General features: G+C 52.3%; 177 protein-coding genes, 1 other RNA gene and 1 pseudogene (2 of these 179 running past the window's edge). 97 read left to right on the top strand and 82 right to left on the bottom strand.

The window, feature by feature from the left end; genetic code table 11:
- Positions 1–359 carry the 3' end of a malate dehydrogenase gene (locus tag H5P27_RS11010; RefSeq protein WP_185660442.1) on the top strand. Its footprint begins 625 nt before the window's first position, so only the last 359 of its 984 coding nucleotides appear in the window; its start codon lies off the left edge, out of view; the stop codon is at positions 357–359.
- Positions 360–509: 150 nt separating this feature from the next.
- Positions 510–2,858, top strand: coding sequence for a glycoside hydrolase family 127 protein (locus tag H5P27_RS11015; protein WP_185660443.1), 2,349 nt, complete (start codon positions 510–512; stop codon positions 2,856–2,858).
- A gap of 6 nt (positions 2,859–2,864) precedes the next feature.
- Here the strand turns inward: H5P27_RS11015 and H5P27_RS11020 are convergent, their stop codons facing one another.
- Positions 2,865–4,307, bottom strand: a complete 1,443-nt coding sequence (locus H5P27_RS11020; protein ID WP_185660444.1) for a mechanosensitive ion channel family protein — start codon at positions 4,305–4,307, stop codon at positions 2,865–2,867.
- A 113-nt stretch (positions 4,308–4,420) separates the two neighbouring features.
- On the opposite strand from H5P27_RS11020, the gene H5P27_RS11025 reads away from it, so the two are divergent.
- Both H5P27_RS11025 and ssrA read left to right on the top strand, forming a co-directional pair.
- Positions 4,421–5,719, top strand: coding sequence for an acetylxylan esterase (locus tag H5P27_RS11025; RefSeq protein WP_185660445.1), 1,299 nt, complete (start codon positions 4,421–4,423; stop codon positions 5,717–5,719).
- 187 nt (positions 5,720–5,906) lie between these two features.
- Positions 5,907–6,266, top strand: a transfer-messenger RNA (tmRNA) gene (ssrA, locus tag H5P27_RS11030).
- Positions 6,267–6,483: 217 nt separating this feature from the next.
- On the opposite strand, the pseudogene H5P27_RS20225 reads toward ssrA, so the two are convergent.
- The 4 genes and pseudogenes from H5P27_RS20225 to H5P27_RS11050 form a co-directional block, all read right to left on the bottom strand.
- A pseudogene (locus H5P27_RS20225) lies at positions 6,484–7,431 on the bottom strand (tyrosine-type recombinase/integrase); the annotation flags it as partial.
- 86 nt (positions 7,432–7,517) lie between these two features.
- Positions 7,518–7,724, bottom strand: coding sequence for a helix-turn-helix domain-containing protein (locus H5P27_RS20230; protein WP_185660446.1), 207 nt, complete (start codon positions 7,722–7,724; stop codon positions 7,518–7,520).
- A 448-nt stretch (positions 7,725–8,172) separates the two neighbouring features.
- Positions 8,173–9,393: a hypothetical protein gene (locus tag H5P27_RS11045; protein WP_185660447.1), complete on the bottom strand. Its 1,221-nt coding sequence runs from the start codon at positions 9,391–9,393 to the stop codon at positions 8,173–8,175.
- 210 nt (positions 9,394–9,603) lie between these two features.
- The gene (locus tag H5P27_RS11050; RefSeq protein ID WP_185660448.1) at positions 9,604–10,515 is read right to left on the bottom strand and encodes a hypothetical protein; all 912 of its coding nucleotides are present in this window, start codon (positions 10,513–10,515) and stop codon (positions 9,604–9,606) included.
- Between the two features lie 556 nt (positions 10,516–11,071).
- Between H5P27_RS11050 and H5P27_RS11055 the strand changes: the two genes are divergently transcribed.
- The 7 genes from H5P27_RS11055 to H5P27_RS11085 all read left to right on the top strand — a co-directional run bounded on the left by H5P27_RS11055 (position 11,072) and on the right by H5P27_RS11085 (position 21,794).
- A complete protein-coding gene (locus H5P27_RS11055) occupies positions 11,072–11,248 on the top strand; it encodes a hypothetical protein (protein ID WP_185660449.1) in 177 nt (58 codons plus the stop codon).
- A gap of 266 nt (positions 11,249–11,514) precedes the next feature.
- Entirely contained in the window at positions 11,515–12,249 is a 735-nt protein-coding gene (locus H5P27_RS11060) for a class I SAM-dependent methyltransferase (RefSeq protein WP_185660450.1), read from the top strand.
- 198 nt (positions 12,250–12,447) lie between these two features.
- Positions 12,448–13,635, top strand: a complete 1,188-nt coding sequence (locus H5P27_RS11065) for an AI-2E family transporter (RefSeq protein WP_185660451.1) — start codon at positions 12,448–12,450, stop codon at positions 13,633–13,635.
- Between the two features lie 192 nt (positions 13,636–13,827).
- Positions 13,828–14,874 carry an adenosine deaminase family protein gene (locus H5P27_RS11070; protein WP_221774682.1) on the top strand — a complete coding sequence of 349 codons (1,047 nt, stop codon included), beginning with the start codon at positions 13,828–13,830 and terminating at the stop codon, positions 14,872–14,874.
- Positions 14,875–15,786: 912 nt separating this feature from the next.
- Positions 15,787–20,841: a fibronectin type III domain-containing protein gene (locus tag H5P27_RS11075; protein WP_185660453.1), complete on the top strand. Its 5,055-nt coding sequence runs from the start codon at positions 15,787–15,789 to the stop codon at positions 20,839–20,841.
- 157 nt (positions 20,842–20,998) lie between these two features.
- The gene (locus H5P27_RS11080) at positions 20,999–21,430 is read left to right on the top strand and encodes an ArsC/Spx/MgsR family protein (RefSeq protein WP_185660454.1); all 432 of its coding nucleotides are present in this window, start codon (positions 20,999–21,001) and stop codon (positions 21,428–21,430) included.
- A gap of 7 nt (positions 21,431–21,437) precedes the next feature.
- Entirely contained in the window at positions 21,438–21,794 is a 357-nt protein-coding gene (locus H5P27_RS11085) for a hypothetical protein (RefSeq protein WP_185660455.1), read from the top strand.
- A gap of 70 nt (positions 21,795–21,864) precedes the next feature.
- Here the strand turns inward: H5P27_RS11085 and H5P27_RS11090 are convergent, their stop codons facing one another.
- Positions 21,865–22,668: a transglutaminase-like domain-containing protein gene (locus tag H5P27_RS11090; protein ID WP_185660456.1), complete on the bottom strand. Its 804-nt coding sequence runs from the start codon at positions 22,666–22,668 to the stop codon at positions 21,865–21,867.
- A 237-nt stretch (positions 22,669–22,905) separates the two neighbouring features.
- On the opposite strand from H5P27_RS11090, the gene H5P27_RS11095 reads away from it, so the two are divergent.
- From H5P27_RS11095 to H5P27_RS11150, 12 genes are all read left to right on the top strand, one after another.
- The gene (locus tag H5P27_RS11095; protein WP_185660457.1) at positions 22,906–23,823 is read left to right on the top strand and encodes a cation diffusion facilitator family transporter; all 918 of its coding nucleotides are present in this window, start codon (positions 22,906–22,908) and stop codon (positions 23,821–23,823) included.
- 130 nt (positions 23,824–23,953) lie between these two features.
- Positions 23,954–24,493 (top strand): lipid-binding SYLF domain-containing protein, encoded by a 540-nt coding sequence (locus H5P27_RS11100; protein ID WP_185660458.1) that lies wholly within the window; start codon positions 23,954–23,956, stop codon positions 24,491–24,493.
- A gap of 168 nt (positions 24,494–24,661) precedes the next feature.
- The gene (locus H5P27_RS11105) at positions 24,662–25,297 is read left to right on the top strand and encodes an RNA polymerase sigma factor (RefSeq protein ID WP_185660459.1); all 636 of its coding nucleotides are present in this window, start codon (positions 24,662–24,664) and stop codon (positions 25,295–25,297) included.
- A 4-nt stretch (positions 25,298–25,301) separates the two neighbouring features.
- On the top strand, positions 25,302–25,550 hold the full coding sequence (locus H5P27_RS11110; protein WP_185660460.1) for a hypothetical protein: 249 nt from the start codon (positions 25,302–25,304) through the stop codon (positions 25,548–25,550).
- Between the two features lie 41 nt (positions 25,551–25,591).
- Positions 25,592–26,449: a mechanosensitive ion channel family protein gene (locus tag H5P27_RS11115; protein WP_185660461.1), complete on the top strand. Its 858-nt coding sequence runs from the start codon at positions 25,592–25,594 to the stop codon at positions 26,447–26,449.
- Between the two features lie 97 nt (positions 26,450–26,546).
- Complete coding sequence (locus H5P27_RS11120; RefSeq protein WP_185660462.1) at positions 26,547–26,780, top strand: hypothetical protein; 234 nt, start codon at positions 26,547–26,549, stop codon at positions 26,778–26,780.
- 308 nt (positions 26,781–27,088) lie between these two features.
- Complete coding sequence (locus tag H5P27_RS11125; protein ID WP_185660463.1) at positions 27,089–27,526, top strand: hypothetical protein; 438 nt, start codon at positions 27,089–27,091, stop codon at positions 27,524–27,526.
- Positions 27,527–27,748: 222 nt separating this feature from the next.
- Positions 27,749–28,963 carry a phosphoribosyltransferase family protein gene (locus H5P27_RS11130; RefSeq protein ID WP_221774683.1) on the top strand — a complete coding sequence of 405 codons (1,215 nt, stop codon included), beginning with the start codon at positions 27,749–27,751 and terminating at the stop codon, positions 28,961–28,963.
- 55 nt (positions 28,964–29,018) lie between these two features.
- Positions 29,019–29,606, top strand: a complete 588-nt coding sequence (locus tag H5P27_RS11135; RefSeq protein WP_185660464.1) for a thymidine kinase — start codon at positions 29,019–29,021, stop codon at positions 29,604–29,606.
- Between the two features lie 278 nt (positions 29,607–29,884).
- Entirely contained in the window at positions 29,885–30,049 is a 165-nt protein-coding gene (locus H5P27_RS11140) for a DUF1328 domain-containing protein (RefSeq protein WP_185660465.1), read from the top strand.
- 99 nt (positions 30,050–30,148) lie between these two features.
- A complete protein-coding gene (locus H5P27_RS20085; protein ID WP_185660466.1) occupies positions 30,149–30,355 on the top strand; it encodes a DUF1289 domain-containing protein in 207 nt (68 codons plus the stop codon).
- Between the two features lie 369 nt (positions 30,356–30,724).
- On the top strand, positions 30,725–31,432 hold the full coding sequence (locus H5P27_RS11150; RefSeq protein ID WP_185660467.1) for a lipoprotein N-acyltransferase Lnb domain-containing protein: 708 nt from the start codon (positions 30,725–30,727) through the stop codon (positions 31,430–31,432).
- Here H5P27_RS11150 and H5P27_RS11155 read toward each other — a convergent pair.
- From H5P27_RS11155 to H5P27_RS11165, 3 genes are all read right to left on the bottom strand, one after another.
- A complete protein-coding gene (locus H5P27_RS11155; RefSeq protein WP_185660468.1) occupies positions 31,429–31,569 on the bottom strand; it encodes a hypothetical protein in 141 nt (46 codons plus the stop codon). The genes H5P27_RS11150 and H5P27_RS11155 overlap by 4 nt on opposite strands.
- Before the next feature lie 156 nt (positions 31,570–31,725).
- Positions 31,726–34,539, bottom strand: a complete 2,814-nt coding sequence (locus H5P27_RS11160; RefSeq protein ID WP_185660469.1) for a glycoside hydrolase family 2 protein — start codon at positions 34,537–34,539, stop codon at positions 31,726–31,728.
- 33 nt (positions 34,540–34,572) lie between these two features.
- Positions 34,573–37,821, bottom strand: a complete 3,249-nt coding sequence (locus H5P27_RS11165) for a DUF5107 domain-containing protein (RefSeq protein WP_185660470.1) — start codon at positions 37,819–37,821, stop codon at positions 34,573–34,575.
- Positions 37,822–37,918: 97 nt separating this feature from the next.
- Here H5P27_RS11165 and H5P27_RS11170 point away from each other — a divergent pair, with 97 nt between their 5' ends.
- Positions 37,919–38,812, top strand: coding sequence for an AraC family transcriptional regulator (locus H5P27_RS11170; protein WP_185660471.1), 894 nt, complete (start codon positions 37,919–37,921; stop codon positions 38,810–38,812).
- A gap of 3 nt (positions 38,813–38,815) precedes the next feature.
- On the opposite strand, the gene H5P27_RS11175 is transcribed toward H5P27_RS11170, so the two are convergent.
- Positions 38,816–41,353: a beta-galactosidase gene (locus tag H5P27_RS11175; protein ID WP_185660472.1), complete on the bottom strand. Its 2,538-nt coding sequence runs from the start codon at positions 41,351–41,353 to the stop codon at positions 38,816–38,818.
- Between the two features lie 109 nt (positions 41,354–41,462).
- On the opposite strand from H5P27_RS11175, the gene H5P27_RS11180 reads away from it, so the two are divergent.
- Both H5P27_RS11180 and H5P27_RS11185 read left to right on the top strand, forming a co-directional pair.
- Positions 41,463–43,616: a sodium:proton antiporter gene (locus H5P27_RS11180; protein WP_185660473.1), complete on the top strand. Its 2,154-nt coding sequence runs from the start codon at positions 41,463–41,465 to the stop codon at positions 43,614–43,616.
- An 8-nt stretch (positions 43,617–43,624) separates the two neighbouring features.
- Positions 43,625–44,107 (top strand): TPR end-of-group domain-containing protein, encoded by a 483-nt coding sequence (locus H5P27_RS11185; RefSeq protein WP_185660474.1) that lies wholly within the window; start codon positions 43,625–43,627, stop codon positions 44,105–44,107.
- Positions 44,108–44,191: 84 nt separating this feature from the next.
- On the opposite strand, the gene H5P27_RS11190 is transcribed toward H5P27_RS11185, so the two are convergent.
- Positions 44,192–45,682 (bottom strand): glutamate synthase subunit beta, encoded by a 1,491-nt coding sequence (locus H5P27_RS11190; protein WP_185660475.1) that lies wholly within the window; start codon positions 45,680–45,682, stop codon positions 44,192–44,194.
- A 37-nt stretch (positions 45,683–45,719) separates the two neighbouring features.
- Complete coding sequence (gene gltB, locus H5P27_RS11195; protein WP_185660476.1) at positions 45,720–50,315, bottom strand: glutamate synthase large subunit; 4,596 nt, start codon at positions 50,313–50,315, stop codon at positions 45,720–45,722.
- 502 nt (positions 50,316–50,817) lie between these two features.
- On the opposite strand from gltB, the gene H5P27_RS11200 reads away from it, so the two are divergent.
- The 4 genes from H5P27_RS11200 (at position 50,818) to H5P27_RS11215 (ending at position 60,271) form a co-directional block, all read left to right on the top strand.
- Entirely contained in the window at positions 50,818–54,195 is a 3,378-nt protein-coding gene (locus H5P27_RS11200; RefSeq protein ID WP_185660477.1) for a transglutaminase family protein, read from the top strand.
- 52 nt (positions 54,196–54,247) lie between these two features.
- Complete coding sequence (locus tag H5P27_RS11205; RefSeq protein ID WP_185660478.1) at positions 54,248–56,953, top strand: MGH1-like glycoside hydrolase domain-containing protein; 2,706 nt, start codon at positions 54,248–54,250, stop codon at positions 56,951–56,953.
- Complete coding sequence (locus H5P27_RS11210) at positions 56,946–58,967, top strand: FAD-dependent oxidoreductase (RefSeq protein WP_185660479.1); 2,022 nt, start codon at positions 56,946–56,948, stop codon at positions 58,965–58,967. The genes H5P27_RS11205 and H5P27_RS11210 overlap by 8 nt, the downstream gene beginning before the upstream one ends.
- A 269-nt stretch (positions 58,968–59,236) precedes the next feature.
- The gene (locus tag H5P27_RS11215) at positions 59,237–60,271 is read left to right on the top strand and encodes an acyltransferase family protein (RefSeq protein WP_185660480.1); all 1,035 of its coding nucleotides are present in this window, start codon (positions 59,237–59,239) and stop codon (positions 60,269–60,271) included.
- A 36-nt stretch (positions 60,272–60,307) separates the two neighbouring features.
- On the opposite strand, the gene arfB is transcribed toward H5P27_RS11215, so the two are convergent.
- Positions 60,308–60,730, bottom strand: a complete 423-nt coding sequence (gene arfB, locus H5P27_RS11220) for an alternative ribosome rescue aminoacyl-tRNA hydrolase ArfB (protein WP_185660481.1) — start codon at positions 60,728–60,730, stop codon at positions 60,308–60,310.
- A gap of 114 nt (positions 60,731–60,844) precedes the next feature.
- Here arfB and H5P27_RS11225 point away from each other — a divergent pair, with 114 nt between their 5' ends.
- The 5 genes from H5P27_RS11225 (at position 60,845) to H5P27_RS11245 (ending at position 65,786) form a co-directional block, all read left to right on the top strand.
- The gene (locus H5P27_RS11225; protein ID WP_185660482.1) at positions 60,845–62,464 is read left to right on the top strand and encodes an ABC-F family ATP-binding cassette domain-containing protein; all 1,620 of its coding nucleotides are present in this window, start codon (positions 60,845–60,847) and stop codon (positions 62,462–62,464) included.
- 95 nt (positions 62,465–62,559) lie between these two features.
- Positions 62,560–63,138 carry a TetR/AcrR family transcriptional regulator gene (locus H5P27_RS11230; RefSeq protein ID WP_185660483.1) on the top strand — a complete coding sequence of 193 codons (579 nt, stop codon included), beginning with the start codon at positions 62,560–62,562 and terminating at the stop codon, positions 63,136–63,138.
- Between the two features lie 75 nt (positions 63,139–63,213).
- The gene (locus tag H5P27_RS11235) at positions 63,214–63,705 is read left to right on the top strand and encodes a TlpA family protein disulfide reductase (protein ID WP_185660484.1); all 492 of its coding nucleotides are present in this window, start codon (positions 63,214–63,216) and stop codon (positions 63,703–63,705) included.
- A 312-nt stretch (positions 63,706–64,017) separates the two neighbouring features.
- A complete protein-coding gene (locus tag H5P27_RS11240; RefSeq protein ID WP_185660485.1) occupies positions 64,018–64,533 on the top strand; it encodes an RNA polymerase sigma factor in 516 nt (171 codons plus the stop codon).
- A 257-nt stretch (positions 64,534–64,790) separates the two neighbouring features.
- Positions 64,791–65,786 (top strand): lipid A deacylase LpxR family protein, encoded by a 996-nt coding sequence (locus tag H5P27_RS11245; protein ID WP_185660486.1) that lies wholly within the window; start codon positions 64,791–64,793, stop codon positions 65,784–65,786.
- Between the two features lie 39 nt (positions 65,787–65,825).
- Here the strand turns inward: H5P27_RS11245 and H5P27_RS11250 are convergent, their stop codons facing one another.
- The 3 genes from H5P27_RS11250 to H5P27_RS11260 form a co-directional block, all read right to left on the bottom strand.
- Positions 65,826–66,260 carry a response regulator gene (locus H5P27_RS11250; RefSeq protein WP_221774684.1) on the bottom strand — a complete coding sequence of 145 codons (435 nt, stop codon included), beginning with the start codon at positions 66,258–66,260 and terminating at the stop codon, positions 65,826–65,828.
- A 127-nt stretch (positions 66,261–66,387) separates the two neighbouring features.
- On the bottom strand, positions 66,388–67,968 hold the full coding sequence (locus H5P27_RS11255) for a sensor histidine kinase (RefSeq protein WP_185660487.1): 1,581 nt from the start codon (positions 67,966–67,968) through the stop codon (positions 66,388–66,390).
- Positions 67,969–68,080: 112 nt separating this feature from the next.
- Positions 68,081–69,688: a hybrid sensor histidine kinase/response regulator gene (locus H5P27_RS11260; protein ID WP_221774685.1), complete on the bottom strand. Its 1,608-nt coding sequence runs from the start codon at positions 69,686–69,688 to the stop codon at positions 68,081–68,083.
- Positions 69,689–70,150: 462 nt separating this feature from the next.
- On the opposite strand from H5P27_RS11260, the gene H5P27_RS11265 reads away from it, so the two are divergent.
- From H5P27_RS11265 to ppk2 (H5P27_RS11285), 5 genes are all read left to right on the top strand, one after another.
- Positions 70,151–73,447 (top strand): chemotaxis protein CheB, encoded by a 3,297-nt coding sequence (locus tag H5P27_RS11265; RefSeq protein ID WP_185660489.1) that lies wholly within the window; start codon positions 70,151–70,153, stop codon positions 73,445–73,447.
- Positions 73,448–73,834: 387 nt separating this feature from the next.
- A complete protein-coding gene (locus tag H5P27_RS11270; protein WP_185660490.1) occupies positions 73,835–77,386 on the top strand; it encodes a CheR family methyltransferase in 3,552 nt (1,183 codons plus the stop codon).
- An 8-nt stretch (positions 77,387–77,394) separates the two neighbouring features.
- Positions 77,395–77,850, top strand: coding sequence for a response regulator (locus H5P27_RS11275; RefSeq protein WP_185660491.1), 456 nt, complete (start codon positions 77,395–77,397; stop codon positions 77,848–77,850).
- A 321-nt stretch (positions 77,851–78,171) separates the two neighbouring features.
- A complete protein-coding gene (locus H5P27_RS11280) occupies positions 78,172–79,335 on the top strand; it encodes a glycoside hydrolase family 5 protein (RefSeq protein WP_185660492.1) in 1,164 nt (387 codons plus the stop codon).
- A gap of 122 nt (positions 79,336–79,457) precedes the next feature.
- Positions 79,458–80,237, top strand: coding sequence for a polyphosphate kinase 2 (gene ppk2, locus H5P27_RS11285; RefSeq protein WP_185660493.1), 780 nt, complete (start codon positions 79,458–79,460; stop codon positions 80,235–80,237).
- 15 nt (positions 80,238–80,252) lie between these two features.
- Here the strand turns inward: ppk2 (H5P27_RS11285) and H5P27_RS11290 are convergent, their stop codons facing one another.
- Together H5P27_RS11290 and H5P27_RS11295 are read right to left on the bottom strand one after the other, a co-directional pair.
- Positions 80,253–81,221 (bottom strand): GAF domain-containing protein, encoded by a 969-nt coding sequence (locus H5P27_RS11290; protein ID WP_185660494.1) that lies wholly within the window; start codon positions 81,219–81,221, stop codon positions 80,253–80,255.
- A 69-nt stretch (positions 81,222–81,290) separates the two neighbouring features.
- Positions 81,291–82,337: a hypothetical protein gene (locus H5P27_RS11295; RefSeq protein WP_185660495.1), complete on the bottom strand. Its 1,047-nt coding sequence runs from the start codon at positions 82,335–82,337 to the stop codon at positions 81,291–81,293.
- Between the two features lie 176 nt (positions 82,338–82,513).
- Between H5P27_RS11295 and H5P27_RS11300 the strand changes: the two genes are divergently transcribed.
- The 3 genes from H5P27_RS11300 to H5P27_RS11310 are packed head-to-tail and all read left to right on the top strand — an operon-like array spanning position 82,514 to position 87,609.
- Complete coding sequence (locus H5P27_RS11300) at positions 82,514–83,458, top strand: AAA family ATPase (RefSeq protein WP_185660496.1); 945 nt, start codon at positions 82,514–82,516, stop codon at positions 83,456–83,458.
- Positions 83,459–83,473: 15 nt separating this feature from the next.
- Positions 83,474–84,544, top strand: a complete 1,071-nt coding sequence (locus tag H5P27_RS20090; protein WP_185660497.1) for a DUF58 domain-containing protein — start codon at positions 83,474–83,476, stop codon at positions 84,542–84,544.
- Complete coding sequence (locus H5P27_RS11310; RefSeq protein WP_185660498.1) at positions 84,541–87,609, top strand: transglutaminase-like domain-containing protein; 3,069 nt, start codon at positions 84,541–84,543, stop codon at positions 87,607–87,609. The genes H5P27_RS20090 and H5P27_RS11310 overlap by 4 nt, the downstream gene beginning before the upstream one ends.
- On the opposite strand, the gene H5P27_RS11315 is transcribed toward H5P27_RS11310, so the two are convergent.
- A complete protein-coding gene (locus H5P27_RS11315; protein ID WP_185660499.1) occupies positions 87,606–88,529 on the bottom strand; it encodes an EamA family transporter in 924 nt (307 codons plus the stop codon). The genes H5P27_RS11310 and H5P27_RS11315 overlap by 4 nt on opposite strands.
- A gap of 271 nt (positions 88,530–88,800) precedes the next feature.
- On the opposite strand from H5P27_RS11315, the gene H5P27_RS11320 reads away from it, so the two are divergent.
- Entirely contained in the window at positions 88,801–90,861 is a 2,061-nt protein-coding gene (locus H5P27_RS11320; protein WP_185660500.1) for a tetratricopeptide repeat protein, read from the top strand.
- 16 nt (positions 90,862–90,877) lie between these two features.
- Here the strand turns inward: H5P27_RS11320 and H5P27_RS11325 are convergent, their stop codons facing one another.
- The 3 genes from H5P27_RS11325 to H5P27_RS11335 all read right to left on the bottom strand — a co-directional run bounded on the left by H5P27_RS11325 (position 90,878) and on the right by H5P27_RS11335 (position 93,237).
- A complete protein-coding gene (locus H5P27_RS11325) occupies positions 90,878–91,948 on the bottom strand; it encodes a mechanosensitive ion channel family protein (RefSeq protein ID WP_185660501.1) in 1,071 nt (356 codons plus the stop codon).
- A 62-nt stretch (positions 91,949–92,010) separates the two neighbouring features.
- Positions 92,011–92,751, bottom strand: a complete 741-nt coding sequence (locus tag H5P27_RS11330) for an SDR family NAD(P)-dependent oxidoreductase (protein WP_185660502.1) — start codon at positions 92,749–92,751, stop codon at positions 92,011–92,013.
- Positions 92,752–92,820: 69 nt separating this feature from the next.
- A complete protein-coding gene (locus tag H5P27_RS11335) occupies positions 92,821–93,237 on the bottom strand; it encodes a DUF4174 domain-containing protein (RefSeq protein ID WP_185660503.1) in 417 nt (138 codons plus the stop codon).
- A gap of 287 nt (positions 93,238–93,524) precedes the next feature.
- Here H5P27_RS11335 and H5P27_RS11340 point away from each other — a divergent pair, with 287 nt between their 5' ends.
- The 3 genes from H5P27_RS11340 to H5P27_RS11350 are packed head-to-tail and all read left to right on the top strand — an operon-like array spanning position 93,525 to position 97,818.
- Positions 93,525–94,097 (top strand): ABC transporter ATP-binding protein, encoded by a 573-nt coding sequence (locus H5P27_RS11340; RefSeq protein ID WP_221774686.1) that lies wholly within the window; start codon positions 93,525–93,527, stop codon positions 94,095–94,097.
- The gene (locus H5P27_RS11345; RefSeq protein ID WP_185660505.1) at positions 94,094–96,724 is read left to right on the top strand and encodes an ABC transporter permease; all 2,631 of its coding nucleotides are present in this window, start codon (positions 94,094–94,096) and stop codon (positions 96,722–96,724) included. The genes H5P27_RS11340 and H5P27_RS11345 overlap by 4 nt, the downstream gene beginning before the upstream one ends.
- On the top strand, positions 96,721–97,818 hold the full coding sequence (locus tag H5P27_RS11350; RefSeq protein WP_185660506.1) for a lipocalin-like domain-containing protein: 1,098 nt from the start codon (positions 96,721–96,723) through the stop codon (positions 97,816–97,818). The genes H5P27_RS11345 and H5P27_RS11350 overlap by 4 nt, the downstream gene beginning before the upstream one ends.
- Before the next feature lie 112 nt (positions 97,819–97,930).
- Here the strand turns inward: H5P27_RS11350 and H5P27_RS11355 are convergent, their stop codons facing one another.
- Positions 97,931–98,284, bottom strand: coding sequence for a hypothetical protein (locus tag H5P27_RS11355; protein WP_185660507.1), 354 nt, complete (start codon positions 98,282–98,284; stop codon positions 97,931–97,933).
- 254 nt (positions 98,285–98,538) lie between these two features.
- Here H5P27_RS11355 and H5P27_RS11360 point away from each other — a divergent pair, with 254 nt between their 5' ends.
- Together H5P27_RS11360 and H5P27_RS11365 are read left to right on the top strand one after the other, a co-directional pair.
- A complete protein-coding gene (locus tag H5P27_RS11360) occupies positions 98,539–99,831 on the top strand; it encodes an FG-GAP repeat domain-containing protein (RefSeq protein WP_185660508.1) in 1,293 nt (430 codons plus the stop codon).
- Between the two features lie 28 nt (positions 99,832–99,859).
- A complete protein-coding gene (locus H5P27_RS11365) occupies positions 99,860–101,293 on the top strand; it encodes a tetratricopeptide repeat protein (RefSeq protein WP_185660509.1) in 1,434 nt (477 codons plus the stop codon).
- On the opposite strand, the gene H5P27_RS11370 is transcribed toward H5P27_RS11365, so the two are convergent.
- The gene (locus tag H5P27_RS11370; RefSeq protein ID WP_185660510.1) at positions 101,294–102,919 is read right to left on the bottom strand and encodes an ATP-binding protein; all 1,626 of its coding nucleotides are present in this window, start codon (positions 102,917–102,919) and stop codon (positions 101,294–101,296) included.
- Between the two features lie 266 nt (positions 102,920–103,185).
- Between H5P27_RS11370 and larE the strand changes: the two genes are divergently transcribed.
- The 5 genes from larE to H5P27_RS11395 all read left to right on the top strand — a co-directional run bounded on the left by larE (position 103,186) and on the right by H5P27_RS11395 (position 106,721).
- Entirely contained in the window at positions 103,186–104,010 is an 825-nt protein-coding gene (larE, locus tag H5P27_RS11375; RefSeq protein ID WP_185660511.1) for an ATP-dependent sacrificial sulfur transferase LarE, read from the top strand.
- The gene (larB, locus tag H5P27_RS11380) at positions 104,007–104,666 is read left to right on the top strand and encodes a nickel pincer cofactor biosynthesis protein LarB (protein ID WP_185660512.1); all 660 of its coding nucleotides are present in this window, start codon (positions 104,007–104,009) and stop codon (positions 104,664–104,666) included. Before larE ends, larB begins: the two co-directional genes overlap by 4 nt.
- A gap of 2 nt (positions 104,667–104,668) precedes the next feature.
- On the top strand, positions 104,669–105,877 hold the full coding sequence (gene larC / locus H5P27_RS11385) for a nickel pincer cofactor biosynthesis protein LarC (protein WP_185660513.1): 1,209 nt from the start codon (positions 104,669–104,671) through the stop codon (positions 105,875–105,877).
- 21 nt (positions 105,878–105,898) lie between these two features.
- Positions 105,899–106,078, top strand: a complete 180-nt coding sequence (locus H5P27_RS11390; protein ID WP_185660514.1) for a hypothetical protein — start codon at positions 105,899–105,901, stop codon at positions 106,076–106,078.
- A 139-nt stretch (positions 106,079–106,217) separates the two neighbouring features.
- Complete coding sequence (locus H5P27_RS11395) at positions 106,218–106,721, top strand: coiled-coil domain-containing protein (RefSeq protein WP_185660515.1); 504 nt, start codon at positions 106,218–106,220, stop codon at positions 106,719–106,721.
- Between the two features lie 24 nt (positions 106,722–106,745).
- Here the strand turns inward: H5P27_RS11395 and H5P27_RS11400 are convergent, their stop codons facing one another.
- From H5P27_RS11400 to H5P27_RS11435, 8 genes are all read right to left on the bottom strand, one after another.
- Positions 106,746–108,236 carry a M56 family metallopeptidase gene (locus tag H5P27_RS11400; protein WP_185660516.1) on the bottom strand — a complete coding sequence of 497 codons (1,491 nt, stop codon included), beginning with the start codon at positions 108,234–108,236 and terminating at the stop codon, positions 106,746–106,748.
- A 1-nt stretch (position 108,237) separates the two neighbouring features.
- Positions 108,238–108,609 carry a BlaI/MecI/CopY family transcriptional regulator gene (locus H5P27_RS11405; RefSeq protein WP_185660517.1) on the bottom strand — a complete coding sequence of 124 codons (372 nt, stop codon included), beginning with the start codon at positions 108,607–108,609 and terminating at the stop codon, positions 108,238–108,240.
- A gap of 152 nt (positions 108,610–108,761) precedes the next feature.
- Positions 108,762–110,180 (bottom strand): NAD(P)(+) transhydrogenase (Re/Si-specific) subunit beta, encoded by a 1,419-nt coding sequence (locus H5P27_RS11410; protein WP_185660518.1) that lies wholly within the window; start codon positions 110,178–110,180, stop codon positions 108,762–108,764.
- A gap of 6 nt (positions 110,181–110,186) precedes the next feature.
- Entirely contained in the window at positions 110,187–110,471 is a 285-nt protein-coding gene (locus H5P27_RS11415; protein WP_185660519.1) for an NAD(P) transhydrogenase subunit alpha part 2, read from the bottom strand.
- 31 nt (positions 110,472–110,502) lie between these two features.
- A complete protein-coding gene (locus tag H5P27_RS11420; RefSeq protein ID WP_185660520.1) occupies positions 110,503–111,630 on the bottom strand; it encodes an NAD(P) transhydrogenase subunit alpha in 1,128 nt (375 codons plus the stop codon).
- 127 nt (positions 111,631–111,757) lie between these two features.
- Positions 111,758–113,590, bottom strand: a complete 1,833-nt coding sequence (locus H5P27_RS11425; protein ID WP_185660521.1) for a sodium:solute symporter family protein — start codon at positions 113,588–113,590, stop codon at positions 111,758–111,760.
- Between the two features lie 155 nt (positions 113,591–113,745).
- Positions 113,746–114,165 (bottom strand): hypothetical protein, encoded by a 420-nt coding sequence (locus tag H5P27_RS11430; protein WP_185660522.1) that lies wholly within the window; start codon positions 114,163–114,165, stop codon positions 113,746–113,748.
- A gap of 22 nt (positions 114,166–114,187) precedes the next feature.
- Positions 114,188–114,709 (bottom strand): glycine cleavage system transcriptional repressor, encoded by a 522-nt coding sequence (locus tag H5P27_RS11435; protein WP_185660523.1) that lies wholly within the window; start codon positions 114,707–114,709, stop codon positions 114,188–114,190.
- Between the two features lie 90 nt (positions 114,710–114,799).
- Here H5P27_RS11435 and H5P27_RS11440 point away from each other — a divergent pair, with 90 nt between their 5' ends.
- From H5P27_RS11440 to H5P27_RS11485, 10 genes are all read left to right on the top strand, one after another.
- Complete coding sequence (locus H5P27_RS11440; protein WP_221774687.1) at positions 114,800–115,909, top strand: ABC transporter ATP-binding protein; 1,110 nt, start codon at positions 114,800–114,802, stop codon at positions 115,907–115,909.
- Between the two features lie 2 nt (positions 115,910–115,911).
- Positions 115,912–116,673: an ABC transporter permease gene (locus H5P27_RS11445; RefSeq protein ID WP_185660524.1), complete on the top strand. Its 762-nt coding sequence runs from the start codon at positions 115,912–115,914 to the stop codon at positions 116,671–116,673.
- Positions 116,674–116,700: 27 nt separating this feature from the next.
- Positions 116,701–118,185, top strand: coding sequence for a GldG family protein (locus tag H5P27_RS11450; protein WP_185660525.1), 1,485 nt, complete (start codon positions 116,701–116,703; stop codon positions 118,183–118,185).
- Between the two features lie 50 nt (positions 118,186–118,235).
- A complete protein-coding gene (locus H5P27_RS11455; RefSeq protein ID WP_185660526.1) occupies positions 118,236–120,203 on the top strand; it encodes a DUF4340 domain-containing protein in 1,968 nt (655 codons plus the stop codon).
- Positions 120,204–120,207: 4 nt separating this feature from the next.
- Positions 120,208–122,985 (top strand): AsmA-like C-terminal region-containing protein, encoded by a 2,778-nt coding sequence (locus H5P27_RS11460; RefSeq protein WP_185660527.1) that lies wholly within the window; start codon positions 120,208–120,210, stop codon positions 122,983–122,985.
- 575 nt (positions 122,986–123,560) lie between these two features.
- Positions 123,561–124,646, top strand: coding sequence for a ribonucleotide-diphosphate reductase subunit beta (locus H5P27_RS11465; RefSeq protein ID WP_185660528.1), 1,086 nt, complete (start codon positions 123,561–123,563; stop codon positions 124,644–124,646).
- A gap of 151 nt (positions 124,647–124,797) precedes the next feature.
- Positions 124,798–127,992, top strand: coding sequence for a ribonucleoside-diphosphate reductase subunit alpha (locus tag H5P27_RS11470; protein ID WP_185660529.1), 3,195 nt, complete (start codon positions 124,798–124,800; stop codon positions 127,990–127,992).
- 133 nt (positions 127,993–128,125) lie between these two features.
- Positions 128,126–129,142, top strand: a complete 1,017-nt coding sequence (gene dcm / locus H5P27_RS11475) for a DNA (cytosine-5-)-methyltransferase (protein ID WP_185660530.1) — start codon at positions 128,126–128,128, stop codon at positions 129,140–129,142.
- Positions 129,143–129,208: 66 nt separating this feature from the next.
- Positions 129,209–129,943 carry a PDDEXK family nuclease gene (locus H5P27_RS11480; protein ID WP_185660531.1) on the top strand — a complete coding sequence of 245 codons (735 nt, stop codon included), beginning with the start codon at positions 129,209–129,211 and terminating at the stop codon, positions 129,941–129,943.
- 396 nt (positions 129,944–130,339) lie between these two features.
- Positions 130,340–131,317: a hypothetical protein gene (locus H5P27_RS11485; protein ID WP_185660532.1), complete on the top strand. Its 978-nt coding sequence runs from the start codon at positions 130,340–130,342 to the stop codon at positions 131,315–131,317.
- Between the two features lie 325 nt (positions 131,318–131,642).
- Here the strand turns inward: H5P27_RS11485 and H5P27_RS11490 are convergent, their stop codons facing one another.
- Entirely contained in the window at positions 131,643–133,163 is a 1,521-nt protein-coding gene (locus H5P27_RS11490; protein WP_185660533.1) for a hypothetical protein, read from the bottom strand.
- A 405-nt stretch (positions 133,164–133,568) separates the two neighbouring features.
- Positions 133,569–134,231: a hypothetical protein gene (locus tag H5P27_RS11495; protein WP_185660534.1), complete on the bottom strand. Its 663-nt coding sequence runs from the start codon at positions 134,229–134,231 to the stop codon at positions 133,569–133,571.
- A 354-nt stretch (positions 134,232–134,585) separates the two neighbouring features.
- Here H5P27_RS11495 and H5P27_RS11500 point away from each other — a divergent pair, with 354 nt between their 5' ends.
- The gene (locus H5P27_RS11500; protein ID WP_185660535.1) at positions 134,586–135,368 is read left to right on the top strand and encodes a hypothetical protein; all 783 of its coding nucleotides are present in this window, start codon (positions 134,586–134,588) and stop codon (positions 135,366–135,368) included.
- 105 nt (positions 135,369–135,473) lie between these two features.
- Here H5P27_RS11500 and H5P27_RS11505 read toward each other — a convergent pair whose 3' ends face one another.
- The 3 genes from H5P27_RS11505 to H5P27_RS11515 form a co-directional block, all read right to left on the bottom strand.
- On the bottom strand, positions 135,474–135,923 hold the full coding sequence (locus tag H5P27_RS11505) for a hypothetical protein (RefSeq protein ID WP_185660536.1): 450 nt from the start codon (positions 135,921–135,923) through the stop codon (positions 135,474–135,476).
- Positions 135,924–136,026: 103 nt separating this feature from the next.
- Positions 136,027–137,241, bottom strand: coding sequence for a DUF3500 domain-containing protein (locus H5P27_RS11510; RefSeq protein ID WP_185660537.1), 1,215 nt, complete (start codon positions 137,239–137,241; stop codon positions 136,027–136,029).
- Between the two features lie 359 nt (positions 137,242–137,600).
- A complete protein-coding gene (locus tag H5P27_RS11515) occupies positions 137,601–139,526 on the bottom strand; it encodes a hypothetical protein (protein WP_185660538.1) in 1,926 nt (641 codons plus the stop codon).
- 313 nt (positions 139,527–139,839) lie between these two features.
- Here H5P27_RS11515 and H5P27_RS11520 point away from each other — a divergent pair, with 313 nt between their 5' ends.
- Together H5P27_RS11520 and H5P27_RS11525 are read left to right on the top strand one after the other, a co-directional pair.
- Positions 139,840–140,262: a hypothetical protein gene (locus H5P27_RS11520; RefSeq protein WP_185660539.1), complete on the top strand. Its 423-nt coding sequence runs from the start codon at positions 139,840–139,842 to the stop codon at positions 140,260–140,262.
- 419 nt (positions 140,263–140,681) lie between these two features.
- Positions 140,682–141,374 carry a hypothetical protein gene (locus H5P27_RS11525; protein WP_185660540.1) on the top strand — a complete coding sequence of 231 codons (693 nt, stop codon included), beginning with the start codon at positions 140,682–140,684 and terminating at the stop codon, positions 141,372–141,374.
- Between the two features lie 36 nt (positions 141,375–141,410).
- On the opposite strand, the gene H5P27_RS11530 is transcribed toward H5P27_RS11525, so the two are convergent.
- Positions 141,411–143,084 carry a GMC oxidoreductase gene (locus H5P27_RS11530; protein WP_185660541.1) on the bottom strand — a complete coding sequence of 558 codons (1,674 nt, stop codon included), beginning with the start codon at positions 143,082–143,084 and terminating at the stop codon, positions 141,411–141,413.
- A gap of 185 nt (positions 143,085–143,269) precedes the next feature.
- Between H5P27_RS11530 and H5P27_RS11535 the strand changes: the two genes are divergently transcribed.
- The 3 genes from H5P27_RS11535 to ppk2 (H5P27_RS11545) all read left to right on the top strand — a co-directional run bounded on the left by H5P27_RS11535 (position 143,270) and on the right by ppk2 (H5P27_RS11545) (position 145,981).
- Positions 143,270–143,770 carry a hypothetical protein gene (locus tag H5P27_RS11535; protein WP_185660542.1) on the top strand — a complete coding sequence of 167 codons (501 nt, stop codon included), beginning with the start codon at positions 143,270–143,272 and terminating at the stop codon, positions 143,768–143,770.
- A 194-nt stretch (positions 143,771–143,964) separates the two neighbouring features.
- Positions 143,965–144,924: a glycoside hydrolase family 43 protein gene (locus tag H5P27_RS11540; RefSeq protein WP_185660543.1), complete on the top strand. Its 960-nt coding sequence runs from the start codon at positions 143,965–143,967 to the stop codon at positions 144,922–144,924.
- Between the two features lie 208 nt (positions 144,925–145,132).
- Entirely contained in the window at positions 145,133–145,981 is an 849-nt protein-coding gene (ppk2, locus tag H5P27_RS11545) for a polyphosphate kinase 2 (RefSeq protein ID WP_425511342.1), read from the top strand.
- Positions 145,982–146,055: 74 nt separating this feature from the next.
- On the opposite strand, the gene H5P27_RS11550 is transcribed toward ppk2 (H5P27_RS11545), so the two are convergent.
- Positions 146,056–146,997, bottom strand: coding sequence for a glycosyltransferase (locus H5P27_RS11550; protein ID WP_185660545.1), 942 nt, complete (start codon positions 146,995–146,997; stop codon positions 146,056–146,058).
- A gap of 299 nt (positions 146,998–147,296) precedes the next feature.
- Here H5P27_RS11550 and H5P27_RS11555 point away from each other — a divergent pair, with 299 nt between their 5' ends.
- Complete coding sequence (locus H5P27_RS11555) at positions 147,297–147,716, top strand: ACT domain-containing protein (protein WP_185660546.1); 420 nt, start codon at positions 147,297–147,299, stop codon at positions 147,714–147,716.
- Positions 147,713–148,864 (top strand): hypothetical protein, encoded by a 1,152-nt coding sequence (locus H5P27_RS11560; RefSeq protein WP_185660547.1) that lies wholly within the window; start codon positions 147,713–147,715, stop codon positions 148,862–148,864. Before H5P27_RS11555 ends, H5P27_RS11560 begins: the two co-directional genes overlap by 4 nt.
- A gap of 6 nt (positions 148,865–148,870) precedes the next feature.
- Here the strand turns inward: H5P27_RS11560 and H5P27_RS11565 are convergent, their stop codons facing one another.
- From H5P27_RS11565 to H5P27_RS11575, 3 genes are all read right to left on the bottom strand, one after another.
- Positions 148,871–150,154 (bottom strand): aminotransferase class V-fold PLP-dependent enzyme, encoded by a 1,284-nt coding sequence (locus H5P27_RS11565; protein WP_185660548.1) that lies wholly within the window; start codon positions 150,152–150,154, stop codon positions 148,871–148,873.
- A 224-nt stretch (positions 150,155–150,378) separates the two neighbouring features.
- Positions 150,379–151,230 (bottom strand): 5'-nucleotidase, lipoprotein e(P4) family, encoded by an 852-nt coding sequence (locus tag H5P27_RS11570; protein WP_185660549.1) that lies wholly within the window; start codon positions 151,228–151,230, stop codon positions 150,379–150,381.
- 150 nt (positions 151,231–151,380) lie between these two features.
- Positions 151,381–152,406 (bottom strand): nitric oxide synthase oxygenase, encoded by a 1,026-nt coding sequence (locus H5P27_RS11575; RefSeq protein ID WP_185660550.1) that lies wholly within the window; start codon positions 152,404–152,406, stop codon positions 151,381–151,383.
- A 226-nt stretch (positions 152,407–152,632) separates the two neighbouring features.
- Between H5P27_RS11575 and H5P27_RS11580 the strand changes: the two genes are divergently transcribed.
- Entirely contained in the window at positions 152,633–153,511 is an 879-nt protein-coding gene (locus tag H5P27_RS11580; RefSeq protein WP_185660551.1) for a mechanosensitive ion channel domain-containing protein, read from the top strand.
- A 36-nt stretch (positions 153,512–153,547) separates the two neighbouring features.
- On the opposite strand, the gene H5P27_RS11585 is transcribed toward H5P27_RS11580, so the two are convergent.
- Together H5P27_RS11585 and H5P27_RS11590 are read right to left on the bottom strand one after the other, a co-directional pair.
- Positions 153,548–154,129, bottom strand: coding sequence for a nucleoside 2-deoxyribosyltransferase (locus H5P27_RS11585; protein WP_185660552.1), 582 nt, complete (start codon positions 154,127–154,129; stop codon positions 153,548–153,550).
- Between the two features lie 151 nt (positions 154,130–154,280).
- Positions 154,281–155,294: a nucleoside hydrolase gene (locus tag H5P27_RS11590; protein ID WP_185660553.1), complete on the bottom strand. Its 1,014-nt coding sequence runs from the start codon at positions 155,292–155,294 to the stop codon at positions 154,281–154,283.
- 54 nt (positions 155,295–155,348) lie between these two features.
- Here H5P27_RS11590 and H5P27_RS11595 point away from each other — a divergent pair, with 54 nt between their 5' ends.
- The 8 genes from H5P27_RS11595 to H5P27_RS11630 all read left to right on the top strand — a co-directional run bounded on the left by H5P27_RS11595 (position 155,349) and on the right by H5P27_RS11630 (position 164,859).
- Positions 155,349–156,815 carry an HTTM domain-containing protein gene (locus H5P27_RS11595; protein WP_185660554.1) on the top strand — a complete coding sequence of 489 codons (1,467 nt, stop codon included), beginning with the start codon at positions 155,349–155,351 and terminating at the stop codon, positions 156,813–156,815.
- A 153-nt stretch (positions 156,816–156,968) separates the two neighbouring features.
- Positions 156,969–158,147, top strand: a complete 1,179-nt coding sequence (locus H5P27_RS11600) for a pyridoxal phosphate-dependent aminotransferase (protein ID WP_185660555.1) — start codon at positions 156,969–156,971, stop codon at positions 158,145–158,147.
- 124 nt (positions 158,148–158,271) lie between these two features.
- Positions 158,272–159,180 (top strand): isopenicillin N synthase family dioxygenase, encoded by a 909-nt coding sequence (locus H5P27_RS11605; RefSeq protein ID WP_185660556.1) that lies wholly within the window; start codon positions 158,272–158,274, stop codon positions 159,178–159,180.
- 169 nt (positions 159,181–159,349) lie between these two features.
- The gene (locus H5P27_RS11610) at positions 159,350–160,207 is read left to right on the top strand and encodes a DUF1206 domain-containing protein (protein ID WP_185660557.1); all 858 of its coding nucleotides are present in this window, start codon (positions 159,350–159,352) and stop codon (positions 160,205–160,207) included.
- 65 nt (positions 160,208–160,272) lie between these two features.
- Positions 160,273–160,827 (top strand): ATP--cob(I)alamin adenosyltransferase, encoded by a 555-nt coding sequence (locus H5P27_RS11615; RefSeq protein WP_185660558.1) that lies wholly within the window; start codon positions 160,273–160,275, stop codon positions 160,825–160,827.
- Between the two features lie 98 nt (positions 160,828–160,925).
- Complete coding sequence (locus H5P27_RS11620; RefSeq protein WP_185660559.1) at positions 160,926–161,966, top strand: lytic transglycosylase domain-containing protein; 1,041 nt, start codon at positions 160,926–160,928, stop codon at positions 161,964–161,966.
- A gap of 113 nt (positions 161,967–162,079) precedes the next feature.
- Positions 162,080–164,215, top strand: coding sequence for a dynamin family protein (locus tag H5P27_RS11625; RefSeq protein WP_185660560.1), 2,136 nt, complete (start codon positions 162,080–162,082; stop codon positions 164,213–164,215).
- Between the two features lie 143 nt (positions 164,216–164,358).
- Entirely contained in the window at positions 164,359–164,859 is a 501-nt protein-coding gene (locus tag H5P27_RS11630) for an FKBP-type peptidyl-prolyl cis-trans isomerase (RefSeq protein WP_185660561.1), read from the top strand.
- Between the two features lie 59 nt (positions 164,860–164,918).
- Here the strand turns inward: H5P27_RS11630 and H5P27_RS11635 are convergent, their stop codons facing one another.
- The gene (locus H5P27_RS11635; protein ID WP_185660562.1) at positions 164,919–165,713 is read right to left on the bottom strand and encodes an SDR family NAD(P)-dependent oxidoreductase; all 795 of its coding nucleotides are present in this window, start codon (positions 165,711–165,713) and stop codon (positions 164,919–164,921) included.
- 285 nt (positions 165,714–165,998) lie between these two features.
- Between H5P27_RS11635 and H5P27_RS11640 the strand changes: the two genes are divergently transcribed.
- Positions 165,999–166,808, top strand: a complete 810-nt coding sequence (locus H5P27_RS11640) for a DUF3667 domain-containing protein (RefSeq protein ID WP_185660563.1) — start codon at positions 165,999–166,001, stop codon at positions 166,806–166,808.
- A gap of 14 nt (positions 166,809–166,822) precedes the next feature.
- Here H5P27_RS11640 and H5P27_RS11645 read toward each other — a convergent pair whose 3' ends face one another.
- The 11 genes from H5P27_RS11645 to H5P27_RS11690 all read right to left on the bottom strand — a co-directional run bounded on the left by H5P27_RS11645 (position 166,823) and on the right by H5P27_RS11690 (position 178,987).
- The gene (locus H5P27_RS11645; RefSeq protein ID WP_185660564.1) at positions 166,823–167,944 is read right to left on the bottom strand and encodes a PQQ-dependent sugar dehydrogenase; all 1,122 of its coding nucleotides are present in this window, start codon (positions 167,942–167,944) and stop codon (positions 166,823–166,825) included.
- A 145-nt stretch (positions 167,945–168,089) separates the two neighbouring features.
- A complete protein-coding gene (locus H5P27_RS11650) occupies positions 168,090–169,355 on the bottom strand; it encodes an ATP-binding protein (protein WP_185660565.1) in 1,266 nt (421 codons plus the stop codon).
- Between the two features lie 132 nt (positions 169,356–169,487).
- A complete protein-coding gene (locus H5P27_RS11655; protein WP_185660566.1) occupies positions 169,488–170,777 on the bottom strand; it encodes an amidohydrolase family protein in 1,290 nt (429 codons plus the stop codon).
- 189 nt (positions 170,778–170,966) lie between these two features.
- Positions 170,967–173,153 (bottom strand): glycoside hydrolase family 65 protein, encoded by a 2,187-nt coding sequence (locus H5P27_RS11660; RefSeq protein WP_185660567.1) that lies wholly within the window; start codon positions 173,151–173,153, stop codon positions 170,967–170,969.
- Positions 173,154–173,313: 160 nt separating this feature from the next.
- A complete protein-coding gene (locus tag H5P27_RS11665; protein WP_185660568.1) occupies positions 173,314–175,071 on the bottom strand; it encodes an ATP-binding protein in 1,758 nt (585 codons plus the stop codon).
- Positions 175,072–175,391: 320 nt separating this feature from the next.
- The gene (locus H5P27_RS19640) at positions 175,392–175,574 is read right to left on the bottom strand and encodes a hypothetical protein (protein WP_221774688.1); all 183 of its coding nucleotides are present in this window, start codon (positions 175,572–175,574) and stop codon (positions 175,392–175,394) included.
- Between the two features lie 24 nt (positions 175,575–175,598).
- A complete protein-coding gene (locus H5P27_RS19645) occupies positions 175,599–175,832 on the bottom strand; it encodes a DUF5069 domain-containing protein (protein ID WP_221774689.1) in 234 nt (77 codons plus the stop codon).
- A gap of 65 nt (positions 175,833–175,897) precedes the next feature.
- Positions 175,898–176,860, bottom strand: a complete 963-nt coding sequence (locus tag H5P27_RS20095; protein WP_339382596.1) for an NAD(P)-dependent oxidoreductase — start codon at positions 176,858–176,860, stop codon at positions 175,898–175,900.
- 18 nt (positions 176,861–176,878) lie between these two features.
- The gene (locus H5P27_RS11680; protein WP_185660569.1) at positions 176,879–177,181 is read right to left on the bottom strand and encodes an ArsR/SmtB family transcription factor; all 303 of its coding nucleotides are present in this window, start codon (positions 177,179–177,181) and stop codon (positions 176,879–176,881) included.
- A 96-nt stretch (positions 177,182–177,277) separates the two neighbouring features.
- Complete coding sequence (locus H5P27_RS11685; RefSeq protein ID WP_185660570.1) at positions 177,278–178,054, bottom strand: hypothetical protein; 777 nt, start codon at positions 178,052–178,054, stop codon at positions 177,278–177,280.
- A 174-nt stretch (positions 178,055–178,228) separates the two neighbouring features.
- A complete protein-coding gene (locus tag H5P27_RS11690; protein WP_185660571.1) occupies positions 178,229–178,987 on the bottom strand; it encodes a hypothetical protein in 759 nt (252 codons plus the stop codon).
- Between the two features lie 271 nt (positions 178,988–179,258).
- Between H5P27_RS11690 and H5P27_RS11695 the strand changes: the two genes are divergently transcribed.
- The 3 genes from H5P27_RS11695 to H5P27_RS19970 all read left to right on the top strand — a co-directional run bounded on the left by H5P27_RS11695 (position 179,259) and on the right by H5P27_RS19970 (position 181,245).
- Positions 179,259–179,753 (top strand): VOC family protein, encoded by a 495-nt coding sequence (locus tag H5P27_RS11695; RefSeq protein WP_185660572.1) that lies wholly within the window; start codon positions 179,259–179,261, stop codon positions 179,751–179,753.
- Positions 179,754–179,815: 62 nt separating this feature from the next.
- Positions 179,816–180,415 (top strand): YhgN family NAAT transporter, encoded by a 600-nt coding sequence (locus H5P27_RS11700; RefSeq protein WP_185660573.1) that lies wholly within the window; start codon positions 179,816–179,818, stop codon positions 180,413–180,415.
- 233 nt (positions 180,416–180,648) lie between these two features.
- Positions 180,649–181,245, top strand: a complete 597-nt coding sequence (locus H5P27_RS19970; protein WP_281384309.1) for a sugar O-acetyltransferase — start codon at positions 180,649–180,651, stop codon at positions 181,243–181,245.
- A 20-nt stretch (positions 181,246–181,265) separates the two neighbouring features.
- Here H5P27_RS19970 and H5P27_RS11710 read toward each other — a convergent pair whose 3' ends face one another.
- Together H5P27_RS11710 and H5P27_RS11715 are read right to left on the bottom strand one after the other, a co-directional pair.
- Positions 181,266–182,168: a glycosyltransferase family 2 protein gene (locus H5P27_RS11710; RefSeq protein ID WP_185660574.1), complete on the bottom strand. Its 903-nt coding sequence runs from the start codon at positions 182,166–182,168 to the stop codon at positions 181,266–181,268.
- A 233-nt stretch (positions 182,169–182,401) separates the two neighbouring features.
- Positions 182,402–182,854, bottom strand: coding sequence for a hypothetical protein (locus H5P27_RS11715; protein WP_185660575.1), 453 nt, complete (start codon positions 182,852–182,854; stop codon positions 182,402–182,404).
- Between the two features lie 163 nt (positions 182,855–183,017).
- On the opposite strand from H5P27_RS11715, the gene H5P27_RS11720 reads away from it, so the two are divergent.
- Positions 183,018–184,070, top strand: coding sequence for a pyridoxal phosphate-dependent aminotransferase family protein (locus H5P27_RS11720; protein WP_185660576.1), 1,053 nt, complete (start codon positions 183,018–183,020; stop codon positions 184,068–184,070).
- Between the two features lie 127 nt (positions 184,071–184,197).
- On the opposite strand, the gene H5P27_RS11725 is transcribed toward H5P27_RS11720, so the two are convergent.
- Positions 184,198–184,569: a septal ring lytic transglycosylase RlpA family protein gene (locus H5P27_RS11725; protein WP_185660577.1), complete on the bottom strand. Its 372-nt coding sequence runs from the start codon at positions 184,567–184,569 to the stop codon at positions 184,198–184,200.
- 79 nt (positions 184,570–184,648) lie between these two features.
- Positions 184,649–186,529 carry a sigma-54-dependent Fis family transcriptional regulator gene (locus tag H5P27_RS11730; protein WP_221774691.1) on the bottom strand — a complete coding sequence of 627 codons (1,881 nt, stop codon included), beginning with the start codon at positions 186,527–186,529 and terminating at the stop codon, positions 184,649–184,651.
- 310 nt (positions 186,530–186,839) lie between these two features.
- Between H5P27_RS11730 and H5P27_RS11735 the strand changes: the two genes are divergently transcribed.
- Complete coding sequence (locus tag H5P27_RS11735) at positions 186,840–188,351, top strand: aldehyde dehydrogenase family protein (protein WP_185660578.1); 1,512 nt, start codon at positions 186,840–186,842, stop codon at positions 188,349–188,351.
- Positions 188,352–188,536: 185 nt separating this feature from the next.
- Here H5P27_RS11735 and H5P27_RS11740 read toward each other — a convergent pair whose 3' ends face one another.
- Positions 188,537–189,583 (bottom strand): EF-hand domain-containing protein, encoded by a 1,047-nt coding sequence (locus tag H5P27_RS11740; protein WP_185660579.1) that lies wholly within the window; start codon positions 189,581–189,583, stop codon positions 188,537–188,539.
- Between the two features lie 322 nt (positions 189,584–189,905).
- Between H5P27_RS11740 and H5P27_RS11745 the strand changes: the two genes are divergently transcribed.
- Complete coding sequence (locus tag H5P27_RS11745) at positions 189,906–191,462, top strand: hypothetical protein (RefSeq protein WP_185660580.1); 1,557 nt, start codon at positions 189,906–189,908, stop codon at positions 191,460–191,462.
- 43 nt (positions 191,463–191,505) lie between these two features.
- Here the strand turns inward: H5P27_RS11745 and H5P27_RS11750 are convergent, their stop codons facing one another.
- The 6 genes from H5P27_RS11750 to H5P27_RS11775 form a co-directional block, all read right to left on the bottom strand.
- The gene (locus H5P27_RS11750) at positions 191,506–192,228 is read right to left on the bottom strand and encodes an ATP-binding cassette domain-containing protein (protein WP_185660581.1); all 723 of its coding nucleotides are present in this window, start codon (positions 192,226–192,228) and stop codon (positions 191,506–191,508) included.
- On the bottom strand, positions 192,221–192,901 hold the full coding sequence (locus H5P27_RS11755) for an amino acid ABC transporter permease (RefSeq protein ID WP_185660582.1): 681 nt from the start codon (positions 192,899–192,901) through the stop codon (positions 192,221–192,223). Before H5P27_RS11755 ends, H5P27_RS11750 begins: the two co-directional genes overlap by 8 nt.
- Complete coding sequence (locus H5P27_RS11760; RefSeq protein WP_185660583.1) at positions 192,901–193,707, bottom strand: basic amino acid ABC transporter substrate-binding protein; 807 nt, start codon at positions 193,705–193,707, stop codon at positions 192,901–192,903. Before H5P27_RS11760 ends, H5P27_RS11755 begins: the two co-directional genes overlap by 1 nt.
- A 42-nt stretch (positions 193,708–193,749) precedes the next feature.
- Positions 193,750–195,450 (bottom strand): glycosyl hydrolase family 28-related protein, encoded by a 1,701-nt coding sequence (locus tag H5P27_RS11765; RefSeq protein WP_185660584.1) that lies wholly within the window; start codon positions 195,448–195,450, stop codon positions 193,750–193,752.
- A gap of 170 nt (positions 195,451–195,620) precedes the next feature.
- Positions 195,621–196,613 (bottom strand): hypothetical protein, encoded by a 993-nt coding sequence (locus H5P27_RS11770; RefSeq protein WP_185660585.1) that lies wholly within the window; start codon positions 196,611–196,613, stop codon positions 195,621–195,623.
- 268 nt (positions 196,614–196,881) lie between these two features.
- The gene (locus H5P27_RS11775; RefSeq protein ID WP_185660586.1) at positions 196,882–198,516 is read right to left on the bottom strand and encodes an AMP-binding protein; all 1,635 of its coding nucleotides are present in this window, start codon (positions 198,514–198,516) and stop codon (positions 196,882–196,884) included.
- A gap of 166 nt (positions 198,517–198,682) precedes the next feature.
- On the opposite strand from H5P27_RS11775, the gene H5P27_RS11780 reads away from it, so the two are divergent.
- Positions 198,683–199,513, top strand: a complete 831-nt coding sequence (locus H5P27_RS11780) for a shikimate 5-dehydrogenase (RefSeq protein ID WP_185660587.1) — start codon at positions 198,683–198,685, stop codon at positions 199,511–199,513.
- 8 nt (positions 199,514–199,521) lie between these two features.
- Here H5P27_RS11780 and acuI read toward each other — a convergent pair whose 3' ends face one another.
- Positions 199,522–200,502: an acrylyl-CoA reductase (NADPH) gene (gene acuI, locus H5P27_RS11785; protein WP_185660588.1), complete on the bottom strand. Its 981-nt coding sequence runs from the start codon at positions 200,500–200,502 to the stop codon at positions 199,522–199,524.
- A 3-nt stretch (positions 200,503–200,505) separates the two neighbouring features.
- On the bottom strand, positions 200,506–201,192 hold the full coding sequence (locus tag H5P27_RS11790) for an oxidoreductase (protein WP_185660589.1): 687 nt from the start codon (positions 201,190–201,192) through the stop codon (positions 200,506–200,508).
- 231 nt (positions 201,193–201,423) lie between these two features.
- On the opposite strand from H5P27_RS11790, the gene H5P27_RS11795 reads away from it, so the two are divergent.
- Entirely contained in the window at positions 201,424–202,647 is a 1,224-nt protein-coding gene (locus tag H5P27_RS11795; RefSeq protein WP_185660590.1) for a glycoside hydrolase family 88/105 protein, read from the top strand.
- Here H5P27_RS11795 and H5P27_RS11800 read toward each other — a convergent pair.
- The 5 genes from H5P27_RS11800 to H5P27_RS11820 all read right to left on the bottom strand — a co-directional run bounded on the left by H5P27_RS11800 (position 202,644) and on the right by H5P27_RS11820 (position 209,882).
- The gene (locus tag H5P27_RS11800) at positions 202,644–205,412 is read right to left on the bottom strand and encodes a glycoside hydrolase family 43 protein (RefSeq protein ID WP_185660591.1); all 2,769 of its coding nucleotides are present in this window, start codon (positions 205,410–205,412) and stop codon (positions 202,644–202,646) included. The two genes, H5P27_RS11795 and H5P27_RS11800, sit on opposite strands and share 4 nt — an antisense overlap.
- A gap of 241 nt (positions 205,413–205,653) precedes the next feature.
- Positions 205,654–206,082 (bottom strand): hypothetical protein, encoded by a 429-nt coding sequence (locus H5P27_RS11805; RefSeq protein WP_185660592.1) that lies wholly within the window; start codon positions 206,080–206,082, stop codon positions 205,654–205,656.
- Between the two features lie 99 nt (positions 206,083–206,181).
- Positions 206,182–207,942, bottom strand: coding sequence for a CocE/NonD family hydrolase (locus tag H5P27_RS11810; RefSeq protein WP_185660593.1), 1,761 nt, complete (start codon positions 207,940–207,942; stop codon positions 206,182–206,184).
- A 103-nt stretch (positions 207,943–208,045) separates the two neighbouring features.
- Entirely contained in the window at positions 208,046–208,549 is a 504-nt protein-coding gene (locus H5P27_RS11815; RefSeq protein ID WP_185660594.1) for an FKBP-type peptidyl-prolyl cis-trans isomerase, read from the bottom strand.
- Between the two features lie 52 nt (positions 208,550–208,601).
- Complete coding sequence (locus H5P27_RS11820) at positions 208,602–209,882, bottom strand: Nramp family divalent metal transporter (RefSeq protein ID WP_185660595.1); 1,281 nt, start codon at positions 209,880–209,882, stop codon at positions 208,602–208,604.
- 152 nt (positions 209,883–210,034) lie between these two features.
- Between H5P27_RS11820 and H5P27_RS11825 the strand changes: the two genes are divergently transcribed.
- Positions 210,035–210,223 carry a DUF4250 domain-containing protein gene (locus H5P27_RS11825; RefSeq protein ID WP_185660596.1) on the top strand — a complete coding sequence of 63 codons (189 nt, stop codon included), beginning with the start codon at positions 210,035–210,037 and terminating at the stop codon, positions 210,221–210,223.
- 52 nt (positions 210,224–210,275) lie between these two features.
- On the opposite strand, the gene H5P27_RS11830 is transcribed toward H5P27_RS11825, so the two are convergent.
- From H5P27_RS11830 to H5P27_RS11860, 7 genes are all read right to left on the bottom strand, one after another.
- Positions 210,276–210,722, bottom strand: coding sequence for a CBS domain-containing protein (locus H5P27_RS11830; protein ID WP_185660597.1), 447 nt, complete (start codon positions 210,720–210,722; stop codon positions 210,276–210,278).
- Between the two features lie 140 nt (positions 210,723–210,862).
- Positions 210,863–214,465 carry an ATP-binding protein gene (locus tag H5P27_RS11835; RefSeq protein ID WP_185660598.1) on the bottom strand — a complete coding sequence of 1,201 codons (3,603 nt, stop codon included), beginning with the start codon at positions 214,463–214,465 and terminating at the stop codon, positions 210,863–210,865.
- Between the two features lie 244 nt (positions 214,466–214,709).
- Entirely contained in the window at positions 214,710–215,540 is an 831-nt protein-coding gene (locus H5P27_RS11840; protein ID WP_185660599.1) for a DUF1853 family protein, read from the bottom strand.
- 74 nt (positions 215,541–215,614) lie between these two features.
- A complete protein-coding gene (locus tag H5P27_RS11845) occupies positions 215,615–217,309 on the bottom strand; it encodes an HDOD domain-containing protein (RefSeq protein ID WP_185660600.1) in 1,695 nt (564 codons plus the stop codon).
- A gap of 107 nt (positions 217,310–217,416) precedes the next feature.
- Positions 217,417–218,448: a tetratricopeptide repeat protein gene (locus H5P27_RS11850; protein ID WP_185660601.1), complete on the bottom strand. Its 1,032-nt coding sequence runs from the start codon at positions 218,446–218,448 to the stop codon at positions 217,417–217,419.
- Between the two features lie 60 nt (positions 218,449–218,508).
- Entirely contained in the window at positions 218,509–221,772 is a 3,264-nt protein-coding gene (locus H5P27_RS11855) for a VCBS repeat-containing protein (RefSeq protein ID WP_185660602.1), read from the bottom strand.
- An 87-nt stretch (positions 221,773–221,859) separates the two neighbouring features.
- Positions 221,860–222,990 (bottom strand): hypothetical protein, encoded by a 1,131-nt coding sequence (locus tag H5P27_RS11860; protein ID WP_185660603.1) that lies wholly within the window; start codon positions 222,988–222,990, stop codon positions 221,860–221,862.
- Between the two features lie 252 nt (positions 222,991–223,242).
- Here H5P27_RS11860 and H5P27_RS11865 point away from each other — a divergent pair, with 252 nt between their 5' ends.
- The 3 genes from H5P27_RS11865 to H5P27_RS11875 all read left to right on the top strand — a co-directional run bounded on the left by H5P27_RS11865 (position 223,243) and on the right by H5P27_RS11875 (position 226,586).
- On the top strand, positions 223,243–224,229 hold the full coding sequence (locus tag H5P27_RS11865) for an acetylxylan esterase (RefSeq protein ID WP_185660604.1): 987 nt from the start codon (positions 223,243–223,245) through the stop codon (positions 224,227–224,229).
- A 23-nt stretch (positions 224,230–224,252) separates the two neighbouring features.
- Positions 224,253–224,999, top strand: a complete 747-nt coding sequence (locus tag H5P27_RS11870) for an alpha/beta hydrolase-fold protein (protein WP_185660605.1) — start codon at positions 224,253–224,255, stop codon at positions 224,997–224,999.
- A 129-nt stretch (positions 225,000–225,128) separates the two neighbouring features.
- Positions 225,129–226,586 carry a nitronate monooxygenase gene (locus H5P27_RS11875; RefSeq protein ID WP_185660606.1) on the top strand — a complete coding sequence of 486 codons (1,458 nt, stop codon included), beginning with the start codon at positions 225,129–225,131 and terminating at the stop codon, positions 226,584–226,586.
- 26 nt (positions 226,587–226,612) lie between these two features.
- Here the strand turns inward: H5P27_RS11875 and H5P27_RS11880 are convergent, their stop codons facing one another.
- Positions 226,613–227,755: an MFS transporter gene (locus H5P27_RS11880; protein ID WP_185660607.1), complete on the bottom strand. Its 1,143-nt coding sequence runs from the start codon at positions 227,753–227,755 to the stop codon at positions 226,613–226,615.
- Between the two features lie 499 nt (positions 227,756–228,254).
- On the opposite strand from H5P27_RS11880, the gene H5P27_RS11885 reads away from it, so the two are divergent.
- From H5P27_RS11885 to H5P27_RS11895, 3 genes are all read left to right on the top strand, one after another.
- On the top strand, positions 228,255–228,623 hold the full coding sequence (locus H5P27_RS11885) for a response regulator (protein WP_185660609.1): 369 nt from the start codon (positions 228,255–228,257) through the stop codon (positions 228,621–228,623).
- A gap of 73 nt (positions 228,624–228,696) precedes the next feature.
- Entirely contained in the window at positions 228,697–229,068 is a 372-nt protein-coding gene (locus H5P27_RS11890) for a response regulator (protein ID WP_185660610.1), read from the top strand.
- A gap of 3 nt (positions 229,069–229,071) precedes the next feature.
- Positions 229,072–230,686, top strand: the 5' portion of a protein-coding gene (locus tag H5P27_RS11895; protein WP_185660611.1) for a hypothetical protein. It continues 323 nt past the right edge of the window; 1,615 of the gene's 1,938 nt are visible here — the first part of the coding sequence; its start codon is at positions 229,072–229,074; the stop codon falls past the right edge of the window.

A 230,686-nucleotide genomic window follows, 5' to 3' on the forward strand; every position in this document is an offset into this window, starting at 1 on the left:
TCACTGACGAAGCCTGGTACAAGGACGACTTCATCCCAACCGTCCAACAGCGCGGGGCGGCCATCATCAAGGCTCGCGGCCTTTCTTCCGCCGCATCGGCAGCGAACGCCGCGATCGATACCGTAGCCAACATCGTCCGCAAGACTCCTTCTGACGACGTGTTCAGCGTAGCGATCTGCTCCCAAGGCGAATACGGCATCGAGCCAGGCCTCATGTATTCCTACCCAATGAAGAGCGACGGCGAAAAGCTCTCCGTGGTAGAAGGCATTGAACTCAACGCGTTCAGTAAGGAGAAGGTCGTCGCAACTGAGAACGAGCTTAAAGAAGAGAAAGCAATGGTCGCCGACCTGCTTCCTTAAGACTCGCCCCAACGAAGTTTTACGAATGCCTGTCGCAGCTGCGGCAGGCATTTTTTTTGTCAAATCCAAGGAACGTACTTAGAAACGGACCATCACATTACGAATCGAGTCCCCCAAAAACACGCCGACAACACCCAGCCCTAAGACAACATGTTACGCACCCTCACAGCACTTTGCCTACTTGCCACCCCCATGATAAAAGCCCAGACAGTGGAACTCTTTCAACCAAAAGACGTGCGGCTTCTCGAAAGCCCATTCCTAGAATCGGTGAAAATCGACGTCGACTACGTTCTGGCTCACGATCCCGATCGCCTGCTCGCACCTTTTCTTATTTCCGCGGGCCTAGAACCCAAAGCGGAGAAATACGGAAACTGGGAAAGCTCAGGCTTAGACGGACATTCCGCAGGACACTTTTTATCTGCCCTCTCCACACTGTCGATTGCCAGCAACAATCCCGAAATCCCCAAGCGATTGGACTACATGCTCGATGAGCTGGCTCGATGCCAGGAAGCCATCGGCACCGGCTACGTAGGAGGAGTCCCGAATTCAAAAGGATTCATCGCCAAGCTTGAGGCTGGAGAAATCGAAGTGGACCGCTTCGCCCTCAACGGAGCTTGGGTACCTTGGTACAATCTCCACAAAACCTACGCCGGTCTCAAAGATGCTTGGCTCGTCGCCGGAAGCGAGAAGGCGAAGGACATTCTCATCTCCCTAGCGGACTGGACCGTCGAGGCCACCTCCAAGCTTACCGATGAGCAGATGCAAAAAATGCTCTACGCGGAGCATGGTGGCATGAACGAGATCTTCGCCGACCTGTATCAGAAGCTTGGCGACGAACGTTACCTAAAGTTGGCCTACCGCTTCAGCGACAAGGAGATCCTAGATCCGCTTCTGGAAGGCGAGGACAAGCTCACCGGTTTTCACGCCAATACCCAAATCCCAAAGGTCATCGGGTTTCAACGCATAGCCCTCGCCGCTCACGACGAAACCATGCACCAAGCCTCCCAGTTCTTTTGGGACACCGTCGTAAACCACCGCTCCGTCAGCATCGGAGGAAACTCTGTGCGAGAGCACTTTCATCCTGCTGACGATTTCACATCCATGATGGAGTCACGCGAAGGGCCGGAAACGTGCAACACGCATAACATGCTACGCCTCACGACCCTTCTCTTCGAAGAGGAACCGTCCTCTACGCTAACCGATTACTACGAGCGCGCCCTCTACAACCACATCCTATCCGCTCAGCATCCAGAAACCGGAGGTCTGGTTTACTTCACACCGATGCGTCCAGATCACTATCGTGTCTACTCTGTACCCGAAAACGCTTTCTGGTGCTGCGTGGGCTCTGGTATCGAAAACCCAGGAAGGTATTCGGAATTCATATACGCTCACGACGATCAGGATCTGTTCGTAAACCTTTTCATCCCGAGTTCACTCACTTGGGAGAAACAGGGCTTGCGGCTGGAACAAACGAATAGCTTCCCCGAAACGCCGTCCACCCAACTAAGCATCAAACAAGCGCCTGCTCAAAAGCTTAGCATCAAGATTCGTCGCCCATCATGGACGACAGAAGAATTCTCCATCAAACTGAACGGAAAACCTACCAAGGTCAAAATCGACAAAGACGGCTACGCCGCCATCACCCGTAAGTGGAAGGCGGGCGACACCCTAAACGTCGAGCTTCCCATGAAACTACAGGCGGAGCAACTCCCCGATGGATCGGAATTCTACTCCTTCCGCTATGGTCCTCTCGTCTTGGCTGCGAACGATGGCAGTGACGATACTCCAGGCCTCTTTGCCGGATCTGGCCGCATGGAACACATCGCTCCAGGCCCCTACCGTCCCCTAGACCGAGAGCCAATGCTGGTCGGCGATTCCATCGATCCGGAAAATCGGCTAAAGCCAGTGGACGGACAACCGCTCCACTTCGAATTGACTGGAAACGTTAAGCCTGCCCCAGAAGAACCGATCATCCTAGAGCCCTTCAACGGCCTACACGAAACGCGCTACACAGCCTACTGGCGCCTGGTGGGGGAAGACGAATACGCTGCCTTGCAAAAAGAAGTCGCAGCCTCGGAGGCGATCCGACTCGCCCTGGCCGAACGTACCATCGACAGCATCGCCCCCGGAGAACAACAATCCGAGGTCGAACACGACTACGTTGGGGAAGAGACCCGCACCGGAGCTCTTTTGGGCAAACGCTACCGCGAAACATCCCAATGGTTTGAATACACGCTCAAAGTCAACAGCGACCAGCCACTCGAATTGGCTGCTACCTTCTTTGGCGGTGAATGGAGTAAAGCTGCGACTTTCCTAATTGACGGCCAGGAAATCGGCCAAGTCGAGATTCGCAACCAAGCCCCCGATACCTTCATCGAGGAAAGCTACGCCATCCCTGCAGAACTAACCGCCGGTAAGGAAACCCTCAAGGTCCGCATCAAAACGAGCGACAATAGAGCAACTCCGATGGTATTCGGAATCTCCCTACGCAAACAATAGCTAAGCTTACTCGCCGCCCTGCTCTACTTGCTGGGTGGCTTGCTGTTTCATAATCACCTCGATAGGTGCTCCACCCCGAAGATTTAGATCTCTTTGCGGGAATGGGATCTCGATCTGATGCTCCTTGAAGGAATCCCAAAGCTTCACGTAGATCGCGCTACGCAGATTATTCAATCCATTGGCGGGATCGCGTATCCAAACTCTTAGCTCAAAATCGACTGAACTGTCGCCAAATCCAAGGAGCCAGCAAACGGGTTCCTTGTCAGGTAAAACGCGATTGGTGGACTTGCCTGCCTCAATCGCGAGTTCCATGACTTTGTGGATATCCGAATGATAAGAAACCCCAAAAGGAACCCTTACCCGCACCATGTCGTCACTGAAGGACCAATTGGTCACCTTCTCCGTGATTAGGGTTTCATTCGGAATCAAGTGCTCCATGCCGTCTCGAGTAATCACCGAAACGTAGCGGGCGCTGAGCTTGTTGATCCAACCGTAAGTGTTGTCGACCTCGATCACATCGCCCGGCTTAATCGAACGATCGCTTAGCAAGATTACTCCGCTGATAAGGTTCGAAACCACCTTCTGAAAACCGAAACCAAGACCGAGACCGACTGCACCACCAAGAAACGCGAGTGCCGAAAGGTCGATGCCCATGGAGCTGATTCCAAACAGGACAGCCCCCACGATCACCAATGCCTTCAAAACTTTAATCACCAGCATCTGAAGGGCCGGCGTCAAAGACGGAGTCTTCTTCACCCTCCCCTCGCCAAAGCGCATAAACCAGCTCGCAAGCGGTATCAGGATAAGCAGTACAAAAATTCCCTTGAGGATGGTGAGGGCAGTGACGCGAGTCGATTCGCTATCTGCGATAGGCAATAGAAGGATTCGGTCCAGGCCTTCGCTGATCCCCTCCCAAATGCCTAGCAAATTCATCACGAGTACTAGCGAAATCGCCCAAATCATTACTCGGAAATACGGACGATCTCTAAACTTCGCCGGCACTGCCCGGTAGAGCAAAAGCAAGGTAGAGATGCTCGCCACGGCACGAATCAGGATGTAATTCTTGGCAACTACAGTAGCCGCCTCCTCAACACTCTGAGTCACCGCCAAAGCCTCATTGCGCGCGTCGAACCACAAGGAAACCGCCCACAAAAGACCGGCAGTTAGGAAGCGTAACAAGTTCGCGCTTACCCACCCAACGGCTCCTTCCACCCAGTCGTCACGCTTAGAGATAGTCGAGGTAAGTCGCTTGAAAAGCGGCCGCATGACAATGAGGAGCAACCATGAGAGAGCCAGCACTCCCACCACCACTCCCGCTTGCAACAACAGGTCTTCTCCGATGAGGGCTTCCCGAGTCGAAACCCAATAAGGCTCTACAAACTCAAATGAACGCTGAAGCCACACAGGCATCCCTTCCGTAGAAGCCAACAGAACAGAAAAAAGACACATGGAGGAAGAAGAAGAGAAAGCGATCATCGAGGCAAACCATATAGATCGGCGAACTTTCCAAAACGGGCGCTACCACCTCTTGCCAAGCGAGGCAGAGCCAATCACCATGCATTATGCTCCGAATTGCCCCCCTCCTGTTTCTGATCCTCACCTCAGCCGCGTTAGCCGGAAACTACCCGCATCGCGACGATTTCCTGTGGGTTACCACTCCCGACAAATCAGACTGGATCTACACTCTCGGTGAAGACGCGACTGTCTCCATTTCACTGTTTCGCTACGGCATCCCCCAAGACGGAGTCGAAATCCGATACGAAATCGGACCTGAGCAATTCCCTGCGGAATTGAACGGGAAACTAAAACTGGACAACGGGCACGCGACCTTACCCGTGGGCACCATGGCAGAACCCGGTTTTCTGGATATCCGGCTGCAAGCCTCCTACCAGAGTCAAACAACCAAACACCACATCAAGCTCGCCTTCGCCCCGGAGCAGCTCAGCACGCGAACTCCGCTACCAGACGACTTCGACAGCTTTTGGACAAAAGCGATAGCCGAAGCCTCGATGTGCCCGATGACAGTCGAACGCCAACATGTACCCGAATTTTCATCGGACCAACTGGATTGCTACCTCGTCAAAATCCAAGCGTATCGAAAGGGCAATTACGTCTACGGTTATCTCACCATCCCCAAGGGGAGCGGCCCCTTCCCTATCGTTTTCTCTCCCCCTGGTGCTGGCATCAAACCGATGACTCCCGAAAAACATTTGTTCTACGCCGAAAGCGGATTCATCCGCTTCGACATGGAAATTCACGGACTTCGTCCCGATCTCGACCATGAAACCTATCGCGATATCAACGCCTCCTTTGGATCTAGAGAAAATGGATACCTCATAAACGGACTCGACGATCGGGACCGCTATTACCTCAAAAAGGTCTACCTCTCCTGCCTGCGTGCCCTAGACTATCTAACCACGCTGCCAGAATGGGACGGTAAAAACCTGATAGCCCAAGGAGGAAGCCAAGGCGGAGCCCTCGCCCTCGTAACCGCAGGATTGGACAAACGTGTAACTGCATGCGCCGCAAATCACCCCGCCCTCGCGGAAATGGCCGGGCACCTGACCGGCCAGGCTGGAGGCTATCCCCACCTCTTCACAAAATTCGAAGGCATGGACACGCCGGATCGCCTCGCCACCATACCCTACTTCGACGTGGTAAACTTCGCCCGCCGCATCGAAGCTCCCACCTTCATGACCTGGGGTTACAACGACGACACTTGCCCGCCCACCACAAGCTACATCGTCTACAACACCCTCCATTGCGAAAAAGAATCGCTCGTCACGCCCCTAAACGAGCATTGGGTTTCCACCGAAACCCGGCACGCTATCCTTCGCTGGATTGGAGAACAGGTGAAATAGTCCCCCACGGAACCGAACGTACGTTCTCCCTGTCTATTCGCTTGATCTGGCGAAAAGTCCTGTCATTTTCCGCCTTCCTGTTCTTTGACTTCAAGTCAACACGCCGCGATAGCGGCACCAGCAGAATAGAATCTGCCAATCAATTTCCTAGCCCGACCTCGTCCGAAATACGAGCGTCAGGCTTAAAGGGGGTGTTCCGGATTCGACCTCAAGTTGGAGCGTCTGGCTGCATGTAGAGGATGATAGTTGGCCTCTTAAATCGTCTATCAAAAACACAAATGGCACACACGAAGAAATGCCTCTAGCTGCTTAAATATAGCGCTACGTTCCCCCACCGATACTCGCTAGGCGGTGTGGAGCGACGACCAGCGAGCATAGCCGAGAACGGGCGCCTCTTGCGCCTCGGCCGTACTTCACCAAGAGGCTGGCCCCGAAAGTAGCGCGGTTTCGTCGCGACTGAGGGGCGAGATTAAAAACGAAAACAAACATGTAGACGCCTTATGTGAAGGCTCGAGGGACGCGGGTTCGACTCCCGCCACCTCCACCATTTGACCATCCGAGACAAGGCTAGACAGAAGTCGTCTAACCCACTCGTAATCAAAGGTTTTAAAATCAGTTTTCGGCCTGTCCGTTGAGACAGGCTGAGACTCAATTTGCCCCCCTGAGACTACTTCGAGTGTACCAATCTGTGTACCTCTAGGCTTTCCCAACGCAGGAAGCGACTCAACCGCCTTGCGAAGTGGCAAGTGCTTTTCATCAGTGTATAGCTTCGTCGTCATGTCGATCGACGAGTGCCGCATCAAACGCATTGCGATTGCTGGAGGAACGTCATGCAAAGCCATGAAAGTTGCCCACGAATACCGCAGAGAGTGAAAATCTGCGTAATAGCCGTCTTCGTCCACATAAGGGAATCCAGCTTTCTCCAAATCCTTCTTCAGTGTTCTAGCTCTGGGCACTCCGTCAAAGAAAACCTTTTCGTCCTTCTTGGCATCCGTTGGCTTGTGCTTCTTCAATGCCTCGAACAACTCAGGAACAAGCGGAAGCGTCTCACGCCTTTTGTTTTTCGAGTTACTTTCGACCACCGTAACGGATCCAGATGATCCCGAAAGATCGACATCTCTCCACAGCAGGTCGTTCAACTCTCCCCACCTCAGCCCAGTTCGAGAGGCCGTGAAGTAAACAATTCGACGATAGTCCGGAACCGAATCGAGAAGGCGAACAAGCTCATCTTCACGCAACGCACGACGCTTCCGCTTCGACTCCGCCCGTACGTCTATTTTGGATACATCCTTTAACGGATTACTCTCAATGCGTCCCAATTTGCGGCACCATTCGAGAAATGTGATCACTTCAGCACGGTAGTGATTGAGCGTTGATGCACTTATGCTGCTTGAATTCCTCCACGAGATAAAGCCATCTGCACTCACGTCCGCAAAACGTTGCCACCCATTTTCAGCAAACAACTGATTCAATCGCTTTTTGACCTGCTTGTTGTCCTTACCGTTTCGCTTAAGCCCCTTGCCCCGTTTTTCACGGTCCAATACGTAATCAGCTACGTGATCCGAAAGGGTCTTCTTGGCAGCGTCCCTCAAACGCTTAGGAGGCAACATTCCAGCGAACTCTCGTTCCTTTTCTTTTCGAAACTCGGAAGCGAGAGCATTCGCAACCTGCTTGTCCGTAACCCCGAGCGAGATCGCCTTGCACGTTGGCATCCCCTCAAACTGATATCGCAGGTACCAGACTCCCGACTTCCTGCTCTTCGTACCAGAACGAGGAGCCCTTTTGAAGAGCGAGAACTTCACGAGACCCCCTCCAAAGCCAACTTCAATACGTCCGAATGACGAAAACGGACCGCCCCCCTGATTTTCACCTTTGCCAGAACCCGAGCACTGACGATTCGATCCAAAGTTCGCGTTGAAATCCCTAGGATTTCAGAAGCCTGCCGCTTATTCAGAAGCTTCGGTTGTGTTCGATTGACTCCAAAGGAGTCGGATTCATTACTCATTTCATAGACCTTTCTAGGTTTGTTGAGAGCCCCCTTGTTAGCCGCCAAGCACCGAGGGGGTTCTTTTATTTTTGTTCACGGTTTACATCTTCAATTTCTGGAATGTTCATCTTCCGGAAAATGTTAAATTGCTTTGGATCGATTTTCGAAGTGGGCACATCGCTGACTATTCTTCGAAAATGATTTCCCAATCGCACGAATGAGGCTGCTGTAAAACCCTCGTCTGCTAGTGGTTCCACAATATACGCAATCAAACCAGATCGTGATCGGAAACCTAAAGCCTTTGCCACTTTATCGACTACTTCAGACTCTTTCCTAGTGAGGCACACCCCCACTACAACGTCTCGAGGTTCTCTATTCTCTGCTTCAGCTGTCTTTGGTCCACGCTTGCCCATAAACGACAGAGAACTCCTTAAGGTATTTTCGTCAAGTAATTCCTTAAGGTATTTTATTCGAATAGAAACCGCTCACCACCCAACAAACCTACAAAATGGCTAAAAGTACCCAATCCATGCCCGGGATCGGCTGGAAGATCATCAACATCCAACTTCATCCCGTTTCTCGATGCTGGTCGGAAATCAATCAAATCGTACATTTGCGGAGAGAAGCAGCTTAGATAGCGTTCTCGGAGCTTCGCACCCTTCTCAGGCTTATCAAACAGCAAAGGATCAAAAACGTAAACTCGATTCAAATCCCGATTCGGACCCAATGCAGCCTTCAAGTAGTATTTCATATATATATCAGTATCAGGCAAACTATAACCTACGATATATATATTTTTCGCTCGCCTTAAAGCTTCCAAAGAACGCCTCCACATTTCCTCCGACTGTTCATTGTGCTGCTTGCTAAAAACCGGAGGCAACAAATAAGGCTCAGCGGAAACTTGTAACATGTCATCTACACCACCACCTTCGGATCTATTAAAGTTCAATGATCCGTGCAACTTATAATACTCAATCTTCAAAAGCTGCTTCTCCCAATCCCCCTGCCCTCCTTTCTCGAGGATAACTCCATCATTTCGATGCCTATTCCTATCGGTCCAATAAGCCTCTACCGTTTTGTAGCGGCATTCAGAATTACTACCGTAAAAATAGTCTACCTCCACTCCAGAGAACTTGTTTTTGCCGAAGAATTCTGCGGCCCGAATTCCTTTATAGGGACCTACTACACTACCGATAAGAGAACGCTCCAAAACCAAATCGTAATTAAAACTAATAATAACCGGAGGCACTCCACCAGTTCGGTTAACCCACCCTATATAATATTTCCAAAAGCTGTCATACATCGTCACAGCACGATCAACCTCTTCGTTTAGAAATCCAGAATGTTCAACCCGACACGACAACTCTATAGTATCACATATTGCTCGTATAAAGATCTCCAACTTATCTGACCCTGCCTTTTCCTCTACTAACATATTGAAGCTGAGTAAAGATAAGATGTGCTCAATATTTCTATCATTGAACGAAACACGACCATGATAACCATCTAGCTCCGAGCGGACATCGATGGCGGCTTTCAAGTTACTCATAATTCCATCTGAGATCTGTCCTTTCTCAGAAACGCCCGTGGCGGCGTAACGCCACATTTTTTCGACAAACCCAGAAAGAAGTGGAATCCCTGCTCCGACAGAAACCCCAGCACCAAATATAAAAACATTATCACTCATCCTAAATCCGTCCAATCAATCACAGTGCCTCCACCCGTCAAATAGTAAGGGCTAACTAATAAATTTGAATCACGTTCCCGCACAACTAAGAATTCTCTGACTCGGAATCTTCTACAAACATGCAAATCGTATTTCTCAGCACTCAAGTCCGGACAACCATCGAAAGGGTACAACTTCCTCAAAACCTCCTCCTTCTTTTCATCCGGAATCTCATACACTTCGATACCAACGGTATTGCTCGCCTTTAAAGGAAAAGGAAGCTTCGCCTCCGACCAATTCATTTTGTTTTTCATAGCTTTTATCTTTTCTGATTCTCATTTCGTGTAACCGAGCAAAGACGAACTTCCTCATCTGCTCTTCAGAAAATTCTGGGATATTCGTCTTGGTTTGCCCCAATTCCTGCCCCAATTCCATCGGGATCCTCATAGTCCTTGCCCCATCGTAATCATCGAATGGAAGGTAACTGATCACGTCCTTAATCCTATAGGCCCAACTAGGTCCCCAGAGTTTCGAAAACTCCGAATAATCCTTTAATCCAAAGTGCGTAGCCACTTCTCCGATACAACCTCTCCAACGTCTGCCGTCTGGTGAAACCCAAGACAGTCTTGAAGACGCTGCACGAATAGCCTTCCCGCCCTTCGCAACAAGCCTTCGACGCTCAACACGTGTCCTCTTCTCCTTCGCATTGATCCGGTTCGTGACGAAACCCTTATCCAGATACTTAGCAAGGTACTTACCGCATCCTTCCGCATTGCTTTTGATTGGCTCCATTTGACACCTACCAATCATTTTTGAACGTTCGGACATCTTTACGATACCCTGCCAATAGACGCGAATCGGATGATCTTTCGCACAACATTTCGCAAGATGAGCGTAAGCCTTACCTCGATTCTTCCCAAACAGCTCTTTAGAGGCTGACCAATGATCCCAATCGAATGCCGCTCGGATATTATCTCTACATTCAACCAGCATATGCAAATGCCATGATCCGTCCTTGTGCTGCTCCGCAACTCGGTACCACTTGCCGAATAGGCGGCAAAAGACATCAGACGAAACGAAGGAATGAAAAAGCTTTGTCGCTTTTTTGTACGCGTACACCTTCTCCTTGAATGTAACCGTCATGAAGCCAATTCGATCCGCACCGCAGTCTTCAATATGAGCTTCAAGATTTAGCCGAAGGGCAAATATCGCCTTCTTGTGGTAAGGGGTAAGTTCTAAGGTATTTCGTCGAACAAATTGGCTTAATCCTGCTTCTGTTCCCAGCCCTTCGTACCACCCGTCTTTTTTGGTTTCACTGCAATTACCACTATTTAGACAAGGAAGGCGGGAGCCACCTTCGCGAGCGGCCTTACGGCCGCTTCGCGAAGCTGCTTCCCGCCGATCGCAGACGCTCACAGGTACACCCCCTGCCCAAACGAAAGATTCTCGAAACAAGTTTCGCCCGCTCCGTGACTCCTCCCTTGTTGGCCGCAAATAGGCCTTTGCTCGAAGAAGCAAATGTGTTTGGAAGCGAGACACCCAGACCGACGCAAAAAGACGCTCAAGCGTCCCTGAGGCTGCCCAGCGGCCCAGTCCTTTCCTTCTTCGACCGGCCAATTATGCTGACGGCCAAAAAGGGAGCTTCCCTCCGCGGACCACAGCAAGCTGCTCGAAACTTCTTCCGAGTATCTTTCCAGCGATGCCCCTACCATCCCGCCTCGCCTCCCTGAGCTTCGACGATGAGGTGTATCGCTACCTTTACGCTGGTTTGCAGCTTCGGCCACAAAAGGACCAAATCGAGGAGCGATTTCTCGTCCGCTGGATTAAGTTGTGCGCCTATCTGTGCGCACCCCCCTTCCGCTACAAACCTAAGTAAATGTCTGTTAAGAACTTCCGCATGAACGGCGTCGGGTTCGACTCCCGCCACCTCCACCAAAAATGGCCCCGTTCAGGGGCCTTTTTTGTATCCGGTTCTAATCGTCGCCCCTTCAGGTCGAGGCTCCAATTTTACAACACAGCCATAACAACTATTTGAGAGCTCGGCTACCGAGGTTCCTCAAGCCTAGAAAACTCTGAGTTTGCCTTTTCGTAACATAAATCCAATTTCAGCTAGGTGGTGCGTCACCTCCCACGGAAGCGTATATGGATATCAACTACTGGAACAAAATTTGCAAAAACTATCAAAGCGAGGTGCTCAGCGTATTCGACAATGACCTACACGGCCTTGTAAAGCAGCGCGTCGGAAAAATCGCCCAAGAAGAAGAAATCGAGCGTGCAGCGGATATCGGGTGCGGTGTTGGGCGTTTTACACCTTTGCTTGCCGAGCAGTTCGAAGAGGTCGAAGCGTGCGATTTGTCTTCCGTTGGCCTGAAGAACGCGAAACGTCGCTGCAGTCAGCAGGACAACATTAATTTCTATCAAGTCGACCTGGTCAGCGAAGCCATCCCATTCGCCCCGGTGGATTTCGCCTTCTGCGTCAACGTGCTTATCATGCCGTCTCTTGACCAACGTCTTAGAGCGTGGCGATCCGTGACGAACCAAGTCAATCGCGGTGGAACGCTTCTTTTGGTCGTACCGTCGCTAGAGTCCGTGCAAATGGAGTTCTACAGCAATGTTGAACGCCGGCTCAGCGATGGGGAAGGCTGCGGCGAAGCGGTTCGCAATAGTATCGATGAAAAAGCGCGAGCTTCCGACTTGAGGCTCGGGGTGCACCAACTCGACGGAGTTCGCACCAAACACTATCTCAAAGACGAAATCGCCCAAATGCTGGAGGAACATGAATTCGAAATTCAGGAAATCTCAAAACTCATGTATTCCGAAGACGAACATACGCATTTCTCACAGTGGGACTGGCTGGCTACCGCCACCAGAAAATAAAGATCGTCTGATTACAGAAGGTCGCGGCCTAAGCCCCTGCACCTCGGATTGCTTGCGCGACGCGCTGACATTAGCTGAAGGAGCGAACAAATTCGCCCAGATCCCGCACAAAGCCTGATCATTGAGTTGCATGGCGAGCCGGAAATGGCGAGACTCGCCTCCTGAGCCTACCTGTTACCTTCGAGCCTGATCCTTACTATGCCTGAAACCAATTCCAGCTCCAACCCGCGCGGAAAGCTTTCTCCCAATCAATGGCGGCTTATCGGCGCCGCCCTGGCAATCCTCAGCGTTACGATCATCGCCTTCTTCATCCTCGGCGTTTTCAACTTGCTGCGGGATTTCATCGCCACCTTTTCAGACGTTCTTTGGCCACTCGCCGCAGCGGGCATTCTCGCTATGATCTTCCGGCCCTTTGTAGTGTTTTTGCAAAGACGGGCAAAGTTTAGCCGCACCTGGGCAATCGTAACCCTCTTCCTCGTGGCCGCCTTGTTCTTGGCCGGCGTCCTCCTTTTGGTTGTTCCCACTGTGGTGGACCAGACCGTACGTTTCATCGAGTACCTTCCAGACCTCTTCCAAAGCCTTCGGACCGCGTTCGCCGAAACCTATCCCAAGGTGGTAGAATTCGCCAACGAGAAGATTGGGCAAGAGAACTTGCAGCGGGTGCAATCCTTCCTCACCGACTCGGCTTCCTCGCTTCTAGGCAAGTCGGAACAAGCGATTGCCAATATCGGCAGTTTCGTTTCCCGGGTCCTAGCGATCGGCACAGGACTGGCAATCATCCCAGTCTATCTCTTCTTCATGCTGGAAAGCCGCCGCAGCCTGATTCGCGACCTGAAAAAGCAACTCTCCTTTATCCGAGACGATTGGCGGGACGATATCCTTTTCCTGACCGAGGAGTTTATTGGGAGCGTCGTATCCTTTTTCCGCGGACAAATCATCATCGCCTTTATCATGGGAGTTTTGCTGGCCTTAGGCTTCATGATCATCGGCCTAAATTTCGCTATAATTCTTGGCCTTGCCATCGGTTTCCTGAACATAATCCCCTACTTGGGCAGTATCATTGGCCTAGGTATCGCTCTCCCTCTGGCCTATTTCCAGAAAGACGGAGGCGGCACGGAGCTACTGCTTTTCGCGATAGGCGTTTTTGTCGCGGTGCAAATGATCGAAGGCTACCTGCTCACGCCGCGTATCATGGGTAAGACAACCGGGCTCCACCCCATGGTTATTATCGTGGCCATTTTCTTCTGGGGCACCGCCCTCAATGGCGTCCTAGGCATGATCCTAGCCATCCCCCTCACCGCCTTTTTCGTGGTCGCCTGGCGCTTGGCAAAACGCAAGTACTTCGACCACCTGAGAGAGGCTCAAAGCTCTACTTCGGAGAGCTAGGACTTCCCCGACTAGATCGTTTGCGTCTGTGTTGTATTCGCACGGCAAGCACGTTTAAACGACTCAAGCTTCCTTCGAGCTTAACATTCTCGAGCTAAGCTGCGTCCACAAAAACGGGAGACTTGGGCAAGCGAGGACTTCGCCTCGGAGCCGAAATTCCACCGACCTTGGGATGGAACTTCTAGCGTCCCCTTGGCATATGTCGTGCTCCCCGCCCGCATGCCTTTCCAAGCCACTCCTGAGTTAGCCGCCTTTGTCCGGGACCTTCCCAAAACAGAAACCCACCTGCATATCGAAGGAGCTTGCCCCTTCCAGCTTCTGAAACAGCTCGACCCCATCAAGCACTCCCAGCCGCCCCCTTTTTGGGCAGATGACTTTCGCTATCGCAGCTTCCAGCAATTCATGGACCTCTACGTCCAGTACTGCTCCGAATTTTACACCGACGCCAAGCGATTCCACGAAGCCGCCAAGATCATCCTTAAAAACTGCGTCGACCAGGGTTGCCGCTACGTCGAAACAAGCTTTCACCTTCCGACCCTACTGTACCTCTCGGACGATGGTCCCACCATCATCGACGCGATCCGATCCGCAGCCCCTGCCGAGCTCGAGCTGCGCATATTCGCCGGCATGTGCCACAATGACTACAAAGACGCCGGCAAAGACCTGATCGATAGTTGCCTGACTTGGGAAGGACTGGATGGCATCGACCTTCACGGTCCGGAAGACCTTCCTCTCGAACCTTGGACCGCTGACATCTGGGAAAAAGCGCGCCTCGCCGGTAAGTTCACCAAAGCGCATGCAGGGGAATTCATGGGCTCGGACTTTGTCGATCGCGTCATAGACGACCTAAAAGTCACCCGGATCGAGCATGGAGTCCGCTCCATCGAAAACCCCGCTACGGTCGAACGACTCGTCCGGGAAAACATAGCTCTCGACGTCTGCCCTATCAGCAATCTCAAACTTGCGGTCGAGGGGATCCCCAGCATGAACCGCCACCCCATTCGCGAACTCTTCGATGCAGGCGTACTTCTCACCGTAAATTCCGACGACCCCTTTTTCTTCGGGAACAGTCTGAGCGAGGATTACTACGCATTGGTTCAGGAGCTCGGCTTTTCACTCCCTGAGCTAGCCAAACTCGCTGCCAACGGATTCCAAGTCGCCCTTCTTAGCGAAGAATCGCGAGCCTCCTACATGAGCGAGCTGCAAGACTACTGTCGACTCCACGGCATAGAGCTGTAAGTCGCGTCCAGAGCGATTTGAATACAAAATCCAACGATGAAGGAGCGAACGTATCGAAACTTTCGCTACTTGTCCCGTGAACATCCTTTTAGAAATGCGGCAGGCTAAAACAAAACGACAAGTGAGCGTGTCCTTTAGTATATACAGAAAACAAATCGCTTATCCTAAGTACTTTCGATTCGAAAAACAATGGCCCAGACGTCATGCAAAAAAGAGCACGGATTTAAATTTCCGTACTCTTTGCGAATCTCAATCGAGATGCGTTGCGTGATTCTCTAGACGTTTTCAACATCTGTTGCGAATTGAGAAATGAGTGCAACAACGATCAATATAGAATAGGCGATAACGAGCGTCATTTTAATGTTCGGTTGGTTGTTAGATTTGGATTAGCGATCTTGTACTAACGAGTACCCAACCGGCCCCAAAAGGTGACAGATTTTTTGTATAATTTTCTCTCGTGCCCTTTTTCAAAAGAAATGACTCCTTGGTGTTTTACGGAGGCGGAGCTCAAATCTATCTCAAATTGTAAAACATAGAGAAGTGGCGAAATGTCCATTGGAACGCCCTAGCCTTCACTTAGCTGAAAAACACCTCACTTTAACCGCAACCAGATAGTGGATACACCCCAACAGCGGCTGAGTGCATTCATCGAAGACTTATAGGCAGTGCGCATCTGCATCGATTGGCGTATGGAAAACTGATTCTTGGGTAATTCCCTTACCTAGGTGGGAGCGAATCAAACAGTAGTCATTAGAAACATTTATATACGTAAAGGGTGAAGATCGATTTACGTAAATGAACTAGACAGAATCGAGGCGATACTGGTAATCACTTAGTCTTCACAAACCTGAAACTCTGCTGCTCTGCCTAACCCCAAGTCAGCAAGCCGCGGACACATCCCCCTCCCCTTCAATGCGTTCTGCTGTATTCGCACTCCTTTCTCTATTTGTTCTCACATTCTGCTCTAAAGAGCTAGCCGCCCAAGATCCCAGTGTGTGGACTGACTTCGATATAAAGGGCGACATCGCTTACCTCCTCAGGAAGTCTCCCTCCCAAGTCATGCGATACGACCTGGCAGAGGAGGAATGGCTCGACCCTATTTCTTTCGAAGACATTCCGATCTCGATCGCTATTGACGACACTCACCTTTTTGTAGCCTACGATCGAAGCGTTAAACGTTACGATCTGGACGGCTCCAACGAGACACATGTCACGAATACGAGCTCTACGATTCTAGACCTGCTCATCGACGGTACGGTGCTTTTCGTTAGCCAAGACAGCTCTCTTTACATCGACTCTGCGAGCTATAACAAATCGACATTCGCCGAAATCGACACGTTCGAAAACTATGTCGCCGGTATCGCGGGCCCCTCACTAGCACCCTCTAAGCGCAAAATCTTCGGCCGCAGCAGAGGCTACAGTCCATCTGACATAAATTACCTCGAGTACGACGCCGACGGAAACTTCATCGGCTCCGGCGAAAGCCCCTACCACGGCGATTACCCTGGAGCGTCACGAACCTGGACCTTCCCCGACGATTCCAAGGTCGCCGATGATAGCGGCACCGTCTACAATACAGCAGACCTAACCTATAATAACTCCTTCGGAGCTCAGCTTACCGCGTTGGCCTTCTATGGGAACGATGTACCAATCGCTCTAATCGAAGATACGCTATATTCGTACTCGAACACACTCCTCGAGACCGGCAGCTACGCTCTCACAGTACCCTCGCCGAAGGACATCGTAGTCGTGGGAGAGAAAGTCATCGTTTTCTATGAAGACAGTACGCTGCCAACCAAAGTGGGCGTCACCTCTGTTTTGCTGACCGATCTCGGAGCAAATGAGCCAGGCGAAGCGATATCACCGATCGACCTTCCCTATGAGATCGATGATACCACCATCGACAGCGACGGTATCCTATACCTTCTAAGCAAGGCGCACAGCAGCCTCTTCCGCTGGGACACTGTTGACCAACAGTATATCGAGACCATCGCACTCCCAGACGCGTGTACCATCATCGAGTACAGCCCCTCTCAAAACCGCCTCTTCCTCTACGCTCCTCCTCGTAAGATCTATTTGATGGATCTAGATGAAGCCAGCCCGACCCCAACACACTTCATCAACGTTCCACTCCAAATCGACACGCTCTTACCCATGGGCTCCGATCTACTGGCACTCGCCAACGGAAGTTGGGATAGCCAATGGCTCTACGACCAAGATGGAACTTTACTCAATTCCTCCATAACCTGCTGCTACCATGACTACCACGCCTACGACGAAAGCTCCAACACGCTCTACTACGATAACTACCAAGTAGATTACCTCGGCAACGGCGAATTCGGCGAACCACAAAGCGCAGGCCAATACGGCTTCAACCCCATTGCCCTTTCCCCGGACGGAAAACTCTTCATAAACGAGAATGGAATTATCTTTGGCGCAAGCAGCCGCGAACAAATCGACGTTCTGTCAAACGACATCCAGGCAGCCCTCTGGAATTCCTCAAAGACACTCTTCACGGTTGAAAAACCTGCTTACGATGATCCACAGCGAGAGAGTCAATCCATCCTACAAAAGTGGAGCGAATACAACGCGATCGATGGGGAGGCTAAACTCGAAGGCCTCTTTGTGGACGCACACATGCATGACGATAAAATCACAATCGTCACTACCTTGAATGGCACGCCACGCTTCAACGTCTTAACGAGCGACCTCGGGATTGCAGCCCCTACAGCTATCGAGCCACCAAACCTCGCTGTTGAAAAATACTCGGCCACCGCGGCAACACTGACATGGAGCGACGTATTCGGCGAACAAAGCTACATTCTTGAGCGAAAGGCTGACAACGGAGCTTGGGCCACGATCGCTACCATCGCCTTTGGAAACACCCGCTATACCGACGTCACTCTAACTACAGGCAAAACATACAGTTTCCGGCTCAAAGCGATTAACGGATCCATCTCGTCCAATTACTCGGCAGCCGTCAGCATCGATCTCACTAGCGTAGTCGATACCCGCATTGATCCTAGAACCATATACTTCATTCCAGACGACGAGCTTCTGGGCGAGAATGACATACTCTACCTACTCTCAAAGGAGAACCAAAGCATCTTCACTTGGGACGCCCGTACTTGTGAGTGGGGTGTCACCATTCCACTGGAAGGTCAGCCAAATAGCTTCACCTATTCCCCCATCAACAACGCTCTTTATACCAGCTACCCGGACGGAAAGATCTACAGCATAAGCCTCGCCGCTGAGAACCCGGTGGAAATACTGTTCGCAGACGACACAAACGAAAACGTTACCACCGTTATCGCAGCTGGTAGATTCTTGGCATCTTACTCGAGCTCCGGAAGCTTCACTATGCACGACGCGACCGGCACCCTCGTAGAATCATCTTACTATCATTATAACATAGCCGGAGGGGTTTGGAATCAGTCCACTCACAAAATCTACCACCTTCGTGATGGCATTTCGCCAAACGATCTCCTCTGGGATCAGATCGAGGAGGACGGCACGATCGGCGAGCAAAAAGACAGCCCTTACCACGATAGTACCGGCATTCAGCATCCGGTTCGAGTCAACCCCCAGGGCAGCGTCGTCATTCTCGGCTCTGGGCGTATTTACCAGGCAAGTACGCTCGAACAAATCGATGTGCTAAGCACTTCCCATATCGATGCAATCTGGATCGATGGCCGCCTCTACACTCTGAAAGAGGGTAAACTCATAGCATGGAACCTCACTGCCTACACCGAATATAAGTCCATCACGCTCGACGATACCGGTTCACGAATATTCTCCACACAAGAGGGTCAGATCGTTCTCGTATCCAAAAACCAGGACCAGATTTTCCTAGACCTTATCGACAGCGAACTCGAAACAATCGAAAAAGCGTCCCCCTCCGCACCTTCAAGCTTACGCACTGAGCCACACTCTGGCGACGGCATACGTATCACTTGGGATGACGTCACTGGTGAGACCGGCTACATGCTGGAGCGGAGTTCGGACGGCAATAATTGGGAACAAGTCACCACCACCGATAAAAACGTTACCGCAGCCGCAGATACAAACGCTCAAGTCGGAAACACTTATCACTATAGAGTCAAAGCGCTCTTCAGTGCGTCTGATGTCGTTTCTCCCGTTCTGCAAATACAACTCACCGCCCCGGACCAAGTAGAAATCCCCTCGCTCACTCCGCTATCCGAATCGGCCATTCGTATCGAATGGTCCGAATCCGCCAATGCGATTGGATACAAGATCGAGCGAAGTACCGATGGCACAAGTTGGTACCTTGTCGACAACCTAGGCTCAAACGCGCGTTCCTACGAAGATACGGACCTTTATCGAGGTACTACCTATCACTACCGAATCACTGCCATCGGCATGGCCGGACTCGCAGATCCAAGCGCAAGCGCAAACGCTTCGACCCTAATCGATCCCCCCTCCAATGCCCCCGATTACCTCGATGTCTTCTCCGTATCCGCTCTCCAAGCGGAAATTCGATGGGGCTGGTCATATGACGCAGCTGGCTATAGACTTGAACGCTCCAAAGAAGGAGGTGACTGGATCGTGATCGGCGAATTTCCATACAACGGAGAAACCTACACAGACAAAGACCTTGAGCCCGAGACCTCCTATCGGTATCGCGTTTTTGGTTACAACAACGGTGGAGATTCCCCCGCTAATGTTTCCCCATCCATCACCACTCTGGCACTAAGCCTTCCTTCTTCGCCCACTCTACTGACCTACCAACTGAGTACTAACGAAGTCGCCATCAAATGGTCTGCCGTATCCGAGGCGACTTCATATACCATTTATCGTCGCAATGAGGGTTCTACAAGTTGGGGCGTACTGACTACCGTCGATAGGTTCACGATTGAGTACATTGACGATACAGTCAGATTAGGAAACGCTTTTGAATACACGGTAACCGCAGGCAACGACGTCGGAGAATCGGCTCGATCAGAGACCTCTGCGACAACGATAAACAACATAGCCACAGTGCTGGCTCTCGATTTCGAGGAAGATTCAGATTTATCCGAAATTACCTTCTCAGGGTACCTCGAAACTAATCCCGACTCACCGAGCGGGCGATACGTCGGTTTCTATTACAGCCCCATATACCTATATATCATGCCGCTTGACCTTGATTTCGGTGGGTCAATTTCATTCGACATTTTCTATGATTCGATACCTCCCAATCGGGTCACGCTGCAGTATTGGGATACGACAACTCAATCTTACAAAACCTTTCATACCCTCGATATCAACAGCGATTGGGTAAACACCTGGCAGAACGTTCAAGTTCAAATCCCTGAAGAGGCCGCATCTGATTACACCATGATCGCCATCGGACAAGAAGATGGCTACTCTTATTCGAATATCAATATAGACAATCTACTAGTCTATACCAATATCCCGGACGCTCCAGAAGCTCCACCCGTCGTTACTACGTCTGCAAATCCAGCCGGAGGCATAGCCCTATTCTGGCTGCCTAGCGAGCGCTCAAGAGGCTTTCGCATTGAGCGTTCCACAGACTCCACAAATTGGGAGACCATAGCCGAGCTCGGCAGGGATGTTTCCCACTACATCGACGAAGAAGCAACTGGTGCCATCGCCTACTACTACCGTGTTTTTTCCCTTAACACAGGAGGCGATTCGACTCCGGTCACGACATCCAGTTTCGAACCCAACGACGAAGTAGCCAACGCTTACCAAGCGGGCATAGAGAGCGTTACAGCAAATCCGAAAGAGTACGGACTCCAAAAATTAAATACAGTTTCAAACGTCTACTTCGAAGTCGCTCAGGATGTATTCTTCATCAACGGTGATCTGCTCACGATACCATGGACTGTCTATCGAAGCGAAGACCTCATCAACTGGACCCGACACAAGGTCGAAACCAGTGTCAGTCCCGGTGAAGAAGATTCCGAGGGCTCCCATTTCTTCCGCTTCCAGCCCGGAGATTAGAGTTCCTCGGAAAGTGCACGTTAAAAATCGACCTTGTTGTATCGTTAATCCTACTACTACCCCAGAAAACTGTTTCTAATTACACCTCTTATCGGCTGCTAAGAAATAAGCATCGGGGCCCGATGGCGCCTGTGTTGCTCGGCTTCGCAGTGGTAAAATGAAACAAGAAGGCAACTACTCAGGAGAGACGAAGGGGATCGTCTCGCTTTACGGAAAAGCGGGCTGCCAAGGGAACGCCCGTCAGGTGAAACAGCTAAAATCGGCGGGGTACGTCGTGCAGTTCATAGATTTGCTCAGCCGCAAACTAGAGGCGAGCGAACTCACCAAGTTCACTTCGGATCGACCACTGCACGATTGCGTAAACCAAAGAGCCCCGCTCATCACCTCCGGCGAATTCGACCCCTCCACACTGGACGAAGACGACTTGCTTCAAGCCATGGTGGAAAATCCGATTTTGATCAAACGCCCGCTCCTCTTTTACCGCGGCCACTTCGCTTGCGGCTTCGATCACCCTCTGGTCGAGCAACTGCTCGGCGAGACTCCTCCCGAGCTGGGTTGTCAGAAACATGACGCCTGCAACCACAACTAGATTAGACATGCCCAAACAAACCGGCCTTCGCCCCCTCTACCTCGTCAACGAACTCGCCAAAGCAGTTGGTGAAGAAGTCACATACGCCTACGACGACCTTGCCTTCATCTCCCATTCCGAGGTGCTGGTGCAATTCGTCGAAAATTCGGAATCCGAGGCGCTCCTGCACTTCTATGTGCACCAAGATTTCGACGAGGAGGTTTTCGCCGCTAAAAAGGCCAAGTACGAAATCGCGGCTAGCAAGCAGGGAACGACCCTTATTTGCCAAGGGCGATTCACGCTCAACGCCAAAGAGGACTCCGACGAAATCGACCTCCAGTTCTTCCCCCTCGCGAGCAGCGAAGCGGCCGCAGCTAACAATTGATACGCTTGGAGCCCTTTAGCGGGTTCTCGGCGCCCAATCGAGGCACCATCGCTGAACCGCATCCACAGCTTCAGGAAGTGGAGGTGTGCCTCCAAATAGTCGCGATCGTCTCATATCTATCCAATGGCGAGCCAGAGTTTGCCACCCTCATGGTACCGTTCGTCGATTCGATCCTCCACAAGCGGCCGCCTATCATAGCTTGCACCCAGGCGTGCCCCGCCTCCCCGGGCTTGTAGTCTGGGCTCACGCCGATGCAAATCGCGACCTCCTCGATTCCAGACGAGATAAGGAGCTCCGCCAATAGCAAAGACTTGTCAGCACAGTCACCCTCGTTGCGACGCAAGGTATCGTCCGGCAAGCCCCATCCGTGCGTTTGCCTAGCATACGGGATTTCGCCGACCTGTTTGGTGAATTCCTTGGCTACCCTGTAAGCATCTCCCAAACCCTGTCGGGAATGGACTTCAACTCCATTCAGATAGTTCTGAAGCCAGCGTATTTCTTCTGGGTAAATACGCCGTGCGTCCCCCGCTTCTTCAGTAGAATCAGGACTCCAGCCACCTTTGGATACTTTCGCAACTGATCTCAATGCGTTCTGCGACTTCGCATGATTAATAGGGCGAGGTCTTCTCGAATCATCGATAGTGAACTCGATTTGGGGATGGGCCTGAAATTCGGAGTCCTCAGCAATCTCAATAACTGGATAGTCCGCCACATAACTATCGCTCCCTTCCACAATGCCTCTGCCCTGTTGGTCCCACGCCAAGAAATTCTTGGCCAAAAATACTAAGCCAAGAGCTAATCCTAACCAAACGATAAACCAAATTAGCTCCCTTCCCGAAGGCACAAGCTCCTTTCTCTGACTCGATTTCGACATAATAAGAAAAAATATAACTAAGTATTTTTCGGCATATACGAATCAGGTTTTACTTAATTCACATCGAACCATCGTTGACATAATCCTCCCTGGAAATCCGCGGCTAACATAGATTCTCACCAGATCTGGCACGCTTCGTGAAATGGTGGCATGCAGGCGGCCCGAGATAGCCTCGAGGGAAAACTCTCGATGCACTTCGCATGATTCGCGGCCGCAAAACCTAAATTTTGCAACACCATGAGTCATTCGCACGATCACTCGCAAAGCAAAGGACTAAAGAAGCGCCCTCTACTCTGGAGCGTTGCGATCAACCTCCTCCTCTCAGTCTTCCAGTTCATCGCCGGTTTCATCTCGAACAGTTCCGCACTACTCGCTGATGCCCTACACAACACAAACGACGCGGCAGCTTTGGTAGTCGCTTTTGGTTCGAGAAAAATATCGGGCAAACAAGCGAACGCACGTTTCACTTTCGGATACCGCCGAGCGGAACTGATCGGGGCAATCATCCAACTCACCGCTTTGATCATCATCGGTTTGTTCCTCGTCTACCACGCCGTTCAACGTTTCAATAGTCCCGCACCGATCGATAGCCACTGGATGATCCTAGGTTCCACCATCGCTATCCTCATCGACCTCACGACCGGGGCTCTTTTGTGGGCAACTTCGAAAGGCAGCCTGAATATGCGTGCTGTCATGCTGCATAATCTCAGCGATGCCGGCTCGTCGATAGCCGTCCTAGCAGGCGGTATAGCCCTTTACTTCTTCGGCTGGAGCTGGATCGACCCTGTCCTGACCTTAATGATCGCAGGAGGAATCATCCTGACCTCCTACAAGCTGCTAATGCAGACAAGTCGGATCCTCATGGAAGCAACTCCCGAGGGAGTTGACCTCTCATCTTTGAAACAAGAGGCGGAAAACCTAACCGGAGTGAAAGATCTTCATCATGTCCATGTGTGGGAGGTAGACGAGGACCATAGAGCTCTAGAAGCCCACGTGGTAATTCATGATGAAATCGCTCATCGACAAAGCGTTATAAAATCTCGCCTGAAGGACCTCTTCGAGAATCGATTCGAAATCTCGCACTCCACTTTGGAATTTGAACGCTCCTCCGAAGCCTGCCGCGGCAAGAGCGCCAAACTGGTAGCTGCTCACTAAAGGCGATGATGCCCTAACCGTTAGTTTCAGGAGAGAAATCAACGCTCTCTTCCTAGGAAGCTGCGTCTGATTCGGAGCAAATCAGCTTAGCTCCTGTCGAAACGAAGAATATAAGCCAACCTCGCATACTATGAGAATACCAACGTTTCTGCTCGCCGCTGCAGCTCTTATTTTCGGGTCCCAAGCCCAAGCAGCCAAAAAACAGGTCCTCGATGCAAAGATCGAGCAGGCCATCGAGGACTTCCAAGAAGTTTCCGGTGCCGGAGCTCGCTTAGCCGAGGATGCAGTGGGCATGCTGGTGTTCCCAAGCGTCGGAAAGGCCGGTCTCGGAGTAGGCGGCGAATACGGAGAAGGCGCTTTGTTCGTAAACGGAGAAAAAGTCAGCTACTACAGTACGGCTAGCGCCTCGATCGGTTTCCAAGCCGGCGTGCAAAAACGAAGCCAAATCATCCTATTCCTGGAAGAATCTGCCCTCGAAAAATTCCGCAACGCGGACGGTTGGGAGATCGGTGTTGATGGAAGCGTCGCCATAGCAAACATCGGCGTGGGAGAGGAATTCGACTCCAAATCAATCAACGAACCGGTGGTCGCTTTCGTGTTTGGAAACAAGGGCTTGATGTACAACCTTTCTCTCGAGGGCTCAAAGCTCACCCCAATCATTAAGCGGTAAGGCAGCGATGCCACGCCAAGAGGAGTGGCTCAGGCTCCCTCCCGCTAGGAGAGCCGCCTTCTAAATTCGTGAAACCTTGCATAGGGACGGCGATGGAATTTTTCCTGTTCCTTTTTGTGAAAGCGCTTATGGGAAAGGACTGTAGCTAGTATAAAGACCCTAAGCGTTTTGCAAAACCAGATAAAATTCATCCCAAACAAGGAGGAGCCAGGGCTAGACAAGTTGTCTGACGCTGACCTTGTTTCCCGATGTCAGCAGGACTTGCCTGACGACATTGAGGCTTATCGCGAGCTTGTGGAGCGCTACGAAGGCCTAGTGTACAACTTTTGCGTCAAAACAATAGGATCCCCGCAAGATGCTGAGGAAGTCGCACAAGACGCATTCATCACCGTCTTCCACAAGCTCAAGCAATTTGAGGGCAAATCAACCTTCAAGACTTGGCTCTACAAGATTGTCCACAATTCCTGCCGAAACCGGATATCTAAGCTCGCTCGAAAACGCCAAACGCAAGAGGCCTACGAGGACCACATGAAGGGCGTGCAAAACAACCAAAGCCTGACAAACCGACAAAAGCTCGATAACCGAGCCCATATCCAAGAGGCCCTCACACTGCTTAAAGAACAGGAAAAAGAGATAATAACCTACAAATTCATTCTCGGTATGACCCTTCAAGAGATCGCGGACACTCTCAATCTAGGGGAATCCGCCACAAAGATGCGATTCTATCGAGCAATGGAATCCTTCAAGGCTGCCTACGAGCGGTCAGGGAAGGAAAAGCCTGCCCCTATCACCCCGAAACCGTAAGAACATGGACAACTTAAATTCCATTTCATTCAACGAAGCCGAACTGCTGATGCTGTTCGAAGAGGCGGGGCTTACCGAGCAAACTGAAAGCGACACGGAACGCATAAAGAAAGTTATCGAACGCAGCCTGCACGAAAAAGCGATCAAAGATACGGCATCCTTCGTATTCCAAGGATTCCCTGCTGCGATCGTGGGCTTCGTAGCCGTGGCAGCCAACGCAGTCGGTGACAAGAAATCAGACTACCGCGCCTAGCGCTTGCCAACTGCCTAAAGATTTTTCAAACCCGCCACCACATGATACCCATCGCCGCCGCCGAATTTTCGTTTTCAGGATTCTACCTCGAGGTCAAAACCGCCCTCACAGAAATGGCGAACGACTTCGCCCAGTTTCTTCCCAAGCTTCTACTAGCCCTCATCCTACTAGTAATTGGATACGCTATAGCGAAAGTCCTTTCCAAACTGGTCCGCATCGTATTCGAAAAACTGGGAGTCAACAGCCTCCTGGAAAAATCCGGATTCACTGGCCAACTGCAACGGGCTGGCATCAAAGCGAGCCCTGGCACCTTCATAGCCTCCCTCGTCTTTTGGGTCACGATGCTATTTGTTATCAAGATAGCTGCCCAATCGGCCTCGATCCAGGATATCTCCGACATTATCATCGCCATCATTTCCTTCATGCCCAACGCCATCACGGCGGGCTTGATCATGCTGTTCGGATTCATCGCGGCAGATATTATTAAAAACGCCGTCTTCAACGCGCTGGACCAAATGGGCCTGGAGTACGCCCGCACTCTCTCCAAGGTCATCTTCGGATTTATCTTCGTCCTAATCCTCACAGTCGCTCTATCGAAAATAAATATCCAGACGGAGCTATTGAACGCCACGGTTCAAATCCTCTTGGGATCCCTCGCCCTAGCGCTTGCTCTCGCTCTGGGCCTCGGGCTAAAAAGACTCGCTGGCAGCATCGTATCGGGCGTGTATTCACGAGACATATACAAGGTTGGAACCGTCGTAGAATTCGAGGGCGAAGACATGACGATTTCAGGCATCGGCCCTGTAACCACCAAGTTGAAAAGAAAAGACGGCGGCTTCGTAATCGTCCCCAACGAACGCCTTATCTCCGAGCCTGTTCGCGGCCGATCGGCCGAATAGCCGGCTTCGCGCATACTTTTATCCATAAAAAAACTACGGTATCAGCCGTAGTTTTTTTGTGACCATTTTTGCGATGAGAGAAACCAAAGGGAGCTTTATGAAACAAGCTTCCTTCCAATCCCTTCGCTCGAACATCACATTGGCCCTTTTCTTGGGCTTAGCTATTCTTTCCGCAAAATTTGCGATCGCCCAAGTCGGGGTAGCTCCGACAGCGGAAAGCTTCTCAACGCAAAACGCATCCCTTTCCGGCCCCCAAGCCGTCGATTCCGATCAGAAGGATATCAACGGGTGCGCCTCTTCCTCTGCCGGACGAGGCTCGACTGACACTTAACTGACTTAAACAGCCCCCCGAAGGGGTGAGCAGTCCAGTATTGGCAGAACCAGATTTCGCGAAAGAAGAAGGCTCCAGGCGTCCAACTCGATCCTATGACGACTTCGCGAAAGCAGCTGGTTTTTGTGACAATCCCGAACGACCTCGCCTCTAAAGGGGGCTGACCAGAATCTCGCCCGCACGAAGGGCAAACTTGTCTCCCATTGAAAAACGCCACGACCAGAACCGAGTGCTCAGAAACAGTCGCAGAATCCCGACCTCGCAGGCCTTCCCTCAAGTCGTCAAACTCAGATTCTGCCCACTCTCGTATGCCATTTGAAATCTCTTGGGAAAAACAGGGATTCCACATCCGTTTCTTCGGCCACATTACCGAAAAAGAGCTACAGGCCAAAAACTGGGGGTTCTCCAACAATCCACGCTGCAACTCCTGCAGCTACCAGATCGTCGACGGTTCGAAAATCGAATCGATCGAACTCTCAGATTTGGAGATAACCTACCTCGCCTCGAACGACGTAGGCATGGATTTCTACTTGAGAAACATCTACGTCGTCCTCGTCGGGTCCCACCCAGAGCTCAAGAGAATCTACCGCCAATACGTCTCCACCTGCCTGAAAACGGATATGAGCTGGAAGTACCATATCTGCGACACCGTCGAACAAGCTCGCTCTTGGCTAACGGAATCCAAGCTCTCAAAATGGCAGGACCAAATGGCGAAGCTCAAGGAGCACCGGAAGGCGAACTCTTAGGTCCGCCCTCCCCCGTTGAGAGAGACGAGAGCGAGTGTAATCCCGACCGCCAACAGCCTTGGACCTTCGAGTTTCTTTATAAGCTAGCCAGCAAGGATAGGGAAGCTCCGCGACTGTAAGCGAAATTGCTGGCCATCTTTTGTTTCGGAGGCTTGATCAATCCCCACTTTTGCGTGATCACCTGATCTGCTCACCACTCTCGCCAAGCAGCCATCGCCAGCCGTGAAAATTTTGGATAGTAAATACATAGTCGTCGGGAACTCCTCGGACGACCCCTTCGCAATCGATGTCGCCTTCGGCATGGGCCAGCTCCAAGACGTCGCTGATCAGATCAGCATGAAGCGGTTTGCGAACACAGAGTTTTGCCCGCGTTTCATTTCCGACGAAACGGATTTTGACCGAATCGGCCACAAAATGGACGGAAAATCGATCGTGATCGTGAGCGCCAGCAGCTTGGGCATGAGCCGCCAGAGTTTGGCCATGCGCACATTCATGATCGCCAGAGCGGCTAAGGAAAACGGAGCGGCGGAGGTCATTTTGGTCGAGCCTGACCTTTTTTACAGTGCTCAAGACCGGGGTCCCAGACCCGAGTTGGGGGATCCCAATAGCGATCGAGACAGGAAGGATCTGAAAAAATTCGACGGCCAGCCTTTCACGGCCAAGCTTTATGCCGAGCTACTGAAGCTTTCCGGAGTGGATGCGGTTCTTACCGTGCACAACCACTCCAAAACGGTACGCAAGATGTTTACCGAGGTCTTCAACGGCCGCTACCACGACCTCATCCCCTATGAGATCTACGTGGACTACTTCCTGAACTCCAACATCGTGAACTACGGGCCCGAAGGCGAAGGACTTGCCCTTTGCGCGCCGGATAAGGGAGCTCGCGAATTCGTTAAGGAAATGTTCGCAAAGCTCGGGCTTCCAAAAGCCAAATTCGTTCTCCTCGACAAAGAGCGTACCGGCGAACGAGAGGTCCAAATCAAGCTCCACGCTGAGTCCGAGACGACCTTCGAAGATATCCACGGCCATGACATAATCCTCTTCGACGATATGGTGCGTACCGGGTCGACCGTCGTGAAATCTTGCCAATTCCTCAAGCAGATCCAACCCGGCAAGACCGTATTCGCAGTGAGCCACTTCTATGCGAGCGAGGAAGGGCGCGTCAAAATGGCCAACACCGCCATCGACGAAATCCTTACCCTAAACACCATTCCGACCATTCTGAATAGAGATGTGCAGGGTCGCCTCCGCAAGAAGCTGGTAGTACTGAAGATCGAAAAGTGGCTCGCTATCAACCTCTGCCGCATCCTCAACCTCGAGGAGCCGGAGGGTGAAGACGACAGCCTATACCAGATCGACATGTCTTCCAAGAACGCCCGCTGGAAGCGCAAGATCTGGCTCAGCGAGCAGCTCCGTACTTTGCACAAGCCCTCTTGAGGCTGCTGATTTCCTAAAACCAGTCCCCTATTCTCGCGTTCGAGTTAGAGAAGCCATGTCCAAACTGTACTTTTACTACTCGTCCATGAACGCGGGCAAATCCACCAACCTGCTTCAGTCCAGCTTCAACTACCGGGAGCGGGGCTTGAATACGATCCTCTACACGCCTGAAGTGGACGACCGGCATGAGCGGGGAAAAATTCGCTCTCGCATCGGACTGGAATCGGACGCCAACCTTTTCAATGAATCCACCAATCTCTTCGAGGAGGTGAAGCTGAGTTTGGAAAAACAAGCCTGTCATTGCGTGATGGTGGACGAGGCTCAATTTCTGACCAAGCAGCACGTTTTCCAATTGGGCGAAGTCGCAGACCGCCTGGACGTGCCAGTGCTCGCTTTCGGGCTACGGACCGACTTCCAAGGCGAACCCTTCGAAGGATCGAAGTACCTTATGGCTTGGGCAGACGATTTCCGCGAAATCAAAGCGATCTGCTATTGTGGCAGAAAGGCCACCATGGTGGTCCGTATGAACGAGGCGGGGCAAGTGGTGACCGAAGGTGCCCAAATCGAAATCGGGGGGAACGATAAGTACGTTTCCTTTTGTCGAAAGCACTTCAAGGAACGCTTCTACGGCGAAAACCGCTAAACACCGCCACCGAGCAAACCAGATCCCTTCCACGAGGACAAGGCCCCCTAAGCCTTGCCTTCGCCTGCATTTTGCAGGAAGCCCAGCCCATCAGCCATGCGAACTGCGGATAACAAATGGGAGCCTCCACTGGAAATTGGCCAGTTTTCCCCTTTATTCAGAGGGAGCGGCCTTCGGTGAACAAATTTCGGGCAAGCTGGCGCAGCGAATGCGAAAGAGAGTTAGAAACTGTAAACAAGGCCTAACACCAGGCTCCTAACCGCAACAACCGTACAACCATGCTAAGTTACTCGATTACATTCTTCATCCTCGCACTCATCGCTGCAGCCCTTGGATTCTCCGGAATCGCAGGTGCGGCTTCTTCCATCGCCCAAATCCTCTTCGTAGTCTTTTTGGTCGTGTGGCTAGTATCCATGATCTTCGGACGCGGACGAGCCCGCTAAACTCGAGGTTGAGAAGACATCTTTAATGCGGGGCGAAGTTATAGAACTTCGTCCCGTTTGCGTTTGGTGGGTTGCAATTAAGACTAGCAGACTAAACGTTTGCCGAAACCACTAGCTACCATTTCAAACCACCCCCAATACGTTCCCTCTCCTTGCATCCGAGTTTGCACGCTTTCTAAAGACGGTCGGCTGTGCTTAGGCTGCGGTCGTACTCGGGAGGAAATAGCGAGCTGGCTGAGTGCTGACCAGTCCACCCGCCTGCAAATAGTTGAGCAGGCCCGCAAACGTCTGAAACGGGACGATTGAACGAACTCTCGCATTGCCCTTTAGTAGTGCGGCAGCGCATAACTATTCGTGTTGCGGATGATTGCGCGAAAAAGATGGATACAAGTTTGCGGTAGAGCTCTCTCGAGAGCTTCAGTTTATACCATTTTTTTCGCGAGCGTCCTTGCGTTGGCGGCAGTATTGGGACTCTCCCTCCAACTTGGGGCTCTGCTGGGAATCGCGCTTGGGATAATCCTCTTCCTTCGTGGGTCGTCACGAATCTCCTTACTCGCGTCTGCGCTCATTTTCCTCAGCGCTACAGTAGTTTACCTTTCTCGCCAACCGAGCAATGAAAGGACCTGGCTCGCCGAATACTCGAAACAGCCGAAGATTCAATTCGTTGAGCGAGATATGAGGATCGAAGATCTCCGCGACTTCCGATGGAAATCGGAGTTCGAGTTCGAACAAAACTGGATCAAATCGACTTACAAACTGAACTACCTTAATGGGCTAGAGGTGATCGTCGTCCCACTCGCCGATTCGGAATTGGCCGCCCACGTTATGCTGTCGTTCACCTTCGAAAATTCGGAGCCATTGTTGGTATCCGTTGAGGCAAGACGAGAAATCGGCGAGCAATATAGTCTGACAGCAGGGGCTACTCGCCAATTTGAGTTGGCATACGTTTTTGGTACCGAAAGCGATCTCTTGGCACTACGTATCCTACACCGGGGCGACATCGTATATAGCTTTCCCATAAAAGCAGACAGGGCCTTTATCGAAGCCCTACTGCGGGAGCTGGCGGATACGGCCAACAGCCTCGTGGACACCCCCAAGTTTTACCAAACCTTGAGGACAAACTGCACCACTACGCTTTTCGAACATACAAACCAGGTGCTGGACGAGACACTGCCATGGGAAAAAGGCATCCTGTTTCCAGCCAAACTGGGAGAGCTCCTCCATCGAAGAAAACTCGTGGATACGGAATTGGGATGGTCAGATGCTAAACAGCTCTTTCGGTTAGACGAAAGAGCCAGAGTTGAGGCCAAACGGAGCGGATTCTCCGAGGCACTTCAAAAAATCAGAACAACAAGGATAATCTCCCCGAGTGCCATCGACTAATCCTCTAGGTCGACCAAGTTGGCGACACTAGCGTCCACCGCATCGGATAGTTCTTCGTTGCCACAAGCGGCAAAAGCTAAAGCAGCTAGAATCAAGGCTAGGATCGAAGTCGTAGTTCTGGAAGCTTTGTATTTCATGCATTCCCCATTTCAGTATCCATGCCAGAATACAAAAAAAGGGAAATATTCCACGATACCAGAGGGGAGAAAAAAATCTTCGCCCTACGCGACTCCCCTCAATTGAGGGGAAAAATCATATTTGCAAGTAGAGCTAGTGCGTAATGCACGACTCCTTCACTCACAAAGCGATTTGATCTGCTCAACACTCAGCTCCAGCAAATCAGATGGCCCCTCACTATTAATGTATTCAACGAGGCATTTGCGAAGGCAGGTAACCACCGGATTGTCTTTGGCCCCTAGATCCACGCTACAGAGGATCAGACGTCCTTTTCCAACCTTGACCTCAAACGCCAAAGCAAGACGCCTGACGTGGAACCAATCATCCACCACCCGTATGATGGGGTTCACCGATTCGGGTAGTAGGTCCAAGTTCATGGCCGCCGCATTTTTGATAACGTACCACCACTGCCAATCGCTATACTTCCCAGTCGGAAATCCGTCCAAGGCTGGATGTTCCGGATCGCAGAGGACGCCCATCGTATGAGGAGCTTGTTCGTTGGTCCAGGATGTGTTCCAAAAAGTCGTCGAGAAGCCGAGTTGAACCGGACCATTCTCGTCTCCCTTAACCCTGTCTGGATCCAACTGAAGCAGAACGGTTTCTCCCGCATTCAATCGAGCCTCTGTTTCCTCATCCAGTTCAGACACCATCGACGGGTCTCCCAATTTGGAAGATTCCTGATCTTTTGAATACAACCAAATCGACCAATCGTTTTCAATCGTCGTCCCTTCGATTCCCAAAACAAAACGGTAGCGGGCCGGAGTCGCCAGTCCCTTGAAATCCAAGGAAACAATACCGAGCGGTAACAAACCATCCGGAGGCAAATCACGGCTGGGTAGCGTTCCCGCTAGTACCACTTCCCCTTCGTCATTAAGCATCTTCCACTCGGGTACAGCCGCTTCGATTGTCTTCTCGCCATAATGAGCCAATTCCAAATCAATGCTCACAGATTCTCCATCTTGGAAAACTCGCTTTGGGAATCGGGCCAGCGGCGTGATAGCTGAAGCGAAACGTCTATATTCTTCGGCAGAGATGTAAGCCTTTGAATCCCAAAAGGGATCGAGGACTCCGACTAGCGCCGTTCCCTGCCCGGGAAAGTCATGTAAGTCGAGTAACTGAAAACCGCCCATCTCAGGCGTCCGGAGGGCCGACTCGATATCCTCCTTGTAGCAGAGTGCCTGCAAAGTACCGGAGGCCATCACAAACTCATCCGCCAGATGCGACATGCCTTTATCGGCAAGCCATTTTTGGAAAATCTCAAAATTCTTCGGCTTCAAGTAGCCGGTATATTTAGACATCTCCTTGAAGTTTGGATACACACACCATTGCCCGATTTCGTGGCTCACGGTGGGGACATTTTGCTCTCGAATGAACACCCGATAGTCTGATACCGTTTCAGGCGGTAACGCGTTGATGCGAGAGCCGAGACCTTCCTCCCAATGTTGAATTCTCGGTTCAGAATGGATGTGGTAATCGTTGCCGGAAATAAGGGGCCAAGCGGACGCTCCCGTGTACAGCCTGCGTCTGTCTTTCTTCTTGCGACGCCTCAACCAGCTTTGCAGCCACTTTTCATGATTATCCCCCTGCGGTTCATTTCCTGAGGCCATCAGAACAAAAGAGGCATGGTTACCATAGCAATCAAGAATGCGGTTCGACTCAGCTTCGATCCATCCATCCACTCCATCACCGTCGCCAAGCGAGACGCTCTGGTTAGGCCAAGAGCCAGCCTCAATCTGAATGTAGACTCCCATCTCATCGGCGAGTCTGATTGCCACTTCCGGTGGACACCAAGAATGGAAACGCACGTGATTGAGGCCATGTGCCTTTACCGTGGAGTAAACCTTTTTCCACTCTTCTTCCTCCGTAGGAGGGTGTCCCGTCTTAGGGAATATACAGCACTCCAAAGTCCCCCTCAGAAAGAGTTTCTTACCATTGATGTACAACTGCCGATCTCTTGCTTCGATCTTTCGGAATCCGAAACGGACTGGGTAATTTTCAACCTCCGATGCGGCGAGCTCTTTGAGCTCGAGCGAGAACTCATATAGAAACGGATTGAACTCATCCCAAAGAGAGGCGTCTCCATCAAACCGATACACAAGCTCGAAGGCGACAGCTTCATCGGAAATGGCAATCTGACACGGTTCGCACTTTCCTTCTAGCGGTTGCGACTTGCCGATCGGCGCAACCGCGGCTGCAAGAGTGATCTCCTGACGCTTCTCAAAAATCGATTTCAAAGTACCACGCACTTTGACGTCTTTTTTCGCTGCGTCAGGATAGAGCTGCAAATCTTCCACCCATATAGGATCCATCGCTTGTAGTTCTAATCTACCGACGATCCCATTCCAGTTCCCTTGGGTGTGATCGGATATGCTATGAGAGTTCTCGCCCAAATCGATAAGTAGCGAGTTGTCGACGCGAATGGTGATCCGGTGCGATTCGCAATTAGTCGCCAAGCCAAGTTCATAGACATGGGGAACGCTCAGACTCATATTCGAACCAATTTCTTTACCATCGAGCCAAACCGTTGTTTTCCAGTGAGTTCTCTCGAGAAATAGAACGATGCGTTTACCGAGCCAAGATTCCGGAACCTCGAAGCTCTTTTCAAACCAGGACGCACCTGAATAATAGAGCTCCGGCTGCAACCAAAACGGAACCTTCACATTCCCATCTTCCCGGTATTCAGCGAAACGATCGGACTCGTAGTATGAAGGATCAAAGACACTACCAATCCAAGGAGTTTTGGCGGTAACTTCGTTTCCGATTCCTTGGGAAGTCAGGTCTCCGGGTAAGCGAGCTTGATCGGGCAGAGTCTTGCCATACCAAGCCTCGTCCAAACCAACCCCATTCGGGTCCAAGGCGAAATTCCATTGTCCAGCGAGGGACAAAACTTTGCTAGTCCGTGATATCACAGCAGGAGTATTCAAACTCATAGTAGACTAATTCAATTCGGGTTTTGGAGTAGCTTACACCTCGGACATCGCGGCGAGCCCTGCTTCCGCCAAGGATTTTAGCTTATCGAGCCGTATGGTCTGGGCCTCTTGTAGCTTATCTTCAAATACAAGGAGATTCGGAAGCGAAGTCGCAAAGTAATCAATCTTCGCCTTCTTTCCCCTAAGCTCTTCCGTGTAAGCGATCATCGATTTGAAAAGTTTGACGGCCTCCGCTTCTTCGCCGAGCTCCCGGAGCGACAACCCCTTGAAATAAGAGAGTTCCGAGAAGGCGACGACTTCCATATTCTGAAAATCATTGTCCTCGCTAGCGCTCTTGTGGAAAGCTTCCCTCGCTTCCGTTTCTCGACCGAGGGCCCGCAGAGCCCGACCGATCCAATAGTTCACGTCAGCCTTGGCTTGCAGCAGGTGATAAGCCTCACCCAAGTTTTCCGGTGTCTGAAGAGCCGACTCAAAGTACCCCAAGGCGGTTTCGTTCTCCCCTCGCTCCAAGCACACCTCACCTAAGAGCAACTTGGCACGTGTGTATTGACGCAACACCTTTCCTTCGCCGCCTTCCCACGGATGAAAGCGACGAGTCTCCAAAAGCTCCAAGGCTTCTTCCGCGCGACCACAAGAGTTCAGCAGTTCGGCATAAGCGACACAGGCGTCGTCTCTCGACAAAACCAAATCAATTCTCGATTCTAGATAGGCCAAGCGCTCATCTTCCGCTTCGCCTAGACGCTCACGCAGCTGATCAAACTCGGAAACCAAACGGGCATCAGCCGGATCCGCCGCGATCGCCTTGACATAGGCCTCTCTCGCTTTCGTCCCGTCACGTTCCAGATTCCAGTAGGCAATCCCCAGATTACGCTCCGTGGTGGAGTAACCGGATCCTAACGCAATCGCCGACTCCCAAGCCGCAACCGCGTCGCTGTGACGGCGTCGATCATAGTATAGGTTTCCAAGACCGTAGGAAGACAGCCACCCCTTCTTCTGAGCTTTCGCCCATTCGAGGACAATCATCTCTTCCAGCCGAAATGGGAAAAAGTAGTCCGCCTTCTGAGCTTCCGCTTCCAGCAAGGTCTCCTTCGCACTTTCGAGATCAACTGACTGAGCTTGAACCCACGCCTTTAAGAACAATATCGACTGAGAGCGCTCTAGTGGATTCGGTACCGATACCGGTTCAACGGGTGAACTCAAGTGCCAATCGATCAGTTTCAAGACGCTTTCGTATTCACCAATGGATACGTAATCAAACGCGATATCCAAAACTGTCTGAGCGTCGTTTCGGAAGGTGCCCAGGAAGCCTTCTCTTCCCTCTTGCGACAATCCCTTACCTTCCCAGCTGCTCCAGGGATCAAGCGGATCTATAGCAGCTATTTCGGCTAGGATCGACTGAGCTCCCTTCAAATCTCCAGACTTACGCAAGCAAATCGCAAGCAAGGTCTTGGCGCTATTGCTTGAAGCATTCGTCTCTAGGCTGCTCTTGGCATGCTCGATCGCTTTTGAAAGATCGCCTTTCTTTAAATCGAGACAGGCAATTGCATAATAGGCAGCGGCTCGCCATTCGTAATTCCAAGTGGACTTGTAGAAATACGCGTAAGCAGCTTCATCCTCTCCCAAATAACGTTTGGCAAGTCCCGCGTAATAGAGCGTTTCGCCATCGGCAGGATTCGGGTGCAACGCGGTCAATCGTTTCAATGCTGTATCCAAATAAGCGCTCGCCTTAGCAAACTCTCCGCGTCGTAAAGCGGCTTTTCCGAGCGCTGCGTTGCTACGTGAATCACAGGCATCCCGCTTCAAGGCCTCGTTCCAGTAAAGCTCTGGGTCACGCGTAGGATGACGATACTGCTCTAAATGTTCTCCGACCAAGAAGAGCTCTTCGTTCGAAACGATGTCCTCAGGCAGAGCGGGCTCTTTCGCCAGCTCGCGACTTGGTGCGGCATCTCTTTTACCTAATGGACGATATTGCCCCAGCAAGGTTCCATCGCTGTCAAAAACCGAGACGAGAAGGCTTTCTTCAGATTCGCCAGCCAGACGTAAATCGACGGCTCTCCATGTTTCGCCGGGTTTCAAATCAAGAGTTTCCTCCAGCAATACGGAGGCAGTCTCCGATACTCGAACCGTCAGCCCTGTCCGGTTTCTGGATACATTTAGCCCGAGCTCGATAGAGCGGTCGTTAGCGACCACGCATCGGATAGCGACCTCTTCGTTCGCCTCTTGCACAGGCCCGAGCTTCTGGATTGGCCACCAAAATTGAGAGAAGGTTTTAGTCTCATACGGCAAGAGGTAGGAGAAGTCTGGCTGGTTATCTGTATAAACTCCGGCCATCAACTCAACGTAAGGCCCTCCTTCATCGGTCAGCTCGCGGTCCCAAGCCCAGCCAAATCCATGATTTCCCCAAGTCCACTGCTTCTTGCCCGGAGACAAATGTTTGTTGGCCACATGAACGAATCCGCCTTCAGCCGCGTAGTCGTAACCACCAAAGAAGCTACCATCTGTTTCACAGACCATATAACTGGTGGGTACTGGAATGTTCTTGTACCAGCTTAGATCATTGGCTCCAGTCCGGTTTTGGTAGTCGACTCCATAATACGGATTATTGGCCTGCGGAAAAGAGCTCATGGCACGCACTGCATGGTCCGCCACGTAGGATACATCCGGCGGGAAGAAGCTCTGGAACTGGTCGTGCACCTTGGCCGCCACGTTTGCCCACCAGAGGAAAGTTTGGGTAACTGGAGTCCGGTTGAAAAGCCGGGCTCGAAGTTCCACCAAGGAGCTTCCGGGACGCAGCCGGATACCATGCATTCCCTTCATCCGTTGCAGGGGATCAAGCTCCGACATCCAAACTGTTCGCGCTCCGTCGGCTTCCTCTTCTATGAAAACATCGGATGGCAAATAAGTGCCCGGACGATGGTGCTGCGGCCAATTAAATTCTACACCACCTGAAAGCCAGGGACCAGCAAGGCCCACCAGAGCTGGCTTGATCACATCTTGGCGATAGAAGAAGTCGTAGTTCGCATTGGTCTTATCTTGCCCTTTGAAAATTCGACCACCGATTTCCGGCATCAACTCGAGGTAGACGTATTCGTTCTCCAACGACGCTATCGTGTAAGCCTGATCGACGGGCTCGTCGTAGACCTTATCCACAAAGGGGACCGGGTATACCTTGCCACTCGATCCTTGATAGATCCGTTTCTCGAAAAAAAGCGGATTCTTCTCTGGTTCTCCCAATGGGTAAGTCGGGATCTGACGTTTGCTAATATGGGCTTCTACACTCATGGAAATCGGGTGATGGGTGATGCTTGAGGCCGGACATTCTAATACGAAGCACTTGGTATTGCAATAGGTCCAATTAACGCCCTTGATGGACAATCCTATGATTTCCAAAACAGAGGGTTTCCCCAGTGAAAAGTTGATTCGCACCCCGCTAGAGTCTCTAAACCGACTCAAACAGCTCCCCTTATGCAAATCCCTCTACGTAACGGATATCGGCTATTTTCCTGAGGCAAGAAACCACTTCGTGCGGCGTGAAGACGGCTGTCCAAACCACATTTTGATTTACTGCATCGGCGGCCGAGGATTTTTGACGATCGAAGGAAAAACGAGTTCGATCGATAGCGAGCAAGCGATTCTCATCCCTGCTGGAATTTCTCACGAATACGGATCCTTGCCGGGAGAGAGTTGGAGAATCTACTGGATCCATTTCAACGGAACGGAAGCAGCGGAGCTGTGCGGACAACTCCGGGAAGAATCGTGTCACACACTTTTTCTACCTCGCCCAGCGCCCATCACCGCCGCCTTCGACGATACCCTTCGCTGGGCCCAACGAAGTCACACTCCCGCTTCCCTCATAGCATTTAGCGGCAGCTGCTCAAACCTGCTTGGACTGGTGGCCGAGGGCCGTCGCCCCAGCGCGAAACGCGCCCGCCTCGTGGAGGACCGCGTTCGCTCAACAATCGGGCGGATGCAAGAAACGCTACGCAATCCGCTGGACCTAGAGGAGCTAGCCTCAGAGGCGGCCCTCTCCGTACCGCATTATTGCACTGTCTTTCGCAAGCAAACCGGCAGCTCCCCCATGCAGGTGTATACGCATTTTCGGATACAGCTAGCCTGCGACCTTTTGCACAAGACGCAACTCACCGTAAGAGAGGTGGCGGAAGAAGCAGGCTATCAAGACGCCTACTACTTTTCGCGCACCTTCAAACGCGTAATGGGAATGGCTCCGAGAGACTACCGTTTGACCTTAGAAAACGCCCAATCACCGGGGTGACGTTTAGCGAAACTCCATTGAAAAATGAGCTTTCCACTCGCACTGGATAGAGAGTTTTCCGATCTCAAGATGCTTGCCTGATTCGTCGAATTCCGGCTTCAGTCCAGAATACTCCAGATCAACCATGTATTCATAATCCTCTAACATGGGATGAAAAACGAGCACCATTTGATCACCCTCCAATTTCTCTTGAAAGCGTTTCAGGCTGATCTCCCATGGCCTTCCAAGATAAAAATGGTCCGCAAGCAGCTCTCCATCAATGAAGGCCAACCCACGATCTCCCACGTAAGGAACCGACAGAATAACATCGTTCACATCGCGAAGATCGCCCTTCAAGGACAAGGCCAACTTCCGCTCCGAGATCGCTTCCACCTGAAGCTCCGGGCTATCACCTGTCAGTTCAAATTCGTAACTCTTGAAGGAGCGGTGGATCGGAGCAATCTCTCGGGCAAGCGCGGTTTCGGAGTTCAGCACAAAACCAGAATCGGCCGATAGGACGTGCACTATCGCCCGCTTTTCGCCTCGCTGCAAAAGCTCCATTTGCCCCTTGGACGGAAGCAAAGTCGCCTCGGAAAAATACAAGACATCCCCTTCTCCCTGCCACGCTTGGCAGGACATGCTCTGCGGAATGATCACAAACCGCACGCTTTCGATCGAGAAGGAGCTGATGGATTCATCAGGCAAAGCGATTTTCGTAACTCCGTCTACAGTATCAACAGCGAGATCGTCGTCAGATTCCACTTTTTGGATACCTTCGAAAACTATCTCAGCCGGTAGAGAATTCCGACTGGAAAAAACAAATAGCGATTTTCCATCTTCAACCGCGAGCTCGCTGAGAGGCTGCACGGTGGCTGACTTGATACGAATATCTCCGCAATCGAAATTCAAAGGCAAGATGGCATAACACTCCGAGGGCACGTCAAAGCTCCCAGCCTCGGGAATCCTTAGATTCGAATCCTCGAAGGCTACAGTAATCGAGACATCCTCGATTGTCTGCGTATCCAGATGATCCTGAAAGTTGTGCAAAAACACAAAACCGGATTCCCCATGCGTGCGAGTAGCGTAGCGTAGCGTATCCGTATTGTCCGGACGAATATCCGCATTCGTCTCCGGTAAGGTGGTTTTCATTGGAGCGAGACGAGATCCAAAGGATTCCAAGAAAAGGTGGATCTCGTTAAGGCTGCGGTGATGCGAACGAATCTGTCCATACTCGCCGATCGGAGCTTGGAAGTCGTAGTTGATTTTTGGAACGCCATTGCTTTCCTCACTCATGAAGAGTCCATCAACCACCGGCGTGGATCCACCGTGATACATGTAGTAGCCAATCCCGTTCGACCCACTGCCAAGGATCCTTACGATCATGGGGGCCACGCTATCGGGATCGACCATTGGCCGACGCTTCCAAGTAGCAACGATACCAGGGCCGAGTTCCGCTGGGATGGACGGATAGCGAGTCGCCTCGAAACTGACGGGTGAATAGTCCGGCTCGGCATGTATATCCTTGTAGAGATAAAATGGTGACGGCTTCGGTTTGGACCAAAACGGATAAGCGTATCCAGCGGTTACCGGCAGACTACCCTTTTGCACGATAGCGGCATTGCCCCAACCGGTCGCCGTATAAAGCGGAACCTCCATGCCGTGCTTTTTAGCGATCAGCTTAAGGGTCGACATGTGGTCCATGCCATATTCCGCATTTTCATTGACCACTCCACTTACACTCACCCCCGCATGGGTCACATCCACATCGCGATCCGCCACCGTGTATTCGCGAGCTGCTCCCGCGTAAGTGATCTCCCAAGGAGCCGCGGAATGCTGAAACTCGTTTTCCAACTGAACTCCTATGATCGGACCGCCATCTTTGAACAAAAGCCCTTCCAGCTGCTGCGCAATTTCACCATAAAGCCGATCAACCAGCTCAAGGTAGCCCTCGTCATTAGAGCGAATTTCGAAGGGTTGCCCGTAAAGCCAATCCGGCAATCCGCCGTTGCGCATCTCTCCATGACAAAAGGGCCCGAGGCGAACCACCACTTTCATGTCGTTGGCCGCACAAGTTTCCACAAAGCGGCGTAGGTCCAGGTTTCCCGACCAGTCGAAAGTCCCTTGCTGGGCTTCATGGAGATTCCAAAACACGTAGCTAGACACCACGGTGATGCCGCCCGCCTTCATCTTGCGAATCGACTCGTCCCATTTCTCTTGCGGATAGCGGGCGAAGTGCAGTTCGCCAAAGACAGGCACGATCGGCTCACTATTCCACTCCAGATAGTAGCTATTCACGTCCAAGCGATCGCCGGACGGGGTTTCGCCGCCTAGATCTAGGTGGCCACGCTCAATCTGCTTTTCGGTCGGATCAATCCGGATTTCATAGTCCATGGCCTGAAGGGAAGTCGATAGGGTTAGAAAAGCCGCGCTTGCGGTCAGGCAAATTACTTTAATCGAGGTCATACGGTCTTTTGGGATGCGAAATAAGCCACCCAAAGTACCAATGGACAGTAAGATAATCCATGCACCTTCCGAGCAAGCTGCATGGATTATCTGATGCATGCGGCCGACTTGCGAAGCCGGCAGTCTGGCACGAGCTTTGCAATTGGGCGAACAGTGTGCCTACAACAGGCGCACTGCCACAGCTTCCCACCTGACTTCCTCTACAACTATGGATTCCGACATTGCATTTCGCACGATAGCTCTTGCTCTTGGCATGGGCTTAATGCTCACCGTCATAGCCCACAAGTTCGACTTTCCCACGATTGTGCTGCTTTTTGGAGGCGGCCTACTGCTAGGCCCCATTGGCCTCGGCTGGATTCAGCCAGACAGTCTTGGCCACATTATGCCGGTCATCGTATCCCTCTCCATCGGCATCATTCTTTTCGAGGGAGGCCTCACACTTAAACCCAAGGACTATCTGGCGTCCCCCACCATCATCAAATTGCTCCTAACGGTGGGAGTAGGCATCACCTGGCTTTGCGCCGCGGCAGCGGTTTATTTTGTCTTCGACGCTTCGTGGCAAATCTCGCTGCTCTCAGGAAGCCTCGTGGTCGTTACTGGCCCAACTGTGATTGTGCCCATGCTACACCGTTTGCGGCTTAAGCCGAAACTCGGCTCCATCCTGCACTGGGAGGGCGTGCTCGTCGATGCCGTGGGGGTTTTTCTCGCCGTTTTCTGTTACGAGCTCGTCGTGCTGGACGGTGGCGGCTCCGCGGTAGGCGGATTGCTTCTTCGTCTTTCCGTGGGCTTAGTACTCGGCGCGGTCGGCGGCTTCGCTATCCAGCAATGTTTGGAGCGAAGCTGGATCCCCGACTCGCTTACGAACCCTTTCGCCCTCGCCGCAGCGGTACTAGTCTTTGGGTGCGCAGAGTTCATTTCCCATGAAGCGGGACTGCTCGCGGTAACTATCGCCGGCGTTGTGGTGGGACGGCGACGCTCTTCCGAAGTTCGACAGATCCAAGCCTTTAAGGCCGAGCTTACCGATATCCTGATCGCCACCCTTTTCCTACTCTTGGTAAGCCGACTCGATCCTACTGCCTTCCTACAGAACCCATGGCTTTTCGCTATCGCAGTTCTTCTCGTAATGCTTTTTGGACGGCCGCTTAACATCCTTGTCTGCTCCATCGGAAGCGGCTTGCAGTTGAAAGATAAGCTCTTTTTGGCCTGGGTCGCGCCAAGAGGAATTGTCGCCGCCTCCATGGCTTCTCTTTTTGCACTTCAACTCGGAAGCTCGCCTGAACACGCAGACGAAGCAAACCTAGTGGAAACCTTTGTCTACACCACCATATGCGGCACCGTAGTTGTCCAAGGCTTAAGCGCTGGTTGGTGGGCCAGAAAACTCGGCGTGTCGCGCGGAAAAGCGGAAGGCTGGCTCATCGTAGGAGCCCATTCTTTTGGGCGAGCCCTCGCTCGAGTGCTGGTCAACAATGGAGGCTCTGCCCTACTCATCGACAGCAACCAGCGAAATATCGACAACGCCAAACGTGACGGACTAGACGCAGTACTCGATGACGCCCGTGATGCGGAAAATCTTCGCGACGAGGAACGCTTCCAAAACGTCGGCCAACTCATCGCCCTAACCGATAACGTGGACCTCAACACTCTGGTAGCTCATCGCTGGCAAAGCTACCTTGGCCGCAACAACATCTATGCCTGGTCGCCTCGTACTGAAACCGACTCCTCAGAGCCTTTGGAAACCGTATTCAACGACCTGCCAGAGCCGAGCATCGTTTCCGCCGAATTGGAAAACGGCAGCTCCCAACTGGAGCTATCAGAATCACCAGTTAAAGAACATGAAGTCGTGCTGATGCGCGTGGACTCAAACGGGTTCAAGCCGCTTTCTCGCAACGAAGTACCAGATTCAGGCAAGCTTCTGCGCTTGGCCCGCCAGCGAAGCAGTTTGGGTCGAGCCGTGGAGCGAGGCGGGATATACCGGATGGGACCTATGCGCAGCTTGGACCATGTGTATCGAAAGCTTTGCGACGAAGCCTTGCTGGTAGAACCCCGACTGGATCGGGAAAAAGTTTTGGAAGAGCTTGCGGAACACGCCCGACGACGCTCACCAATCTTCGGCGAAGATGTATCCGCCCTGCACTTATATAGCCCTGTTCTCGAGCGAACCCTGTGCCTTCTTGCTTGGCTTGAAGAACCTGTTAGCTCGCGCAGCGGTAACTCTGAAGTGGAATTTGTCTTCCTTTTCCTCAGCCCGACCGACGATCCGGAAGAACCATTGCCCTTACTCAGCCAGTTCGTCCACCTCTGCCAAGACCACGACGAACTCCACGCATGGGCCTCTAAACAGGAAACAAGAAAGCCGATCTGAGCCAGCCCATGATCCCGACTTCCACGCGGCTGTCCTATGCTAACGGATACATAGAACTCGGCATGCTAAAAGAAGCAAACGAGGAGCTTGCCGCAATCGTAGGCTCCGACCGTTTGCTCGACGACGTCTTATCTCTACGGACCAAACTTTACCTGGAGATGGAAAACTGGGAGCTACTTGCCGCCACCGCCAAGCAACTTGCCCAGCAAGCCCCGCAACTTGTTCACGCTTGGATCCACTGGGCCTATGCGCTCCGGGAAATGAACCTAAACGCTCAAGCCAAAAGCATAGCGCTTGATGGCCTGAAACAACATCCAAGGAACGCCATCCTCTGGTTTAACCTAGCCTGCTACTGCTCGCTACTCGGCGAGCTACAGGATTCGTCTGACCACTTGGATACGGCCATAAAACTGGACAAAACATTCGAAAAGGAAGCGGTCGACGACCCTGACCTAACCGCCCTGTGGGACTGGCTGAAAAGTGACACCTAATCCAAGAAGACTCCAGTCTTCACAAAAAAACGCCGTACCGAACGAGTCGATACGACGTTGGAAAAACTAGGCTAAAGCTTGCAACTAGAGGGGCAAGTTGGTCGCGCCCATCAAGTACTGATCCACTGCGCGAGCGGCTCCGCGACCTTCATTGATGGCCCAAACGATCAAACTTTGACCACGGCGAGCGTCACCTGCGGCAAAGATACCGTCCACATTAGTAGCGTATTTGCCGTAAGCCGCCTTCGCGTTGCTGCGTTCGTCGGTTTCGACGCCGAGCTGCTCGATTACAGTCTGTTCTGGTCCGAGGAAGCCCATGGCAAGAAGAGCGAGCTGAGCTGGCACTTCCTTTTCACTGCCTTCCACTTCGGCTGGGATGAAGCGTCCTTCTGGATTCTTCTTCCACTCAACCTCGACAGTACGGAGAGCGCGCAAGTTGCCGTCGTCGTCACCGAGGAATTCCTTCGTCATGACGAGATACTGGCGTGGATCTTCACCTTGCTTGGCGATTGCTTCTTCTTGCCCGTAGTCAACTTTCAATACGCGAGCATACTGCGGCCACTCGTTGCCGGGGGCACGTTCTTCGCTCGGACGTGGCATGATTTCCAGCTGGATAACGCTTTCGCAACCGTGGCGAAGCGATGTACCCACACAGTCAGTACCAGTATCGCCACCACCGATGACGACCACATTCTTACCCTTGGCAGAGATGTAGTTTCCGTCTTCGTGCTTGGAATCGAGCAGGCTCTTTGTGTTGGCTCCGAGGAACTCCATAGCGTAGTGCACACCCTTGAGCTCACGGCCAGGAACCGGAAGATCACGCGGCTTAGTCGCGCCTGTACAGATGACTACGGAATCGTAGTCGTCCTTAAGGCGGGAAGCGGCAATGTCCTTGCCGATTTCCACACCGCAGCGGAATTCGACGCCTTCGTCTTCCAGAAGTTTGACCCGGCGAAGGACTACTTCCTTCTCCAGCTTCATGTTCGGAATACCGTACATCAACAATCCGCCTGGACGATCCGCGCGCTCGTAAACGACAACTTCGTGGCCGGCTTGGTTAAGCTGGTCGGCGCAAGCGAGACCCGAGGGGCCAGAGCCAACGACTGCGACCTTCTTGCCGCTACGCTTTTCGGGGATGTTAGCTTCTACCCAACCTTCCGCGAAAGCGCGGTCGATGATGGAAACTTCGTGATGCTTGATGGTGACCGGCTTCTGATTGATGCCCAATACGCACGAGCTTTCGCAAGGCGCTGGACAAACTCTACCGGTGAATTCCGGGAAGTTGTTGGTCTTCATCAAGCGTCCGAAGGCATCCTTCCAACGCCCCTTGTAGACAAGGTGATTCCACTCCGGGATCAAGTTATTGACCGGACAACCGGCGATGCCGGTGAAATGCGCCGAATCGCCGGCATGGCAAAACGGAACGCCACAATCCATACAACGAGAGGCTTGAGCCTTGATCTCGTCTTCTGGCATTTCCTCGTGCACTTCCTTCCAGTCGCTCAAGCGAGCGATTGGGTCGCGGTCGTGCGCGTTCTGGCGTTCTTGTTCTAGAAATCCTGTTGGTTTTCCCATGATTTGAATTCTCTTTCGAGTGTCTCGCTTTCGGGGTTTACGCCAATGAGGCGAGGTGCATATCGAAGGCTTCCACCGCGATATCGTATTCGTTGTCGAACTTCTTGGTGGCGCGAGCCTTATCCATGAGTTCGAGCATCTTCTCGTAGTCGGTTGGCATTACCAAAACGAACTTGCTGAGGGTCGCTTCCCAATCTTCTAGGATTTCAGCTGCCACATCGGAACCGGTCTGCTCCTTGTGCTCTTCAATCAAAGCCTTCAACTCAGCCACGTGCTCGGGCTTGTCGACACCTGCCAAACGAACCATCTCCATGTTGCACTTGGAGGCGAAGGTTCCATCTCGGTCCAGCACGTAAGCGATGCCGCCGGACATACCCGCCGCGAAGTTGCGACCCGTTTCGCCGAGGATTACCGCACGACCACCGGTCATGTATTCGCAACCGTGATCACCCACGCCTTCGACAACAGCGGTAACACCAGAGTTTCTAACACAGAAACGCTCTCCTGCGATTCCTCGGATAAACGCCTTGCCGGCTGTTCCGCCGAAGAATGCGACGTTACCGATGATCACGTTCTCGCGAGCATTGAAAGGAGCAGTCTTGTCTGGGTAAACAACCAAGGTTCCGCCCGAGAGTCCTTTGCCGAAGTAGTCATTGGAATCACCTTCTAGCTCGAAGCGTACGCCCTTAGCGGTGAAGACGCCGAAACTCTGCCCCGCAGAGCCCTTGAACTTTACGTTGATGGTGTCCTCCGGAAGTCCATCCCCCTTATAGATCTTGGAGATCTCGTTGGATAGCATCGCTCCTACCGCACGGTCCGTATTCACGATACCATACTCGAGGCTGACCTTTTCGCAGTCCGCAAGAGCAGCGGCCGCGTCCTTGATGAGCTTGCGGTCGATGATCTTGTGAATGAGGTGCTGTTGCTCCACGGTTTGGTACAAGCTATCGCTCTCGTAAGGCTCTTGCTTGAAGAGGACTGGCGAGAGATCGACGCCCTTGTACTTCCAGTGGTCGATATCGTCACGGAATTCCAAACACTGGCTCTGGCCCACCATCTCGTCGATAGTGCGGAATCCAAGCTCAGCCATGATCTCGCGAAGACCTTCGGCCATGAAAGTGAAGAAATTAACCACGTGCTCCACCTTGCCGCGGTAACGGCTGCGGAGCTCACGGTTTTGAGTAGCGACTCCCACTGGGCAAGTATTCAGGTGACACTTACGCATCATGATACAGCCTTCAACGATGAGGGCCGCGGTGGCGCTTCCCCACTCTTCCGCTCCGAGAAGCGTAGCGATGGCCAAGTCGCGAGGCGTCTTCAACTGGCCATCTGTCTGCACGACGATACGGCTGCGGAGACGGTTGCGAACGAGCGTCTGGTGCGTTTCGGAGAGACCAAGTTCCCAAGGAAGACCGGCGTGCTTGATGGAGCTCAATGGAGATGCTCCGGTACCACCGTCGTATCCAGCGATCAATACCACGTCAGCGTATCCTTTACAAACACCAGCAGCGATGGTGCCAACACCCGCTTCAGAAACGAGCTTTACGTTGATACGCGCATCACGGTTCGCATTCTTCAAGTCGTAGATCAGCTGAGCCAAATCCTCGATCGAGTAGATATCATGGTGAGGTGGTGGAGAGATGAGGCCCACACCTGGAGTTGAGCCACGAGTCTTACCAATCCAAGCGTCCACCTTGTGTCCGGGAAGCTGGCCACCTTCACCTGGCTTCGCGCCCTGAGCCATCTTGATCTGAAGCTCATCGGCGTTCGTCAGGTAGTAAGAGTTAACTCCGAAACGACCGGACGCGACCTGCTTGATTGCGGAACGCATCGAGTCACCATTTTCTTCAGGAGTGAAGCGGATCGGATCCTCTCCCCCTTCTCCAGAGTTCGACTTACCGCCAAGACGGTTCATCGCGATCGCCAAAGTAGTATGAGCTTCCCAAGAGATGGAACCGAATGACATCGCTCCAGTTGCGAAGCGCTTGAAGATCTTTTCCGCTGGTTCGACTTCCTCGAGAGGGATGGCCTTACGGTCGGACTTGAACTTCATCAGGCCGCGCAGCGTGAAGGCTTCGCGAGACTGGTCGTCCACGTTGCGAGCATACTCGCGGAAGACGTCCGCGTTGTTGGTCGCAGTCGCTTGCTGAAGTAGACGGATGGTGGTCGGGTTGAAGAGGTGACGCTCCCCGTCCTTACGCCATGCGTAGGAACCGCCGGACTCGAGTTCGTCTTCTTCGAAAATATCCTCATCGCGAGGGAAACCTGCGCGGTGCTTAGCAAGAGCTTCGCGAGCGATTTCGTCCAACCCGATACCTTCGATACGGCTGACGGTTCCAGTAAAGTACTTGTCGATGACCTTCTTGTTGACACCGAGAGCTTCGAAAATCTGAGCGCCTTGGTAGGACTGCAGAGTCGAAATACCCATCTTGGAGAAGATCTTCAGCAAGCCGCTGTTAACCGCCTTACAGTAGCGGTAGTACAAGGTCTCGTCGTCGAATGTGGAATCGATAACACCTTCGTCGCGCAGCTGGCCGAGCGTTTCGAGCGCTAGGTAAGGATTTACCGCCGCAGCTCCGTAACCAACCAAAGTCGCCACGTGGTGCGTTTCCCAGACGTCTCCAGCTTCCACGACGATTTCCGCATCGGCGCGGAGACCCTTGCGAATCAGGTAGTGGTGAACTGCCGCAGTCGCGAGGAGCGATGGCACGGGAGCGTGGTCGCTATCGATGCTGCGGTGCGAGAGAATGATGATCTGGTAGCCCTCGATAGCAGCATCGCGAGCATCGCGGCAAATGCGATCCAAGGCGAGCTCGAGAGCTCCTGACTTGCCGTTGGCAGGGAAGGTACAATCGATGGAGCGAGCCTGGAAGTGGTCGTGGTCGATGTGCTTGATCTTGAGCAGATCCTCACTGGAAAGCACTGGCTGACGGATTTCGATCTTATGACAGTGACGCGGTGTCTCGGTCAGCAGATTGAGGGAACCACCAATGTAACTCTGCAAGGACATGACCATCTCTTCGCGGATCGGGTCGATCGGAGGATTTGTTACCTGCGCAAAGAGTTGCTTGAAGTAGTTGGACAGATGCTGCGGCTTGTCGGAGAGAACAGCCAGAGGATTGTCCGCGCCCATCGATCCAAGCGGTTCTTTGGCGGTGCCAACCATACCAGCTAGGATTAGATTGAGATCTTCCTCGGTGTAGCCAAAGGCCTTCTGGCGGGCTGCCATGGTGTACTTGCTACGTTGGATAACGCTGCCATCCGCTTCAGGAAGGTCCTCGAGAGTGATCTTGTGCTTGGCTAGCCACTCACCGTAAGGCTGGCGGGATGCGATGTCCTGCTTCACTTCATCATCCGAAATGATTCGGCCCTCAGCGAGGTCAGCGATGAAGATCTTGCCTGGCTGGAGGCGGCCTTTCTTAACCACAGTAGCAGGGTCGACTGTCACAGCTCCCGTTTCCGATCCCATGATGACCATATCGTCGTCTGTAACGAGATAACGAGAGGGACGCAGTCCATTGCGGTCCAGCGTGGCGCCGATGACATTGCCATCTGTGAAAGATACCGAAGCAGGTCCATCCCAAGGCTCCATGATGCAGGAGTGGTACTCGTAGAAAGCGCGCTTAACCGGATCCATGTCGTCCTGCTTTTGCCAGGCTTCCGGAATGGCCATCATCATAACGTGGGCAAGTGGACGTCCGCTGAGAACCAAAAGCTCGATAACCATATCAAGGTTGGAACTGTCGGACATCTTGCGGTCGCAGATAGGATGAAGCATCTTGAGCTCCTCCTTGCTGAAAACGTCAGACTCTAGCAGCTCTTCACGGGCGCGCATCCAGTTGATGTTGCCACGCACCGTGTTGATTTCCCCATTGTGCGATAGGAAACGGAAAGGCTGCGCCAAGCGCCACGCCGGGAAAGTGTTGGTCGAAAAGCGGGAGTGGAACATCGCAAGCGCCGAAACCACCTTGTCCTGCTGGAGATCGAGGTAGTACTTGCGAACCTGATCGGTGGTGAGCTGCCCCTTATAGGTGATGGTGCGAGACGACATCGAGATGATGTAGAAATCGGAACCGACGCCACTGACAGTTTCCAAAGCAAGGTGGATCGTGTAGTTGCGAGCCACATAAAGCTTACGCTCGAACTCGACCGTGGAGAGTTCTTCGGGCTTGGCCACGAAGACTTGCTCGATGTTTGGCTCCGTATCGAGAGCCGCCTGCCCGAGAGAAGAGTTGTCTACAGGAACTTCGCGATAGCAGATAACCGAAAGGCCCAAGGTCTCGAGATTGCGATCCAAGATCTCGCGGCACTCTTCGCGCTGGCTCTTGTCAGCTGGGAAAAAGACCATGCCAACACCGTACTCGCCCGCATGCGGCAGACGGATGTCGCGCTTGGCGCAATCCTCCATGAAAAAGGCATGCGGGATCTGAATGAGCAATCCTGCGCCATCACCACAACAAACATCGTAGCCAGTACCACCACGGTGCTCCATGTTGGTAAGCATGGTGAGGGCATTCTCAATTACTTCATGGCTCTTGCGCCCCTTCAGATTCGCCACAAAACCGATACCACAGCTATCGTGCTCCAGCTCCGGGCAGTGAAGCCCCATCTTCTCTTCTTGGTTATCGATCATATGCGTAAGTCGTTATAGTTTTGTAAAATCGTAAGTCACTGACGATACGGATGTTACACGACAAAAAAACGGCTACTATTAGTAGTCGTCATTCCGAGCATGAGTAATTATTATCGGCAGTTATATAAAGTTGTATGCGCAATCGCACACCTCACAAGACAAAATGTGCCCGCCCTGCGTTTTCGTAGCCGCCTCCTGCAGGACCTACTATCCGGCCATAGAGGGATGACCCCTGACGCTTGGGAAATGCTAATGAGACCAATCGAGAAAAACGGGGATTGACGTTTCGAGAAACGCAGGTCACTCCCGCGCCGAATCCGACAAGAAGCGCTTTTCAGTCGCTTAGAACTTCAAGCTTGGCGACTCTTTAGCATAATCCGCCAGACAGCCAAACTTTCGCTCCGGTCTGCGGAGCTCAAAAATACCAGAATCAAACTTTCCTGACGAAAACTCGCCAAGTGGCACGCTACCCGCACTGCAACTTGGTCACATCCACATACCTATGGCCATCCGCGTCGCCCTCAGCCACAAAACCCACTACAGTTACGATCGACTCGCCACCTTGGGGCCCCAAGTCATCCGGCTCCGCCCCGCCCCGCACTGCCGCACCCCGATCGTGAGCTACTCTCTCAAGATTACTCCTGCTGACCACTTCCTAAATTGGCAGCAAGACCCGCAGAGCAACTATCTCGCTCGACTCGTGCTCAACGAGCCGACGCGCGAATTCGGCTTGGATATCGATCTGGTCGTCGATCTCGCTCCGATCAACCCTTTCGACTTTTTCCTTGAGGACTACGCCGAGGAATTCCCCTTCAAGTATTCAAAAGGAGCCCAAAAGGAGCTGCGTCCCTACTTCGCGAAGATGCCCATGCGCTCTCGCATGAAGGAGCTCGTCGAGTCGATCGAGCAAACGGGCAAGATGCGCACCATCGACTTCCTGGCCCACGTGAACCAGAAGATCAATGGCATGCTAGGCTACACTTTGCGTATGGATCCGGGAATCTTCACGCCTGAGCGCACTCTGAAGGAGGGCAAAGGAAGTTGCCGCGACATGGCCTGGCTCATGGTCAACGTTTTCCGACGCCTTGGGCTGGCCGCGCGTTTCGTGTCCGGCTACTCGATACAGCTGGTTGCCGACGAAAAGCCAGTCGACCCGAACGCGCCAGCAGGGGTGGAGCAAGACATTTGCGACTTGCATGCGTGGTGCGAGGTCTATCTCCCTGGAGCGGGTTGGGTAGGGCTCGACGCCACTAGCGGACTCTTCTGCGGTGAAGGACATATCCCGCTCGCCGCTTCCGCCAACGCGAACGAAGCAGCGCCTATCACCGGCGGTATTTCGAAATGTAAGTCCGAGTTCAACGTGTCCATGTCCGTGACACGTATCCACGAGGACCCACGCGTCACCAAACCCTACACAGAAGGTCAATGGGACGCAATCCTCGCCCTTGGTGACCGCGTGGACAAACGTCTGCAAGACGGAGACGTCCGCCTATCGATGGGGGGAGAACCGACTTTCGTATCGAACTACGACCAAGAGGGCGAAGAATGGAATACAGGTGCAGTTGGTCCTACTAAGAAGCCACTATCCGAAAAGCTGATACGCCGGCTAAGAGCCCGCTTCGGGCCAAAAGGTTTGCTGCACTACGGCCAAGGAAAATGGTACCCAGGGGAGCCGCTTCCTCGCTGGGAGCTCGGTCTCTACTGGCGCAAGGACGGCGTCGGCATGTGGGAAAACGAAAAGTACTTGGCCGATGAGACCAAAGACTACGGCTACACTCACGAAGACGCCAAAGAGCTCGTATCCGAAATCACCAGACAGCTTGGAGTCGAGCACAAGTACATCAACACCGCCTACGAAGACCCGGTTAAATACTCCCTGCGTGAGCGCGAATTGCCGATCAATGTCGACCCGCTCGACTCGCGGCTGGAAGATCCACAAGAGCGCGAGCAGCTGCTCAAGGTGTTCAGCCGAGGCCTGAACACTCCAGTCGGCTACGTCCTTCCTGTCGAAAGAGCCTACCACCACGACGGACCCACTTGGCACAGTGGCATTTGGGCCCTTCGCGGCAAAAGACTTTACCTTTCGCCCGGAGACTCGCCTCTCGGACTACGTCTCCCCTTGGAAAGCCTTCCTTGGGTTAAGGACGACGAGTATCCATACATTCACCCCTCTGATCCTTCCGCGACATGGCACCCAAGATTGCCTGGAAGAAGAGCGATCATCGTTCCCCAACAACGCGAGAAAGACCAATCCCTTCGTGAAGCTGAGAAAGCAGCCGAAGAGGAACGCAAAGCGGCCGACAGCTTTGAGGAGATTTTCGAAGAGGAACGCCAAAACACAGTTCCGCAGCTCGGGGAATCTGCCCCTTGGGTAATCCGCACCGCGCTCTGTGTGGAATGTCGCAAGGGTAAGCTCTACGTCTTCCTTCCACCTGTATCCAAAATCGAAGACTATATCGATTTGATCGAAGCCATCGAGCACGCAGCCACCATCGTGGACAAGCCAGTGCTAATCGAGGGATACACGCCTCCCCACGATCCAAGAGTCGAATACATGAAAATAACGCCTGACCCAGGTGTTATGGAGGTGAATATCCAACCCGCTTACGCTTGGCGGGAAATGGTTAAGAACACGGAAATAATTTACGAGGAAGCCCGAAATCTAAACCTCGGTACCGACAAGTATCAGCTCGACGGCCGCCACACCGGAACAGGCGGAGGCAACCACATCGTAGTTGGCGGATCTACTCCAGCAAACTCCCCCTTCCTGCGCCGCCCAGATTTGCTGAAATCGCTCATCGGTTTCTGGATGAACCATCCGTCTCTAAGCTACCTGTTTAGCGGTTTGTTCATCGGACCTACTTCTCAAGCGCCTCGTGTGGACGAAGGTCGCCCCGACGCTGCCTACGAGATGGACATAGCTTTCCGCCAAGTCCCTCGTCGCGACGAAGGCAGCATTCCGCCATGGCTGGTTGACAGAATCTTCCGCCACTTGCTGACCGACCTTACCGGAAACACGCACCGAGCCGAATTCTGCATCGATAAGATGTTCTCGCCGGATAGCGCTACTGGACGACTAGGATTGGTCGAGTTCCGTGGCTTCGAAATGCCGCCGCACGCTCGCATGAGCCTCACTCAACAATTGTTGCTGCGAGCCCTGATCGTTCACTTCTGGGAAACTCCCTACGAAGCGCCGCTCACTCGCTGGCTGACACAGTTGCACGACCGTTTCCTCTTGCCACATTACGTGCAAGAGAACTTCGAACTGGTGATCAACAAACTGCACGACGCAGGATTCCCCTTCCAGCTGGACTGGTTCACCACCCACTTCGAATTCCGCTTCCCAATCATCGGGACCGTGACCTACGACAATGTCACCATCGAGCTCCGCCAAGCGATCGAACCTTGGCTGGTGCTCGGGGAAGAAGCCGGCGGAGGCGGTACCGCGCGCTACGTCGACTCCTCGATCGAACGTCTACAGGTCAAAGTCACCGGACTAAACGAGCACGCCAACGCCATCGCTGTAAATGGCATCGAGCTACCCTTGTCGCCGACTAACCAGCCTGGCGTATTCGTAGCAGGAGTACGCTACCGTGCTTGGCAACCGCCAAGTTGCCTCCACCCGACCATTCCGGTTCACGCTCCCTTGGTCTTCGATCTCATCGATCGACTCAACTCTAGAGCAATCGGAGGGTGTACCTACTTCGTTAGTCATCCTGGAGGTCGCAGTCATGAAATCTTCCCAGTCAACGCCTTGGAGGCGGAAACTCGACGAGCCGAACGCTTTATCTCATTCGGCCACACGCCGGGAGCATTTCAGATGCGCCGCATCCAGCGAAGCACGGAAATGCCCGTGACACTCGACCTTCGCAGACAGTAACTCGGAGCCTTAGGGCTCTGGGGGACGCTCCTCTTCAAATCCACCAGAGCCTATGTCCGGCCTAAGCAGCCCTCATTCAACAGATCCAGAAACGCAACGCCTCCAGGAGGAATCCTCCCGAGAAAAAAATTGGAAACGCTGGGGAACCTACCTGTCCGAGCGGCAGTGGGGCACCGTGCGAGAAGACTATTCGGCCAATGGGGATGCCTGGAATGCGTTCCCATTCGAACAGGCTTCGCAACGCGCTTTTCGATGGGGAGCCGATGGGCTTCTAGGCTTAACTGATCGCGAGGGCAGACTTTGTTTCTGCCCTGCCCTCTGGAACGAGGCAGACCCGATCATCAAAGAGCGACTCTTTGGTCTTTCGAGTACCGAGGGAAATCATGGGGAAGACTGCAAAGAGCTGTACTACTACTTGGACGCCACGCCAACGCATAGCTACAGCAAGGCACTCTACAAATATCCGCACGATATCTTCCCCTACCACCAGCTAAGGGAAGAAAACGCCAAACGCGACAGGCTCACCCCCGAATATGAAATATTGGATACGGGTGTTTTCGACGAGAATCGTTACACCGATGTTGTAGTCGAATACGCGAAACAGGGCCCTAACGACTTACTCATCAAGATCACGGCGACAAATCGTGGGCCCGAGTCCGCCCCGGTACACCTCTTGCCAAAAATATGGTTTCGCAATACGTGGGCTTGGGGTTGTAAGCACGAAGGATGCACCCTAAAGCCAAAAATAAGCCTTGAGGAGGAGGGTTTACTTAAGCTCGAGCACCAAGATTTGGGTGTATTCTATCTCGCCTACGCTCAAGACGAACAGCAGGTATCGCCGCCACTTGGTTTCACCGAAAACGAGACAGATACCGAAACCCTGTATCAGAAGGAAACCTACACCAAATTCACGCGAGACGCGTTTAACAGCTGGATTGTCGACGAAGATGATCAGGCGGTTAACAAAGAACGAGGCACAATGGCGATGCTTCAATACCGGACCGAACTCGAGCCTGGGGAATCCACAACAGTGCGCCTCAGACTTTACGCGCAAGACGAAGCTCCAGCTAAGCCACCGTTCCAAGAATTCGATCAAATAATCCAAGACCGCATCAGGGAAGCGGATACATTTTGGGCAAATTTGATTCCGAGCAATTCGTCTCCGGAGGAGCAGGCCATCCAAAGACAGGCCTACGCCGGACTGATTTGGTCAAAACAGTTCTATCATTACTCCGTAGCAGACTGGCTCCAAGGAGACTCAGCCATAGCGCCGCCTCCACCAGAGCGGCTCAATGGACGCAACTCCTCTTGGACACATCTCTTTAATCGCGACGTCATCTCCATGCCCGACAAGTGGGAATACCCATGGTATGCATCTTGGGACTTGGCGTTTCACATGATCCCCTACGCTCACTTCGACCAGACTTTTGCGAAGCGGCAGCTTATCCTCTTTTTGCGAGAATGGTACATGCATCCGAACGGCCAGATCCCAGCTTATGAGTGGGCTTTGGAGGACGTGAACCCACCCACTCACGCTTGGGCTTGCTGGCAAGTGTACAAGATCGGCGCAGCTAAGGGCGATGCCGATACCTCTTTTCTGAAACGCGTTTTCTCAAAGCTCCTTCTCAACTTTACCTGGTGGGTTAATCGGAAGGACCTGGACGGGAAAAACATCTTCGGCGGAGGCTTCCTGGGATTGGACAACATCGGACTCTTCGATCGCTCAAAGCCTATTCCTGGCGGAGCTACACTCCACCAAGCCGACGGCACGGCATGGATGGGCTTCTACAGTGCCATCATGCTAGGCATCGCTCTGGAGCTCGCCAAAGACGATCCGACCTACGAGGACATCGCATCGAAATTTTTCGAGCATTTCATGGGTATCGCCGAGGCCATCAACAACCGCGGTGGCGAGGGACTCTGGGATCCGGAGACAGGTTTTTACTACGATGAAATAGCATTCCCTGACGGACACTGCGAGCTAGTGAAAGCCCGCTCGCTCGTTGGACTTCTCCCGCTGATCGGCAACCACATTATCGAAATGGCCCAGCTGGAAAATCTGCCAGACTTCCGGAAGCGCATGAACTGGTACTTGGAACATCGTTCCGACATCACGGCCACGATGGCTTGTCTCCATAAATGCGATACCACGAGCAATCTTCTCTTGGCTATCCCAAGCGAGGATCGGTTACGCTCTCTGCTCTCCTACCTTTTCGACGAAAGCGAATTCCTATCGCCCTATGGGATTCGATCCCTCTCCCGTTACCACGAAGAGAATCCCTTCTCGTTACAGCTGGGAGACGAAAAATATGAAATAGGCTACTGTCCTGGAGATTCAGATACCTATCTCTTTGGAGGCAACTCTAACTGGCGCGGACCTATCTGGTTCCCCTTAAACTATTTGATCATTGAATCGCTCAAGCAATATCACGAGCACTTTGGCGATTCCTTCACCATCGAGTACCCAACAGGTTCGGGAGAACTGAAGACCTTAGATGAGTGTGCGAAAGATATCGAAGGTAGACTCGCTGGGATTTTCAAAGCCGACGAATCCGGCCAGCGTCCCTACGACGCCTCCCATCCCGTGCAAAGCTCCGACCCGCATTTCAAAGAGCACTATCAATTCTTCGAGTTTTTCCACGGCGACAGTGGTCAAGGACAAGGAGCGAGCCACCAGACAGGTTGGACTGCTTTGATCGCGACCATTTTGAAAAATCTCTCTTCGATTCCCCCTGCCCCCGATAACAAACATGACTGATCCACAAGAAACCGTCTACGACATAGCAATTCTAGGTGGAGGCTTCGCTGGAGTCTACGCCGCCCGCGAGCTCGCAAAAAGGATGAAGAAAGCGGGAAAGCCGATCTCCATCGCCTTGATCGCCGAAGAGAATCACATGGTGTTTCAGCCCATGCTTCCAGAAGTGGCGGGAGCCACCCTTTCTCCTAGACATGTCGTCAACCCGATTCGCAACCTTTGCCCGGACTCTCACGTCTACAAGGCCGAAGCCACCAAGCTGAATTTCGAGGAGAAGTCGCTGACACTGTCCGTGGGCGATTTCGTCGGCTCTTCCAAAATCCGTTTCAAGCAGCTTGCCCTCTGCGTGGGGGCGAAGATCGACCTCAGCCGCATTCCCGGCATGCAAGAGCACGCCCTGCTAATGCAAAATGTGGGCGACGCCATGAGACTAAGAGCTCACTTCATCAGCCGCTTCGAGGAAGCCAACATGGCGACCGACCCCGAAATCAAAAAGCGCCTCCTCACCTTCGTGATCGTTGGGGGCGGATATTCCGGTGTCGAAACTGCTGGTCAGCTCATCGACCTAGGGCGCGCTATCAACAAGCACTACAAAAACGTAGCGTGGGAAGATTGCCGACTGGTGCTGATCCATAGCCGTGATCACGTGCTGCCAACCCTTCACCGTAACCTCGGTGAATACACGGCAAAAAAGCTCTCCGAACGCGGCGTCGAAATGATCCTTGAACGGCGAGCAAAAGCAGTCACCGCCAACAAGATCTATCTAGACGACGATACGGTGATCGAGACCAATACCGTGGTCTGCACTGTGGGGAATGCTCCTCACCCGCTCATACAGAGCTTGAACGAAAGAAGCGAAGTCGAGCTCGATCGCGGAAAGCTGAAAGTGGGTATGGATATGGCAGCTCCCGGTTTGGATTGGCTCTGGGCAGCGGGAGACTGCGCCTCCATTCCCCAGGAAGACGGCAGCACCTGCCCTCCCACCGCCCAATTCGCCATGCGAGAGGGAATCATGCTGGGCAAAAACATCGCTGCGCGACTTCAGTCGAAAGACACCAAGCCATTCTCTTTTAAGGCCATTGGCGAACTCGCTTCCATCGGGCACCTCTCTGCAGTGGCGGAGATTAAGGGGATTCGCTTCTCCGGCTTCATCGCCTGGTGGATGTGGCGTACGATCTACCTCATGAAGCTGCCGAGCTTGGAGCGAAAAATCCGAGTCATGGTGGACTGGACGCTCGAGTTGTTTTTCCCCCGAGACATTAACTTGCTCAATCCACGCTATAGCTCCGACGTCTCCGAGACTTACCTCGAAGCAGGCGACAAGCTTTTCCACAAGGGCGATCCAGCGTTCTCTTTCTACATCGTAAAATCAGGCGCTATCGAGCTGCGCGATGAAGGCGAATTGGTAACCACCATGCGGGCTAATCAACACTTTGGAGAGCGAGCCCTATTGAACGGACGCCCATACATATTCGACGCCATCGCCACCGAATCCACCACCCTCGTCTCCATCCGCGAAAGCGTCTTCAAGCAAATCGTACAGGCGGACGCCTCATTCGCCAATGCTCTGGAGCAAAGCGCCAAGACCTTTCTAACCTCAAACGAATTGGACACCCTGTTGCGACGCCTTCCAGACGAGCGACTAAATGCTCCTGTATCCAGCTTGATGACCAAGGATCCTGTATTCGTGCGCAACACAGACTCCATTTCTGATGTGGTCAAATTGCTGAGGGAAAGGCCCAAGAGCTATCTTCCTGTTTTGGACGCAGACGAAAAGCCGATCGGCGTCATTCGCAAGGAAGCCTTTCTGCTCCACTTGCAAACCACCTCTTTAGAACGATCCGACTCCGTTCAGACCTTGGACTTGCTTCACCTCCCTCACGTGACCGAGGACGAAGATATTCGCCATGCCATGACCCTGATGGCCCGCAGCAGCGCGACCAAAGCTCTCGTAACGACTTCCGAGGGCAAGCTCAGCGGCGTGATCGCCTTGGTTGATGTGATCTCCATGGATTAGCGAGAGGGCTGGCTACCAGAATACCCCCCTCACCTCAGTGTAGAGCTGCGAACTCTACACTACCTAATCCGTTTCTTCGCTAGAGGGGTACGGCAAGCTCTTGGCCAAATAATAAGGCCATAGCTGACGATTAGACCATCAGCTACATTAAGTTGGCTCAATCATTCCGTTTCTGTATTCAAATTGGGGGTAATAGTCCTAATATGGCCTAACTAACACCCTAATCCAACCAGTAGACGGCATTCGATGGAGACCGCCGCGCGAAATCTATGAAACCTAACCACGCCAAGCGGACGCATTGGCTAGATCTCCTGAAAGCAGTCGGGATGCTTCTGGTCGTCTACGGCCATTCAGGTTCCACCAGCCCTGAGGTGGACCAGTGGATTTACTCCTTCCACATGCCACTTTTCTTTCTCGTCTCTGGCTACCTATTCAAAGACTCGGCACTGCTTATGACCACGGGGAGCTTTATTGCTAAGCAGCTGAAAAACATCCTGATACCCTACATTCTGTTTTCCGCTGTTGGCTACATGGCTTGGCTTGTCCTAACAAGAATTCTCGGAGCGCCTGAACAAAGCATCCCTATCTATTATCCCGTCCTAGCCTTCCTGTACGGGACTGGTACTCCGGAAGTCTTTCGTCTCGTCCCCGTTGTTCTTTGGTTTTTCCCATGCCTTTTGTGCGCCCAGATTATCGCTTACCTTCTGCTGAAACACGGCAAAAATCTGGCCCTTGCATTTTCTCTGGTCCTAGGAGCCGGCAGCCTCCTGCTTCCCCAATCCCTGGTACTTCCATTCGAGCTAGAAACTGCTCTAGGAGCCCAGTTCATAATCCTTCTGGGAGTAATCGCTCGCCGAAAAAATTGCGTCGAGTATCTGGCCGGAAAGAACTGGTATTTTTGGATACCCGCTCTTTTCGCAGCTGGAACCTGGGCAGCAATGCTCAATGTCCGGGTCGACATGCGAAGCAACGAATTCGGGAATGTAGCGCTTTTCTTAGCCAGCTCCATCGGCATTACTCTCGCCCTCTCCGCCGCTTTTTTCCGAGCTCGCAAAGTTAGGCTAGTAGAGCTGATCTCGAAAAACACTGTAGTCATATTTCCGCTACACACGATCGCCTTTTCCGCAGTCCACGGTATCGGCGTCCTGCTCGCCGGGGCGGGAATCGCGACGCTAGCGACTCCTTGGCTAGGATTGCTGGAGTCCGTCGCCATCACCATCGCCCTCGGTTGCCTTGGACGGATTTTCCGGACCAACCCTGCTGGGAACTTCGGGCTCCCTAAGCCGCTTCAGTTAAGCTTCTAGACTAAGCCAAAAAAATCGGCCGCACGCCAAAATGGCTTACCAATCGGAGCGGCTGGCTCGGCCTCTCAGGCTCTTGGTTTTTCCTCGAATCGCCTTCGACTTGAGACGCCTTTCTTTGGCCCCTTTGCTCGGTTTGGTGGGTCGACGTTTCTTGGGCACCACGCAAGCCGCAGCGAGGAGCTCCTTAAACTTGGCAAGAGCCTCCTGCCTATTTGCTTCCTGCGATCGCGAGTCCTGAGACTTGATTACTATTTGTCCGCCCGGGGTTATCCGATGGTCATTCATCGACATCAGCCGGTCCTTAACTCGCTCGGGCAATGTAGATTCCCTGATACCGAAAAAGAGCTGTATGGCCGTGGAAACTTTGTTTACGTGCTGACCGCCAGACCCTTGCGATAGGGTGGCCTTAAACTCCAGCTCGTCTTCCGAAACCTGAACGCTGTTCGTTATGCGAATCATAGCACTGAGATTGCCGCAACGGAGGAGCGAAGCGAGCCCCATTCCTGCTAGTACGCCATTGACGCCTCGTCGCACCTCGAACACAAGTGCCGCCTTCCGCCAACACCGCTCGCCATGATTGCTCTACAAAACATCACGCTCCAATACGGAGAACGTTATCTCTACAAAGAGATCAACGCCACCATATCCACCTCTGACCGAATCGGTCTGGTCGGAAGCAACGGAGCGGGCAAAAGCACTTTGCTCAAGGTCCTCTGCGGCCTGGAGGAATTCGATTCCGGAAAAGTGGACAAGGCAAACTACGTAACTTTCGGTTATCTGCCTCAGGATGGAATCGAAATGCACGGAAAGACGCTTTTCGAGGAAACCGAAACCGCGTTTGCAGACGTACTCGGCCTCCAGTCAAAAATCGAAGAGGCGGAGGCTCGTCTCGACGAGATGGATACATCTTCCGACGAATTCTACGAAACGCTCGAATTAATCGGAAGCTGGGAGCATCGATTGGAGGATCTCGACGTAGGCAAGCTCCCCTCGCGTATCGAATCGGTCCTGCTCGGACTCGGTTTCTCCACTAGCGACATGAAGCGCAAGACCGAGGAATTCTCCGGTGGCTGGCAAATGCGTATCGCTTTGGCCAAACTGATACTGGCTCAGCCGTCCCTGCTGCTACTGGACGAGCCTACCAATCACCTTGACGTCACCTCCCAACACTGGCTCGAAAACTATCTGAAATCCTACGAAGGCTCGCTACTCATGATCTCGCACGATCGCGGCTTTCTGGATGAGATCTGCAACCGTACCTTCGAGCTCTCCCTGGGAAATCTCTACACCTACTCGGGCAACTACAGCGTCTACGAGCGCCAAAGCGCCGAACGAAAGGAACTCCAGCTCAAAGCGTACAAGAGCCAGCAAAAGGAGATCGCCCAAGCCGAGCAGTTTATCAACCGCTTCAAAGCCAAAGCCTCCAAAGCCCGCCAAGCCCAGTCCCGCATCAAGCAACTGGACAAGATCGAACGCATCGTCATCGACAAGGAAGAGGACTGGGTATCCTTCTCCTTCGCCCCTCCTCCCCACTCCAGCCAAACCGTCGTCAAACTCGACAGCCTTTGCAAATCCTACGGGGACCACGAAGTCATCAAAGACGCCGATCTACGTATCGAACGCGGCGACCGTATCGCTGTGGTAGGAGTCAACGGAGCTGGGAAAACCACCATCGCCAAGATCATCGCCGGCGTTGAGCCTTTCCAGGTGGGCGAACGGGAGCTGGGCGGAGCCACCAAACTCTCCTACTTCGCCCAGCACCAAGCGGACGAGCTGGACCCGAACCTCACTATTCTAGAAACCATGGAGGAAGTTTCCGCCGGCAAGAACGGCACTTCCATTCGCGGAATCCTCGGCACCTTCCTCTTCCGCGGCGACGATGTATTCAAAAAGGTCAAAGTCCTCTCCGGCGGCGAACGCAACCGCCTCGCCCTCGCCAAGATGTTGGCCCAGCCCGCTAACTTCCTGATACTCGACGAACCGACCAACCACTTGGACATGCGGTCCCAGGATGCGCTGCAAAAGGCTCTCAAGGAATACACGGGAGCCTACCTGATCGTGACGCACAACCGAGCCTTCATCGACCCCATCGCCACCAAGGTTCTGGAGGTCCGCAAAGACGGCCTAACCCTCTTCCCGGGTAACGTCTCAGACTACCTCAACCACCTCGATCAACTGGAGGAGAACCGCTAGCAATCGCAGTCAATCGATCTGCGAGATCGTGTCACAACTTAGAAAACTTGACCGATTCCTTCAGAAAACAGGAATCCAAGCGAATAACTCACCTAATGTCCGAGAAACCCAACAGAAAAACCCAGATCATCGAGGTCGCTTCCAAGCTCTTCTTCGAGCAAGGCTACCACGTGACCGGCATCAAGCAGATCATCGAGGCTGCAGATATCGCCAAGGGCACTTTCTACTCCCACTTCAAGTCGAAGGAAGAGCTGGGTCTCGAATGGCTTCACCAAACCGCCCAGAAATGGATCGAGAGGAAACTGGAATACCTTTCCCAGTTCGAAGGCGATCCCGCACGCAAGCTGGTGGCCATGTTCGATTTTCAAGCCCAAGGAGCCGAGGCATGCCGTTACCGTGGCTGTGCCATGCTCAATACGCTTTCCGAAACTCCTGATATTAGCTGTCCCATGCGGCAGGCCATCCGAGAGTACAAAAAAGGCGGGCTAAATTTCATCCAGAGCCTCGTCAACGAGTGCCTACCGGAAGCGAGCGAAGAGGACCGCGAACAAAGAGCAGGCGCCATCTACCTGCTGTTCGAAGGAGCCACCGTCGCAACTCAGAGCTTCTGCAAAACGGACCCCATCGAGATCGCCAAAAAACAGGTTGTGAAGATTTTGGCCGAAAAGGCCTAGGCATCGGGCAACAAGCCCTACTTTTTGCGGTCCTCAAGGAAATAGGACCGCCAACCGATACGTTCTTCTTAGCATATGAAAAAGACCCTTATCCCCTTTATGGCCATGCTTGGCCTTGCCGCGTTTCTAGTATTTAGCGGAGACGACACCTATGCCGCCGGCGACGATCCATTCGTTGGAAAAGCAGGTCCCGCCTTCCACGTTGAAGATTGGATCTCCCAGGTCCCCGATCGAGAAGGAAAGTACCTGCTAGTGGACTTCTGGGCTACCTGGTGCGGACCCTGCATCCGAGCCATTCCTCACATGAATGAGCTGCACTCGGAATTTAAGGACGAGCTCACGGTCGTGGGCATATCCAACGAATCCAGAGCCAAAGTAGAGAGCATGAAAGGCCCTAAGATGGACTACTACAGCGCCATCGATACGAGCGGGGCCATGGCTGGCTTTTTCCAAATCCGCAGCATCCCTCACGTGGTGCTGATGGACCCCGAAGGCACTGTTCTCTATAAAGGACACCCCGCCTACCTCTCAGCTGAAAAAGTGAGCGAGCTGATCGCTCGTAACTAACGAAGCTGACTCCATTCGAATTTCCAGGCGACTTCCCCAAGGGAGGTCGCCTTTTTCGTGTCCAGTCACGGCAAAGGAAATGTTGCCGGCAGAAAGTTGTTTTCAGAAACGACGCAGTCGAAAATCCGAATCTGAAGCTATTAAATAAAGAATTTCCTTATTTTTTTTATTTCCTTATCAGTCTGAGACTTACGACTCCTTTTAACCTTTTTTCTGGCATATCTGGTACAATTTTCCAAATTAAAGGCAAGCAAACCGACCGACCGGTCGTTTTCATGGATAACAACGCAGATACAACCAACTCGAAACGCCATGAAGTCAAATATCGACACCGTTCCACAACTTTCCGCCCAAGAACTCATCCGCCAAGGACGCAACTACGCCTACGGCCTGACCCGCAATCTTCACGATGCGGAGGACCTCGTACAGCAGGCTTGGCTGAAGCTCATCCAAAAGTACGGCGACGTCACCGACCGTCGTTTGCTCTACCGGGCCATCAAGAACCTTTTCATCGACGGCGTACGTCGCTCCAAGATCGTTCAGTTCGATCCTCTGGAGAATCGCGACTTCGCCATCGGACGCGAGCAGAGCTTCGGTTCTAGCACCGATATCGAGTCTATGCTCTCCGTCCTCAGCGACAACGAACGCACCTTCCTGAAGATGAATGTCGTGGAGGGATACACCGCTTCTGAAATCGCCGAAAAGACCGGCGTACCTCGCGGTACTATCCTCAGCCACACTCACCGTGCCCGCAAGAAGCTGCATCGCCACTTCGATTCCGAATTCAGCGAGCACGCGGACTCAGAGGAACTCGCAGTCGCTGTCTAGGCAGCGATTCACAACGGGCTGCCAAGTTCGGTGGCCACGTACCGAAGATTTGGCGACAGTCTCGCCAGTCTCGATTACCGATTAATCACTTAATCGGACGGTCTCTCGTCGTTCCTAACGCGAGCCCGTTAGCGGATACACAGGGCTCTAGCCCTTAGAACAAACAACCGCTCCCCCTCAATTCGCAGGAATTCCTGCTCAGGGCGGAGCCTACCCAAATACCGCGACCAAACTCGCGACTAAAACTATTTTGAACCATGTTTCCTTCAATATCACGGAACGCCACAAGACGTTCCCTCTTCCCACTGGCACTCGCCACAGCGGCCCTAGTCCTGGGCCTCCAAACACTTTCGGCTAGGGAGCTAGACAGCTTCACAATCCGCATGGATAACGATTTCCCTGCGGGCACGGATGAGCACTACACTGCCGGTACCGAATTCGACTTCGCCTACCGCCCTTGGTACGATGAGGACGAGAAGGCCGTTTATCACCAGACTCTTGCCCTCGGACAGTGGATCTTCACCCCCGAGAACGTTGACGCAATCGAAGTCATCGAAAACGACCGCCCATTTGCGGGCTGGACCTACCTCCGCTACGGTCAACACCGTACGGACCAACGAAGCGTCAAATCTTGGCAACTCACTCTTGGCCTCGTCGGTCCGAGTTCCTTCGCCGAGGATATCATGCGCTCGATTCACAAACTTACTGACAACCGTATGCCGCTCGGCTGGCGAAATCAGCTTAGCGATGAACTGGGAGTCGCTTTGGAGCGCAGCGAGATCCGCCGCCTGCACGTGTGGAACTTCGCCGATGAGCGCGGCCTTGAACTGGCGTCATTCAACCGCTTTGCGCTTGGAAATGTGGATACCAGTCTCACCCAGGGCTTCCAATTACGCTACGGTCGCAATCTAAACAGCCTTCCTTCCGTGAACCGAATCGGATCACCGGCAGGATACATCCCGAGCAAATCTGACTACGCTCGCTATCCCAAGGAGCTCCGTCCACGACGCCTTCATTGGATAGCAGGAGCCCGTAGCACGTACGTAGCGCGCAATTTGTTTTTAGACGGTAATTCCAATGGGCGGAGCCATAGCGTGGACCGGGAACCATTTGTCCATGAGGGCGAGCTAGGATTCGCGTATTCGCAACCTGGATTCAAAGCGTCGGTCTCCATGGTCTACCGAACCAAAGAGTTCGAACTGCAGGAAGGCGGACAAACCTTCGCCTCCTTCGCAGTGACTATAAAGAGATAGCTCGCCTGAGATACGACAGCCCAACTGGCAATATCGCTTTCAACTACTTTTAGGAACAGGAGGCAATCGAACGATTTTGATCCAAAATTGTTCGATTGATTTCACAACCTCCAACAGCTTATTGATATCCACCGGTTTGGTTATATAGCAGTTGGCGCTGAGTTCGTAGCTCTTGAGAACATCAGAGTCCAAATCCGAAGATGTCAGGACCACGACTGGGATAAGTCTCAATGAAGAATCCTGTTTGATTTCCTTTAAAACTCCGTGACCACTAAGACGAGGTAGCTTTAAATCTAGAAGAATCAAATCAGGGCGGGCTGCGGACTCGTAAGGCGGCTCGTTTTTCAAATATTGAAGAGCACTCTTCCCATCTCGAACGATGCTCAAACGATTCATTAACTTCGCTTTCTTAAACGCGATTTTAGTCAGTTGGATGTCGCTCTCGCTGTCTTCCACCATGAGTATTTCAATCAATTGCTCCAATGCTATTACCCCCTTTTTATGAATCGGAATATCCCGACAGGACTACTGATACAGTCCAATTAAAATTACCTAGAAATTTGGGAAAGTCGCCCCCATTTTCGCAGCTTTTCAATTCAAGTTAAATTCCTACTGCGAGAGGCAAAGTGAAATAAAAAACACTTCCCTCACCTTCTTTTGACCGCACTCCCATGACCCCACCGTGCCGCCGAACGATCCGATTACACAGGGCAAGCCCGATACCATCTCCTTCGTGATTTTTTTCTGGATACAATCTTTCGAATATTTTAAAAATCGACTCGTGATATTCCGGATCTATACCAATTCCGTTATCCTTGACCTCAATTTTGCAGAAACTTTGGTTCCCTAAATAACGAGCTCCGCCATCATGCGAGCAATCTAGACTTGCGGAACGTATATGCACGACAGGAGATTCCTCGGATCGGAATTTGAGCGCATTTACGATTAGATTCTGAAAAAGCTGAGTGATCTGGTCCACGTTCCCAAAAACAGTTGGGCTCTCACCTAGAAACTCGACAACTGCCTCGTTCTCTTGGATCAGCTTCGATAACTCCGATACAGACTGGCGAGCTGAGGAGAATAGATCAAAGGCCTCTTGTTTGGAACCTGCACGATCGATCCGGCTGTAGGATAGAAGTCCGTCGATCATACTCTGCAGCCTCAAAGATCCGCTTCTAGCGAATCGAATATAGCCTAAAGCTTCTTCATCCAAACAACCCCCATAATCTTGATACAATAGCTGAAGAAAGCTCGAAATCGAACGCAAAGGCTCACGCAGGTCGTGCGATGTAACATAAGCGAATTCGCGCAGGTCTTGATTGACTGCCTGCAAGCGTGCATTCGCTCGACGCAATTCTTCTTCGGCCTCTCTCCTGTCGTGAACATCTTGGATGGACCCCACCATTCGCGTAACCTTACCAGTGGCATTCTTTACAAGCGTGGCCTGTCCTTGAAACCACCGATATCCCCGATCTTTAGTTCGAAGCCGATACTCCACTCCAAATGGTGTTCCGTTTTCTAAAGTTTCTGCAAAGGCACCTTCGAATCCTTTCCAGTCATCAGGATGCACCAAGTACTTTAATCCCTCCATACTGGGTACGATCTCCCCAAGCTCGTATCCAATAAGCGTATAAAAGCGAGGAGACCACCAACGCTCATCTTTCTCTACATCTGGCCAATCCCAAATCCCTACACTTGCACCTTCAGCAGCAAGTTGAAAACGTTCTTTGCTTTCCTCTAGGGCTGATTTCAAGGCAGCTTTCTGTTGCATCGACTCCGTTATATCAGAATGGGCACCAAGCATGCGGGTCGGCTTGCCCGACTTATCTCGTATCGCTATTCCTCTACACCGTATCCATACAGTCGATCCATCAGCATGCCTGAATCTCACCACTTGATCATAAGGGTGGTCTGGATCCTCACAATGCCGATGGAAATTATCCAAGGCCACTTTAAGATCCTCTTGATTAATCAAGTCCTGCCAAGCATCCGGCGAATGGGGCATGAGGCTTGGATCGTAGCCAAGCACCTCCCAGAAACGCTCGCTCATCCACTCGTTTTCCGGCTTCTCAATATCCCAATACCAAATGCCATCCAACGAGCCCGCTTGCAGAAAGTCGAAGATCGTGTTGTCTTTGCGAATTAGCTGATACAGCTCTTGCTTAAGGTAGTGATCGCTCATTATGCACAGCGGGCTAAGTCCCGAGGATCATATCCTTGAACAAACGAAGCAAGGATGAATCGGAAAAGGAGAACTGCGAGCGGTCCGATTCCATCGCCTCCCCTGCCCCTCACTACTGATTGGTATGCTGGAAAGCGTGCGCAGTGCCAATCAAACCTTTGAGCAGATTTAACTCGAGCGGCTTCGTTACAATCTCTCTGATACCAGCCGACCTATATACGGCATCATTTAGGCTTATCGCTTCACAGCCAAAAACAATGATATACGGGCCAGAGGAGCCGGAGACTTTGACCGCAGAAATCAAGCGGGCAGCCTCTACTCCTTCGGGTTCCCTAATTTGCATATCGATTAGAACGATATCGAACAAACGCTCTTTAGCTAATTCGACCGCTAAAGAACCGCTAGGAACTAAAACCGCGTCCCGGAAACCCATGCGATTCAAATTATCTCCTATTTGGCTTCGGATACGCGAATCCGACTCTACGACAAGAATGGATGCCGGGCACTTTTCAGCGAAACTCTTTTGTTGGTTCGGCGAGTCACCAATAACCGAGGAAAAATTGCTCGTTTGCCCGAGGGGCAGAACAAAAGAAAACTCGGATCCCTCTCCCAGCACACTTTCAACCGTGAGCTCTCCCCCCAACATCGAGACCAGTCTCTGGCTGATAGAGAGCCCGAGCCCTGAGCCATAAAACCTCCTTCGTCTGGAGGAGTCCACTTGAGTAAACGCGTCGAAAACGATTCGCTGATCTTCCTTCGAGATCCCAACTCCGGTGTCCACTACCGCTATCTTGAAACCAGATTCTCCGTATCGGCTAATCTTGGTACAAACGCTCCCCGATTCGGTGAACTTGATCGAATTTCCGACGAGGTTGATAAGGATCTGCCGCAGCCTACGACTATCGGAAACGATAGCGCGCGGCAGACTCGGATCGATATCAGTGGTGAGCGTCAAACCCTTCGCCTTGGCTTTGAAGGCGAGAGCGGTAGTTACCGATTTAACTAAGTCCCGAAGGCAGAAGACCTCTTTCACTAGATCTAGCTTGCCGGCTTCGATCTTGCCCATGTCAAGGATGTCATCGATCAAAGCCAGTTGGCTGTCCGCGCATGCTCGCATCATAGTGCCGAGTTCCTGAACCTTTTCGCTCGTATCTTCCAGCTCCATAAGTTGAAGACCACCCATTATTCCGTTCATGGGAGTCCTGAACTCGTGGCTCATTACCGCTATGAATTCACTCTTGGCCTTGTTAGCGCTTTCCGCTTTCTGCTTAGCGTCCTCCAGGGCATCGAGCAGGGCATGGCGCTCGATCGCGTAGCAAATGGCTCGCTCCAAACCGAATTCCCCCAATTCATCCTTCATCAGGTAATCTTGAGCACCCAGTTGTACTGCCTCCAACGCGAGCGTCTCGTCACTCATTCCACTTAAGACGATCACCGGGCAACGGGCTCGCGAACGAATTTTGGCAAAGGTCTCCAAGCCTACCGAATCGGGCAATCCCAAGTCCAACAGCATGAGATCAAAGGAAGTCTCCGAGCTAAGCGATCGCGCCTCCTCCAGGCTCATGCAGCGCCGGCAAACGTACCGCTTGCCACGGTGTGAGCTCTCAAGAAGAGTCAAAACAAACTCCGCATCCGCGTCATTGTCTTCCACGAGAAGAATCTTGACGATATCGACCTCTGAAACAGGCACTGGCAAAGCTGGATGTAACAAAGTACTCAAGAGTGGATATTTCGAATTAAGGTCCTATCGACTACGTAGATACTACCATAACGGTAGTGGAAAAAGAGTCAAGAGACCCAAGGATAACAGGCAATGTCCGAGCTAGGTACCCCCTCTCGTGCATTTGGCAATAGCTTAGGTTATTTTTGAAGGCCTTTTCAAACGAGCAAGCGTCTGCACCTAGGGTTTTCCCATATTAGTCGTCTGAAAATTGAAATATCAATGGGCCAATCCGCCACCCCCGAGAGCTAAATTTCTAGGGAAAGAGACAAAGCTCTATTTAGGTAATTCCCAACTTCACAATTTTTGAAATACCTGAATTGTACCTAATCATCATTGCCGGTGGCAAAATATCAAGTTTGGCACAACCATTAGTCAGCGGCCATAGCCCAATAACAAGTTAGTACGAAAAGCCAAAAGTAAGCCAAGCTGTCGTTGAAAACGACAGATCCCTCAGATCCCATGAACAAGGAACCAAAACCCATCGAGGCAGAAGAATCCACCCCAACAGAATCAAACCAGCCCAAATACATAGTCGGTATCGGGGCTTCCGCAGGCGGCCTCGAGGCGCTCGTCCAACTTTTTTCTGCCACCCCTGCAAACACCGGCCTCGCCTTCGTCGTCGTGCAGCACCTTTCGCCAGACTTTAAGAGCGTGATGGACGAGCTGCTGGCTCGCCATACCGACATGCCCATCCATCTGGTGGAAGACCGAGTGGAGATCGAAGCGAATACCGTCTACCTAATCCCTCCGAAAAAGGAGATGGTCCTCCTGGACAATCGACTCCTGCTAACCGACAAGGACCCGACCAAATCACTCAGCCTCCCTATCGACGTCTTTTTCCGTACCCTCGCTCAAGACAAGGGGGAGAAAGCCATCGCGGTGGTTCTCTCCGGAACCGGATCCGACGGCTCGCGCGGCATCGTGGATATCCACGATGAGGGTGGCGTGGTCTTTTGCCAAACCGAAGAGTCCGCAAAATTCAACGGCATGCCACGCAGCGCGGTAGAGACAGGCCTGGTAGACTACGTGCTAAGCCCTAAAGACATACCTCAGGCCATTCTGAAGTACACGGGCAGTCCTCTGGTCGAGCATTTGGACAACCAAGACCAATACCCTTATCTCGGCAACAGCACTACAGACCAGTACCTAGCCATATTCCAACGCCTGAAGTCAGTATTTAAAACGGACTTTTCCAACTACAAGCCGACCACCGTAAATCGCCGTATAGAACGGCGCATGGCCCACCACAAAAAGGAGAAACTCGAAGAATACATAAAAGTACTCGATTCTGATCCCGAGGAAGCCAAACAGCTCTACCAAGACCTCCTAATCGGAGTAACCAAGTTCTTCCGAGACCCCGACGCTTTCAACTCGCTTCGAAACGAAGTGGTTGAAAAACTGGTGCAATCCCGCTCTAGCGGCGACGAATTGAGAATTTGGATACCTGCCTGCGCCACTGGAGAGGAAGCCTACTCCGTGGCCATGACTTTCTGGGAGGCGATCGAACAGTCGAAAAAGAAAATCGTACTGAGAATATTCGGTACCGATCTGCATGCGGAATCAATAACATTTGCCGCGGCGGGAATCTACTCTCAACAGAGTTTAGAACACGTATCCAAGGAACGGATAAACAAGTTCTTCAAGCCCGTCGGTGAGAAATACCAAATCAACGCGGAATTGAGGAAAACGATCGTCTTTGCGGAGCAGAACCTTCTTAGAGACCCGCCCTTCACCAAAATCGATTTGGTGACTTGCAGAAACATGCTCATCTACCTTCAGCCCATTGCCCAGAAGAAGGTGTTCACCATGTTCCTTTTCTCTCTAAACGTGGGCGGCTACCTGTTTCTAGGTCCGAGCGAGTCGCTCGGAGAGATGGATAGCGAGTTCGATATCGTCGATCGGCAATGGAACATTTTCCGAGAAAGGCGCGACGTCAGGCTGCCTCCCATCATAAACCTACCCCAGCAACTCCCTCCCTCCCAAACCTACGCAGTGGGCCGCTCGCGTTATGGAGAAATGCCCTACGGATACCCCCGCCGAAGCGGGCTGGATGTAGATATATCCCAAGCCTACGACGAACTGCTGGGCACCTACATGTCACCAAGCCTATTGGTCGACTCGTCATTTCAACTCCTCCACGTATTCGGCAATGCCTCGGCATTTATACAACCGCCCAAGGGCCGCACCACCTTGGAGGTCCTCAACCTCGTCAACGGAAACCTAAGACTCGCCCTAAATACTGCTCTGCAAAGAGCGACTAAGGACCGAGAGCCATTCACCCTGAGCAACATACCGATAGATTTGGAAAACGAGGAGCGGAAGTTCATAGACTTGACGGTCCGCCCCTTGAGAAACCAACGCTTCCTCCTCATTCAGTTCGAGGAACACCAAGTCCACAGTACCATCGTCAGCGAACTGGCCCAAGACTTCGACATGGACGAGGAGACCCAAGGCCGCATTTTAGAGCTCGAAAAGGAGCTCCAATTCTCGCGAGAAAACCTGCAGGCGACAATCGAAGAGCTCGAAACGTCCAACGAAGAAGTGCAAGCCACCAACGAGGAGCTGCTTGCATCCAACGAGGAACTACAATCAACCAACGAGGAGCTCCAGTCCGTTAACGAAGAGCTTTTCACAGTTAATACTGAGTACGAAAAGAAGAACCAGGAACTAACCCAGCTAAACAACGATATTGATAACTTGCTGCAGAGCACCGAAATCGGGACCATATTCCTCGATCAAGACTTGAAGGTCCGTAAATTCACACCTGCCATCGCCGATGCGTTCAATCTGCTGCCTATGGACATAGGCAGGCCCTTCGAGCATATCACATTCAACATTGTTGGCATAAAGGACATAGCGGCGAAAATCCGTAGCGTGATAGGAACGAGAACGCCAATCGTGGAAGAAGTGCGAAACCGCGACGGGAAGTGGCAGCTTATGCGAATCTTACCCTACATAACGACTCGCAACGAATCCACAGGAGCAGTCCTCACCCTCGTGGACATCAATATGATCAAAGAGGCCGAGCGCGAACTTCAAGTAAAGGCCAACGCTCTCTCCAACGCGAAGGAGGACTTGGAAGAATTCGCTTACACTATTTCCCACGATATCCAAGAACCGCTTCGTTCAGTTTCTGGATACATCGATCTACTTAGCAAGCGATTCCAGAACGCCGACAGCGAGGTCAAAGAGTACTTAGACTTCGCAACAGGCAGTTCCAACAGGATGAAGGAAATGATCAACGGTTTGCTCGCCTACACCCGAGTCGAAACCAGGGCCAAGCCTTTCGTGGAAGTTGAATTGAGTACACTCATCGAAGATGCCAAAAAATCGCTGGCCGATAAAATAGAGGAGACAAATGCGGAAATCCGGCAGGAAGGCTGTCAACTCTCCGTTTTCTGCGAGAAAATTCAAGTGACCAGTCTAATAGCCAACCTGATAGATAACTCGCTAAAGTTCAGGAGCGCCCAAGCCCCTATCATCGTCGTTGCGGCTAAGACATCAGAAGATCGCGTCCTCGTCAGTGTTCGAGATAACGGAACGGGCGTAGAACCCGTCAACCAATCCAGTGTATTCGATATTTTCTACCGAGAAAACGGAAACTCTGGCCCCCAAGGGCTAGGACTCGGCTTAGCCCTTTGCAAACGCATCGCCATAAAGCACGGAGGCAACATAACAATCGACTCCAATCCCGGGTTGGGCACCACCGTTGAGTTCTGCCTGCCCCGCAACCAGCAAAGCGTAGTCGATATTTAAAGCTGGGCTCAGGACGCTATTTTCAAAGGATCATGACCACGGTTCAAAATTACGTCTGCCCTTCTCAACTGCTCCTCTTTGCGCCTACTGAGCTCGTCCAAGCGTTTTCTTTGCTCCAGAGCGCGGCGATGAGCCGCCTCAATACGTTGCTGGTCTTCGTGAAATCGAGCTCTAATCTGTGGCGAAGGCCGGGAAGTCATAATTGTCCGAGATAGTGTGGAGGGTGGAAGTCTCTGATAGTTAACAGGTCACAAAGGTAAAGAAGCCCTGCTCATGCCCCTCATCTTCAGCAAAACAAGATCTTATTCGACTAAACCGGGGGTTTTACCTCGGTTTTAAAAAATCTGGGTAAGAGTCGGCCCCCACCTTCCTCAAGCCACCCACACCATGAGAGTAAATCCTGATAAGACGGTAGAGAAACTAGAAGCGCAGACTCCCGGTCGCCCCACCGGGGTAGTGGCCATCGGCTGTGGAAAATACGATCTGCCCTATCTGGAATCCCTTCTTGCCGGCTTGGCTAGGCACAAGGAAATCGCCATCGTTATCGTCTCAAACGTTTCGACGCTCCACACCGACTCCATCGTTCAACTGGTCGCGCACATAAGCAACTTCTCCGTGGAAGTAGTCTCTCAATCCGCTAACCTGAAATCCAGTACCGTCTACCTCAATACACCTTTCCACTACCTAGCCTACGAGCAAGGATCATTAGTCAACACTCTCGCTAGCGCATTCACGGGTAATGAGAGACCTTTCGACAGGCTTCTGGAAAGTATCCGCAACGACGATTTCGATTGGGTAGCCGTGTCCCTACAGGGGATCGGCCCCGACGGAGAACAGGGTATCCAAAATCTGGAGAATAAAGGATTTTTCGGCTTCTCATGCGGCGGGTCCGATACCCCTGAGACTCCTGAAGCATCCCCAAGCGATCTGGCTGCGAGAATTAGCGAATGCCTGTCCCTGAATTGCCCGTCACAGGAAACCGCACAATCAAATCTCCTCGATAGAATCATAGACCAACTTGAGAGGCTTAGCTCCATCGATTTTCGGCGCTACAAGATAACGACGATTAACCGACGGATACAGTTCCGGATGAGACAGCTTGGATTGGAGAGTTTGGCGAGCTACCTGGCAAAGTTAGAGCAAAGTCCAGAAGAAGTCCAAGCCCTCTATCATGACCTCATGATCGGGGTGACACACTTCTTTCGCGACCCTCAAGCATTCCAAATATTGGAGGATCGAGTCATTCCCGAACTCTTTAAGAACCAAGATTCCCACGGTCGAGAAATTCGAGTCTGGGCGCCGGGAGTGGCAAGTGGAGAAGAGGCATACTCACTGGCTATCCTCTTCGATGAGTACGCCCAACGTATCGGTTTAAAGGACCCCAATTACCGTATATTCGCCACCGATGCTCACCCGCCTTCCATAGAAAAAGCGATGCAAGGGCTATTCCCCTCCCAAGCATTGTCGACCTTAACTAAAGACCGAAAAGAACGCTATTTCAATCGATCCCTTCAAAGCTATTCCGTCACTCCGGAGTTGCGAAAAAAGATAGTCTTCGCCCCCCACGATCTTTTGAAAGACCCGCCCTTTACCAAGATCGACCTCGTTTCCTGCAGAAACCTGCTCATTTATTTCGATGACGCCGCCCAAAAAAAAGCCTTGGGCCTGATCCTTTTTGCACTCCGACAAAAGGGATATTTGCTTTTGGGAGCCAGCGAGTCGCCTGCTAGCTACATTCAGCAGATTGAAACGATCGATAGCAAATGGAGAGTCTATCGAAAATCAGCCTCGCCACAGATTGATTTACCTGTGGGTCATTATCTCCCCCCAAAAGCAGCAGCGAAGACCAGCAAGGGAAAGAAAGGCGTTTTCTTGGACCGAGAAAGCCCGTTTCGCAATCTGATCACCGAACTGATGTCCTCTCAAATGCCAGCGGGCATCATTATCAGCGACCAAGACGAAATAATTCATACCTTCGGAGAAATAGAAGCATTCTTCTCTAAATTAGAAGGCCACGTCTCTTTGTCATTCGATAAACTTGTACGTTACGAACTCCGCCTCCCTATGAGGGTGGCCAGGAAAGAGGCTTTAGAGACCCGCAGGCGAATCGAAACGGTAGCAACGATGCCCATCCACGGAGAGTCTTCCAATGTAACAATCTCAGTAGAACCGCTCACTAGGTTTAGGGAGTTCCAGGATTATGTCTACGTCAAGATCCAGACAGTCAGCAACTTTTCAGTAGACGAATCGAAAGTACCAACGGTGAGAACAAGCCATAACGATGGCGACGATGAGACAAGTTCACTAAAGCAGGAACTGCAAGACACCAAAATTCAACTACAAGAAACCATACACCAGCTAGAGCTTAGCAACAAAGAGCTCATGATGGCCAACGAGGAACTACTCACCTCCAACGAAGAACTGCAGAGCACCAATGAGGAGCTACACTCAGTAAATGAAGAGCTCTTCTCGGTAAACGCAGAATACGAACTAAAAAACAGGGAGCTCGTCGCTCTCAACGAAGATATCGACAACCTCCTTCAGTCTACCGAGATAGGAACCATATTTATCGACAAAAATCTGCGTATCCGGAAATTCACTCTAGCCGCTTCGATATCAATGAACCTGCTAGATTCCGACCTAGGAAGACCCATTGAGCACATATCTCATGACTTTGCCAACTACGAGACACTCGTGGCTGACACACAAAAAGTTATCGAAGGCGGACATGGCATCGAAAGGGAAATTAGAACCCATTCACACAGTTGGTTTCTTCTGAAAATTTCACCGTTCAAGTTAGAAAGCGGTGAAGTAAACGGAGCTGTGGTGACACTGGTGGAAATATCGGCCCTGAAGGCGGCAGAAGAGCGAATCTACGAAAGCCAGCGAAAACTAAAGCTTGCTCTAGAATCCGCTGACCTAGGACTCTGGACTTGGGATCTTAAAAACCACACTATCGATTTTGATGAAAACCTAGCTCGTATCTTAGACCTGGATACCAAAGAAGAATCCGATGAAAGCCATTTCCTAAGGTCCCTGAACATATCCCGAGATGCCCTCGGGAAATACGATTTCAACAACGGCGACCTCAACCAAGATACCCTGCGCTACTCTTGGAACGCTCGTCTACGTAGTGGGGAAATACGCTACCTTTCAGCCAGAGGAATCATAAACAGAGACACAGACGGAAACGTGACTCAGGTAAGCGGCATCATCTGGGACGAAACAGACGTCAAACGCCAAGAGCAAATCGTACTACAAAAAAAGAACGACTTAGAAACGCTCCTCTACGTAATCTCACACGACCTTCGCGAGCCCTTGCGGGCGATCAGGAACTTCTCTCGCTTACTCGAAAGCCGTCATTCAGACCAGATACAGGGGAAGGCCAAAGATTTCCTACAACGAATCAACTCCGGGGGAGAACGAATGTCAAAACTCCTCGACGACGTGCTTAGCCTATCGCGAATAAGCAGGATGGACCCCCCTTCGGAACTCATCCCGGGAGACACGATCGTATCGGCAGCCTTAAAAGGGCTTGAAGCAAAGATAAACGAAACAAAGGCCCAGATTGTCACTACAACCGATTTTCCAAATATAAAAGCCAACCTAACCTATGCCACGCAGGCCCTTTTCAATCTGGTGAGCAACGCCCTTAAATTCGTCGCAGAAGGAAAAAATCCAGAGATCGAGATAAGTCCTTATCATGATCCAAATAACCAATACACTGGATTCATTGTGCGCGACAGAGGTCCTGGCATTCCTGAGGGATCTGAGGAACGAGTTTTCAGGCTCTTTCAAAGAGCGGTAAATCGAGATATCGAGGGAACCGGTGCGGGCTTGGCGATCGTCAAACAAATTGCTACGAAACACGGTGGAGATCTATCCTACAGCGCCAGAGAAGGTGGAGGATCTGCTTTCACCATAACCTTCAAAAGATAGGCGAAACAGTGGATCCTCTAAACGTTTCCAACCAATCATCCACCCGCTCCACCACGCAGCCATTTTCCTTGTTCGTAGTGGACGACAATGACGACGACATAATACTCTTGGAAGAAGCGATCTCTTCGATAGACAACGCATTTATCCAAGGGATTGCAAGAAATGGCATGGAGGCACTCGAGAAGCTAGATGTGCTGAAACAAACTCGGATGACTCCATCCCTCATGCTCGTCGACATAAACATGCCGATAATAAATGGCTTTGAGCTCCTCCAGAGAGTGAGGACCATTCTAACACTCGAAGAGCTACCTATAATCATATTTTCATCGAGTAGTCGTTTAGAGGATACGGAGTTAGCTTACAAATACGGAGCAAACGCATTTTTGCAAAAGCCGGAACGCTTCGACGAACTCGAGAAAACAATCACTGCTGCAGAAAAGTTTTGGAACCGAAGAGCGAGGTGAACCAGAAAAATATAAGTACCTGCCAAAACCATTTCTGAAGTGCCCTCCCCTTAAAAAACAAAGCAAGCTGACAAGCGTGCGAATCGAATTGGCATAACGCTGCTAACCCAAACCGTCTTCTCTAGAGTCTTCGAAAGAAGCAGCGGACAAAATCCTTTTTGACGTCCGTCTTAAACTGGGAGCATAGTCCAAACCTCTCCCATATATAAGCGCAACAATAGCAGCATATTCTCTGTAAATGCTCTGCTGCCCGGACTAGCTTGTTTAGGTGTACTGAAAAGCGCCAGAAATCCAAACGCCAACCCTGACCCCGCACCTAAAATGCCGAATGCCCCCCAGCTTCCTCGCCGCGACTTCATAAAAAACACCGCTCTCGGAGTAGCCGGAGCAACCCTTGCTAGCTCCATGTTGCCCCAACTCGCATTTTCTGAAAAAGCCAAGCTCGCCCCCATGACTGTGCCGAAATGGAAGGGCTTTAACTTCCTTGATTTTTTTGTCCCTGACCCGGCCCGTTCCCGCAAGAAGACCACCGAAGATCACTTCCGTTGGATGAGCGACTGGGGCTTCGATTTCGTACGTATCCCCATGGCTTACCCCTACTACTTGGATATCGACTACGAGCGCGACATCACGCCGGACGAAGTCTACAAGATCTCGGAGAAAAAGGTAGCAGAGGTAGATCGACTTGTAGAAATGGCTAACAAGCACGGCTTGCACGTGAGCCTAAACCTGCATCGGGCACCGGGCTACTGCATCAACGCGGGATTCCACGAGCCCTATAACCTCTGGAAAGACGACGAAGCTCTGGAAGCATTTTGCTATCATTGGGAAATGTGGGCCAAGCGCTACAAGGGGATATCAAGAGAGCTCATCAGTTTCGACTTGGTCAACGAACCCAGCATGCGCGAGGACATGAATGACCAATTCGGAAAACGTGAAGCGGTCCCAGGCATGACCTATCGACGCGTGGCCGGTGCTGCCGTTAAGCGAATTCGCAGCGTCGCTCCCGATCATCTAATCATGGCGGATGGCAACAACGGCGGACACGAGGCGGTCCCAGAACTCATCGACCTCGGAGTCGGTCAAAGCTGCCGCGGCTATTTCCCTTTCGAAATCTCCCACCACCGAGCCCCTTGGGTACACAAGGACCCAAGCGGTATTCCCGCCCCGAGTTGGCCCAACGGTCCGGAACAAGATCGAGCTGGCTTGGAGGAATTCTATCAGCCTTGGTTCGATCTGCAAGATGCCGGTGTCGGCGTACATTGCGGCGAATGCGGTTGTTACAAAGAAACACCTCACGACGTTTTTCTGGCATGGTTTGGAGATGTGCTGGGAGTCCTTTCGGAGAGAGGTATCGGCTTCTCCCTTTGGGAAATGGATGGCGATTTTGGCATCCTAAATTCAGGCCGAGACGACGTTGCCTATGAAGACTGGCACGGACAAAAGCTGGACAGGAAGCTCCTGAAACTACTCCAATCTGTTTAGCAGTCTTTGAAACCTTAGCGACCTCGGCTGGACTCGCTTTTCGTAAGCGATCAGTCGCAATTTCCGCGACTGCATGATTGCAAACGGTCGATGCTCAAAATCTACTGTGGCATCGTTTCTTCATGAAGTCAGATTCCGATCCCCAATACCAGGCCGAGCTAAAAAATCTACAGCGCGAGCTGGTCCTCCTACAGCAGCATGTTGCCAACAACAACAAGCGCCTCTTAATCATATTTGAAGGACGCGACGCGGCTGGCAAAGGAGGAGCAATCCGTCACTTCACCCGGCACCTAAACCCAAGAGCCATGCGGGTAATCGCCCTTCCTAAACCAACGGAAAAGGAAATGGGCCAGTGGTTTTTCCAACGTTATTTCCTAGGCCTACCCAATCCGGGAGAAATAATTTTCTTCGACCGTAGCTGGTACAATCGCGCCGTGGTGGAGCCAGTGATGGGCTTCTGCACTCCCGACCAGTACGAGGAGTTTATGATGCAGGTAAACGACATCGAACGCATGCTCATAAACGACGGAATCCAGATTATAAAATTCTGGTTCTCCATCAATCGCGGAGCCCAGAAGGACCGTTTCGAGGCACGCAAGTCAGACATCCTAAAGCAATGGAAACTGAGTACCGTGGACGCCTTGGCTCAGGAGAAATGGGACGAGTTCACCTACTACAAAGAGCAAATGTTCGAGCGAACCCATACCATGAAATCCCCATGGGTAATCGTTAACGGAAACAACAAGCCGCGGGCTCGCCTCGAATCCATTCGCTACGTTCTCTCCCAATCGGAGTATGATCGCAAGGGCGAGACACAGGTGCGACTTGAGCCACTTCCAGGCTCAGTCACTCACTTCGACCAAGCCTATCTGGAAGCGAAACGGGCCTCCGATAAGCTTTAGCCAAAGCGGTTTCCGTTAGAAATACCAGGCCACCACGGCCTTAAGAAATCCCCGTTCCATGAAGGGGAATGTAACCATATTTCGCAGGCCCATCTCTTTGGCCTTGGTCGCGACTGGACAGAGGTCAGCTTCCAAGCTCTCGCTCGTTCTGGGTATACCAGTGAGCCAGGTCTGACCGAGCACACCTAAGCCTTTCTGGACTCTGATATCTTCGGCCATCTCCTCCCAATCTGGATCGATCGAGCACAGGGCGGAATGCAATCGGAGACACTCGGAATCATCATCCTCGGGGACCCAAACTTCATAGCGTTTGGCGATCGGCATATGCTCGCTCGAAAGTAAACAAACCACCGTATCCCCCTGATTACCGCCCAAACACGGCAGCGCCAAAGCAGTCGTCATCTCAGCTCGCGAGGCATCGAAAGAACGAGCGAATACACCGGAATTTGCGAGGTCGCCCAGTACCACGGGAAGCCGTTGTTCAATTGCTAAGCCTGGTAAACCGAAGCCAGAGCGGAAGCGGGTCTTGCGGGAAATGAAGGCAAAATCGTCCAGCGATCCGTAGTACCCATCTTCTAGAACAATTTCGAAGGGAAAGGTCCTAAGCGAGCGCCAAACCTCCAGAGCTCCCGCGTGAAAGCCATCCTCCCCGCAGAAAAAAGTAACAACTCCCATGACAAACTCTCCCGCAAAAACAGGGATCGCGACTCCACAGGTTAGTCCCGCTTTGTGGGCCGCTTCCGTCCGCTTGAAGTTGTCATCGTTGAACTCGGTAAGCACCACCGGTTGTCCGGTCGCCCACGCCTTCCCTGGTAAGCCTTCATCGAAAACAAAGGACTCGTCCCTACTTGATTCCTTGAATTCTTCGAGATCCCCGTAGATTCCTGAAGACAGCTCTAAGCTCGTGCGGGAACCGTTTGGTATCCAGACTTCGGTTACTTTTATGAAGGATTTTTTTGTAGGCGTTTCTGCTGTTGGAGTCATGCCGAGAAACAGCACAAAAAATGCCCGATAGGCCAAATAGAGACTCTTTGTTCAACACTGAGCGCCCATTTAGCAAATCGATCGCTTCACAATCTCCTGCAGCGAAATCCCGTGACGTTTTTGGAGCTCTTCTTCGATCATGCGCAGCTGCTTGCCGGGATTAAAAAAGGCTTCAGACCAACCATAGCCAGAACAGGCCGTGTCAGCGATCCAATTGCCTGCCTTATCCTGCCCCCACCATTGACGATAAGCTTCCTGAGCCTCCGGTCGAAAATGCATCTCCGGCTCTGCGTAGTGCGGAGAATAATAGTAGTCCGGCGGCAACGCATTGAGCAGAGTCTCGAAACAATGGATACGCAGTTTCACATCGCTCCGAGAAAAATGGGCGATCCGGGCCAAACCATAAACAGCCGCCAAAGGGGCCACCAGCTCGATGCGTTCCAGGTTTGGAAAGCGATTCGTAAGCTCGTCGACGAGGCCGATTATGACTGTCCCGCTCGCCACGCTGTCCCCCACCACGGCGACTTTTACCGCCGCCTTTTCCGCATCCGTCAAATCCTTGTCCTTGAAAACCTTCAGCTCCATCCGCCTTCCCAAGTCCGGCACGCTGGGGTCTGGAACGTGGTGGGCGTCGACTACGATTTCATCGCAAACACATCCGGAGATTGATAGAACCGCATCGCTCAAGCCGTATTTCATTCCTTCGCGTAGCACTGGAAAAACCATAGTTTCTCCGGACCCCGAATTTTCCAGCAGCGACTTAAAAGATGGCGAGGACAAGCAGTCCCGAACGCCCTCTTCAGTCAAACGCGTTCGGTGGGCTCCGAGAACGAGCTGGCCGGGAAGCTGAAACGGCCGATCCCCTGGAAACGATAAGCCGAGAGTATCGAGAACCCCCGCCACCGGATCCTGGCCCGAGTAGTCGCCGAGGTAAATGAAACGCTCGGTGGCTGGGCTGTGGGAGAGGGAAAGTTCGAGGTCCGGGGCTCCTTCGACTTTGAGGACACCCTCGCGAAACGCCAGCGGACCCTGCCAAACCGCTTTTTCCAAGCGGAACGATCCGCGAAGCTGAAAACCGGATCCCATGGGAAACTCGAAAGCTTGCTCGAAAGACATGGTCACTAGACGGTGGTATTTCTTCCGCCAAGACAAGCGCTTAACAGCGTTTCCTACCCTCGACTCCCCAAGGAACTTCCTGATAGTTTGGGACTCAAATCAAATAGGTCCGGCAAACATTGCCTTTGCATCATCTCCCGCCCCAACAGTCGGCCAACCAGATTCCAAACTCTAAAATGCCAGATCCACGCATAGCCGCCATACGTGACTCTCTCTCCACTCATATCCATGGCAAACCGAGCGCCATCGACTCCGTCATCACCTGCCTGATAGCAGGGGGGCATGTCTTGATTGAAGACGTCCCGGGAGTCGGGAAGACAACTTTGGCCTACGCCCTTTCCCGATCCATGAACTGTCTCTTCAACCGGATCCAGTTCACTTCGGACCTCATTCCCTCGGACATAATCGGAGTCTCTATCTACCAAAAGCCAGAGTCGCGCTTCGTCTTCCACCCGGGTCCTATCTTCGCAAATGTGGTGCTAGCCGACGAGATCAACCGCTCTTCCCCCAAATCCCAATCCGCTCTTTTGGAGGCTATGGAACGCGGACTCGTCACTGTGGACGGCGAATCCCATCCGATCGAAACCCCCTTCATGGTCATCGCCACTCAAAACCCGGTAGATTTCGAGAGCACCTTCCCCTTGCCGAGCGCTCAGCTGGATCGCTTCCTGATGCGTATCTCGATGGGTTATCCTGACGCCGCCTCGGAGAAAGCCATGCTCAAAAGCGGAGCCCTCCACTACGACGACATAAAGATCCAGCCCGTAGTAGAAAAAAGCGATATCGAAGACCTGAGAGAATTGGCTCGAGAAATCTTCATTGAAGATTCGACCTACGATTATTTGCACGAGATCGTGATGCGAACTCGTAAGCATCCAGGAGTCGCAGTGGGTGTCAGCCCTCGCGGGACCTTGGCTTTCAAGTCAGCCATCCAAGCGTCCGCCCTTGTCGACGGACGTGACTTCGTAACGCCAGAAGACATACTCCGCCTCGCCGTGCCCTGCCTCGCTCATCGACTGAGATTACAAGAGCGCCATGGATTTGAGCAGGACTGGAACGCCGCCGCGGAAATTGTCGAAGAGATAACGGAGTCCGTTGCTCAGCCGCATCAAGTCGACTAACCAAGCCTTAGCCTCGTGCCATCGAAAGAGAACACAGGAAAGATCGAGCTGATCCAGCAAGAGTCTGGAAAAGTCTTCGTCCGCCTGGGCGCGGTGTCTTTCTTTGCCTTCCTCTTTTTCCACATCGATTTCCTAGCCATCGCTTCGAGTATCCTTCTCGGAGCATTCTGGGCGTCCTCCATCCTAGCTAAACAGGCCATATCGGGCGTTCAACTCGAAGTATCCGCCCGGCAACCACGAACGCACTGCGAGGAATCGATGCGGGCAAAGCTAGTGCTGATAAACAAAAACAGATTCCTGCCGATTTTCTATCCGGTCATAAGCGTGCGGGAAGCTAAGTCGCTTCGTATTCAAGTTTTCCAACATCAAGGAATCGTACCGCCCCGCAAATCCGTTTCCCTCGATATAGACCCGTGCCTGCACAGCCGCGGGCTACAAAAACTGGAAGCCTTCGCCCCTCGAAGCCGTTTCCCGTTTTCACTCCATCTGGCGATCGCTAATCGCAATGCCTACAGCGAGGAAGTCATCGTCTGGCCCATCCCCGTCTCCATCGATTTCGCATACCTATTTCAGCATCCACCGCGTCTCGTGATGACTGATACAGGCGAAAAGCAATTGGCTACTGATTCCATTGAAGCAGTACGGGTACGCGACTACCACGCTGGTGATCCAAAAACGCGCATCAACTGGAAGCTCTCAGCCAAGCTAGACAAACTAACCGTAATCGACCCGCGAGACGAAGTCCGAGAACGCTACGAGCTCCACCTAAGCTCCTCACAAGAACTCTGGCCGAGCTCCTTAGTCTTTGAACGAATGCTGCGACTCGTCACGGCAGTCGTACAGGAATTTCAACTACGCAAAATAATCCGTAGCTTCACAATCGACGGAAAAACCTATCCCCTCGGAACGAAACGACAAACGGCCCAGTTTTTCGACGCTCTTGCCCTTCTGGAGGCGAGTAAAGAGAAAGCTAGTTATCCGAGCCGTTCTCGTCGCAATAGCCTCTGGATATTGCCCGCTCCCTACTCCCAAATAAAGCTATCAACGCTACAGGAGATCAACACGAGGGAGGAGGCGGCGCTATGAAAAACGAAAAGCCCCTTTTCAGCCTCGCTCGAGTGGGAGTAAGCTATTGGCTGGCTCTATCCTCGGCTCTAGTCGCGTTTTCTATCGTGAGCGGAGCGACTGCCCTTCCGTTGCTAATCACCGGAATCGCTCTTTTGCTTCAGTCCCTTTCGCCACAAGCAAGCCCTCGGCGACATGCCTGGTTTTCGGGACTGTTCATATTCGTGGCCTACCTCTTCGCCCTCTATCCGCTATGGCCGTATCCTTACTTCAATTACTATGGCTTACCGGCAACGCTGCTTTTTCTAGTCGCACTGATCGCAGCGCTAAACCGGCAGAGTTTTGGAGGAAGCCGCGGGGTAACCAGTATCGCGGCGATTTCGTTTCTTTTGTTCATCCGCAACGTAGCGATTTTCTTCGTATTCGAAGCACCGATTGCGGAACTGAGCTACAGCATTGGCTTCGTCTGCTTCATGGAAATCGCCACGAGCACTCGGTTTGGAAAGAGCAAGGATAATCCCCATCCAGAGCTGGCCTTTGGCCTGACACTCGCCCTTATCGCCAGTTTTCAAATCGAGTCGATGACCCTTGGCGTTTTCTTGGCCGGACTGCCAATCGCGGCTTTCCTAATCCGCAACCACATTCTTTCCGAAGTATCCAACGAATACACGCGGCCAGCAATACCGATCCACGCCACAAGGCCTCCCCAACGCTTTCATCCTAGCCTGTTCATTCTTCCTCTCGCCCTCGCGGCATTGCTTTATCTCGTAATGCTTCGACTCCCCTTTTGGGCCGACTCGATTCCGCGACACGCTCCTCCGCTGGCCAAGAATCTTGCCGAAAAAGCGAATGAACTTTCGCAAGCAGCAGACTTACCAAACGACAGTATTGAGTCGTTGGCCAATGACCTCATCAACGAAGAGTTTTTCCGGGAAAAAGCAGCCCAGCTCGCTGATACTTGGGAGACCTTGCGAGACGCCAAGAGCTCGCCAGAACAAGTAACCCGGAGCGAGCGTCAAGCCTATGACGATTACAAACCATCAAATTCTACCCGCCCTGCTCCCAACAATTCCTACTCGAATCGGGAATTAAAAAATACCGATGAGCCGAATACGATTACCCAAAGCAGAGCCATTCCAAACACCTCTCGACAAAAGCCCAATCCTCCTCCGCAGGATCCAATAGTCTTCGAGAATAAGCCGCAAAAAGCGCCCACGGGACCGAGCACTCCGGTTAGCGTTCCCAATCCTCCAACAGTTTCGCTCGGCTCGGGAACCCCTGAAGCGCTCCGACCCGATTCTTCCGAAACCTTTGGCTCAAACGAAAGTGGGGAAGAAACAGGATTCGGACTTGGAGACCAGGCTCCCTCCCTCGCTCAACGCGCTTCGGAGTATGAGCAGGGCGTAGACTTCGAACATTTTCTTGAGAATTTCGACCACCCCGGACGAGCGATTGCGGAGAGCCTAAACCTGGAAGGGAGCGACGTGAGCGCCTTACTGAGTCAAGAGCCGCTCATAACCGTAAAGCTCGATTCTGCTAAAACAGCTCCGGACCGAATCTACCTTCGTAGCAACGTACTGGATACCGTCTCTAAAAACGGATTCGGCGGATCGAGATCAGAGGAAAGCCGCGTGGAGGTCGAAACCGAAAACGCCAAGCCGCTGCCATTGGAGATTTTTCGAGCGAGTCGTAGCCCCGGCTCCACAGTCACCATTACAGCAAACCTGCAAAACCAGCCGACCCTGCCTCTGGTGGAGTCCTTTTCCGCAATCCAAATTTTCGATACGAAGCAGATCGCTTTTTACCCGCAGGACCGCGTCGTCGTCGCTCCCCTTTCCGAGCAACCAATCGCATACCGGCTATATCAAGCGGATATGGATATAACCGAGCGGGAGAATCTAGCTCGAAACCAAGATGCCTCCTACTTGCAACGCATGCTCGAGATCCCATTGGATCGATCAGACCGGAACTTCCTGAAGAAACTAGCTAGCCGCGTAGGCGGACTGAAATCTCCGACCAGCCAGTTCGCCAACCGATTCGCAAACTACTTCGAAAAACGGCATCCCTACTCCTACTTCGTAAGCATACCTCCCGGAAAAGGACACGCCGTGGTGCGTTGGCTCAAAAACGAGTCCCCCGGTCTTTGCTCGAATTATGCCGCAGCCTTTACCTTGCTGGCCCGCAGCCGCGGAATCCCAACTCGCGTAGTCGGAGGCTTTGCTTCCAATGAATACGACAGCAAAGACCAGCGTTTCCTTCTCCGACAAAGAAACGCCCACGCTTGGGTGGAATATCTAGACGAATCCAATCGCTGGATACGCTTCGACCCAACTCCCAGAATAAGCCCCGCTGAAATGCAGCGGGCTCAAAGTTACGTGAGCCAAGAATCTCCTCATGCCTTTGAAAACCTTGTCGAAGCAGAGCAAAAAGCACTCGCCCAAACTGAAGATACCAAAACCCAACTAGCCAAGGACTCGCTGGATCCCGAGCCCACAAAAATGGAGTCAATAACCGGAGCTCAAGATGAGCTCATACCGGAAGACACAAGCAGTGCCCAGACAGCGGATACTTCGCCCGTCGCGAGAAACGTGGAAGTTCCAAAGAACGAAGCCTCTGACACCCAAAATCCAACAGGCCAAAGTGGCCCTCAACCAACCGCAGACTCCTCCCGGAGCAGCGAACCAGCCCCTTCAGTTTCTCCCCCGCTCGCGGTTGCTAACCCAGAACCCGAGTCAGTTACCCCATCCCCACGGATCGCCGCTCAAGAGTCAGAGGACTTGGAAACCGCTCCGCCATGGCTCCTTATTTTGCTCCTCCTGACCATAGTTGTCCCTGGCGCATTTCTCGTTCTCAAAACCTCACGCCAAAGGGTCGCGCCACCGGAGATGCGTATCCGTCAAAAGGCAGGGAAATTGCTGGCTAAACTCGACTCCTTGCTCAGCGAGCACCAGCTCGCCGATGATCCCATCTGGAGAGACACTCGAAGAGATCTCTCCCAACAACGCTACGGCCGCGAAAGCAATGCAGCCCTAGTTCAAGACCTTGGCGTGAGGGTCGCCCTCCTCGAAAAACGCAAAAAAGCCTAAGCTTTGACCGGTCTCGATTTACGGTTCTCCTGCAGTAGAAAAAAGACCGAAAGCAAAATCATCCCCGACCCGACCCATCCTCCCCAAGTCAGAGTCTCGCCGAGCAACACCCAACCGAGAAAAAGGGCGACAACAGGGTTTACATAGGCGTGCGAAGAGACCGTGGAAGGCGAGCAATGTCGCAGCAAAAAAACATAGGAGGTGAAGCCCAGAAGCGACCCAACCACCACTAAATAAGCAAAGGCCAACCAGGATTCGATCGATATGGCGGCGAGATCGAGCTGTCCCGTCTCTTTCAGGAAAAGCCCCGCCACGAGGGAAACGATTCCTCCGCAAAACATCTGCATGCCAGATTGAAGCCAAGGGTTGATGGTCTGGGGATTTCGCTTGGAGAAGATCGACCCATAGGTCCAAAAAATGATCGCGGCAAACATGAGCACATACCCCCAAAGGGCTCCTTGCATTTCGACGCTTGCTCCCGAAAAGACCAATGTCGCCACTCCGGCTAATCCACCGCTGACGATCGCCCAAGTATTAAGGGTCGGTTTCTTCTGAACGCCTCCCAGCCATCCCATAAACGTCATAAAGAGAGGGCTGCTGGCTATGATTAGAGCAGCCATGGAGGAATCAATATGCAGCTCAGCGTAACAAACGGTACCATTTCCGCCCGCGATCAGAAAGGCTCCCACGGTGAAGGCATTCTTCCATTGCGCTCCGCTCGGTCGCGCTGCGCCTGTCACACGGGCAATCAAATACAAGATGGCGCCAGCTACCGTAAAGCGTGCCGCTGACATGAAAAACGGAGGAATCGTTTCGATCGCCACCTTGATCCCAAGATAAGTCGACCCCCAGATAATATACAGAGCCGCAAAAGCGATTCCTAGCATCCAAAGGGAAGGTTTATCTTGGGTCGTCTTCATAAGATTCGAGTGGTCGTGCTAGACTCATGCCAGCGAGGCCTCCGGTAGCAAGCCACCGTTTCAAGGGATGAAAAGTCCTTTAATCGTGACGAATCCGGGAACAAGTGGCCTCACGCAGAATCCATTAAGAGATGTCCGCAAAGCTCCTAGCGAGGACAGGGTCAAAACACGATTGCGACCATTTTCGGTGAATAGACTTCGATAAGTCAGCGTCTAAGGATATACAAAAGGGACACCCCACGACTCAACTACCCCAGCAAGGACACGCACCATGATGACGAATAAAAAACACCCCTACCCCCGCCATATCGTCACTCTGCTCGCGGCGCTTAGCGCCCTGCTCGCCACATTCACCTTCGACGATCTACAAGCCCGCCCCAGCCGCGAGGGCCAAGACAAATCCGAGCCCGTCGAACGAAAGCTTCCCCAGAAGAGTGCCCCCTCTCCTCGTAATTCGAGCACTCGGGTCAATAAACCGCAGCCGCGTCCCCAGACACCCGCCAAGCCCCAGATCCGCCAAACCCGCGGTGGATCTTCGAACCAAAATATTTCACAAAACCGCGGCAGCTCCCAGTCCAGCAGCAAAGTTAAAAGGCCAACTCGCTCCGTAATCACCAAACCCTCGAACCACGCCGTCAACCGTCCACCGCAAGTCACCTCGCGCCCTAGCTCCAGTTCCAAGCGGAACTTCGAGCCGCAACGCACGCAGCCTCCCAGCTCTACTCGAATTTCCCCATCCAATCGCTACCCCTCCAACAAACGCAGCGGGCCCTCCCTTTCCGCCACTTCACCAGGGCACAATCGTTCCTCCGGCACATCGAACGCCAATCGCTCCATCGGCCCACAGCGAGACCAGCGGGACACGTCTTCCCGAGGAAATAACTACCGCTCGCCCTCGCCAAACCAAAATCGCAGCACCGAATCTAAGATTGTCTCCAGCCGCCCTTCAACCAGCAGAACCATAGACTCCTCCGTCGTCAGCGGAGCGAATTCCAGAAACTCAAGCGTTGGACCTCAACGCCACAACCCTTCGCACGACAACCACTCCCGCGAATATGGTCGTGATGACTATCGGGGAGACCGGGATACGGCTCGCTCGCTCTACTTAGACCGGAGAAACAATGCTCTCCGCGACGCAAACCACCGCAGGGACCGAGAACGCACCATAACCATCCGCGATCGCAACCATCGGGACGACCACGATTCACACAACAATCGTAAACGCTACAGCATCGCCAAACACACCCACCGCCACAGCAAGAATTGCGGTCACTACTTTTACGACAACTGCTGGCACGACTATCCGCGTCACCACGTCAAAACCTGGTTCTCCATTAACATCGGCCACACTCATGGAGATGGATGCGGACACTTTTTCGAAAACGGAATTTGGCTCTCCTTCTCAGGAAGCCGCCACTACCACCACACCGGTTGCGGCCACTACTACTACGATGGCTTTTGGCACAATACGTCCTATTACCATTCGCACGGCCCGTACTGCGGTCACTACTACTACAATGGATACTGGCACGACTTCCCAAGCACCCACATCCACTCCGATTACTGCGGACACCTCTATGATGGAAGCCAATGGCTCGTAGACAGATCCGCCTCCCATATCCACGGCAACGATTGCGGACACTACAAGGTCAATGGCATGTGGCTTGAGTACCCGAAAAGCTACTACACGATGAATCGCCCTGACAGCTTGTTCTTCTTCATCGACCTTGGATCCTACTCTAATCGAAACATGGACTCCTGGGCTTATGACGCCTTTGTGGGGCGAGGCAGGGCGATCGATATATTCCGTTCTAGCGCTCCCCTAGCCCAGGGCTACGCCTCTTTCGCAAAAAGCCGCTACTACGACGCTCTTATACGTTTCAGAGAAGCTGCCCGTCGCGATCCTGATAACGCGCTTGTGTACTTCGCCAAGGCTCAGGCCCAGATCGCAGTTAAGGACTACCGCGCCGCATTCGAAGATATCCAACGCGGCATGGAACTGTATCCAGAGTGGGCGGACATTTACCTGAACCTAACCGAGATCTACTCGAAGCGAGAGGATCTAACGGAACACACAAAGCAGTTGCAAGAATGGGTAGAACGCTTTCCACGTGACTATAAAGCCCACTTCGTTTTGGGATACTTCTACTACTTCCAGCAAGACTACGACGCGGCTAAGAACGAACTGCTCTATGCCCTTTCTTGGGACGAAGACCTAGAGGCCGCCCACTTGCTGATGGACCGGATCCTGACTTTCGAAGCGGAATCGGAAATCACGACCATGGAGCTAGAGGGTTCGCCGGAAGACGAACCTATCGTCACCCGGGAGTGAGGCAAACCCCAGTGATTCAGCTTTTCTCTTCGCTATCCAAATCCTCTCGGTGAGCGTCCATTCGGGAAATCTCGGTCTCCAAATAAGCGATACGCTTTTCCGATTTCGCTTTTTCTGACTCCTCGAGAGCAGAGATCCCCTTTTCTAATTCTGCCTTTTCTTTAACCAGCTGGTCACGTTCGTAGACGAGACGCTCAACCGTTTCCGCTTCCTCCGCCTTATCGAAAATCCTTTCCTCCGGCACGCTTTCCTCCACCGGAGCTTGGGGCTTTAGCGGGCTGGCTTTCGGCATCATACGCTCCCCGTCCTTGAGTGGGCGTTGCATCATCGCATTAGGCGACAAAATCTCGATGCCTCCGTTGTGCAGCGTATTCATTACGTTGATATGCAGCTGAGATTTCTTGCTAACCATCTGCTTCACTTCCTTGAGCAAGCCAGCAACACGATAGACAACCGAAAAGTCTCCCAGCTCCAGTACGCGAACGAAGGGATCCTCGAGGCCAGTCTCTTCCGCAGCCGCCAGCAGCAAGGGTTCGACTGTAGCCTGGTGCGTATCGTAACCCAAAGAAACCGTAGCAGAAACGATCGTCCCAGAGCTTCTAACCACTGTCACTGGGTTGGTAACCAGATAGAGATTGGGCAAGGTCGTCAAATCCCGGTCTTCCGTTTGGATCTCAGTATGAAAAAGGCCTCGAGCTGAAACGCGACCAAAGGTCGAACCGACTCGCACAAAGTCGCCGGACCGAAAGGAGGCGATCGACCGAATCATGAAACCTCCCATCGCGTTCGCTACAAAGGTGGTCGATGAGAGACCGATGATGCCAGTCAGCACGAGTCCAAACAAACCTAGCAACTGGTCCTTGGTTCCATCTTTCAGTGGTAGAGCAATAATCACCGCCACCAATGCGAGCGCCGTGAGGACCAACATCACAATCGGGCGAGAGAAGTTGTTATGCTTTCCGAAGGCCGCCTCTCGCTTTGAAAAATACCATCTGGCGCTCAAGAGAGCTAGTGCCACAACACACAGGGTAACAATCAGAGGGATGTAGTTCGGGAAGGATTCAACAAGTTCAGAGGCCTCGGGCATAGGTGAATGCAAAGCCAGCAAACCGACTTTTGCAAAATTCAATTGCTCCCAGAGCTGGGACGCTAAGCCTTTTTGCTGAAAAGAGTACCGAGTCCTCCATCCACGCCGATCGTCTGCCCCGTTACCCAATCCTGATCGCGGTCCAATAGCCACATCAGGGCCCGCGCCACTTCCTCGGGCTCTCCAATGCGCCCGAGAGCGTGCATCGACTGCGAAGCTTTCAAGGCCATTTCGTTCCCAGTGATTCCTTGCGCCATTTTCGACCGCACTAACCCCGGAGCCACGCAATTCACTCGGATCCCATAGCTGGCATAGGTGGCGGCAGCGGAAAGGGTCAAACCGATGACGCCTGCTTTGGCCGCCGCAATCGCCTCGTGATTGGGAAAACCATGGCGTGCAGCCGCAGAGGAGCAAAAAACGATCGAGCCTCCCTCCTTCATCATCCGCTTGGCCACCGATCGCAAGGCGGCGAAACAAGATGAGAGGTTCTTGGAAACAACGTCTTCAAACTCTTCACGCCGCGTTAGGTGAGCCGGCTTGAGCAAAATCGAACCCACGCAGACCGCAACGCCATCGATGCGACCAAAAGACGACTCCATCTTGTCGTAAAAATCAGAATACGCATCCCAGTCGCAGGCATCGATCTCATACAATTCGGCTCCGTCCAGCTCCGAAACAGTGGCGGCTTCGGCGGCGTTTCGAACGCCAGCCATCACTTTGCAACCTTGGCTCAGAAGGCTTTCCGTTAGCTTGCGACCAATACCACCTGCCGCTCCGAGCACCGCATAATTGCCACTCTTCATAATCAATGTCCTCTTGAAGGGGGGAGCGTTACACAAGCCAAGCTCCCAAGGTCAGTCGCGAAAGCGGAACTAGTGAGAATTGGCAGTGGGAGACTTTGCCTTCATCTCTGCGATGCGCATCGGCATCGAGTCGATGAGCTCGAAAAACAAGGGCAGATCGAGACCGCTGCGCTGAAAGGCTTTTGCTCCTCCATCTTTGCCTACCAGCACGAACCTGCTTTCGCCGAGCGGCAATTGCCACAGCGTTCGCCAAAGCTCTTTCTCTTCAGCCGAGAGCGAAATGCCGTAAGGCGTATCCAAAACGATTTCGCCTAGGCTCACCAGCAAGATGTCTCGGTCGACGAGCTCACCTTCCCAAGACTCTAGCGTCGCCTCCAAAGCCTCTCTCTCATCCTCCGAGCTGACAACGTATGCAAGAAGACGATGACTCTGAGTTCCCATCTGCACGCTATCTTGCCCCCAGACCGTATTACTTGCGAAAAACACTCCTAAGAGCGGTAATGTTAACAATCCTACCTTCGCTAAAAATTTCATCTCTCCTCCCGCCATTGCACTCCATCGCGTTGTTCAATACAGGTTCAAAACATTAATCTTGTTGTTCGCGAACCTGAATTAACCTAACTGATGACTACCATTATTGGTTCATGCATAGTTCACAACAACAAAATCCAAGTTCATCATCCGTAACAGCCCTAAAGTGTTCGGGGATCGCTAAATCATTCGGCAGCAGATCCTTGTTTTCTGGGATAAATCTGGAATTGAGAAGAAGAGAGATGGTTGCCCTCCTAGGAGCCTCAGGCTCTGGAAAATCGACCTTGCTCCACTGCTTGAGCGGCGTGCTTCCGACTGATGAAGGTACAACGTGGATTGGTGAACAATCTTTGGACAACCTAAATCGCGAGCAGCTCGCCCAATGCCGACGAACAAAGATAGGCACCGTCTTCCAATTTTTTCATCTGATGCCCACCTTGACGGCTGCGGAGAACGTTGAGCTCCCGCTCCAACTTTTGGGTAACCCAAGGGCCGTGCGCGAAAATCGAGTCCAAGAGTTGCTCGAAAGAATGGGGATCGCCCACCGAGCAAACGCTTTCCCAAGCGCCCTGTCCGGAGGAGAAATGCAACGCGTCGCCATCGCCCGGGCCATCGCCCATCGGCCTCCTATCATCTTCGCTGATGAACCGACTGGAAACCTCGACCAGAATTCCGGCCAAGAAGTGCTGAGACTTTTGACCGAAATCACCCAAGAGGAAAACGCAGCCTTGCTGATGGTGACACATAGCGAAGAAGCAGCCGCCATCTGCCAGAGATCCTACAAGCTGGAAGAGGGAATGCTGACTGCAGTATGAGCCAAGCCTCGCAAGATCTAGGACTATTCCTCAGCCTTCTCCACCGATTCGGCATTCGGTATTGGCTGAGGCACTGGCCCAAGTTGGCCTTGCTGGTATCCATCGTGGGCTTAGGCACAGGAGCTTTCCTCGCAATCGGCCTCGCGAATCGCGCCGCAACAAACAGCTTCGACCGTTTCGCCCAAACCGTATCCGGCCAAAGTCAAATTGTCGTAACTGCAGCGGTCGGCGATCTCTCTCTCAACGATCTCAAGCGGATGCGTATCGCCCTTTTGGACACCGAAGCCACGCTCGCTCCCCAAATAATTTCATCCGTGCGGCTTGCTACGCAGAGCTCACCGACTGACAAGCCCAAAGATCAATCTCCAGTTTTTACTGTAATTGGAACCGACCTGCTCGCCGCATCGAATTTCCTGATACGAAACGATGCGAGCTCCTCATTTCTAGAAACCTCGCTTGGAACGGATTCGGGCGGTCCACTCTCTGAGAGCCGTAAAGGTGTCTACGCCCAAGCTGAAACTTCTTTTGCCTACGGCTGGGATTCCGAGTCGACCCTCCGTTTTTACCTCGATGACAAGCTGGTCGAGCTTCCCTGGTTGGGAGAGCTGCCTACTCTCGAAGGCGATCGGCAGGCCGGGGCAAATGTTCTGGTTATGGATTGGCGATGGCTAAGCGAACTCCAAAACAAACCACTGCACGCCGATCGCGTGGACATAGTTTGGTCGGATAAATTGCGTTCGGATGCGGCAACCGAAGAGGCTTTAACCCTGCTGACGCAGGCCAACAGCGGAAATTGGGTAATTGAATCCCAAGATCAGCGCCAGCAGACGGGGGCAACAATGACCTTGGCCCTGCGCATGAACCTGCGAGCCCTGTCTGCCCTCTCTCTTCTCGTAGCCATTTGCTTACTCTTTCAGGCCATGGATAGTGCCGTCGCCCGGAGGCAGAGCGAAATCGCGACCTTGCACTCGCTCGGCGTATCCACACGGCTTACACGGCTACTCTGGTTCGCAGATTCCCTCATTGTAGGAGCAGGCGGAGGGACTCTGGGCCTAGCGTTGGGTTACTTGATGGCTCAGTTTTCGACGAAATTGGTAACACAAACCGTGAACACTCTGTACTACAAAACGGGTGAAGCGGCTCTAACCTTTTCATGGAGCGAGGCCGCTCTCGCCTGGATCCTAACCGTGGTTTTCTGTGCATTGGCAGGTTGGTGGCCAGCTCGCCAAGCCGCGAAATCTCCCCTGATCGAAACCATGCGGACCGGACCGAACCGCTCCACTTACTCGCGCAGCTCTTACCTTTTAGCGAGCTTGGCCTTCGCCATACTATCTGTAGTCGCATACAAGATACCGCCACTGGAGGCAGCGAATGGGCATTATGTACCAGTAGGCGGATACACAATGGCGATCACGCTTATCGGCCTGATCGCCAGCCTGAGCTGTGTTGTTCTGGAATCAGCCGGAGCAATAAGTTCTCTAAAATTGGGAACTGCCAGCAGCCTGAAGATCGCTCTTAGCCAGTTCAGAATGCCGGTCACGCGCCATCGACTTGCCCTAGGGGGAGTAACGATTTCTGTCGGCATGACCGCTGCGATGATTTTCCTGATCGGCAGCTTTGAATCAACGGTCAGATCCTGGATAACAAGCACCTTGCAGGCGGATTTATTTATTCGCCCCAAAGCCGTGAGCTCCTCCCATGACGCCCCTACGATTTCTCTCGAGACCTTGAGGCTGATCAGCTCAAAGGAGCAAATTAGCGACATAGGGGTCATCCACATGAAACCGATTCGTATCCAGAATCTTTCGACCTATGTGATTGGATACGACACCGACTACATCAACCGAATCGATCACACAACCTGGATAAAACGGCCCGATCGACTGCTAGACCTGAAGGACGGTAAGACGGCGATCATCAACGAATCCTTCGCCAGCCGATTCAAAAAATCAGTTGGAGACACGGTGGAAACACATTCTCCAGACGGGCTTCGACAATTTCGAGTCATTGGCATCATGGCGGACTACGGAAACGAAAATGGGAGTCTCGGCATTGACCAAGAGGCCTTCAAAGAACTCACCGGCGAAACCCGTCCTCGGGCAATCGCACTGCACGCCAAGACCCCAGATCAAATCGACTCGCTCGCCAAAGAACTCGAAGAAGAGCACCCGGGTCTAAACATCATGACGAATCGCTGGCTGCGGGAAGAAACGCTGAGAATCTTCAACCGCGTCTTCTCTATCACCTACGCCTTGGAAGCGATAGGCTTACTCATTTCAGTGGTGGGCCTCGGGTCCATGCTTGCGTCTCTGCTTATCGAGCGGAGAGGCGAGATCGACACCCTGAAGCGAATCGGTTTTGGGTCTAAAGAAATTGCCCGCAGCACCCTTTTCGAAGGCTTGGTGCTCGCCGCAATCGGGATACTATCCGGCCTAATACTCGGCGTCTGTTTGGGACTCATACTTGTATATATCATCAACAAACAATCCTTCGGATGGACTTTAAGCGTATCCATTCCTTGGGCATCACTAATGGGCTTGAGCTTTCTATCACTAATGGGAGCAGGTGTCGTATCTTACTTCGTGGGCTTGTGGAGCTCTAGACAACCCATGCAAATCGAGGAATGAGAACAAGACTACTCACTGTATTGATCTCCAGTTTATTGCTGCTCGCCAACTTACTTGGTGAGTCACGTTTCAAGGCGACGAATCGGGACGGATACAAAATAGCTGTGCCAGGCGTTGAACTTGCGTTCCCTGAGGATCATGGAAGTCACCCCGACTTCAAAACGGAATGGTGGTACATTACCGGTCACCTTGATAACAAGAAGCGAGACCTAGGCTTCCAAATAACCTTCTTCCGATCTGCAAACCGCGATTCCGATGCCCAAGACCTAGAACAAGTCTACATGGCACACGCAGCGATAGTGGATAAATCAACAGGAAAATTCATTCATGAAGAAAGGCTTAACTCGGCAGATTGGAACGCGGACGCGAAAACGGGAGAACTGTCGGCTTACAATGGGAACTGGTATCTCCGTATGATCGATTCGGATACCGAAACGATGAAAACAAGATTTTCGCTCGAAGGTTTCGGCGCTCTCGAACTCGTTCTCTCCCCTGCCAAAGACAAGGTCTTGTTTGGTGAAAACGGATTCTCGAAAAAGGGCAACGAAGTGGGTGCTGCGAGCTACTACATCACATTTCCACGCCTCAATGTGTCTGGCTTCTTCACGGATTCGGGAGAAAAAGAGCCTCTAGAGGGCGTCGCGTGGATGGACCACGAATTTAGCTCCAGCCAATTGACCGAGGAACAAATTGGTTGGAACTGGAGCAGCATCATTCTAGATGATGGAACAGAAATCATGGCCTACGTCATGCGGCGAGAAGATGGGCAAGCCGACCCAAATTCAAAGCTCACCTTGATCGACAAAGACGGATCAAAAACCGAGCTCTCTAGCGAACAGTTCACATGGGACCCAGAGCGATCTTGGGAAAGCCAAAGCTCCACAGCGCGCTACCCCGTGGAATATGAAATCCGCTTCGACTCTAAGACCATAATCGTTCGTCCAGTAACTGACGATCAAGAATTGAGAGGGCGTATCGGCGACTTCGTCTATTGGGAAGGGGCCGGAACGGTATTCGACGAATCAGGACAGAAGATCGGAAAAGCGTACACCGAGTTAACTGGCTACTCGGAAAGTCTGTACGGGAAGTTCTGATACGAGAAAGGCCGTAGTACCGTCCACGGCTTCATTCAAAGAATGTCGCCTCCGGCACTACGACCCTACATACCCCGTAACAATACTACAAAAAACTTACTAACGAAATTGGTTAAGCGGTTTGATTCAGAACTCGCAGTTCATTCTCGAGATTCCTAAGCGCTAAGAGAGCCGCCGAGCGCTTGGCAAAAGCCCTGTACGGCTCCGCTTCTTCGCGCAGGTGGCTGACGTAGGAGAGGAGAACGGCCAGACCGCTGCGACCTTTCTCCACTAGCTGACGCATTGATGGAATTTCCTGAACTACCATCGCCCGAAAGCCCATCGGTAGCCAAGTTTCGCACATCGTGGCATCTAGCAGACCCGCAAGTTGTCGCAACAAAGAGTCGGCGGCTGTTTCGGACTGTCGCTCGAAACGAATGATTTCATCGTTTTCGACTCTCGTTCCTTTCACAGCGTGCGTGCTCATTTGGTTTCCTTTCAATTGTTTTTGCGACGTCCGAGAAACCGTATCTCTGGACACAACAAGTTTAGCACTGGCTGCGCCAAAATCGGATCCAGCTTCTGTAATTTGTTGGTAAAATAATTCGCCCTTCTTTCGTATTCACGTACTGCGGACATTTAAGCAGCCTTACGGGTCAATTTTACGCACAACTATTCAATAAGAGTTACAGCGCTTAAAACTTGCTCGCCAAGCGGGTCTGAAAAACAATCCGAGGCCCTATGAGATCACCCCGTTCTATCTGGAACCCCTCTCCTTATCTCGTGATTGCGAGCCTTGCACTCTCGGCCTGCGCTCCGTCGGAAAAGGACATCAAGCTCCCACCTCCCCCCGAGGAAACAACCTTGGTGGACTTGGATCGCTTTGTGGGGGAAGAAATCGGAGTCCCGATCGGCGATGCCCGTCCATGGGTAACGCACCTTCGAAGTGTCGACCTCGATCAGGATGGCAGGCTAGACCTCATCGGTTGCGAGGCGAAAGACAGCGAGGTCGTCTGGCTCCGTCAGCTCGAGGATGGAAACTTCAACGAAATCCTGATCGCTCCAAACGCCCAGGCCCCCGTGCATGCCGAAGCCTACGATATGGACGCGGATGGAGACCTCGACGTCCTCGTATCATGCATGAACATTGTCTTCCCAAACAATGACAAGATTGGGACCCTCATGGTACTGGAGAACGATGGTAGCCAAAATTTCACCCAGCGTATTCTGTTGGAGAACGTGGATCGGGTAACGGATGCTCGAGCCGCTGATTTTGACAAGGATGGAGATCTCGATATCGCGGTGGGCCAGTTCGGCTACGACCAAGGAGAGGTTCGTTGGCTCCGGAATTTAGGAGATTGGAAATTCGAGTCCGAAGTCGTCTTGAGCCTATCTGGCACCATCAATGTAACCGTAGATGACTATACAGGTGACGGATGGCTCGATTTCGCAGCGATCGTCTCACAGCAGTGGGAAGAAATCCACTTATTCGAGAACGACCGCAATGGCGGCTTTTTGAAGAGCCGAGTAATCTGGGGCTCGACCAATGACGACTATGCTTCCTCCGGCATGACCTCAGGAGACTTGAACCGCGACGGGAAGCCAGACCTTATTTTCACTAACGGTGACGGATTCGGACCCAATGCGGTTCCAGGCCCACGTCCATGGCACGGCGTGCAATGGCTCGAGAATAAAGGAAATGGCTTTTTCAAATACCACCGAATCGCCGACCTAGGAGGTGCCTACAGCCCAGAAATCGTGGATATCGACGACGATGGCGATATGGACGTCATCGCACTCTCCAGTTTCAACGATTGGGCGAATCCGAAAGCCGAATCCATGGTTCTCTACGAGAACGACGGACGCATGAACTTCCAAGCAATTGTACTCGCCCACGACCCGATTCAGCTACTTACAGTTGATACCGGAGTATACGACTCCAGCGGACGGCAGAGTATTGTCACAGGCGGGCTGCACGCCTACCAGCCTTACGAGCGCATGAGCCGCTTCATGATTTGGCGTCCTAACAAATAGTCACCATTACTACCCCAATCTTTCATTCGTGAAGAAGTTAGCCATTCCCCTCTCCCTAATCGCCATAGCGGCAGTCGCCACTGTTGGCTTTCTGCTGATACAAAAGGCAGCCAAGACAAAAGCCCTGATTGCCGAGGCCGTACCCGAAATCCCTGCAAGCAAGATACAACCCGAGGAACTGCTCCAGCGCGTAAAAAAATCTAGCGAACAAGCTAAAGAGGGACCTGAAGAACTGGAGGGATTGAAAGAGCTCAGTCGCCTCTACCACGCCAACGGACTTACTAATGAAGCCTGGAAGTGCTACGCCACCCTGATCGTGGCCGACCCTTCAGAACCTCGCTGGCCCTATCAGCTTGGCCGCATTCTTGCCGGCTACGGAAGGCTTGAGGAAGCAACGCCTCTTTTCGAAAAGACCGTCGATCTCGCCCCCGACTACTTACCTGCTCGTATTCGCCTCGGCGATACACTGCTAAAGCAAAACCTCACCAAAGAAGCTGGCAAGGTCTACCAAGGCGTCCTCTCAAAAGATGAATCAAATGCCTACGCCTTGGTCGGAGTTGCCCGCGTGGCAATCGCGGATGGCGACTGGCAATTAGCCAGAAAGCATCTGGAGCAATCGGTTCAGGCGACCAATTTCCAGATCGGTGCCGATTTGCTGGGTGATGTCTATAAGCAGCTTGGTCTAAGCGGCAAAGAACGGATCGTTCTGCAAAACATGGAATGGGGAAGCTACGCGGACATCCCCGACCCATGGTCTTTGACGCTCATGGACGACTGCTACGACGCGTACCAAGTTTCCATCGCTGGGGGCTGGGTCGCTCACCAAGGCGACAAGCGCACTGGGTTTCGCTACATAAAAAGAGCCGCCGACTTGGATCCGAATACTGCCATCTACCAGTATCAATTAGCAGGTGCCTATATGGATCTCAACGACCCGGAGAATGCGGAAATCCACTTCCGCCGCTGCGTCGAAATCCAGCCCAGTTTTGGCGATGCCTGGCTGGCCTTGATCAGTATCGCCAGAGATCGAAACAGCCCTACTTCCGCTCGAAGAATTCTGGAGGAAGGCCTCAAAGCCGCTCCCGAGTCGCCCTCTCTCAATATCGAAAAGGGCAACGTACTCGTCGCTCAAAGGCAGTTCGAAAAAGCCTACCCATACTTTCATCGCTCCATTGAGCTTCGCTCCCATGAAGCGGGAGGATTCATCGCCTTAGCCCAAGCATATATTAAAGAAGGCCGCATCGAAGAAGGTATGGAGCAAATGCGGGAGGCGCTCGTCCGCGAACCGGCCAACCCCATCGTGCTCTCTTCCATGGCATTTGATGCCATCATGAAATCCGACAAAAGCGCCGCCGACAAATGGTTTAAACGTATTCGGCAACAAGCGCGTTTCCTGCCCGAGGACCTCAATCGCATCGAAAGCATGTATTTCGAGGTCTTCGGAACCGCAGCTCCTAAGTAACTAGTTTCTCGCTCGCTGCCGGTTTTGGCAGGCCGAGCGCAGGCAGGCTCTGATGTTGTCCGAAGACAGAGGTTTCGCAATCAGGGCATCGATTTCCAGCTCATCGCATTTGGACCGGACATCCGCTGTGATAGTCGCAGTGATTGCTGCTAGGTAAGGGCGTTCCACGCCTCGGCGTGACACACAGTCCACAAGTCGTTCCGCGGTTTCGAAGCCATCTAATTCCGGCATACGTACGTCGATAAACACGATGTCAAAGCACTCATCGCAGCTAAGCCGGAGAGCTTCACGTCCATCCGAGGCCTCCTTGGGCTCGTAGCCGAGCTTGGTAAAGGACGCCATCAGGAAGCTGCGTTCCAGTGGGCTATCCTCCACCACTAAAACCGACAACGGATAGGCCTCAGCAAAACGGCTGGACAAATCAAAATTGTCCTCATTCAGAACTTGCTCGATCTCGCTACCGAGGCGGCAATCAATGGTGAACGAGAAGACAGATCCGCAGCCCACCTCGCTTTCCACCCTTATCTCTCCGCCCAAAATCTTCACGAGGCGCTGACTGATAGCCAAGCCCAGACCAGTGCCTTGGTAACGGCGACTGTAGGAGGAATCAACTTGGGTAAAGGTCTCGAAAATCGTATCCAGATTCTTACGAGCGATACCAATCCCCGTGTCACTAACACTGAACTCTATCACCCCGTCCCTCGCCATTCTGACATGTATCCGCACCTCGCCCTGAGGTGTAAACTTAACGGCGTTACCTACCAGATTCATCAAGATCTGCCGCAGGCACTGGGCATCCGAAACAATATCCTTCGGGATATCCGGAGCAATCTCTACCGCTAACATCAACCCCTTCTTGCGAGCGTCGTAAGCAACAACGCTCAAAACGGAGGAGACGATATCTCGCGGACTAAAAACATCAGGCGATAACTCCAAGCCTCCCGCTTCGATTTTGCTGATATCTAAAACGTCCCCGATCAGTGTTACCTGATTTTCAGCACACTGCTTCATCATCGCCAGCAAATCCTGAGCTTGCGGCTTTTCGCAAAGGCTCTCCAGCAAGTTGATACCGCCTAGGATACCGTTCATGGGAGTACGAAACTCGTGGCTCATTACGGCGAGAAAATCACTTTTCGCCTGGGACGCTGCTTCGGCTCTTTGCTTTGCTTCGGTGAGTTCAAGGAATAGACGAAAGCGTTCAATCGAGTGGTTGATAGTACGTTCCAAAGCGAGCCCGTTAAGCCCGTTTTTCCAAAGAAATTCTTGAACCCCTAGCTGCATAAGCTCACGCGCCAGATCTTCATCCTCCAAGCTACTCAACACGAGAACGGGACAGGGAGATTTGTCCAAGAATTGCGAGAGCACTTCCTTTTCAACCGTCGTCGACAAACCCAAATCGAGCAGAACCACATCAAAAACACTTTCCTCCAACAAGTGCACCGCCTCCGCGTAGGTCTTAGCCAAGGTCAGCGAATATTCGCACCGGAGATTCTTAACCTTCAAAAGTTTGCTGAGAAATTCTCGATCGATCTCGGAATCCTGCAAAAGGAGCACTCGATGGCTTTCGTCCGACGATCTGCCGGACCACCCGTCTTTTACCCCAACTGCCTCTTTGGACTTTAGCATAAAACCATGCTCCCGTACGAGACCCCCCATAGTAGCTAGGAGGAATATCCTAATCGAGAGTATGATTTTAGTACACTCCTTTTGCTGAAATCGCAATGCCTAGGACGCAGATGAATCAATTCTTATCACGAGTTTTAAGCTTTCTGCCAGATTGTTAGAAAATGGGTAATCAGATAGTTCTCGCGACCAGAGCGAGCCTCCATCTACTCTCCCTCAAATTGAGCGAATGCTACGCATTCAGAGCAGCTCTCTCTCGTTAAGAAAGTATGCAGGAAAACCCGAAAGTACAGGATCAGATTGCCCGAATCGCTAATTGGTTCACCCAAATTGAAGGGAGCATCACCGCATTTTCCGGAGGAGTCGACTCAGCCCTGGTCATCTACTTGGCCCGTCAACATCTAGGCAAAGGACTAGCAATCGCCTGCATTTCCGATTCCCCCAGCTTGAAACGGTCGGACCTACAAGAAGCGATCGAGTTCTGCCAAGTCCACGATATCTCCTTGGAAATCATAAAAACCAAGGAACTGGAGGACGAAGCCTACTACAGCAATCCGGTCAACCGCTGCTACGCCTGCAAGTCGCACCTCTACAACGACCTATCGGAGCAATTGAAGAGGTATCCGGGCTTTGTGGTTCTCAATGGCACGAACCAAGACGACTTTGGCGATTACCGACCCGGCCTGCAGGCCGCCCAGCAAAACGCCGTCCGCTCGCCTCTCGCGGAGTGTGGACTTAATAAGGACGCGGTCAGGAGCCTAGCTCGACACTTCGGCCTGAAGGTTTGGGATAAACCTGCCAGTCCATGCCTGAGCTCTCGGATTCCCTACGGTCAAATCGTAACGAGGGAAAAGCTATCCCAGATTGAGCAAGCCGAAAGCGAGCTGACACGGCTTGGCTTCAAGACAGCCCGCGTCCGTCATTTCGGCTCGGAAGCCCGCGTTGAAGTGCCATCCGCAGACCTGCCCAAACTAGAAGGACTCCTCCAAGCACTAAGGCTTCACTATAAAGAACTCGGCTTCAGCCAAACAACGATTGACCAAGAGGGTCTTGTATCCGGAAAACTGAACAGAGCGATCAGACCTTTAACATGAACGATTCGTTTAACTTAGATTTCGACCGCACAGAGCGACTCGGCTTCCCCGAGGTAGTCTTCGGAGCAGGTAAGACACTCGAAGTATTGACAGAGATACTACAGGCTTACCAAGCCAAAGGCTTGAACGCGCTCGCCACAAAGGTTCAACCCGAAAAAGGCAAACAGCTTCTCAACACTTTTCCAAATGCGTTCTTCGAAGAGGTATCGGGAATCTTCATGCTCGAACAGCCGCAGCAAAACAAAAAGCCGGGGCCCCAAGTGGCGATTTTATCCGGAGGCTCGTCCGACGCCTACGTTGTGAATGAGGCCTTCCACACTTTGAATTTTCTAGGATGCGGAGCAAAACGCTTTAACGACATCGGCATCGCCGGTATCCATCGCCTTCTCGCAAAAGTGGAGGAATTGAAATCATTCTCCGTTCTGATCGTAGTGGCTGGATTCGAAGGGGCCCTGCCCACTGCCGTTGGCGGTCTTCTTCCTCAGCCGATCATCGCGGTCCCCGCTTCGGTTGGATACGGAGTATCTGCCGGCGGCCAAGTCGCGCTCAACGCCATGCTCTCGAGCTGCGCCAACGGAGTTAGCGTAGTGAATATCGACAATGGCTATGGAGCCGCCATGGCCGCATTACGTATAGTTAAGGCCCTTACTCGATAACAATGCCCTCCACACTCTACATCGAACCGTTTTCCGGGATAGCCGGAGATATGCTACTCAGCGCTCTTTGCGAACTCACGGATGCCTACGAAGAAATCAAAGAGCTTCCCAGCCGGCTTCACCTGCCAGACGGGAAAATTGAAATCCAACGCCTCAACAAAAATGGGATCTCCTGCCGTCATATCAAGATAATCGATACAGGTGAGCACGGCGAACATACCCACACTCACGATCACGGCGGAGTCCCTCACACTCACAGCCATGGAGCCCATAGACATCTTAGCGACATCCTAAACCTGATCGAAAAAGCCCATATATCCGACGGAGCAAAAGAGATAGCCAAGGCGATATTCCTAATCATAGGTGAATCGGAATCCCGGATACACGACATCCCACTAGATACGATTCATTTCCACGAAGTCAGCGGGGTCGATTCGATTTTAGACATCGTGGGTTGTGCCGTCCTCTTGGATAAACTGGATGTAACGCAAACCTTTGCCGACCCGGTGTGCGTTGGGTTTGGGCAGGTAAATACTCAGCACGGAAAACTGCCCGTTCCCGCTCCGGCCACGGCTGATATCCTTAAGGGGATTCCAACTTACAAAGGGGAAGAGGCTGGAGAACGCTGCACTCCCACTGGCGCCGCTATCCTGAAGTTCCTAAGCCCTCGTTTCGAATCACCATCACGCCCAACAAAGGCCATCGCCTACGGACCTGGGCAAAAAGACTTCGAAGCAGCAAACGTAGTGAGAGTCTCACTACTTGAGGACGACATAGAAACAGCGACTTCCATTTGGATCGTCGAAACGAATCTCGACGATATGTCGCCAGAGTTGCTCGGACTTCACTTTCAAGAAGGTCTGTTGGAAGCTGGAGCTGTTGATTTCCACTTCAGTCAGGTAACCATGAAAAAGGGGCGTCCGGGGCTGACGCTTTGCGCTTTGACCCCAAAGGAAAATAGGGATGCCGTCGCGGAGTACATTCTCGAAAACACCACAAGCATTGGCGTTCGCTTCTACCCTGCAAAACGACGAATTCTAAGCCGGAAAAAGATTACTCTGGAAACAAAGCTCGGTACAGTTCTAGCTAAAGAAACAGAGACACCTTCCGGCAGCAAAAAAAGGAAGATCGAGTACGATTCACTCGTTGGACTGGCCGAAAAGCACGGAATCTCCGTTTCTGAAGCCAAGAGAAGAATCGAAGCCCCCTAGCTGAAACACATTTATACAAAAATGAAAAAGACCACCACCCTACTCGCTACACTTGCCGCGGCTACTAGCGCCTTCGCCCACACCTCCGGCGTCGTCCATACTCACAACGACAATTCGATAAACTGGATGACCACCCTTGGGATCGCAGTCGTATTTGCGACCTTGGCCTTCTTCCAAATTCGCAAACGTTTCGGACGCTAGGCCCCGCACGCCAGCTACATCTTTTCCAAGCTCGGAGCGATTTCGCTCCGAGCTTTTTTTGCGACCGGAATGAAGTTCGAATGCGAATTTCCGCACAAGAGATCTTGCCCTCACTTAACGAGAGGCAAAGCATCTAACTATGCCCAATAGAAAGCTCCTCCCCCTTTTCGCCTTGGCCGCTTCCGCAGCTATCGTTCCCCTACAAGCCGATCCGAAGCTGGACGAAATACTGGCGGAACTGCAGAGCCTCAAGGGAGAGGTCGCAGCTTTGAACCAACGTGTTGAAGCACTCGAAAAACAAGAGAGCCAAGAATTAGCCAGCCCCACGACATCCCCCTCCAAAGGAAATAAGAAGTGGATCGATTCTATGCGGGTAGAACTGAAAAAGGCAGAGGTTCGGGCTAGTGGACCTTGGACCAACATGACGCCTTGGGAAAAAATTGAAAACGGCATGGAAGAGGAGGAGGTCGTCGAGCTCTTGGGAGAGCCGACTGCCCGCAAATTCTCAGTACGCCGCGACACAGACGAAATCTTAGTCTATGAGGGCGACTTGGAAGGAAACGGCGAACTGATCGAGGGAGAGGTACGAATCTACAAAGGAAAAGTCCGGCGCTTCACAGTACCGGACTTTCCAAGTGAATAATATTTTGGACAGACAAATCTCTCATTAGGGCATCGTACTCGATCTTCGAGTAGCGGATTTGTCTATCAGTTCGAAAGATCTTAACCAGACCCCCGAACCGCCGCCGCCCGAACTCAAACCATAGTCGATTCCGGCCGCCGATTTGGCTAAGCCCAATCGTATTTCCATGAATCGGGTTTCGCCACCCGCGTTGCTAACGGATTTGGTCGAGGCGGAGTGTATCACCTGCCCCGCGTCGTTTTTAACCGTTACCCAGAACTCTTGGTCGGAGCTAGCGGCATTAACCTCATAGGTTACGCGAGCAACCACTTCCTCGCCCCGGAACTCACTAGCGTCCACTTCCTGTACCCAGCTCTGAGGGCGGCCCAAGTATGCGGAGTTGAAAGAAAGCTCATTGGCGGTTTCAAAGTCGAAGCGATCGTTGTTTGCTCGGAAAAGCGATGCACCAGGAAAACGAGTCAGGCTCAAAAGACGCTCACCTTCCGTCTCCACGTCCGCTTCACCGGTGATTGAATAAACGAAAGAAGCTCCAAAAAGCGCAAGACCAACGGTCCCCAAAACGGGGCCAGAACGACGTGGGCTAGCGATCAAGTGAATACGATCCTTCAACGCGCTAGACTTGCGGTTGCCCAAAAGGCAAAGGGCTCCAGCTGGGGATACCAAGGCGCCGCGTCCGCGCTTCATTACTTGTAAAAGCGTTAAACCGTAATCGCGAACGGTAGTGATGCAAACCGTGTTGACCACATCCGCGTCACAAGCCTGCTCCATGGAAATCTTGAACTGGCGAAAAACGAGCCAGACCAGCGGATTGTACCAGTGGACAAAACAAACCAGCATCAAAAGGTGATGCAGGAAGAGGTCGCCACGCTTGTAGTGAGTCAGTTCATGCAGCAAGACGCAGCGCACTTCCTCGTCGCTGAGCTCCTTTTCGCAGAAAACGGGCAAGACCACGCGTGGGTTAAAGATGCCAGCAATACCCGGCGTCTTCACGTCTCGGGAAACAAGCAGCGGCACATTGGCATGAATGCCGAAGCGGTAGCGGGTATCCTTGAAAATTTCGTACAGCCTGCCGGAGTTCTTCCGATCCGCACGGTCGAAAAACTGGTGCAAACGGACCGCGTTGAAAACCAAGCGACCCATCAGGGCTAAAAAGCCCAAGGCCCAAAGGAGCACCAATGCATGCTCCCACGAGAAACCAACCAAGGTGCTCTTCACCAACTCGTCTTGAGTCCGGAAAACCGGGAGCATCGTCTCGCCAAGTCCGGCGTCCACCACTCCACTACGGAGCACGTTGGTCCAAGTCGAAGGGCGAAGGTTGTCGTTTAAATTGAAAATACTTCCGCTAAACGGGAGAGCGAGCGGAAGGGAAAGGCGGATAACTAACAAGGCCCAAGCCCAACAGAGAAGCTTCGGCGACAGCCACCGTCGCAGGAACGGCACTGCCAGCAACATCAACGCGCTGAGAAGAGCGAAACGAACCGAAGCGTCCCAATAGAGCCAGAATAAGTCAGCCATGCTATCTTGCTTTCCGCTCTAAGACTGCTCTTAACTCGTCGAGTTCGTCGTCGGACAACTCTTCGTTTTCGATAAAATGAAGCATCATCGGGGCGACTTTTCCCCGGAACACTTTACTCAAGAAATGGCTGCCTTCGGTGCGGCAGCACTCGCCTTCGCTTAGAAGGCAAGAGTAGACATTGGCGCGACCTTCGCGCCGAGACTCGATAACCCCTTTGTTCTCTAGACGAGCCAGAAAGGTATTAACGGTCTTCTGTTTCCATTGGTCATGGGGTAGCAGGTCGAGGACTTCAGTCGCGGTCATTGGGGCATGATCCCAGACGACTTTCATCACCTCCCACTCAGCATCGGATATTTTAGGGCCTTGTTCCATAGCGAGTTTACGAAAATAACAGACTACGCATGTAGTAGATAGTCAAGTCGTAGAAACGATTCAAAGAATTTGAATTCAACAGCGCCCCAGAGGGAAATTTGCAAGCTAGGAAGAAGACCGCCCTTACGTAGACGGTCCCTCGACGGCAACTATTAGCTGGAGCCCTTCAGTTCATTAACAAGCGAGGAGATAGTCGCCTTGGCGTCTCCGTAGATCATTCGCGTATTTTCCATCACGAACAGCTTGTTCACCAAACCGGAGAACCCCTTGCCCTGCCCACGCTTGAGCACGAACACCGTCTTTGCCATGTGGGCTTGGATAATTGGCATTCCATAAATGGGACTGCTTTCATCCTCAGTCGCAGCCGGATTAACCACATCGTTCGCCCCGATCACGATCGCCACGTCCACAGTCGGCATCATGGGGTTAACCGTGTCCATCTCCAGGAGCTTCTCGTACTCTACATCAGCTTCAGCCAACAGCACATTCATGTGACCAGGCATGCGGCCCGCCACCGGGTGGATAGCGAAATTCGCTTCCGCCCCATTCTCTTCCAGGAGTTCGGCCAGCTCTTTCACAACGTGTTGAGCCTGGGCAACCGCCATTCCGTAACCGGGAATGAAGACCACCGAACTGGCAGCTTCCAAAACGTAAAACGCATCCTCGACCGAGATTGCTTTCGGTTCGCGATCATCGTCATCGCCCGCTCCCGAAGAAGTCGCTCCGAAGCCGCTAAAGAGCACGTTACCCAAGGTGCGATTCATGGCCTTGCACATGATAACGGTCAGGATGAGCCCGCTCGCTCCCACCAAACAGCCGGCCACGATCAGCACGTTGTTAGCGATCACAAAACCGGCCGCCGACGCCGCCACACCTGAGAGGCTGTTGAGCAAAGAGATCACCACAGGCATATCGCCTCCGCCGATCGGCATGACTCCCATGATACCAAAAATGAGCGAGAGGGCGACTCCGCTAAGGAAGACCTTGTAGGTCAGGTCCAAATCGGTGCTCCAAGTGAAGATCACACCCAAGACAAGGATCACTATCAGCAAAAAGATATTGAGTGCTTTTTGCCCTCCAAAAACCGTGGCGCTACCACTCAATTTGCCAGAGAGCTTCCCGTAAGCGTAAAGCGAACCCGTAAAGGTCACTCCCCCGATCAGCATCGCGCAGTAGATGACAAAACCGCTGAACAAGGCATTGGAGCTCGTCTCCAATTCGTAGGCAATCCATCCCAGCCCACGGATCTTTTCGAACTCCGCCCAAGCTACCAGCAAGCTGGCCAATCCGCCAAATCCGTTAAAGACCGCCACAAGCTCGGGCATCGCCGTCATCTTGACCTTGCGAGCGGCGACGAGGCCAATCACGCCGCCCAATAGCAGGCCCACCAAGATCCAAATATAGTCCAGACCTTGCTCCAGCAGGGTGATGACCACCGCAAGCAACATTCCGAGGCCAGAAACCAGATTTCCTCGTCGAGCAGTCTCCGCCGCCCCGAGCATCTTGATTCCAAAGACAAATAATGTGGCCGAGGCCACGTAGGCTAAGTTGACAAAATCGTGCGCATCCATGGCCGCTTATTTCCCCTTCTTTTTAAACATCTGCAGCATGCGGTCGGTCACCACATAACCGCCAACGACGTTGATCGTGGCGAATACAAGCGCCGCAAAACCGAGAACCATTCCCACGGTTCCCTGCTCTCCGGCCCGAATCGCCAGCAGAGCTCCTACGATGGTGATGCCAGAGATGGCATTGGACCCGGACATCAGCGGCGTATGCAATTGCGAAGGCACCTTGCTGATCAGCTCTAAGCCAAGGAAGGCCGCGAGCACGAATATGAAAAACAAAAGTATTAAATCCATGAGGTATCCAGATTCTGGTTAACGAGATTGATCACTTCGCGAAACGTTCGTGCACGACCGCTCCGTCCTGGGTTATGACACAGCCTTTCAATAGCTCGTCGCTTAAATCGCGCTTCAGGGTTTTCTCTTCCGAATCCCAGAAATGCTCGATGAAATTGTATATATTCGCCGAATACATTTGGCTGGCATGAGCCGCGACTCCGCACTCCAGCTTCCCGATCCCTAAAATCCTCACTCCGTTTTCTGTAACGATTTCCTCGTCGAGTTTGGATCCGGCAACGTTCCCACCAGATTCGACCGCCAAATCAACCACCACGCTGCCGTGTTTCATACCCGCCAGCATTTTATCGTCTACTAGCGAGGGAGCCTTCCTGCCGAAGAGCTTCGCCGTGGTGATCACGATATCGGACTGAGCGCAAACCTTGGCCATACCTGCCTTCTGCAGCTCCTTCTGCTCATCGGTCAGCTCCTTGGCATACCCCTGATCAGTCTGCCCCATCTCGCCCAAGTCGATTTTCACAAACTTGGCTCCTAGCGACTTCACCTGCTCCTCCACCACTGGACGCGTATCGAAGGCATCGACCCGAGCTCCCAGTCGCTTCGCAGTTGCAATCGCTTGCAAGCCCGCCACTCCCACACCGATCACGAAAACCCTAGCAGGAGAAATGGTACCCGCTGGCGTCATCATCATCGGCAGAATGCGGTTCAACCGTTCCGCCGCTTTGATAACAGCATAGTAGCCAGCCAAATTCGCCTGCGAACTGAGACCGTCCATCTTTTGGGCCAAGGTCGTGCGCGGGATCATCTCCATGCTAACCGCCGTCACACCGCTTTGAGCGAATTGCCCGATAAGCTCCGATTCGTTGAACGGATCCAGAAAGCCGATCGACCAAGAGCCTTTCTTTTGAATGGCGGCCTCTTCCATCGCCGGCTTTCCTACTCGGAGAACGATGTCTGCGGAGGAAAGCTCATCAGTCCGATTTGTCGAAAGCCGAGCGCCTGCAGCTACATATTCGTCATCCAAATAGTAGCTCGATGTGCCTGCTCCAGACTCCACAACGATCTCCAATCCGAGACCGACTAAGCGCTTCACCGCTTCGGGGATTAGCGCGACGCGTTTTTCCGCGGGGGAGGTTTCAGAAGAAACGAATACTCGCATGAAGAAATCGTAGCCATTAGCTGCATCTAATCAACTCAATCCCATTATCAGATAATCTGATATCGATCGTTCGCAGCGTTAGGAATGTCAGTATTCAGTTCCGCTAATACCGGAAAAGCAGACCTTATCATCGAAGCGGTACGATCTCCGGCATTTCCTTTGCCTCACTCTTCTCCTTCTCAAGCCTGTCGAACCAAGAGGCTTTCAGAACGAAACAACAGAGCATAAACACGCCGACGCATATCCACATCGACTTGAACTCCTTGATCACGAGGAAAATGGGGATCACCACCAGCATGAAGTGCCAAACAGTGCCTACCGCCACGTTCACGATATGACGCGGCCAGTCCCGGTTAGGAGCCACCTCTGGTTCTTGCAAACGCAGGTACTGCAAAACCGGCCCCCAAGCTCCCCAAGGCCGAACTTGTTTGTAGAAACGACCCAAGGTTTCGAAGTCCTCCGGACGAGAGAGTAAACTCCCCGCAACCGTGGCGGCCAGCGAGACCAAGAAGATTCCGGGAAATACCTGTATGTAGGAGGTCCCTGGCAGCAGCTCAGGTAGGACAAAAGAGCTCACGATTCCGCCCATCATTCCACAAAAGTAGCCAATCCCATTCAACCGCCACCAGTGCCATTTCAGTAAGTTCGGAGCCGCATAGCCGCCCCATAAGCCACTCACAATCCAGCCCATGATGTCATTGATGCTCTCCATGAAATAGCTGAGGGCCACGCCGATACCGACCACCAAAAACGAAGCCAGATAACAGAAGCGGATGTAGCTGCTAGAGCTCAGGTTGGGACGCAGGTATCGTTTGTAGATATCATTAACTAAGTAGGCGGTCCCGGCATTGATAGTGGAGTCAAAGGTGGACATGAAGGCCGCCAAAAAGCCTACGATGATGAGGCCCTTCAATCCGATGGGCACAAACTCTCGGATCACGTGCGGGAGCATGAGCTCATGATCAAAAGCGGGATCCTGCAAACGCAGGTCCGTCGAGTAAAAGACCAGACCCAAAACCGTGATACCGGTGACCAATATCCAGCGAGGAAAAAGAGCTAAAGACACCACACCGCTCATGAGGGCCGCCTCCCGCGGATTCCGGGTGGCGAGGATGCGCTGCATATCGAAATTGGGAGCAGGGCCGGCCACGCTGACCAAAAAGCCCTTCAGCAGCATCATCATGAAAAACGGAAAAAACAGCTCGTAGCCCTGCAGGGCGATTATGTCGTCGAGCTGCGGTAGCAAATTGCTCCAATCCAAATCCAGCTCACGCCCGAACCACAAGCTGGCCCAGCCATCCGGGGTCACCTCTCGTATCGATTCCGCCGTAGTCAGGGTCATGGCGAAATAGCCCATCACGATGGAGATCGCCACCAGGAGGGAAAATTGGACCACATCGGTGAAAATCACGCTGCGAATGCCCCCCATGGAAGCGTACACCAATGAGACGCCCACAAGGATCGCCGCATAAGTGGTGGGCTCGAGCGTAGGCGGCAGAAAGGCGGACGCGAAGCCCGCCAGCCCCTTGAACGCGTAAGCGGAAAACCCAACCACGCCGAGAATAGCGAAAACCACCACTGCGAGGCGGGACATTTCCAAGCCCAATGGATTTTTGAACCGGGTTGTCATCCAATCGCCTCCTGTCAGCGCCCCCGAGCGGCGAATCCACTGGGACAGGTAGACCATGAGAAACACCTGATTAAAAGTTGGCCAGAGCCACGGAAGCCAAGCCCCCTTCGCTCCATAAACAAAAACCACCGATACCAGCCACATTGTTCCGGCGATATCGAACATGGAAGACGCATTAGAAATGCCCAGCAAGTACCAGGGCACTTTACGTCCTCCCAAAAAATAGGAATCCAGATCCGCCCCGGCTTTCCGCAAAGACAGAGCTCCAAAAGCGAGCACAGTCAGCAGGTACAGGCAAATTAGGCAAAGGTCTATCAGATGGAGCTCCATCAAAAGGTAGGCATACGGGCGGCGAAGGGCTCGGAGAGAGGATCGCGATAACTAGAGAGTTGGGTGGCGGCTCAAGGGGATGCAATGCCTAACACCGCAAAGGCGAAAAGGCCTCCAAGGAATCGAATCAGCTAAATCAGGGGATGAACAAGGCCCTACTCGGACTCCTCGTCTTCTTTGAGATAGCTCATCTCAACAGCCACGACCTCTTTGGGCACGTTCCGCATGAAAACTCGCATGAACAACTCGTCCCCGCCATTGTAGGCTGTATCGAAATCCTTGCGACGCACAGTGTAGCTCTTTTCCCAGACCACCTCTTCTGCTTCGTCGTATCCTTCAAATTCCACTTTGGAAACCGGGGCGATCATACGCTTCGACTTTACCCTCATACGGCAAGTGAGTAGCCAGCCATCGTCTTTCTTGTGGAAAGCCTCCCCCTCGAAAAACGCCTTTTCGCTGTCGGCGATCTCGAAGGACCAGACAGGCGCTTCTTGGGCTCGCACTCCCGCGATGCTGATTATTACTGCTCCGAGAGCCACCCAACGTAGCCCAAACCTCAAAATCGTATCCCTCATAGTTTTCCTCATTTCAGCCAAATTAATCGGACTCGAAACTGACATCGACCATCAGGTCGGCAGCTATCAGCTCCAAGTCGCTACGCAATTCAGACACATCGCAATCCTCGGGGATGCAAACGCGAGCCGTCACCTCGAAAATCGCTTCACCGGACATTGGGGCGCTCCGGCACTCTGAAGACAAATCTTCCACGTTCACTCCACGGCGAGTGAAGGCGTTCGCAATGTGGCTAACGATACCCGGACGGTCATTGCCCACGATTTCGATCGTAGCGACCTCGTGGCAAGCGCCGCCAGACGAGCCATCCGCATCCTTCAGCACGATGCTCATTCCCTTCTCTTCCAACTGTCGCAAAGCGTCCAGAAGCTCATCGCGCCGTCCTTCTGCCGCTCCGATCCGCAAAACCCCGGCGAATTGCCCGCCTAGATTGCACATCCGGCTCTCCAGCCAATTCCCGCCGGCCGCTTTCACGGTCGAGGCGATCAGTTCCACCAGACCCGTCCGATCCGGACCGATCACCGACATAACGATAGGGGTTTCCATAACGCTCGGCAGCCTAGCTAAGAGTCCTAGCCAAACAATCCAAATCCCTGTTTCCGAGGCCTTAACAGGTCAAAAACACAATCTAAGAGATTGCGACGGGATAAAAGCGCGTCTTTCAATGTCACACTTCGACACAACACGAACCTTGTCACCGCATTGGACTCCCCACAGCACACCATCGAAGTTGAACAACTCCACAAACGTTTCGGCAAAGTTGAAGCCGTGAACGGAATCAGCTTCCAAGTCGAAAAAGGACAGATCGTTGGATTTCTGGGTCCCAATGGAGCCGGCAAATCCACCACCATGCGCATTCTCACCGGCTACAATCGGGCTAGCTCCGGAGTGGCCAAAATTTGCGGGGTGCCTGTGACGGAAGACCCGCATTTCATAAAACGGCGAATCGGCTACATGCCGGAAAACAATCCCCTCCCCCTCGACCTCCGCGTTCGCGAATACCTGAAGTATCGGGCCAAAGTGAAGGAGATCCCCTTCTCCGAGCGTCGCCGCGCCATCGAAAACGCCTTGGAAGCCTGCGACCTTTTGAGAGCCCAAGACCGTATCATCGGAAAACTTTCCAAGGGCTATCGGCAACGGGTCGGCATCGCAGATGCCATCCTAGCCAACCCTGACGTGATCATCATGGACGAGCCGACCATCGGGCTCGATCCGCACCAAGTGGTCATGATCCGCGATCTGATCGCCTCCCTTCGCGGACGCATGACCGTGATCATCTCCTCCCACATCCTTCCGGAGATCGAGATGACCTGCGACCAGATCATCATCATCAATCACGGAAAAATCGTGGGCAAAGGCTCTCCGGAGGAGTTGCGAGAAACCTTCATCGGACACACCACCTACGAGGTCGAAATCCACGGAACCATCGACAAGCTGGAACAGGCCCTCGCCTCCATCGCCCCGGAATTGGAAATTGAACGGACTTCCGAACGGGATGCGGACGGATTCGCCACTGTGGAAATCCAAATCAAAGGCCCGCAAGACTACAGAGAGCAGCTTTTCCAGACCTTGTCCGCCCATCCGGACTTACGACCTCGCTCCCTGCGAAGCAAGAAGGCTCCCCTCGAGGATGTCTTTCTTGCCGCGACCCGACGCAGCTGGGACGAAGTGGACGAAGAGCTCGTCGACACGCAAACGGTACCAGCCAGCGAACCTAGCATCCAGCACCCAGCACCCAAAAACTAGCTTTGAGACACTACCTTACGCTCCTTCGAAACGAGATCTGGCGCCTCCTAATCAGCCCCAGCAGCTACATCGCGGGCTTTCTGTTCCTGCTGGTCATGGGCTTCCTCTTCCAGTGGATGCTACGCCTCTATACCTCGGATCCCCAAGACGAGACGCCTAGTGTCCTCTTCTTCCGCATGTTTTTCATCCCGGTATTTTTCATGGTCCCTCTGCTGACCATGCGCTCGGTAGCGGAGGAGCGTCGCTCCGGAACAATCGAAACGCTCCTCACGACCCCCGTGACCATAACGGAAATCGTGCTGGCGAAATTCACAGCCAGCTACCTCTACTACTGCTCCCTCTGGCTCATAACCGCCTCCTTCCACTTTATCTTTTTTGCCTACGCCCAAAGAGATACGCCCCTGGACCCCTATCCGCTCCTGGGCGGCTATGGATACATTTTCTTAAGCGGCACCCTCTTTCTCTCGCTGGGCATCTTCGCGAGCTCTTTGACCAAAAGCCAATTGGTAGCTGGGATTCTTGGGTTCACGCTCGTCTTCGGATTCATCGTGATCGGCAGCAACATCGAAGACCTCTCCGTGCTCGCCAGCGGACAAACTCGCTGGATTCGACAATTCGCGGACCACACCGACGCCCTCCAGCACATGGGCGACTTTTCTTCCGGCATCATCGATACCCGAGCCATCGTGCTCTATCTGAGCAGCGCCTCTACCTTCCTATTTCTCAGCGTACTCGCCATAGAGTACCGAGACGGCACCTCCTAGACGAGAAGAGCAGTTACCGATTCCCACATGAGTCAATTGGACCAATCCAACCTCAAACGATACACCGATCGCTTCCAAGCCATCGTACAGATCGTACTCGTTCTGCTGATACTGGTAGCCGTGAACTACATCGGCATGCGCACCTATCAGCGCATCGACATGACCGAGAGCAACCTGTACTCGCTTTCCCCTGAAACGAAGGCCTACCTCGCCCAGCTTCAGCAGCCGATAGAAGTCTACGTAACCATTTCCGAAGAATCCAAAGTGGCCACCTCGGACCAGATGGCAACTCAGATAGACGTCTATAAAGACGTTACCAATCTCCTCCGCGAATACGAGTACGCTACCCGCAACCAAGGCGAGAACAGCATCACGGTAGAAAACCTAAATATCTACAGCGAAACCAGCCGAGCCAAGAAGCTAGGCATCGAATCTCCCGAAGTCATCGTCTTCAAGTCCGGCGACCGCAAGCGGCTTGTAAGTATCAGCGAGCTCTATCGGGTTCGCGATTCCGAGATGCGTGAGTTCATAGGAGAAAACGTATTCACCCGCTCCATACTTGAAATCGTCGAGACTTCAGAACCAACCCTTTACTTCACCTCAGGACACGGTGAACTTTCCGCCTCCGACGTTTCCGCGGCCACCGGAGCCTCGGCTTTGTTCAATCAACTGAAAGCTCGCAACTTCGAAGCGAAATCGATCGATTTGAGCAACGTCGAAAGCGTACCGGAAGATGCCGCCCTTGTCGTGATTGCCGCTCCGCAAACCCGTTTTCTCCCCCAAGAAAAGCTTCTCTTGGAAAACTATCTCAACAAGCGAGCCGGACGGGTGCTGGCTTTCTTAGAAACTGGACAAGAGCATGGGCTGGAAGAACTTTTCTTAGACTGGGGTATCCTATCCGAGGATACGCTCGTGGTCGAGCCGGACCCTAACTACATCATAAACGGCGGAGACCTCATGATCCGACGTTTCTCGCAACATCCAGTCACCTTAAGTCTATACGAACAGGGTATTCCGGTTATTACCGATCGTGCTTCATCGGTGCGGGAAGATCCCTGGCGTCCGGTGGATGATTCACTGATCGTAACCGAGCTTCTGGCCACTTCCGACAAAAGCTGGGCCGACCACAACTACCGCAATATCAGTCGGCCCACTTTCGACGACACCTTGGACCTCGCTGGGCCCATCACCATTGGAGCAATCGCGGAGCGGCAAGTTGACTCCTCTCTCGGCATCACTTTGCCGGGCGGAAAGCTCACTGTATTTGGAACTTCCAACTTCATATCCAACCAAAGGATACAAGCTTCCGGAAACCTGTACCTAGCGCTCAACGCTATCAACTACTCGGTAGATCGACACACCCGCTTAAACATTCCTCCTAGACCAATCGAAAAAGTGAAGCTCGACCTAAGCATCGAGCAGCTTCACCTAGCCCGCTACCTTATTTGGTTCGGCCCGCCAGCCATCATCGGACTTTTCGGCCTGCTCGTCTACCTCACTAGACGCAACTGAGCCCCCTCTGGAAGCCAACTTTACCGAATCACTCTACACCCTTTCCAGCCGTGCGCCTTAAAATTACGCTAACACTACTCGCCATCCTCCTCGGCTTGCTGACTTATATTTTCTACATCGATAGCCGTAGCGAGTCGGGAGATGCAGACGAACAAAAAGCCAGTGTACTGGGAGACCTCGCCATCGGACTGGATTACCTCAGTATCGAAAACAACAATACCGGGCAAAAGATCACTCTCGAACGCGATGGAAATCGCTGGATGCTAAAAGAGCCCTACCTTTGGCCTGCCAACGAATTCGCAGTGCAAAGCATTCTCACAGAACTTCGCTTCCTGGAGAGGATCTCTAGTTTTGAGACCAATGTTTTTTCCAACTCCGGCGTCTCGCTTCCGGACTACGGACTAAGCCCTTCCCAGTTCGCTATCCAGATCGGACGTGGCGAACAGCGCTCCACGCTGCACATCGGCAAGCCCACCGAGATCGGAAACAATCTCTACATCCTCTCCATAGACAAGAGCCACGTGCACGTGGTTAACCGCTCGCTGCTCGACGCCATTTCAATCAACCTCGACACTCTTCGCTCCAACCGCCTGTTCGACATCGCCGTCTTCGAGGCGACCTCCTGGAATATTCAGGTGCGCGAGCCAAACCGTGATCTGCGAGCTTGGTTTTCTCGCAATGGCGACAACTGGGTATTCGAAACGCCTATACGGGCCCGTGCTGATTCAGAAGCGGTCAATGTTCTCCTGAACCGTTGCCTCAGCTTGGAGGCGGATTCCATCGTCGCCCCTGCCCCCACCAACCTTTCCCCTTACGGCCTGCAAAATCCAGTCTACCGGATCGCGATCGAATCGGATCAGAGCCGCGAAGTTTTGGAGATCGGAGAAAAAATCTCCCCCGACTCCGAGTTCCGTTACGCCAAACGGGAAAGCCGCCCTTCAGTCTTCCAGCTTCGTATCGACTTCCTCGACATCCTTGCCAACGCCCAAACCAGACTCCGCGAACGTCGTATTTTCGAATTGGATGTAACTGCGGCCAGCACCGCCACCATCGAGCGTCGCGACCAACCGCCTCTCACCTTGCAAAAGCTGGAAGACGGCACTTGGGAGCTCGTGGTTAGGGACGAGAGCCAAGGTATCCAAACTTTAAGCGGCGACTCGAAATCGATCAACCGCCTCTTGAAGTGGCTAGACGAATTGAAGGCCGTTCCAGACACCGGGTTCGTCAACGACGCCCCATCCGACCCGCAGAAGGAAGTCTACGGCGTCGAAGTGCCCGAGTATTCAATCACTGTATACTCCAACCGCATCTATGGTCAGGACAATCCTCTGCCGGAGTTGAAGTCCGAGACGCTTCTCATCGGGGAACGAACTCCCGAAGATCGGACCGAAAGCTACGTCATGATCGAGGGAAGAAATTTCATCTACGCGACCTACAACGAAATCTTCGATCAGATCGACAACAACCCGTCACGCTTCAAAGACCGAACCGTGATCTCGCTGCCGGCCGCATCCCGAATCTCGAAAATCGCTATCGAACGCCTTTTGGATAATAGCATCGTTCTTGAGCAGGAGATCGCCCCTGACAGCGATCCAGAAAGCGGCCCCGCAAAGTTGGCTGGCATCGTATCCAACCTGAAAGTGGAGGAATACCTGACCGATGGCTTTACGCGAACCGTTCCCATCGCCGGACGCGACACGCCTTGGGCCTACCAACTCATCGCGACTGTTAGTTCTGAGGATGCAGACGAATCGATCACTCAGCAGATCGAAATCTTCGTTTCCGAAACCACCGGCGGCCCCTTGCTCTATGGAGGCATAGCTCGCTCTAATCAGGGATTCAGATTCGGTATCGATTTCATAGATACCTTCTCGAAACTCGTTTTCGACCGAGTTCCACGGGAAAAGCCGGAAGACCCTTTCAGCTCAAAACCTCTCCCAGAGACGACCGATAGCGAGCCAATCCCCGAACCCCCTCTGGAAGACGTAGTCGACGCCCCACCTGCCCCCGCTGAATAGGGCTATGAGCAAGTCCCGCAAGAGCCCGACTCGCTTCCTTTGGAAATCGACCTGCCACACCTGCCAGGCGGTATTCCAGTGGTGCTACTCGGCTTTTGTTTTGCTCCTCATTGCCGCAACGGCCTTTGCCGCCTACGTGGCGACTCTCGATGCCATACCCGTACCGGAGTTCCTGATACGGGAGATTCGTGGCCAGCTGCAAAAAGAGGGTATTCGCCTGAACATGGAGGCCATAAGCTTCCAACCCAACGGGAGAATCGTGGTGGAGCAGCCGGAATTCTATTCGCAAGAGCTGGGCTCCACCATTGTTTCAGCTGAAAGGCTGGTTGCTAGGCTGAAGCTAAGGCACCTCTTATTCGGAGGAATCGCCTTGGACGAGATCAAACTGTCCTCCGGGAAATTCATCATCCCGGCCATGCTCACTCCTACCGGCGAGCCATCCACTGCCATTAGCTCTATAAACCTAGATGCGACTTTGCGGGCAGATCGCTGGAGCGTCCACTATGCAAACCTCGCTCTGGGCGACTTGAAACTTTCCATCGCCGGCCGACTGGACAGTGAGCTCATCCGGGTCCCCGCCCCGAAACCGGACGCCCCAAAGTTCTCCTTGGCAAACTTGGTTCTCAAAGTCGCCCCCCAAGTCGCCAAAATCCAAAAGGAGCTGGATCGCTTCGAATCTCCCTTTTGCATCGTCGACCTCTATATAGATAAGAAGCAACAAGCCGCTCGCATCTACGCGGGCTCAAGCTTGGCTCGGGTCAATCCTCAGGTATCCGTTAAAGACCTCGTCTTACACGGCGACTACTCTCAAAGAAACGGCATATCCGTAGTCCTGGAAGCCCGTAAGCTCCAACTGCCAAGCCAGATCTCCGCTAGAACTGCTAGAGTCAGCGGCGAGTGGGATTTGCCCCTGCAAATCGCAAATCCATTCCCACGCGGCATTCGTTCCGCTTTGGCTGGAATTTCCTACCAAGGTGTTACCCTGCCTTCCGTTGTGGTGGAAGGCGCCCTCGACCAAGCCTCGTACCAAGCCGAGATTTCCCTCGCCTTGCCGGATTCCCCAGTCGTTGCTCGCTTCACTCGAAATAAGGACTCGGGCCAAACCGATTTCGATATCCGCGGCCAACTGGATTCGGCCACCATCGATTTTCTTGCTCCGCTCGCTCAAACGTTGGCCAAACTGAATCTGCCCGCCATGGCCACCGTCGAGGGAGGCATCGACTTTCACGCGCAGGGCGGTGTCGACGCTCAGTTCAAGCCCACAGGCATCTCCGCCTTCGCCCAAGCTGGTCCCACCTCTATTCTCGGAGCCGACATCGACTTCGCCCAAACGGAAGCGAGTCTCGTTGGTCCGCAGATCGACGTCAGTTCCATCAAGATCAGATCGGGCAAACAGGGCGGCGAGATAAGAATCGGCTACAACCTAGAGACCTTGTTTCGCCGCATCATGGTGGAGGGCTCTCTCGACCCAACCATGATCAACGGCTGGTTCAAGCCGTGGTGGTCTGCCATGTGGGACGGCATGACCTTTCCGGAAGAAGGCATGATGACCTACCTGGACTCGCAAGCGACCTTCAAGAAGCCGGACACCGTCTTCGTCACCGGTACTGGCTACACCAAGGGCATGGACCTGCGTGGCATGAAACTAGACGAACTCCGTACCCGCATCTTCTCGCGTTTCCACTACGTCGACCTTTACGATATGGAGCTTTCCACCGCAGCGGGAGAGCAAGCCCAAGGCGAGATCCAGTTCCATATGGATCGGGACATTCGCGACGACAAAGACAAGCTAACCGGGATCTGGATCGAAGCCGTTTCGACTCTAGACGTGAAGAAGGCTCCCGACATCCTCTGGGAAATCTCCGAAGACGCAGCCGATATCTTAGAGCCCTACTGCTACGATTTGCCACCGCTCATCGAAGCGCGTTCCGCCTCCATTAGAAGACAGGACGAGTATATCAACGATATCGACCTAGACCTTCAGACTCAGACAGGCTTCACCTTTTACGGTTTTCCTTTCGAATCTCTGGATGCGTTTGTCCACATCGACGACGACATCATCGACATCCCCTTCGCCGAAGCCGATTTGGGCGGGGGCAAAGTCAACGTAACTGCCTTCATCATCGGAGACGTCCTAGACCTCGACGCTCGTATGGATCAGGTGGGCTTCGGCGAGGCCCTCAACGCCAGCAACACCTACTTCGCCAACGACGGCAGCGAAACCGCCCAAGCCATGGATCCCGAGCGTCTCCTCTCTTTCGGTGGCAAGCTGGATGCCAACTTCCTCGGAGCCGGCATCGTAGGGGACTCCCTCTCCTTTGAAGGCGACGGAAAGTTCGATATCAAGGAGGCTGATTTCGGTTCATTCCGACTATTCGGCCTTTTGTCCATGGCCTTGGAAATTACTCCGCTACGCTTCACCACCTTGAAGTTCACCAAAGCCTCCTCTCCCTACACCGTGGACAAGGACCAGGTCATCTTCACAGATTCGAAGCTAGAGGGAGGCGGAGCCGCAATCGAAACGGAAGGCATCTATAATATAGAGACCGACGCCCTGAACTTTTCAGCCAAACTCTTCCCATTTCGCAACAGCAAGGTGCCCATCCTCACCCCGCTTATCAACCTGCCCCTCAACGTCTTCTCAAACGTCTTCGAAGTCTCTGTCACCGGCACCTTCGACGAACCTGAGCTCCGTCTCTTCAACCCGAGCACCAAGGAAGAGATCGACGTCAGCACGCCCGCCGACACTCGCAATAGCCGCCCCGCCCCCGCGCGCAGATAGGAGAAACGGGCCTCGCCCGCCGTTACAGGCTCATACGCGATGGTTATCTAAAATGTAAAACGCGCCTTCCAAAAAATGGCGGTTCGGAGCGCTTTTTGGCGGCTAATAGGCACGATAGGGCCGCCTAATCGGCAAGATCGCCGACTCCGCTAGTATCCAGAGCTTAGCGTTACCAAATTTTTACGGAATTCACCCTAAAAAATCCGTGCCAATTCCCCCTTTTTTCAGGGTAAAAAACGGGTCAATCAATCGTCACAAATCGGCGCCAAAGCTAAGTCCCTGATTCGCAGTTTCTTATTCTTTTTCAGGGCCCGACACGAGTGTTTCCAACGGTAAATCAAGCCCAAAAAAATAATTTTACCGCGTTGACGGTGCCGAAATACTCCCAATATCTTGTGGTCCATCGAGGAAAAACCACTGTATATTGTGGTTAATATGAGGTGGATAAGTCCGAATAACTCCCGCTCGCCAGAGCGTAAGAGCCGTGTTCCTTTCACCAACCCTCGGAATCCGTTTCCATAACGTAAGCCAATCCATTCAAGCCAAAACTGTCTCTACTTAGCTCGTAACCAACCATGCAAAAAACCTACACCGTCGGTTCTAAATCTTTCGTCCTCGATCAGGCCAAGGCAGAAGAAGCCTTTAAAGCCAAAAAGATCATCAATGGTCGCGAAACGATGACCTTCAATCTCCTGCCTTTGAAGTACAACTGGGCCTACGAGATCTACAAGACCATGAAGGCGAACCACTGGGAGCCGGAAGATATCAACATGAACAAGGATATCGAGCAGTGGAAGGACGAGAGCCAGGTCAACGACATCGAGCGCTGGATCATTCGCATGGGCATTGGCTACTTCTCCGCCGCGGAAGGCATCGTGGGTGACAACATTATCCACGTCGTTCGCGAGCTGGTTACCGCTCCTGAGCTCAAGCTGGTGCTCGGCCGTCACGCCCACGAGGAAAACGTACACGCCGACTCCCTTCTCTACATGATCTCCTCTCTCGGCATCAACCCGCACGAGTGCGAGGCCATGTTCGAGGATATCGACAGCATCGTTAAGAAGAACGAGTTCGTCACCCGCCACTCCCACTCCCTCCGCAACGACATCGACCTCACCGTCACCGAAAACAAGCAAAAGTTCGCCAAGAACATCTTCCTCTTCGGCCAATGTATGGAAGGCACCCAGTTCTACGGAATGTTCGGCATGATTCTCTCCCTCTACCGCCAGAACAAGTTCCGCGGCATAGGAGAAATGTTCCGCTACACCCTACGCGACGAGTCCAACCACATCGAACTCCTCCGCAACCTCTTCATGGACCTCATCGAAGAAAATCCAGACGTCTGGACCGACGAGTATAAGGCCGAGCTCCGCGGAGCCATGTCCGAAGCGATCGCCCTCGAAAAGGACTTCATCGCCGACTGCCTGCCTGTCGATTCCATCGGCCTGCGCAAAGAAGACTTTCTTCAGTACATCGACTACATTGCGGACCGTCGCCTAGAAGGCTGCGGACTCGATCCCCTCAACCCCGGCGTCACCAACCCGCTACCATGGCTCGCCGAGATGATGGACATCAAGAAGGAGCAAAACTTCTTCGAAGGCCGTGTAACCGAGTACCAGAAAGCCTCGTCACTCGAAATCGAGTCCGACGACGACCTCTAGGGTCTCCGAGGCAGCGAGCGTCCCCATAAAGGCCGTTCGCTCCACCCTCGCAGACTCCGCCAATGGTTTTTTCAGCCGCGGCCCACCAGCCGCGTTAACCCCTCCCCACCCATACTTCGCTTCAGCAACTCTAGCACTTCGCGCCGCCACCATGATAAATCCAAATCTTCAGGAAGACTTAGCTCTTAAACGTCTCATCACCGCTTCCCGTGAAAAATCTCACGGTTTCAATTGGCAGGCCGGCCTCGCCGACCAGGACAGTCAACGCACCTCCATCAACGTCGTGACCCACGAGGGCGAATCCACCTTCGACCTCTCCAAGATCGTCGACACCATCGGCAACGCCCTTGCCAACGTCCTTCTTTCCAAGAACCAGACCGATGTGTATAATGACGCCAATCGCAGCTGGGTTTGCTCCGTAGCTCGCCAAGTCGTCGACAAGCTAGAGTCCAAGTCGGCTGAAACTCTCGAAGCCCGTGTTGGTCTCGGGGAACTGTACGACGTCATCGAAAACACTCTCGTAGACAACAACGCCTACGACGTCGCCAAATCCATGCTCATCAACCGTCAGCGCCAGCTCGTCGCCGACAAAAACATAGGGCTAAAAAACGTGCGCCTCATCCGTCGTGACCGAAAAGTAGTGCCTTGGAAGCAAGAGAAGATCGAAATCGCCGTACGCCGCGCTTTCCTCTCCCTCGAGCAAAATTCCGACCCCGCTGTGGAAGTCGCCGCAGCAGTGACCGAGCGAGTCCAAAAATACGCCCACGCCTTCATCGAAATCGAAGAAGTTCAGGACATCGTCCAGGAAGAGCTCATGCGCCAAGGTCACTTCAAGGTGGCCGCCCACTACGTTCTCTACCGCGAGCAACGCCGGGCCATGCGCGAGCAGGAAGCCCTTCAGATGGCCAACGACACCGAGCAAGACTCCATGGTCGTGGTCAAAAAGGCCGACGGCACCACCTACTTCTGGGATGGCATCGACCTGAAGAAACGTATCGAGTTTGCCTCCATCGGCCTCGATCTCTGCCTCTCCGCTGACGAAATCGAATCCGAGCTCCGCCGCTCCGTCTTCGACGAGATCTCCGAAGCCGATCTCGAGAAGACCATCACCCTCAACGCTCGTACCCTCATCGAGCAAGACGCCGACTTCGCCAAGTTCGCCGCCCGCATCAAGCTCTCCTACATGTACCAGGAGACCCTTGGTTGGGACATCGTCCGCGACGGTATCGCCGCCATCAAGACCTTCCACCAAAAGAAGTTCAAGGAGTACGTCCGCCACGGCATCCTGATCGGCCGCCTCAATCCGGACCTCAAGGACTACCAGATCGACAAGCTCGCTCGCACTCTCGATCCCTCCGCCGACCTCGATTTCGACTACCTGGGAATTCAGACCCTTTACGATCGCTACCTCATCATCGACAAGACCAACCCGAAGAAGCAGCGTCGTATCGAGACGCCACAGTTCTTCTGGATGCGTGTCGCTATGGGACTCTTCATCCAAGAAGAGGACAAAGATGAGAAGGCCAAGACCCTCTACCGCCTCTACAAGTCACGCCGCTTCTGCAGCTCCACTCCGACTCTCTTCAACTCCGGCACCAAGCACAGCCAGCTCTCCAGCTGCTACTTGTACTACGTCGAAGACTCCATCGAAGGCATCATGCAACGCGGCATCGCCGACAACGCCTACCTCTCCAAGTGGGCAGGCGGCCTAGGCGGATCTTGGACCGCGGTTCGCGGCACCGGCTCCTACATCGGCGGAACCAACGGCGAATCCCAGGGCATCATCCCCTTCCTCAAGCTGCACAACGACCAGCTCATCGCGGTTAACCAAGGCGGTAAGCGTCGCGGCTCTGGCTGCGCCTATCTCGAAACTTGGCACAACGACCTCTACGACTTCCTAGAGCTTCGTAAGAACACCGGAGACGACCGTCGCCGTTGCCACGACATGAATACTGCCAACTGGGTACCCGACCTCTTCATGAAGCGTATGGAAGCCCGCCAGTCCTGGTCCTTCTTCCGCTCCTCCGAAGTACCCGACCTGCACGACGCCTACGGAGCGGACTTCGAAGCCAAGTACATCGCCTACGAAGCGAAGGCAGCCAAGGGCGAAATCTGGACCAAGGAAGTTCCCGCTATCGAAGTCTGGAAGCGCATGCTCTCCATGATCTTCGAGACCGGCCACCCATGGATCACCTTCAAGGACCCTTGCAACGTCCGCTCCCCGCAAGACCACTGCGGCGTCGTACACAGCTCCAATCTCTGTACCGAGATCACCCTCAACACTTCCCAAGAGGAAACCGCAGTCTGCAACCTCGGCTCCATCGTGCTCGACCAGCACTTGGACAAGGACGGCAACATCGACCACAAGAAGCTACGCGAAACCGTTAAGACCGCCATCCGAGCGCTCGACAACGTTATCGACATCAACTTCTACCCTACCGAAGCGGCCCGTCTCTCCAACTCCCGCCACCGCCCTATCGGCCTCGGCATCATGGGACTGCAGAACTGCCTCTACCAGCGCGACACGCCTTTCGCCTCGCAGGAAGCAGTCGAATTCAACGACGAGATCATGGAAGCTGTGGCCTACTACGCCATCGAAGCCTCCTCCGACCTCGCCGCCGAGCGCGGCACCTACCAGAGTTACAAAGGCTCCAAGTGGGATCGTGGCCTCCTCCCGCAAGACACCGTTGACCTGCTCGAGCAAGAGCGCGGGACCGAAGTCGACGTCCCACGCGGCGGCAAGATGGATTGGACTCCCGTCCGCAAGAAGATCGCCAAGCAAGGCATGCGCAACTCCAACGTCATGGCCATCGCACCGACCGCCACCATCTCGAATATCACCGGCACCAGCCCATGTATCGAGCCTGGCTACAAGAACCTCTTCGTTAAGAGCAACCTCTCCGGCGAGTTCATCATCCTCAACCAGCACCTCGTTCGCGACCTCAAGGACCGCGGACTCTGGGACCGCGAGATGCGCGACAACCTCAAGTACTTCGACGGCGAGCTCGACGAGATCGAAAACATCCCTGAAGACCTCAAGCAGAAGTACAAGACCGCCTTCTCCATCGACTACTCATGGTTGGTACTCGCAGCAGCCCGCCGCCAGAAGTGGATCGACCAAAGCCAGTCGGTGAACCTCTTCCTCGCTAGCCCGGACATGAAGACCCTGTCTCACATGTACCGCGCCGCTTGGAGACACGGCCTCAAGACCACCTACTACCTCCGCACCCTCGGCGCCTCGAATATCGAGAAAGCCACGGTCGGAGCAAAAAAGGAACTCCGAGGCATCGTCGGCAAAAAGCCCACCGGCCCCGCCGAACCCGAGGTCTGCGAAAGCTGCCAATAAGGTAGCATCCTTCGTCCCGATCGCCACCTAACTAACTGAGCTTTCAAGGCCCTGCACAAATATACAGTGCAGGGCCTTTTATAATTCACATAGGACTGTAATTGTCCTACCGAATCACTACACTTCTTAGATCATGATCGCATCCCCTTCATTTCGTTTCCTTGATTTTTGTGCCGGTATTGGAGCAGGTCACGCAGCAGCGGTAAAACTCGGGGGCGAGTGTGTAGGCTATTCAGAAATAGATCCGAAAGCGAAACGTACTTACAGAATGCTCCATGAGCTAGATACACTCTGGGAACCTCTGCTCGACCTAGGAGACCTCACCAAGATCAACCCAAATGACGTGCCAAACTTCGATGTAATGCTTGGAGGATTTCCCTGTCAGACCTTTTCAATAGTTGGCAGACGTGAAGGTTTCAGTGATCCACGTGGCCAAATAATCTTCGCCCTCAGCGATATCCTTGCAGCAAAGAAACCAAACTACTTCGTCCTTGAAAACGTCAAGGGCTTGATGAGCCACAACAAAGGCGAGACCCTACGCCAGATCTTAACTGAACTCGAATCCGTTGGGTACAATGTCGACTGGAAACTCGTTTCCTCTGTGGATTTCGGGGTACCCCAAATGCGTGAGCGTGTCTATTTCGTGGGTGTTCGGAAAGATCTAGTCAATGCGGACTTCGAGTTTGCATTCCCTGAAAAAGCCAAACGTATCAAGAATCTCCGCAGCTACCTAAGATCCAAAGACCCGAAATACGCGGTTTCCGAGACTGGTTACGCCTACCTTAAAAAGTATCTAAACAACAAATACAACAAGGAGTCGAAAGTCACAGTCGACGAACTAAAAGCGTTACCCGACTTCACAATGATTGATACGCGTCAATCAGACCTACGAATATTCAAAAAGATAGCTCCAACACTTCGCTCAGGACGACACGGTCTCCTATACGCAAGAGAAGGCCAACTAAGAAAACTATCCGGACTCGAAGGGTTAGCACTACAAGGATTTGATACGAAATTCCAAAAACGCATCCAAAACGTATCAGATTCAGACCTACTACATCAGGCAGGTAACGCATTCACTGTCGACGTTGTTCACTCATTACTGGAGAACTTGTTTCAGCAAGCAGCTTTTCCGGCAGCTTGTGCATGACTAACATACCCCCACCGTGGATCCATCGATCCATATCGAACTCAATGCGCGTAACAAAGGAATCCAATGAGCGCCGACCGGCTAAACGCCAAATTTGGTACCGATACAGAAAAACAACTCTGCACCCTATTTCGAAAGAACAAAGACCTTCCTGAGAAACTGCTTCGCAAACTGAACCTATCAGGAGGGGATTTCTTGGAAGTGTATCCGACAGGGACTTCCAACAAAAAATCAGATCTACTTGCCATGTACGCCGGCGGGGCCGGTATCGGGATCAACGTAAAGTCTGCGAGATCGATCGGCTTCAACCAAGTTACCAGAACTTGGCTTGATTCTTTTGCTTCAAAAATCGGCCTCAGCGAGTTTGCTATAAAAGCGATACAAAACGGAATAGACAACCACCGGCTCAAAAGATCCAAGATCCTTATAGAAGAACAATACCGCGACCTACTCGCCACCGAACTAAGCAAAAAGTCAGGAAAGATTATCGAAGAGATCTTCATGGGCATCGGCAACGACGTAGCAAAATGCTTGGTGCTCATTAATAAAGCCAACAACACAATACACTTCTACGATATCAGAGAAGCGGTTTACTCGATATCTAAACAGCCGATAGAATTCTCGAAGAACGGTGTAATTCAGTTTGGCGATTTCATAACGCTGCAAAGGAAAGGAGGAGATGGGAACGTTAAGAGACCTCCCAAATCCGATCCTAAACATCCGGGGAACCAAATTCAGTTTAAGATGAAAATCATTAAATACATGGAAGCAGTTCCTCCAATGCTTACATCAAGCCTCTAAATACGGGTACGCCCGAAAGGGACAGGGCTAAATTCTTGATCCTTAATCGGACTACGAACTCGAAAAGACAGACGCTAGGAACGACTCTTCGTCAGAACCACAAGCCTTTCTAAGCCAGACTCTCATCCTCAAGAGTCTGGCTTGTTCTTTGCGTCAAGGCAGGCAAGCAAAGGTTAACGCCGCCGATCGCTCCTCTCACGGGTCCTGATATATGCGTGCAACGTCCCTCCTGGAGTGCTCACCCGCTGCTAGAGAACACACGTAGGAACTTCATTTCAACTTGTTGTATAATTGTTTTATGTAGGTATTTTCAACATATTAGCCCATATTCTCAACAAGACCACATTTCCTAATCCTCAGACTGACGGATTTGGAAAGCAAAGAAAGGAAAGCCCCATGACTCCAACTGCATCTCAAAAGCCAAGCGCCCTTCCATCTCGCAACCATTCCACCCCCGCCAGAATGGCCCGTTCTCGGTTAACGATTCTTAGCTGCTTTGCGGCCCTGCTCCTCTTGCAAGTCGCCTGCACTCCCATGTTTGTAAGCGACTTTGAGAACGACCCCGTTGGCTCTGGCCCTCTCTACGATGTCCCTGGTTCACCAGTGGGTGATACGATTACCGGCAACGATGGTTCGGGCGACATCATCGCTCACGCCTGGCAACCCATCGAAGGCCTACAGTCCCTTAAGCTCTTCGGACCTGTTATCGACAACCAAAGTCCCTTCGTATACTTCAACACCACCGTTAACACCGACCAGAGTCGCCCCATGTACTTCATCTGGAAAGGTCGCATAGATGACGGGGTGACCGTTAACGCCAACGTGATGGCCATCGATGAGGCTCTCCTCCGTCTTCAATTCTATAACGGTTCCGTATACGTCAACAGCCTTAAGAAAGGCTCTTACACCACCGGCACCGTCCACACCGTATTCATCTCATTGTCGCCAGACTCCGACACCTACAGCGTCTCCATGTTCGGTGGAGCAGATCTCGGAGGTCCTGTTACCGGATCGCTCGAGAACCCCGACGAATTCCCCCATCCCCATCTTTCCCTCATGCTCGAGCTGTTGGAAGCAGACTACTTCGACACCTATACAGTGGATTCAGTTAATATCTCCCGGCTCAACAGCCCCAAAGCTCAAAGTAGAAGCATCTCCAAATATCGGATACCTAAAGAATTCAGAGAAATCACATCTCAAATCATAGCAGAAACCCTCCGTTACCCAAACGGCGAGGAACGAGTCATAGAAGCAGTGCGAGCCCTAGACGATTGGGACGACGAATCACTAAGACGAATGCTCAAAGAAGCCACCCGCAACGGCACCCTAAGCCCAGAAGAAGCCGCATGGCTTGAAGAGATTTTAAGGTTATAAGCTGGGCCGTGCTCATGCTCGGGCAGAGAGTTTTCAGGACGGTGCAGACCGCCATTTATTCCTAGGCTTGTCCGCCTTCTTAGGTTCATTCCCAGAATCATTCCTTATAATCACCTGTTTCCCAGCTCTCAGCCCCACCCTCTACCCACAGCTCACACACAACACCCCGCTTCCTCGGCGAGAAAGCGAGATGTGTAACTAAAATACCGATACTTTTTAGGTCGCGATAGCGCTTTCGGGGAAATAGAGAGACTATTACTAGCAGGCCTCAAATACGAATCCGCTGTACAATCGATAAAACTCGTTTCCACCAAATCTCTGAACACTAATCCCGATAGGGGAAGGTGCTTCCGAGCGTGGAATGAAGATAGACCGTGCCCGTCGCATTCGGGATCAAGTTCCGGAACCAAAACTCATCAACAATCCCAGTTCGGTTCCAGAGCAACAACGTCCACCAGCCTGAGTCAGGCAGATCGGAGGTGGGCAAGGATTCGCCAAAAAGGTCGAAAAGCTTCGGGTAGCTTCTAGCTCCTTGCACTCTGGAGGCGTACAAATGCAAGTCCCCGTTGCTAACTTCAATGTTTAGATTTTCTCGACCTGCTAGAATATCCGAAGGGAAACCGCCGATGTCATCATAAAGAATATGCATCCGTCCGGAGGATACATTTATCCTTTCGATAGCAGCGTTGTATAAAACGACGTCTGCATCCCCTTCGACCCTCAACTCTTCACAGGTAACTCCATTGAGATAGGTCTTGCCGCCCCGCGCTATCAACGTACGGATACTTCCGCCCCTCAGAATCGCTATAGCATCTCCGTCAACCTGCAGGGTCCCGAGGTCGCCTCCTTCCATAGTATACTCAGACTCACCGTTTGCAAGGAGCGTATCAAAGCTCCCCGAATGCAGAGTCAGCATGCCGTCTTGGTAAACGTATGCGTTTCGTGAAACTTGGTCGTTATTCCCCTGGGGTTGCTCCGTGGGTAATAGATTTAGCGAGACGACACTAGAGCCTTTCACATCGACCAAGGTTTCACTGGTTCCGTAGATCCAGCCTCCGTCCATCGTCACTTGGCTGGAACCATTTGTGGTCAAACTTCTGACGGAACCTGCGTCGATAGTTGTTATGCTATCGTCGCCAGTTGTTAAGTCCCCGACTCGACCGCTTATAACTCCGTTGCTCTCGCCATAGGAATACACATTCGACTCTCCCTCGCTTTGAATCTCGAACCTGCTTTCGCCTTGGCTGAATAAAACGGGGAAGCTGCCATTGGACACTAGAAGCTGGCTATTTTCCAGAAGCACAATGCCCCCGCCGATATCACAAAAGCCCATGTTCAAGATACTATCACCATTCATGGTTACCCATTCGCCTATTCGGCCATCCCTCAACTCGACCATCGCTTCACCGTAAGCCGTCAAAGATGACTCAACAGTAGCTCCAGCAAGCAGCAAAGTGCTCATACCTTGGGCGAAGACTTCTTCTATCTCTCCGCCACGCAGCTCCAGCAGGCTCTCGTCTAGCGATTGAGCAAGCACTCTGACATCGCCGCTTCGCATGATTAAATTGCTTTCGTCTCGAGAAATAAGGTTCCTAGGGACAATGTTATCTGCGATCAGGACAGAACTATCTTCTGAAGCGACCAAGTTGGTACGCAGCCGTGCAAGAGAAACGCTCGTGACGGTATCTCCCCGCGAAACATAACGCGTAAACCCAGGTCTGCCTGGATTCGGCACACCGGGAAAAGGGAGCTCGAACTGGGCGAACGCAGAGGTGAGCAAGGAACTGGTAGCGAATAGAAAAACGGTAGCGAACCGGAACAAGGACAAGTTGGTTGGATAGATCATACAAGCGAGTGGTTGGGTGTTTAGCTCGGACTGAAATCACGGCATCGTTTCCAAATCCCGCGATTACGTAACAGCCCTAATAAGGCTAAGTATTTTAACTTATACCCATAAAATAACAAGGCGATTCCTCTGGGGCTAATATACAGACGAGAGTTAGCTGGCTTTCGGATAAGACGCCAAGACCCTGAAAACCAGGAATCGATTCACCCCCCCCCGGGCATAACCACTTGCCGCTCTCGAAGATCGGAAGAGTAGAGGCAGCATATATCCGATAATCTGATACAGGCTACACTCGGAGGGACTCCTACTGCTTCACATCCCTTGCAAGCTCACGGACGATACCTCGCAACCCGTCGGCAGGGTACCGTCATAAATTCGACAGAACGTTAGCAGAACGCCACTTCCCTAGTCAGTCGCTAGGCGCAAAAACAGAGCCCCCGCTTCAGGAGAAGAAATACTAAAGGGGCTTTCAGAGGCGGCGACTTCCCATGCAGCAAGATCATCGCTTCGCTGAAGGGTCCACTCGCTCGACCAGACAAACTTCACGGAGTCAGGCTCGTTCACCTTACTCACCATGATGACATCTTCCTGCAATGCCACCTGCAGTGTCAGCAATGACTGGGAATTGTAAGAAAGGGCAGCCACGTCGACTCGTATTTCTTCTTCGGATACAGAAATTTCTTCGCTAGTAACGGCAAGTGTCGAGTTTTCCTCATCAACGGAAACGCTCAGGATGGGCGGTAAGTCATCCTGATAATCACTGATTACATATCCATTGAAGTCGCCGGGCGCGAATTCTCCGTCGCCGAGTTTCGAGAAATCGAAAGTGATAGTGGAATCCGATAGATCCACTGCAACTGGGATAGCAAAAAGGTCTCCCTCTTCTCCCACGAGTTCAGGATATTCTACGGCGGATCCCACCAAGGCAGTTCCTTGGTCCGCATCGAAGGTGGTCTCACCTTCTTGAATCGTCAGAATCCTCAGATGCAGGCTGCTGTTCGCAAGGCCGGCAAAGGAGTAGATTGGAAAAACGAAGGGCAACAACGAGAGTAGGATTGGATATTTCATAGAGCTGGATTATGAAATTTCTGTCAAAAGACGCCATCTACATCAAGACAGAAGACGGGACCAAAGCTCTCGAAAAGAGACTTCACGCATTAGACATTTAATTGCCAGGCCTGCTCACATGGATCTTTTAGCAATTAATCCGTTTATGATTCTCGGGTATATAAAACGAGCAATCGCAGCGGACTGCTCGATCAAGATTCAGAGGCCTCAAGGGGGGGCACACTGCGATAGAAAGTTCCAACGCGTGGGGAAAGCATAGGGATTTAGTTCTAGCTCCAATTAGGGCCCTGCATAGCGTCACCACGGATCGAGAAAATATTGAACCGGGCCGTGGCAGCTTCAAAGCTCGGCCTCGTGAATCCCCTACCCAAAAAATTCCTTATCCTAGCCTTTATCCCGTTTCTGCTCAGCCGTGTCGGAGCTGATGATTTCGAAAAGATCATCATCCCTGATTTCGAAATCGTCGGAAGCCAATTAATGCCGATTCTCAACGCTTCCTTCGACCAAAAATCGGCATTAGCGTTCAGATGCGAGGATGCCATGAAGGAAGGCTTTACTGAAGCGATCGCGGCAGCGAAATACGGTGCCTTCATTTACTATAATCGAGCCATTCAAGTTTCACACGCCAATGGTGGTGGCGGTTTTCTAGGAGACTTCGTGGATAAGGCTCACGCGAAACTAGGTTCCCAGATTCGCGGCTATGCGATCCCCATCCGCGATTCCAAGGACATGCGAAGCCCTATGTCCGCCAACAACGTGCTCAACACCTACTTCCAAACCATAAAGGAAAACAAAGGCTATGACATCGTCTTTATCGTCGAGTACTCGCTCCGCAAAACGATCGAGAAAACAGAACTGTTCAAAAACAAACAGGCCCACTTCGCATTCGTCCCGCATCATTACGATGGGCTCACGCTAGCCCGCCAAAGCAAGTTCTATGAAAAGTTCGGATCTGCCTATAATCCCAGCATCGCCATGCCCATCGACTTGCGACACTCGGACTATCAGGGCGCCGGCGTTCTAGCCGAATACAGTTCGGCGATTTCCGATCACCCGAAGCTGGTGCTTTTCACCAATTCTCAAACTTCGTTCAACGCTCTCGCCGACTACATAGCCTTACAAAACGCGGGAGGCTAAGTCACATCGAAAACCTATCGTATTTACCGACAGGATACACAGCAGAACACTTTAGAATCTTTTCAAAACCACAAGAACGGGCCCTTCCGTGTGGCACACTATATATCACTTAACGATCTCATAGGATACCCTTATCCTACTTTGGTCGTGAGATCGTTTTTGCGAGCGGATAAACACGTTCGGATCCTTGGGCAGCATAGCATTCGTTAGGTATCCAGATATTTCCGACTGATGGCTGCAAACGAATTCAAATACATGCAACCCGCTTTCCGAAGTGACATCGCAGCTAGCCTTCACGACGATCGCCCCTCCTCCCTCAACCAATACATCGCGACCCCAGATCTGACTTTCAACGAACTTGAAACTGAGGCCAACGCCATCGAGCGTAAGTAAACTGTCGTCGAGAAGGGATTGAGCATATCCGCGCTCCTCCTCCTCTGAAATATCGCCACTGCCATCGCGATCTATCAACGCCTCGAACTGATCATAGACCTCGACTCCGGGTACGACTCGGTAAGTAGCGAGAATCCGGCCCTCCTCAAAACGCAACTTCACGGAGACCAAGCATTCGTCCAAGCGGTGGGCCAAGGCACTCGCGACAAGGCCAACGATCGCTAATAAGCAGAAAAAACTTCGAATGAACCTACTATGTCCCATCTTAGAGTCCCTCCCCGTATTCATTTGTTGGATCTCGATAAATCGAGTGATAGTGCCCCAAACCACCCCCGCCTCCCATCGTCTGCGGAGACATTTCGATGAAGACAGTCGGACCGTGGATCCTAAAATAAGCGGCGCTCGAAGCCGACACCGGACCGCTCCAAGCAAAATATGTGGAGTCGAGATTTTCCCTAACTTCCGCTAGGCGATTTTCAGCAGCTTCGGAATGCAAAATACGAATCCACTCTCCGGCAAGATCCACAAGGGCCTCCTTTTGCTCATCCGAAAACGTAGATACTTGCACGCCTTCGTATGCGATCATCTGCCCATCCTCCCCAGGCCCGAGGACCAAGTCGATAAAGCTGGATCCGATCGTTGCTGCCGACTGCTGTGAAGCACTGAGCGATTGCATCAAGGCAAGTCCCTTGTCCACCTCATCGCCCATCGGACGAATCGTTTCTCCGTCTAGCGTGTAGCTCGAAGGCTGAGTAGCCGTCAAGGAAGGCGTCAGTGAGCCATCCGCTCCTTTGATAAATACATTAATTGCGAGGTGATGACCTCCGAATTGAAGCATCCAGATATCTTCTGCCGAAGGCGTGCCGAGAAATGCGATGTAGTATTGATGGTCGCCGTATTGCGAATTCGAGCCAGAGGACAGCTCATTATCCCCATTGACTATGTTCAAAGTCTTCTCGTAGCCCTCTTCGCTAAGGACCACAGAGAGCAAATTCCACATCGCTTGGAGTTGGGCGTCTGACATATCTCCGGTCCGTAGGCCGTCTCTAGGAACAATCCCGATTGGAAAATTTGACCAACGGGTCTTCTGAGTATCATCGTCCCAGTCAAACAAAAGGGTGCTCTGCTCCGAGCTGCTGAGCAAATTCAAGAACGCTTCTACCGCATCCATGATATCCGTCGCTTTCTGGCTCGATTCATCCGTGAAAGTGTAGGCTCGATAGAAGCGCTTATCCCCGAGGTAGCCACTATCGTCGGTAAAGATGCTCGGCTGATCCCCTAGAGTGATGGTCGATAAGGCCGTCCAAGACCCATCGCTCAGATCGTCCGAACCTTCCAGGACAACATTCTCTCCCTCCTCTCCACTTACGGTCACCACATGGGGGGAACCCGGCGCAATACTGAGGGCAGGAGCTGAAATGAGCTCCCTCGGCAGGGCAACTGCCAGGACAGCCGCCAAGTTTAAAACGATACGATGCATAAGTTGAATAGGTCGAATTAGGCATGTTAATTGCGACACTCCGGGTTACGCATTTTCAAGCTGATTCGGTTTCCCAAGAATCCTAATTTTAGAACATCTTGTGACGAATCTAGCTCCTTTTGGGATGAAACCACCTCGAACTTGCCTGGATCTAGCCGAAAAGGGGCGTAGTCGAGATGGAAAACCTAAGAGACGGGCTTCAGTACGCGCCTATTTAGAGGTACGAGCGTCCTCGTCCACCATGGAACGAGTTAGGGTACATTTTGAACTATCCAAAGGAGCTCGCAGTCATTCGGAACGAGCCTAAACGGGGTTTCCGAATACTCCGGCGACCGATAGGCATCAGGAGATGCGCGGAGCTATTCCACGCTTCCAGGAGCGACTTCCACTCTGAAATAGGCGTTTTCAGAATTCGCAACAGGCTCCGCATGGTACAGCGTTTCCACCTCATTGGTCTCGTCGACAAAGAGGAAACCGGGAGTATCCCATTGCGAAAGATCGGAGCTGAAAGCCCCGCCTACGTCGGGGGATTCTGTGGCATGGGGAACCGAAAACTGGAAGTGCACTTTCTCGTCCACCAAACGAGCCTGCATCGATGGCTCCGCTGATTCCAAGTCGTTGCCAGTATTCAGAGCTTTGCGACGCATTAGCCAGTCGCGAGCGGCGAGATATTTCGGAGCTTCCTCACTCGGCTGACGCCAGTCGGTTTTCAGCCCAAAGGCTTCTTCTTCATTCGGATAAAAGTAGGCCGAGTAGAAAACCATGGTACGACCACCCCACTCGTCCCATGAACGGAGAAAGTAATCGTAGGTGTGGCGGACCCCCTCATGCTGGTTTATCGGACTGATCCAGCGACCTAGATAGGCCAATCGGCCGGACTCATCCTCAAAGGTATGCAGGTGTTGCCCACCTTCGTAAGCCACAATTGGCTTACCGTAGGTTTCGGCAACTTGCCGATTTTCCTCGTTCTGAAGGCCAGCAATATACTGTTGCTCGAAATTGAAATCCACCAACTGTTTCAGGGCCACAAAGGCTTGGGCCCAGACGCGATCCCGTGGATCGAGAGCAGTCGGATCTTGTCCCTCCAGCACCGGCCGAAGCGGATCCTCGTGATCGTCGGGCTCCGGTATCGCGAAGTAGGGAGCGATACTAAAAACGTCGACCAAATCCATCGACCCGATACGTTCAATTTCCTGCGCTCCGGCGGCGAGCGGATAAGCGAAACCGTTCTGCCCCGAAAACACAGTCACGAGCTGATCGCGTTGTCCTGACGCACTGAATACACTATCAAACACAGTAAAAAGTTCGGCCGCCTTTCTTCCGTGCAAAATAAACAAATCGATTTGCTCTTCTTCTGGAAGCGGCTCGTTGAGCGTGAGGCTTTCTTGGTAGAGGTCTTGGTGAACGGGGAACCAGCTATTGAAAATCTCGTTCGAATATTCGACCCAGAGCCGATTCCCTTCGTCAAGCCCATCCCGAAAGAGCTGAGCCATCTGGGTACGATAGCTTTCTGAAGTAAGGTGCGGGACACAAACCCAGAGGTCCACCTCCGCTTGGTTGGCGAGCTCAATCATCGCTTCATAGGCAACTCCGTTCGTCTCGCCTAAGGCAATATCGTTCCCAAACGTGTACTCGCTTGGCGAACGGCGATCCGACCATTCCACAATCTCACGGCTCGAATCCACATTGACTCCCACTCCCCAACAAAACCGCAGCAATCCAAATTCGCGAACGTAGTCGACGAAGTGGTTTGTCCAAGTTCCCGAGCTCTCGTCATACCCTGGCAAATACAGCCGAACATTTCGAATCGGGTCTTCAGGATCTGTTTCTCGAATAGCAAGGGTCACGGAATCTTGAGCCGCAGTGGCGGGGAAGGTGAGTTCCTGGCGTTTGGTCGAAGATCGATCGTAATAATATTCTCCACCGATGTAAGATAGCTGCAGGACGCCACTACCCTCCCATACCAAGGTGTAACTCTGATCCAGACCGGTTGGTATGTGCGAATTTTCGCCAAACACTAAAGAGAAGGCCATTTGCTCTTCAGCCAAGGAGGTGGGATAATTGTTTTCGTCTAGGGTAAGCTCTTGCCCATCGCTGGCGTACCACTCGCTTGCGGTCTGCAGGGCGTTTGTAAAAGGCAAGGAAGTGGAGATATGGGAGAAGTCCGCCCAGTGAGCGTTAATCCCGCCGATTGGGAGACTGTCGGGATCGACCGCCTTCACGGACGAGACAAGGCAAAACAAGGCGGCTAAAATCGTTTTGTGCAAAGGGCGAAAAGAATGCATGACGAAATGGGTTAACGGTACCGTCACCAACTGCTTGAATCAATGGAGGATGATAGCGCAACTGGGGCATTTCTCTAGCCTGTCCACCAAAATGTCCCCAGTCCATCAACCTAAGAGATCAAACGTAATTACCGCATCTCAGAGGAACCCACGAGCGAGCAAAGGCAATATCCCAGAAAATCCACTAGAAGAGGTCACGCTCGCGATGCGCTCAAGTGAGTTAGACGGGGTTATTATCCCAAAAACAGCTGAGGTGTTGTTGCCATGACTCGGCAAACCTGATCTCATCAGCGCGAAAAATCACCCGCCCCCCATGGAGACTTTGTCAGAGCTTCTTCCCGACCAAAACCTAATCGTGCAAGTTCACTTCGAATCGTGCACCCTAGCGGAATTCATCGATCTCCGGAAGGAACAGAAGGCAAACGGCTGGATAAAAAAGGGCGTCAACTCCTTACTGGTCGATCTCTCCGGAGCCCCCAAGGTTAGCCTCGCAGATCTTAAAACCTATGGGCAATGGGCAGAGGAGAACCTAAAAGAGCTCGCTCGCTCCAAGACTGCAATCATCGTAAACACGCCACAGGCGGCCGCTTTGACCATCATGGCTACCTCCGATCTCAAGGGCCAACGGTATATCAAACAGTTTTCGACTTTGAATGCCGCTGTCCGCTGGCTAAACGTTCCCAAAGAAGCGATTCTCGAACACTTTCCACAATTGGAAGCAGTCGATTTGGATTAAGGGAATCGAGCGGAGGCTTCAAACTCTCGGCATTCGAGAAAGTTGGACGACCCAACAGCTGACTCATAGCACTCTACTTACCTCTCGAACCCAAAGACGGTTACCATCACTCAGAGTTTCTCCGAATAAGTCAGAAAACAAATACTTAGAGGAATTTCGTGGGCCTTTTTCAGGTGAGTCGACGAAGGCGATCTATTCGCCTTACCTTCTCCGGCCGAGGAGTTTACGCCCCGTGTCGACAAGATGAAACATTCAGTAAAAACTCCCCATACTTCATTGCGGGATCTGACGGACTCCTGTATTGTTCCTTGATTCTCATCTCGGAATCACTTGAGTCACGAGCCTACAAATTCAAACCCACGAAGTTCGATACAAGGGGTTTGATTTGACCCTTTCCCGTAACAAGTCGCAGACAATATATGAAATTCATTCTAAAGCTCCTGCTTCCACTTTCATTCGTTAACGTCCTGGTAGCTCAGGTGGAAACGTTCTTCTTTGACACCCCGCTGGCAGCGACCGAGTCGAGCACGGTGCTGGAAACAGGCACCAGCTATCGCGTGCTGATCACCGGGACTTGGAGCGTCTGGAAGGACCAAAACACATGCGGAGGCACCCCTGAGACCAGCGTTATGTATCCGACTGAAGGGTCGAAAAACGGAAAAGCCTACGCCGATGCGGGCTACATCTTTGCTTATCCAGAAGAATCCGGCTTATGCGGGGACGATGAGATTCAAATTCCAGCAGCCACTGGCCTCATTTTCTGGGACGGCAGTGAATGGACACCGCTTCGTCCTTCCCTAGACGAGTACCGCAACGATCACACCTACGAGTACATCATAGTGGGGGCTGGCGAAACGTTCCAGATCCAGACGCAAGATGACATTCCGGAAGACAACTACGGACAGCTGAAGATCGAAATTTTCGTAGCTCCTTCCGCCGGCATATACTCTTCGAAATCCGATAACGTGAAAATCGACTTCGTGGGTGTGCTTCAAACTAGCGAGGACGGTGAACAATGGGAAGATATCTCCCCTCAGCCCGAAAGCCCCTACCTCATTTCCGAGCCAGAGGAGAAGGCCCTCTTCCGCGTCCGTAAGGAAGAGAGCGAGTAATCTTCGCCCCGAATTGGCACCTTTCTCGATATAAACTCAAGCGAGGTGCTCTGACAAACGCAGCGAAAGGGCGGCGAGGGAGCGAACCGGGTTCGCCGCCGTGCTGATTGGCATAACCGACATATCGCAAACGTAGAGCCCCGGAGCGTTCCGGACCTGCAAGTTTTCGTCGACCACAGAATCATCGCTGAAACTGGACTCCGAGCGGGCCGCTTTCCACGGCATCCGCAAGGTTCCGCATGCGTGGTGTACCGTGCCCCAACCGAAGGGCCACTGCTGGCCAAAACCGCCCCCGTAATCGCCGGTAAGCGTTTCGAGGCCATTGAACAGGCCAAAAATGCGGTCCCTCGTCGCATTGAGAAGATTGAAAAAGTCCTGCGGGCTCTTTTGCCACCCAGCCACCTTCGGGAACCGGTTCTGCAAAAGATGGTCCAGGTCCGAGAAACGCCTGAAACGAATCTCCGGGGTGTATCCATCATCCCAGCGCGATAGAATTCCGTTTTCGTCATCCAGACAGTTCGCGAAACTGTATTTTAAGTCGATCCGCGTCTTGGCAAAATTGTCGACTGCCGGGAGAGAGGATGGATCGTTGTTCCTCAAGTGCCAATATTCGTGATTGATATTCATCTCCACGTTAAAGGGCAAATCGATATGGCCGCTGGCATCCGTAAGCCCCCGGGAGTAGAAGATAATTTTGGCGTGGTCATGTCGCGTCAGAGGTATCGCAGGCCCTCCACCCAAGGATGAAACGTAAGCTTGCGACTCCCCGCTTACAGGATGGTCAGTCAGACCGAAGCCGACCTTCTGACGCACCGGTTCGGCGAAATTCTGGTAGGCAGAGGAACGATTTATCAGTTTGGGACTCTCGACGGAACCTGCGGCAACAATGACCTGAGGAGCGTAAAAACTTCTTTGCCCGCCATCGAGGGTGTTAGTGGTGCGGACTTCGTGCCAACCGAAAGGCACATCGAAGACGCCTTCGACAAAAGAGTTTAGCTTGATGAAAAGACCGTTGCCCTCCTGCGGAGCGCCCGGCGTCAAACCCACTTGATTAATCAAAAGCTCCGCCGTGTTAAAGACTCCTGTTGGCTCGTCGAAAAAGGCGTCCCGCGGTGTTCCATCTGGATACAGGTAAGGCTGGTGCAGAGCCCGCGGAGTTTGTTCGATTACAAAATCATCGTTCAGGCTACTGCTACGGAATCGCTGTACTAGCTCCTCCGCCTTGGAGCCGAGCGATATGGACTCGTTCATCCGCTCGCCGGCCAAGGAAAAATAGCTAGCGGAAAAGTCGTCCCTCACAGACTGCGGAAAGTAGTCGATCTCCCAATCCTGAGCCTGGGGAATCAAACCGGACCAGAAGATCGAACGCCCTCCGAACCCCATCTGAGGGGTTCCTCCAATGAAGTGCCCAGGCAATGGATACGGCCTAAAGCAGTCCGCTCCAAAATGATTAGCAACCGAGAAGTTTGGTATCCGGCTAATATTGTAGACATGCGTCGGGTAGAGGAAAGATCCAGTCTCCAGCACCAAGATCCTCTTATCATGACCCACTCGATCGGCCAAGTCGTCCGCCAATATCCCGCCCCCGATCCCCGAGCCGATTATGATGAAATCGAAATCCGGATTCGATCCGTCGTAGTCTCGAATCAAACGGGTATGGGACTGAGGCCGCTCAGTCACCATATTCGCATAGTTGTTGCGGAAAGCCATAGCGAGTTGGGTTGGGGTGGATAGGACGAAACCTCAGGAGCAATCGCTGTACCCACACTACCTCACTCGCCTCAAACTACCTGAGAACACGTATGAACTGAGTGCCCATCATTAGAATTACTCTTACTTATCCTGCTCATTAGCTGCGGAATTGACAGGCAACTGCTCTATTCTACTCTGCCGTGATGATTTCGTGGAGATTGCGGCCTAGTTTTCGGCAGGAGCTCGATGCGGGCAGCGAAGAGGCCCAAGAGCGGATCGTAAATCACGTACAAAGCCAGCATCCGAACTTCGAAGTGAAACGGTATCCTGGCTTCGTCTGCTTGAGAATCCCCGAGAAGGACCGGCATTTTTGGTCGCCGCGGCTTCACATCGGACTGGAAGCCGACCAATCGGGGCACACCTTGGTGCGAGGCACCTTCGGGCCAAACGCCAACCTTTGGTCCCTCTATCTCTACGGCTATCTCATCATCGGCCTGATCGGGATGTTTTCCGGCATGTTCGGGCTCTGCCAGCTTTACGTCGGCATGTCGGCTTGGGGGCTTTGGGTCTTTTCCGGAATGCTCGTTCTCGCCCTTGCGATGTACCTGGCATCTCGATTCGGCCAGAGGATCGCGATACCGCAGTCCGAATTGCTGGAGAGAATCTACGTCGAAGCCACCGGCAAAGAAATAGAGGTCCACTAAGGACCTTATTTCATCCAAACGGGCTTAGAAGAGATTCAAGCAAAGGGAGAGGTTCTCCCGCGCACTAAAATCGTACTGTCCCCAAACGGTTTAGTACCAGACCGTCGACTTTGGCCCCCAAGCAAAATAGGGTTTGAGAATCAGGTCGCGCACACCCATGAGCGGCTCCAGACAGAAACGCCCCCCCCACACCTATGAAAAAAACGATCACATTGCTCGCTTTCACTTTCGCAACTGCCTTGGCAAGTGCTTCCAACCCCATCGTTACCGATGTCTTCACCGCAGACCCTGCTGCCATCGTACACGAGGGTACCGTCTACATCTACACCGGCCATGACGAAGCAGAGCCCAACAAGCACTACGCCATGAAGGATTGGCTGTGCTTCTCCTCGCAGGATATGAAGACGTGGACCGCCCATGGTCCTATCCTCGCAGTCAAAGATTTCGCATGGGCAAAATCAGACGCCTATGCGGCCCATGTAACGGAGAAAGACGGTAAGTTCTACTGGTTCGTATCCACTAGGCACGCCGACGATCAAAACCATCGGGGCATGGGCATAGGAGTCGCGGTTTCCGATTCCCCCACAGGCCCCTTCGAGGACGCTCGTGGCAGCGCACTGATTACCTCGGATATGACTCCCAAGGGCGAGCACTCCTGGGAAGACATCGACCCTGCAGTCTTCATCGACAAAGACGGGACGCCTTGGCTTTTCTGGGGCAATGTCAATTGCTACTACGTGAAGCTGAAGCCAAACATGATCGAGCTCGACGGGCCTATCATGGAAGTCGAGGGATTAGAGAACTTCACCGAAGCTCCCTGGATTCACGAAAAGAACGGTCTCTATTACCTGAGCTACGCCAGTGGTTTCCCAGAGAAGATTTCCTACGCCACCGCTCCATCAATCGAGGGCCCTTGGACCTCACGAGGCTTGCTCGCAGAAGGCGCTTTCAACTCCAATACAATCCATCAGTCCATCATCGAATTTGAGGAACAGTGGTACTTCATTTATCACAACGGATCCATTCAGCATCCAAATACTGGAGACAGCTACCGTCGCTCCGTCTGTATTGACTACCTGTATCACAATCCAGACGGCACGATTCAGAGCATCGTCCAAACGACTGAGGGAACTGACCTACCGCCACGGCAATAGCCGACCGCGGAGTGCAAAACCCATTAGCGTTACAAAAGCGTCACCAAGGAAAAGGTTGGCGCCTTGTGAGCGTTTGACCATGTTGATCTCCAAGCGCTTCAGGCTGCTTCCGACGCTCGCTAATATGGACAAAGAAAACAAACCTCCCCTCAGCATCTTCTACGACGAAAAATCCATCGAAAAGATTCGCGACGAATTCTTCGACCATATGGATGAAGAGCTGGAGATGCAGCTATTTGAGGCGGATGAAGAAAACGCGGGACCGGATGCGAGCAGCGAGGAAAAGGAATTTCGCAGACGATACTTCCGGGAACTGCATCGGATGCAGGTCGAGCTGGTGAAGCTGCAGGATTGGGTGGTCGCCAACAAGAAGAAGATAGTAATCCTATTCGAAGGAAGAGACTCAGCCGGTAAGGGCGGAGTAATATCCCGAATCACCCAGCGCCTAAATCCTCGTGTCTGCCGCATCGCCGCCCTTCCAGCTCCCAACGACCGCGAACGCACGCAATGGTATTTCCAACGCTACGTGCAGCACCTACCGGCCGCCGGGGAAATCGTTCTATTCGACCGTAGCTGGTACAACCGCGCAGGCGTGGAACGAGTGATGGGCTTCTGTACCGACGAGGAGCTCGAGGAGTTCTTCCGCACCGTCGGCCAATTCGAAGGCATGCTGATGGGCTCGGGAATCCAGCTGATAAAATACTGGTTTTCAATCACCGATGAGGAGCAGGTCTACCGTTTCAAGGCACGCATTCACGACCCGCTTAAGCGCTGGAAACTAAGCCCCATGGACTTGGAATCGCGTCGACGCTGGGAGCACTACACTTGGGCGAAAGAAGAGATGTTTAACCACACCCATTCAGACGAGTCGCCTTGGTGGGTCGTTCCGGCGGACAACAAGAAGAAAGCGCGGCTTAACTGCATGTCTCACCTCCTGAGCCAAGTTCCCTACCAAGAGGTACCTCACCAAGAGGTAAACCTACCCCCGCGTGAGCGCCACGAGGATTATGAACGAAACGAGCTACCGCGGGAAGTAATAGTACCGCAGATCTACTAGCGAATCCGTCGTTTCGTACTTGTATTTTAAATACAAGCTTTGAACCCGAAATATAACCGAGCTCAAGTCAGCTATCAAGCCGAGTTGGTTTCCCTCAACACCTGACGTAGGACCTGTGCCGAGCGCAGCTGATTCCTCAGGTAAAATATCCGCTTATCGCGTGGCTTATCGTAGATCGCATCCGTCGCGGCATCTTCAAGGTGAAGAATCTCCACGTCCGGGCTGTAAAGTGTTTTCAGCCCGGATCGCCTCACTTGCACAAACAGAATCTCTTCTTCCATGAACATAAAGGTCCGTGGATCCAAGCCGTCAAACCTCTCGGTAAACAACGGGGAAAAGATCAGGCAGCATCCGTGAAGCTGCACGTTCTCGCGGTGAGCGTCCTCGCTCATTTCTTTAACAGGGGTTTGCGTCGAGGATGCTTCAAAAGGATCCGCTTCTGGAGCCGGTTTGATAACTTGCATCAACTTGCGTTTCAAAGCGGGAAGCAGCTTCTCTACGCGAAAATAATGCCGCCACAAATGCTTGCGATTTAAACGGCAAACCCGATCCAACCACTCGGTCGAGCTGAAGGTACTCGGACCGGGATTGCAATTCGGGCTATCGTCGTTGGTTTCAATACGCGGCCCGAGGACTGCAAAATCGTATTTTTGGTACTCCCGCTCTATAACACTCAAGAAATCATCTTGGATCATCAGAGTGTCGTTGTTGAGCATCACGATGAAACGCGCGTTCAACTCGTTCTTGGCATAGTCGTACCCGAGATTGTTACCTCGCGCGAACCCGAGATTCTTCTCCGACTGCAAAACAGTGACACGCTTTCTTCTACGATAAAGCTTCTTGAGCCTATCGCCCGATCCATTCGGTGAAGCATTATCCACGATCACGATAGCGTAGTGCTCTGTATCCACCTTCTCCCTGATGGACCTCACACACGCCTCGGTCTCTTCCATCACCTGATAATGCAATATCACAAAACAGATGTCGGTTCCAAATCTAGCCTCCCTCGTATTCATAATGCGTTTCCCACGCAGGGACCATGCTAGCCCCTTAAAGATCCGCTCATTTCCCAAGAAAATTCAACGAATTAGCGAGAATTATCTTCAGTCGCAAACAATGTTCAAAGTTCGACTCCGCTGAATCCGTAAATCCACTACAGTAAATCTACAATGAAATGGAGAATATCGCCTAAGGTGGGAACAAAACAGGAAGTCATAATCATTGCGCAGTGCCCTATTGCGCTTAAAATACCACTGCAGAACGCAACTCTTTTGCCGACGCTTCTTCTGCTATCCCGCCAGCCCTTACTTCAAAAATGAATTGTGATCTCAAGCGACAGCTAACCATCTCTCTAGAAAACCGCCCGGGGGTTCTCTCGCGCGTAGCCAAAACGCTCGCAGCGCACTCGGTCAACATCAGGGGCATCTGCGTTCAAGACAGCGTAGAGCAAGGCGTAGTTCGCCTGCTAGCGGAACCCTGGGAGGAAGCCTTGCAGACACTACAGGAAGCAGGCTTCCACCCTGTGCAAGCTGACGTGGTGGAACTCGAAACGCACTCCGTTCCGGGAGCGCTAGGCATGATAGCCGGAGCACTGGGGGCAGAGGGAATAAATATCGAATACGCCTATGGCACCGAACCGGTCGGTGGAGCGAGCTCCATGTCTATCGTAGTAAAAGTCTCCCAGAGCGAACGAGCGGTTGAAGTGATCAAGTCATTCGAGCTGCCGAGCGAATGAAAAGCCTTCCCAACGAAAAGATAGGGATCCTGCCGGCGGGAGCCCTAGGCGTGGCCTTTGCCGCCCACCTATCTTCAGGGTTCCAAAACTCAGAAGGAATCTTTTTCCTGCCTCGCAGCGATTCGAAATCGCTTAAGTATCCCCAAATCGAATACGAACTTCTCCTCGAGACCGCCAATGGAGTGGAATCCGTGAAAACGCCCCCATCCGTCCTGCCTCCGCTACCGGAGCTGGAAGGCGAACCGCCGGGCATCATCTTGGCCGGCCCCATGCCAGACCAACTCTTCTGCGTCCTGCGTGACTTGGTGGAGTGGCTGACTCAAACGACCTCCCGCTTCGATCTGGATACCGCTGTCGAGAATTCGCCGATCCTCGTGATGACTTCCAACGGGATATATTTTCAACGCCTTCGTCGTTACTTTTTGGAGATACTGGAAGAGGCCGAGATGCTTGGTTCCTTGCCCGACCTTTGGCCCGACAAGATGCCGATACTCGTAGGCAAGCTTCTACGGGGAGTCACCATCCAAACTGGACTTAGAAAGGGGTCCGGTTCGCAAGCGATCTACCGACCGGGACCTTCCGGCAGAACGACTCTAGTAGGAGGAGACGCAGAAGTGAGAGAAGCGGTGCGCGCCCATTTACAACGTAAAGGCATGCTGGTCAGCGCAAACAACCAAGCAAACCCGACTCGCATAGAATTCGATAAGGCGACCGTTAATCTAGCGGGCAACCTGTTCGGGCAAATTCTTTCCATAGACGAGGATGGAGCGTTCCAAAAGATCACTATCGCAGAAACCCACCAGCTCCTCCCCCCATCACGTATGCAACGCCTAGTGGAAACCTTGGTTTCAATCGGTAAGGCAGTCAGAGCCTACCCTTCAAATTATCAAAGCTCCGAATCTTTCGAATTCCTCGAAAAAGCGACTGCGGAGCACGCCTCCCATGTGGCGAGCAGCGTCCAACTTCTGGAGGCTCGTATCAACGACCGAAGCCTGAGAGCCGAGCTCCCCCCTACCGAGGCTTGGCTTCTGGAACCGCTCCTAAACTTCGCTCGGGCTAAGAATCTCGAAGAGGAGGAAGCATTCCTAACTTCGCTCAAAGAGCAGCTCATCACTGCATTTAAGCGAGCCATTGCCTATTTTCGCTAGACCAAATTAAACGTATCCTCTTTTCAGATACTTTGAGATTGTATCCAAAACCAAATCGATCTCCGAGTGAAGATTGTAGAAATGCGGAGAGAAACGTAATCCGGGAAACTTGCCCGTTCGCGCAGTACAGCCGATACTTTCCTTTTCATACAGCGCGTCTGCCAAAGCTTTCGGATCTAAATCACCTGGCTTGAAAACGACAACCGCAGCCGAAAGTGCGGGATCCGGATTTGTGTAAAGCTCGACTCCATCCAACTTGGCGAGACCTGCCATCAAAGCTTGAGCCAATTCTCTGGAGCGTGCCTCGATCGCCCCTTTGCCGATCGCATTGTGGAACTTAAGCGCTTCTCCAAACGCGAGCAAGGCAGGCTCGTCACGCTGACCGAAGCACTCATGAGTCTTGGAAATACCTACCTGACCTGCTCCCGCGCTGATCACGCATGGCCAGAGGCGATCCTGTGATCTGGCATTCACATACAACAGGCCCGCCTCCTTGGGGCCGCATGGCCACTTGTGGGCGCTTCCTGTATAAAAGTCCGGAGAGATCTTGGACAGATCCAGATCCAACAAACCAAAGCTCTGGGCCCCATCCACATGGGAGAGGATTCCGTTCTCCTTGGCAAAAGCGCAGATCCCCTCCGCATCAAATAGATCACCCAAAGTATTCGTTAAGTGAGTCAGGGAAATGAGCTTCGTGCGGGGAGTTACTCGCTCCTTCAGACTCGCCAGATAGGCTTCATGTCCGGGATGCGGATTGACGATCGGAACCTCAACGATCGTAAATCCATAACGCTCCGCCCGATTCTTCCAGGCGGCATTGTTGCTTGGATGATTATGGCCAAAGAGGATAACCTCATCCCCTTCCTTTAGCTCCAAGCCGAGCGAAACCATATTGTTCGCCTCGCTAGTGTTTCGAGCCAGGATGATTTCCTCGGGCGTTACATTCAGAAATTCCGCCAAGAGAACTCTCGTGCTTTCTTTTCCCTCAGCAATGGGACCACGGTTCTCGTAGGAGGGGTTTCGATCGAAAGAGCGGGTAGCCTCGAATAAGGAGTCGACCACACATTTGGGCGAAGGGCAAAGGTTCGCTGCGTTTAAAACCTTAACCTTTTCGGGCATGAGGAATTCTGCACGAATCGACTCCCAATAAGCCTCGCTCGAGCCAGCGGTGGCTGCAGGGGGCAAGGCATCTTTAGCTTTGGAAAGCCTCGGGAACGCAAGCCCGGAGGCAGCCGCCCCCATGGCTAGTACTTTGGTGAAATCGCGACGTGAGACAGTGGATCGTGGCATTGGCGTAAGCTTGGTTGGCAAAGCCGCCCATCGAGCACGGCGCATACCAAACACCCGGGACCGATCCCTCCACTACCAATAAGGCCTATCGAACAGACAGTGATCTCAAAATAACACAGTCCCGAGCGAGCGGAACGATGAAAAGAGCCAGAACGCTAGGTATAAATCTCGTCACAAGATAGCAACTACACGCAGCGATTTAATCATCAGTCGTCGGACTCCAGTCACTCCGCATCGGGTTGCCAAGATTTCCTGGTAGCCGCCTTCATCAGAACACCGCGATTTTCATCGCTGGGAGGAGGTTCGGAGTCTCCATAGATCGCTCGGATCCAGTGTCCGTCTGTTGGGTTGGGAAACAAAATGTAGCGGCTCCCAAATTCGGCTTTATCCTCTTCCATTAGACTCATTCGCTCATCGACATCCTTGCTGTAATACTTGCGACGGAAGTCATTCAGATTGTCGCCTAGGAAGAGCACGATTTCATACTCTTGAGCGATCTCGTCCTGAACCGCTTGCTTGTTCGAGGTATCGAGAAGCACCGTCAGGCGTTCTTCTGTCACGTCTGGAAATCCGGCGGCCTCGAGATTGCCCACCGCATAGCTGTACGTCTCCTCTCCCTGGTTACGACTCGTTACATAAAAGACCTCCACACCTTGCTCGCGGCAGTATTGAATGAAGTCCAACGATCCAGGCGTGGGAACCAAGCGATTTTCGGGAATCCACTCATCCCAGATCGTATCGTCGAAAAAGTCGTCTCCCTCCGTAATCAGGTGTCCCCAATAATCGACGGTAAGCAGCAAAGTGTCGTCCACGTCAGTTACGATCGCCAAAGGCTTGTCGTATTCATCGCGCTTCGCCAATGCCGCGTCCAAACGCATGCGGGCCATATTGAACCCTTGGAAATACAAGGCTCGGTATTCAGCCGCAGTTTGTTTCCAAGCGACCGCGTACATTAAGTTGTTTTTCGCTGTCGAATCCGGATCTTCGCGCAACTCAGATGAGTGAGCATGTGGAGCAAGGAAGCATTGGCTGGCGATGAGAAGTGAGCAGAGCTTGAGGGAATTTGAGAATCGCATTTCGATGCGAGCATCAGCGGAAAATGTGCCAGAGGGACGAACACAATCCACTGATTTTCATCAATCAGAAAAGGGCCTAGAGGTTTGTCTTCGTAAGCCCTTCTGAAGGGCTACGAGAAAACACAATTCCCATAAAAGGAGTCACGCCAATCAGGAGTGAAAAGGGCAGCCGCTCGCCTTCGCGGATTCGGAAACACGATCATTCTTCCAAGCCGGTTTCTGGTACTTGAAAGCGGGCTCCGGTCGAGATTTGTCATAGCCACGGAAATACATGTCCATCGATGAGCCCGCCATGGGTGGCACTAGCCAAGTCCAGTCGCCAGGTACACTCCGTCCATTCGCCTCCTCCTTCTGAACGAACTTCATGAACTGCTGGCCCGCCGAGTGGTGGTCGACCATACTGACACCTGCTTCCTTAAATGAGTGCATCACAGCCGAGCAGAGTTCGACAAGAGCCCTGTCTTTCCAGAAGGACCCCCTCTCGTTGGTAGCTAGCCCTAACTTCTCCGCTACAGCGGGAAGCATGTTGTAACGGTTTTCGTCGCCAAAATTTCTTACAGCAATTTCCGTTACCATATAATACCCGCTAAAAGGGGCGGCAGTGAATTTGCAGTCATCGAAAACAAAAGCCATATCCGAAATGGCAGGCAACGCATGCCAGCGTAAACCGAGTTTTTCAAACCATTCAAACTCCGGGTGCCGTATTGGAACTTCTAGTACATATTGCCTCGGAATCTCGTACAGCTTCACTCCTTTGCCAGGCAACTCGATGGCAAGCGGCAAAACATCAAAGCGGCTCCGAGAAGCGGGAGGCTCCCACCCCAACTCCATCAAACGGGCCGTAAACTCAGCTTGTTCTGGATCTCCTAGAATCGATCCATCTCGCACCCGATACCCCGCATAACGAATCAGCTGACTATTCCAAATCCGGATGCCTCGTTCCTTCCGAGCCACGGGCTCAAATACGGTGATAGCGGAACGTATTCGCCCTCCGTTGGTGGAAAACTCTAAATGTCGCAGGCAGGCTTCGAACACCTCTTCATGGCTCTTTGCCCCCCGAGCATCCAACAGCTCCAAGCTTTCCCAGATCGAACGGCCTATGCATCTGGCATTGTTTCGCCAAGCCTCCCGGGCCTTGCGCCTAATCTCTTCCGCATCCATGAATTTCCCGCTCATCGCTACACATCTCAAAGGGGCACAGAGACAGAACACCCCTCCTATCCTTGGCAAAGAAATTCCATCTCCGCTCTCCTGCTTGAAGCTCACTTTACACGAGTACGACCGGAACCGCACTATACAGTCCTAAGCATATCCACCAGCAAGCCCGCAGCCTATCTTACTGCGGCGCTAGATCGTGGCGTCCAATAGAATCCTTTGGCACGCTACCGGCTGACGAAACCCAGTGACCCAAATACTGGAGAGAATTTCAGACTACGTTTCCTATACGATCCTGATCAACATTGCGGTCGTCCTGATCGCGGCTTTCGTTCTTAACCTCCTAGCCAAGAGAGTCTTCGACCACAACCTGAGAAAAGCTAAAAACAGCGACCGACGGACAGGCATCACCTTCCTACGAAACGCGGTCAAGGCGACCATCTTCATCATCTCCATGATGGTTATCGTCTACAGCATTCCGCCCCTGAGATCGCTCGCAGTTGGTTTCTTTGCCGGTGCCAGTATCTTGGCAGCCATCATCGGTTTCGCCTCTCAAAAGGCGTTTTCAAACATCGTCAGCGGCATCTTCATCGTCCTCTTCAAACCATTCCGCGTGGACGACATTATTAAAATCAACGGTGAGATCGGCACCATCGAGGACATCACGCTCCGCCACACCGTGATCCGTGCCCTCGAGAACAAACGCATCATCTACCCAAATTCGATCATCGACTCGGAGCCGATCATCAATTGGTCCATCCGCGACGAAAAGGCCCAAAAGTTCATGTTCATAAGCGTCGATTTCGAGGCCGACGTCGATCGGGCAATCGAGATTATCCGCCAAGAATCGGAACGCCACCCTAGCCTGCTTGACTTGAGAACCCCTGAAGAACTCAAAAACGGGGCCAAGCTGGTCGATGTTCAGCTCCTGGACTTCCAAAATTCTATGGTCAACTTCCGCGTACCGCTGTGGGCTAAGGATTTGCCGACTGCCATGAACATGACCTGGGACGTTCAAAAGGCTATCAAGAGACGCTTCGACGAGGAACGGATCCCCCTTGGACGACCCTCTCAAGTCAATTACTCAGTCTCTCACCTCCAAGGCCCCAAAGAAGCAGAGGCATAGGTCCATATCCACGGATAGGATACACTTCGACAATCCTTACTTGCCGAACTCCGCAATCAGCAGCTCACAAACCGAATCAACATCCTCAGTCTTCAGCGCCTGGCAGATTTTCTCCCCAGCTGGGGGCGGCGGAACTTCTCTATTTCTCAGAGCATTCGGGTTTTCGAGAAACAGCTTACGGAAGCTTTCCAAAACCTCCTCGGCAGTGTGCGCGACCACAAAATCAGAGAGGCCGCAAACCATCGGGTTGTCTGATCCTTCCATCAAAGATCGCGGATCGTCCTTGAAAGCGACAATCGCCTTTCCCGAGGCCCATGCAATCCCAGCTTCCACCATCGTGCCCTCGTCTGGCACACGACCATTTAGATTGAAGACCAAGCCATCCGAATCGAGCACGTGGTAAGCGTCCAGGGAGAAGATCGATCTGGCTACAAGTTCGTTGGCCTTCTCCGGAGCAACCCCTTTATCCACCAGCCGAGGGAGCAAATCGCGAAACTCGAGACCGTCACGGTGGGGCAAAAAAACATCAAAGCCTCCTTTTTCGAGAGTGCTGGCAACCGCCGCGATTTCATCCCTTTCGCTCTGCGTGAATAATGGGCCTGCGCAATAAATTTTCATCTCTTCTCGGGGTGTAGCTCTTTCATGAATCAATCAGAAGAGCCTACGGACAAAACAAGGTCAAAGTCCGTCCAAGAGCAAATGTCGAATACCCCATATCTCAAAAGTTTCCTCTCCGTGACCATTCAGTGAATACAGAATCGCCTGCTCTCTATTCATCCGGAAGCAAAATTTCCATCAAATGCTCGATAAAACCGTCCGCATTCACTTCAAGTGGCACGGTCACTCTAGGTTTGCCAGACCAAGGCTCTAAGCCTTCCTGGAAACTGTAGGCAGCCCTGATACACTGGCCCGTAGCAATACCCTCCGTTACCACTCTCATGGGGCCACTCACCGTTTGGAATAAAGACGGCCGCAGTAGGTACATCAACGCCGACGAGTCATGGACAGGACAGCCATCCGATCCAGGTTCACGGCTCTCGTAGAAGGCCATGTAAAACTGATGGATATCGTGGAGGAAGGGGCCGTAATGAGCGTTCTCTTTGCATATCCGCTCAAGATTCGTCCGGCTCAAAAAGACTTTTAAGGTAACGTCCAACCCCACCATCGTGACCTGCCATGGAGATGTGAATACAAGGTCTGCCGCATGCGGATCGGAATAGATGTTTGCCTCTGCTACGGGGGTGACGTTTCCGGGTCGGTAGAGGACACCTCCCATGACGACGACCTCTTTCACCTTGTCGACGATACTCGGATCCAGAGCCAAGGCCTCAGCCAAATTCGTCAAAGGGCCTACCGCCATCAGAGTGACTTCCCCTGGAGACTCGTTGATCGATTGTACGATGAACTCAGAGGCCCTTACCGCAGCCGGTTTTAACTTAGGCTCTGGCAACGCAGTGTTTCCCAATCCGTCCGCTCCATGCACAAAATCCGGATGCTCCCTCGGCGGGATGACCGATGGTACCTCAGCTCCCCTCGCGACAGGAATAGGTTGTCCAGAAAGCTCAACCACTCTCAACGCATTGCCGGTGGTTGTATCCACATCCGCATTGCCGTACACTGTTGTGATTCCGATTAGCTCGATCTCCTTCGACTCTATTGCCAATATGAGTGCCAGCGAATCGTCGACCCCTGGGTCGCAGTCTATTATCAATTTCCTAGGATTTGTATTCACGTGCAGTCTTTTTGGGATCCATCCCTCTTGCGGTCTTCGGGTAATCTTCATGAACGACTATTTGGCCGTTGGCAACTCCCTCTCCTATTACTTTGATTCTGGTCGATGACGTTTGGGTCTAAATCAGCCAATACAGAGACTCTGGTCCCAACCGGAAGCAGCCCGATCACAGGGATTGGACTCGCCTGGGCGATCACCGGACTCATCCATCTTTTGACCTTTCAGTGGACTTTGCCTACGAGCTGGTCTGGAGCGGTTTTCTGCTTTTCGACAATTCTTCTACTCTTCAAGCCTAGCTCCTTTAGGCACCTCACCATCTTCCTCGCAAGCGTAGCCATCCTCCTCGGCCTGAACTATGAAAACGCCTCCAACCACCTTGTATTGGAATTCTGGATTTCGGCGTCATCTTTACTTTCAATCAGTTACCATTTCCTGATTTTTGATCGAACGAAACGAAGAGAGTTAAGTATCCTGAGCATTGCTGCCTTCGCCCGCCTCCAATACCTTCTGATTTTCTTTTTCGCTGTATTATCAAAGCTGAACTCAGACTTCTTCGACCCCGACTGGAGCTGTGCATCTTTGTTTGCGAAGCAGACGATAGAGTTCCTAAAATTGGATACGATCTCCTTTGGATTGCTGGACCCAAGCAGAGAATCAATCCGAATCTCAGCAATCTACTTAACGCTCACTTGCGAAATAGCCATCCCTTGCCTGCTGATAGCCAAGAAGACAAGGCGGCTAGGCATCTATGTCGCCCTAGCTTTCCACTTCGCAATGGGGTTCATTCCTATTCTCGGGATAAGCAGCTTCTCCTCTCTTAGCTTTACACTCCTGCTCTTCTTTTTCCCAAGGTCTGCCTTATCGCTTCTCGATTCGAATATTAGTTCGATAGTGGCACCCTTCCGACGTCGACGAGCAACAAAAGCAGCCTGTTCCCTCATCGTTTTACTTACCCTTTCATTGGCTATCTACCTACATCAAAGCTACTTTCATCCCGCTGTCACACCTATAGCCAAATGGCTCTGGCTAAGCCTTAGCCTCCCCTTGCTCTGGCTCGCTTTTCGCGCCCTGAGAGCTACTCACCCAAACCGTCAGGACCAAGAGCCAGCGAAAGACCATTTCCTTCCTCAACCCCGGACTCTTGCTTCTCTCAATTTACCCGTAGTCATCCTAGGACTACTTCCTTATCTCGGCCTACAAACACAAGGATCCTTCACCATGTTTAGCAATTTGCGGATCCTTGGAGCTCAACCCAACCTTTTCCTAGCGAATGGCCCGCTGCTTGAAAGCAATTTGGAATTGATCGAAGTGCTCTCTTCGAATCATCCAGAATTCGAATCGTACCCAAACTCCAACAAACTGATAACAAGCCACGAATTTCGCCGCAAAGCACCACGCTACAACGGCGATTTCCATATTCTGTGCGAATACCAGGGCGAGATTATATTGATCGGTCGATTCGAGGGGCAACTCACCCCGCACCCTCTCTTGCTTCCTCTATCGCCTGCTGTGACACGTTGGATCCGCTTTCGCGACGTATCCACCAATGAACACTGTGAATGTGCTTGGTAAGGAGAGAGAAAATAACGGGCTACCCCAAGTCGCTCTATGAAGTTCTCTTCGGCGATCAATTTGAAGCGCCCACCTAACTCACAATAACTCGACCCGAGCAACCGGGCTGGCAATACAGTATTTTCCAACCTGCTCTGGACGCGAAAAGATCTCATGGCGCCTGAACTGCTCGAGGCGATCTTGCACCAAAAAAAGATGTCTATGAACCGACGCGACTGGATTAAAAACGCCGCGATAGCGGGTGGAAGCCTAACGCTTCCCTCCCTCATGCGAGCACAAGCACAACCGACTGCTAAGAAAAGCGGCATAGGAGACAGCACCTATGACTTCATCAATCTTAGCATCAATGAGAACCAATGGGGTCCTTCGCCAAAGGCGATCAAGGCGATGGAGGAGAAAGTACGCTTCGCATACGAATACCCAGGAGTTCCTTTTCAAAAGCTGAGATCGGAGATCGCCGAGAGAAGCGGCGTTGAAGCTGATCAAGTGTTGGTGGGCGCCGGTTCATCTGACATCTTGATGTCCACGTCTTACGTTTTCGGAAAAGACAACAGCTCGATCGTTTGCTCGGATCCGACCTTCGGCGACCTTATCCGTTGGTCGAAACGACATGGCACCGAAATCATCAGCATTCCATGGAGTGAGGAGAGGAAGCCGGATCTACCTAAGATTCTTGCTTCCATCCGAGAAGATACTGGCCTGATCTACATCTGCAACCCGGAGAACCCCACCGGAACCTTCTTGGAAAAGGAAGCGCTGAAGGACTTCTGCCGCGAAGCTTCCAAAAAGTGCCCAGTATTCGTGGACGAAGCCTATATCGACTTCGCAGCGGACGCGGAGTCTCTCACCATGATGGAGCTAGTGCGAGAGGGCCTTCCCATCATCGTTTGCCGCACTTTCTCCAAGGCTCATGGACTTGGCGGAATGCGTATCGGCTACGCGGTTACAAGCCCTGAAATTGCTAAACAAATCGGGGAGAATTATGTTTCCGGAGTTGTCGGTGGATCCTCCCATGTTTCTCTGGAAGGTGCGAGAGCTGCCTACGCCGATGAGGAGTGGATTTCATATGTTCGCGAGCAAACGAAAAAAGTGCGCGACGACTTCATGAGCTTTTGCGACAGCATCGGTCAGGAGTACATCCCTTCGCACACGACCTTCATGCTTTTACCCGTCAAGAAGGACTCGAAGATGATCGCGGATACCCTCTATGCTGCCACGAAAATCAAAATCAGTCCTCGCATGATTCACGGGCAAAACTACCTCCGCATCAGCATGGGAAATCCCGCTCAGATGGATTTGCTCAAAACCGGGCTGAGACTGGTGCTGAGCTAGACCAGATAGCGACATTCCTACCATTAAGTCCGGATCGGGCAAGCTTCACTGCCCATCCGGACTTCAACCTCCCGAGCTAGAACTGACTCTAACTCGACCAAAACATTCCCGAGAAATCTCCTGCATGCAAAAACTCCCCATCATCGATTTCACCCCCTTCCTCCAGGAAGGTCCTGAAGGCCGTCAAGCTGTCGCAAACGCCATCGTCTCCGCCGCTCGGGAGGTAGGCTTTTGCTACGTGAAAAACTTTGGCATGTCACAGGACTTCATGGATGCCGCCTTCGCAGTGAGCGAGGCCTTTTTCAAAAACCCAGCCAAAACCTCAACCCCTTTTAAGGTGGAGTTGAATCATGGATACGGCGGCTTGAAAGGTGAAGCCCTAGACCCAAGTAAACCAGCTGACCTGAAAGAAACGCTGACCTTGCGTGACGTCGCCAAAACCCCAAGCGGAGCAGACTATTGGGTTAATCCGGAATTCGAGGCTTTCATGCGTTGCCTCTACGCCTCCATGCGTCGCTCAGCCTCGACCATCATGCAGGCCTTCGCAATGGGCCTAGAATTGCCGGTAGATTATTTTGACCAAAGGCATAGTGGCGAAGTGCAAACCTTGCGGCTCTTGCACTACCCACCTTGTAAATTCGTTTCGGAAGGGCAGCTCGGAGCTGGAGAACACACAGACTACGGAACCCTCACCGTGCTTTTCCAAGACAACAAAGGAGGACTTCAAGTCCAGGGACTAGATGGCGAGTGGATCGATGCCCCGCCTATTCCCGGAACCGCGGTAATCAACACAGGAGATTTGATGGCTCGTTGGAGCAATGACACACTGCGTTCCACACCGCATCGGGTCATACCCAGACCTGCCGCCATGAAAGAAGGCAGGCAATCCATCGCCTTCTTCAGCGACCCGGATAGCGATGTATTGATCGAGCCCTTCGCCACCTGCGTCTCAGAAAAGAAGCCCGCCCTCTACCCTCCGGTGACTGCGGGCGACTACATCATGGGACGCATCAAAGCCAGCCAAGCCAAGTAGGCTCTCCATCCAAGGGAGGGGCGCGGCGTTCCCATTTCATTGTGCAAGGAAGCAACAAGCACCCCCTTGCAGGATACCGAATCCGACCTGACCGGACCTTCTAAGACCGGTGGTTCTGAAGGGCTTACGAGAGCTGGCACAAGATAGGCAATACTCGGCGTGAAAACCGATGAGCTCACTCGCCACTGATATTATCTCTCCCAAGTCCTCCAAGACTACATCGTCAAATGGTCCCAACCACGAGGCGCCCGGCTACTTAGTGGTTCTGGCAAAAGCCGGTTACGCCGCTCGCGGGTTGATTTACCTCATCATTGGTGCGCTAGCATTTCTGCAAGCCACGGGCCACGGCGGCGAAAAGACAGACTCCAAAGGCGCTGTACAAACGCTGCTCGAGGCTCCTGGTGGATCCCTTCTAATCTGGATATTGGCCGCTAGTCTATTGGGCTACTCTACGTGGAGACTGGTCCAAGCAGTGACGGATGCAGACAGGCACGGACGAAACGGTAAAGCACTCACAATCAGAGCAGGATTGCTCATCAGCGCTACAACCCACCTCATTCTAGCTTACTCCTCAGTCAAGATCGCCCTCAATCTGGGAGGCAGTAGCGGCGGCTCGTCAGAGAGCCTAGTCGCTACCGTAATGAGCTGGCCGGGAGGTCCTTGGATCGTCGCTTTAATTGGGCTGGGCATCGCCGTCGCGGGAGTGGCTCACACCATGAAGGCGCTCGAAGAGAAATACAAAGAACACCTCAAGATGGACAAGACGGTGATGCGAAAGCTCAATCCCATCTGTAAGTTTGGACTCATAACTCGTGGTTTCTCGTTCATCGTGCTGGCCGGCATGTTTTTGTTCGCTTCCGTCACGCAAGACGCCGATGAGGCAGGCGGTTTGAAGGACGTGCTCATCACCGTATCGGATCAAGTCTTTGGCCCTTGTCTCCTAGGCTTCCTCGGCATAGGGCTTTTCGCCTTTGGAATCTACAGTCTTACCGAATCCGTGTATCGTAAAATCCGTTACAACTCCTAACAGAGCCGACAGGAAATTCGTAGAGTTTGATTGATCTGGCCTAAGCTATCGAATAATCGGATTGGATGAAGCTAAAGATCAGCCGCAACGTCGACGAAATCTGCTATCCCTACATATACGAACTGTCGTTAAAATGCGACTACGAGGTTTTGACCGATCATATGTGCCGTCAGGTAGGATCGATCCTAGCCGCCTTGCCTGACGAGTTTTCCGAAATCCGCGAGGAACTGGAGGCATTGCAGCCGATGATCTATCATCTAAACGGATCCATTCGCGGCAAGCTTGCCGTTCGAGAAGAAGACCTCATTTGGCTGCGCGATTGCTACGTCCGCCACAAAGACAGCGTATCCGACATTCTGAAAACGTTCGTTCTCCCTCGCGGGGAAGCGCCCATCCCTCAGCTCAACGAAGCGAGTTCGGAAGCTAAAAAAGCTATCCGGCTTATGGTTCGTCTCCACGCAGAGGAGCAGGTCCAAGTTCCCGAAGTCCTGCACCGCTTCTGCAACGTCCTTTGCAACTACTACTTCATCTTGACCATCGTGATCAACAAGGCTCGCGGCCTAGAGGAACTCCCCTTCCAAAGCGAAAGCTACGCCAGAATTCCTTATCGCCAGAAGTAACTAGAAAATTGCACAGGAAGTCGCAACCACGAGGAACTAAACCTCCAGAAACGAGACTCCAATAGACGCTGCCCTAACAAACCCACCCTACACAGGAAATGTTCCCAAAACTGATTCGTATAGTCCTAGTAGCCCTTGCAACAAGCGGAGTGTCATCTCCCTTGGGTGCCCAAGTCTCCGAGGAGACCGTCGAGGAATTGCTACGGATCGGCCAGGGAATCTGGGAAGACTACGCACCGCCAGAACTGCAGGAGGAATACCGACTCCCCACCATGGAGGAGATCGAGGAATTTCTTCGAGCTTTCGAGTCCGATTTAGAGCAAGGCAATGTTCAGCAGCTGGCCGCTTACGCGCCGCAAGCTCGCATCGCCCTCACCGCCCTACGCCAATTCCAAGGAGGTGACTCTCTCGCTGACTGGCTCGAGCCGCGTATCGACTATTTGGAGGCAGCCCAAATGGTAGTATCCCGCCCTCCAGTTCCGAAGCCAACTCCCGAACAGCCCAAGACACCCCCTCTCGCCCCTCAATACACACAATCCTATTGGTTGGAAAAAATGGCTTCCCGCCCCATGCCCGAGAAGGCGAAACGCTACATGCCAGTCTTCAAAAAGGCATTTCGCGAAAAAGGTGTTCCCGCCGAGCTCGCTTGGTTGTCCGAGGTGGAGTCCTCGCTCAATCTGCATGCTCGCAGCCCGGTCGGAGCCTACGGTCCCTTCCAATTCATGCCTCCCACCGCCGAACGTTTCGGGCTGAAAGTCGGCTCACCCGATGAACGGGCCGACCCTCGCAAGAGCGCCACCGCGGCGGCCACCTACCTTTCGATCCTCTACAAACAATTCCAGTCCTGGCCCCTCGCGATCGCTGCCTACAACGCCGGGGAAGGTCGAGTCGGGCGAACGCTGGAAGCAGCCAAGGCGACGACCTTCGAAGAAATCGCACTCAAGCTGCCAGCCGAGACACGCATGTACGTCCCTAAAGTCCTCGCCACTGTTAGCGCCCGAGAATCAATCGACGCCTCGCAACTGCCCGGGTTAGCATTGCTTCCCCGTCAACATGAAGAGAACTCCGTATCCATTCTTCTCGCGCAAATTGAACAAGTGGACCAAGCTGCGAAATCACACTGGAGGGAGCCTCGTTGAACCGATGGGGAGTCGGAGCTGGAAAACATCCACCAATGCTCAGCGCCCTACCCTAAGCCAAGACCCAGAGGACACCGCCCTGCCGGAAGCAGATCACCCAAGGAAGGAAAATTATGAGAACCGAAATTCGAACATTTTGCGAAGAATACGCCCAACAACTGGACCCATTTGAGCAGGGACTGCAAAGCGCCCTCAAGAAGCTGCCGGAGAACACCGACGACCCTCTCCTGAAACAGTGGCGCATGCGGCTGCAAGAAGTCGCGCACAGGGCAGAAACGCTCAGCGGCAAGATCGCTCAGCAACAAGCCTTTCTCTTGATCTTTGGCCCCCTCAAAAGCGGGAAGTCTACTTTGATGAACGCCATCAGCGGAGCCTACGTCAGCGAGGTATCCAGTCTTCCTGCCTATCCGGCTCTCGTACATGTCAAACACGGGGAGAGGCGAGCCTTTCAAGCAACCGACTACGCCGGCAAGAAAACCGATTTCCCGGATAGCTCTGCCATGTCGAAAGCGATCCACAAAAGCCATCAGGAACTGGCTGACAAAATCCTAGAAGTGGAACGAGACGGCGAGGTCTTCGAGCCGCATAGCCATTTCCCCTCCGCTATCCGCCGTATGGAGGTAGTCACACCAGCCGAATCCTTGGCGGAATCGGGTTCCGTGCTGGTAGATACTCCCGGACTATACACCAGAATGCGTTTCGGATACGATGTCATGACTCGCGATTTCCGAGACAACGCAGCTTGCGCCATCTTCGTCGTGAAGAGCGATAACCTCTTTTTCGAAAAGGTCTTCGAAGAGTTTAACGAACTGCTCGGCCACTTCAGCCGCATTTTCCTAGTGGTCAACATTGATAGCTCAAAACAGGATCTGCAACCAAACGGCGAGCTGAAGCCGAGCCTCGAAAGCCGAGATCCCAAAGCAGTCACCGACGCCTTCCAATCGCTCGCCATGTCGGCTCCCTTGCGTGAAGCCTACGACCGAGGAAACCTAAACGTCTACACCATCGACCTTCTCAAGGCGGCCTCCGCACGCCTCAAGGCTGCCAGCGGTGAGTCGGAAGAATCTGCTGCCGCGAGCGATGAGAACTTCGACCGTTTCCTGGGAGACCTGACAGATTATCTCAACAGCAGCGACTACCTGCGGGAATTCATGCACGACAGCGTGCGGGTCGGAGAGAATTTGCAGGGGGAGGTATCCAACGTGGCTTCCGTTGAAGCCCCGCAACATCTTCGAAGCGAGGCCGAAAAATGGGAAAGCCTGCTCAAGGAAACATCCACTCGACTCGCCGCCCTGGAGCAGTTGCAAAAGATCGACTGGAGGGCCGCCTTCGAAGACATTCACACCGAAAAGGACCGCCTGCTAGCGAGTTTCTCCGAGCGAAATGGGGACGAGCTCAGCCAAAAGTTAAGCGAGTCGATCGACGAATGGATGGCAACTGACGACAGTTTAAGAGCCCTCAGAGATGACCACCTAAACAAGCACATCGAAAGCGAAACCGCGGGCGACACCGAGAAGATCCTCCAGCACCTAAAGGAGCGAATGGAAACGCGAAACCTAGGAGCCCATTTCTCAAACGAAGAGGCCAAAGCATTCGAAGAAGCCGGGATACGCATGGACCAAATAGCCCCCGACCTGCTGGAAAAGCTGGTAGGCGAAGAGGCTCCGGCTCCTCCTCGCATTCCCATGGATCCGGAACACATGCCCATCAAGCGCGGATTCTGGGACGTCGTTCTCTTCCGCAGCAAGGACTCCGTCCGCCGCAAGCTCTTCGGCCCCAATGGAACCGAATTCGTCGCCTCCGCCAAAAAAGCCAAGTACATCGGAGAGCAGCAACAGGAGGAACTCCGGCAGCGGCTGAAAGATTTCCCAGAGGCAGAACTGCCCGAGATCCAAAGCAACTACGTTACCGAGCTACTGGAAAGCTACGTGCAGCAATTGAGCTCCGCCCTGGAGGAGCGTTGCCAGAGCATGGAAGTCGAAGCTCGCGAGACTAAGGAGCGCTGCGAGCAAGAGCTAAGGGCGAACCTTGAAGCCCAACGCATCTTCGAAGCCTTAGCCAAGACGAACAGCTCGTTCGCGAGCGGAATGACCGAGCTACGCCAACGCTACGGAGCCCAAGACGAATCCCTCGAGGCAGGAGGAGAGCAGGAGGGACAAGCCGTTCCAGTGAGCGAAGCAGAGGTAATGGCAGCCGCCGCAGCTCAAACCATAGCCGGTGAGCCAGAGGACGAGGACCGCCCTGCCTAGAGCGAAGAGTTCAATCGAATCAATTACCCAACGAGCCCTGCCCTGAGCAGGGCTCTTTTCGTTTCACCAATCCCAATTAACTCCCGCCCCTCCGCCTTTCGCTAGACCTCGGCCAGCTCAACGTACAAGGTAGGCATCCAGCAATGATCGATACGACCCGAACACATTTTCCTTCACTTGCCCTACTAGCAATGCTCACCCTCTTCCTAGGGCTAAACTCGCCACTTCAAGCGGGTGGCTTAAGCAAACGCGAACGGAGAGAAGCAGAAAAGGCCTTTCTCGAACAAAACGCCCTTCGTCCCGAAATTATAACTACACGTTCGGGTCTCCAGTACGAGATCCTACAGAAAGGTACACGCGTCGACACTCCCAGATATCGCCAAAAGATAACCCTGCACTATGAAGGATCGTTTGTGGACGGGACCGTATTTCAAACCACTCGAAAACAATCAAAGCCGCTGAGCATACGTCTCGAAAACGTAGTGCCTGGCTGGATGGAGGGGATAAAGCTGATGAGCCCCGGCGACAAATATCGTTTCTATATTCCTAGCAAACTTGGTTACGGTCCCTTTCAGAATAAGGACATCCCCGGACACTCAGTCCTTGTATTCGAAATCGAACTCTTCGCGATAAACGGCAAGTAGGCTCTTTCGGAAGCCAAGTCCGCTGCGAGGAAGCTTCGTATTGGAATGATAGAGACAGGCTAAAAGGCTGATTTTACGACGCCGCCATCAACACGCAAAGCCGCTCCGTTGGTAGCGGAAGACCGTTCGCTGGAAACATAAGCAACCATATTGGCCACCTCCTCTACGTCAGCGAAACGCTGCAGGAGCGACGTCGGTCGCATCTCCTTGAAAAACTGTTCTGAAACTTCATCAGTCGTCTTGCCGCTTTGGCTTGCCAAACTCTCGACGAATCCGGCGACTCCCTCCGAGTAAGTAGGCCCAGGCAGTACGGAATTGACTGTGACATTAGTCCCCTTCGTCAATTCTGCCAGACCACGCGATACCGCGAGTTGAGCCGTCTTTGACATTCCGTAATGAATCATCTCTTCCGGAATGTTTATGGCGGACTCACTGGATATGAAGATGACGCGTCCCCAGTTTCGATCCAACATTCCTCGCAAATAGTGGCGAGCCATGCGGACTCCACTCATCACATTCACGTCGAAGAACTGCTGCCAGTCCGCATCTGCGATCTCAAAGAAATCTTTCGGATCAAAAATAGAGGTATTATTCACCAAAATATCAACCGACGGAATTGATTGGAAGAGCTTTTGAATTTGATCTACATCGGACAAATCCGCTACCGCCGGCAGGGCCTTACCCGTGGAAATCGACGTATTTAAGCGACCAATCGCGTCGTTCACGCGGCCCTCGCTGCGGCCGTTCACATAAACAGTCGCTCCTTCCGATTTCAATGCCGCGGCAATTGCAAATCCAATACCTTGAGTCGAGCCCGTCACCAGAGCAGTCTTATCGCTTATCCCCAAATTCATATTATCCCCTTGTTTTGTTGTATGCAGGGAATCGACGGTCCGCCGAAGCGTTTGCCTGCACTCAATGCAAATGTATTGGACTCCCCTCCTCACGCGGAAGTCCATTGTATCCTATTTCTTATTACATACAAACGAACCAGTTCAAATACTCAATCACTCCACTATTCCTGTGAGAAGCTAACTAACCACGAGCCTAGACTGTGGGTAGATTCGGATGAACCCACTTCACTTGGCTAATTTCCTGCTGAAGCAGGGTTTCACAGGACATGGGAAAGCCCCGAAGCCATGAGCGACCACGAAACTCACGATCAACGCTGCAAAAATTGCGATAACCCCTTGCGAGGGGAATATTGCAGCAACTGTGGACAGAGGGACATCGACTTTCGGGAGGACTGGCGGGGGCTAACGAGTGACTTCTTCTCCTCAATGTTCAACTTGGATGGGAGAGTTCCCCAGGGCGTGTTTACACTCTTCTTTCGCCCGGGCCTCAACGCCCAACTCTTTCTCCAAGGAAAACGAGCAAGCCAGATACCGCCGCTTCGTTTCTACCTGTTTTCAAGTTTGATCTACTTCATTTGGTTTAGTTCTGGAGACGGAATCACTTTCTTCGAGGAAGCTGCCAACGGAGCTGAAGCATTTGGAACCCATGACAACGACTTAGAGAAAATAATTTCCCTAAAGTTCGAAGACCCTTCCGCGGTCCAAGCTGAATTCAACACTTGGCTACCTCGGGTTTTCCTATTGAGCGTACCGGCACTAGCGCTGGTGACTCGCCTACTCTTCCGAAAGCGGGGCTACGTGCTTCTTGAACACGTCGTGATCGCTATGCAACTCCTGACCTTCGCGATGCTATGGACGCTTCTGAGCGCCGCACTCACTTGGGCAATATCGCTGGCATCTACTGAGACAGCCAATGTGATAGAGCACGTCCTACCAATCTGGATACTCATCTATCCGATCCTCGCATTCAGAAGAATTTTTGAACTGAGCTGGACGAAAGCGATTCTCGTAAATCTACTCCTATTTCCCCTCTTCAACGCTCTCTTCGCAGTGGGAGCAGTCCTCGTCTTAGCCCTCGCTATGTGGCTATCTTGACGAAGTCATTCAACCTACTCCGGCAGGATCCGAAACACACCTCGGCCTTCGAGTGATACATAAATGTATCCGTCCGGAGCTTGACGCACGTCACGCACACGGCCCTCTCCCTCCAGAAGCTTCTCGCGGGCAACCACTTCTCCCTTTTCGAAGATCACTCTTTCCAGATAAGCGAACTTCAGCGATCCCACAAGCAGGCTGTCCTTCCATTCTGGATACTTATCGGAGGTCACAAAAGCCATTCCACTTGGAGCGATAGAGGGAACCCAAAAGAACAATGGCGGTTCGCCACCTTCCAAAGAGGTTTTATCCGTGATCGGAGTACCGCTATAGTTGATACCGTAGGTCGCCACCGGCCAGCCGTAGTTGGCCCCCTTTTTGATTACGTTAATCTCGTCTCCGCCACGAGGGCCGTGCTCATGCACCCAGACTGCGCCAGTCTCCGGATTGATCGCCATCCCTTGTGGATTACGGTGTCCGTAGCTGTAGATGGCTTCCTTAGCATTAGGTTGCCCTACGAAGGGGTTATCCTCAGGAATCGATCCGTCGTCGTGTAGCCGATAGATTTTACCGCCATCGCGGGTAATGTCCTGCGGATTTTCGTCGCGAGCGCCGCGGTCCCCCACAGAGAAATACATGAAACCATCCGCATCGAATGCGATACGAGAGCCAAAGTGATGCCTCCTGCCCGTGTTGGGAGTCGCCTTGTAAAGCGTCTCTTGTTCGATGAGCTGGCTACCCTCCAACTTGCCTCTCATGATCTCCGTATTGCTCCCATCGCCTCCGCCCGCAGGAGAAGAGAAGCTCAAATAGATCCAACCATTTGTTTCGTAATCAGGATGCAGCACTACATCGAGCAATCCGCCCTGCCCGCCATCCTGTATCTCCGGCAAGCCTTCGACTCGGGTGGATTCGCCATCATGAAAGTGAATTAGCTCTCCTGACCTCTCAGTGATCAGCATGCTGCCATCCGGAAGGAACGCCATACCCCAAGGCACGACCACATCCGATACGACCTGCTCCCAAGTGATACCGGAGTCCGCTGGGGCTAGGGCCTTGATTTCAGTTTCGATTTGCTCTGCGCAGCCAACAACTGGCGCGAGCGAGAGAAGTGCAGGTAGGAGGATTTTCTTCATGTCAGGATAGCTTGTTCAGGGTAGAACTCTGAAAAGAGGGTGAGCACATTGAGTCTAGGCCATTTAACTGAATTACGAGCCAAGGCTCTGATCAAAGGCAAAAATTCCGCAAAGCCATCGAGTCCTCTAAAAGATGGATCTCCCTCTAGCTCAATAAACTAGCAGGAATTCGCAAAGTGACCTTTAGTCCGTCTCTTCGCGGCGATTCCAAGGTGAAGCCTATTCCCAGCAGGGCGCAAAGGCGACTCACCAATGAAAGCCCTAGCCCCATGCCCTGCTGCTCGTGAATCTCTCGGTCAAATTGCACAAAATCGTCAAGCCGCTCGATCTGCTCTTGGGTCATGCCGCGCCCATGATCTCGAACGATCAATCGGTAACCGGCTTTCTCTCGCGAGCCCTCGATACTGATCACAGTTCCTGGAGAGGAGAACTTGGCGGCATTTTCCAGCAGCTCCCCAAGCATCGCAGAAAAGTGACCTTCGGGACTAGCCACCAAAACAGGTTCAACGGACACCTCTAAATCCGACCACCTGTTTTCCAAGGCCGCCACGTCACACAAAGCCGAATCCACCGAGCTTTTCAAAGAAATTGGATCACAGTCTCTCAGAGCCAATATCTCGTCACGATCCGATGCAATTATCTGTAACTCGTTAAGCATGCAGAGCCGCCTAACGGAACGGTCAAGCCGCTCGCCGCTCAGACATAGGAAATCGAGGATTCGGGCCACTTCGTCCTCAGGCAAAACCTTCCAATTCTTCCATAGAATCTTTGAAAACCCAACCAGACCGTTCAGAGGCGTGCGCAGCTCGTGAGGGATCGATCGCTTCAGACAATTCTTCAGCTCCTCCATCGACCGCTCCATCGTGTTGTTGAGAGATCTGATCTCATGGTCAGACTGCCGAGTCTTGTTGCGAGAATCGTGAAGCCGGATCTGATCCTCCACAAAACAAGCCAGATCCTTCAGGTCACGCAGCTCTTCAGGAGAGAAGCTTCGCGGTTTCCAATCCACTAAACAGAAACTCCCGATCGCGGAGTGCTCCTGAGCCATGAGCGGAACTCCCGCATAAAACCGTATTCCAGGATCCCCCACCACCATAGGGTGTTCCTTGAAACGGGGATCCTTGGTGGCATCCTCCACGACAACCGGCTGATCCGGACTTGCGATGGTGTGAGCGCAAAAGGCCATCTCCCTCGTGGTCTCCCTCACATCAATCCCATAGCAAGATCTGATGAACTGCTTGTCCTTGCCAATCAAAGTTACCAAGGCCACCGGAACGCCAAACCGTCTCGCCGCAAAGGCGCTAATCCGGTCAAACGCATCGTCGGGCGGCGTATCCAAAAGCCCAAATCCCTGCAGCGCCCGCAGGCGGAACTCTTCATCTTGAGGGATTGGAATCTCAACACGCGACACCTTAAACCGAGAACCCTAAACACCACCAATGTCAAATCCACCTAGGGGATTGCAGAGAGTAGCTCCAACCCGCTCCCTCTGCCAGAGCAACACTGCCATCTCGCCCTGATAACCGCCACGAAACCCTCAGCCTCATTCCGCTTGAGTCGAAGCATGCCTCTTCCGCATTTCTGAGATGCGTTCCTCCACCTCTTTGGCCAAGGGCAGCAAATCAAAGTCCACCGGCTCTCCGCTCGACACAACTTTGGCGCCGCCTACGTAGACCGATTCGATGTTGGCTGAGCTGCATGAAAAAACAAGGTGAGCGGGGATATCCCAAATCGGACCTGTGATAGGAGACTGAGGATCAACCACCAGGAAATCGGCAAACTTCCCTTCCTCCAAAGAACCCACAAACGCGTCGACCCCTAACGTTTTCGCCGTTTGGATGGTGTGAAGCCGAAGAATATCGATTGGCTGCAACCCATCGCTATTCTCGTCTCTCATTCGCAACGCATACAGACCCATTCTTAGATTTTCGAAGGGATCGGAGATGTCTGCGCTCGCTTGCCCATCAACTCCCATTCCAACCTTTAGACCGCTCTCGAGGTAGGTTGATATATCCGGCAATCCGGACCCCAGTCTTCCGTTTGACAAAGGATTCCAAATCATTCCCGCCCCGGCTTCCGCGCTTTCAGAGAGAATGGTATCATCCACATGGATAAAATGGGCAAAGGTTGCTCGACCACTTGGAACGCCCGCTTCCCGGTACCCCGGCCAGGCCGAACGATCCATTTCTTGGCGTCCCGACTGTTCGAGGTAGTGGAGCTGGTAGTTGATGTCCAAAGCCTCTGCCAACTCTACCTGAGCGGCAGCCACTGAAGGTGGTCCGTAGGGACGTAGATTCAGAGCGAGGCTGAGGAAGTTTTTGGTGGGGACCTGCTTGGACTCGGCCATCAAGTCCACGAAACGTTGCTTCCAAACCGAAGGTTCCTCCGCAAGATCGACGCAGCTGGAGAATACGAAGCGTTGGGGCACATCCATCTCCCCATCGAGCTGCTCTACGAAAATGGCGTAATCATGATCCAACCAATGCGTATGATTGTAAGTAGTGGTAACCCCATGACATAGCTGATCCCAGGCTCCGTGAGCGGTGAAAGCCTTCATATCCCCCGTCGCGAAATCGCTTCCATAGGTGCGATGAATCGCATCCAACCAAGGCCAGAGCTCCCCATCCGGAGCGATACCCCGAAATGCGCTCTGCCAGAGATGGCTATGGCCTGAGACGAATCCTGGCATCAGGATTTTCCCCTCGAGCGAAACAACTTCTATTTCTCCTGCGAGGATATTTTCGCTGGGACTCCCCTCCCCCAAATCGGTGATGTATCCATCATCGCTGACAAGCATCCACCCCTCCTCGTAGGCTGACGTATTCTCAGTCATTGGCACGATCGCGACATCCCGGAATAGCGTGTCCGCACCCACCAAAGTCCCAAAGAATGAGGTACCTAAGGCACCCAGCGAAAAAGCGAACGGAGAAAGAGGAAGTTTACACAGCATGTCCGCTAACGAGCAAATTGCGTGCTAAGCAACCGCTCCTGCCGCACAATCTTGAATCCGTTACTCCATGAGTTATGGCATGGGCAAAACGCCCTCTACGAGAATGTCCCAATTTCCATCTCTCGGGAAGCCTGGAGCTTCAAGCTCAGGGGCACCTTCCCAACCTCCCGCCATCAAAGCAACTGCTCCCAAAAAAGCTCCATTCGCTGGCAGATAAGCGACGGCACCCTCGGGATCCTTGGGTCTACGTACATAACCACTCGGCATAAATCGAGCAGGCCCTTCCTTATTGGTAAGGATATCGATAGCGATTTGAGGTTCGCCTAAGCGGGCCGCCGTCATCGCCCCCTGCCCCATTTGCCAGCTTACCCACCGTTCGATGCCATTGTGGTCGAAAACTGTTTTGAATGTTCGCCGAGCAGTCTCGACATCAATCTTCGGAGTCGCGGGCAGATAGCCGAGAGCGAGAAGCATAGATACTGGAATCTTTTTCTCTGGTCCTACCTCATATATGTGCCCCATCCCTTCGATTTCCAAGTAGAGCTGACCATCTTTCGTGCGAGGCAAGTCAGCCAAATTCTGACGTACTTCCTCCCACAAAGGATCCGGATCCATACCAAGCCGCTTCCGCCACTCTTGCGCTAAACTGAGCCCAAAATACCAATACGCAGTTTCAAAGGTCGGGTTTCTTACCACTTCAGCTCCAGTGCTCTCGCTCACATTTTTAATGGGAGGACCCAGATGATAAATTCCTGTATCCAAATCCTTGTGAGCAAAGGAAACGAGGAACTTGGCCGATTCGAATACAAGCTCTCCGTAAGTCTCCAAAGTTTCTTCCGTCGGCTTAGCGCGATAAACCAACTCGCTCAAATAGATCGGATTTGGTTGGTTCCAAATGATGTAGGGATTTATCCCTCCGGGCGAAGGTCGACCATCGATACCCGACATTTTCGGCCACCGCACTCCCTCGAAGCCTTTTGACTTCGCGTATTCTATCGCTCTCGGCATGATCGACCGGTACCAGCTCAATCCCTTCTCAAGAAGGTCCACATGACCCCACTGGTAGAACTGTGCGGCATGAATGAAATAAACCTCGCTATGGTGCTTCCCGAACCAAGTCAGGTGCTGCAAGCCCGACTCGGCTGGAGGCATCGATCCGGCGTAATTCACTCTCATCAAATAAAGGGATTGGATGACGCGCCGCTCTAGCTCAGCAGCTCGAGGATCCTTAGCTGAACCTAAATCAATCATTCCCCCTTCGGACCAATAACTCGCCCAGCCCTTAGCAGAACTTGCTTTAACCTCTTCGAATCCCGCTACCTCAATAGGATGACGCTCATCAGAAAACGCTACCGAAAACCTGAGAGTGTCGCCTCCGGTCGAACCCAAACGAAAGTCGTGATCCTGTTCACGCCTTAACTGCGATTTCGTTTCCCAAGCTATATCAACCAAATACTCAGTCTCATCAGCCGAGCGCCGAATCCGAACATGATTATCGGTTTGCTCTGCAAGCTCGCTTGTATGGCGATCCGGTTGTTCCCAAATAAAGGGAGGCTTATGCGCCACCGAGGTTCTGTAGGAATATGGAAAACGTATCCGAACTTCCAGCACGCCTGACTCTATCAAAGGCGACTTTGCTTCAACCGCGAACCGCACCTCTTTTCCATCAGCAACTGTTACCACTTCTAATGGTTGGCCCTGCACGAGCAAACGACTAGTCACCTTACCTGTCCAAAGATCAAGCGTTTGGTCGATCGCGGAGATATCTTCAGTTCGAAGCGGCTCACCATGGTAAGTGAAAGCAAATTGCCCTAGTGGCATGGGATGTGGATTTTCCCTGAAATAAGCTGCGGCTGGAGAACGTTGCTTGATAGGATACTCAATGGAGCGCCCATGAAAATCGACGGTACCCATCGCATCCTGCAAGGTGAGTCCATCCGTGTTCGGAAACGAATGCCAAGTCCAAGTGTTTCTGGTCTCCAATGGGAGCCCATTGTCGTAGTAAACACGCTCAAGCCCCTGTAGACCGGTGACATCAACCGTCAAAGCGAAGTCCCCATTACCAAGTGTAAGCGCGCTCTCTGGATCTACCCGCGTGTTGTGTACAGAATGCCTTTGGACAACCGCTCGGCGATCAATTTGCGCCTCTACTCGCACAAGCGAGCTAGCGCAAAGAGCGATCAAAAAGAGAAGTGCAGTAAACCTAGAGAAAAATGGATACAGATTGGCAGCGATTGGAGACTTAAAAGTCACAGACATTGGGATTCCTTGGGGTGAGTTCTGAGGGATGGACGGACTTGGGGAAAGCCCATCGGAGAGTGACTACACTCTGCAGCTTCATGCCACCAAGGCAAGAGCTCATCAAAATTTCAAAGCCTGATAGTAAGGAGGTTCTAATAGGCCCGACAAGCGACGACCACTACTCGCCAATGGGTACCTGTTGAAGCAAAGCCTTTAACTCGTGGGGCTTGAAAGGCTTTCCCAAGTAGGCGTCGATGCCCGCAGATTTAAAAGCCTCCCGGTCTTCCGCCATGACACCCGCAGTCAGAGCGAATATGGGAGTTTTCCTAAGACCATGTTTTTTCTCTAAATCCCTAATTTGCAGGGTTGCTTCGACACCACCCAACCTCGGCATTTGCACATCCATCAAAATGGCATCGTAACTGTTCTCTTGATACGCTTCCACTGCTTCGACGCCATCCACTGCAACGTCTACACTGTGTCCCTCACGCTTGAGAAGAGCCAAGGCGAGTCTTCGGTTTACCGGGTGATCTTCCGCCAACAACAGACGCATCGATCGACCTTGATGCGACGATGAGTCTGCGGTGTCAGCTCCTCGCTCGGTGGAAACGCGAGCAATCGCGAACTCAGCTTCGAAAACGAAGCACGCTCCGGGTTCAGCGCTCTCCTCGATTCGAAGCGATCCGCCCATCATATGCGCCAAACGGTTGCTAATGGATAGCCCCAAGCCTGTGCCCTTTTGAGTCGCCTGAGGATTCTGAGCCCCTTGCGAGAAAGCCTTGAAGATCTCTTCCCGGTGCTCCGGTTCGATGCCTGGACCCGAGTCCTGAACAGAGAATGCTAACTTCACAGTCTTCTCGTCTACTGCTTTCGTTTCCAAACCTACTAAAACCTCTCCCGCCTCGGTGAATTTGACTGCGTTCCCAATAAGGTTTAATAAGATCTGACGTAGTCGCGTTGGATCCGCTACGACCAAGACAGGGTGTTCAGGAACCTGCCACTTCAGATCTAATCCTTTCAAATTCGCTGAGGCTTGGAAGGTGCGACAGGACTGAACGACCAAGCTCGCTGCATCGCAGGCAGCGGAGTCCAAAGACATTTTGCCAGCTTCTATCTTCGCAAGGTCTAGCACATCGTTCAGCAAACTAAGTAGACTCTCGGAAGAACTCTGAATGGTCTCCAAATACTCCTTCTGAGCTGTATCCAATTTGGTACCACCCAGCAAATGAGCCATGCCTATGATTCCATGCATGGGAGTTCTTATTTCATGACTCATGGCAGAGAGAAATCTCGTCTTGGCAGAGTTCGCTTGCTCCGCCTCCCTTTTAGCCAAACGCAGCTCTCGCATGCGCTCGGCCTCCTGCATTCGAGCCAACTCCCCGGCTCGATAATTTCGATAAAATCGATAGCCTTGCGCCAAGAGAAAAACGAAAAGCAAAGCGTTCGCATAGGCATAAGCGATTCCTCGCTCACTTCCGACAAAAAGGCTAGTAACAAACGGTGGAGGAAGCACCACCGCCTGATGCACGAGCGACAACCTAAAGTTTGGCTGAAACGTCACCATGCCCCCCACCGAAGCCCCAACACTCCAAATCAGGATAATGAGAAACTCCCAAGTACCGAAGCCGTATTCAAGAATTGCATGCGAGCACATCACCCCGACTGGAGCTGCGATAAGAATGATACTGCCAGCGATTTCCCAAATCCACTGGTTGCTTCGATGCAGCAGCATCGAACGTATCCTCAACATAGTCGAAACACGCCAAATCAAGCCCACACAAGAAAGCTCGATCATCCCATAAAGCATGCGAGGATGGTCGTCGGCATAGCTGCTGGTCCAAAGGATGGTTATGAAAAAGGAAGGATAAACGTAAAAGGCATGGACCAACCTTCCGTTTAGCTCCGCACAGGTACGCGCCTGCAATCGTCGATCCATCAAGGAGCTCGGCGTCTTAAAACAGAGGGATAAACTCTTTAAGACAGCGACATTCATTCAGAATGTGGGGTTAAATAGGCGATTTAGGGAAATGACACCTGCCCTATCGCCTTATTCTAATTAAACGTACTACTGAAACCTGTCTACAGCATTAGAGGGGGAAATGCCCCATGGGTCGACTTTTTGACACTATATTCATGGCAACGCGAAACCTCAACCGAGGCCCAGATTCAAACCGAACGCAAAAAGCCCTGCCGGTTCTCCCGACAGGGCTCGATAGTACAATTGGTTGGTGTGTTCCTGGGCTCGGGAAAATCCAATTAGCCGACTATCACATCGGCGTGAAAAGCCTGCCAGTCATCAAGGTTGTTCAAATTGACCGCATCGAGAATACTGCCGTCGTCCTCTAGGCCGCAGGCGGAAAGAATTTCCTTACGGACATCGTCAGAATGGTTGTAGCCAACGATACTTGCATTGAGCTTTGATACAGCTTCAGCGTCCAAAGCGCCGCCTTTCTGCTCAAGTAATCAAGCTTCGAGCTGAGGATAGCTGGGCTTGCTTTTCATGAACGCGAGAAAATATGCGTTAGCGATTCCGAGGGCGTCGAGCACCATTTGATCGTATCCAGCGCCGATACCAGGGTAGTCGCTGTTGAGCTTGCCAGCGAGCTCGAGGGATACCTTTTGCCAGAGTCGCGGAAGATGTAGCACTCCAAGCGGTCCACTGACACCAGAACTTATTAAGGGGATTATTTGGCTCATATATTATTGGGTTGGTTTAGGGTTTCCGAATAGTCCGCAGCAGTGTGAATTAGCAAACGAGTCGGTTAGCTGCGATCCTTGAAAGTGAGTTCCGAAATAGCGGATTTATCCATCTGCCCCTTTCCGATCTTCGTAAGCTTATCGTACTGCGCCTTAGTCGCGTCATTCAAAGGAAGCGTGACTCCGGCTCCATCAGCGAGAGCTTTGGCTATACCACTGTCTTTCGCAGCATGTTCCGCCATAAACCAGGCATCGTGGTCACGATTAATCATATCCTCAGCGTCTGTCTCTAGCACTCTGCTGTTCGCTCCCGTCTGAGCAAAAACCTCGCACACCATCTTCAAGTCCAGTCCCAAGGCATCCGCGAGCCCAAGCCCTTCCGCCAAACCAGCTGTGTTGATATTCATGACCATATTGACCAGAGCCTTCATTTGGGACGCTTTCCCTAGGCCACCGATGTGCTTCAAGTTCACACTCATAAGCTCCAGAATTGGTCTTACTTTTTCGAATACAGATTCCTTGCCCCCGATCATGAGGTAGAGAGTGCCTTCGCGAGCTTGGCTTATGCTGGAAGCCATTGACCCCTCTATGGCATTCGCTCCCGCCTCCTCAGCAGCCTCAGCGATTTCCATCTGAATTTTCGGAGTCAAGGTAGCGCAATTCACGAAGATCTTTCCGGCTGCTCCCTGCAAAAGGTTATCTCCGTCTCCCTTGAAAATTTTGAGCATCGCAGCGTCGTTGCTAACCACTGTAAAGATCACATCGGCCAGAGAGGTCAGCTCCGCCAAACTTTCACAGCATTTGGCTCCGAGTTCGGCAGCCAGTGACGAAGCTTGCTCCTTATCTGAATCATTGACCGCAGTAATTTCGTACCCGCAATCCTTGAGGCGACGCGCCATATTCGCGCCCATACGACCAACTCCTACGAAGGCTATCTTTTCAGTTTTCTCAGCGTTTGTATTCATAAAGCGCTTATTGTTTTCTCCTGATTGGCGTTTATTTAAATATCTAGGTATTTCGATTTGTATCCTGTAAAAAAGAACGTGCTAGAGCTGAGTCTTGAGCTCTTTGATGTATGCCTTGATCGTTGCTTCATTGCGGCTGTAGTAAGTCCATTTTCCAATCCGTACTGGTACCACCAAATCGCTTCGCTGCAAAATGGACAAATAGTGGGAGGTGGTTGATTGGGACATCCCCGTCTTTTCTTGGATAACCGCAACGCACACCCCGTCCGAAAAATCCTTCCCGTCTTTGTGTGGTCGGAAATTTCCCTCCGGGTCTCCGAGCCAGCGCACTATGTCGAAACGAGTCTCGTTCGCTAAGGCTTTCGTCACTTCCACTACGTTCATCGAAACCTAAATAAATACAGCTCTAGGTCAGCGTCAAGGAACATATCGACATATTTCGATTTATAGTAGCGGGTAATGTATGGACTGGGCTAGATTCTATTGTTTTCGAACCTTGTATCGAGCCACAGCCAGAAGAAGGAGAGCTGATACAAATCCGAGCGTGGAGGACGAATCCGGCACGGATACTTTGATCTCGTCAAAGTAGGCAGTGCTAGATTCTTGATCGTCTCCGTACAAACCAAGAGCTATACGGTAGATACCATCTGCAGGAGCTACAAAGGACCAATTTTGCCAGTCGCCGACTCCTCCGAGAGGGATAAAATATCCATTTATATAATACGAATTCTCTACATCTAAAACGCTTTGTTCCCAAAGCAAACTGCCATCGATACTAACAGTCGCCTGATCCGCATCAAACGGAGGATAATCATTGGTCTCAAACCGAGCCCAGCCAGAAACGCGCTCACCCTTTTCCAGTGCGATGTCCTGATAAAGGCCAAATCCGTAGTAAGCGATTCCTAGCCCCCACTGACTTCCCAAGGGATCAAGAAAATCGATCCAAAAATCGGACGCTTGGGTAGAATAGAGCTGGAGCATGTTACCAGAGCTTCCGAGCGTCGAAGCGGGTGTGGACACAAACCCTTCTGAAGAGTCTGTAAACAAGCTGATGGTATTATAGGAGAATGGATAATCGGTTTCACCAGTATCCCAATTAATCAAGGTGCTTGAAGAGCCGCCATTGGCCCAAAGGAACACGTTCCAACCATTAATACGATCTTCAAAACTTCCGTTCTCGATAGACTCCGCTAGCGGGGCTAGGAGAGAGGCAAAAGCGATAAAAGCCGACACAACAGCAAGGGGTAACCGTTTCATAAATACATAAGGTTGAATTTTGGAGTTAGAGGAAAATACAAGATAACCGGTATCGTGAATTTCGCGAGCGAAAGCGGTTTCCAAGACTACCAGTTGAGACATCGTCCTTACCCTTACGCACCCCGATAATGGGCCGAAGCCTGGCTAGTCTAGAGCTTTCTGAATACAGCGAGGTCAATTTCTCCGATTTCGTTTTCTGCCAATTGCAACAAACAATACAAACAAGGATATTATGAAGCTCATTCCTAAGTTCGAATCCGGCACCGTAACTTTGATAGTATCGAAGTAAGCGGTACTCGAATCACCAAAGTCACCATAAAGATCCAATGACAGACGATAGGTGCCACTGCTAGAGGCGTAGAACGACCAGTACTGCCATCCACTATCACCAACATCCAAACTTGGCCAGGGCTTAGAAAAATCTGACGCCCCTACCGACCAGACGACAGAGTCATTAACCGCCACCGTCGCGTGCGATCTATCACGTTCGTAAGCCGTCGTATCAAACCTCGCCCAGCCAGAAAGGATTTCTCCCTTTTCCAATTCAATGTCTTGATAGAACCCGAAGCCGTACTCTACAGGACGCATGATCCACAATTCATGATCTGGGCTTGTGATATGGTACCACAATGTCGGTTCCGTATAATACAACTGCAACATGCTCCCAGAAGGGCTCAGAGTAGATGCGGGATTGGTGACAAAGCCTTCCGTAGGATCGCTGAACAGTGGGATTGTTATATAATCATAAGGATACTCTAAGCCTGGCCAGTCGTAGCTCCACAAAAACGGGCCTTCCGTATAATCAGTCCACAAGAAAGGTGACCATCCACTGATGCCATCTTCAAAGCTGCCGTTCTCAATACAAACGACCTCTTGCAGGGGAAAAATAGCCGCCACTAAGACGGCGACGAGACAAGTCTTAAGCGATTTCATTGGCTCTGGGGTTAGGGGATTTCAAAAACCGAAACCGGAGGATACGAAAGCTGATCGTTTGCCTCAATCTTACATTCCTCCACCCCTCCCCCATTTTGAACCGAGCAGTTCTCCTACGGAACTGCGAGCAGCCCCCTTGAACACGTAAGACTATCCTCCAACACTGAGAGCGACACAATCGATCGGCCTCGGGTATATTCTCTCTCGAACGCCAACAAAGACGGCCCCACCCAGCAATCTGATATTCATCTCAAACGTGGATTCAGCCACTATGAAAACCGAATCCATCCATCCAGGCACCACAATCGGGCACGTCCATTTGAAGGTCGCTAATCTGGAACGCTCCCTCGATTTCTACCAAGGCGTGCTCGGCTTCGAGCTAACCCAACGGTTTGGATCGGACGCGGCTTTCGTTTCCGCTGGTGGCTACCATCACCAGATCGGCCTAAACTGCTGGGAGAGCAAAAGCGGCCCGGCTCCTTCATTCGGCACCACCGGCTTGTACCACTTTGCAATTCTATATCCGACTCGAGCCGCCCTCGCCGATGCGGTAAAGCGTTTGCAAGACGCAAAGATACCTTTGGACGGAGCTGCCGACCATGGAGTTAGCGAGGCCATATATCTGCGCGATCCGGACCAAAACGGCTTGGAGCTCTACTGGGATCGACCGAAAGAAGATTGGCCACGGGACAAAGATGGCGGCTTGGCCATGTATACGGCTCCCCTCGATCTTCGATCCCTCATGAGCGTGTTGCAGGACGGGTAAATCTCATTCTGCCAAAGGGCGCTAGCCATGCGGCAAAAAGAGGCTAGGCTCCTTAGTTAAGTATGCACTGGAGCAATATTTTATCAGCAGCCGTTACACTTTTCCTCATCATGGACCCGATTGGGAACGTGCCAGTGTTTCACGGGGTGCTTTCAAATCTGGACCCGAATCGAAGGACCAAAGTCGTAACGAGAGAGCTCCTGATCGCCTTGGTCATTTTGGCAGGTTTCCTTTTCGCGGGCAACGCCATCTTGGCCTTCCTCGGCCTAACGCAACCTTCCCTGAATATCGCTGGAGGAATTCTGCTATTCATCATTTCGCTGAAGATGATTTTCCCGAGTCCAGCGTCGCACTCCGAGGATACGGAGCGCGACGAGCCGTTCATCGTGCCCTTGGCGGTTCCAATGACAGCCGGGCCTTCGACCATCGCCGTATTGCTTCTATTGAGCTCATCCCAGCCTGAGCTTATTTGGGATTGGACCGTAGCATTGGTGTTAGCATGGCTGGCCGCCACAAGCATCCTGCTCGCCTCTTCCCGCTTAATGAAGCTGATCGGCGAACGCGGATCAAGGGCGCTCGAACGGCTGATGGGGATGGTGCTTGTAATTCTCGCAACCCAAATGCTTTTGAACGGCATTAGGAATTTCATAGAAAGCCTCTAGGCTCTTAATCAGCCCAACGCGGCGGGGAGGTCGCCGTATCGGCTTTCCTGAGATCGGAGCGTATGGATTACTTTACCCGATTCTAGCCTGCTTCAAATTTCTACCACTCCCCCTGAGCGCCCCCTTAACGGTTGAAGTAAATGACAGCGAGAAGACTCCCGTTTTCCATTGCTCGATAACTCAATTGAAGCCAGCAATAGCCACGTTTCCCCGAAATTCAGCGGACAAAGAAAATGGCGACAGAGAGAGAGAAAATGGTGGCGGGCGAGCCCTACTGGATTAACGACCCCGAGCTAGTCGAAGTACGCTATGTCACACGAGAACGAGTCGACGAATTCAATGCCCTTGGCCCCAGGGAAGTTGATAAAAAACAAGAGCTCCAGCGCCAGATTTTCGGTAGCGTCGGCAACAACGTCCACATGGAGAAACCCATCCGCATCGACTACGGCTTCAACACTCATTTCGGAAACAACGTCTTCATCAACTTCAACCTCGTGATCCTAGATTGCGGTAAGATCACGGTCGGCGACAACGTCTTCATCGCTCCCAATGTCCAGTTCTACACCGCGCTACATCCTATCGACATAGCGGAGCGCGCCAAGCACCTCGGAACCACTAAACCAATACACATCGGAAACGACGTCTGGATCGGCGGTGGGTGCATCATCATGCCGGGCGTCACTATCGGCAATGGAGCGACCATCGGCGCTGGCAGCGTAGTGACTCGGGACATTCCGCCGGACACTGTCGCCTACGGAAACCCCTGCAAAGTCGGAAGAGTCCTTAAGGAGGACGCTCGCTCAGAAATCGCCGGCGGATCTGCCAGCTAGGAAACGGCTTCAGCCGAAGGTCAGGCGAAGGGTGGCAAATCCAGCCTGTCCCACTTCCAAAGATCCTTGCCTCGAAAGATTCTGGAATCACGTGTCCGGTGCTCCACTCCCACTCGATAGCTTTTGATAAATGCTCCAAGGCTGCTGAGCCAGAAAGGACGCGTCCTGCAACTCAAGGCTAGCATGAAAGGCATTTTGAGAAACTTGTATAGCGAAACCGCTCCAGTGAAATAGCGGCCGTGCAGATAACCTAAGCCCCGTGCATAGCAATTGGACTTATAGGAATCCTCTCCATCCACGAGCTCTCTGTCATGCACAAGTACAAAGCGTCGATCTAAGACAATCTTGTGCCCATCCCTCCAGCACCGAATCGAATAATCCAGCTCTTCATTATATATCCAGCCAAGTTCGTCTGGATTTTGGAAACCGCCTGATTTCTTGAAATGGTCAGTACGAATCAAACAGCCACAAAGCACAAAGTAACGCACCTCCCTCAGCTCGTACGCGTCTACATGGAGTTCAAAGCTATCCTTCGGTCCACGAACGTCCAAAGCCATCACCGAAATGTCTAGATCCTTCTCCATCGACTCGATGACATCGCAAATATCTCCATTAACCGGATACGCGTCGTCATCGATACTCAGATAATAATCGGTCTCCACCATGGAACCGATATTGTTACGCTGGAAGACACATCCCCTCGATTCCTCGTAGCGCTTGAAGACGATATCCATGGGAAACTCAGACAAATCGAAATCGATGGGCTTTTTCGATCCATCATCCACAATCACCATTTTGACATCCCCCAAGCCTACTTCCACAAGCTTCTGCAAGGTCAGCTTTAGGCCAGGCCAATTATTGTAGGCGGAGATTCCGATGGTTAGTTTGTCGAGGAGTTCAGAACGTCTTTCACAAGGATACATGTCTATCCAGTAAGTCTAGGCTTAGGTTAATGGTTATTCTTACGCCCAGTAAGGAGGAGGCCTAGGCGAAGACACATACCTTTGAAGGACTCACCCCTGAGTGAAAGGCTAAAAGGACCGATAAACCCAATGTAGGTCTCAGGCTTAAGACCCGTTAAGCCAAGCCCTAGTCTAAATTACTCATGAAGTCCCTTAGACCCCAGAAATCAACATGAGAGGGTCCCAGCATTGGGCTAATCAATCTCCAGTGTCAGGATTCTCCAGCGCTGATCTCGAAGCACCAGTCTCGCGGAGAACTCATGGCTAAATCCAGCTCGAGTTTCAACTCTTCCTTCCAATACGAGATTTGGCCCCCGATATCCGTTTTCTTGAATCTCATAACCATAGATGTCACGGGACATCGAAACGTAGCCGACCAAAAGCTCTTGATGCTCCTCGTAAAATTCATCCACGCCTCGCTCTACCTTGCGGGGACTGTACTCGTAGCGATCCAGAAGATTGGCGCCTCGGCGAGGGTCCCCTTCTTTCCCAGCCATCATGAATTGGTCCAAGGTCAGAAGGACGGACCTCAAAGCTGGAGCTTGATCGAATTCGCTCTGCCCCAACGAAAGAGCAGTGGCTGCAAGCCAGCAGGACAGAACGATTCGCCTCAGGAAACGGTTCATCATAAAGGGGACCTTTCCCATGACACTCTCTAGGCCTGAGGTCAATGTAGGAAGAAGCTCACTGAGGGGCCTTACGAAAAAGAGAGACAAAACTGACTGGGCAAAAAAACTGCTCCCAACTCAAATAATTCCCTAACCGATTCGAGCAAAACCCTTGTTTAAAAGACCTTAGCAAAACCGCAGCGTGGAACCCATCGACTTGAATGCACCCTTAACCCGAACAGCCTCTGCAGAGGGAAAAATTTGGAACTACTTCGGCGGCACCGCTTATCTTGGCCTACAAACGCTTCCCGAATTCCAAGAGCGTTACATCGAGAACGTTCTCAGGTTCGGAACCGCCTACGGTGCCTCACGGGAAGCGAACGTTAGGTTTCCCGTGTACAACGAAGTAGAATCTCTGCTGGCAGACTGGCTCGGGCATGAAGAAGCCCTGACGCTCTCATCCGGATATCTAGCGAGCCAATTAGTCTGCCAAACCTTGGCCGCCAAGGGTCACACCACCTATCAAGTGAAGGGAGCGCACGCGTCCCTGAGCAATGGTTTCACGGAGAAATTATCGCTCGATTTCGAAACCCTCCGCGAAAAACTGAACAAAGAGGAAACAGATGCCCTTCCCCCCGTTGTTATGTTGGACAGCATAGACTTCAGAGGTCTTCACTATCCAAGCTTTAGCGAACTGGCGAAGCTCCCTCTGGATCGCCTCATTCTTGTGGTGGACGATTCCCACGGGTTCGGAGTCATAGGAGAAGACGGGATAGGCTCCAGCCATGCGCTTCGAAAACTTGAGCCAACAGAGCTGATCGTTTGCGGATCGCTCAACAAGGGATTGGCCACACAAGCCGGAGTTGTTTTGGCATCGTCAAAAAGGATTTCGGACCTGAAGAAAAACCCGATCTACTCGAGCGCCTCCCCTGCTTCACCAGCGAGTCTGCAAACCTTACTGGAGACAGTAGCCCTTAGGAGGACTCAATTCGAGAAACTGCAGGAAAATCTAGCTGTATTCGAAAGGGGGACGGTCGGAATATCGTGGCTCCACCGCAATCAAGGCCATCCTGCGTACACCTGCGATTGCGAGGGAATCTCTCGATATCTAGAGGAGCTAGATACCCTCATCACTAGCTTCGAATATCCCGCTCATAGCGGGCATACGATCAATCGAATTATCCTCTCAGCAGATCATCAAGCGAATGACATCGAGAGATTGTGCAGGCTTTTGAACGAATTCGTATCCAGATAACGGATGAATTTTTATTTCAAAAATCTAAGAACTCAAAGTAAAGCAAACTTCAACAACGGGGAAAAAGTCAGACACAAGCGTCACACTCTTGAAATTCGCACGGTCAGTTCTGCAATGCGCAAGACCACTAATCGAGCGGCCGCAGCTCTACCGTACCGACTCCATCGTCAATCAAGCCTATTTCTTGGGCCGCGGCCTTGGACAAATCGATAATTCGATCATCCGTGTGTGGTCCTCGGTCATTGATGACAACAATAACGGATTCGCCCGTCTCCGGATATGTCACCTCGACTTCAGTACCGAAGTCTAACTCTCTGTGGGCCGCTGTATACTCGCCAGGATCATAGGGTTCACCGCTCGCTGTAGGGCTTCCTTGAAGAGCATCAGAATAGTAGGATGCTTTGCCCCTCAACTCGTCTTCAGAGAAGACAAGCGCCAAGACGATGGCTCCGACAATCAAGACCACGGGTGGAATGTATTTGGTTTTCGGAATACTCATAGTCTCCGAAAATGCGAATTCCGCGCCACCCTGATGTTGCGAACCTAGGCTATCGGTCCCTTCCCCGTTGCTCGAAGCCTCAATTGTCAGCGAATTTCAACCTTCGGTAAAGGGTGCTACGATTCACACCTAACTTGCGAGCCGCTTGAGAAACATTTCCCGAGCACTCGTCTAGAGTTTTCTGCATCAGGTCCTTGGTCAAACACTTCAAAGACTTTTGCGCACCAGGCTCTCTCTTGCTGTTTCCATTTTCTGAATACTCCTCAGCGACTTGCCTCAAATGGGCCGGCAACGCATCAACGGACAAAATCTCCCCCGACTCGGCCAATACGAGTAAGGCTTGGAGAGCACTTACAAATTCTCTAAAATTCCCAGGCCAATCGTACGATACCAAAGAGTCTCTCACCTTTTCATCCAAAACAACCGACCGCTCACGACCGCCCAGCTGCCTCCAAAAAACATCCAAGATATTGCGGCGATTCGACAAATCACGTACTGGCTTAAGGGATACAGTATATTGGGCTATCCGGTAATAGAGGTCGGAACGAAAAGAACCAGACTGCGACAATTCCCTCAGGTTACGATGCGTCGCGCAAAGCAAACAGAAATCAACAGGTACAGACTTGGAACTCCCTAAGGGCCGAACTTCGCGTTCCTGTAAAGCCCGCAATAAACGAGCCTGCATGCTAATTGGCATATCACCGATCTCATCCAAAAAGAGCACCCCTCCATGAGCCTCGCGCAACAGCCCGAGAGACCCCTTCTTGCGAGCTCCAGTGTAAGCGCCTTCTTCGTATCCAAATAGCTCCGACTCTATGAGCGACTCCGGCAAGGCTGCGCAATTGACCGCAACAAACGGCTTATTCTTGCGGGCGCAAAGTCCGTGTATGGCCCTAGCGAATATCTCCTTACCTGTGCCAGTTTCGCCATGAATCAGAACAGGCACGTTCCCATCCGTTAGCCGCACTGCTCTTTTCAGGGCAAGCCCCGTGTCCTCATCAAAATAAGGTTCAACGCTTCGGACGATTGGCCTCTGGACTGGAGTTTGTGAGAAGAAAACCGAAGTTTTATGTGCTCTTCCGGTTTCCCGAATCCGGCCATGAAATCTCTGTCCTTCCCGGCTACGAATTACCGAATCTTCATTTGAAGGGGAAACTTTCGAGGAGAACAATTCCCCAAATTTCTTTCTACCAATAGCTTCCCAGTCTAATCCAAGCGAAGCGAGCCCCCTACGATTGGCCGCCGCCAGCACATCTCCTTCAAACGCGAGCAGTCCTTCTCTCACCGTCCCCACCATTGCCGCATCCGTATGGAATCTAAGGATACGAAATCGATCGAAATCCCTTTCGAAGAGACGGTGCTCGATTTGATTAACTGAAAGACGAATCAACCCTTCCGCATGCGTGTGCAAGGTCCTCGCATGTCCTGAGATATCGAGCACGCCGATCAAGTCGCCAAAAGGACTTAATATGGGAGCAGCTGCACAACTTAGAATACTCTGCTTGTCAAAGTAGTGCTCCGACCCGTGCACTGCCACCGGCCCCCTCTCCATGATCGCGGTTCCGATCGCATTCGTGCCGTTAGAAGTCTCGCCCCAAGATACTCCCGGCTGGAGCGATACGCGGGCCGCCTTTTCCGAAAAACCAGCGTCTCCGATCGTATCTAAAATCAATCCATCCCGATCCGTCAGAATGATAATGCTGCCGGTCGCTTTGGCGTTTGCATATAATCCTTCGATTTCGGGGCGGCTAAGACGAAGTAGAGTTTCATCTCTCTCCATGGCGTTCCTTAGTTCAGAAGCGGTCAGAACCTGAGAGCTAGGCGTTTCCTCCGATACAAGCCCGACATTAGAGCAACGTTTCCAAGATCTCAGAATGGGGGCAGACACAATTCCCGCTTCGATATTTCCGTCTGCTAAAAACTTCTGTCGAACTCGCGACAACGCGGTTGATGAAATCATGGTAATTGGGTTTGGGGTGTTGCACGCAACGGCGTTTGCACGGCCGACTGCTGGATTATGCAACACCTTGCAGCGCCAGCCAGAATAAGTCGATCCCATTATCCGTCCTAATTATCTATATCAGTTCTCCTTGATGCTTGGCTACTTACGTTGGGCAGGCAGTCCAAACTCGATGAGAAAACCAGCGGTTGGCACCACCGGTGCTAAATGCGTGCGAAACGAAGGAGGCCGTCCTGTCGCTCGTCTGACAGAACATTCGCGGGGCGAGTCCTCTGGAAATCAGCATCACCCCATCAACCCAAAAATAAGTATGAATAGTACCCTAGAATCCCAATACTCCATCAGCTCTAAAAACGATCTATACCTCTCCACCCCGAAAAAGCTGCTCATCGACGGCGAGTGGCAAGACTCCGTGTCGGGAGGAACCTTCGAAGTCCGAAACCCTGCCACCGAGGAAGTCATCGCTCGAGTGACCGATGGTCAGGCCGCAGATATCGACCTAGCCGTTAAAGCAGCTCGACGCGCCTTCGAGAGCGGACCTTGGGCACGCATGACACCCTCGGATCGCAGCAAGATCATCTGGAAAATAGCGGACCTGCTGGAGGAAAACGCCGACCAATTCGCAGAGCTAGAAGCCTTGGATAACGGCAAGCCAATCACCGTCGCCAAAGCGGCAGACGTCGCCCTCGCCGTCGACCTTTTCCGCTACATGGCTGGTTGGGCGACCAAGATCAATGGCGACAGCATCTCCATCTCTGTCCCTTACATGCCAGGTGAGCAATTCCACACCTATACCAAAAAAGAGCCGGTCGGCGTAGTCGGGCAGATCATCCCATGGAACTTCCCGCTCCTCATGGCTGCTTGGAAGCTCGGTCCCGCCCTCGCCACAGGCTGTACCATCGTGCTGAAACCAGCAGAAGAAACTCCACTTTCCGCCATCCGACTCGGCGAGCTCATGATGGAAGCCGGCCTTCCTAAGGGAGTCGTCAATATTGTTACTGGCTTCGGAGAAACCGCAGGTGCTCCCCTAGCCGCCCATCCAGACGTGGACAAGATAGCCTTCACTGGATCGACCGACATTGGCCGCCTCATCGTCAAAGCCGCCGGCGAGACAAACCTCAAGAAGGTCACCCTCGAACTGGGAGGCAAGTCGCCCAATATCATATTGGACGACGCGGATCTGGACCTCGCCATTCCGGGAGCCGCCAGCGCTATCTTCTTTAACCACGGCCAATGCTGCTGCGCCGGTTCGCGCCTCATGGTTCAAGAAAGCATCTTCGACAAGGTCGTAGAAGGCGTGGCCGAGTTCGCCCAAAACATCAAAGTAGGCAACGGCCTAGACGCTGCGACACAGATGGGACCACTCGTATCCACAGATCAATTCAACCGTGTCAGCGGCTTCCTCGACTCTGGCAAACAACAAGGAGCGCGAGCAGTAACCGGAGGTAATCGATTCGGAGATACTGGGTACTTCGTAGAGCCAACGGTTTTCGTGGATACACGCAGCGACATGCGAATTGTCCAAGAAGAGATTTTTGGCCCAGTCGTCTGCGCCATGCCATTCAAAGGCATCGAAGACGTAGCAGCTGCGGCAAACGGCACCGACTTCGGATTGGCAGCCGGTATCTGGACTCGTGACGTCAGCAAGGCCCACTCGGTCGCCAACGTAATCCGGGCCGGAAACGTTTGGATAAACTGCTATAATATTTTCGACGCGGCGCTTCCGTTTGGAGGGTACAAACAATCGGGCTGGGGTAGAGAGATGGGAAAAGAGGCTATAGACCTCTACACTGAGACCAAAGCTGTCACCATACGTCTGTAGAGAGCGTTGGAGACAATCGGGGGGAGCCTGCTGAACTCCCCCCGATCCAGCTCGGCCTATATCCAAATTTCGATTACAGATTTGGCAACCTTTGAGACAAAAAGAGCCTCCTCCGAATCCGGAGGAGGCTTTTTTGCAAAAGGAAAAGCGTTCCTTCCCCTGCAAAGAAGGAACGCTCCGTCAGACTAGGCGGTTGCCTCGATCCTGCCACCCAGCATGCTCGAGCCAAAACCACCGCCTTCCATGGACTGCATAGACCTGCCGTAAACGCCTTGCATGCGCTCACGAAGTCCTGCCCCCATCTGGAAGCCTTGTTCCTGTTCTTGCCCGAAGCTGGGCATTCCGGCCTCGAACTCCTCCTGGCTAATGAAACCGTCCTCATTGGTATCCAAAGAATCGAAGGTTTCCTCAGCTTCTTCGGAAGACTCGCTACTCGTGGAGGCCATGCCCTCGACGCCGCCAAGCATCGTCTCTTTGGCACTGGCTATTTCAGCTTCGCTGATCGAGCCATCCCCGTCTGCATCGAGCTCTCCGAAGAGCGAATCTATCGTTTCGGAATCCAATCCCTTTTCGGACAACAATTCACTAAACGATGATTCCGAAACTCCAGATTCCTCACTGGAGACGTCGAGAAGCGACTCTAGATCGCTGAATAACTCCTCGCTTGCTCCCGATGGAGGAGGTCCCGGAGGAGGTCCCGGAGGAGGCCCCCCTGCCATAGCTCCCGCTTGGTTCTCTTCCGCAGTGGCCAGTTCCGTTTCGCTCAAGATGCCATCCCCATCCGTGTCGAATTCACTGAACAAGCTCTCAGCTTGCTCGGCGGAAACGCCATGATCAGTTAGCAATTCGCTAAACGAATCCGCAGATATGCCATCCGCGTTTTCTTCAGTTCCCATCATGTCCTGCAAATCGCTGAACATATCAGGAGAACCGCCCATTCCACGCATCTGCATTCCTGCCATGCGCATTATGCCCATATCCTGGGCATAGCTTTGATCGACTGCACTCGCCTCGGATTGGCTCAGCAGTCCATCGCCGTCGGTATCGTAGTCACCGAACGACATGGATGAACTAGTATCCGAGTCGCTGATACTAGACAGCGCGCTCGAAAACTCAGTTTGGCTAATCGAACCATCTCCATCCGAGTCCGCCTGGGAAGCAAAGTTCTGCTGCTCCCGCATGCGGGCGAATTGGATCATGTTCTGATCACCATACCCGTTTATTCCATTCATTGGTTCTTAGTTGTTTGGTTATTACTTCGACAGGGTTCCCCTGCCGGGGCCTACCAAGCATCCAAACCGCCACGGATCCTGTTATAAGTATTTTTTACAGTATTTAAAACGTATTCATACTGTTCCTGCATTTTGATTTCGACGCCCCCATCACCCCTCGAGACCCATTCGTCCCAAGTGGAAAATCGACTGTTTGGCACCCGAGCACGCCAAATTTCTTCCGAGGCAAGAATTGCCGCCCACGCCCTCTAGCGAGGCTAACAAGTCGCTAAAAGCTCCCTAGCCTCAATGCTCGATTGCAATTCGGGAGGACTCGCCCAGAGTGGCCTTTCTTCAACCAGCGGCCCACCTTGCCGCTACCGGAGCGACTCTTATGGATCTGCAGCAATTTTTCAATCACTGGAAACTCAGCGAACACCCCTTCCAAGCGGAAGAAGCACGCAACGACTCAGTCTACAACCGTAAGCTAGAGGCAGCCATCACCCACCCCGATTTCATGAAGATCTACGGGGATCCCGCCAATCCGAGTACCACCATCGTATTCGGTGAAAAGGGTACCGGAAAAACGGCCATGCGCCTGATGATCCAAAGACGTCTCGCAGACTTCAACTCAGGCCGCGATTCCAACAAGGTATGGGTCGTCTCCTACGATGAGCTGAATCCGATGCTGGACCGGCTCGCCAGCAATCTGAAATCCGACTCCGAGGAGAAGACGCTGGGAGCCATACGCCTTTCCGACCACCAAGACGCCATCCTTTCCCTCGCGGTAACCGACTTGATCGACAGTGTCCTCGTCTCCAAGGACAAGTCCCAAGTCAAACTGCGGAAGAAAACCCTGCGGAAAATGAGCCAGCAGCGTCGCCTCGATCTCGCAACCTTGGCCCTGCTCTACGATCAGCCAAAACATGGTCGCGCCGCCGATAGATGGAGCAGCCTACTACGGCTTCTTCGAGTGGGCTCTGGTTTGGACAGGTCCGCCCACGGTTTCGCGGCCCTGCTGCCTCTGGCAGCCGGAGCAGTCGGCGGACTGGGCTGGTATTTCTTGGAAGCCCCTAGCTGGAAGTGGATCGCCACCGCCCTCGCAGGCGGAGTGATCGGACTTGGACTCGGTTATCTCTGGATCAAACGCAGCTGGAAAAACGGAAAGCGCGGCAAGCAAATCGAACGCGAGATCCGCGTCCTCCACCGCGAGCCTGGCACCACCACCCAGCAGCTATGGGACGTCAGCTCCAGCGAACTAGCCTCCCAGCCCCTTCCAGCCAAGGGAGATCAAGACAGCCGCTACGACCTGACCGGACGCCTGCTGGGCATTCTCTCAGAGCTGGGCTACTCCAGCCTAATCACGCTCGTGGACCGCGTGGACGAGCCGGTGCTAGTCAATGGAGACGCCAAGAGGATTAAGCAGATCGTTTGGCCCATGCTGAACAACAAGTTCCTCCAACAGGAAGGAATCGGCATCAAAATGCTTTTGCCCATCGAGCTGAGCCAGATGCTTCTGGCTGAAGATACGGAATTCAAACGCCAAGCCCGCTTAGATAAGCAGAATGTTGTAAATCCTCTCAAATGGACCGGCACATCGCTCTACGACCTTTGCAACTGGCGCTTCAAAAACTGCCAAGGCGGGGGACAGGCTTCTGCCCACTCACTCGATGCCCTCTTCGATGACGAGGTTACCAGCGAGGACTTGATCGACGCACTGGATCAGATGCACCAACCACGCGACGCCTTCAAGTTCCTCTACGCGGTCTTGCTAGAGCATTGCCGCAACACGCCGGGCGAGTCCGAGGACTACAAGATCGCCAGATCGACCTTGGAAACCGCACGTCGCGAGCAAAGCCAGCGCGTAGTCGACCTGTACCGCGGAATGTCCTCCACCTAATCGACCCTGCGGAAGGCCTCGCTAAAGAGGCCATTCCTCGCGATTAGAGCTGTGACTTAAGAAAGGCTTTGGCTCTCTCCGTCTGGGGAGCGCTCATGAAGGTTCGCGCCTCGCCCTCTTCCACGATCTTTCCGTCCGCCATGAAGACCACGCGGTTGGCGACTTCGCGAGCAAAGCCCATCTCGTGCGTGACCACCACCATGGTCATACCATCCAAGGCCAGTCGTTTCATGACTGCCAAAACCTCTCCCACCACTTCGGGATCGAGAGCAGAAGTCGGCTCATCGAATAGCATGACCTTGGGCTTCATCGCCAGAGCTCGGGCAATTGCGACTCGCTGTTTTTGGCCACCCGATAACGCCCCCGGATAAGTCGAGGCCTTAGAGGCCAGCCCAACTTGCTCGAGCAACTTCAAGCCTTCTACCTCCGCTTGCTCTTTGGATAGCTTGAGTGCTTTGAGAGGAGCCAAAGTCACGTTTTCGAGGGCAGTTAGGTGGGGGAAAAGATTGAAGTGCTGGAAAACCATGCCCACTCGACTCCGCAACTCCCGAGCCTCCTTAGGCTTGGAGAGATAGGACTTTCCTTCCAGCTTGATGTCACCCGAGGTCGGCGTCTCCAAGAGATTGATACAGCGGAGCAGGGTACTCTTACCTGAACCGGAGGGACCGATAAGACATACGACTTCTCCCTCCTCGATTCGACAATCGATCCCTTTCAGGACTTCCAAGTCGCCGAAGGACTTATGCAGATTTTCGACCTCAATCACTGATCTTCATCCTCCTTTCCAATCCGTTGAATAGTCGCGTTGCCAGGAAGGTGAGGACGAAGTAGACCAAGGCGATCGCGAAGTAGGTTGGAAACGCGGCGTAGGTGCGGGAAATGTACAGACGGCCCTCCTTAACAATCTCCGTCACCGCGATTGCCGAAAGCAGCGAGGTATCTTTGAGCAGGGTCACAAACTCGTTTCCGAAAGCGGGTATCATGCGCCGGATCGCTTGCGGCAGGATGACGTGCCGCATGGTTTGCCCATAGCTCATACCGAGAGAATACGAGGCTTCGAATTGCCCTTTTCCCAACGATTCGATTCCCGCCCGAATGATCTCCGCCATGTAAGCCGCCGCATTCAAAGTAAATGCTACTGTGCCTGCGATAAGCGGGTCGAAAGGTACCGGTCTGCCAAGTATTTGCTGCAAGAGACTGGGGAAACCAAAGTAGATAAACAGGATCTGCACCAAAAGCGGCGTGCCGCGAAAAATGTCGATGTATCCAGAACACAAAACACGCAAAGCTCGCTTACTGGAGATCTTCCCCAAACAAACGAATAGTCCCAGCAGGAAGCCGAGTCCCATCGCCAATAGAGCGACCACGACCGTGTAGATCGCGCCCTTGAGCAGATAGGGCAGGCTCCCGGCTAAATGTTCAAAAAGGTCCGCTAGCATTACTCCTCAGCGGATGAAAAGTACTTGGCGATCAGGGCATCGAATTCGCCGCTCTCTTTGACCAATCGCAATCCCTCGTTGATCTGGCTCAACAATTCCTCACGTCCCTTCGCGATAGCGAAGCCATACTCGTCGCTGGCCAAGGTGCCGCCCACGATCTTAATCTTTCCGGGATGTTTCGCCACGAAGGCTTGGGTCACGGGCTTGTCATTAATCACTGCGTCCACAGCGCCATTTAGTAGTTCCATCATGGCGACGGAGACATTGGGAAAATATTTGAGGCTGCCGATCTTGCCAGCGGCCAAAAGCTCCTCCGACTTGGCCGCCCCGGTTGTGCCCTGCTGCACCGCGACTCTCTTTCCTTTCAAGTCATCCACACCAGTAATTCCTTGCGATGAGCCTCCCACAGCGACAACCAAACCGGCTTCGATGTAGGGATCCGAAAAATCGATCTGCTTCAATCTGAGCGGAGTGATAGACATGCCGGACGCGCCGATGTCGATGTTTCCTCCCTGGATAGCCGGAACGAGCGAATCGAAATCCATATCTCGAAACTCGACTTCCAAGCCCGTGGCCCGGGCAACCGCTTTCAATAGATCGATATCGAAGCCGATGATATTGCCCGCATCATCGGTCATCTCAAAGGGCGGATAAGTGGCCTCGGTACCGACCACTAAAGCTCCTTCCCCCTCTGAGCTTCCTCCGCAGCCGCTCAGCACCATGCACAAACCAGCCAAGCACAATCCCAGCAGACCTCGCTTGGCCCGCTTCACTCCAGTCGAGTTTCCGAATTTGAAGAAATACATCACGGGGCGCGGACAGCTAAATCAGCGCCAAGCTAAAGCTTCTCAGCTCTCTCCTTCAGCTAATCGGGTTTGAAGCTGAAATTCGTAGAGCGAGGGTGTGGATTCGAGGCGTTGGTTCAGAGCTCGGAGAAGCGGCGCCGGATAGTAGTCCAACTCGAACTCACGGTTGCCCGAGATGCCAAAAACCCGGGCATCCGGTCCTTCCGCCAAGCCCTGCAGGATCACCGTCTCTTCCCTTCCAATTCCTCCCTCTACCAGCACCCTCAAATTCCAAGTCGTGCTAAACCGGCCGTGACCAGGCTGCCAGTAGCCAGCTCCACTACCATCGTAAACAGGATAAATCCAGTCTCCATCCTTCTTCTCAGCGCTCAGGTGCAGGGTAACGTTATCATAGAGATTCTGATGATTCGAACCCGCATGCTGATCCAACACTGCCGCAGCGAAAACCTGTGCGTCTTTATAAACGCAACGGGTAGACTGAGTATTGAAGGTGAGAGAGTGGATAACGGGATTGAAAACCTGTACTCGCTCAGCCAATACATTGTGCACGCTACCCATATGCACCGCATAATGAGCCTCCCGGTCCCCTAGGGATTGGATATCTCGCAAAGTCAGATTCGCGCTGTCGTAAGTCAGAATTCCGCTATCTGCATTGAGAAAACGAACATCGCGAACCCAGCCGTCGACCAAATCGGTCAAGTAGATGGCATTGTACCCCTGCTCTACGTGATGGCCAAAAAAGTGGCTATCCGGAAACTCGAAACGTAAGTCTTCGATTCCTACCCGTTCCAAAGGAGTCCATGCCGCCAACTCAACTGGCACCGATTCGGAAATGTTGTGCAAAAGCGGGTCGGCAATACGAACTTGGTTTCCGGATACCTCAAGAACCTGAGTCCGTTGCCGCACTAAGGGGCGATCAGGAAAACTCCAATGATGCGAGCCTATCTCCAGCTCCGTCTCACCGTAAATCTCCTTCAGCAGGGGCCCTTCAGCTCCTTCACGATTGTACCACAGAATCTGAATACGTTGGCCCGTAGAAAGACCGGATCCATCGTCCACCGTGATCGTTAACTCACCTCTGCTTCCAGATACAGATTTCGTTATCGCAGGAATCGGCTCATCCAGCTCTTCCAAATACGGAAACGCTCTGTGCCCCGAACGACCTACCCAAACAAAACCGCCTGTCCAGGAATACTCCGAAAAAAGAACATCCAAGTTCCGCTTCGGCTCCCGCTGACGTTTGTCATAGCGTTCAAGGTAGGTGCGAAGCTCGTCGAGCTTGCCGGCATCCCCCACCATGTTGAGTGGTCGCGAAAAATAGAGAGTTGTCCCGCCTTCGCCGCCGCCTGCTCCAGACAGAAGCAAATCGCTACGGTTAAGCTCCAAGATCTCGTTCAGCACAAAACGGCCTGCTGGAAAACGAACCCGAACCGCTTCCGGTAGCTCTCTCGCTTTGGCCAAGGCCTCTTGCACCGCTTCGGTATCATCAATCGCGTCATCCGGAACAGCTCCAAAGTCCGTCACGTCCAGAGTTACCCCTTCAAAGGCAGGGATCGGCTTAGTCCCAAAACCATAGCCCGCATAGGAAAAATCCGGCACGAATTCTTCGGGTTCAAGCGTATCGCCAATTTCAGGCGGCAATGATTGAGCGGTGGTAAATCCTACTGCGAGTAGGAAGCAAAACCCGAGAAGAAGTTTCGAAGATACAATTCCGCTGCGCAGATAAGACGGGGCACAAATCATAGGGCGTGGGGGGGGGGGTAAAACTACTTCCTCCCTTATTGCGGAAAAAGAGTAGTAGTGCAAGGCGGCAAGGTAACATGGGGGTTAATTGCGTCACTACCCCCCAAAAAAAGTGCCTGTTTAAAACTGGTCCGAGAATTCCGTCGACTCCAATAAACCAGCTACAGCCATCATTTATGATTCAATTCTCCTACAACCAAATCCTCATCAATAGCTTTTAGCTCATTAATCTTTTCTGTCATAAACTTCGTTTGAGGACCAAAGCTAAAATGCCCAACCAGTATATTATTAAAAACAACTATCGGTTTTGAATGCCGCGAGCAATCAACACAGATTTGATCTTCCTCTACACCCAATACAGCTTCTAAAGGACTCTGTTTAAACCCTCCAACAACTGACCAGAATTCTCGAGTAATCATAAATGCTCCTATAGAAAATCTGTGCGGACAAACCGAAATATCAGTCGGACTATTCAAAATCTTTTCAGCAGTCTCATCGAAAGGTAAGATATTTTTCCACAAATAGTAGCTCGCTTCTGGATCATAGTGAGCCTTGACATTAGTACAGGAGCTTTTGGGACTTTCGATTTTCTCGCTATAGTCATCGATCAAATCAAGTTTCTCCAATAGCTTAATGTAAGTATGCCCATTTACGTTCAGAAGCGGCACATACAAGCCTCCGTCATAACCAGCGTCATCAGACATAGAATAATATCTCATGAAGCTATCGACAAACCCCTGAGGCAAAAAGATATCTTCATCTACTTTGTAAATATACTTTGCATCCTTATGAAGATCTATCGCGATATTCTGAGCCAAGGACAACTTATTCTCCTCCGTACACAAATAGGACCAACTGTTCATTTCCGCGATCTCTATTAGCTTAGGCGAATTCTCATTGGCTTTCGGCTGCACTATGCACACGTCTATCTTGGCATCTTTAACAGCCCTAATCATCCTCGGTATTGTCATCTCCCACAAATCAGGCTTATAGCCTGCAACGATAATCATTACCTTGTCAGCTCCCTGGATCCTATCCACAAACTGATAATCACCTTTAAAATTAAGATTTCGTTGTATCCGATTTCCAATTTTTTGAGAAAACCTAAAAAACAAATAACTTAAAAAAGACTTTATATTATTATCCTTAAATCTCTGAATCATTTTTCGTCCCTTTTCACGCAAACATGCCACACAGCAAATTAGAGCCCAATCCCAACTGAAAACTGCATTTTCTGAAATCAATACGGATACACAGCCCCTCTCCTGTCTTTTCTAGGACCCCATTTTATCGTAAAGAGTGGCATCTACTTACTTCGCAGAGATCCTCTCCACCCGAGCCTTTCGCTCCGTTCAGAACAGGAAGACGGAGTCACTCGAACCGCTCCTACTCAAGCACCTAACAGCGGCGACCCAACGAGAGAGCTACGATTTAGAGCCGAATCCGCTTGGAGTACTCTTTGCTCAACCGCTTCCGGTCTACTGATTCAAGTCCGCCATCCTCCAAAGGGAGGCTATCGGAGAAAAAGATATCCAGCACGATAGCCGTTTCCTCGCAATCCGCAGCGATCTGCAAAAGTTCCGCTTTGAAACGGGACTCTTCGACTCCGCGTTTTGGAAGCTCGCCCACCTTTGTTTCCACAACCAAACCAGGACGCGTTTTTCCGTTCTTCTGTAGGGCAATCAGTATGCTCCTTTGAACTCTTGGGTGCTGATTGAAAATTGCTTCGCAACGAACCGGACAAAATCCGCCAAAGCTGGTGCCAATCGCATCCTCCGTATCGCCGCAATACCAGAGCTCGCCATCGTGATCGAAGAATCCGAGCACGCCAGATCGCTTCCAAAGCTTTGGTTCGTCCGATGTCACAAAGTCCTTTTTCGCTACGGCAATTTCGCCCACTTCAGAAGAGGCCCCCTCCTCTTCCACCCAACGGATTTCTCCCGTTGGGAGGGTGATGACGTCCAAGCCCGGCAACGGCTTGCCAAGGTAAATGCCACGAAATCCGTGCTCTCGCTTCCGTTCGTTACGCCGGCTCCATTTTCTACAAGCGAGAAAGGGGCTGTTGTAGGAACCGAAAACGAGGTTGAGCGAAACTCCCAGCATGGCAGCGTTGAGCGTATCCAGATCGCAATCTTGATAATGCGTTCCTCGCACAACCGCTTCGAACTTAGCCTCGCGCGGGAATTCCTTTCGTACCGCCAAAAGCGAAACCGTTTTCCAGAACGATGCATTTCCGGAAACGAGAGCTACCTCGAAACGGGCCATCGCTTTCATGACGAGTTTTGCGGTCTGGTAACTCTCATCTGAGAAGTGATCGACTACCATCATGCTTGCCAAGCCAGCGGCGGGAAAGAGCAATGCTTCCAACAGATTCCCCGGCAAACAACGATCACCTCCCTGCAATCCAAACCAATCCTTGTAGAGGGCTGCCATACGGCAAAGCTGGTCGTGCTCGAAAGTAGCTTTTTGACAACGTCGGCCCACAGTCCGCATCAACGTTACCTCGCCTTGCTTTTCCCAAAATGTGGAGCGAGCTTTGAAAGAGCGGATTCCCGAGCCAACCTTGCTCTGTGGATTTTCCACTTCGATACGATTGACCGGACCTACTGCCGGACTTCCGAAAAACTTGGAATAATAAAGTTTAGAGCGAGTCCCCACCAAGTGCCGTGGATCGAGTTTCTGTAAATCTCGATAGCCAACCTTCCAGTTAAACTCGGGATCAAGAATCACCGCTTGGGCCCCAATCTTAAAAAGGGCGTAACTCACCGTAACGAGACTTACGCTATACGGTAGCCAAACTACGACTACATCTCCTTGCTTTACCCCACGATTAGAGAGGTAGTTCACCCAAGCGTTTTGCTCGATAGCCAACTCATCAAATCCTAAGAACGAGAAATTGGATCCATTTGCCCGATAGTCCGGATACGGGAATATGAAACCTGGCGCATCGCGATGGCGGCGAGCTTTTTGCTCCAACATCAGCGAGAGGTTCTGCGGTATGTCCGTATCGAAATACCAGCCGAGCTGTACTGGCTTAGAACGGTCGGGACTGTAGGCGAGAGACATATTCGGAAACTAACTACGGCGTTCGCGAAGAGTATACACTACATGCTGCTATTTGAATACAGATATTTGACAATTCTTTAATGACATCATTCCGCCAAAAAATCCGTGCAGAGACCGCCCTACTCGGATTAACTAATTTCCACGCTCCTAGCCAACAAACCGCTGTATGACTGACTACATCACCAAAGACACAAAACTCTGCATGTCCCTCGCCGCCCGGCCCGGCAATACGGGTACACGTTTGCACAACTACCTCTACCGAGCCCTGGGGCTAAACTACGTCTACAAGGCGTTCAGCACAACAGACCTCGCTGCAGCGATCGGAGGTATCAGAGCCCTCAGCGTTCGAGGCTGCGCAATCTCGATGCCGTTCAAAGAAGACTGCATGCCCATGCTCGACGAAATCGATCCTTCCGCAGCGGGTATTCAGTCGGTAAATACTATCGTAAACACAGATAATCATTTGGTCGGCTACAACACAGACTATACCGCGGTCCGATCACTGTTGGAAACTAACGACGTCGACCCGAAGCTGGACTTCGCTCTGCTAGGCAGTGGAGGAATGGCCAAAGCGGTCGCTTGTGCGTTGCGAGATTGCGGATTCGAAAATGGCTGCATTATAGCCCGCAACACGGAAAAAGGTCCTTCGCTCGCAAAACAGTACGGTTACGATTGGAAGCCCCAGTTGGAAGAAGACTCAACTCCCGAACTGCTCATAAACGTTACCCCTATCGGCATGCGAGGCGGGCCTGAAGCGGAAGATCTGGCCTTCACGAAAGATCAAATTGCATCCGCAAAAGCGATCTTCGATGTGGTCGCTCTCCCCGCTGAGACCCCACTAATCAAACTGGCTCGCGAGCTGGGAAAAGCAGTGATTACCGGAGCTGAAGTCATGACCCTGCAAGCAGTAGAGCAATTCGTGCTCTACACTGGTGAACGCCCTACAACAAGATTAGTCGAAGAAGCAGCAACGTTCGCTCGGCAGGCCGATCTTTGAGGATCTGTTCAACTCGGTATCGAAAAGACTACTCTACCCCTCAATTCGCCTGCCAACATGTGCGGCGATTTTTCGATAACTTCGGAAAACGCGATCTCTTGCGCCACCTGATCCAGCAGGCCTAGGTCTAGATCTCTTGCAAGCCTACGCCAAGCCAGCATGCGAGTCACGCGATCGCACATCACACTATCCACTCCGGCGAGAGTGACGCCACGCAGGATAAAAGGGGCAACGGTAGCCGGAAGATCCATACCACCCGCGAGCCCGCAACAGGCCACTACGCCACCGTAGCAAATCCGCGAAAGCACACTCGCCAATACCTCGCTTCCTACCACATCGATGGCTCCTGCCCACGTTTCGCTGCCCAGCGGACCTTTTATCGCTAGTTCAGATCGGTCGACGATACGACTGGCCCCGAGCCTGCGAAGATAGCTCTCTTCGCCATTTCTCCCGGTAGCCGCAGCCACTTGAAAGCCTCTTCGAGCAAGCAACAGGGTCGCAAAGCTTCCTACTCCGCCGGAAGCACCGGTTACGAGAATTTCCCCACTCTCAGGTGTTAGACCGAGCGACTCTAGCTTCATCACGCAGAGCATAGCGGTCAGGCCAGCCGTGCCGATACCCATAGCCTGTCTCATGTCCAAGTCGGCAGGCAGCGGAACCAAGCCTCCACCCTCGACTCGAGCTTTTTGGGCAAAGCCGCCCCAACGCTTTTCTCCGATTCCCCACCCAGTAGAAATAACTCGGTCTCCGGGCTTGTAGGAGGCATTTTCGCTTTGCGCAACCGTACCCGCAAAATCGATACCGGGTACCATGGGATACTTCTTCACGATGGGTGCCTTACCAGTGATAGCCAAGGCATCTTTGTAATTCAGAGTGGACCAGTCGACATCCACCAAGACATCTCCCTCTGGCAGGTCGGACTCGTCTAGTTGAGCAAAACCAACGCTTTGTTCGCTTCCGGATTTGGAAATAAGGATTCCTTTAAACATGGGCTAGGTTCGGTCTATCACGGGTTGGCCGGTTTGCGACATTTCGAAGATCTGACCGTTCTCGAAGACACGTTTACCTCCCATGGGGCTGAAAGGCAACTCCGCCATTACGGCTGCCAGTTTACTAGAGGGCATTGGCCTATATTTCCTGAGTGGTCCCCGCAAAATGAGGTTTAGCAAGGGGCTCGCAGCTTTTGCTAAATCTTCTCCCAGCCGCGATTCATCACGGTTGCCGAGTAATAAGCTAGGCCTCAAAATATCGAACGACGGAAACCCAAGTCCTTCGATAGAAGCCTCCACTTCACCCTTAGTTCGATTATAGAATATCCGCGAATTCGGATCTGCACCGGCAGCAGAAACCAAAACGTAACGCTCGACTCCAGCTTGGCGAGCGTGCCGGGCAAGCGACAATGGATACTCGTAATCTACTTTGCGAAAGGCTTCCCGCGAACCGGCCTTTTTCATGGTCGTGCCGAGACAGCAAAACACCGTGTCAACCTCGAATAGCTCGGCTAGCTCTCCTATAGAATCAAAACCGGCAACTACGGATTCGAGCTTCTCTGATTTTACCTCAAGCGGGCGACGGCTAACGCATCGAACCAAATCGATTCGCTCATCCGCGAGCAAGAGCTCCAGAAGTTGGGAGCCCACGAGTCCCGTCGCTCCTGCCAATAAAACAGATTTACCCATAAGTCAGTGATCGCAGCCTGCACCAAGCCGCATCACCCGTCCAGAAAGCTCGACAAAATTAGTACATGGGTAAATAGCTGCCGCCTGCCGGCGCGTATCGATTTCCCTCGTGTACCGTAACCGCAAAACCATGCTATTCGATTACCTTTAGGCTACATACGGGAAACAGATCGATATTCCGGTATTTGGTAAACCGATACATTTCCCGAACCCCGAAACCAAATCCTACCCATGCTAAAACGTTACATCCCCCTTCCCACCCTACTTATCTTTATAGCTCATCTCTGCTCTTTGGGGGTTAAGCTAAACGCCGACACCCCTGCAAATGCGGTTGCCACGGATCAGCCATGGTCGATCCGGATGGCGGAGTCGCTGATGAAGCGAAGCCCCGAAGCATGGGCAATGCGGCCGCACAAGGGATTGAGCGAACCAAAATGGGGCTACACTTACGGCCTAGCACTTGGAGCGGTCGAAGCCGTTCACCAAAAGCACGGCGGCGATCCATTGCACAGCTATGTCAAAACCTACGTCGACCAACTCATCGACGAAAACGGAGCAATCAAAGATTACCACATTTGGGATTTCAATATAGACTCCGTCAATGCGGGTAAGCTGCTCTTCGACCTTTACGAACGCTACGACGATCCACGCTACCTCAAAGCCATGCAAGACCTTCGGACGCAGCTCAAGTGGCAGCCTACCACAAGCGAGGGAGGCTACTGGCACAAACGCTACTACCCATGGCAAATGTGGCTGGACGGGCTCTACATGGGAGCTGCCTACCAAGCTCGCTATGCGGCTACCTTCGGTGAACCAGCGGAAGCCTTCGACCAGATCGTAAAGCAATTTGTGTTGATCGAGAGCAAGGTCCGAGACCCCGAAACTGGCTTGCTCTACCACGCGTGGGACGAGAGCAAACTACAGCTTTGGGCGGATCCTGAGACGGGCCTATCTCCTCACTTCTGGTCCCGAGCTATGGGTTGGTACGCCATGGCGCTGGTGGACACTTTGGAGCAAATGCCTGAGGGGCACCATGGAATAGCCAAACTCGAAGCCATCCTGAAAAGACTCATGCAGGCGCTCGAGGCCCATCAAGATGACAGCGGGCTCTGGTACCAGGTCGTCGACCTCCCTGAGGCAAAAGGCAATTACCTTGAGGCGTCGGGAACCTGTATGTTCGCCTACGCTGCGGCCAAAGGAGTTCGCCTCGGCTATCTTGCAAATTCCTACCAACAGCTAGCTGAAAAAGCATTCGACGGTGTATTGGCCGAGCTAATCACAGTAGACGAAGATGGCGAGGTGCATCTCGACGGGGTTTGCGGCAGTGCCGGACTGGGCGGCACGCCACACTACCGCGACGGAAGCTTCGCTTACTACATCAGCGAGCCGATTGTCAGGGACGACGCTCATGGCGTCGGCCCCTTCATTTTGGCTGCCTTGGAGCTGGGACGCTAATCCTCGATGGTATCGACGCTGAGCTGCATGAAAAGTTTGGCGTCGTAGCCGCTCGGCAAATCAGCGTCCACTTCCACCGGGCCCGCTTGATTATTCCCCGCTCCGCTGCGCCAAACGAGTTCCGAATCGGTAAGAGCAGGCGTTTCGCTGGCCCTAACTTCATAGGTCAAAGCAGGGTCCTCAATCTGACTGATGGTCCACACCAGCTTGCCATCCACGACCTCCACCTTCCAATTCGGGTCGCCATCCGCCACGAGCGGATTGGTGCCGAGGGCATATTCGACGAGGTTACTTCGCCCATCTCCATCTGGGTCGTCGCTGTTGCCTGCCACGCCCTCCGCAGGAGAAGCGCCGAAGTTTTCAGTTCTCCACTTCTGGATCAGCGTCTCACGTGGCTGGTCAGATAGTACCGCCACGCGAAGCGACTCGACTGCCACAGTCTTGCTATTGGTGTTGAGAGGATTGATGGCGAAAACGCCCACCGTGAGATCCGACAAAGCATCGAGGAAGGTAGCGTTGGCGGATTGTGGATTAACCACAACTCCATCTACCAAGTAACTCCACTCGCCTGCTTCGCGGGCGATCGTCACCGTCAAGCCATCGCTAAGATCGTAGGTGGAGAGCTCGAAGGTAGCGCTTTCGTCCGTTCCATTTTGCGTATGAACGCCAAGCCCTTGAGCAGCGGTTCCTTGGAAAATGCCAGCCCGCGTCAATGTGGTCGCAGACGAACCGACGAATACGCCGACCTGATCCACATTTTCCAACCCTTCGATAGGGCCGAAATCCGCACGCACAGAAAAGTCTTCTGCTCCGGTGTATCCAATTTCTGATAGCTTAAGTCCGACTGCAGAAGCGGCGGCAACTCCAGCCTGACCGTTGAAATCAGTCTCTGTCGAGGCCAAGGTCAAATGCCCATTTTCCTCGTCTAAAGTTAAGTTTGGATCGTTGCTGGAGTAACTCGTTCCCGTCCCGCTGAGACGTGCGGTCAAACCAGTGCTCTTACCGGCGTTGTCTAGAATACCTCCAGACCCAGCGGAGGTGAAATCCACAAAAAGCTCCTCGAACTCGTATCCGCCCGATGCGTACACGGAAAAATTAACCTCATCCATCAAGCTCGGGTCGATGAGATCGTAGACTTGAATTTGCACCGGGTACGCTTGTCCCATTTGCGAAACCAAAGGAGTCCAGGTGATCGCTCCGGTCAGAGAATCCACTTCCAAGCCTTCCGGCCCTTGCAGAATCTTATAGACGAGAGTGAGCTCTGAATTTGGAGCTAAATTGGTTAGAACAAGATCTAGCGATTCGCCCATGGCCAATGCGGTATCGTCTATTTGCGCTAGCACTGGCGGATCCAGGTCTCCCGTGCGGTCCGCTATCGCGACCTCGCTGCCCCAGATAGCAACGCCGTCAGGCGAAACAGCTGTGAATCCCATCACCCACATGGAGTTTTCGTTGTCCCACTGCTCGCAAACTACGCCTTTGTACAAGACATCGTCCATGGTGATCCGAATGTTTTGGCCGTCTACCAATTCCCAAGATCCGCTGGCGCCGGAAAGCCCGCCACTTTCAGCCAAACCGATCACCGTAGCGTACTTGGGAATGGCTTCCCGAGTGACGTCTTTACCGTGGTTGATGACCTTGTAAGAACCAGAGACATCAGCGACTGAGTAACTGCCTTGCGTCTCGCCCGCATAACGATGTGGAGCCATAACCGGCCAACCGTCTTCATTGAAAAATAACTGGTGCACCCGAACCTCGTGGGCTTCCCCGCGATCCACGAAACGGGTATGGAAGAAGTTGAACCACTTGCCGCTAGCGGGATCCTTCATTACGGAATTATGCCCCGGCGAAAGGTAGCCTGTCGGGCTTTGATTCGCCTCGCCATCCACTGCGTTAAACTGCCAACCGCCCGCGAGCTTCAAGCCATTTTGGGTCCAAGTCGAAGAAGATGCAGTAGACATGTCCGTGCCGGAAGGATCGTAGAAAGGACCATTGGGACTTTGGGATCTAAATACCCGCATCTGGTATCCGTCCGCCGCGGCGAGTCCGCCAAAAGAGAGGAAGAGGTAGTAGTAACCAGTGTCCTCATTGTACTCCATGAAAGGACCTTCCATCGATCCATAGCGGCCATCCAAAAGCTTGGTGCCCCACTCCTGGCCTGGCTTTTGCAACCCAGTGGTATCGTCCATCTCCAGTACGAAAATACCGCCCGAGTAAGACCCATAAACCATCCAAAGATTGTCCTCAGTATCGCGGTACAAAGTTGGGTCGATGGTGTTCGGATCGTAGGCTGGGTCAAAGCCGGCTACATTCGTACCACCTTTCAGGATCTCGCCAACATTGGTGTAGGGACCTTCTATCGTATCGGAAACGGCTACCCCCATATAGCTTCGGTAGCTCAGATAGTCCGTCCAAACATTGTAGTAATAGTAGTACTTGCCATCGTCCAACTGATACACATCCGCAGCCCAAAGAGTATCCGCGGTGGTCCACTCGACCAATTCCGACAAAGTTGTCTTCCAGCTAGTAAAGTGAACTGGGTTACCGGATGTCATTGAAACGGCCACTTGCGTCCAATTCATCAAATCCTCCGTGTAGGCGGATGCTCCGTGCGAGCCATAGACGTAGAATCGATCCCCGACCTTGATAACAGAGGGGTCGTGCACAGAGGCATCTCGGGTAAACGAGGGAGTCTGAGCTGTGAGGGTAAGACTCGATCCCAATAGGCACAGGGCGAGCATGGAGGCATTCTTGAGAAGCTTCATGGAGTAACGGAGTATGGGTATAAAATGATAGGGGATGGAGTGCCGACCAACCGTCCATTCCATTCGGAGCGGTGAGATTAGCGATGCGAGGCACGCCTATGACTAGAGTGCGCCGAAGCCGCCAAAATACCGCCACTTTTCAGGGGAAGTACTTAGTCGTAGGGCCAATTTCGGATCGTACCACCACGATCCCTAAACGCCTCGGTCCTTCGCACACCGAGGTGTCAAAAACCGCAAAAAGCTACTCCGCGTAGGCTTCCGAAAACGTGGTAAATTGAGGGAACTCTCGACTCAATTCCTCGGAAGTCAGATGCAAGAAACTCATCGCCGCTCCCAAAGTAGAAAACGTTCCCAAACTCTGATCGCGGGATAGTTGATTCGCCAAAACGAAACCGACCGCAGTCGAAGAAGCACGTGAAGCGACCAAGGCTGTTCGCGTGCCCGAATACTCGGGAAGCTCCTCCATTAATCTGGGAGCGATCGTGTAAGCCTCGTTAACCGTGAGCTTTATCTCCGAATCGCAAAGGACCAAAACTCGAGTCATCGCATTGACGACGCCCTCCTTCACTGGAATCGATTTTAGCTCGATAACATCGTCCACCGTCACCGTTCCAGACATTACTTCCAGTACTAGATTCAGCTTCTTCGAGTAAAAAGATTCGCACTTCATGAGAGGTTTCAAATGGCTTTGTTCAAAATAATCGGGGTCAGAAAAATGCCGAACCTGCAAACTAAAAAGCGAAGCGGCCCGAATAATTGGGGGTAAACTCTAGTCTTTCTTCGGAATGACAGGCAGAACGATATGACTCGGATAAGTCTCGCTGAGATGGATAGTCTGTGTGGCCGACTGCATCTCTGTCGTTTCGCCAAATGCAGCTCCTGTATTCGGATTTCTATTCAAGCGCGGGAAATTGCTGCTGGTGATGTCTACCCGGAGTCGCTCGCCAGGCTGAAGCACATAGCTAGTGGCCCAGACATCGATCTCGTAAAGCAATACCTCTCCTGGCTCTATCAACACAGGCTGCTCGAAGCCCTGTCGGTAGCGAGCCCTTATGACTCCGTCAGCGAGATTGAAACTGAATCCATCTGGGCGAACAACTACCAACTTCGCCATAAAATCGGTATCCTTGGCAGAACTACTCGCGTAGAGGTTAACTGTCAGCGGCCCGGTAATCTCCATTTTCTCTTCGAAGGGAGCAGTCGAAAACCGCAAGATATCCTTTCGATCATCGAGCGGACGTTGGTCTCTCGGCCCCCTGACTTGGGTTCGCATGATGTTGCCCCCGATGGTTTGAACCGGATCTGTCGGGTCGTAGACGTAACTAAGCGGCGATACCTCGCCTTCCGGAGTAACAGAATCAAGAGAGCCATCTGCATGGAAATAAAAGGGAGTGTATTCGGTTCTAGCCAAAGGCCATTCGTATTCGTCCCTCCATACATTGTCACCCATAACAAAAATCTGAACAGGAGCCTGCTCTTCGACTTCCTCCCCTTTCAGCCAGTGATCGAACCAGTCCAAGTGCAGGCGATCCCAATCAATCAGGGCATCCGGCCCAAAATCGAGATCGCCAGTGGTGGTTTTGCGATTCCAACCATGTGGCCAAGGCCCAATCACCAATCTCTGATTTTGGCGAGCTCGCTCGGTTCTAGCCTCCTTGGTCATGGTCACGTAACTACCAATAGTGCTGCGTAAAAACGCGTCGTACCAACCACCAATATTCAAGGCCGGGACAGACATTTCCGGAGCCCGGACCTCTAAATTCAACGGTTTCCAGTAGCTGTCGTAATTTGGGTGGTCGAGCCAGTCCTGAAAATGGCGGACATCAAAACCGAGCGATTTATCCAATGTTTTCAAAGGCAGGTGCTCGACGGAGGTCTCCCAAGAAATCGGATACGACATGATGGTCCGAGATCCGGCCAAGCCGATACCCCAGCTGGCTCGGCTTAGGAGCGAGAAGGCTCCCCCAGGATAAGCCACATCCCGATAGTAGTTGCCCGGACTAACCCCCGGAGCGATAGCCACGAGAGCTGGATTGTCGTTCAGAGCAGCCAGCCACTGAACAGAAGCGAGATAACTGCTTCCAAACATGCCCACTTGCCCGTCTGACCACTCCTGCTTGGCTATCCAACTCAATCCATCATCGCCATCGTTTTGCTCCTGAAAATATGGATACCAGTCGCCTTCCGAATCGTAACGCCCTCGGCAAATCTGAAAAACAAAGGCGTAGCCACTAGCGGTCGCCAGCTTCGCATACCGCTGCCGGACCGCGGAAGCTCCATTCGAGTAGATATCCCGCACAAACAGGGTCGGAAAGGGCCCGCCGCTGGAGTCAGGCAAATAAACATCAGTCGCCAGCTCAACCCCATCTCGCATGGGGACCGGCACATGGTAGCGGATCTGTACGTCCTCCGGAAATTGCGGCTCTTCCTCCGCAAAGACCGGAATCGAAAGGGAAACGAGCCAACAAATGATGGCCGTCGGCCATTTTTTCAGAAGTAGGTGGAAAGGTGCGGGATTACTAAAAGGCACATCAATGCACTAGCAGCTACCATGCCGCCAAGCACCACAAGATAGTAGGTAATTTCCGAATACGTATTCGGAAAGTGATACTGTAGGCTAATTCGAGGTACTTCTAACGATAGTCGACGTCCAGTATCTTGATCTCAAACGTAACAGTAGCAAAGGGAGGTACCTGACCTCGACGCCCCTTGTCCTTATACGCCAATTGCGAAGGGATTCCCAATAGGTACCGCCCTCCGTTTTGCATTTTCGGCAACCCGACTTCCCAACCTTCGATAATCTGCCGGGGATCCGCCCCCACCTCGAAATGGTAAGTGTGGAAGCGCCCAGTCTTCTGGTTGAAAATAGTCCCATCCAAAAAGCGGCCCGTGTAGATCGCTTCCACTCGATCACCCTCTTCAATTAGGTCGCCGGTTCCGGATTCGAGTTCTAAAAACCGAACCCCTCCTCCAAGAACCTCCGCCCCCGGCATCAACTCCTCAAGCTGCTTAGCATGTGCAGGCGGCATGTAGTCCAGAAGCAGGTTGGTCTCTTGGGCCTCTGACTTATAGGGTATAAAAATGAGCGACGCGACGAACGCGCAAACTGAGATGACGACAGGTGTAGAACCAGACATAAACGCTGGAACGTTCAACTCTCCCGCTTGAATTCGGCTATTCTTAGCGAAGTCAACTGAGGAAGCGCTGCCAGAAAAACAGCAGCGAGAAACCCGTCAAATAGGCGAAGCCAAGCCAGCTAAGCACGACTTGCCAGGCAGCAGGACGGAACACTTTTGGTAGATGATCAGATGCCACCAAGCGTAAATTCAGGTAGGCGAAAACAGGGGCGGTCAAAAACGCCGCCGTGGTTATCAGATCGATCAAAGCCGTAAGGTTCTGGGCAGAATAAGCGATGATTAGCCAGCCCCCAATGCTGCCACCAATCATCATAACCAGATGCCACATCCTCTCGCTGCCCTTCAAGCTGGGCTTGGCAACTCGAATCGCCGCTGCCAACGAGCGAGGGTATGCATCCACCACCGTGATGGTCGTGGAAAGCAGAGTCGTAAATGCGGCCGCCGAGATCACAGGGGCAGTCCAAGCCCCCAACTTGCTAGTGTACAAAGATACAAACTGCTTGGTGAATCCCACACTCGAAGCAGCGTAGGATTCGCCAGATCCGTACATGACCCAAGCGCCGAGAGCCACGAACATCACCGCGAGCAGTGTCGTCATTACATAGCCTATGTGGAAATCGAAACTAGCTTCCCGGCGACTAGTTCGCTCGTGATTCTCCTTCTCGCACGCCTGCACCCAAAGCGATTGCCAAACCGACAATTCGATAGGAGCTGGCATCCAGCCCATCAGGGCGACCAAAAAGGGAAGAGACGCGGCGGTCCAAAACTCGGGCGGGACGAACCCTTCCGTCGGCTCATTGGCAACGCCAATCGAACGGAAAAAGGCAGCGATGGTCGCGAAGAAAAGCACCACCATCATCAGCTTGATGATCCGACTGAGCCACCTGTATTGCCCGATACTGACTAGCCCAATGATGAAAATAAGCAGGATCGCGCTCACGTGAGTCGGACTCAACCACTCCAACCCGGGGACTTTGGGAGCGAGAATAGCCGTCACGAAACAGGTTCCTGCGATGCTGATAACCGCCGTAAACGTGTTGAGCAAAAGAAACGCGTAGAGGAAAGCCGGACCAAGCCTCCGATAGCCATGCAAAAGGGATTCGCCGGTAGCCACCGTGTAGCGATGGCCAGCCTCGAAAAAAGGATACTTCAAAATGTTAACCGCCAACACCAACCAAACGAGACCGATTCCATAGGTCGCGCCGGCTCTCGTCGATTGCACGATGTGAGAGACGCCGATTGCCGCTCCCGCCATAAGGATGCCAGGCCCTATCTTTTTTATTAGACCAAGGCGGCTGGGAGGTAAATTCGAGGACGGGGAGGAAGAGGACATAAGGGGGACGGATACGAGACCGAGCCGTCATGTCGATTTATTCTTACCTATATCATAAGCTTTCCTCACCGCCCTGACTCGACTGCACGCTTTGAACCAATCGAGGAATTGAACCTTGAAGGATGCTTTGAGACTCGAAAAAGTGTGCCCATATGGATTGGAGCAAAATAGATTCCATGGACCCAAACCTCCTCGTCGGGGTAATCAACACCGCCCTGCGGAACCATTTCGATTCCCTAGACGAGCTGTGCAAGACGCATTCGATCGACAGGGAATTCCTCTGCAAGCGACTGGCTGAAGAAGACTACGACTACATGGAAGGCCCCAACCAATTCCGCTAGCTAGTCTCGCGGCTTGAAGCGTCTCCAAAACGGGCTTACGAATTACGCGAAGCTAAACTTCGAGACCACTTCCGGACAGGTAGCTCATAAGTGTGCCCGCCTCTTTACGGAAGGTTTCAGTGAGGTGGCGATTTAAGTCCCCCGCCGAAATTAACCCGATGAGTCTGCCATCCTCCAACACAGGTAAATGGCGGACCTTGTTTTCATTTACGATATCCATGGCATGACCAACCTCTGTGCTTGGCTCGATGGTGACGAGCTGGCTAGACATAACTTCTGAAACTGCGACTCGCGATGCATCGACCCCTTGGGCCACAACTCGGCGCAAGACATCTCTCTCGGTGAAGATACCCGCTAGGGCTTTATCCTGCATAACCATTACGCAGCCCACCTTTACCCGATTCATGATCTCAACGGCCTCCAACACTGAAGTGTCAGGGTTAACGGTAAGCAAAGAGACTGATTTTTTTGCGAGAAGATCGGAGACAGGGGAATTCATGATGCGATGGGGTTGAGGGTTGAGGAAAGCTCGGGAAATCAACCCCATAAGATACTCATAAACAGATCGAAATCAATTGGCCCTTTCTGGCTCCCGCACATCCTAAAACGAATCCCTGCCAGCACGACGCTCCAGCATTATCACCCCGCCTTTTTCAGGCTTTCGAAAATCACATTAGCCAAAACCTCTGGGACCACCGGCTTGCTCAAGTATCCATCTATTCCGGCTTCCTCGCACTGCATCTTGACCGACTCGGACAGAAATGCCGAAAGGGCGACAATCGGGGTTTTCACATTCAAGTTCTCTTCATTTCGGATCCACTTACTCGCCTCGAGTCCACTCATCACCGGCATGCGAATATCAATAAGGATCAGGTCAAACTTGCGCGAATTGGCCAGCAGGATAGCCGACTTGCCATTTTCCGCTTCCACCACTTCACACTTAAATCGCGATAGGATTCCCTTGGCGACCTCACGGTTCGGGACATTGTCGTCAACCAGCAGGATGGCCTTTCCCTCTAACTCTAGGGCACCCGCCGAAGTTCGCAACTGATACCCAACCTCCTCTTCCTCATTCGCGACAACTAACGGCAGGGCAACTCTAAAACAGGACCCTTCGCCCAACTCACTCTGGCAAACGATCGCTCCCTCCATGCGATCCACGATCTGCTTCACAATCGCCAAGCCTAACCCCGCTCCATCGTATTGCCGCGTAAACGTGTTTTCAACCTGATGGAAGGGTTCAAAGATACTCTCCTGTTCATCCTTCGAGATTCCGATTCCAGTGTCTTTTACGCTCATGACAAGCAAAGGCTGACCTGCATCGTTCTGCTCGGCACCGGCGGATAACGTGATACTTCCTTCTTTGGTAAACTTGAAAGCATTGTTGAGAAGGTTCGTTACGATCTGGTTAATTGCTTTCGTATCCGCATTCCAATACATTGGGCAATCTTCCTGAAATTCAAAATTTAGAGCGACACCTAGCTCATTCGCCTTGATCATCATCGAGTCCGATATCTGAAGAAGCAGTTGCTTCACATGTACTGGTTCGTACACGAAAGGCCTTTCTGTAGATTCGGACGCGCTAAACTCCAGAACATCGTCGATGAATTCCAAAAGATGCAATCCCGCCGCTTTTATGAGTCCCAAGAACTTTTGCTGGAATTCGCCTTTCTGCGTCTCCATCAACAGTTCAGCAGGACCAATGATAGAATTGAGAGGTGTACGCATCTCGTGGCTTACCGTAGCTAGAAACGTGCTTTTCGCCTGGTCGGCTGCTTTGGTCTTTTCGTACATTTCATAGAGCTGCTGATTCGCGTCGTTTAGACGTTCGTTCGCTTTGCGGAGCCCCTCTGTCCTTTCCTGTACGAGTACCTGCAGTAACTTATTCTTCTTTTCGGATCTGAATCGGAAGAAATGGACCAGCGCTAAAACAAACACGATCGAACCGAGAGCGTATCCAAAATAGGCGGCATCCTTTCGAAACCATGGAGGCCGTATGGTGAAGCTCATTTTATCTACGCTTTCGCTTGGAACCCCGTCAAAAAGCGTTCGAACCTTGAGTGTGTAATTGCCTTCGCGCAAATTGAGCAAAAGGAGCTCTCCAGAGGTAGCCACCTTGGTCCAAGTTTCAGTAACACCATCTAAGAAATACTCGTGCGATACATCACCAACGTATCCAATACTTGGAGTCGTTATCTGAAAACGAAGTTTATTGCTGGCAAATGGTAGGTCGAGCGGCTTCCCTTCCCTCTTGTCGTCGAGCGAATAAATGACCTCGTTGTTTCTGACCAGCTCAACTTGGTAGACCACAGTCTCGCCCTTCCCGCCGTCACCATTTTCTCGAAGCGGATCATAGTGGTAAACATGATTTCTCCCGATGAGCCAGACCGATCCATTTTGGCGTGGAATCGCTTTGATGATGATTTCTCCCTCCAGCTTGGAAAGCTTTGTACTATCCACCTCAAAGGTCCCGGAAGCGTCTGGTTTTAAGATTACATGCTGCGATCCATTCGTTGGCACCCACAGGTTGCCTTTCGTATCTAACCCGGGGCGAGTAACGCCATTCAAATCCTTTACCCAAGGAAAAGAATCTCGGACAAAAGGCTCAAAACCACCCTCCTCGGTCCAAGTAAGAACCTCTAACATCTGCTCAGCTCCAAAGCAGATTTGGTCGCCATACTTCCAGATATTAACCCATGAGGGATAAAGTCCATCATCCGTACCAAAGTGAGTTGCCTGGATCGCTCCCTCATCAATCACCACTCTTAGACACCTGCCCGGTCCTTGCTCCAACCAGACACTTCCATCATCTAATTCGACAGAGAAAATGACCTGCCCATCAGAAGGCACTGACTTACCGCTATAACGCCATTCACCACTGACTTTTTCGAGAAGGTAAATCGCTGTTGGCCCGGCAGCCAAAAGGTAACCCTCCTCAGTTGCAGGCCGTACGACTAAGTTGATTTCGTCGAGCTCAGCTATGGTTTGGACAGAGCCATCGTCTCCAAGTAAGTAAACAGAATCATAGTCGGTACAAACAATGCCATCTTCGGTGGATACAGCTGAAACGATGGCTTCGGGCGCTTGATCAAACAGAGTCTTATACCCTTTCAGAGCTCCACCCTCGAAATACTGGGCCGAGACGATTTTGCCCCCAGTAACCAGATGCAATTTGTCTCGATGCTCAAAGAACCGGGGGTAGATGGTCGCATAGGGAATGAGGGCGGAATAATTGGTTAGCGGACTTAGCAAGTCCAGACGCACTACACTGCGCCCGAAAGAGGCCCAAAGCACATGATTCCCTACGCTCACAAGATTCCGAATATCGCCAAAACGATGATCAATTTGGCGGTCCAGCAACTGAGCAACCCGTCCTTTGGAATCCAAGACGTAGACGCCCTGCGACTTGATCGAGACCGCGAGGTAGTCATCAGACAGCGGGGTCATGGCGGCGACGCTTCGGGTCTCAAGCTCGTTTATTTCACAATCCCAAGGGACTGCTACCCCGTCCTTCACAACACTAACCCCAGCATCCGTTCCCAAATAAATTTGCCCGTTCCAATGGGCTGCGGTACGCGTCTCGTACCGCCCGTCGTTGACCAAACTCGTATCAATCTCGGTAGAACCTCCTTCCGGATCATTCAGATAGACACTTAGAGCTGTACCGAACTCTAAGATGTCCTCGCCCAAGGGAAGAAACTGAGAAGAGGCGTGCCGTTCAATCGCATCGTATACGATCGTACCTGATACAGGATCAAAACGCACGATATCGCTGTACTCATAAAAGTAAACGTAAGGCCCATGAACAAAACTGTAGCGGAGATGCATATCCTCGGTTCGTTCAGCGCCCTCGATGGGAACCAGCTCGTACCGATAATCTCCCGATAGGATGATGCGGCTGATCCCCAGATTGCTGCTGCAATAAAACCTTCCATCTGGACCTCGAGTCGCTGCGTACAAAACAGGAGCTGAATCGTAAACCTCGGACTTGGGTTCGTAGCTGATCCAATGTTCCCCATCATATACCAACAGCTTCTCCCCGCTAGTTGCCACCATCCTACCCAACGGATCTAGCGAGAGATTGGTTATCTCGTACTTCGCACCCGTCATTTCCGGCTCGTAAACCGAATACCACGGCACCCCGCTTACTTGATCCGAAGCTGCGACCGCAGTGACAAAGGTGCTCACTAAAACCGACGCTGCGACAACAGATTTCTGCCAGTCACCCTTCAGGATCTTCACCTTGGCGAAAAGAAAGTGGAAGACAGCGTAGCCGGCAGGCGGTACTAACCGAGCCTGCCTGCAGAGCGCGCGCAAGATATCCGCGAATTTCCCCCCACAAATGACGAACATACGTTCACCTTAAAATAGGATTTCAGAATATGCGAGGGACCCCGCCACAAAACTTGGAAAATAATAGTTATATACCCGTTTTTTAAATAGGGGTTTATAGCCATATTCGAAAAATATGCCAAACTCCAGCGAACTACTTCAATCTGGCTTGTGGCCAGTAGTCTTCCAGCAAGAAAACCTTTTCCGATCTCGCGTCATCCCAGATCATAATAGCGTGATCCTTGGCTGACTCACGTAACTTAACAGCGGGATACTGTTCCAGGTGTTTGAGTAGACCTGGTGTTATAGAACAGGGCCAAAGACATTTAGGAATCACCCATACATTTTCCGGCTTTGGGAGAAATTCCGTCAATTGCGAGCGATAGAGCCAGCGTCCTTTCGAGTAATTCGAGCTGACTCTTTCGGGAGCTTCAGAGTTAACATCGCTGATGTGATGAAAGATTATTCCATAAACTCGCTGCCTAACTTCCAGAGCATCAACTCCATAAGTTTCACTCAAAAACGAAGCCCCCACTTCGCTCAAGCCCAGTCGAAGCTGTCGCTCCTTCATGCGTTCCAATTTAGATTCCCAGGAATCTCTAGGATCAGGACCGATAAAGCGGCAACACCCGTCGTGGCCTCTCCAAGCTAGGTAAAACTTGACCGCAAATTCCACATGAACCCAGCGGCCTGATTCACAATCCTTGAGAAGAAAGTCCAACTCCCCCAAGGTCGCTCCTTCCGGACCGAATATCTGGATATTCCGCTCCATGGGTTCGTAACGTCGACTGGACTGCATGAGAGCCCAAAATGCATCTTCGTACAAATGTCCTAGCTTCTGCCTAAAATCTAGCAGGACCGGCCCACGCTCATCGAAAGTGCCCAACTCCAAAATTTTCGCCTCTGGCAACTCTCCCAGCAGGACTGGCTGACGCTCTATGCTTTCAAGAATAGCCTTCGAAAAGCTCTCTTCCTTCGAATCCATAAACGCAGCTTTTCGCCTAGCTCTACAGTTGTCTACCAATTCTTACTCGTATCCTACTTCTGATTACATTGCGACTACGAGAGTCCTCCACTTAGCTCTCGTTTGATCACGGAGCACTCCAAACGTACGAGTCTCTCGAAACGCGCTATATCGAAATTTAGATACAAACGTTTACTCAAGACACGCCAATCCTCTCGGTGGGATAGCCCCCCAGTTTCTTCTTCACTAGAGAGTCCGCAATACCCCACCTTATTCAACACGCACAAATGCCGGGCCAGAGAAACCACAGCCACAAGTTCCCTATCGACCCGAGCGTCCTCTACATTCTCCAACCACTTCAAAACATTAACGATACGTTTCGGCAGACCCTGTTTTTCAGAGAAATAGTGAGCGAGCTCCCGAGTCGAGCAGGTCAAAAATTGTTTTTCCGCAGCAGCTTCGGTCAGTCCAAATTGCTTAACATGATCACGAATAGCTGGATAAGCGTAGGGGTGAAGACGCGCCAGCAGAAGACTACCGATATCACTCGCTAGGCCAGCCGTGTAGGCGGCCGAACGAAGATCCGGCAAATCCAGTTGATCGCAAATGTAGGCTGCGATTCTTGCTGTACCCAGTTGAAACATACGGAAGGATCTCCAGCTGGAATGCCTATCAAACTCGAACATACGTTCTTCGACCGCTTCCAGCTCGCCTCCCATAACTGCTAGCCGATTTTCGCCAAGCTGCCCTACCGCTATACGCGTATCCTCGATGTCGCTACCTAGATCGGAATCGCCACTCTTCTTCAGTCTGTTAGCCGCACCCAAAACCGTTGAGCTCAAACCGGGGTCGTTCTGAATCAAATCGAGCAAGGGAGCCAGGGAGGTACTCTTGCCATTTGCTGACATCTTAAACGCGGCGACGATAGACTCCGCAGTTGGACAACTCGCCAAGCGATCCAATTCTTTTTCAAGTTGAGCTCTTCCGACAACCGGACAGCGATCTTCCAAAAACGCATTAGACCAATAGGCCCTCTCGCGAGCTTCTTCTTCTGAATTCTGCTCCTCCTCCGTCTTAAACCCATCGGGCACTTCGTCAGGATTGAGATAACAGTCAATCATCCCCGAAGCAAAGCCCAGTGGAGCGGCACTGTCTTTGCCGCTGGGCCATTCACCTACAGACGCCTTCAGACAAAGCTCATCCAGGCAATACGAAACCGCATGAGCTCCTGCATTACCCGCAACGGTGGATACTTGCTTCAACCAGGCGATCACTTTCTCAGCTGGTTGTCCGGAGCTGACCTTCCACTTTTCAAAGGTAGAACGGCCCGCTGCCAAACCGGCCCGCAACTTGCAAAGCATACCTTCCAAACGTTCGGGATCCCAATCCAAATGACCGGCCTCAAAACTCTTTTGCCACCAAGGATCCGATCTGGCTTTCGAAATTTCCGCATAAACCGCTTCCTCTAGATAAGGCTTGAGTAATACGTTCTGCACCCGGAATTCCAAAGCCTGCCGCACACCTTCCTTTTCCGGATAACCTGTGTACACAACGATCGGTATCAGCCGCAGCAAACTGTCCGCCTTCAACTGTTGAACGAAGCTGAGCCCGCTATCGCCCTTCAGCCGCAACTCTACATAAATCAAATCTACTTTGATATTAGACCGGATAAATTTAAACGCCTCGGCCCCTGACTCAACAGTAGCAAAGCGGTGCCCTGCTCGCGAAACGATGCCTCTCATGGCCTTTTGAGCCACTTCGTCGGAATCTACTAAAAGGATGTTGGCCATGGGGAATAAAGGGGTTGGCCACTCGATCTACGTGTGGGGATTACATACAAATATCGGCCGGACTGGTGCTTTCTTGAAATACCACTCAATCAGCCTAAAAAAGAGACCTAGTCAAATGGGCTAAGCGACTTGTTGAAGGATTCGATGAACTCCTTGCTGCCCGCCTCCCGAGCCAACTCAAGTCCTTTTCGGAAAGTAGCCTCAGCTTTATCCGCCATTCCCTCTACGCGTTGAAGACGCCCCAAGAAGTCGTACGCTTTGAGATCCTTCGGATGCCGTTCCAAAATCTCCATACAATAATCAATCGCCTTGGTAGGCTCTCCTTGCTCATGCTCGAGTAAAGCGAGACCGAGCAAAATATCCGGCTCGCCCGGAACTACCTCGTTCGCATCTTCCAAAGTTTTCACAGCCCTGCTAACGCGACCAGCTTCCGCTTCGATCATGGCATTTTCCAACAACATGGCGACAAGGGCTTCCTTCACTCGAAGATCGTCCTCATCCTTCTTGAAAAGCTTTTCGACCTGCCGAATACCCTGTCGTTGACTATCGGATACAAATAATATCTGCGAATGCAGCAGAACCGCATCCTTGTAAGGTTCGTCCATTTCTAGCATTGGATCCAAAATAGCCATCGCCCTCTCTTCGTTTCCACGCAGAAAAAGCAACTCAGCAAGCTTGTAGGAGTACTTGGGATTTTCTGGTTCTAGCTTGGAAGCCTTCTGCATCGAATAGATTGCAGAAGGAGTCTTGCCCTGTAGCACATAAGCGCTCGCCTGCACGTAGAGTAGCTCCGCGGCATCCGGAAACAACTCCATCCCCTTTTTCAGGACGGCATTCGCTCCCTCGAGCTTGCCAGCAGTCATATAAACTCGAGCCAATTCCACCCAGAGACCAGCACCAGCGCCTTCATGAGAACTCGCCAAATGGAAATACTTGGCCGCATTCATCATATCGCCTTCATCGCGATAAAGCCGGGCCAGATCCGAGAGGATCTCGTAGGATGGGCCACTCTCTTGGAGTGCGGCCAACTTATCGGATATCAGCTCTTTCGAAGAGCTCTCTTGAGCCGAAAAGCAAGCTGCCAAGGAAACGGCCGCTAGCAGTCCAAAGATATGTTTTAAAAGCGTTGGGGTAGGCACGATAAGATAATTGTGAGCCGGCAAAGCCATCGTTGGCAAGGCTGCTTGAAGCGGTATTTGTCAATTAAGCTCGAACACCACAAGCGGTCCTTCGGAGGTTCCCACCAACAATTCAAGATTTCCGTCACCATTCAAATCGGCGCAGCCCAGCGACCTCGGGTAACCTTCCAATTCTAAACCGGAATCGTAAGGCATAAGGGCCGTAAATTCTGCGTTAGGTCCACCCAACAAAAAGCTAATGTGTCCACGCAGTCGGCGACCCGCCCATGAATTCGGTGGCAGTGGTTCATGAGCGATCACCAAATCATCCCAGCCATCCTGATTGAAGTCCGCCACCAGAAGATCTTTGGCGATCCCGATTTGAGCCTCTCGAGGCAACTCTCGAATTTCGAACTTCATGTCTTCAACCTGCAGCAATAGCAGGCTTCGGTTCTCAACCATCCAATACTTCTCGAACGCCGTATCTAGGTTTGGAAAAATCTCCTCTATCGTTTTTCGAGCGTACTCTTCATAGGTCGAGGTATTTGCAGCTATTTCGGCTGCAAAAGATTTAGCGGCGATATTTCTAGTCTCCATCGCCCTGAGCTCCCCTTCCACCGTTTCAGCCAAGAGCTGAGCTCCAACACCATCCCTCTTCTGAAAAAACAAAGCCACTGGCTCCTCGGAGTTTGGTTTGTATTTCGAGTTTTGTCCTATGTTTCCCAGCACGATATCGATACGACCATCGCCATCAAAGTCCCCGCTTTCCACTGATCGCCAAAGTCCATGCATGTCACGAGCAGGCATGGCTCCGTCATTTCTAAGCAAAGTCGAACTACGATTTTCCCAAAGGATAGGAACACCCCAATCGTTCACTTGTACCAAATCCAAGTCGCCGTCCGCATCGACATCGACAGACAACAACTCCGAAACCTTGCCAGACTTCGCAAAAGCTCGGCTAAAGTCGCTTAGCTCATCGAGCTCGAAACCTTCCTCCGTTCGCAACCAAACAGCATTATCCCCACTACTTGGATACGCGTCCTTGTTTGTCCCTCCTCCAATAACGAGGTCCAAATCGCCATCGGAATCGACATCTAGAAAGGCATGCCCACGTGATGCAATCGAAGGTGCGGGAAACGAATCGTATTCCAATTTTTCGAATTCGAGATCCTCCCCCTGAAGGTAAATTCTGTCTCTGTAAAATTCGCTACCTTCGTCCAACTCCATACTCCCCGCCAAAACGAGCAGATCTAGGTCGCCATCCGAATCGTAATCGAAAAAGGATAAGCCACTGTCTTCGCTATCGTAGTCGTCGTAAAATACATCCGACTCTACGAGCTCGAGCGAGCTGCCATTATCGTTTCTAAAGACCCGAGTCTCTTGTCCGGTTGATCCGCCCATAACCACATCCATCCAACCGTCACCATCCAAATCAGCTGTCGAGATAAAAGGTCCTTCCCACGTTTCGTCAAACGGTAGCAAAGCTTGCTTTCCAAATACATCGTAAAACTCTTCCTCGCTTTCAGTATCGTCCGGTACCTCAATCGAACTAATGGAAAACAGGGTCCGATGTTCAGGTTCAGCTTCTTCTTCCGTATTCGCTTCTTTTATACGATAAAAGGTCCCCAGAGGGAGGTTCTCGATTTCTTGACAAGCTCCACTAGGCCAGTCGATCCGGAGAGTCTCTATCGATTCCGCATCCTCAAATGAGAAATGAACAATCGCTTCGTCCTGAGACATGTAACCACGCGTCGAGGTCAATTCACGCGTCTGCACCTGCCCGTTGGAACGAGCCGTCACTTTCGCGCCATATCCATAACGATTGCTCTCAGAACCTTCCAATCGGATTACAACACGATTTCCTTGGACGCTACGATTACGATAGAGTGTGGGCGGAGCGTTAAGGTTATTGATCAGCAAATCCAAATCTCCGTCCCGATCGAAGTCTGCAAAACTTGCTGCAAAGCTAATCCCGTTCAAATCCAAGCCCCACTCTTCTCCTACAGGGACAAACTCCAACGAACCTAGATTACGAAATGCCAAGTTGTCTTCCAGCAGCGGCGGGCTATTTTCGTAGGCTCGAATTCGTTGCATCACGCTACGAGCGTTACCCATACGGTTTGATAGATCCGTATTGTGGAACTCACGGATCATACCGGTCGAAAAATAAGCGTCCAAGCTTCCGTCGTTATCCATGTCGACCAACCGTACCGCCCAGGTCCACCCTGTCGCTTGCAGCCCGGCTAGCTGGGCAACCTCCGCAAATTGGCTAGGCCCTATTTTCAGGGACAACATATTATACATGTACTGGCTCACTTTCGTCTTCGATATTCCGAGCAAGTACGAGCCTTGGGTGCCCACAGAAACATGGTGCTTCACGTGGTCGGGCGAAGCCATGTCGGCGACCATGAAATCAATGTGCCCATCATTGTTGATGTCTCCCAGATCCGCACCCATACCGAAATAGGGAGCGCTTACGACGACGTCTTCGATAACATCCGAAAATGTTTTATCCCCATTATTTCGATACAACTTGTCTGCGGGCTCGAAATCATTGGCCACGTAGAGGTCCGGTAAACCGTCTTCGTTAAAATCCCACCAGATCGCGGCGTGCCCTTGACCTCGACCATGGATTCCAGCCGATTCGGTGATGTCTACAAACTGTCCTCCCACATTCTCCAGCAACAGATCGGGCATCCCCTCTGGCTTATTGGCTGACTCCAAAAAGTTGCACTGCAAATAGAGATCCATATCTCCATCACAGTCGAAATCCGCAAACGACGGAGAATTGGTACCTGTATTGATTGCGAGTCCCCACTCCTCCGATACGTCATCGAATCTACCAGTCCCATCGTTTAGGAAAAGCTGATTCGGAGACCCCACGTAACAAGTGTAGAGATCCAGATCGCCATCATTATCGATATCGACAAACGAGGCGCCCGAACCGAAGCCTTTGGTTCCCGCAACTCCCGCCGACTCTGTCACATCCTCAAAGCGGAAGTCACCAGAGTTCAGATACAAGCTATTCGCAGAATCTTTGCTGACTAGATATATATCGGGCAATTCGTCCCCATTAACATCACCCACGATCGCGGCAGTCCCGATGCTACCATTGTAGTACTGATGCCAATAACGCTTCCACGCTTCCGGATGGCTATATTCGTTGATAGACGTCAGGCCCGATTGCTCCGAGCTGATCGTTTCGAAGAGCGGTCCGGCGTATTCAGAGGAGCCCACCAAAGCTAGAGGTTCCGAACTCAGATTAGATCTGGGCTGCCCCGAGCAAGGGGACATAAGGGCAAAGCCGGCCAGTAAGAGCGTTAGGCAAGGGGTAGAGTTGCTCATTGCCTCGATCATCTCCCTCAACACCCTCTTGGCCGCAAGCCCTTTTTGGACTTGTCGTCTTTAAACGCTCAGCGAATCTGACCGGTCTTAGGAATCACGAAAATGCCGAGAGAGTAAGTCCCGGGTTTCCTCGGCGATCGACAAGGCCAAAAGATCCGCCATGTCCACAAACTCTGGATCTTCAGGCTCGGAAAACTCGAGCTCCTGACCCTCTACTGCCCGCTGATCGCCCTCGAGCAAATCCCAACGAGCGCTCCACTTGCTCCGACCTACAAAGCTTCGAATGTAGACAGCCTCGCCTTCAGGACCGGAGAATATTCGCAGCTTAACTGGACAGGTCGCGCTAACGGCCTTTTCCCGTTTATAGAGTTTTGCAAAAACCTCGATCGGGTCCGCCCCGTTGGCGTTCGCAGAGGGATTTACAATCCGACTGAACTCTTGCTTGCCGACCTCCCGCTCGGTCCGGGACAAAGACAGTTCCCCAATGCTCAACTCCAAGTACCGAGAAGCCGGATACTCACCCAATTGGGAACTCGGTACGAAACGTACAAACTGGTGAATTGGCCGCTCTTGCAATACCTCAATTAAAGCGGTCGCCAAGCGAGTAGGATTGACTCCGTGCCCCTCGCCTACGACCTCGTCAACGCCCACCCAAAGAGTTCCCTGACGAAGGGCTTCCGACAGCTTTTGCTGCAAGTCCTGCCTAGAGCCGACATAGCGCAAGGCGACCTCATAGTGGTAGTGAGCCTCCCGAGCCTGATAAAGATCGCCACTGGCCATCAGCTCGTCGCCAGCGGATTCGCGAGCTTGGGCAGCGTCCAACCTCGCTCCTTCCAATTCCGCGTGGTAATAATTGATTTCAATTCCTTTCTTGCCAGCGTACGGAGTCATGGCAGCGAGCGTGGATAGATCCTGCAGCGTTTCGTAAGCCAGCACTATCCGCTCGAAGCGAAATGGATCGGTCAGATCAGCTTTCGCCAACTTGAGCTTGCCCAACCACTCCTCTCTAGCTTGCGGGTATGCCCGCAGGAAAACCTCTGCCGCCTTCTGGTTGTTGGCGTTGCGAGACAAACGATCAGCGGAAAGTCGGGCCGCTTCCGTGTAGTCCCCCTCTCTAAATGCGTTTTCGCCGGTACTACAACCGAGGATAAAGACCGAGAGAAGTAAAGCCGTAGCTACCAAAGATCGTTTAAAAAAAGAGAGAGTCTGGAGGCGCATATCTAAGGAGGATGAAAAAAATCGGATGACCGATAGAGAACCAGACGAAACGAGAAGGGCAACTATTCACTTTAGGATCAGACAAAACGAAAGCTAAACTGAAAAACGCTTGGCAGAACTCACCAAGAGACCGCTCCTCAATCGTACTGATTTTCCAATTACAGATCTGATCTATTCGAAACCCTGTCTGCTAGCCTGAAACGTCATTCCATGATTGCGCGATGTATCCGCCTCTGAACTATCGAGCACCTGATGACGTCAATCTACATCGATGGGAAAAAGCTAGACCACGGATACCCGTTCGACCCTAGCTACGGCTATAGTCGAGAGGACCTGCTGGCAATCGAAGCTCCACCAGAACCGGATGGCTTTGCCGAATTCTGGCAAAACCGCTACCAGCGAGCTCGCAACCAATCGCCCGATCCCCGCTTGAGCGACACAGGCAAACGGTTGGGAAACTGGAAGGTCTACGATTTGAGTTACCAATCAACCGACTCCTTCACCATAAACGGTTGGGCGCTCCTGCCGGAAAACAGTCCGATACGCAGAAGTTTCCTCATCGGCCATGGTTACGGAGGCCGCGACGAACCCGATCCTCATCTGCCCTTCGAAGATGCTGCCTTGCTGTTCCCTTGCTCACGGGGGATTAGCCGCAGTCGAGCCCCGGGAATTCCTAGCGACCCAAACCAGCACGTCATTCACCAAATAGATGATCCAGACCGCTACATTATCGGCGGTTGTGTGGACGATATCTGGGTGGGGGTCAGCGCTATGTTGGAGCTCTTTCCAGAGACTGCCGGCAACGCGAACCTTCTAGGAATCAGCTTCTCTGGGGGTACCAATGCTCTGGCAGCTCCGTGGGAGGAACGAATTGCCCGCATGCATTCCAACGTTCCGACCTTCGGTCACCACCCCTTACGCATGAAACTTGCTACCGTCGGCAGCGGCTCCGGAGTGCAACAATTTGAGCAGCGGAATCCGGGCGCCGCGACCCGAACGCTTTCCTTTTTCGACGCTGCCTCCACCGCAAAGTATATGAAAACCGCCACTCACCTCGCATGCGCTCGTTTTGACCCCGCAGTCGCTCCTCCTGGGCAATTCGCCATCTACAACGCCCTGCCGGAATCTGTGCGTCAGCTCTTCACTTTGACCGCCGGCCATCACGAATACGCTAGTCAAAAAGAGGAAGACACGAGCCTGTTGCAGGAACTTCGCGAGTTCTTCACGCCAACCAAATAGCAAATCTGGTAAAGTTAAGCACAGTGAATCGGGAATATCATAAGTGGTGGAGCCCTCGCCTAGAGAGGGAGATGGAGATGCTCGTCTTTGGAAAAGCAGGCCCTCGGGTTCTCGTTTTTCCCACGAGAGGAGGACGCTTCTACGAGTACGAAAACTTGGGACTGGTGGAGCAAGTTCGCGAGCAAATCGAAGCCGGGGAGCTGCAACTCTATTGCGTGGACAGCATAGACACCGAGAGCTTCTACTGCTGGTGGGCCCATCCCCACGGACGCGTCAAGCGCCACGAACGCTACGAGAGCTATATCCTAGACGAGGTGTTTCCTCTCATGGAGCTGAAAAACCCGGGTCAAAAAACGATTTCGCACGGATGCAGTTTGGGAGCTTTTCACGCCGCCAATATCGCTTTTCGTCATCCCGAACGATTCCACAAGCTTATCGCCTTTTCAGGACGCTTCGATCTGACCCTAGAAGTCGACGACTTCCGCAATCTCTTCGACGGCTACTACTGCGACGATGTTTTCTTCAATACGCCAACCCATTTCCTCCCAGGCCTGAATTGCGAGCAAAAGATGAAGGCCCTTCGTGAGATGGAAATCACGCTAGTCATTGGCGATGAAGACCCATTCCGGGCCAACAATGAGCATCTTAGCCGCATCCTCTGGGACAAAGGGATTTGGCACGGACTCCATTACTGGAATGGTCGAGCTCATCGAGGCCGTTACTGGCGGGAGATGGTGCCTCATTTCCTGAGACCCAGCCAGTCTGCTTAATTGCAGCCTACCCCGCTTAGACGCGGCCCACTATTCGCCAGAGCGCTGAGTCCTATTCCTAATACTAATAAATACATTTTTGTCATTTATTCGCTGTATTAGAAACGCCGCTATTACTAAGTCTGCCCAATGGTTAAAGATCTGACCTCCACCCCGCTGCCTCGGATCATCCAGGGCGGCATGGGCATCGCAATTTCTAGTTGGCGACTAGCCAGAGCAGTCGCAAACCGAGGCCAAATGGGTGTCGTCTCCGGTACTGCGATCGACCGCGTTGTTGCCTGTAGACTTCAGGAGGGGGACCGCGACGGCTCAATTCGCCAAGCCGCAGAAAGCTTCCCAGACAAAAACTTGGCCCAGCGCGTGATCGATCGCTGGTTCAAAGCCGATGGACTTGAAAAGCCTGGGGCCTACAAGCCAGTACCCATGTTCAGCATTAACCCACCGAAAGCTCTGCTGGAACTGGCTACCTTCGCTTCTTTTTGCGAAGTCTGGCTGGCGAAGCATAAAGCATCCGGGCCAGTTGGAATCAACCTACTAGAAAAGATCCAAGCCCCCACATTGCCCATCCTCTACGGGGCTTTGCTCGCGGGAGTCGACGCGGTGCTAATGGGTGCGGGAATCCCTCGCGACGTTCCTGCCTTGATGGATCAACTTTGCCAGCACGAGGCATGTTCACTGAAATTGAACGTGGAAAACGGTGACGACGTACAGCTTCCCTTCGACCCCAAAATCGTCGAAACAAATGGAGCCCAAATAGAGCGGCCGAAATTCCTAGCTATCATCAGCTCACACGTTTTAGCCATGTCCCTCGCCCGCTCCGGCGGAGTTGACGGTTTTATTGTGGAAGGACCTATCGCCGGCGGCCACAACGCTGGACCACGAGGCTGGAAGGTGGAAAGCAACGAGGACCCCGTTTACGGGCCCAAAGACGAGGCGAACTTGGACCGAATCAAAGCCCTCAATCTACCTTTCTGGTTAGCTGGGGGACAAGACGACGCTTCCTCCCTTGCGAATGCAGAGGCTCTCGGAGCGAGCGGAATCCAAGTGGGAACCGCATTCGCTTTTTGTTCGGACTCTGGCATGGAAAACACCGTACGCCGCCGTGCCATCGCTTACGCAGTCGCGGACCAACTCAAGACTCGTACCGAGGGTAGAGGCTCCCCTACTGGTTATCCTTTCAAAACTCTCGACCTTCTCGGAACAGAGGGTGGCAGAGATGCAGCGGAGCGGGAACGCCAACCGTGCCTGCACGGGTATCTGCGAACCGCCTACCAAAAAGAAGATGGCAAAATCGGCTGGAGATGCGCCGCCGAGCCAGAGGCCGACTACCTGAAAAAAGGTGGTGACGCCGAAGATTGCTCGGGACGTCGCTGTCTCTGCAACGGTTTGCTCGCGACAGCCGGGTTCCCTCACTCCATGAAGTCGGGCGGATTGGAATACCCGCTCGTTACCTCCGGAATCATGAGAGACCTCCCTCGCTTCCTAAACGGCAAAAGCGACTACGACGCCAACGACGTGATCGACCTGCTTCTAGGCGGAGAACAGGGCTTGCACGACCAACGCGTCGCCAAAGTGGTCGCTTGCTAAGCGGCTTGCGGACCTCGATACGCGAGTCAGAGAGACATCTGGCTCGTACCCTTTTCCCTCTTGATCTGCACAACTGAGAGGGCGAAAGCCGCTAGGACAAGCGGTGCGCAAAACAACAGCAGCGTTGTCCAGCCAAAGTTGAACAGAAACCAGCCAGCGGACAAGGACGCCACAGCCTGGAATCCAAAAACCGTGAAATCGTTCGCAGCCTGGGCCTTGAAACGTTCATGCGGCTCGTAGGCAGCCGGCAAAAGAGCAGTGCCGCAGGCAAAGAGGAAATTCCAGCCAATCCCCAAAAGAATCAACGCTCCCCAAAAGTGCACCAGCTCTTGGCCGAAAAGCCCGATCACCAAAACCCCGGCGTAAGCTACTGAGCCAACTAACATCAATCGGCCTTGCCCGACTCGATTCATGAGCCAGCCACTGAGAAGACTGGGCAAATACATAGCGACTATGTGGCCTTGGATTACCTGCTTGGTATCACTCAAACTGAAACCGCAAACTTCCCGCATGGTAAGTGGAGTTGCCGTCATGACAAAGCTCATCATCACGTAGCTCAGGGTGGCGGCAAAAGCGGCCACCAAAAAAGCCGGAGAGGCTACGATCTTGCCCAGCGAGCCGGTGGCCTGCACCAATTTTTGCTCCTTCATTTCTGGCTCTCGAAAGAGTGAAAAAAGAACCGCAGCCAAAAGGACCACTCCCGACTGAAGCAAAAACGATCCCGCAAAATTGTGCCCACTCGCGACCAGATTTTGGCCCCAGACTCCAATTTCGGGCCCAAGGAAGGCCGAGACCAAACCTCCCCCCATAAAGACCGACAAGGCTGGCCCGTACTTTGCGGGATCCCCTACGCTTTCCAAAGCGGCAAATCGGAACTGCTGCCCAAACGCAGAAGCGATCCCCATCGAAAAGCCTGCTAAAACCAGAAGGACGAAAGATCCACGGGTCGCCGCAAAATACCCCGCTAGGCAGCAGAGCAAAGCAAACGAGAACCCTAGGTATCCACCCCTCTTGCGACCCAGCTTCCTCATCAACAACGCCGCCGGAATGCTTCCGCTCGCCGTTCCCATCACGATACAGGCGATAGGAAGAGTCGCCAAAGATTCCCAGGGTGCGATTTCCACAGCTAGAAGACTGCTCACAAGCACCATCATGGGCACGGCGCTCATGGCCAGAAATTGGCTGCCAGCCAAGATCCATACGTTTGCCGGTAATCCGCTAAGCCCCCTAAACCCCATGCTCGCTTTACATAATCCGCCAGCAAGGCCAGGCAACACGCTAATTTCAAAAAGGACAGGCAACAATACGCCTCCGCCACTAAGCAAAAAGCGAAATAAGCTAATCTATTCTAACATTAGTCGGTTATCATTTTTTACAAAAGTCGCTTATTTTTTGGCCGTTATTGTAATAAGTTAACCTAATTCTAAACATCAAATAAGTGACCAATCCAAACCAACTATTCACCCTTTTCTGTCAGGGATCACCGTCCCCTGAGCAATGTCCGCGAAACCGATTGGCGGATTGAATACGTAAAACTCGCGTAATCATACGTATTATCAACAATGATTGCCTAAAGGTAAATAGGTACGACTCCGTTGGATGTTTCTACCGAATTCTAACTCGGAACTCTCCTAGTTTTGCACTCGAGACAAGCCAACTCAATATTTCATGAGCAAGACAATCATAACAGTAGACGACGCCCAGACCATGCGGAAGATGATCCGCTTCACCCTGCAACCGACCGGACACCAAATCCTAGAAGCCGCAGACGGACAAGAAGCCTACGAGATGCTACAATCCAAGCCTGTTGATCTGATCATTACCGACGTCAACATGCCACGGCTCAACGGTATCGAGCTGACTAGAAAACTCCGCTCTACTCCCTTGCACAGAGCCACTCCCATCGTGCTCCTCACTACAGAATCTTCACCTGAGAAGAAGAATCAAGGTAGAGAGGCAGGTGCGACTGGATGGATCGTCAAACCCTTCAATCAGCAACAACTACTCGCATTGGTCACCAAAGTCCTGCCCAACTAATTTAGCCACAAATCAAAGAGTCGTTCTGAAGAGCACAAGTTGCCCCAAACAAATCACGCGCTATCCCTAAAAAATGAATACAAAAGCGATTATTATTGATGACTCTCCCATCATTCGGCGAGTGGCAGCCCTGATACTGAAATCTCAAAACGTAGCCACTAGAGAGGCCTGCAACGGCGAAGAAGCCCTAACTATTCTGGAAAGAGACAGCTCCTATCGCCTTCTTCTCGTGGACTGGAACATGCCTAAAATGAACGGGCTAGAGCTAATTAAAAGAGTCCGCAAAGAAGCGCGCTACAACCACATCAAGCTTTTTGTAATTACAGCCAACGACATCGAAGAAACCTTTAGACTAGCCAAAGAAAACGGAGCAGACGACTACCTCGTCAAACCAATATCTAAAATCGTAGTCGCCAACAAACTACGTCAGCACGGACTCAACTAAACGGTGCCAAACCTCAAAAACAGTCTTAGCAAGATGACACTGGTCAAAAACCTGGCCGGCTTCGTTGAGAAGGCGAGGCAAGCAATAGTCCGGAGCAATGACAGCCTAAGTCAGAGCTTTGTGGATACGCTTACTTTCAAAGCAAAGCTAGAGAATTCGTCCACCAGATTCGAAAGCGAATTCCTCATGGTTGGCGGAGCCTTGGAAAGCCTCCACTCCAATAGCGAACACTTGAAACAAGAAAGCTCCACCATGCTGGAGCTCAGCCAATCGGAACAGAATCCGGTCAAACGAATTGATAATAGCCTGCAGCCACATCTTCAATTCATAGGATCATCAGCTGATTCGGTCAAAGAACTGGTGACGACTCTGGAGAACAGCAGTCAGAGCATAGGTTCTACCCTCGCCTTTGAACCCCAGCTCGAACAGACCTTCAGTCAACTAACCTATATCCGCACCCTATTCGCCGTCGAGGCGGCCCCACTCGAGCAGACAGACAAAGTCATGTTCACTTCCCTCGTTGAAGAAATCCACCGTCTGCAAACAGATGTGACGGGCATCTTCAAAGATAATTTCGAAGCGCTTAAAAAGCACCGCTCAAAAATAGATCAGATCTCCCAGTCACTGAAGCAACAGGCCAGCTCCCAACTTAAAGTTCTGGACGAAAGCACCAGAGAGTTGGAAAACTCTCTCAGGTCTCAAACTGAAATTCTCGAGCAAAATATCGCTACGAGCTCGCGATTGAACACCTATGGCGACGAAATTTCGAACTGTATAGGCAACGCGATCATCTCGCTGCAAACTCAAGATATCGTATCCCAAAAGCTTGGACACATTTACGAGACCTCAGACGAAACGCGCGAGCGCTTCGAGCAGGCGGAGACGACTAAGAACAAGGCCCAAAAGACAGAGCACCTTCGTTTCATTGAAAATGCATCAATGGTGATTGTGAACCAAATCGAGTCTATAAAGGACGAACTCCGCTCAGCCGACCAGTCTGTAGACAAAAGTATGAGGGATATTATCTCTTCCATCAAATCGATGGACAGCGAATCGCAAGGATCCAGCAGCAACCGACTAGTCAACGAGGGTGAGTCCGCCCGTGGTAAATCACTGATACGCGTTTTCGAAAAGGCGGATCAAACTGTCTCGAACATCGAAAAGTTCCTCAAGGAAGCTTTCAGAACGATCGAACCAATCAGAAGCCAAACCGATAGCGCCAGCAGTACAATCATGACGCTTTCTGCCCAATTGCACCTAATCGGATTGAATGCTGAGATCCACGCCGCGCGCATCGGAGGCAACACAGCTCTGGAGACTCTGTCCGCTAAAACCAGTGAAATCTCCGTCGAAACACGTGACTTGTGTCACTCTATCTCGAGCCAGTTAGATACCTTGTCAGCAGTCCTAATCGAAAACGTCGACCAATTGGAGACCATACAACGTCAGGCTAGCCAGGCTCACGAAACGATTTCTAGCGAGCTCCCGCTCGAGAAGGAAAATTTGGAGGAACAAAACGATTTGTACGCTCACGCCCAAGTTGGAGCCAAACAAGTCACCGAAACTCTTCGTTCCCTAACCCAAAACCAAAGCGAGCGACTAGAATTCGAGGAAACCA

Origin of the sequence: Pelagicoccus albus, from assembly GCF_014230145.1 — a bacterium.
In the GTDB taxonomy this organism is placed as follows: Bacteria; Verrucomicrobiota; Verrucomicrobiia; order Opitutales; family Opitutaceae; genus Pelagicoccus; species Pelagicoccus albus.

Bases quoted from the DNA above. Each gene is read 5' to 3' on its own strand.
- H5P27_RS11165 (WP_185660470.1), bottom strand. From the start codon at position 37,821: ATGAGTGTAGAAGCCCATATTAGCAAACGTCAGATCCCGACTTACCCA.
- H5P27_RS11625 (WP_185660560.1), top strand. From the start codon at position 162,080: ATGAGAACCGAAATTCGAACATTTTGCGAAGAATACGCCCAACAACTG.
- H5P27_RS11125 (WP_185660463.1), top strand. From the start codon at position 27,089: ATGCCATTTGAAATCTCTTGGGAAAAACAGGGATTCCACATCCGTTTC.
- H5P27_RS11595 (WP_185660554.1), top strand. From the start codon at position 155,349: ATGACGTTTGGGTCTAAATCAGCCAATACAGAGACTCTGGTCCCAACC.
- H5P27_RS11530 (WP_185660541.1), bottom strand. From the start codon at position 143,084: ATGGCTTTCCGCAACAACTATGCGAATATGGTGACTGAGCGGCCTCAG.
- H5P27_RS11525 (WP_185660540.1), top strand. From the start codon at position 140,682: ATGAAATTCATTCTAAAGCTCCTGCTTCCACTTTCATTCGTTAACGTC.
- H5P27_RS11875 (WP_185660606.1), top strand. From the start codon at position 225,129: ATGGTTAAAGATCTGACCTCCACCCCGCTGCCTCGGATCATCCAGGGC.
- H5P27_RS11760 (WP_185660583.1), bottom strand. From the start codon at position 193,707: ATGTATTTCTTCAAATTCGGAAACTCGACTGGAGTGAAGCGGGCCAAG.
- H5P27_RS11135 (WP_185660464.1), top strand. From the start codon at position 29,019: ATGTCCAAACTGTACTTTTACTACTCGTCCATGAACGCGGGCAAATCC.
- H5P27_RS11495 (WP_185660534.1), bottom strand. From the start codon at position 134,231: ATGAAATATCCAATCCTACTCTCGTTGTTGCCCTTCGTTTTTCCAATC.
- H5P27_RS11110 (WP_185660460.1), top strand. From the start codon at position 25,302: ATGGACAACTTAAATTCCATTTCATTCAACGAAGCCGAACTGCTGATG.
- H5P27_RS11410 (WP_185660518.1), bottom strand. From the start codon at position 110,180: ATGGATGCGCACGATTTTGTCAACTTAGCCTACGTGGCCTCGGCCACA.
- H5P27_RS20230 (WP_185660446.1), bottom strand. From the start codon at position 7,724: ATGAGTAATGAATCCGACTCCTTTGGAGTCAATCGAACACAACCGAAG.
- H5P27_RS11630 (WP_185660561.1), top strand. From the start codon at position 164,359: ATGATCGATACGACCCGAACACATTTTCCTTCACTTGCCCTACTAGCA.
- H5P27_RS11405 (WP_185660517.1), bottom strand. From the start codon at position 108,609: ATGGAACAAGGCCCTAAAATATCCGATGCTGAGTGGGAGGTGATGAAA.
- H5P27_RS11140 (WP_185660465.1), top strand. From the start codon at position 29,885: ATGCTAAGTTACTCGATTACATTCTTCATCCTCGCACTCATCGCTGCA.
- H5P27_RS11225 (WP_185660482.1), top strand. From the start codon at position 60,845: ATGATTGCTCTACAAAACATCACGCTCCAATACGGAGAACGTTATCTC.
- H5P27_RS11825 (WP_185660596.1), top strand. From the start codon at position 210,035: ATGGATTGGAGCAAAATAGATTCCATGGACCCAAACCTCCTCGTCGGG.
- H5P27_RS11090 (WP_185660456.1), bottom strand. From the start codon at position 22,668: ATGTCGAAATCGAGTCAGAGAAAGGAGCTTGTGCCTTCGGGAAGGGAG.
- H5P27_RS11115 (WP_185660461.1), top strand. From the start codon at position 25,592: ATGATACCCATCGCCGCCGCCGAATTTTCGTTTTCAGGATTCTACCTC.
- H5P27_RS11450 (WP_185660525.1), top strand. From the start codon at position 116,701: ATGAGTCAATTGGACCAATCCAACCTCAAACGATACACCGATCGCTTC.
- H5P27_RS11830 (WP_185660597.1), bottom strand. From the start codon at position 210,722: ATGAATTCCCCTGTCTCCGATCTTCTCGCAAAAAAATCAGTCTCTTTG.
- H5P27_RS11235 (WP_185660484.1), top strand. From the start codon at position 63,214: ATGAAAAAGACCCTTATCCCCTTTATGGCCATGCTTGGCCTTGCCGCG.
- H5P27_RS11605 (WP_185660556.1), top strand. From the start codon at position 158,272: ATGCAAAAACTCCCCATCATCGATTTCACCCCCTTCCTCCAGGAAGGT.
- larB (WP_185660512.1), top strand. From the start codon at position 104,007: ATGAACGATTCGTTTAACTTAGATTTCGACCGCACAGAGCGACTCGGC.
- H5P27_RS11150 (WP_185660467.1), top strand. From the start codon at position 30,725: ATGAGGATCGAAGATCTCCGCGACTTCCGATGGAAATCGGAGTTCGAG.
- H5P27_RS11795 (WP_185660590.1), top strand. From the start codon at position 201,424: ATGCTAAAACGTTACATCCCCCTTCCCACCCTACTTATCTTTATAGCT.
- H5P27_RS11295 (WP_185660495.1), bottom strand. From the start codon at position 82,337: ATGTCTTTCGAGCAAGCTTTCGAGTTTCCCATGGGATCCGGTTTTCAG.
- dcm (WP_185660530.1), top strand. From the start codon at position 128,126: ATGATCGCATCCCCTTCATTTCGTTTCCTTGATTTTTGTGCCGGTATT.
- H5P27_RS11460 (WP_185660527.1), top strand. From the start codon at position 120,208: ATGAGCAAGTCCCGCAAGAGCCCGACTCGCTTCCTTTGGAAATCGACC.
- H5P27_RS11790 (WP_185660589.1), bottom strand. From the start codon at position 201,192: ATGGGTAAATCTGTTTTATTGGCAGGAGCGACGGGACTCGTGGGCTCC.
- H5P27_RS11515 (WP_185660538.1), bottom strand. From the start codon at position 139,526: ATGCATTCTTTTCGCCCTTTGCACAAAACGATTTTAGCCGCCTTGTTT.
- H5P27_RS11735 (WP_185660578.1), top strand. From the start codon at position 186,840: ATGAATAGTACCCTAGAATCCCAATACTCCATCAGCTCTAAAAACGAT.
- H5P27_RS11340 (WP_221774686.1), top strand. From the start codon at position 93,525: ATGGTTGCCCTCCTAGGAGCCTCAGGCTCTGGAAAATCGACCTTGCTC.
- H5P27_RS11695 (WP_185660572.1), top strand. From the start codon at position 179,259: ATGAAAACCGAATCCATCCATCCAGGCACCACAATCGGGCACGTCCAT.
- H5P27_RS11635 (WP_185660562.1), bottom strand. From the start codon at position 165,713: ATGAATTTGGGGATAAGCGATAAGACTGCTCTGGTGACGGGCTCGACT.
- H5P27_RS11185 (WP_185660474.1), top strand. From the start codon at position 43,625: ATGATCCCGACTTCCACGCGGCTGTCCTATGCTAACGGATACATAGAA.
- H5P27_RS11640 (WP_185660563.1), top strand. From the start codon at position 165,999: ATGAGCGACCACGAAACTCACGATCAACGCTGCAAAAATTGCGATAAC.
- H5P27_RS11255 (WP_185660487.1), bottom strand. From the start codon at position 67,968: ATGAGCGATCACTACCTTAAGCAAGAGCTGTATCAGCTAATTCGCAAA.
- H5P27_RS11290 (WP_185660494.1), bottom strand. From the start codon at position 81,221: ATGACTCCAACAGCAGAAACGCCTACAAAAAAATCCTTCATAAAAGTA.
- H5P27_RS11725 (WP_185660577.1), bottom strand. From the start codon at position 184,569: ATGAGTATTCCGAAAACCAAATACATTCCACCCGTGGTCTTGATTGTC.
- H5P27_RS11075 (WP_185660453.1), top strand. From the start codon at position 15,787: ATGCGTTCTGCTGTATTCGCACTCCTTTCTCTATTTGTTCTCACATTC.
- H5P27_RS11400 (WP_185660516.1), bottom strand. From the start codon at position 108,236: ATGGCTGACTTATTCTGGCTCTATTGGGACGCTTCGGTTCGTTTCGCT.
- H5P27_RS11845 (WP_185660600.1), bottom strand. From the start codon at position 217,309: ATGGCCAACATCCTTTTAGTAGATTCCGACGAAGTGGCTCAAAAGGCC.
- ppk2 (WP_185660493.1), top strand. From the start codon at position 79,458: ATGAAGTCAGATTCCGATCCCCAATACCAGGCCGAGCTAAAAAATCTA.
- H5P27_RS11020 (WP_185660444.1), bottom strand. From the start codon at position 4,307: ATGTGTCTTTTTTCTGTTCTGTTGGCTTCTACGGAAGGGATGCCTGTG.
- H5P27_RS11815 (WP_185660594.1), bottom strand. From the start codon at position 208,549: ATGTCTGGTTCTACACCTGTCGTCATCTCAGTTTGCGCGTTCGTCGCG.
- H5P27_RS11190 (WP_185660475.1), bottom strand. From the start codon at position 45,682: ATGGGAAAACCAACAGGATTTCTAGAACAAGAACGCCAGAACGCGCAC.
- H5P27_RS11240 (WP_185660485.1), top strand. From the start codon at position 64,018: ATGAAGTCAAATATCGACACCGTTCCACAACTTTCCGCCCAAGAACTC.
- H5P27_RS11210 (WP_185660479.1), top strand. From the start codon at position 56,946: ATGACTGATCCACAAGAAACCGTCTACGACATAGCAATTCTAGGTGGA.
- arfB (WP_185660481.1), bottom strand. From the start codon at position 60,730: ATGATTCGCATAACGAACAGCGTTCAGGTTTCGGAAGACGAGCTGGAG.
- H5P27_RS11345 (WP_185660505.1), top strand. From the start codon at position 94,094: ATGAGCCAAGCCTCGCAAGATCTAGGACTATTCCTCAGCCTTCTCCAC.
- H5P27_RS11490 (WP_185660533.1), bottom strand. From the start codon at position 133,163: ATGATCTATCCAACCAACTTGTCCTTGTTCCGGTTCGCTACCGTTTTT.
- H5P27_RS11680 (WP_185660569.1), bottom strand. From the start codon at position 177,181: ATGAACGTAGTGGAAGTGACGAAAGCCTTAGCGAACGAGACTCGTTTC.
- H5P27_RS11645 (WP_185660564.1), bottom strand. From the start codon at position 167,944: ATGAAGAAAATCCTCCTACCTGCACTTCTCTCGCTCGCGCCAGTTGTT.
- H5P27_RS11180 (WP_185660473.1), top strand. From the start codon at position 41,463: ATGGATTCCGACATTGCATTTCGCACGATAGCTCTTGCTCTTGGCATG.
- H5P27_RS11350 (WP_185660506.1), top strand. From the start codon at position 96,721: ATGAGAACAAGACTACTCACTGTATTGATCTCCAGTTTATTGCTGCTC.
- H5P27_RS11160 (WP_185660469.1), bottom strand. From the start codon at position 34,539: ATGAGTTTGAATACTCCTGCTGTGATATCACGGACTAGCAAAGTTTTG.
- H5P27_RS11355 (WP_185660507.1), bottom strand. From the start codon at position 98,284: ATGAGCACGCACGCTGTGAAAGGAACGAGAGTCGAAAACGATGAAATC.
- H5P27_RS11465 (WP_185660528.1), top strand. From the start codon at position 123,561: ATGCAAAAAACCTACACCGTCGGTTCTAAATCTTTCGTCCTCGATCAG.
- H5P27_RS11430 (WP_185660522.1), bottom strand. From the start codon at position 114,165: ATGAGGGATACGATTTTGAGGTTTGGGCTACGTTGGGTGGCTCTCGGA.
- H5P27_RS11780 (WP_185660587.1), top strand. From the start codon at position 198,683: ATGACTGACTACATCACCAAAGACACAAAACTCTGCATGTCCCTCGCC.
- H5P27_RS11300 (WP_185660496.1), top strand. From the start codon at position 82,514: ATGCCAGATCCACGCATAGCCGCCATACGTGACTCTCTCTCCACTCAT.
- H5P27_RS11420 (WP_185660520.1), bottom strand. From the start codon at position 111,630: ATGCGAGTATTCGTTTCTTCTGAAACCTCCCCCGCGGAAAAACGCGTC.
- H5P27_RS11740 (WP_185660579.1), bottom strand. From the start codon at position 189,583: ATGAATGGAATAAACGGGTATGGTGATCAGAACATGATCCAATTCGCC.
- H5P27_RS11555 (WP_185660546.1), top strand. From the start codon at position 147,297: ATGAATTGTGATCTCAAGCGACAGCTAACCATCTCTCTAGAAAACCGC.
- H5P27_RS11765 (WP_185660584.1), bottom strand. From the start codon at position 195,450: ATGATTTGTGCCCCGTCTTATCTGCGCAGCGGAATTGTATCTTCGAAA.
- H5P27_RS11435 (WP_185660523.1), bottom strand. From the start codon at position 114,709: ATGGAAACCCCTATCGTTATGTCGGTGATCGGTCCGGATCGGACGGGT.
- H5P27_RS11480 (WP_185660531.1), top strand. From the start codon at position 129,209: ATGAGCGCCGACCGGCTAAACGCCAAATTTGGTACCGATACAGAAAAA.
- larC (WP_185660513.1), top strand. From the start codon at position 104,669: ATGCCCTCCACACTCTACATCGAACCGTTTTCCGGGATAGCCGGAGAT.
- H5P27_RS11245 (WP_185660486.1), top strand. From the start codon at position 64,791: ATGTTTCCTTCAATATCACGGAACGCCACAAGACGTTCCCTCTTCCCA.
- H5P27_RS11600 (WP_185660555.1), top strand. From the start codon at position 156,969: ATGGCGCCTGAACTGCTCGAGGCGATCTTGCACCAAAAAAAGATGTCT.
- H5P27_RS11175 (WP_185660472.1), bottom strand. From the start codon at position 41,353: ATGCATCAGATAATCCATGCAGCTTGCTCGGAAGGTGCATGGATTATC.
- H5P27_RS11655 (WP_185660566.1), bottom strand. From the start codon at position 170,777: ATGACTGAGAATACGTCAGCCTACGAGGAGGGGTGGATGCTTGTCAGC.
- H5P27_RS19970 (WP_281384309.1), top strand. From the start codon at position 180,649: ATGGCGACAGAGAGAGAGAAAATGGTGGCGGGCGAGCCCTACTGGATT.
- H5P27_RS11590 (WP_185660553.1), bottom strand. From the start codon at position 155,294: ATGAAGATTACCCGAAGACCGCAAGAGGGATGGATCCCAAAAAGACTG.
- H5P27_RS11665 (WP_185660568.1), bottom strand. From the start codon at position 175,071: ATGGATCGACGATTGCAGGCGCGTACCTGTGCGGAGCTAAACGGAAGG.
- H5P27_RS11170 (WP_185660471.1), top strand. From the start codon at position 37,919: ATGATTTCCAAAACAGAGGGTTTCCCCAGTGAAAAGTTGATTCGCACC.
- H5P27_RS11200 (WP_185660477.1), top strand. From the start codon at position 50,818: ATGGCCATCCGCGTCGCCCTCAGCCACAAAACCCACTACAGTTACGAT.
- H5P27_RS11055 (WP_185660449.1), top strand. From the start codon at position 11,072: ATGCCCCTACCATCCCGCCTCGCCTCCCTGAGCTTCGACGATGAGGTG.
- H5P27_RS11880 (WP_185660607.1), bottom strand. From the start codon at position 227,755: ATGAGCGCCGTGCCCATGATGGTGCTTGTGAGCAGTCTTCTAGCTGTG.
- H5P27_RS11270 (WP_185660490.1), top strand. From the start codon at position 73,835: ATGAGAGTAAATCCTGATAAGACGGTAGAGAAACTAGAAGCGCAGACT.
- gltB (WP_185660476.1), bottom strand. From the start codon at position 50,315: ATGATCGATAACCAAGAAGAGAAGATGGGGCTTCACTGCCCGGAGCTG.
- H5P27_RS11890 (WP_185660610.1), top strand. From the start codon at position 228,697: ATGAATACAAAAGCGATTATTATTGATGACTCTCCCATCATTCGGCGA.
- H5P27_RS11080 (WP_185660454.1), top strand. From the start codon at position 20,999: ATGAAACAAGAAGGCAACTACTCAGGAGAGACGAAGGGGATCGTCTCG.
- H5P27_RS11885 (WP_185660609.1), top strand. From the start codon at position 228,255: ATGAGCAAGACAATCATAACAGTAGACGACGCCCAGACCATGCGGAAG.
- H5P27_RS11865 (WP_185660604.1), top strand. From the start codon at position 223,243: ATGACGTCAATCTACATCGATGGGAAAAAGCTAGACCACGGATACCCG.
- H5P27_RS11620 (WP_185660559.1), top strand. From the start codon at position 160,926: ATGTTCCCAAAACTGATTCGTATAGTCCTAGTAGCCCTTGCAACAAGC.
- H5P27_RS11370 (WP_185660510.1), bottom strand. From the start codon at position 102,919: ATGCTAAAGTCCAAAGAGGCAGTTGGGGTAAAAGACGGGTGGTCCGGC.
- H5P27_RS11085 (WP_185660455.1), top strand. From the start codon at position 21,438: ATGCCCAAACAAACCGGCCTTCGCCCCCTCTACCTCGTCAACGAACTC.
- H5P27_RS11560 (WP_185660547.1), top strand. From the start codon at position 147,713: ATGAAAAGCCTTCCCAACGAAAAGATAGGGATCCTGCCGGCGGGAGCC.
- H5P27_RS11060 (WP_185660450.1), top strand. From the start codon at position 11,515: ATGGATATCAACTACTGGAACAAAATTTGCAAAAACTATCAAAGCGAG.
- H5P27_RS11265 (WP_185660489.1), top strand. From the start codon at position 70,151: ATGAACAAGGAACCAAAACCCATCGAGGCAGAAGAATCCACCCCAACA.
- H5P27_RS11015 (WP_185660443.1), top strand. From the start codon at position 510: ATGTTACGCACCCTCACAGCACTTTGCCTACTTGCCACCCCCATGATA.
- ppk2 (WP_425511342.1), top strand. From the start codon at position 145,133: ATGGATGAAGAGCTGGAGATGCAGCTATTTGAGGCGGATGAAGAAAAC.
- H5P27_RS11100 (WP_185660458.1), top strand. From the start codon at position 23,954: ATGAGAATACCAACGTTTCTGCTCGCCGCTGCAGCTCTTATTTTCGGG.
- H5P27_RS11690 (WP_185660571.1), bottom strand. From the start codon at position 178,987: ATGAAATCGCTTAAGACTTGTCTCGTCGCCGTCTTAGTGGCGGCTATT.
- H5P27_RS11550 (WP_185660545.1), bottom strand. From the start codon at position 146,997: ATGAATACGAGGGAGGCTAGATTTGGAACCGACATCTGTTTTGTGATA.
- H5P27_RS11585 (WP_185660552.1), bottom strand. From the start codon at position 154,129: ATGAAAATTTATTGCGCAGGCCCATTATTCACGCAGAGCGAAAGGGAT.
- H5P27_RS11715 (WP_185660575.1), bottom strand. From the start codon at position 182,854: ATGGGAAAGGTCCCCTTTATGATGAACCGTTTCCTGAGGCGAATCGTT.
- H5P27_RS11230 (WP_185660483.1), top strand. From the start codon at position 62,560: ATGTCCGAGAAACCCAACAGAAAAACCCAGATCATCGAGGTCGCTTCC.
- H5P27_RS11510 (WP_185660537.1), bottom strand. From the start codon at position 137,241: ATGCATCGTATCGTTTTAAACTTGGCGGCTGTCCTGGCAGTTGCCCTG.
- H5P27_RS11570 (WP_185660549.1), bottom strand. From the start codon at position 151,230: ATGCGATTCTCAAATTCCCTCAAGCTCTGCTCACTTCTCATCGCCAGC.
- H5P27_RS11395 (WP_185660515.1), top strand. From the start codon at position 106,218: ATGCCCAATAGAAAGCTCCTCCCCCTTTTCGCCTTGGCCGCTTCCGCA.
- H5P27_RS11215 (WP_185660480.1), top strand. From the start codon at position 59,237: ATGAAACCTAACCACGCCAAGCGGACGCATTGGCTAGATCTCCTGAAA.
- H5P27_RS19645 (WP_221774689.1), bottom strand. From the start codon at position 175,832: ATGAGCCAAATAATCCCCTTAATAAGTTCTGGTGTCAGTGGACCGCTT.
- H5P27_RS11320 (WP_185660500.1), top strand. From the start codon at position 88,801: ATGATGACGAATAAAAAACACCCCTACCCCCGCCATATCGTCACTCTG.
- H5P27_RS11485 (WP_185660532.1), top strand. From the start codon at position 130,340: ATGACTCCAACTGCATCTCAAAAGCCAAGCGCCCTTCCATCTCGCAAC.
- H5P27_RS11025 (WP_185660445.1), top strand. From the start codon at position 4,421: ATGCTCCGAATTGCCCCCCTCCTGTTTCTGATCCTCACCTCAGCCGCG.
- H5P27_RS11390 (WP_185660514.1), top strand. From the start codon at position 105,899: ATGAAAAAGACCACCACCCTACTCGCTACACTTGCCGCGGCTACTAGC.
- H5P27_RS11575 (WP_185660550.1), bottom strand. From the start codon at position 152,406: ATGAGCGGGAAATTCATGGATGCGGAAGAGATTAGGCGCAAGGCCCGG.
- H5P27_RS11805 (WP_185660592.1), bottom strand. From the start codon at position 206,082: ATGAAGTGCGAATCTTTTTACTCGAAGAAGCTGAATCTAGTACTGGAA.
- H5P27_RS11065 (WP_185660451.1), top strand. From the start codon at position 12,448: ATGCCTGAAACCAATTCCAGCTCCAACCCGCGCGGAAAGCTTTCTCCC.
- H5P27_RS11095 (WP_185660457.1), top strand. From the start codon at position 22,906: ATGAGTCATTCGCACGATCACTCGCAAAGCAAAGGACTAAAGAAGCGC.
- H5P27_RS11700 (WP_185660573.1), top strand. From the start codon at position 179,816: ATGCACTGGAGCAATATTTTATCAGCAGCCGTTACACTTTTCCTCATC.
- H5P27_RS11120 (WP_185660462.1), top strand. From the start codon at position 26,547: ATGAAACAAGCTTCCTTCCAATCCCTTCGCTCGAACATCACATTGGCC.
- H5P27_RS11205 (WP_185660478.1), top strand. From the start codon at position 54,248: ATGTCCGGCCTAAGCAGCCCTCATTCAACAGATCCAGAAACGCAACGC.
- H5P27_RS11660 (WP_185660567.1), bottom strand. From the start codon at position 173,153: ATGTCTGTGACTTTTAAGTCTCCAATCGCTGCCAATCTGTATCCATTT.
- H5P27_RS11755 (WP_185660582.1), bottom strand. From the start codon at position 192,901: ATGCTAGCGGACCTTTTTGAACATTTAGCCGGGAGCCTGCCCTATCTG.
- H5P27_RS11800 (WP_185660591.1), bottom strand. From the start codon at position 205,412: ATGAAGCTTCTCAAGAATGCCTCCATGCTCGCCCTGTGCCTATTGGGA.
- H5P27_RS11770 (WP_185660585.1), bottom strand. From the start codon at position 196,613: ATGATTCAGAGATTTAAGGATAATAATATAAAGTCTTTTTTAAGTTAT.
- H5P27_RS11155 (WP_185660468.1), bottom strand. From the start codon at position 31,569: ATGAAATACAAAGCTTCCAGAACTACGACTTCGATCCTAGCCTTGATT.
- H5P27_RS11310 (WP_185660498.1), top strand. From the start codon at position 84,541: ATGAAAAACGAAAAGCCCCTTTTCAGCCTCGCTCGAGTGGGAGTAAGC.
- H5P27_RS11860 (WP_185660603.1), bottom strand. From the start codon at position 222,990: ATGCGCCTCCAGACTCTCTCTTTTTTTAAACGATCTTTGGTAGCTACG.
- H5P27_RS11565 (WP_185660548.1), bottom strand. From the start codon at position 150,154: ATGCCACGATCCACTGTCTCACGTCGCGATTTCACCAAAGTACTAGCC.
- H5P27_RS11360 (WP_185660508.1), top strand. From the start codon at position 98,539: ATGAGATCACCCCGTTCTATCTGGAACCCCTCTCCTTATCTCGTGATT.
- H5P27_RS11315 (WP_185660499.1), bottom strand. From the start codon at position 88,529: ATGAAGACGACCCAAGATAAACCTTCCCTTTGGATGCTAGGAATCGCT.
- H5P27_RS11685 (WP_185660570.1), bottom strand. From the start codon at position 178,054: ATGAAACGGTTACCCCTTGCTGTTGTGTCGGCTTTTATCGCTTTTGCC.
- H5P27_RS11330 (WP_185660502.1), bottom strand. From the start codon at position 92,751: ATGAAGAGTGGCAATTATGCGGTGCTCGGAGCGGCAGGTGGTATTGGT.
- H5P27_RS11840 (WP_185660599.1), bottom strand. From the start codon at position 215,540: ATGGATTCGAAGGAAGAGAGCTTTTCGAAGGCTATTCTTGAAAGCATA.
- H5P27_RS11045 (WP_185660447.1), bottom strand. From the start codon at position 9,393: ATGAGTGATAATGTTTTTATATTTGGTGCTGGGGTTTCTGTCGGAGCA.
- H5P27_RS11775 (WP_185660586.1), bottom strand. From the start codon at position 198,516: ATGTCTCTCGCCTACAGTCCCGACCGTTCTAAGCCAGTACAGCTCGGC.
- H5P27_RS11415 (WP_185660519.1), bottom strand. From the start codon at position 110,471: ATGGATTTAATACTTTTGTTTTTCATATTCGTGCTCGCGGCCTTCCTT.
- H5P27_RS11540 (WP_185660543.1), top strand. From the start codon at position 143,965: ATGAAAAAAACGATCACATTGCTCGCTTTCACTTTCGCAACTGCCTTG.
- H5P27_RS11615 (WP_185660558.1), top strand. From the start codon at position 160,273: ATGAAGCTAAAGATCAGCCGCAACGTCGACGAAATCTGCTATCCCTAC.
- H5P27_RS11820 (WP_185660595.1), bottom strand. From the start codon at position 209,882: ATGTCCTCTTCCTCCCCGTCCTCGAATTTACCTCCCAGCCGCCTTGGT.
- H5P27_RS11280 (WP_185660492.1), top strand. From the start codon at position 78,172: ATGCCGAATGCCCCCCAGCTTCCTCGCCGCGACTTCATAAAAAACACC.
- H5P27_RS11425 (WP_185660521.1), bottom strand. From the start codon at position 113,590: ATGGAGCTCCATCTGATAGACCTTTGCCTAATTTGCCTGTACCTGCTG.
- H5P27_RS11535 (WP_185660542.1), top strand. From the start codon at position 143,270: ATGATTTCGTGGAGATTGCGGCCTAGTTTTCGGCAGGAGCTCGATGCG.
- H5P27_RS11610 (WP_185660557.1), top strand. From the start codon at position 159,350: ATGAGCTCACTCGCCACTGATATTATCTCTCCCAAGTCCTCCAAGACT.
- H5P27_RS11470 (WP_185660529.1), top strand. From the start codon at position 124,798: ATGATAAATCCAAATCTTCAGGAAGACTTAGCTCTTAAACGTCTCATC.
- H5P27_RS11325 (WP_185660501.1), bottom strand. From the start codon at position 91,948: ATGCCCGAGGCCTCTGAACTTGTTGAATCCTTCCCGAACTACATCCCT.
- H5P27_RS11050 (WP_185660448.1), bottom strand. From the start codon at position 10,515: ATGACGGTTACATTCAAGGAGAAGGTGTACGCGTACAAAAAAGCGACA.
- H5P27_RS11730 (WP_221774691.1), bottom strand. From the start codon at position 186,529: ATGATTTCATCAACCGCGTTGTCGCGAGTTCGACAGAAGTTTTTAGCA.
- acuI (WP_185660588.1), bottom strand. From the start codon at position 200,502: ATGTTTAAAGGAATCCTTATTTCCAAATCCGGAAGCGAACAAAGCGTT.
- H5P27_RS11710 (WP_185660574.1), bottom strand. From the start codon at position 182,168: ATGTATCCTTGTGAAAGACGTTCTGAACTCCTCGACAAACTAACCATC.
- larE (WP_185660511.1), top strand. From the start codon at position 103,186: ATGCAGGAAAACCCGAAAGTACAGGATCAGATTGCCCGAATCGCTAAT.
- H5P27_RS11520 (WP_185660539.1), top strand. From the start codon at position 139,840: ATGGAGACTTTGTCAGAGCTTCTTCCCGACCAAAACCTAATCGTGCAA.
- H5P27_RS11855 (WP_185660602.1), bottom strand. From the start codon at position 221,772: ATGAGCAACTCTACCCCTTGCCTAACGCTCTTACTGGCCGGCTTTGCC.